200 protein-coding genes and 1 pseudogene (1 of these 201 only partly in view) are annotated in these 230,686 nt (G+C 42.4%); 110 read left to right on the top strand and 91 right to left on the bottom strand.

Annotated elements, in window-relative coordinates; all coding sequences use genetic code 11:
* From BB427_RS06525 to BB427_RS06515, 3 genes are all read left to right on the top strand, one after another.
* On the top strand, positions 1 to 308 hold the 3' portion of the coding sequence (locus BB427_RS06525; RefSeq protein WP_069019624.1) for a hypothetical protein. 13 nt of this gene lie to the left of the window's left edge; only the last 308 of its 321 coding nucleotides appear in the window; the start codon falls outside the window, past its left edge; it ends in the stop codon at positions 306 to 308.
* A complete protein-coding gene (locus tag BB427_RS06520; protein WP_069019622.1) occupies positions 305 to 1,918 on the top strand; it encodes a PepSY-associated TM helix domain-containing protein in 1,614 nt (537 codons plus the stop codon). Before BB427_RS06525 ends, BB427_RS06520 begins: the two co-directional genes overlap by 4 nt.
* 104 nt (positions 1,919 to 2,022) lie before the next feature.
* The gene (locus BB427_RS06515; RefSeq protein ID WP_069019620.1) at positions 2,023 to 2,643 is read left to right on the top strand and encodes a LysE family translocator; all 621 of its coding nucleotides are present in this window, start codon (positions 2,023 to 2,025) and stop codon (positions 2,641 to 2,643) included.
* A 102-nt stretch (positions 2,644 to 2,745) separates the two neighbouring features.
* Here the strand turns inward: BB427_RS06515 and BB427_RS06510 are convergent, their stop codons facing one another.
* Positions 2,746 to 3,354: a hypothetical protein gene (locus tag BB427_RS06510; RefSeq protein ID WP_069019618.1), complete on the bottom strand. Its 609-nt coding sequence runs from the start codon at positions 3,352 to 3,354 to the stop codon at positions 2,746 to 2,748.
* A 331-nt stretch (positions 3,355 to 3,685) separates the two neighbouring features.
* Between BB427_RS06510 and BB427_RS06505 the strand changes: the two genes are divergently transcribed.
* Entirely contained in the window at positions 3,686 to 4,384 is a 699-nt protein-coding gene (locus tag BB427_RS06505) for a hypothetical protein (protein ID WP_069019616.1), read from the top strand.
* A 203-nt stretch (positions 4,385 to 4,587) separates the two neighbouring features.
* On the opposite strand, the gene BB427_RS06500 is transcribed toward BB427_RS06505, so the two are convergent.
* A complete protein-coding gene (locus BB427_RS06500) occupies positions 4,588 to 5,559 on the bottom strand; it encodes an integron integrase (protein WP_069019615.1) in 972 nt (323 codons plus the stop codon).
* Positions 5,560 to 5,801: 242 nt separating this feature from the next.
* Here BB427_RS06500 and BB427_RS06495 point away from each other — a divergent pair, with 242 nt between their 5' ends.
* From BB427_RS06495 to BB427_RS06465, 6 genes are all read left to right on the top strand, one after another.
* Positions 5,802 to 6,164 (top strand): hypothetical protein, encoded by a 363-nt coding sequence (locus BB427_RS06495; protein WP_069019612.1) that lies wholly within the window; start codon positions 5,802 to 5,804, stop codon positions 6,162 to 6,164.
* A gap of 90 nt (positions 6,165 to 6,254) precedes the next feature.
* Positions 6,255 to 6,512, top strand: coding sequence for a hypothetical protein (locus BB427_RS06490; RefSeq protein ID WP_069019563.1), 258 nt, complete (start codon positions 6,255 to 6,257; stop codon positions 6,510 to 6,512).
* A 107-nt stretch (positions 6,513 to 6,619) separates the two neighbouring features.
* Positions 6,620 to 6,970, top strand: a complete 351-nt coding sequence (locus tag BB427_RS06485; RefSeq protein WP_069019555.1) for a hypothetical protein — start codon at positions 6,620 to 6,622, stop codon at positions 6,968 to 6,970.
* A 176-nt stretch (positions 6,971 to 7,146) separates the two neighbouring features.
* A complete protein-coding gene (locus BB427_RS06480; RefSeq protein ID WP_217492892.1) occupies positions 7,147 to 7,434 on the top strand; it encodes a hypothetical protein in 288 nt (95 codons plus the stop codon).
* A 121-nt stretch (positions 7,435 to 7,555) separates the two neighbouring features.
* Positions 7,556 to 7,870, top strand: coding sequence for a hypothetical protein (locus BB427_RS06475; protein WP_069019542.1), 315 nt, complete (start codon positions 7,556 to 7,558; stop codon positions 7,868 to 7,870).
* A gap of 449 nt (positions 7,871 to 8,319) precedes the next feature.
* On the top strand, positions 8,320 to 8,709 hold the full coding sequence (locus tag BB427_RS06465) for a hypothetical protein (protein ID WP_069019530.1): 390 nt from the start codon (positions 8,320 to 8,322) through the stop codon (positions 8,707 to 8,709).
* A 415-nt stretch (positions 8,710 to 9,124) separates the two neighbouring features.
* Here BB427_RS06465 and BB427_RS24685 read toward each other — a convergent pair.
* A pseudogene (locus tag BB427_RS24685) lies at positions 9,125 to 9,220 on the bottom strand (transposase); the annotation flags it as partial.
* A 122-nt stretch (positions 9,221 to 9,342) separates the two neighbouring features.
* Here BB427_RS24685 and BB427_RS06460 point away from each other — a divergent pair.
* Genes BB427_RS06460 through BB427_RS06435 form a run of 6 tightly spaced genes read left to right on the top strand, consistent with a single transcriptional unit; the run spans position 9,343 to position 14,610 of the window.
* Positions 9,343 to 10,377: a sensor histidine kinase gene (locus tag BB427_RS06460; RefSeq protein ID WP_069019517.1), complete on the top strand. Its 1,035-nt coding sequence runs from the start codon at positions 9,343 to 9,345 to the stop codon at positions 10,375 to 10,377.
* On the top strand, positions 10,377 to 11,078 hold the full coding sequence (locus BB427_RS06455) for a response regulator (RefSeq protein ID WP_069019509.1): 702 nt from the start codon (positions 10,377 to 10,379) through the stop codon (positions 11,076 to 11,078). Before BB427_RS06460 ends, BB427_RS06455 begins: the two co-directional genes overlap by 1 nt.
* A 20-nt stretch (positions 11,079 to 11,098) precedes the next feature.
* Positions 11,099 to 11,755 (top strand): potassium channel family protein, encoded by a 657-nt coding sequence (locus tag BB427_RS06450; protein ID WP_039494977.1) that lies wholly within the window; start codon positions 11,099 to 11,101, stop codon positions 11,753 to 11,755.
* Positions 11,755 to 13,125, top strand: coding sequence for a TrkH family potassium uptake protein (locus tag BB427_RS06445; protein WP_175401247.1), 1,371 nt, complete (start codon positions 11,755 to 11,757; stop codon positions 13,123 to 13,125). Before BB427_RS06450 ends, BB427_RS06445 begins: the two co-directional genes overlap by 1 nt.
* A 19-nt stretch (positions 13,126 to 13,144) precedes the next feature.
* On the top strand, positions 13,145 to 14,176 hold the full coding sequence (locus BB427_RS06440) for a S66 family peptidase (protein ID WP_254663591.1): 1,032 nt from the start codon (positions 13,145 to 13,147) through the stop codon (positions 14,174 to 14,176).
* Positions 14,173 to 14,610 carry a GNAT family N-acetyltransferase gene (locus tag BB427_RS06435; RefSeq protein ID WP_069019486.1) on the top strand — a complete coding sequence of 146 codons (438 nt, stop codon included), beginning with the start codon at positions 14,173 to 14,175 and terminating at the stop codon, positions 14,608 to 14,610. Before BB427_RS06440 ends, BB427_RS06435 begins: the two co-directional genes overlap by 4 nt.
* Before the next feature lie 16 nt (positions 14,611 to 14,626).
* Here BB427_RS06435 and BB427_RS06430 read toward each other — a convergent pair whose 3' ends face one another.
* Positions 14,627 to 15,571: a bile acid:sodium symporter family protein gene (locus BB427_RS06430; protein ID WP_069019469.1), complete on the bottom strand. Its 945-nt coding sequence runs from the start codon at positions 15,569 to 15,571 to the stop codon at positions 14,627 to 14,629.
* A gap of 258 nt (positions 15,572 to 15,829) precedes the next feature.
* Between BB427_RS06430 and BB427_RS06425 the strand changes: the two genes are divergently transcribed.
* Positions 15,830 to 16,192: a DUF6176 family protein gene (locus BB427_RS06425; RefSeq protein ID WP_069019462.1), complete on the top strand. Its 363-nt coding sequence runs from the start codon at positions 15,830 to 15,832 to the stop codon at positions 16,190 to 16,192.
* Positions 16,193 to 16,203: 11 nt separating this feature from the next.
* On the opposite strand, the gene BB427_RS06420 is transcribed toward BB427_RS06425, so the two are convergent.
* The gene (locus BB427_RS06420) at positions 16,204 to 17,049 is read right to left on the bottom strand and encodes an EamA family transporter (protein WP_069019461.1); all 846 of its coding nucleotides are present in this window, start codon (positions 17,047 to 17,049) and stop codon (positions 16,204 to 16,206) included.
* Between the two features lie 411 nt (positions 17,050 to 17,460).
* On the opposite strand from BB427_RS06420, the gene BB427_RS06415 reads away from it, so the two are divergent.
* Together BB427_RS06415 and BB427_RS06410 are read left to right on the top strand one after the other, a co-directional pair.
* Positions 17,461 to 17,829, top strand: a complete 369-nt coding sequence (locus BB427_RS06415) for a hypothetical protein (protein WP_069019448.1) — start codon at positions 17,461 to 17,463, stop codon at positions 17,827 to 17,829.
* Between the two features lie 37 nt (positions 17,830 to 17,866).
* Positions 17,867 to 18,238 (top strand): hypothetical protein, encoded by a 372-nt coding sequence (locus tag BB427_RS06410; RefSeq protein ID WP_069019446.1) that lies wholly within the window; start codon positions 17,867 to 17,869, stop codon positions 18,236 to 18,238.
* A gap of 51 nt (positions 18,239 to 18,289) precedes the next feature.
* Here the strand turns inward: BB427_RS06410 and BB427_RS06405 are convergent, their stop codons facing one another.
* The 3 genes from BB427_RS06405 to BB427_RS06395 all read right to left on the bottom strand — a co-directional run bounded on the left by BB427_RS06405 (position 18,290) and on the right by BB427_RS06395 (position 23,077).
* A complete protein-coding gene (locus BB427_RS06405; protein WP_069019444.1) occupies positions 18,290 to 19,261 on the bottom strand; it encodes a carbohydrate kinase family protein in 972 nt (323 codons plus the stop codon).
* 15 nt (positions 19,262 to 19,276) lie between these two features.
* Positions 19,277 to 21,667: a TonB-dependent receptor domain-containing protein gene (locus BB427_RS06400; protein ID WP_069019443.1), complete on the bottom strand. Its 2,391-nt coding sequence runs from the start codon at positions 21,665 to 21,667 to the stop codon at positions 19,277 to 19,279.
* A 183-nt stretch (positions 21,668 to 21,850) separates the two neighbouring features.
* Entirely contained in the window at positions 21,851 to 23,077 is a 1,227-nt protein-coding gene (locus tag BB427_RS06395; RefSeq protein WP_069019442.1) for an MFS transporter, read from the bottom strand.
* Between the two features lie 186 nt (positions 23,078 to 23,263).
* Here BB427_RS06395 and gtfA point away from each other — a divergent pair, with 186 nt between their 5' ends.
* The 4 genes from gtfA to arsJ all read left to right on the top strand — a co-directional run bounded on the left by gtfA (position 23,264) and on the right by arsJ (position 27,921).
* Positions 23,264 to 24,733: a sucrose phosphorylase gene (gene gtfA, locus BB427_RS06390; protein WP_069019441.1), complete on the top strand. Its 1,470-nt coding sequence runs from the start codon at positions 23,264 to 23,266 to the stop codon at positions 24,731 to 24,733.
* A 182-nt stretch (positions 24,734 to 24,915) separates the two neighbouring features.
* Positions 24,916 to 25,677: a metalloregulator ArsR/SmtB family transcription factor gene (locus BB427_RS06385; RefSeq protein WP_254663590.1), complete on the top strand. Its 762-nt coding sequence runs from the start codon at positions 24,916 to 24,918 to the stop codon at positions 25,675 to 25,677.
* Between the two features lie 21 nt (positions 25,678 to 25,698).
* Positions 25,699 to 26,709, top strand: coding sequence for an ArsJ-associated glyceraldehyde-3-phosphate dehydrogenase (locus tag BB427_RS06380; RefSeq protein ID WP_069019406.1), 1,011 nt, complete (start codon positions 25,699 to 25,701; stop codon positions 26,707 to 26,709).
* A 6-nt stretch (positions 26,710 to 26,715) separates the two neighbouring features.
* Positions 26,716 to 27,921, top strand: a complete 1,206-nt coding sequence (gene arsJ, locus BB427_RS06375; RefSeq protein WP_069019403.1) for an organoarsenical effux MFS transporter ArsJ — start codon at positions 26,716 to 26,718, stop codon at positions 27,919 to 27,921.
* 14 nt (positions 27,922 to 27,935) lie between these two features.
* Here arsJ and BB427_RS06370 read toward each other — a convergent pair whose 3' ends face one another.
* Positions 27,936 to 28,967 (bottom strand): LacI family DNA-binding transcriptional regulator, encoded by a 1,032-nt coding sequence (locus tag BB427_RS06370; RefSeq protein WP_069019372.1) that lies wholly within the window; start codon positions 28,965 to 28,967, stop codon positions 27,936 to 27,938.
* A 170-nt stretch (positions 28,968 to 29,137) separates the two neighbouring features.
* Between BB427_RS06370 and BB427_RS06365 the strand changes: the two genes are divergently transcribed.
* From BB427_RS06365 to BB427_RS06330, 8 genes are all read left to right on the top strand, one after another.
* Positions 29,138 to 29,365 (top strand): FeoA family protein, encoded by a 228-nt coding sequence (locus BB427_RS06365; RefSeq protein ID WP_010605304.1) that lies wholly within the window; start codon positions 29,138 to 29,140, stop codon positions 29,363 to 29,365.
* Between the two features lie 18 nt (positions 29,366 to 29,383).
* Complete coding sequence (gene feoB, locus BB427_RS06360) at positions 29,384 to 31,468, top strand: ferrous iron transport protein B (protein ID WP_069019369.1); 2,085 nt, start codon at positions 29,384 to 29,386, stop codon at positions 31,466 to 31,468.
* 265 nt (positions 31,469 to 31,733) lie between these two features.
* Positions 31,734 to 32,162, top strand: coding sequence for a GNAT family N-acetyltransferase (locus tag BB427_RS06355; protein WP_069019367.1), 429 nt, complete (start codon positions 31,734 to 31,736; stop codon positions 32,160 to 32,162).
* A gap of 105 nt (positions 32,163 to 32,267) precedes the next feature.
* The gene (locus BB427_RS06350) at positions 32,268 to 34,121 is read left to right on the top strand and encodes a monovalent cation:proton antiporter-2 (CPA2) family protein (protein WP_069019362.1); all 1,854 of its coding nucleotides are present in this window, start codon (positions 32,268 to 32,270) and stop codon (positions 34,119 to 34,121) included.
* A gap of 25 nt (positions 34,122 to 34,146) precedes the next feature.
* Positions 34,147 to 35,046, top strand: a complete 900-nt coding sequence (locus BB427_RS06345) for a LysR family transcriptional regulator (RefSeq protein WP_069019360.1) — start codon at positions 34,147 to 34,149, stop codon at positions 35,044 to 35,046.
* An 83-nt stretch (positions 35,047 to 35,129) separates the two neighbouring features.
* Entirely contained in the window at positions 35,130 to 35,822 is a 693-nt protein-coding gene (locus BB427_RS06340) for a pirin family protein (protein ID WP_069019357.1), read from the top strand.
* A 31-nt stretch (positions 35,823 to 35,853) separates the two neighbouring features.
* Complete coding sequence (locus BB427_RS06335; RefSeq protein WP_045990041.1) at positions 35,854 to 36,591, top strand: sulfite exporter TauE/SafE family protein; 738 nt, start codon at positions 35,854 to 35,856, stop codon at positions 36,589 to 36,591.
* 37 nt (positions 36,592 to 36,628) lie between these two features.
* Entirely contained in the window at positions 36,629 to 37,651 is a 1,023-nt protein-coding gene (locus BB427_RS06330; RefSeq protein WP_069019335.1) for a fibrinogen-like YCDxxxxGGGW domain-containing protein, read from the top strand.
* Positions 37,652 to 37,844: 193 nt separating this feature from the next.
* On the opposite strand, the gene BB427_RS06325 is transcribed toward BB427_RS06330, so the two are convergent.
* Both BB427_RS06325 and BB427_RS06320 read right to left on the bottom strand, forming a co-directional pair.
* Positions 37,845 to 38,279 (bottom strand): hemerythrin domain-containing protein, encoded by a 435-nt coding sequence (locus tag BB427_RS06325; RefSeq protein ID WP_045990043.1) that lies wholly within the window; start codon positions 38,277 to 38,279, stop codon positions 37,845 to 37,847.
* A 15-nt stretch (positions 38,280 to 38,294) separates the two neighbouring features.
* A complete protein-coding gene (locus BB427_RS06320; protein ID WP_045990044.1) occupies positions 38,295 to 38,822 on the bottom strand; it encodes a hypothetical protein in 528 nt (175 codons plus the stop codon).
* Between the two features lie 537 nt (positions 38,823 to 39,359).
* Here BB427_RS06320 and BB427_RS06315 point away from each other — a divergent pair.
* From BB427_RS06315 to BB427_RS06280, 8 genes are all read left to right on the top strand, one after another.
* Positions 39,360 to 41,543 (top strand): M4 family metallopeptidase, encoded by a 2,184-nt coding sequence (locus BB427_RS06315; protein ID WP_069019329.1) that lies wholly within the window; start codon positions 39,360 to 39,362, stop codon positions 41,541 to 41,543.
* A gap of 137 nt (positions 41,544 to 41,680) precedes the next feature.
* Complete coding sequence (locus BB427_RS06310) at positions 41,681 to 43,510, top strand: M28 family metallopeptidase (protein ID WP_069019324.1); 1,830 nt, start codon at positions 41,681 to 41,683, stop codon at positions 43,508 to 43,510.
* A 140-nt stretch (positions 43,511 to 43,650) separates the two neighbouring features.
* Positions 43,651 to 45,372 carry a sensor histidine kinase gene (locus tag BB427_RS06305; protein WP_069019322.1) on the top strand — a complete coding sequence of 574 codons (1,722 nt, stop codon included), beginning with the start codon at positions 43,651 to 43,653 and terminating at the stop codon, positions 45,370 to 45,372.
* Entirely contained in the window at positions 45,365 to 46,723 is a 1,359-nt protein-coding gene (locus BB427_RS06300; protein WP_069019320.1) for a sigma-54-dependent transcriptional regulator, read from the top strand. The genes BB427_RS06305 and BB427_RS06300 overlap by 8 nt, the downstream gene beginning before the upstream one ends.
* 161 nt (positions 46,724 to 46,884) lie before the next feature.
* Positions 46,885 to 47,835 (top strand): porin, encoded by a 951-nt coding sequence (locus tag BB427_RS06295; RefSeq protein ID WP_069019319.1) that lies wholly within the window; start codon positions 46,885 to 46,887, stop codon positions 47,833 to 47,835.
* A 12-nt stretch (positions 47,836 to 47,847) separates the two neighbouring features.
* Positions 47,848 to 49,296, top strand: a complete 1,449-nt coding sequence (locus BB427_RS06290; RefSeq protein ID WP_069019318.1) for an SLC13 family permease — start codon at positions 47,848 to 47,850, stop codon at positions 49,294 to 49,296.
* Between the two features lie 144 nt (positions 49,297 to 49,440).
* Positions 49,441 to 50,844 carry a coniferyl aldehyde dehydrogenase gene (locus tag BB427_RS06285; RefSeq protein WP_069019317.1) on the top strand — a complete coding sequence of 468 codons (1,404 nt, stop codon included), beginning with the start codon at positions 49,441 to 49,443 and terminating at the stop codon, positions 50,842 to 50,844.
* A 204-nt stretch (positions 50,845 to 51,048) separates the two neighbouring features.
* Positions 51,049 to 51,423: a glyoxalase/bleomycin resistance/dioxygenase family protein gene (locus BB427_RS06280; protein ID WP_069019316.1), complete on the top strand. Its 375-nt coding sequence runs from the start codon at positions 51,049 to 51,051 to the stop codon at positions 51,421 to 51,423.
* A gap of 178 nt (positions 51,424 to 51,601) precedes the next feature.
* On the opposite strand, the gene BB427_RS06275 is transcribed toward BB427_RS06280, so the two are convergent.
* Complete coding sequence (locus tag BB427_RS06275) at positions 51,602 to 51,769, bottom strand: DUF2986 domain-containing protein (RefSeq protein WP_069019315.1); 168 nt, start codon at positions 51,767 to 51,769, stop codon at positions 51,602 to 51,604.
* A 362-nt stretch (positions 51,770 to 52,131) separates the two neighbouring features.
* Positions 52,132 to 52,857: a tetratricopeptide repeat protein gene (locus BB427_RS06270; RefSeq protein ID WP_045989895.1), complete on the bottom strand. Its 726-nt coding sequence runs from the start codon at positions 52,855 to 52,857 to the stop codon at positions 52,132 to 52,134.
* A gap of 140 nt (positions 52,858 to 52,997) precedes the next feature.
* Here BB427_RS06270 and BB427_RS06265 point away from each other — a divergent pair, with 140 nt between their 5' ends.
* Positions 52,998 to 53,783 (top strand): DUF6279 family lipoprotein, encoded by a 786-nt coding sequence (locus BB427_RS06265; protein WP_069019314.1) that lies wholly within the window; start codon positions 52,998 to 53,000, stop codon positions 53,781 to 53,783.
* Positions 53,784 to 53,789: 6 nt separating this feature from the next.
* On the opposite strand, the gene BB427_RS06260 is transcribed toward BB427_RS06265, so the two are convergent.
* The 3 genes from BB427_RS06260 to BB427_RS06250 are packed head-to-tail and all read right to left on the bottom strand — an operon-like array spanning position 53,790 to position 55,546.
* Positions 53,790 to 54,431, bottom strand: coding sequence for a flavin reductase family protein (locus BB427_RS06260; RefSeq protein ID WP_069019313.1), 642 nt, complete (start codon positions 54,429 to 54,431; stop codon positions 53,790 to 53,792).
* A gap of 7 nt (positions 54,432 to 54,438) precedes the next feature.
* A complete protein-coding gene (locus tag BB427_RS06255; RefSeq protein ID WP_069019312.1) occupies positions 54,439 to 55,164 on the bottom strand; it encodes an SDR family NAD(P)-dependent oxidoreductase in 726 nt (241 codons plus the stop codon).
* Positions 55,157 to 55,546 (bottom strand): thiol-disulfide oxidoreductase DCC family protein, encoded by a 390-nt coding sequence (locus tag BB427_RS06250; RefSeq protein WP_083229841.1) that lies wholly within the window; start codon positions 55,544 to 55,546, stop codon positions 55,157 to 55,159. The genes BB427_RS06255 and BB427_RS06250 overlap by 8 nt, the downstream gene beginning before the upstream one ends.
* Before the next feature lie 125 nt (positions 55,547 to 55,671).
* Between BB427_RS06250 and ppc the strand changes: the two genes are divergently transcribed.
* The 3 genes from ppc (at position 55,672) to cdd (ending at position 59,799) form a co-directional block, all read left to right on the top strand.
* A complete protein-coding gene (gene ppc, locus BB427_RS06245; RefSeq protein WP_069019310.1) occupies positions 55,672 to 58,305 on the top strand; it encodes a phosphoenolpyruvate carboxylase in 2,634 nt (877 codons plus the stop codon).
* Positions 58,306 to 58,571: 266 nt separating this feature from the next.
* Positions 58,572 to 58,889, top strand: coding sequence for a hypothetical protein (locus BB427_RS06240; RefSeq protein WP_232288019.1), 318 nt, complete (start codon positions 58,572 to 58,574; stop codon positions 58,887 to 58,889).
* A gap of 43 nt (positions 58,890 to 58,932) precedes the next feature.
* Positions 58,933 to 59,799, top strand: coding sequence for a cytidine deaminase (gene cdd, locus BB427_RS06235; RefSeq protein WP_069019309.1), 867 nt, complete (start codon positions 58,933 to 58,935; stop codon positions 59,797 to 59,799).
* A gap of 26 nt (positions 59,800 to 59,825) precedes the next feature.
* On the opposite strand, the gene udp is transcribed toward cdd, so the two are convergent.
* Positions 59,826 to 60,584, bottom strand: coding sequence for a uridine phosphorylase (udp, locus tag BB427_RS06230; RefSeq protein ID WP_039495050.1), 759 nt, complete (start codon positions 60,582 to 60,584; stop codon positions 59,826 to 59,828).
* 390 nt (positions 60,585 to 60,974) lie between these two features.
* On the opposite strand from udp, the gene BB427_RS06225 reads away from it, so the two are divergent.
* The 3 genes from BB427_RS06225 (at position 60,975) to BB427_RS06215 (ending at position 64,040) form a co-directional block, all read left to right on the top strand.
* Positions 60,975 to 61,754: a DUF2189 domain-containing protein gene (locus BB427_RS06225; protein ID WP_069019308.1), complete on the top strand. Its 780-nt coding sequence runs from the start codon at positions 60,975 to 60,977 to the stop codon at positions 61,752 to 61,754.
* 296 nt (positions 61,755 to 62,050) lie between these two features.
* Entirely contained in the window at positions 62,051 to 63,163 is a 1,113-nt protein-coding gene (locus tag BB427_RS06220) for an arginase family protein (RefSeq protein ID WP_045990324.1), read from the top strand.
* 166 nt (positions 63,164 to 63,329) lie between these two features.
* Positions 63,330 to 64,040, top strand: a complete 711-nt coding sequence (locus tag BB427_RS06215; RefSeq protein ID WP_045990325.1) for a transporter substrate-binding domain-containing protein — start codon at positions 63,330 to 63,332, stop codon at positions 64,038 to 64,040.
* Between the two features lie 16 nt (positions 64,041 to 64,056).
* Here the strand turns inward: BB427_RS06215 and BB427_RS06210 are convergent, their stop codons facing one another.
* Together BB427_RS06210 and BB427_RS06205 are read right to left on the bottom strand one after the other, a co-directional pair.
* On the bottom strand, positions 64,057 to 64,299 hold the full coding sequence (locus BB427_RS06210) for a VF530 family DNA-binding protein (protein ID WP_017216709.1): 243 nt from the start codon (positions 64,297 to 64,299) through the stop codon (positions 64,057 to 64,059).
* Between the two features lie 32 nt (positions 64,300 to 64,331).
* Positions 64,332 to 64,613, bottom strand: a complete 282-nt coding sequence (locus BB427_RS06205; protein WP_010605335.1) for a DUF1496 domain-containing protein — start codon at positions 64,611 to 64,613, stop codon at positions 64,332 to 64,334.
* Between the two features lie 60 nt (positions 64,614 to 64,673).
* Between BB427_RS06205 and BB427_RS06200 the strand changes: the two genes are divergently transcribed.
* Positions 64,674 to 64,904: a TIGR02647 family protein gene (locus BB427_RS06200; protein WP_010373121.1), complete on the top strand. Its 231-nt coding sequence runs from the start codon at positions 64,674 to 64,676 to the stop codon at positions 64,902 to 64,904.
* 74 nt (positions 64,905 to 64,978) lie between these two features.
* On the opposite strand, the gene maiA is transcribed toward BB427_RS06200, so the two are convergent.
* A complete protein-coding gene (gene maiA, locus BB427_RS06195) occupies positions 64,979 to 65,605 on the bottom strand; it encodes a maleylacetoacetate isomerase (RefSeq protein WP_175401249.1) in 627 nt (208 codons plus the stop codon).
* Positions 65,606 to 65,613: 8 nt separating this feature from the next.
* Positions 65,614 to 66,909, bottom strand: coding sequence for a homogentisate 1,2-dioxygenase (gene hmgA, locus BB427_RS06190; protein WP_069019306.1), 1,296 nt, complete (start codon positions 66,907 to 66,909; stop codon positions 65,614 to 65,616).
* Between the two features lie 112 nt (positions 66,910 to 67,021).
* Here hmgA and BB427_RS06185 point away from each other — a divergent pair, with 112 nt between their 5' ends.
* Complete coding sequence (locus tag BB427_RS06185; RefSeq protein WP_069019305.1) at positions 67,022 to 67,507, top strand: MarR family winged helix-turn-helix transcriptional regulator; 486 nt, start codon at positions 67,022 to 67,024, stop codon at positions 67,505 to 67,507.
* A 601-nt stretch (positions 67,508 to 68,108) separates the two neighbouring features.
* Here BB427_RS06185 and BB427_RS06175 read toward each other — a convergent pair.
* Both BB427_RS06175 and BB427_RS06170 read right to left on the bottom strand, forming a co-directional pair.
* Positions 68,109 to 71,273 carry a TonB-dependent receptor gene (locus BB427_RS06175; protein ID WP_069019303.1) on the bottom strand — a complete coding sequence of 1,055 codons (3,165 nt, stop codon included), beginning with the start codon at positions 71,271 to 71,273 and terminating at the stop codon, positions 68,109 to 68,111.
* A gap of 34 nt (positions 71,274 to 71,307) precedes the next feature.
* Positions 71,308 to 72,168, bottom strand: a complete 861-nt coding sequence (locus BB427_RS06170; protein ID WP_039495059.1) for a S1/P1 nuclease — start codon at positions 72,166 to 72,168, stop codon at positions 71,308 to 71,310.
* A 378-nt stretch (positions 72,169 to 72,546) separates the two neighbouring features.
* On the opposite strand from BB427_RS06170, the gene BB427_RS06165 reads away from it, so the two are divergent.
* Both BB427_RS06165 and BB427_RS06160 read left to right on the top strand, forming a co-directional pair.
* A complete protein-coding gene (locus BB427_RS06165) occupies positions 72,547 to 73,284 on the top strand; it encodes a PhnD/SsuA/transferrin family substrate-binding protein (RefSeq protein ID WP_239359039.1) in 738 nt (245 codons plus the stop codon).
* Complete coding sequence (locus BB427_RS06160) at positions 73,274 to 74,200, top strand: hypothetical protein (protein ID WP_045990333.1); 927 nt, start codon at positions 73,274 to 73,276, stop codon at positions 74,198 to 74,200. Before BB427_RS06165 ends, BB427_RS06160 begins: the two co-directional genes overlap by 11 nt.
* A 51-nt stretch (positions 74,201 to 74,251) precedes the next feature.
* Here the strand turns inward: BB427_RS06160 and ushA are convergent, their stop codons facing one another.
* From ushA to BB427_RS06145, 3 genes are all read right to left on the bottom strand, one after another.
* Positions 74,252 to 75,841 (bottom strand): bifunctional UDP-sugar hydrolase/5'-nucleotidase UshA, encoded by a 1,590-nt coding sequence (gene ushA, locus BB427_RS06155; RefSeq protein ID WP_069019302.1) that lies wholly within the window; start codon positions 75,839 to 75,841, stop codon positions 74,252 to 74,254.
* A gap of 63 nt (positions 75,842 to 75,904) precedes the next feature.
* On the bottom strand, positions 75,905 to 76,096 hold the full coding sequence (locus BB427_RS06150; RefSeq protein WP_069019301.1) for a hypothetical protein: 192 nt from the start codon (positions 76,094 to 76,096) through the stop codon (positions 75,905 to 75,907).
* 102 nt (positions 76,097 to 76,198) lie between these two features.
* The gene (locus BB427_RS06145; protein ID WP_069019300.1) at positions 76,199 to 76,621 is read right to left on the bottom strand and encodes an MAPEG family protein; all 423 of its coding nucleotides are present in this window, start codon (positions 76,619 to 76,621) and stop codon (positions 76,199 to 76,201) included.
* Positions 76,622 to 76,738: 117 nt separating this feature from the next.
* Between BB427_RS06145 and BB427_RS06140 the strand changes: the two genes are divergently transcribed.
* Positions 76,739 to 79,624 (top strand): insulinase family protein, encoded by a 2,886-nt coding sequence (locus BB427_RS06140; protein WP_069019299.1) that lies wholly within the window; start codon positions 76,739 to 76,741, stop codon positions 79,622 to 79,624.
* Positions 79,625 to 79,988: 364 nt separating this feature from the next.
* Positions 79,989 to 80,498, top strand: a complete 510-nt coding sequence (locus BB427_RS06135; RefSeq protein ID WP_069019298.1) for a GNAT family N-acetyltransferase — start codon at positions 79,989 to 79,991, stop codon at positions 80,496 to 80,498.
* Here the strand turns inward: BB427_RS06135 and BB427_RS06130 are convergent.
* The 4 genes from BB427_RS06130 to BB427_RS06115 are packed head-to-tail and all read right to left on the bottom strand — an operon-like array spanning position 80,493 to position 84,772.
* On the bottom strand, positions 80,493 to 81,071 hold the full coding sequence (locus BB427_RS06130; RefSeq protein ID WP_069019297.1) for a PqiC family protein: 579 nt from the start codon (positions 81,069 to 81,071) through the stop codon (positions 80,493 to 80,495). The two genes, BB427_RS06135 and BB427_RS06130, sit on opposite strands and share 6 nt — an antisense overlap.
* Positions 81,072 to 82,727 carry an intermembrane transport protein PqiB gene (pqiB, locus tag BB427_RS06125; protein ID WP_069019296.1) on the bottom strand — a complete coding sequence of 552 codons (1,656 nt, stop codon included), beginning with the start codon at positions 82,725 to 82,727 and terminating at the stop codon, positions 81,072 to 81,074.
* Entirely contained in the window at positions 82,724 to 83,917 is a 1,194-nt protein-coding gene (locus tag BB427_RS06120) for a PqiA/YebS family transporter subunit (protein ID WP_069019295.1), read from the bottom strand. Before BB427_RS06120 ends, pqiB begins: the two co-directional genes overlap by 4 nt.
* Before the next feature lie 60 nt (positions 83,918 to 83,977).
* Positions 83,978 to 84,772 carry an acyl-CoA thioesterase gene (locus BB427_RS06115; protein WP_069019294.1) on the bottom strand — a complete coding sequence of 265 codons (795 nt, stop codon included), beginning with the start codon at positions 84,770 to 84,772 and terminating at the stop codon, positions 83,978 to 83,980.
* Between the two features lie 262 nt (positions 84,773 to 85,034).
* On the opposite strand from BB427_RS06115, the gene dnaK reads away from it, so the two are divergent.
* From dnaK to BB427_RS06085, 6 genes are all read left to right on the top strand, one after another.
* Positions 85,035 to 86,957, top strand: coding sequence for a molecular chaperone DnaK (gene dnaK / locus BB427_RS06110; protein WP_069019293.1), 1,923 nt, complete (start codon positions 85,035 to 85,037; stop codon positions 86,955 to 86,957).
* A gap of 153 nt (positions 86,958 to 87,110) precedes the next feature.
* Positions 87,111 to 88,247, top strand: coding sequence for a molecular chaperone DnaJ (dnaJ, locus tag BB427_RS06105; protein ID WP_069019292.1), 1,137 nt, complete (start codon positions 87,111 to 87,113; stop codon positions 88,245 to 88,247).
* A 138-nt stretch (positions 88,248 to 88,385) separates the two neighbouring features.
* Positions 88,386 to 88,844, top strand: coding sequence for a Cys-tRNA(Pro) deacylase (ybaK, locus tag BB427_RS06100; protein WP_069019291.1), 459 nt, complete (start codon positions 88,386 to 88,388; stop codon positions 88,842 to 88,844).
* Positions 88,845 to 89,121: 277 nt separating this feature from the next.
* The gene (locus BB427_RS06095) at positions 89,122 to 91,377 is read left to right on the top strand and encodes an acyl-CoA dehydrogenase (RefSeq protein WP_069019290.1); all 2,256 of its coding nucleotides are present in this window, start codon (positions 89,122 to 89,124) and stop codon (positions 91,375 to 91,377) included.
* Positions 91,378 to 91,827: 450 nt separating this feature from the next.
* Positions 91,828 to 92,766 carry a phosphotransferase gene (locus BB427_RS06090; protein ID WP_069019289.1) on the top strand — a complete coding sequence of 313 codons (939 nt, stop codon included), beginning with the start codon at positions 91,828 to 91,830 and terminating at the stop codon, positions 92,764 to 92,766.
* A gap of 3 nt (positions 92,767 to 92,769) precedes the next feature.
* Entirely contained in the window at positions 92,770 to 93,600 is an 831-nt protein-coding gene (locus BB427_RS06085) for an EamA family transporter (RefSeq protein ID WP_069019288.1), read from the top strand.
* A 26-nt stretch (positions 93,601 to 93,626) separates the two neighbouring features.
* Here the strand turns inward: BB427_RS06085 and BB427_RS06080 are convergent, their stop codons facing one another.
* Both BB427_RS06080 and BB427_RS06075 read right to left on the bottom strand, forming a co-directional pair.
* Positions 93,627 to 95,270, bottom strand: a complete 1,644-nt coding sequence (locus BB427_RS06080; RefSeq protein ID WP_069019287.1) for a S8 family serine peptidase — start codon at positions 95,268 to 95,270, stop codon at positions 93,627 to 93,629.
* A gap of 142 nt (positions 95,271 to 95,412) precedes the next feature.
* On the bottom strand, positions 95,413 to 96,474 hold the full coding sequence (locus tag BB427_RS06075) for an ABC transporter substrate-binding protein (protein WP_069019286.1): 1,062 nt from the start codon (positions 96,472 to 96,474) through the stop codon (positions 95,413 to 95,415).
* Positions 96,475 to 96,662: 188 nt separating this feature from the next.
* On the opposite strand from BB427_RS06075, the gene BB427_RS06070 reads away from it, so the two are divergent.
* The 4 genes from BB427_RS06070 (at position 96,663) to BB427_RS06055 (ending at position 103,903) form a co-directional block, all read left to right on the top strand.
* On the top strand, positions 96,663 to 97,055 hold the full coding sequence (locus BB427_RS06070) for a cytochrome b562 (protein ID WP_069019285.1): 393 nt from the start codon (positions 96,663 to 96,665) through the stop codon (positions 97,053 to 97,055).
* Between the two features lie 281 nt (positions 97,056 to 97,336).
* Positions 97,337 to 98,785 (top strand): basic secretory protein-like protein, encoded by a 1,449-nt coding sequence (locus BB427_RS06065; protein ID WP_069019284.1) that lies wholly within the window; start codon positions 97,337 to 97,339, stop codon positions 98,783 to 98,785.
* 196 nt (positions 98,786 to 98,981) lie between these two features.
* Positions 98,982 to 101,810, top strand: coding sequence for a TonB-dependent receptor domain-containing protein (locus BB427_RS06060; protein WP_069019283.1), 2,829 nt, complete (start codon positions 98,982 to 98,984; stop codon positions 101,808 to 101,810).
* Positions 101,811 to 101,827: 17 nt separating this feature from the next.
* Positions 101,828 to 103,903: a basic secretory protein-like protein gene (locus BB427_RS06055; protein ID WP_069019282.1), complete on the top strand. Its 2,076-nt coding sequence runs from the start codon at positions 101,828 to 101,830 to the stop codon at positions 103,901 to 103,903.
* 57 nt (positions 103,904 to 103,960) lie between these two features.
* Here BB427_RS06055 and ykgO read toward each other — a convergent pair whose 3' ends face one another.
* Both ykgO and BB427_RS06050 read right to left on the bottom strand, forming a co-directional pair.
* Entirely contained in the window at positions 103,961 to 104,101 is a 141-nt protein-coding gene (gene ykgO / locus BB427_RS23740) for a type B 50S ribosomal protein L36 (RefSeq protein ID WP_010373066.1), read from the bottom strand.
* A gap of 5 nt (positions 104,102 to 104,106) precedes the next feature.
* Entirely contained in the window at positions 104,107 to 104,364 is a 258-nt protein-coding gene (locus tag BB427_RS06050; protein ID WP_010373063.1) for a type B 50S ribosomal protein L31, read from the bottom strand.
* 457 nt (positions 104,365 to 104,821) lie between these two features.
* Between BB427_RS06050 and BB427_RS06045 the strand changes: the two genes are divergently transcribed.
* A complete protein-coding gene (locus BB427_RS06045; protein WP_010373062.1) occupies positions 104,822 to 105,076 on the top strand; it encodes a hypothetical protein in 255 nt (84 codons plus the stop codon).
* Between the two features lie 46 nt (positions 105,077 to 105,122).
* Here the strand turns inward: BB427_RS06045 and BB427_RS06040 are convergent, their stop codons facing one another.
* Complete coding sequence (locus tag BB427_RS06040; RefSeq protein ID WP_017216736.1) at positions 105,123 to 105,776, bottom strand: DUF6058 family natural product biosynthesis protein; 654 nt, start codon at positions 105,774 to 105,776, stop codon at positions 105,123 to 105,125.
* A 174-nt stretch (positions 105,777 to 105,950) separates the two neighbouring features.
* Here BB427_RS06040 and BB427_RS06035 point away from each other — a divergent pair, with 174 nt between their 5' ends.
* From BB427_RS06035 to BB427_RS06010, 6 genes are all read left to right on the top strand, one after another.
* Positions 105,951 to 106,865 carry a dihydrodipicolinate synthase family protein gene (locus BB427_RS06035; protein WP_045989326.1) on the top strand — a complete coding sequence of 305 codons (915 nt, stop codon included), beginning with the start codon at positions 105,951 to 105,953 and terminating at the stop codon, positions 106,863 to 106,865.
* Between the two features lie 55 nt (positions 106,866 to 106,920).
* A complete protein-coding gene (locus tag BB427_RS06030; protein WP_017216738.1) occupies positions 106,921 to 108,204 on the top strand; it encodes a DEAD/DEAH box helicase in 1,284 nt (427 codons plus the stop codon).
* A 246-nt stretch (positions 108,205 to 108,450) separates the two neighbouring features.
* On the top strand, positions 108,451 to 109,347 hold the full coding sequence (locus tag BB427_RS06025) for a helix-turn-helix domain-containing protein (RefSeq protein WP_069019705.1): 897 nt from the start codon (positions 108,451 to 108,453) through the stop codon (positions 109,345 to 109,347).
* A gap of 131 nt (positions 109,348 to 109,478) precedes the next feature.
* Positions 109,479 to 111,266 (top strand): TPR end-of-group domain-containing protein, encoded by a 1,788-nt coding sequence (locus BB427_RS06020; protein WP_254663589.1) that lies wholly within the window; start codon positions 109,479 to 109,481, stop codon positions 111,264 to 111,266.
* Between the two features lie 54 nt (positions 111,267 to 111,320).
* Positions 111,321 to 111,794, top strand: a complete 474-nt coding sequence (locus tag BB427_RS06015) for a hypothetical protein (protein WP_254663588.1) — start codon at positions 111,321 to 111,323, stop codon at positions 111,792 to 111,794.
* Between the two features lie 54 nt (positions 111,795 to 111,848).
* A complete protein-coding gene (locus BB427_RS06010) occupies positions 111,849 to 112,184 on the top strand; it encodes a tetratricopeptide repeat protein (protein WP_069019280.1) in 336 nt (111 codons plus the stop codon).
* A gap of 68 nt (positions 112,185 to 112,252) precedes the next feature.
* Here BB427_RS06010 and BB427_RS24680 read toward each other — a convergent pair whose 3' ends face one another.
* Positions 112,253 to 112,591 carry a hypothetical protein gene (locus BB427_RS24680; protein ID WP_254663587.1) on the bottom strand — a complete coding sequence of 113 codons (339 nt, stop codon included), beginning with the start codon at positions 112,589 to 112,591 and terminating at the stop codon, positions 112,253 to 112,255.
* A gap of 604 nt (positions 112,592 to 113,195) precedes the next feature.
* Here BB427_RS24680 and BB427_RS06000 point away from each other — a divergent pair.
* The gene (locus BB427_RS06000) at positions 113,196 to 114,065 is read left to right on the top strand and encodes a toll/interleukin-1 receptor domain-containing protein (protein ID WP_069019279.1); all 870 of its coding nucleotides are present in this window, start codon (positions 113,196 to 113,198) and stop codon (positions 114,063 to 114,065) included.
* 131 nt (positions 114,066 to 114,196) lie between these two features.
* On the opposite strand, the gene zapE is transcribed toward BB427_RS06000, so the two are convergent.
* Complete coding sequence (gene zapE, locus BB427_RS05995; RefSeq protein ID WP_069019278.1) at positions 114,197 to 115,285, bottom strand: cell division protein ZapE; 1,089 nt, start codon at positions 115,283 to 115,285, stop codon at positions 114,197 to 114,199.
* A gap of 53 nt (positions 115,286 to 115,338) precedes the next feature.
* Between zapE and BB427_RS05990 the strand changes: the two genes are divergently transcribed.
* The 3 genes from BB427_RS05990 (at position 115,339) to BB427_RS05980 (ending at position 117,087) form a co-directional block, all read left to right on the top strand.
* Positions 115,339 to 115,938, top strand: coding sequence for a Crp/Fnr family transcriptional regulator (locus BB427_RS05990; RefSeq protein WP_069019277.1), 600 nt, complete (start codon positions 115,339 to 115,341; stop codon positions 115,936 to 115,938).
* Between the two features lie 61 nt (positions 115,939 to 115,999).
* Positions 116,000 to 116,635 (top strand): nitroreductase family protein, encoded by a 636-nt coding sequence (locus BB427_RS05985; protein ID WP_069019702.1) that lies wholly within the window; start codon positions 116,000 to 116,002, stop codon positions 116,633 to 116,635.
* Positions 116,636 to 116,637: 2 nt separating this feature from the next.
* Positions 116,638 to 117,087 carry a DMT family transporter gene (locus BB427_RS05980; protein ID WP_017216748.1) on the top strand — a complete coding sequence of 150 codons (450 nt, stop codon included), beginning with the start codon at positions 116,638 to 116,640 and terminating at the stop codon, positions 117,085 to 117,087.
* On the opposite strand, the gene BB427_RS05975 is transcribed toward BB427_RS05980, so the two are convergent.
* The 6 genes from BB427_RS05975 to BB427_RS05950 form a co-directional block, all read right to left on the bottom strand.
* Positions 117,084 to 117,701 carry a glutathione S-transferase family protein gene (locus tag BB427_RS05975; RefSeq protein WP_069019276.1) on the bottom strand — a complete coding sequence of 206 codons (618 nt, stop codon included), beginning with the start codon at positions 117,699 to 117,701 and terminating at the stop codon, positions 117,084 to 117,086. The genes BB427_RS05980 and BB427_RS05975 overlap by 4 nt on opposite strands.
* A gap of 222 nt (positions 117,702 to 117,923) precedes the next feature.
* Positions 117,924 to 119,528, bottom strand: a complete 1,605-nt coding sequence (locus BB427_RS05970; protein ID WP_175401246.1) for an AbgT family transporter — start codon at positions 119,526 to 119,528, stop codon at positions 117,924 to 117,926.
* A gap of 124 nt (positions 119,529 to 119,652) precedes the next feature.
* A complete protein-coding gene (locus tag BB427_RS05965; protein WP_069019275.1) occupies positions 119,653 to 121,131 on the bottom strand; it encodes an FAD-binding domain-containing protein in 1,479 nt (492 codons plus the stop codon).
* Positions 121,124 to 121,453 (bottom strand): hypothetical protein, encoded by a 330-nt coding sequence (locus BB427_RS05960; protein WP_069019274.1) that lies wholly within the window; start codon positions 121,451 to 121,453, stop codon positions 121,124 to 121,126. Before BB427_RS05960 ends, BB427_RS05965 begins: the two co-directional genes overlap by 8 nt.
* Positions 121,446 to 121,709 carry a DUF3081 family protein gene (locus tag BB427_RS05955; protein ID WP_010373027.1) on the bottom strand — a complete coding sequence of 88 codons (264 nt, stop codon included), beginning with the start codon at positions 121,707 to 121,709 and terminating at the stop codon, positions 121,446 to 121,448. The genes BB427_RS05960 and BB427_RS05955 overlap by 8 nt, the downstream gene beginning before the upstream one ends.
* Before the next feature lie 44 nt (positions 121,710 to 121,753).
* Entirely contained in the window at positions 121,754 to 122,293 is a 540-nt protein-coding gene (locus BB427_RS05950; protein WP_223193527.1) for an isochorismatase family protein, read from the bottom strand.
* 101 nt (positions 122,294 to 122,394) lie between these two features.
* On the opposite strand from BB427_RS05950, the gene BB427_RS05945 reads away from it, so the two are divergent.
* Positions 122,395 to 123,348 (top strand): ribonuclease Z, encoded by a 954-nt coding sequence (locus BB427_RS05945; protein WP_217492891.1) that lies wholly within the window; start codon positions 122,395 to 122,397, stop codon positions 123,346 to 123,348.
* Here the strand turns inward: BB427_RS05945 and BB427_RS05940 are convergent.
* Positions 123,345 to 124,658 carry a DUF2252 family protein gene (locus BB427_RS05940; RefSeq protein ID WP_069019272.1) on the bottom strand — a complete coding sequence of 438 codons (1,314 nt, stop codon included), beginning with the start codon at positions 124,656 to 124,658 and terminating at the stop codon, positions 123,345 to 123,347. The two genes, BB427_RS05945 and BB427_RS05940, sit on opposite strands and share 4 nt — an antisense overlap.
* A gap of 3 nt (positions 124,659 to 124,661) precedes the next feature.
* The gene (locus BB427_RS05935; protein WP_069019271.1) at positions 124,662 to 125,492 is read right to left on the bottom strand and encodes a polyphosphate kinase 2 family protein; all 831 of its coding nucleotides are present in this window, start codon (positions 125,490 to 125,492) and stop codon (positions 124,662 to 124,664) included.
* 560 nt (positions 125,493 to 126,052) lie between these two features.
* On the opposite strand from BB427_RS05935, the gene BB427_RS05930 reads away from it, so the two are divergent.
* On the top strand, positions 126,053 to 128,956 hold the full coding sequence (locus BB427_RS05930; RefSeq protein WP_069019270.1) for a hypothetical protein: 2,904 nt from the start codon (positions 126,053 to 126,055) through the stop codon (positions 128,954 to 128,956).
* Positions 128,957 to 128,979: 23 nt separating this feature from the next.
* Here BB427_RS05930 and BB427_RS05925 read toward each other — a convergent pair whose 3' ends face one another.
* Entirely contained in the window at positions 128,980 to 129,918 is a 939-nt protein-coding gene (locus tag BB427_RS05925) for a formylglycine-generating enzyme family protein (protein ID WP_069019269.1), read from the bottom strand.
* Between the two features lie 145 nt (positions 129,919 to 130,063).
* Complete coding sequence (locus BB427_RS05920) at positions 130,064 to 130,951, bottom strand: formylglycine-generating enzyme family protein (protein WP_069019268.1); 888 nt, start codon at positions 130,949 to 130,951, stop codon at positions 130,064 to 130,066.
* A 228-nt stretch (positions 130,952 to 131,179) separates the two neighbouring features.
* On the opposite strand from BB427_RS05920, the gene BB427_RS05915 reads away from it, so the two are divergent.
* Positions 131,180 to 131,722, top strand: coding sequence for a cysteine hydrolase family protein (locus BB427_RS05915; RefSeq protein ID WP_045989308.1), 543 nt, complete (start codon positions 131,180 to 131,182; stop codon positions 131,720 to 131,722).
* Positions 131,723 to 131,883: 161 nt separating this feature from the next.
* Here BB427_RS05915 and BB427_RS05910 read toward each other — a convergent pair whose 3' ends face one another.
* Positions 131,884 to 132,243: a hypothetical protein gene (locus BB427_RS05910; RefSeq protein ID WP_069019267.1), complete on the bottom strand. Its 360-nt coding sequence runs from the start codon at positions 132,241 to 132,243 to the stop codon at positions 131,884 to 131,886.
* 226 nt (positions 132,244 to 132,469) lie between these two features.
* On the opposite strand from BB427_RS05910, the gene BB427_RS05905 reads away from it, so the two are divergent.
* Entirely contained in the window at positions 132,470 to 133,360 is an 891-nt protein-coding gene (locus BB427_RS05905) for a hypothetical protein (protein WP_069019266.1), read from the top strand.
* Positions 133,361 to 133,439: 79 nt separating this feature from the next.
* Here the strand turns inward: BB427_RS05905 and BB427_RS05900 are convergent, their stop codons facing one another.
* The 3 genes from BB427_RS05900 to BB427_RS05890 form a co-directional block, all read right to left on the bottom strand.
* Positions 133,440 to 134,243: a DUF1338 domain-containing protein gene (locus BB427_RS05900; protein ID WP_069019265.1), complete on the bottom strand. Its 804-nt coding sequence runs from the start codon at positions 134,241 to 134,243 to the stop codon at positions 133,440 to 133,442.
* Between the two features lie 76 nt (positions 134,244 to 134,319).
* Positions 134,320 to 135,345 (bottom strand): arginine N-succinyltransferase, encoded by a 1,026-nt coding sequence (gene astA, locus BB427_RS05895; protein ID WP_010372999.1) that lies wholly within the window; start codon positions 135,343 to 135,345, stop codon positions 134,320 to 134,322.
* Between the two features lie 30 nt (positions 135,346 to 135,375).
* Positions 135,376 to 136,581, bottom strand: a complete 1,206-nt coding sequence (locus tag BB427_RS05890; protein ID WP_069019264.1) for an aspartate aminotransferase family protein — start codon at positions 136,579 to 136,581, stop codon at positions 135,376 to 135,378.
* Positions 136,582 to 136,765: 184 nt separating this feature from the next.
* Here BB427_RS05890 and BB427_RS05885 point away from each other — a divergent pair, with 184 nt between their 5' ends.
* Positions 136,766 to 137,194 (top strand): Lrp/AsnC family transcriptional regulator, encoded by a 429-nt coding sequence (locus BB427_RS05885; protein WP_069019263.1) that lies wholly within the window; start codon positions 136,766 to 136,768, stop codon positions 137,192 to 137,194.
* Between the two features lie 33 nt (positions 137,195 to 137,227).
* Here BB427_RS05885 and BB427_RS05880 read toward each other — a convergent pair whose 3' ends face one another.
* Complete coding sequence (locus BB427_RS05880; RefSeq protein WP_069019262.1) at positions 137,228 to 138,145, bottom strand: hypothetical protein; 918 nt, start codon at positions 138,143 to 138,145, stop codon at positions 137,228 to 137,230.
* A 118-nt stretch (positions 138,146 to 138,263) separates the two neighbouring features.
* Positions 138,264 to 140,165: a putative bifunctional diguanylate cyclase/phosphodiesterase gene (locus tag BB427_RS05875; protein WP_069019261.1), complete on the bottom strand. Its 1,902-nt coding sequence runs from the start codon at positions 140,163 to 140,165 to the stop codon at positions 138,264 to 138,266.
* Positions 140,166 to 140,745: 580 nt separating this feature from the next.
* On the opposite strand from BB427_RS05875, the gene BB427_RS05870 reads away from it, so the two are divergent.
* The 11 genes from BB427_RS05870 to rluF all read left to right on the top strand — a co-directional run bounded on the left by BB427_RS05870 (position 140,746) and on the right by rluF (position 157,344).
* Positions 140,746 to 141,045, top strand: coding sequence for an isoamylase early set domain-containing protein (locus BB427_RS05870; protein ID WP_010372991.1), 300 nt, complete (start codon positions 140,746 to 140,748; stop codon positions 141,043 to 141,045).
* An 8-nt stretch (positions 141,046 to 141,053) separates the two neighbouring features.
* Positions 141,054 to 143,033: a 4-alpha-glucanotransferase gene (gene malQ / locus BB427_RS05865; RefSeq protein WP_069019260.1), complete on the top strand. Its 1,980-nt coding sequence runs from the start codon at positions 141,054 to 141,056 to the stop codon at positions 143,031 to 143,033.
* Positions 143,034 to 145,274, top strand: a complete 2,241-nt coding sequence (glgB, locus tag BB427_RS05860; protein WP_069019259.1) for a 1,4-alpha-glucan branching protein GlgB — start codon at positions 143,034 to 143,036, stop codon at positions 145,272 to 145,274.
* Positions 145,268 to 147,319, top strand: coding sequence for a glycogen debranching protein GlgX (glgX, locus tag BB427_RS05855; RefSeq protein WP_069019258.1), 2,052 nt, complete (start codon positions 145,268 to 145,270; stop codon positions 147,317 to 147,319). The genes glgB and glgX overlap by 7 nt, the downstream gene beginning before the upstream one ends.
* The gene (locus tag BB427_RS05850) at positions 147,312 to 149,795 is read left to right on the top strand and encodes a glycogen/starch/alpha-glucan phosphorylase (RefSeq protein WP_069019257.1); all 2,484 of its coding nucleotides are present in this window, start codon (positions 147,312 to 147,314) and stop codon (positions 149,793 to 149,795) included. The genes glgX and BB427_RS05850 overlap by 8 nt, the downstream gene beginning before the upstream one ends.
* A gap of 31 nt (positions 149,796 to 149,826) precedes the next feature.
* On the top strand, positions 149,827 to 151,101 hold the full coding sequence (glgC, locus tag BB427_RS05845) for a glucose-1-phosphate adenylyltransferase (RefSeq protein ID WP_010372983.1): 1,275 nt from the start codon (positions 149,827 to 149,829) through the stop codon (positions 151,099 to 151,101).
* A gap of 16 nt (positions 151,102 to 151,117) precedes the next feature.
* Positions 151,118 to 152,653 carry a glycogen synthase gene (locus BB427_RS05840; protein WP_069019256.1) on the top strand — a complete coding sequence of 512 codons (1,536 nt, stop codon included), beginning with the start codon at positions 151,118 to 151,120 and terminating at the stop codon, positions 152,651 to 152,653.
* 258 nt (positions 152,654 to 152,911) lie between these two features.
* Entirely contained in the window at positions 152,912 to 154,129 is a 1,218-nt protein-coding gene (locus BB427_RS05835) for an EAL and HDOD domain-containing protein (RefSeq protein WP_010372977.1), read from the top strand.
* Positions 154,129 to 155,226 carry a DUF418 domain-containing protein gene (locus BB427_RS05830; RefSeq protein WP_254663586.1) on the top strand — a complete coding sequence of 366 codons (1,098 nt, stop codon included), beginning with the start codon at positions 154,129 to 154,131 and terminating at the stop codon, positions 155,224 to 155,226. The genes BB427_RS05835 and BB427_RS05830 overlap by 1 nt, the downstream gene beginning before the upstream one ends.
* On the top strand, positions 155,219 to 156,292 hold the full coding sequence (locus BB427_RS05825) for an ABC transporter substrate-binding protein (protein ID WP_045990690.1): 1,074 nt from the start codon (positions 155,219 to 155,221) through the stop codon (positions 156,290 to 156,292). The genes BB427_RS05830 and BB427_RS05825 overlap by 8 nt, the downstream gene beginning before the upstream one ends.
* 65 nt (positions 156,293 to 156,357) lie before the next feature.
* Positions 156,358 to 157,344: a 23S rRNA pseudouridine(2604) synthase RluF gene (gene rluF / locus BB427_RS05820; RefSeq protein WP_069019254.1), complete on the top strand. Its 987-nt coding sequence runs from the start codon at positions 156,358 to 156,360 to the stop codon at positions 157,342 to 157,344.
* A gap of 178 nt (positions 157,345 to 157,522) precedes the next feature.
* On the opposite strand, the gene minE is transcribed toward rluF, so the two are convergent.
* The 3 genes from minE to minC are packed head-to-tail and all read right to left on the bottom strand — an operon-like array spanning position 157,523 to position 159,304.
* Positions 157,523 to 157,783 (bottom strand): cell division topological specificity factor MinE, encoded by a 261-nt coding sequence (minE, locus tag BB427_RS05815; protein ID WP_010372964.1) that lies wholly within the window; start codon positions 157,781 to 157,783, stop codon positions 157,523 to 157,525.
* A 1-nt stretch (position 157,784) separates the two neighbouring features.
* The gene (gene minD / locus BB427_RS05810) at positions 157,785 to 158,594 is read right to left on the bottom strand and encodes a septum site-determining protein MinD (RefSeq protein WP_010372960.1); all 810 of its coding nucleotides are present in this window, start codon (positions 158,592 to 158,594) and stop codon (positions 157,785 to 157,787) included.
* A gap of 5 nt (positions 158,595 to 158,599) precedes the next feature.
* The gene (gene minC, locus BB427_RS05805) at positions 158,600 to 159,304 is read right to left on the bottom strand and encodes a septum site-determining protein MinC (protein ID WP_010372958.1); all 705 of its coding nucleotides are present in this window, start codon (positions 159,302 to 159,304) and stop codon (positions 158,600 to 158,602) included.
* Positions 159,305 to 159,439: 135 nt separating this feature from the next.
* On the opposite strand from minC, the gene BB427_RS05800 reads away from it, so the two are divergent.
* Both BB427_RS05800 and BB427_RS05795 read left to right on the top strand, forming a co-directional pair.
* Entirely contained in the window at positions 159,440 to 159,721 is a 282-nt protein-coding gene (locus BB427_RS05800; protein ID WP_010372955.1) for a YcgL domain-containing protein, read from the top strand.
* Positions 159,718 to 160,734 carry a lytic murein transglycosylase gene (locus BB427_RS05795; protein ID WP_069019253.1) on the top strand — a complete coding sequence of 339 codons (1,017 nt, stop codon included), beginning with the start codon at positions 159,718 to 159,720 and terminating at the stop codon, positions 160,732 to 160,734. Before BB427_RS05800 ends, BB427_RS05795 begins: the two co-directional genes overlap by 4 nt.
* 197 nt (positions 160,735 to 160,931) lie before the next feature.
* Here BB427_RS05795 and BB427_RS05790 read toward each other — a convergent pair whose 3' ends face one another.
* From BB427_RS05790 to BB427_RS05780, 3 genes are read right to left on the bottom strand one after another with little or no spacing between them, the layout of a single operon-like run.
* On the bottom strand, positions 160,932 to 161,930 hold the full coding sequence (locus tag BB427_RS05790) for a cytochrome d ubiquinol oxidase subunit II (protein WP_010372949.1): 999 nt from the start codon (positions 161,928 to 161,930) through the stop codon (positions 160,932 to 160,934).
* Complete coding sequence (locus BB427_RS05785) at positions 161,923 to 163,269, bottom strand: cytochrome ubiquinol oxidase subunit I (RefSeq protein ID WP_039495168.1); 1,347 nt, start codon at positions 163,267 to 163,269, stop codon at positions 161,923 to 161,925. The genes BB427_RS05790 and BB427_RS05785 overlap by 8 nt, the downstream gene beginning before the upstream one ends.
* 15 nt (positions 163,270 to 163,284) lie before the next feature.
* Positions 163,285 to 163,830 carry a GbsR/MarR family transcriptional regulator gene (locus tag BB427_RS05780; RefSeq protein WP_010605404.1) on the bottom strand — a complete coding sequence of 182 codons (546 nt, stop codon included), beginning with the start codon at positions 163,828 to 163,830 and terminating at the stop codon, positions 163,285 to 163,287.
* A gap of 249 nt (positions 163,831 to 164,079) precedes the next feature.
* On the opposite strand from BB427_RS05780, the gene BB427_RS05775 reads away from it, so the two are divergent.
* The 4 genes from BB427_RS05775 (at position 164,080) to BB427_RS05755 (ending at position 171,548) form a co-directional block, all read left to right on the top strand.
* The gene (locus BB427_RS05775) at positions 164,080 to 165,264 is read left to right on the top strand and encodes an alkaline phosphatase family protein (protein WP_069019252.1); all 1,185 of its coding nucleotides are present in this window, start codon (positions 164,080 to 164,082) and stop codon (positions 165,262 to 165,264) included.
* A gap of 475 nt (positions 165,265 to 165,739) precedes the next feature.
* A complete protein-coding gene (locus BB427_RS05765) occupies positions 165,740 to 167,329 on the top strand; it encodes a sensor domain-containing diguanylate cyclase (protein WP_069019251.1) in 1,590 nt (529 codons plus the stop codon).
* A gap of 94 nt (positions 167,330 to 167,423) precedes the next feature.
* A complete protein-coding gene (locus BB427_RS05760) occupies positions 167,424 to 168,827 on the top strand; it encodes a YfcC family protein (RefSeq protein WP_017216779.1) in 1,404 nt (467 codons plus the stop codon).
* A 174-nt stretch (positions 168,828 to 169,001) separates the two neighbouring features.
* A complete protein-coding gene (locus BB427_RS05755) occupies positions 169,002 to 171,548 on the top strand; it encodes a putative bifunctional diguanylate cyclase/phosphodiesterase (protein ID WP_069019250.1) in 2,547 nt (848 codons plus the stop codon).
* Positions 171,549 to 171,604: 56 nt separating this feature from the next.
* Here the strand turns inward: BB427_RS05755 and hemH are convergent, their stop codons facing one another.
* Positions 171,605 to 172,624, bottom strand: a complete 1,020-nt coding sequence (gene hemH, locus BB427_RS05750) for a ferrochelatase (protein WP_069019249.1) — start codon at positions 172,622 to 172,624, stop codon at positions 171,605 to 171,607.
* Between the two features lie 236 nt (positions 172,625 to 172,860).
* Here hemH and BB427_RS05745 point away from each other — a divergent pair, with 236 nt between their 5' ends.
* Positions 172,861 to 174,414, top strand: coding sequence for a methyl-accepting chemotaxis protein (locus BB427_RS05745; protein ID WP_069019248.1), 1,554 nt, complete (start codon positions 172,861 to 172,863; stop codon positions 174,412 to 174,414).
* 68 nt (positions 174,415 to 174,482) lie between these two features.
* On the opposite strand, the gene BB427_RS05740 is transcribed toward BB427_RS05745, so the two are convergent.
* Entirely contained in the window at positions 174,483 to 175,691 is a 1,209-nt protein-coding gene (locus BB427_RS05740; RefSeq protein ID WP_069019247.1) for a tyrosine-type recombinase/integrase, read from the bottom strand.
* Between the two features lie 582 nt (positions 175,692 to 176,273).
* Between BB427_RS05740 and BB427_RS05730 the strand changes: the two genes are divergently transcribed.
* Entirely contained in the window at positions 176,274 to 176,801 is a 528-nt protein-coding gene (locus BB427_RS05730; protein ID WP_069019245.1) for a hypothetical protein, read from the top strand.
* Between the two features lie 51 nt (positions 176,802 to 176,852).
* Positions 176,853 to 179,549, top strand: coding sequence for a sensor histidine kinase (locus tag BB427_RS05725; protein WP_069019244.1), 2,697 nt, complete (start codon positions 176,853 to 176,855; stop codon positions 179,547 to 179,549).
* A gap of 179 nt (positions 179,550 to 179,728) precedes the next feature.
* Here BB427_RS05725 and BB427_RS05720 read toward each other — a convergent pair whose 3' ends face one another.
* The 3 genes from BB427_RS05720 to BB427_RS05710 form a co-directional block, all read right to left on the bottom strand.
* The gene (locus BB427_RS05720; RefSeq protein WP_069019243.1) at positions 179,729 to 180,961 is read right to left on the bottom strand and encodes a DUF642 domain-containing protein; all 1,233 of its coding nucleotides are present in this window, start codon (positions 180,959 to 180,961) and stop codon (positions 179,729 to 179,731) included.
* Positions 180,962 to 181,214: 253 nt separating this feature from the next.
* On the bottom strand, positions 181,215 to 182,201 hold the full coding sequence (locus BB427_RS05715) for a substrate-binding domain-containing protein (protein ID WP_083229840.1): 987 nt from the start codon (positions 182,199 to 182,201) through the stop codon (positions 181,215 to 181,217).
* A gap of 126 nt (positions 182,202 to 182,327) precedes the next feature.
* Entirely contained in the window at positions 182,328 to 183,215 is an 888-nt protein-coding gene (locus BB427_RS05710; RefSeq protein WP_069019241.1) for a LysR family transcriptional regulator, read from the bottom strand.
* A gap of 760 nt (positions 183,216 to 183,975) precedes the next feature.
* On the opposite strand from BB427_RS05710, the gene BB427_RS05705 reads away from it, so the two are divergent.
* Entirely contained in the window at positions 183,976 to 185,199 is a 1,224-nt protein-coding gene (locus BB427_RS05705; RefSeq protein ID WP_039495188.1) for an alpha-xenorhabdolysin family binary toxin subunit A, read from the top strand.
* Positions 185,200 to 185,307: 108 nt separating this feature from the next.
* Complete coding sequence (locus BB427_RS05700) at positions 185,308 to 187,656, top strand: hypothetical protein (protein WP_069019240.1); 2,349 nt, start codon at positions 185,308 to 185,310, stop codon at positions 187,654 to 187,656.
* A gap of 487 nt (positions 187,657 to 188,143) precedes the next feature.
* On the opposite strand, the gene BB427_RS05695 is transcribed toward BB427_RS05700, so the two are convergent.
* Complete coding sequence (locus tag BB427_RS05695) at positions 188,144 to 189,328, bottom strand: MFS transporter (RefSeq protein WP_069019239.1); 1,185 nt, start codon at positions 189,326 to 189,328, stop codon at positions 188,144 to 188,146.
* A gap of 114 nt (positions 189,329 to 189,442) precedes the next feature.
* Here BB427_RS05695 and BB427_RS05690 point away from each other — a divergent pair, with 114 nt between their 5' ends.
* The 4 genes from BB427_RS05690 (at position 189,443) to BB427_RS05675 (ending at position 194,704) form a co-directional block, all read left to right on the top strand.
* A complete protein-coding gene (locus tag BB427_RS05690) occupies positions 189,443 to 190,330 on the top strand; it encodes a LysR family transcriptional regulator (RefSeq protein WP_069019238.1) in 888 nt (295 codons plus the stop codon).
* 102 nt (positions 190,331 to 190,432) lie between these two features.
* Complete coding sequence (locus BB427_RS05685; RefSeq protein ID WP_069019237.1) at positions 190,433 to 191,539, top strand: alkene reductase; 1,107 nt, start codon at positions 190,433 to 190,435, stop codon at positions 191,537 to 191,539.
* A gap of 228 nt (positions 191,540 to 191,767) precedes the next feature.
* Complete coding sequence (locus BB427_RS05680) at positions 191,768 to 193,663, top strand: alpha/beta hydrolase family protein (RefSeq protein ID WP_069019236.1); 1,896 nt, start codon at positions 191,768 to 191,770, stop codon at positions 193,661 to 193,663.
* Between the two features lie 96 nt (positions 193,664 to 193,759).
* Positions 193,760 to 194,704 carry a hypothetical protein gene (locus BB427_RS05675; protein WP_069019235.1) on the top strand — a complete coding sequence of 315 codons (945 nt, stop codon included), beginning with the start codon at positions 193,760 to 193,762 and terminating at the stop codon, positions 194,702 to 194,704.
* Positions 194,705 to 194,766: 62 nt separating this feature from the next.
* Here BB427_RS05675 and BB427_RS05670 read toward each other — a convergent pair whose 3' ends face one another.
* Both BB427_RS05670 and BB427_RS05665 read right to left on the bottom strand, forming a co-directional pair.
* Positions 194,767 to 196,473 (bottom strand): alkaline phosphatase D family protein, encoded by a 1,707-nt coding sequence (locus tag BB427_RS05670; RefSeq protein WP_069019234.1) that lies wholly within the window; start codon positions 196,471 to 196,473, stop codon positions 194,767 to 194,769.
* 106 nt (positions 196,474 to 196,579) lie between these two features.
* The gene (locus tag BB427_RS05665; RefSeq protein ID WP_069019233.1) at positions 196,580 to 197,503 is read right to left on the bottom strand and encodes a sensor domain-containing diguanylate cyclase; all 924 of its coding nucleotides are present in this window, start codon (positions 197,501 to 197,503) and stop codon (positions 196,580 to 196,582) included.
* Positions 197,504 to 197,706: 203 nt separating this feature from the next.
* On the opposite strand from BB427_RS05665, the gene BB427_RS05660 reads away from it, so the two are divergent.
* The 3 genes from BB427_RS05660 to BB427_RS05650 all read left to right on the top strand — a co-directional run bounded on the left by BB427_RS05660 (position 197,707) and on the right by BB427_RS05650 (position 202,575).
* The gene (locus BB427_RS05660; protein WP_039495201.1) at positions 197,707 to 198,882 is read left to right on the top strand and encodes an efflux RND transporter periplasmic adaptor subunit; all 1,176 of its coding nucleotides are present in this window, start codon (positions 197,707 to 197,709) and stop codon (positions 198,880 to 198,882) included.
* A 2-nt stretch (positions 198,883 to 198,884) separates the two neighbouring features.
* Positions 198,885 to 202,067, top strand: coding sequence for an efflux RND transporter permease subunit (locus tag BB427_RS05655; protein WP_069019232.1), 3,183 nt, complete (start codon positions 198,885 to 198,887; stop codon positions 202,065 to 202,067).
* 139 nt (positions 202,068 to 202,206) lie between these two features.
* A complete protein-coding gene (locus BB427_RS05650) occupies positions 202,207 to 202,575 on the top strand; it encodes an MliC family protein (RefSeq protein ID WP_069019231.1) in 369 nt (122 codons plus the stop codon).
* 52 nt (positions 202,576 to 202,627) lie between these two features.
* On the opposite strand, the gene BB427_RS05645 is transcribed toward BB427_RS05650, so the two are convergent.
* The 18 genes from BB427_RS05645 to BB427_RS05560 form a co-directional block, all read right to left on the bottom strand.
* Positions 202,628 to 203,056 carry a hypothetical protein gene (locus BB427_RS05645; protein ID WP_039495205.1) on the bottom strand — a complete coding sequence of 143 codons (429 nt, stop codon included), beginning with the start codon at positions 203,054 to 203,056 and terminating at the stop codon, positions 202,628 to 202,630.
* A 101-nt stretch (positions 203,057 to 203,157) separates the two neighbouring features.
* Positions 203,158 to 204,069, bottom strand: a complete 912-nt coding sequence (gene secF, locus BB427_RS05640; protein ID WP_069019230.1) for a protein translocase subunit SecF — start codon at positions 204,067 to 204,069, stop codon at positions 203,158 to 203,160.
* A gap of 1 nt (position 204,070) precedes the next feature.
* The gene (secD, locus tag BB427_RS05635) at positions 204,071 to 205,903 is read right to left on the bottom strand and encodes a protein translocase subunit SecD (protein WP_069019229.1); all 1,833 of its coding nucleotides are present in this window, start codon (positions 205,901 to 205,903) and stop codon (positions 204,071 to 204,073) included.
* Positions 205,904 to 206,021: 118 nt separating this feature from the next.
* Positions 206,022 to 206,498: a hypothetical protein gene (locus BB427_RS05630; RefSeq protein WP_069019228.1), complete on the bottom strand. Its 477-nt coding sequence runs from the start codon at positions 206,496 to 206,498 to the stop codon at positions 206,022 to 206,024.
* Between the two features lie 144 nt (positions 206,499 to 206,642).
* Positions 206,643 to 206,918, bottom strand: a complete 276-nt coding sequence (locus tag BB427_RS05625) for an HU family DNA-binding protein (protein WP_010377204.1) — start codon at positions 206,916 to 206,918, stop codon at positions 206,643 to 206,645.
* A 154-nt stretch (positions 206,919 to 207,072) separates the two neighbouring features.
* The gene (locus BB427_RS05620; protein ID WP_069019227.1) at positions 207,073 to 207,597 is read right to left on the bottom strand and encodes a DUF2878 domain-containing protein; all 525 of its coding nucleotides are present in this window, start codon (positions 207,595 to 207,597) and stop codon (positions 207,073 to 207,075) included.
* Positions 207,569 to 208,831: an SAM-dependent methyltransferase gene (locus tag BB427_RS05615; protein WP_069019226.1), complete on the bottom strand. Its 1,263-nt coding sequence runs from the start codon at positions 208,829 to 208,831 to the stop codon at positions 207,569 to 207,571. Before BB427_RS05615 ends, BB427_RS05620 begins: the two co-directional genes overlap by 29 nt.
* 1 nt (position 208,832) lies before the next feature.
* Positions 208,833 to 209,564, bottom strand: a complete 732-nt coding sequence (locus tag BB427_RS05610; RefSeq protein ID WP_083229839.1) for a DUF1365 domain-containing protein — start codon at positions 209,562 to 209,564, stop codon at positions 208,833 to 208,835.
* Positions 209,561 to 210,814: an NAD(P)/FAD-dependent oxidoreductase gene (locus BB427_RS05605; RefSeq protein WP_069019225.1), complete on the bottom strand. Its 1,254-nt coding sequence runs from the start codon at positions 210,812 to 210,814 to the stop codon at positions 209,561 to 209,563. The genes BB427_RS05610 and BB427_RS05605 overlap by 4 nt, the downstream gene beginning before the upstream one ends.
* Positions 210,807 to 211,523, bottom strand: coding sequence for an SDR family NAD(P)-dependent oxidoreductase (locus tag BB427_RS05600; protein WP_069019224.1), 717 nt, complete (start codon positions 211,521 to 211,523; stop codon positions 210,807 to 210,809). Before BB427_RS05600 ends, BB427_RS05605 begins: the two co-directional genes overlap by 8 nt.
* On the bottom strand, positions 211,520 to 211,945 hold the full coding sequence (locus BB427_RS05595; protein WP_069019223.1) for a nuclear transport factor 2 family protein: 426 nt from the start codon (positions 211,943 to 211,945) through the stop codon (positions 211,520 to 211,522). The genes BB427_RS05600 and BB427_RS05595 overlap by 4 nt, the downstream gene beginning before the upstream one ends.
* A 6-nt stretch (positions 211,946 to 211,951) precedes the next feature.
* Entirely contained in the window at positions 211,952 to 213,331 is a 1,380-nt protein-coding gene (phrB, locus tag BB427_RS05590) for a deoxyribodipyrimidine photo-lyase (protein WP_069019222.1), read from the bottom strand.
* 2 nt (positions 213,332 to 213,333) lie between these two features.
* Complete coding sequence (locus BB427_RS05585; protein WP_069019221.1) at positions 213,334 to 214,293, bottom strand: YbgA family protein; 960 nt, start codon at positions 214,291 to 214,293, stop codon at positions 213,334 to 213,336.
* Between the two features lie 15 nt (positions 214,294 to 214,308).
* On the bottom strand, positions 214,309 to 214,959 hold the full coding sequence (locus BB427_RS05580; protein WP_069019220.1) for a ChrR family anti-sigma-E factor: 651 nt from the start codon (positions 214,957 to 214,959) through the stop codon (positions 214,309 to 214,311).
* Positions 214,956 to 215,576, bottom strand: coding sequence for a sigma-70 family RNA polymerase sigma factor (locus tag BB427_RS05575; RefSeq protein ID WP_039495233.1), 621 nt, complete (start codon positions 215,574 to 215,576; stop codon positions 214,956 to 214,958). Before BB427_RS05575 ends, BB427_RS05580 begins: the two co-directional genes overlap by 4 nt.
* A 60-nt stretch (positions 215,577 to 215,636) precedes the next feature.
* Entirely contained in the window at positions 215,637 to 216,209 is a 573-nt protein-coding gene (locus BB427_RS05570; protein ID WP_069019219.1) for an LON peptidase substrate-binding domain-containing protein, read from the bottom strand.
* A gap of 80 nt (positions 216,210 to 216,289) precedes the next feature.
* Positions 216,290 to 216,610, bottom strand: coding sequence for an MGMT family protein (locus tag BB427_RS05565; protein ID WP_039495238.1), 321 nt, complete (start codon positions 216,608 to 216,610; stop codon positions 216,290 to 216,292).
* Positions 216,576 to 217,490: a LysR family transcriptional regulator gene (locus BB427_RS05560; protein ID WP_010605459.1), complete on the bottom strand. Its 915-nt coding sequence runs from the start codon at positions 217,488 to 217,490 to the stop codon at positions 216,576 to 216,578. Before BB427_RS05560 ends, BB427_RS05565 begins: the two co-directional genes overlap by 35 nt.
* Positions 217,491 to 217,590: 100 nt before the next feature.
* On the opposite strand from BB427_RS05560, the gene BB427_RS05555 reads away from it, so the two are divergent.
* Entirely contained in the window at positions 217,591 to 218,670 is a 1,080-nt protein-coding gene (locus BB427_RS05555; protein ID WP_069019218.1) for an efflux RND transporter periplasmic adaptor subunit, read from the top strand.
* Between the two features lies 1 nt (position 218,671).
* Positions 218,672 to 221,737: an efflux RND transporter permease subunit gene (locus BB427_RS05550; RefSeq protein ID WP_039495242.1), complete on the top strand. Its 3,066-nt coding sequence runs from the start codon at positions 218,672 to 218,674 to the stop codon at positions 221,735 to 221,737.
* Positions 221,738 to 221,819: 82 nt separating this feature from the next.
* Here BB427_RS05550 and rnd read toward each other — a convergent pair whose 3' ends face one another.
* The 3 genes from rnd to BB427_RS05535 form a co-directional block, all read right to left on the bottom strand.
* Complete coding sequence (gene rnd / locus BB427_RS05545) at positions 221,820 to 222,950, bottom strand: ribonuclease D (RefSeq protein ID WP_069019691.1); 1,131 nt, start codon at positions 222,948 to 222,950, stop codon at positions 221,820 to 221,822.
* 77 nt (positions 222,951 to 223,027) lie between these two features.
* Complete coding sequence (gene fadD / locus BB427_RS05540; RefSeq protein ID WP_039495246.1) at positions 223,028 to 224,680, bottom strand: long-chain-fatty-acid--CoA ligase FadD; 1,653 nt, start codon at positions 224,678 to 224,680, stop codon at positions 223,028 to 223,030.
* A 192-nt stretch (positions 224,681 to 224,872) separates the two neighbouring features.
* Entirely contained in the window at positions 224,873 to 225,745 is an 873-nt protein-coding gene (locus BB427_RS05535; RefSeq protein ID WP_069019217.1) for an alpha/beta fold hydrolase, read from the bottom strand.
* A 188-nt stretch (positions 225,746 to 225,933) separates the two neighbouring features.
* On the opposite strand from BB427_RS05535, the gene BB427_RS05530 reads away from it, so the two are divergent.
* Positions 225,934 to 227,226 carry an alkaline phosphatase gene (locus BB427_RS05530; RefSeq protein ID WP_069019216.1) on the top strand — a complete coding sequence of 431 codons (1,293 nt, stop codon included), beginning with the start codon at positions 225,934 to 225,936 and terminating at the stop codon, positions 227,224 to 227,226.
* Between the two features lie 287 nt (positions 227,227 to 227,513).
* On the opposite strand, the gene BB427_RS05525 is transcribed toward BB427_RS05530, so the two are convergent.
* Genes BB427_RS05525 through BB427_RS05515 form a run of 3 tightly spaced genes read right to left on the bottom strand, consistent with a single transcriptional unit; the run spans position 227,514 to position 230,369 of the window.
* The gene (locus BB427_RS05525) at positions 227,514 to 227,810 is read right to left on the bottom strand and encodes a hypothetical protein (protein ID WP_039495253.1); all 297 of its coding nucleotides are present in this window, start codon (positions 227,808 to 227,810) and stop codon (positions 227,514 to 227,516) included.
* A 44-nt stretch (positions 227,811 to 227,854) separates the two neighbouring features.
* On the bottom strand, positions 227,855 to 228,541 hold the full coding sequence (gene tsaB / locus BB427_RS05520; RefSeq protein ID WP_069019215.1) for a tRNA (adenosine(37)-N6)-threonylcarbamoyltransferase complex dimerization subunit type 1 TsaB: 687 nt from the start codon (positions 228,539 to 228,541) through the stop codon (positions 227,855 to 227,857).
* A complete protein-coding gene (locus tag BB427_RS05515; protein ID WP_069019214.1) occupies positions 228,531 to 230,369 on the bottom strand; it encodes an ATP-dependent DNA helicase in 1,839 nt (612 codons plus the stop codon). The genes tsaB and BB427_RS05515 overlap by 11 nt, the downstream gene beginning before the upstream one ends.
* Positions 230,370 to 230,686: the final 317 nt, after the last annotated feature.

Genomic DNA, 230,686 nt, shown 5'->3' with positions numbered 1-230,686 from the left:
CACAAGCTGAAAAGGTTCAACCCGATTGGCTAGGTAAAACGCTGGCAGGCATTATTTTAGGCCTAGCGTTGAGTTTTGGTCTAGTTGGCCTTTTCGCTTGGCTTGGTAGCGACGGCCTAATCCAAACTATAAGTGTCGAGAAGCACAGTTGGCGCACCCAGTTCAATATGTGGATGGTTTCACCTATTTGGCTGTTAATTTTAAGCTTTGTATTTATGTTTAAAAATTATAAGCAAGCAGTACTTTGGTTGGGTGGGGCGAATATCGTTGTGTATGTTTTATTGTATTTTGTAAGAGGGATGGCATGAAGATCCGCGCTGATATTTTAAGGATTTACCAGAGCGTTCATACTTGGACGGGGATCACCACAGGATTGCTGCTGTTTATCGGATTCTTTGCCGGTGCTATTACGATGTTTGCGAGCAGTATCGATAAATGGGCGACTCCCCCATCTCATCAATTGTCGCAAGTAGAAACTACCCAGTATGATGAGTTGCTCCAACTTGCTTTCGTACAATATCCAGAGTCACAGAACGGGATTAAAGTCAGTTTTGAGGAAGGACAATCTCCCATTACGTGGTACCAACAAGGTAATGCGAGAGGGTTAAGCTTAGATAAGCAGCTTTGGCATGGCACATTGAATGAGTCCGGTGAGCTTGAAGCCCATACCAGCTATATCAATGAGTTGTCGTCATTGGTTGATTACCTTCACCGCAGCGCAGGTATTGTAGGTGAAATCGGTCACGACCAAGCTGGAGTTTATGTACTTGGAATAGCTGCAATCTTGTATTTCGTAGCATTGGTATCAGGGGTGATCTTCTTATTGCCAACCCTAGTGAAGAGCTTCTTTGCATTAAGAGACAAAAAAGGGGCTAGCCGTTTTTGGTTAGATACGCATAACTTAATTGGGATCACCAGCCTACCGTTTCATATTATTATCGCGATTACGGTGATCGTATTCGCATTTCATGATTTCTTATACGATGGTCTAGGCAAACTTTACGGTGATAAACCACTATTTGGGCGTGAAGCGCCGTCAGCGGTTGAGTTTAAAGTTGAGAGCTTACCCAGCATTGAAGAAATCATGGAAAAGGCACATGCTTATGCACCTGAACATCAAATTAAAGAAATTACCCTCAGTCGCTTAAATAGCAAAGGACCTTCAGCTTCTATACAACTCGTAAGTGATGAGCACTTAATGCGCGGACCTAACACAGACTTTTTGTTTATGAATCCTTATACGTTTGAGATTTCTACAAGCAGTGTTATGAACGGCGATCAAGGTATCTGGGGGGCGGTGGTTACCACGTTATTCGGTCTTCACTTTGGGAGTTACGGTGGTGAATTTGGACGCTGGGCTTATTTTATTATGGGGATTTTAGGTGCAGTGCTGTTTTATACCGGTAACTTATTGTGGCTTGAGAAGCGCCGTAAGCAAAAACAGCCAGAGCAATCAAAATCAAGCCGAGTGATGGGTAAATTGACTATTGGCGTGGCAATGGGCTCATTATTGGGTGTAGCCGCGGCGTTTGCCGTAACAAAATGGACTGCGTTGACCACAATGAACATCAATGTTGTGTATATGTGGGTCTATTATCTGTGTTTTGGGTTTACCTTGATTGCGGCATTCGTTATCGGCATGAGTAAAACAGCAATTTGGTCACAAAGGGCGATTGCCATTTTGTGCTTCTCGTTGCCACTGACTTCAGTCATTGCGTTTGCAATCCCAAGTCTTGGCATTTGGCCAGCGACAGCTTGGTCTTCTATTGGTTTGGAGTTAACCGCTATGATCTTAGGTGTTATTTTTTGGCGAATGGCATATAAGACAAAGCATAGAGCTTACTATGGCGAAGCCAATAGCATTTGGTTTATTGGCCAGCATCAAAGCGAATGTGAATTACAAACGCAGTCTGTATAAAAAACACGTAGAAAGGGGCAGGTAGCTCCTTTTTACTTACAAAGTGTCATCTATTTTTTCAAATCTGTTATCCTACTCGTTTTGCAATTCTCTACGGAAAAATTATGGAGCTTACAGCCTGGTTAAGTCTTGCTGCTATTTGTGCTTTTGGTGCGATGTCACCAGGTCCAAGTTTAGCGGTTGTCTTGCGTTACAGCCTATTTCATAGTGCCAAACACGGTATTGTCGCAAGCCTTGCGCATGGTTTGGGAGTTGGAATTTATGCCTGCCTAGCAATCTTAGGGTTGTCAGGGCTTATTCATCAATTTCCGATTGTATACCAATTTTTGGTTTACGGTGGTGCAGCCTACTTGGCATGGATGGGGATAAAAATCTTAATGAGTAAGAGCCAAGGGTTGGCGGTATCACAGTCTCAAGCAGCAACGTCGTATGGCAAAGCGGCACAGGATGGTTTTGCAATTGCGTTTTTGAATCCAAAGTTAGCTATTTTCTTCGTTGCGCTCTTTTCGCAGTTTATCGACCCAGAAAAGATGACTTTAACAGTAGGTTTTATCATGTGTATCACCGTGCTAACGATAGATGCGTTATGGTATTTTATTGTCTCAATTTTGAGTGCTTCAGCAAGAGATAAATTCGATTTAACGGCCAAGCGTGCTGTGATTGATAAAATACTGGGCTGTGCCTTTTTACTGCTCGCCATGCGAGTGATTTACCAATCCTTGTAGCTTGTTGCTCAACTTTTGCTTAGATTGCTAGGCGGCAAGTAGAGCGCCGCGACCAAAATCCACTCAGAGGAACAAAAGTCAAACAGCAAAGGTCAACAGGCCCTAATCTAACCCTTTGCGCTGTATGTAGTTATGAAGAATAAATGCTTTGAGTTTTTCGTTATCGGTTTTATTCATTGCAAAGGATACGGCGAGCTCCAGTGGGCTTGCCACTTTTATCGAATGAACGTTTGCGAACAGTGGAATAGGGTCGGCAAGATATAATTTAGCTATCCGACTGATCACATTAATTTGGATTGCATTTGCTTGGTAGGGAAAAGTATTAATCAGTCCACCTGATTGGGATATGGAGACCATGTTAAACGGCATCATTTGAGGGGACAATCTAAATCTGACCGGCGTTGATGGGCAGGTACGCCAGCTTCGCGGTGCACTAGAGTTAGCGGCTTCCACAATATTAGGTGCTTCTAAGTTGTTGTCTAAAATCTCCATCAATGCCGATAGGTCGCTAAGTGGAAACTCGACCTGCTCGTTGGCATTTTTGGCAACGAGACTAAACTGAGAACTATTTGAAATACCCGCAAGTAACTTTTTAATCTCACTGTGCGTTTGCTGTTTTTGATCCCTAGCTTCCGGCAATAGCGAGCCTGTAACGCGATTACCGGCTAGGGTTCGGTTAATGAATTGTAATTCTTCCTTCGTCAATTTCATGATTAAGCACATCCATTGGGTGGTTGATATTTACACAGCAAGGTTTATACCAAATTCCGCTTTTGTTGCTATTGCGGCGTTTCTTTTTTAAGTACGGGCTTTGCAATCTGGTCAGCAGTAGACTCGTTGCCATTTAGCCTTCAAATAGGGCAACCTAACGTACCTAAGCGGCAATGAATTGCCCATGAAGCTGTATGAGTTATTTAAGAAAATGAAATATTTCCGTGTTCAGTGGCTATTGATATCAATTCATCGGCTGATTGTTGAAAATATTTATTTGGAATAATGCTTGCAAAGGTCTAGCACCGAGATTGTTTTTTAGACTTGCCCAATGCCAACGTTTTTAACTGGACATCAAGTATCGCTGATTGAGCCTACTTCGCTGAACTTTTCACCTGTAGAGCGAGAGAAATTAGTGATCCCGAGCGCTCATAATCAGCTTACAGCAAATGATAATCACCTTGCTGCTGGCGGCGGTCTTGCTCACACCTTTAAACAAAACTTTATGAATGCCATGAGCAGTGGCTCGGCTAGCGAAACGTCGCAACATGACAAAAATGAAGCGTTACTGCAGTTCCAATTTGCGGATCACGAAGTTCTATTCGACCTTACAAGCATCGCCTCTCATGATGAGGCTGCTTACGAAAAGCTTCGAGCGTTGTTGGCTGATATGATGACAAGGCCTGTAAAGGTTGATATCAGTAGTAAAGACCAAGCGCAGCAATTACTGTTTAAAAATTTAGAGTTAGATTTTTTAGCGTACAAGGAGCTCTCGGAGCGGCTGGAAATGTTAGCAAAGCTTGACCATGAAACTGAAAGTCAAAAAGCATTGGCACAGCAAGATAGAGATCGCATTCGTGCGGTAATTGCAAGTTTACATGCACGCCTAGAGAAGGGCCAAGAGGCGTTACTTGGTGGAACAACATTAAAAGCGTTGGATGTAAATCGCAAAGATTTTGAGCTTGAATTAGATAGCCTATTTACCAGTGTTGGCTTTGATTCGGATATGCCAGTAACTGGCGCGACTTGATTGCCGTGATCATTATTGTTTGCTGGGATCTGCACTTTTTACCAAGTATAAAATGTAGTAGCCCATACCCGAATCTCACCGTTTAAAAAGAACGGGGCTAGACTTTTCCTGACATGCGCTTTGTGGAACAAAAGACGGTCGTCAACGTTACTTTTGTTCTACAAAACGCACGTTCCACTAACTTATTTATGCCCCAAAACAAGCTAGAAAATTTTGCTCAAAGGGCTTACAACACCGCTTGCGCTTTGCTGTAAAACATGGGTATAAATCTGAGTGGTTTTAACGTCTGAATGGCCTAACTGAGCTTGTACTGTTCTAATGTCTGCCCCACTTTGTAACAGGTGTGTAGCAAAAGAGTGGCGAAAAGTGTGGGGCGTTATAGGTTTTGTTATTTGTGCTTTTTTGGCTGCCTCTTTAACCGCTTTACGTACTCCTGTTTGATGAAAATGATGTCGGCGGATCTCCCCAGTTTCAGGATCTGCACTTAACTTATATGAGGGAAATAGATACTGCCAAGCAATTGACTTATTGGCGCTAGGATATTTTCTTGCTAGTGCGTTTGGCATCCAAACACCTGCATATCGTTCATTCTGGGAATCTAATTTTAAGTATTCATCAGCCTGAGCAATTTGATTTCTTAGCAAAGGTATAAGTTCTGTGGCGAGAGTAACCACCCGATGTTTATTCCCTTTTCCATTCCAGATCCGAATGCACTTGTAGTCAAAGTCAATGTCCTGAACTCGTAGTTGAACAGCTTCCATTACACGTAAGCCGCTACCATACATTAAGCCTGAAATTAAATAATATCGTTTACTTAAAAACGACATGAGACGTTTAACCTCCTCGGGGGTCATAACAATTGGCAACTTAGATTGGCGCTTGCTTCTGATAAACGTTAGATTGGGGCACAAATCCTGTTTAATTATTTGCTTATACAGAAAAGATAATGCATTTAACGCTGTCGCTTGTGTTTTAGGCGACACATTACGTTTAAGCACAAGGTAGTCGAGATATTCGACAACCTCGTTATCGCCCATTGAAGCTGGGTGACGCTTATCATGAAAATGAATATAGGAAGAAATCCACTTAAGATATGTATCAACTGTTCTGAGCGAATATTGCTTAGTCAGCATAAACTCTGCGATGTGGTTTAGAAATGGTGAACGAGTTCTCATTGAATTAGCTCTAAAAATAAACTGTATTTATATACAGTATTGGCGTGTTTCTCCTATAGTCAAGAAAACGACCCACTGGGTCGTTTTCATCCTTTTCATCATTATGAAAAGGATGAAAAATATATCTGTAGCAACAAGTTAGTTATTGTGATAAAACTGGTACAATGAGAATAATGACCCATGACTCGGTAGATAAACGACCCATTGGGTCGATATTAAATTGTTATGCCTAAGGAGGTCAGGTGAGTCGTCGAGAAGGGATTTTGAGAATCGTCTTAACGATGGTTTTCGTTGTAGCCGGTTTGCTTTGCCTGAACCAAAGTGTGTATTCTTTTTGGATTGCTGGCGGGCCACCGACTGATTTTCCAAATGTTTGGTATCAAAATGGCATCATTTGGGGCTGGCGTGGGTTAGCGTTACTGGTTTTCGGTATATTTTTTCGGTTTAAATGGCGCAGCTTACGTTCTAGTTGGTTAGCCAAATTAATAACAGCAATTGTAATTTTCGGTATGCTGTATCCTTACATAAGAGAGCAGCTTTTAATCGATTCGTGTCTTGATGGTGGTGGTGCATGGTCAACGCAGCACTTCGATTGCAAAAAGTAAGGCATAACAAGGCAAGTCAGCATCGCACCTGCGGTGCTGGACTCGCTAACGCTCGCCGCTGCTTGCGGCGTTATAAGCCAAGGGGGCTACATGGGAAACAATTACTGGTTCATCATTTTAGCTCTAATAGTTCTATTAAATTTAGTTGTTTCTATTTACTTGGCTAAGAGAAGCGATTTAGAAGCTTTTCAAAAAGTAGCTCAAATTATTCTCGTTTGGCTAATTCCAGTATTTGCTTCTATTGGGTTGTGGCTATTCCACCGCTCACAAGATATACCACTTGGTTCATCAAAGCCTTTCGGCGGTGGTTCAAGCGATAGTTCAAATATCTCTGGAGGCGGAGATTAAAAGGCTTATAACAAGCAATTAAACAGGGATTAAAAACAGTGGGCTCTTCGCTTCGCTCAATTTTAGCCCACTATTTTTAACCCGTTAATCGAGCGTTAGGTGAATCTTTGATTTCGTGGAAAGTCGCTACAATTGAAGAAAATCCAACTAATTGGTATTTTCCTTCGTTTGAAATTCAAGAGTATTTATTGCCAATAATTAACGTCGGTGGCCAAACTTTTGATGAGTATGGACGGACAGAATACGAAAGAGAAGATTGTCTCCGTCTGATAAATACGGTTGCTTTTGCCAAAGAAACTTTAAAATTGATGTCTAAAACAATCGTCAGATATGAAACAATTCACGATGGGTTGGCGTCATTAAACAAAAATGAGCTTGTGAACACATTAGACAACTTAGCTCACGCAGTGAAATTAGCTTTAAAACAACAAAGTACTTTGGTTTTCTACGGTGATTAATTCACCTAACAAACAACTTATGTGGGACTGCTAAGGCTTGGCTCGGTTCCGCTTCGCTACACAGTTTAGCCAAGCTTTATCAGCCCCATAGTTGGGCGTTAGCTACCAAGGAGCAAACCATTAAGCACACGGATTTCCCCCAACTAATTGGTGAACTATCTACGGAAAATAAGATTATGTTTTATGAGTTGCTCGCGCACAGGCTAACTATCGCTGTGAGAGATTTTTGGTCCGATGAAAGCACCTCAGATAAAACCAAAATATCTCAAATGAAATGGCTCAATGAAATTCTTCATCGCGTTACATCTAAAATAAGAGTAGTCCGTTTGCAATTACATGAATGGTCAGAGGAAGATTTCAATCAAATGATTATCCATTACGTTAAACAAGAACCCTCAATCAGTAGTATGGTTGCTTGGGCAATTGAAAGTGCTTACAAGGTAGTATCTAACAATGGTAGCTAACAAAAAAATTATGGCGCCCGCAAGCGGGCTGGGACACAAACACGCAGGCGGCTTCGCCATTATCGCCTGCCTGTTTGTGCCCCATATTTAAGTGTTATATGGCTTTCAGGGAATATAGTCGATGGAAGATGAATGGAAGAAATATCTCAATCAAGTTGAGCTTGAAGAGGTAGAGGCTATCAAGGTTAACTTTAGTAACTCTGAACGTTACATATCAAATAATGAAACAACCGCTACTCAGTTTAAAAGAGATAAGGTTGAATATAGCAAACGTTTGAAGCCTTATATTGAATTAGCAATGGCGCGTAAAAAGTCACCTGATATACGGAAATTCAGGCATTTTCACATTAGAGTGTTATCAAAAATATGGGACATTCTCTTAGGTGGCTTAATATTTTCATTACTAATAATTGTTGGTTTTGGTTTAGCTAAGTAGCCATATAACAAGACAATGAATCAGATTCACCAAGGCATGTCATGCCATTTGCTGAGCAAATCGCACCTATAGTAATAATAAGCCTCAGAAGTATGGTTTTAATGTGTATTTTGCTTTTGCGAATAATTCGCACCTTGGAGAAATTGGACTCACAAACTATAAGTGGGGAACGTCCTTTGCCTCTTCTGTTATCAACAATATTCAGGAAAAAATAGGTAAACAACAATATTTTGAAAACGAAACTCATGGAACAGTTGCATTCTTAGCATGGTATGAAGGTTTAAAGATCCTCTTACCAACCACCGAGTAGTGATGTGTATAACAAGGCGCGTAACACCTTCTCTTCGGTCACTGGGATAAAAACACAATGCCATGCTTCACATAGTGTGGCATCATGTTTTTTGCCCGTTAGCTTAAAGTTAGCTACCCAGTATAGAATGGAGTATTAAATGACTAGATTTGAAAAACTAACATTAACATTTTCGGCAATAACTATAGCGATTACTGTGGCTGCATCGGTTTACTTTATTGGTAGTTTAAATGAACGAGTCAATATTTTAGTAAAAGAAAAAGAAGATTTCGATCAACAAAAAATTGAGTTGATTTCTCAAATTAATAACTTGATTAATGAGAAATTAGGCGTTGTTTCAGAATATGAAACTCGTATTGCTTTGTTGGAAAATGTAGCTAATGAAGAACTTCCTGAAGTTAGAAAGGATTTGGTCTTTTTAGTTCAACAGACTCGCGGTACTAATGGCCACAAGACTATGGTGTGTATGGAAGAAAAGTATTTTGTGCCAAAAGTTAATTATAAGAAAAGTTGTCGTGTTGGTAGCTAACAAGGCAATTATAAATGGGACGTCTAAAGCTTGGCTGGCGCTCATTCTTCGCTAATTTTAGCCAAGTTTAATACGCTCCATGAAGAAACAATACAGACACCCACTGTTATCTATTCACCATAGTTACGGCAGTTTCGACTTAGAATTACAAAAAAGTGTTTATCACTCATATCAAAAGTGTTTCTAAAATAAGCTAGTTATAGGCGTTTACGTATTTCTCAACGTCAAAATCAGCTTATCGCGCACGGCATGGGGGAGGCTACGGTTAGCGCAGCTTGAGGAGTTATTGCTAAAGCCTTTATTTGGTCCAGCCAGCAAACGTTCACAATTTGCTAGGTTTGTGCGCCGTCGTTTTTTGAGTGTTTTACAATAAGTGGTCAGTACTCGCTCTCGGCCATTCTTCAATGAATTTCTAAGTTACCCAGTTGCTTTTAAACAGCTTGTGCCAGCGTATCACAATGGCTTTATCAGATATGCGCTTAGCCTTTTTATCATCAACATGCAAAAACAAACTTGATAGATAAACAGGCTCTTGTGCTAAATAGCCTAAAATTAAGTAAATTTTACGCAAATTATACGGCAACGAAATTTCGACAAGGATAGAATAAAAACATAGCGCAAGTTGGAGTCACTATGTTTTCCGAGAATGGATTTATTGCCAAGAACGAGTATCTCGTTAGTTTTCTGGTTTTGCTGTTAACCAGCGCCTTTGCCGTTGCCTTAGACTCGCTGCTACATTCGGCGATCAGTGTACTGTTGGTCTTACAGTTGGGCGTTGTTGTTGTTTCTCTCATCGCAAAACGTTGGATGGCACTGGGGGTGGCGGTTGTTAGCAGTCTAGTGTTCAACTTCTTCATCACAGAGCCCAGATACACGCTTCATATGAATAACACCGAAGACGTGGTCAATTTAGTGGTATTTATCGCGGTGGCATTAGCTACTAGCTATTTATCGAGCTATATCAAAGAGCAAAAGCAGCAGCTTTTAGTTGCGAATGTGCGCTCTAATATCTTGTTGTCGGTTTCTCATGATTTACGTACACCGCTCGCTGCGGTGATGGGCGCGCTCGAAACGCTAGAAACCTATCGTGATAAGTTAGACCAAGATGAGCAAAATGAGCTGTTGGGATCGGCACGGTCAGAAAGCCACCGTTTGTTTCGCTATATCGAAAATATCTTGCAAGCCACCAAGTTACAGCATCAAGGGGATGAGCTTTCGCTTTTGAAGCAACCTACGTCTATTGATGTCTTGATCGATAACGTGATTTTGCGGCTAGGCGCGCCATGCGTCTCGAGAATGCCACAGAATATGAGTCCAATTCTCACGATACAAGCTGCACTCATTGAACAAGCCCTGTTTAACTTAATTGAAAATGCAGTCACCTTTAGTCCCGATGGAGAGCGGGTTGAGATTTCCTTAGGAGAAACGCAGCAAGCGTTGTTGATATTTATTCAGGATAACGGCCCTGGGATCCCCGTTGCTCGGCAAAAAGAAGTCTTTACCGCCTTTAGTTCGTTTCGACAAAGCGCCAGCAAAGACGGTGGCAGTGGCTTAGGGCTGAGTGTGGCGAGAGGTATTATTCGTGCGCACGGCGGTGATATTCGCATTTTGCCGACGACGCAAGGCTGCACAATGGAAGTTAGTTTGCCAAAAGAGGAGGCGCATTGATGACTCACACCATTTTATTGATTGACGATGAAGAAGAGATCCGTCGTTTTATCCGCTTAGCATTAAAAGCTGAAGGGCTGAATTATGTGGAAGCCAGCACCGGAAAGCAAGCCATGTCGGTGTTAAAGGGTGAGCTGCCAGACTTAGTAATCTTAGATCTCGGGCTACCAGATTTTGATGGATATAGCATTTTGAAGAAGATCCGAGAAACCAGCAAGCTACCTGTATTGATCTTAACTGCACGAGATCAAGAGGCTGAGAAGATTAAACTGCTGGAGGGCGGCGCAAACGACTACCTGACGAAGCCTTTTAGCATCAAAGAGCTGGTGGTACGCGTCAAAGTGCTATTAAGAGATTTAGTACCGAACAAACGCTTGCTCGCCATTGACTATGGCAAGTTGATGATAGATCTACAAAAGCATCAAGTCATTATGGATAACGCACCATTAGCACTATCGAAAAAGGAATTTGCACTACTTAGTATGCTTGCACAAAGAGCACAAGAATTAGTCAGTCAGCAAACCTTATTAAAGCAAATTTGGGGCGAAAGCCATGTGGAAGATAGTCACTATTTACGGATTGTGGTCAGCCAGTTACGTAAGAAACTCAGTGATGATGCTGCTACACCAAAAATCATAGAAACTGAGCCCGGGGTTGGTTATCGGTTTTTACTTTTACCGCTCAATAAGCATTTCTCATAACGGAGTATATAGAGGTTGTTATGGCACAATTTGTAGTAATTGGTTTAGGTCGATTTGGTTTTGCGGCTTGTTTGGAACTAAAGCGGCTTGGAAACAAAGTGATAGGGGTAGATAGTCGCGAACGTGTGGTGAACCAAGTTGTTGAGCATATTGATTATGCCACCTCTTTGGATGCGACCGATGAAACGGCATTACGCCAACTAGATATTACGAGAAGCAAAGCGGTGCTGGTCGCCATTGGTGAAAACCTAGAAGCGAGCATTTTATGTGTACTGTCGCTAAAGAACTTGGGCGTTGAGCAAATTTGGGTTAAGGCCAGTTCAGAAGCGCATCATACAATTTTATCTCGTTTAGGCGTAACACGTGTGATCCACCCTGAAGAAGAAATGGGGATCAAGGTTGCACAAACACTGAATTACCCTATGGTGAATCAATATATGCAGTTGGGGCATGGCTTTTACATGGTGGAAGTCATCGTGAATAAATTAAGCTGCGGACAGTCTTTGGCGACGCTATTAAAGCGTGCAAAGGGCGAAATCAAGGCTGTGTTAGTGCAGCGCGGCAAAGCGTGTTATACCAATCCGGCTGAGTCATTTTTGATAAACGAAGATGATAAAGTGATCCTCAACGGTCAGTTAAAAGCGTTAAATTCTATCGCGTTAAAACTGGGGGCGTAATGAAAACATGGAGTCCCCACTATTATCCCTATCCAAATAGCAAGCCCAAAGCCCACAAAAAGCCGCTGAGGTTAAGCCCCCCTGCAGTTCTGTTTATTGGGTTTTGCGGGCTGATAGCTTTAGGTACTATTTTGTTGTTGCTACCGATAGCACACACCCAAGACATCAAAGTGATGCAAGCGTTATTTACTGCAACTTCCGCGGTAACGGTGACAGGACTTGCGGTATTGAGTACGCCAAATGATTTTACGACCTTTGGCCATCTCGTTATTGCCAGTCTTATTCAAATCGGTGGACTGGGGTTTATGACGATTACGGTTGTGGTGCTGCGGGGGATGGGGCAGCAAATGGACATTAGTAAACAACTTATCGCAAAAGAAAGCTTTGGCATAGCTCGATTTGATCAGTTGGTTGATACAGCCAAATGCGTGTTAGTTTATGCACTGATCATCGAATCGATTGGGTTTACCATTTTGCTTGCCCATTGGTATCAAACGCTACCGCTTGGTGATGCGATAATGCAAAGCTTCTTCTACACTATTTCGGCTTTTAACAATGCCGGATTTGCATTGCATGATGACAGCCTCACCAGTTTTCGTGGTGATTGGGTCGTTAATCTTGTGATATCAGGGTTATTTGTGATTGGCGGACTTGGATTTGTGGTGTTGATGGATGTAGTGAAAAGACGCCGTTGGAGCCGGTTTGGATCTGCCACTAAGCTAGTCTTGATAGCAACAGCGGTGTTGAATGTGCTGGCATTTAGCTTATTTTGGCTTTTTGAAGCAAATAACCCAGAGACCCTTGGAAATTTACCGTTGTCTGAGCAAGTGATCTCTGCCTGGATGCAAGCGGTAACGCCACGGACAGCGGGCTTTAACAGTATCGACTTTGCGCTGGTGAATGACGAAAGTACCGTGTTGACCATTTGGTTAATGATAATAGGGGGCGGTTCTATGAGTACCGCCAGTGGTCTTAAAATAACCACGGTTGTGGTGCTATTAATGGCAACTTACGCTTATTTGAGACGCAGAGATCAAGTCGCTATCGGACACAGACAGATCTCGCCTGAAACGGTATTTAAGGCGCTTAGTCTCACCGTGGTTTACTTTTTTACCGTGATGCTCGCAACCCTTATTTTAACGATCACCGAGAAGGCAAATTTAACGGATATCACGTTTGAAGCCGTGTCGGCATTAGGCACGGTTGGCCTGTCTCGAGGGATCACTAGCTCATTGTCTGAACCCGGTGAAGCGGTAATCATATTTTTAATGCTGATTGGACGCTTGGGGCCGTTAACCTTTCTATACTTGATCGCTCGCCCGAAACGGGAGAATTTAAAGTATGCAAAAGCGGAAATTCAGGTAGGATAAGCAAAAAATAACGGAAATCATGATGAAGTATCCCAAACCGTTGAAAGCGGGCAGTAAAATTGCGATCACGGCATTCTCAGCGGGCGTACCTGTTGCTATGCACGCGAGATTAGACAACGCTTTGGATTATCTCGCGCAACAAGGTTTTGAACTCGTGGTTGGTGAATGCCTGCGAGATAACCACAACTACGTTAGCGCAGATGTCAAAACCCGTGCTAATGAGCTTATGGGATACTTACTCGATGACACAATAGACGCGATTATGCCGCCATGGGGCGGTGCAATCGCAATGGATTTACTGACATTACTTAATTGGGAAAAGTTGGCCCATGCTCCGCCAAAATGGCTCATTGGTTTCTCTGATGTCAGCACTTTGCTGAGCGCAGTGACTTGCAAACTAGGCTGGGCAAGTGTGCATGCAACTAACCTTATGCAATTAAATGTGCATCAACAAGACCCTTTAACGGTTGGACTTTTTGACTATTTGAGGCGTGCGCCTAAGGACTCTTTCACGCAATTTCCCTCGACACATTTTGAAGCTGAGCCACTCAATTTTGTTGACTTTCCCGATGCTGGATTTAACTTATCCGCGAGCACTCAATGGCGTATTTTGGCCAATGGCAATCACCGGCAGCAGTTTGCTGGTCGATTATTAGGCGGCTGTTTGGATATTCACATGTTATTGGCTGGTACGGAATATTTTGATCTGGACGCCTTTTCACAGGCGCACCCTGATGAGTCGATTATCTTATATTTTGAAAATGGCGAAATGCCGCCAGCGGCATATTATCGTGCGCTGCAAAGTATTAAATTACGACGTTGGTTTTCGAAAGTCGCTGGAGTTTTGATTGGTCGAAATCCAGAACCGCTGGCAAAAGATAGCGACTGGACGCACGTAGATGCATTGCAAAACGTCTTTATTGGTTGCGATTTCCCTGTGCTATACGATGTGGATATAGGCCATCAAGCGCCGAATTTGACGCTGATTAACGGCGCATATGCCGAAGTGACTGTCGGCGATACCTTTTCAATTACACAGACATTAATATGAACCTAGAATATAAAGTCGGCTCGATAGATGACCTCCTAGCGATAGAAAACCAAATTCCTGAATTTGCCACGCCACGAAAGGGTGAGGAAGTCGTAAACAAACTGCGAGATAAACAACATTTATTGCTGGTAGCGTACGCTCAAGGCAAGCCTGTAGGATATAAACTGGGTCACGAACTACCAAACAACGAGTTTTATAGCTGGTTAGGCGCGGTTATCCCCGAATATCGCGGCAAAGGTATTGCCAAGCAGCTGTTGGTGATGCAAGAAACTTGGTGCAAAGCGCAAGGCTATAGCGCCATTAGAGTAAAGTCGAGAAACCTATTCAAAAACATGCTATTGATGCTAATAAGCCGCGATTACCAGATTGTAAAATGTGAACAAATCAATGGCTTAACGGATTGCAAAATTCACTTTTATAAGCAATTACAATAAAGCCTAACCTTTGATATTAGGCTTTATTGTTATCAGATGAGCTGGTGGCGCTTCGTCTCCATATTCCTGCTAATATTGAGCCACTGACATTATGCCAAATAGAAAATAGGGTACCTGCTACGGCCGCCGCAGGAGTAAAAAACTTCATGGCAAGCGCAACAGCAAGCCCCGAGTTTTGCATACCCACCTCAAAGGCCATGGTGCGACATACTTTTTCGTCAAAACCGAGCCGTTTCGGAATGAAATAGCCCAAAAGTAGCCCTGTAGTATTGTGCAGGATCACGGCAACCAGCATAACGAGCCCGATGCTTTGAAGTTTTGGTTGATTAAGAGCAACGATCACCGCAATGATAAAAATGATTGAAAGCATTGAAAGTAAAGGCAGTATCGGAGTTGTTTTGATAACAGAATGCGCCAGTGGCTTGGCAAGCAAGGTATTGAAAGCAACGCCCACAGCCACAGGAAATAGCACAATTTTTAGCAGGCTCGTCAACATATCAGAAAACTGAATATCAACCACCTGGCCTATCATCAATGTGGTTAGTAGTGGCGTTAAGAACACGCCGAGTAAAGTACTAATCGCGGTCATAGAAATCGATAACGCGACATCTCCTTTGGCGAGATAACACAAAACGTTACTTGCCGTGCCGCCAGCAACCGTGCCCACTAAAATCATACCAATTAATAGGTCAGTTTCTAAGCTCATTGTGGTTGCAATTAAGTAAGCAACACTCGGCATCACAGTAAATTGAAGCAGCACACTAACGCAAATGGCTTTTTTGTTGTCGAGCACGCGTAAAAAGTCTTTTGTAGTGAGGGTTAAGCCCATTGTCAGCATGATCAACATTAATAACGGAATAATACTGCCTTTAAACGCGCTAAATAGAGTCGGAAAAAGATAAGCGGTTACTGAGCAAATAATGGCCCAAAGAGGGAATAGTTGTACGATTCTTGTCATCATATTTTTACTTTATTTTTCTTTAGATATTAACGAAATTTTAGTTAAACACCTAACTCCAGAGATCTGGCTCATGGGCGTTAATGGTTATCTTAGGTAAAACAGCTTGTTACATTTTACTAATTTTATAGTTGGGCCCGTTTGAGGGAATTAGGTATAGTCGTTACTACGAAAATGATAAGTAGAAAATAGGAATAAAAAATGAAGGAAGGTATGCTCAGTACCAAAATGGTTAAAGGTTGGAGGGGTTAATCTTATTCCATGGAAACAAAACTGCTAAAGATAAAATTAAACTTGAATGCTCGTCCTCAAGTGGATGAATTACTTGCTTATATGCAGGATAATATCGCGTTTCCGAGAGAAGAGATGCGACAGAAAGGCTACTTTTGGGATTCCGTATTTTTTACTGAAGAAGGCGAAAGAGAGTATCTCTATATTGTAATAAAGTCTGAAGACTTTAGCTGTATTATGATGGATGAATCTGAGCTAATTTGTACACCTTTTCGTGAAGTGTATGAGCGTTTTAGAAAAGCATGTTGGTCAACAGAGCCATATCAAGATATCGAAGCGTTGGCGTGTTTCAATTCACAAATGGAGTTTGACTCTGTCGAACCCGGTAAATAAGTAAAAAAGGGTTATACTTTTGCACCGCTTTTACTATAGAGCAACGCCGCAAAAATAATGACACTGCCAATACCAAGGCGAACGAGGTCAGCTTCTCGGTTCCAAATCAGCAAATTGACAATGATCCCAGCTGGGATCAACACATTGTTCATTACCGCGAGCTCACCCACCGAGACGCGGGTCAGTCCCAAGTTCCATACATAATACCCTACGCCTGAAGCAATCAAGCCTAAATAAATCAGTATTCCCCATTGTAGATTTGTACTTGGGAGTTGCTGGGTATTGCCGAATAACATAAACCCAATGGCGAGCACGAGGGACGCACCAATAAAGAAAAAACCGAAACTTTGATGGTGTACCAGTTGGTAGTGGTTACTTAAGCGTTTGTAACTTACTTGGCCTATCGCAAAGCAAAGGTTTGCGCCTTGCACTAGTAGTAAGCCAAAAAGGTAGTCGCTGGTAAGCTCAGTAAATCTAATGGTGATTGCACCAACGATAGCTATAAGCGCAGACAGCAAGAAGGTGGCATTGAACGAACGGTTTAGTAAGTCATTGAGTGCAGTAATATAGATGGGTGTCATCACTGTGAATAGCAACACTTCAGGTACGCTTAGGTATAAAAAAGAATGATAGTAAAAGCCATACATCAGACCAATCTGCACTGCACCGATTGCCATCAACTTGATTATCAACTCCTTATTCACCGATCTCAATTTCAAAAATGGAATAAACACAATCGCTGCTAGCAAGGTTCTAGATAAAGCGCTAAACCAAGTATCGACTTGGCCTGCCAAATAGACACCAATCAAAGAAAATGAGAACGCCCAAAGTAAAGTAACAATCCAAAGTAATGGCATAGACAATTTGTTGTAGTTTTTAATTTCGCGATTGTATCACGAGCGTAGCAGAAATAGACCATTCGAAAAAAGCGATGATAACAATCTTTATAATGTGATTTTAATTTATGATTATTCACATAGAATGACTCGTGTATTCACACTTACATCCCTTCATTGTTTTACCCATGATGTGTTTGGCCGCCGCTGCGGCCTTTTTTATTTAGTCTATTATTTCGATACTCTCTATAGCTTGTCCCTTCACCGTTTATACCAATTTCCATGAACTTGCTCGATTTAATGCGTTCTGAACACTCTTGTGAATTTTATGTTTTTATGGGTTAAAAAATTGAATTTTTTATTTTTATTGTGTAGTTTAATTTTTAACCAAGATTTCTTGGTTGTTAACATAATAAATATAAGGAGATCAAGGTGAAACAAAAAATAACTAAGATACTTGCAGCTATTGCATTAGTTGGCACCTGCAGCGCTGGTGCAACAGAGTTGAATTGCGACCTACAAGTGAAAAGAGGTGGCAACGTCACCGGTAACGGACAAACCTGCTTTGGTATGGACTTCTCATTTGGCAACTCAACTACAGGTAAGTTCTACTTAACGAATATCAGCAAACCGATTAATAAAGTGATTTGGAATGGTGATGCCAGCTGCTCTGGTGGTGTCGAATGTGCACTTACTGTTTATGCGTATCAAACACATACAGCAACGGCGACTATCTTATACAAAGATGGCACATACGAAGAAACGAATGTATCACGTATCTCGTATGAAACTGGTCACTAAAAATTACTTAACTTATTCTTAATTAAAGGAAATAATAATGAAATCAACATTAATTGCTTCAGTATTGGTTGTACTAGGTGGTCTGTCTTTTAGTTCGCAAGCGGCAGATTTAAAATGCTCTTTGAACGTGAAATCAGGCGGTAATGTGTGGGGTAACAATACTAGCTATTGTTCTGGAATTGATTTTTCTTTCGATAATTCAACTTCTGGTAAGTTCTATATCGCAAATGCCACTAAAGCGATTAGTAAAGTAATTTGGAATGGTGATGCGAGCTGCAGCGGTGGTACGACGTGTAACATGACCATTCGTGCTTATCGTCAGTACAATGCGACTGCAACTATTCTTTATACTGATGGTACATACGAGACGACAAACTCTGCTCATATTGACTATGAAACAGGGTTTTAAGCCTCGACTTTTATAATAAAATAGCGGGAAAGCCTTTTCCCGCTTTAGGTATTAACCTAATAAAGCCTCAGGGTTGAGGGAAGAAAACCGTTCAGACACATCTATAAACGTTGGCATAAAGGGCATGACACCTTTGTGTTCACAAGTAAATGCACCGCATTTCACAGCAAAGCTAAGTGCCTTTTTTACGGTTGGGAAGTTTTGCACGAGTGTATCTTTTGAGACCCCGTTTTGACTGAGTTGAAATAGAAACCCTGCCATTAAGCTATCCCCAGCGCCGGTTGTATCAACCGCATCAATAGTAGGAGAGGCGACGGAATAAAAGTCTTTAGCTGTTAATACACTGCAAGGATTTGGCCCATCGCTTGAGATCACCGCTTGTACGCCGACACTAAGTAACCAATCTAAATAGCTAGCTTCTCTCATGTTCTTTTCTTCAGCGAGATATCTCAGCTCATCTTTACTCATTTTTAATATGTCGACATAGGGGTAGCAAGCCTCTATACGTTCGGATAAGCAAGATAAGTCCCGCCATAGATTCAAGCGCAAGTTAACATCAAATGAAATAAATTGATTATGAGCCGCAGCAGACTTTAATAACGCCATGGTGGTACTTGTCACTTCTGCATCGGTAAGCGTGTTTGAGCAAAAATGAAATATCCCGTGATCTGGCCATTGCAAATGCTCAAAGTCTTTTGGGCGGATTGCGATATCAGCGGTATTGTCGCGGTAAAACGAAAAGCTTCGTTCTCCTTGAGCGTCTAGGTGGACGATGGCCAAGGCGGTTTGCGCTCCACTTATGGATACACAATATTCTGTTCCTACAGCATATAACGCCAAGGTTGATTTTAATTGCAGCGAAAAGGGATCTTCAGCAAAACCTCCTACAAACCGAGCACTGCCACCAAGTTTAGCAAAGCCTACAGCCACATTCGCCGGAGCGCCGCCAGCAATAGGGTTAAGGCTACCGTCGCCGGTAGGTAACAAATCGATAAGCATCTCGCCAAAACATGTTAATTGCATAACTACTACCCCTAATTAGAAACGGTATTTTAAAGTGACAGACGTAGTTCTGCCGTTAATACTGCGAGCGCGAATAATATTGTTAGTTGGAATTACGCCTTCCTCGGCTTCTGTTAATCCAGTGGTATCAAAGAGATTGTTTACGTTTAACGCGATATTGAAGCGTTCAGTCAGATCATAACTTGCAAACGCGTTGACCTGAGTGTAACCGTCAAATTTTAACTCGTTGTTGTCTTGTGCGTACGCGTCAGTGGTGCCGATGAGGCTTAAACCGATAGCACCTTGATCGAAGTTATATTTACCCAATAAGGAATAAACAAAGTCAGCTTGCCGTCTTGGCGTGTTACCCTCGACTTCGGGAGTGAGTGCATCTTTTGCGATTTCAGCATCGGTCCAAGTTAAGCTACCTCGTAAGTCGAAGGAGCCAATAAAATAGACACCTTCAAGTTCAATACCTTGTGCTTCGTATTGCCTGTCAAAGAACTTTTGGCTGGTTGCCTCAAAGTTTTGCTCTTCTGTTTCGGCGTAAAATAAAGTTGCAAATAGACGGCCTTGTTCAAACTTTTGTTTGATACCAAATTCATATTGTGTCACTTCATCCACAGCATCTTCATCAGCAACACTGCCATCAATATTCACTTTACCGAACAATAGTCTGTCTGCATTTGCACGACCGCCCTCACTGAATCTGCCGAATATGGCGCTGCTTGAGGTCATTTGGTAGTTTGCGCCGACAGAGTAGCTTGTGTAGCTCCAATCGTAATTAACTACATTGGGGTTAGCGAGATCGATGGCTGCAACTTGCTCCTCCGGCTTTGATATAGTGCCATCACGGTTGATATCTACACGAGATGTTACAGCACCTGCAAATGTACCTGTCGCTTTACCTGAATCATGACGCACACTCGCATCAACTGAAATATCGCCGAGCTTTGTTGAAAAGGCGATATATGGGGCACGAGTATCGTATTGAGTATCGTAGTTGCGCTGACAGCAATTTCCCCAATAGGGCGTACCATAGGCATATAATCCGTTTTCAGAATATGCTGTGCCATCCGCAGCGGCCACGTTGACAAGCGCTGCGTTATCTCCTTTAACCTCGAGCAAGTATGAATTCCATAACCAAGACATATTGATATTTTGCGATGACATGAAATAACCGAAGGTGAGTGACGTGTCAGTACCAAATGATTTGGTGAGCTTTAGGTCATTCATGATGTTGTCGAAATCATTCATTTCCACTTCGAAGGTATGAACGCGCATTAGTAGTGCTTGATTGAACGCTTGATCCGCTTTTGGTCCGTTGGCAAAGGTGAGTGTCGCACCTGTACCGGCTATGCTCTCGGCAATTGCTTGGCTATTAGCGACCTCAGCAGGGAAAGGCGACATAAATGAGCCTGAGATACTCGACTTTCTGGACCTGTTTTCGATTTGCCAGTCATTACCTAGTTTGAAATTTGCTTCAAAGCCGATACTATCAACAACAGGGTGCATTCCGTCTCGCATATCCCCTCGACGAATTTGATTGTTACCACCTAAGCCTTGCGTGGCGGTGAAATAAACAGAGTGGGGTGTATCTGACAGTACATCAAAGCCGCTGATGGAGTCGCCATTAGAATACATAGGCATAGGAAGGTAGCCTGCTGTTTTATCATCAAGGTGTTTTACATACAAACGAACGTAGCCACTTTCAAATTCCTTGGTGATATTGGCTTTGAGTTGGCCGCCTTTATTTGCGGTATAGCCGGTGTCACGTGGGCCTTCACCTTGGCGCACAAAGCCACCAATATGAAATTTTATGTCGTCAGTTAAATAACTCCCATACTCAAAATCAGTTCTAAACTCGTCATAATCTAAACCAAACGTGGTGGCAACACTGCCTGACTCATTTTCACCCGTTTTTGAAATCAAGTTAATAATGCCTCCGGGAGCGTCGCTGGCGGCAGTCGAAGCCGAGCCACCACGAATAGACTCGATTGACTCCACGGTATTATCAAGGCGCATAAAAATATCGGCGTTACCAAAAGCAATGTCACCAAACTGCAAAATAGGCAAGCCATCTTCTTGTAGCTGCAAAAATTTAGCGCCACCGGATGCGACAGGAAGACCACGTACAGCGATATTTGCATTACCTTCACCACCGGTTGATTCTGACCTTACACCAGGAATTAGTTTGAATGCTTCAGCGGTAGTTCTGGGGGTTGCAACAGAGATTTGCTCCAGCCCTATGCTGCTAACAGAAACACTCGATTCCATAATGGTTGTTCGCTTTGGCACACCCGTCACGACTATTTTCTCGAAGCCATCGGCAGGTTTTGTGTGTGCTTTTTCTTCAGCGGCCGCCGAGTGAGAGATTGCAAGCGTGAGTGCGCTGAGTGTAAATAGGGTGGTTTTGATTGTTGTCATCATTTGCCTCTTGTTATCGTTGTCAAACTCGTGCGGTCTATTAAAAATAAACTTAATCGATTAAGTTTATTTTTAGCACAATTTAATTTGGTTGCAATTAAAAATTAATCAATAATTCAAACAAAATTTTAATGCTTTGGTTTTTATGAATTTTAACCCGCGAAAAATTTTTGGTCGGAGGAGTTACACTCGCTGCAACTTAGCGTTTTTGCTCAATGGTAAGCGGGCAGGGTCCTTTAACCAGTTGTACAACATGGCCGCAAAGAGTAAAAATGCAAACCCAGTCGCAAGTACAAAGCCATGGCTAACATGGCCAAAGTAATCGCTCACCATGCCCATCAGAAGTGGTGCTAGCGCAGCAGAAAGCGCGGTGAAGAACAACATCACACCAGCAACAGAGCCATGCTGAGCTTTGTCAAAACAAGAGATCCCTTTTGAGTTTAATGTTGGGTAAATCATAGACATAAATAAACCACTTAGCGGGAGCGTATAGATAGCGGCATTAACACCATAAAGATAAGTTAAAAAATAGCATACAAATATAGCAAAGCTCAGCGTTAGCATTACGCTTTGCCAACGATACTTAGCGAGTAACCATACAGCCATAAAGCGACCTATTGCACGTAAAATAAAAAAGATGGTGAGCGCATAAGTTGCAAGCCAAGTTAAATCACCTTGGTAATCCTGTAATAAAGTGGGCATCCAGACATAAATTGCGACTTCAGTTGCAACGTAGAGTGCTATGGCGAGGGAAAAGCCAAGTGCATATTTGTTCTTGAGCATCGCTGCCGTGTGAGATAGGCCTGCATTGTTTTGTGCATGAGCGGTATTAAACTTGGGAAACTCAGTGCTTAAAGTCACGATACTGAGTATTAAGCATAGCCCACCAGCAAGCACATAAAGATAGGTCCAACTCACCCCCTGTATCAATAGATAACTGACAATTGCAGGGCCAATTATCGCGCCGATGGCAAAGAAGCCTTCGACTTTATTCATGGTTTGAGTATGTTCTTGTGCGCCGTCAGAAATGTCACCTAGAAGGGCGAGGGCCCCTGTTTTAAATAGGCCAATGGCTAATCCAATGACACATAAAAGCATTAAAAACATGGTGAAAGTTTCACCCAGTGCGAACAGAAAACATGCGGATGAAAATAGTATGAGGCCAATTAACACCGTGAGCTTACGGCCTATTTTATCTGCCAGAAATCCTAAACATAAGCCGCTAAAGGCAATTAAAATCATTGGTGCATAGTGAAAGGCGCTGGCCTGGGTCATGCTAAGTTGATATTCGCTGATCAGTGTTGGAATGATCACGCCAACGGCGTCTGATGTCATCGCAAACATCAAAAACATCATATAAGTTAACCAGCGCAACGTGTTGAGCTGAGTGTGATTCGACTTGCTGCTCATTGTTCACCTCTTGAAGGGCTTTGTTATGTAGCTGGTCTACTTCTTTACATAAGACTGAGTGTAATACTAATCTGCATTAAGCGAATTATTTTTAGTAGAACGCTACGATAAAACTTGATTATTGTTTGTTCATGATTAAAGATATAGCTTAATCGATTAAGTCTCAACTTTTTTAATGAGTAAATTATGAAAAACCAAGTTCAGTTGATCACGTATGCTGATCGCCTGTCTGGCGGCGGCCTTGGACAATTAAATACGTTACTAACGGGCCCGTTAGCTGGACTATTTGGTGGTGTCCACATTTTGCCTTTTTACTATCCAATTGATGGTAGTGACGCAGGTTTTGACCCGATTGATCATGCCAAGGTCGACGAACGATTGGGTGATTGGCAACATATTAAGTTGATTGCCGAGCACTGTGAGGTAATGGCAGATCTTATCGTTAACCATGTATCAGGAGAGTCAGCAGAATTTGCAGATGTGTTGGCTCATGGCCAAGAGTCACAGTTTTGGTCGATGTTTTTAAAAGAAGAAGATGTCTTTCCTAATGGCATTACGCAAGCACAAGCGCAAGCAATTTATCGTCCGAGGCCGGGAAGTTGCTTTTCTAAAAAGGCGTTAGCGAGTGGCGAAGTTGTGGATTTTTGGACCACTTTTACTGATAACCAAATTGATATTAATGTTGAGTCAGAAGCGGGGCGCGCTTATTTAGAAAAAGTCTTAACATTGTTTGCAGACAGTGGAGTGAAAATTATTCGACTAGATGCCGCAGGATATGCAATCAAACGCGCAAATACCAGCTGTTTTATGACTGATGAGGCCTTTGCTTTTATCAATCAATTATCTAAGCGCGCCAATGAGCTTGGTATGGAAACCATTGCCGAAATTCACAGTTATTACAAAACTCAAGTAGAGGTTGCCAGCAAAGTCGACCGTGTTTATGACTTTGCGCTCCCTCCGCTTATTTTACACAGTTTATTCAATAAAGATTTCTCGGCTTTAGCCAAGTGGTTGGACATTGCGCCACGTAATTGTCTAACCGTGCTGGATACTCATGACGGAATCGGCATTATTGACGCGGGGCCTGAAGGGGATAAACCAGGGTTACTCGATGCCAATCAAATTGATGCTTTGGTTGAGCAGATCCATAGCAACAGTAAAGGCCAAAGTCGCAAGGCAACCGGCGCTGCAGCGAGCAATGTCGACTTGTATCAAGTCAATTGCAGTTATTATGAAGCCTTAGGGAAGTATGATTTTTATTATTTGGTAGCAAGAGCAATTCAGTTCTTTTGCCCTGGAGTACCACAAGTTTATTACGGTGGTCTATTGGCGATGGAAAATGACATGGCGCTCCTAGAAAAAAGTAATGTTGGACGCGATATCAACCGCCCTTATTTGGATGTCGCGATGGTGGAAGCCGCACTCGATAAACCTGTGGTGAAGGGTCTGCAAACTCTAATTAAACTGCGTAATACTTGCTGCGCATTTGATGGCAATTTTGCATTAACATGCCAAGGCTCAAATCTGGTTATAACTTGGGAGGGCAATAATGCCAAAGCGGAGTTGCGAGTTGATCTCGCAAAAGATGAAGCCATGATTAAAACTTCTGAAAACGCCACAGAGCAGAGCTATAACATTCAATCGCTGCTTTCCTAACCATAGCTAGGAGCCAAAGTTGCGCGTAGAAAGCTCGCTTTAAGTACCTCAACATCGATTATCCTTGGTAGCGGCTCGCAATCTTAGGTGAGCTGCTATGTATAGATAAATACCAACAAAGCGTAATTGACATAGCGGGCTAGCTATATAACAATAGAATTATATAATTAATTTGTTATGCGATGATGAAGATACTTTTTCTTTGTTCTGGAAACTCAACGCGGTCAATTTTAGCACAGGCGCTAGCTAACTTTCATGGCGGTTCGGATGTTCATGCCTATAGTGCAGGCACTAAGCCAAGCACTGTGAATGCGACTACGCTTTCAATGCTACGCCGTTTAGGGATTAATACGGACAATCTGTACAGTAAACACCTCAATGAGTATAAGGACGAACACTTTGATGTGGTGGTAACTTTATGCTCTGAAGTGCGATCTGAATGCGAAAGTAAACTGCAAGGAGAACATGTCCTTGCGTGGGATATTGCGAGTCCAGCTGAGAGAAGTTGCAATAACGCTTATGAGCAAACCTTGTTCGACATCAATGAACAAGTTATTTCCCTACTACGCGAAGGTAAGCCACAACATACGCTACTTACACCCTTGCAATTTTATAAATCCCTAGCGGATGAGATCCGCTTAAAAACGCTTGCCATGTTGATGGTGGAAGGTGAGCTATGTGTTTGCGAGCTAATGGCTGCGCTTGAACAAGATAGCCAACCCAAGGTTTCACGGCATTTAGCGCAGCTGAAGAAGGCTGGAATTCTATGTGATCGCAAGCAAAAACAATGGGTATTTTATTCTATAAACCCAACACTACCGCTATGGATGAAGGCGGTGATAAACGCCACGGTTATGCATCAACCAGATTATATAAAAGCTGAGTTAGTGAGGCTAAATGCGATGGGCGAACGGCCAACACGCATGGCAACTTGCTGTAACTAATAATTAGATTTTGGAGTTCTTATGACGATTAAAGTAGGGATCAATGGTTTTGGTCGAATGGGGCGTTTGGCGCTTCGCGCTAGCTTTGACTGGCCTGAAATCGAGTTTGTTCAAATTAACGATCCTGCGGGCAATGCAGAAACCCTAGCACACTTGCTAGAGTTTGATTCTGTTCATGGTAAATGGCATCACAGTGTGTCTTTTCAAGATGAACAGATCCAAATAGGTGAAACTGTGTTGTCGGTGACTCAAAACAAAGAGATTGCGCAAACCGACTGGTCTCAATGCGACGTCGTGATCGAAGCATCCGGCAAAATGAAAACCAAAGCTTTACTGCAACAGTATTTAGATCAAGGCGTTAAGCGTGTGGTTGTTACGGCACCGGTAAAAGAAGAAGGAGTATTAAATATTGTGATGGGAGTGAATGACCATCTATACGACGACATGCCCCATCAAATCGTTACGGCCGCTTCTTGTACCACGAATTGCTTAGCGCCCGTGGTAAAAGTTCTGCAACAAAACATCGGTATAAAGCACGGTTCGATGACGACTATTCATGATATCACCAACACGCAAACCATTTTGGATGCGCCACATAAGGATCTACGCCGTGCGCGGGCCTGTGGCATGAGTTTAATTCCGACAACAACGGGTTCAGCGACCGCTATTACCCATATCTTTCCAGAATTAAAAGGTAAGCTAAATGGTCACGCTGTTCGTGTTCCATTGGCGAATGCTTCATTAACAGACTGCGTTTTCGAGGTCGAGCGGCCAACCACAGTGGAAGAGATTAACCACTGGATGGCGCAAGCTGCTGCTACTGAGCTTAACGGAATTTTAGGTTATGAATCAAGACCACTAGTTTCTATTGACTATAAAACGGATCCTCGCTCTAGTATCGTCGATGCGTTATCTACAATGGTAGTTAATGGTACTCAGGTTAAGTTGTACGTGTGGTATGACAACGAGTGGGGCTATGCAAATCGTACCGCGGAATTAGTACGTAAAGTCGGATTGTCGTTAGGCGAATAAGATATCATGCAGCTGCGCAATATACCTCAAGATATCAAGCAGTACCTCATTGTGACAGGCAACTATTGGGCGTTTACCTTAACGGATGGTGCGCTCAGAATGTTGGTGGTGCTTTACTTTCATCAATTGGGCTATAACCCGCTTGAAATTGCCATGCTATTTCTCTTCTATGAAATTTTTGGTGTTGTCACCAATTTAATTGGGGGATGGCTTGGCGCACGCATTGGCTTAAACCGCACCATGAATATTGGGTTAGGCATACAAATAGTAGCATTATTGATGTTAGTAGTACCAACGCACTGGCTTACCGTGCCTTATGTTATGGCAGCACAGGCGCTCTCAGGTATTGCCAAAGATCTCAATAAAATGAGTGCCAAAAGTGCAATAAAGGCCATCGTAAAATCGGGTGAAGAAGGGACCTTGTTTAAGTGGGTGGCAATACTTACTGGCTCAAAGAATGCGCTAAAAGGCGTCGGATTTTTTCTTGGCGGGTTGTTGCTTACCTTACTTGGCTTTACCGGCGCGATGTGGTCGATGGCAATCATGTTGCTATTAGTGTGGTTGTTTAGCCTTATCAGCTTAAAAAGCGATTTAGGCAAGGCTAAAAGCAAACCCAAATTTAGCGATGTATTTTCAAAAAGCCGAGCAATTAATATGCTATCTGCCGCGCGATTGTTTTTATTTGCCGCACGGGATGTTTGGTTTGTGGTTGCGCTTCCTGTCTTTTTATCGCAGCAGTTCGGTTGGGATCATTGGTGGGTTGGTGGCTTTATGGCTACTTGGGTCATCGGTTATGGCATCGTGCAATCAACAACTCCTAGATTTATTAGTCGTGATACGTTTGCATCAACACCAAGTAAAGTCAGCGGATGGGCGTTGTATTTGGCAGCTATTCCGCTGTTGATTGCTATCTCACTTCAAGCGCAGCTCTGGACAAGCTTAGCCTTAGTAGGTGGACTTTTGCTCTTTGGTTTTGTGTTTGCTATCAATTCATCTCTTCACAGCTATCTTATTGTAAGTTTGGCCGATAGTGATGGAGTGTCACTTGATGTGGGCTTCTATTATATGGCGAACGCTATCGGGCGATTACTCGGTACCGTGCTATCAGGTTGGATCTTTTTGGAGTATGGCTTGGTGGCTTGTTTAGTGGTATCAAGTGTGATGTTGTTGTTGGCAGGGATCATTTCCTGCCGATTACCCAGGCGCGTCTAATTGATAGGGGGCAATTAACAGCTCTGCCCCATTTTTAAGGTATAGCCAAGCATAACTTTATCATCGCTTTTATCTAAGAAGAGTTTGGCTGCTTCTCGGCCTTTTTCTTCACTATTTTGATGAATGGTAGTTAGGCTAGGGCTAAAGCGTAGCGCTTCATCAATGCCATCAAAACCAACGACTTTAAGATCCTGCGGTATCTTTACACCAAGTTTTTTGGCTTCTCTTAACAGCGGTAGTGCAATTAAATCACTCATACACAGTACGGTATTAGGCCTTGGTGAGAGGTTAAGTAGTTCTTTTGCGGCGATATTTGCAAACCTTTCGCTGCTTTCAGGAATATTCCACACTCTGTCTTCACCAAGTGTTAACCCACGCTCTTCAATGGCTTTGAGATATCCGCTATAGCGCTGATGCGCAATAGAAGTCTCTAAGTCTATTAGGCTCTGCTCGTATACGCGGCATAGCAAATCGGTATCTAATAATCTCAAACCAAAAATAGCAACATCACTATCGTCGTTTAGTGCTTTACTCGCTACATCAAAGGCGGCTTGTTGGTTGTCGATATTAATACTGGCATGCGCGGGCAAATCAAAGTCAACCGTCACAACCTGTTTGCTAACATTCGCAAGATGCTCAATTAACTTGGGATTACGCGGGCGGCCATAACAAATTAAGCCGTCGACGAAATCGACAATGTCTCCGACATTATCTGCTGTGCCTGAGAACAAGAGTAGGTTAATATGCTGAGCTTCTAAAACGCTTGCAACTCCTCGCATAAAGCTACTTGCAACGGGATCAGATACCATATATTCAACGCTATCGGGTAGTACCAGCGCGACAATGTTAAACGAGCCCTTACGCAGCGATTGGGCTGCCTTGTTAGGCCCAAAATAACCCAATTCTTTACAGGCTTTTAAAATTTCTTCTCGTTTGGATTTAGAGAGTTGATCTGGTCTGTTAAAAGCATTCGATACAGTTGCATTTGACACACCTAATTCCGCCGCAATGCTTTTGAGCGTCCATTTTTTTTTGTCGTTACTCATTGGCAGGACCCCTTAATACAGTCAGGCATATGGCAATGGTTTAGCTCATCTTAACTAGTAAACACCTTAAATAACAAGCAATAATAGATTATTGTCGCAATCTAGTTTAAAGAAAATAGTCAATGAGGTATGATGCGCCATACTTTTATTGCAAATTGTTCTCATAATCAATGACATTAGATAAACTTTCCAAAAATAGCGCAGCGACCATCACTTCTCTTACCCATCCAGATACTGCGTTACTGAGTCGAATAATGGCACTTGGAATTATTCCTGGTGAGCAAATAGAAGTCATTAACGTCGCCCCACTTGGATGCCCGATGCAAGTGAAAATTGGTGACACCTTTGTGAGTGTGCGTAAGGCCGACGCACAGTTCGTTGAAATTGAAGTTTTATAAGTTATTAAGGGCTCACGTATGAAAATTGCGTTAGTGGGCAACCCGAACTGCGGGAAAACCACATTATTTAATCGCCTGACCGGCTCTAAACAAAAAGTAGGGAATTGGCCAGGGGTGACAGTCGAGAAAAAATTCGGCTATTTTGCTTTAGAAAACACAAACGTAGAATTGGTAGATTTGCCCGGGCTCTATAGCATGGAACAAATTGAGCCAAGCCAAGATGAGCAAATCGCGTGTGACTTCCTAAAGCAAAATGAAGCCGATGTCATCATTAACATCGTAGATGCCGCTAACTTACAGCGAAATCTAGTATTAACTTCTCAGCTGAAAGAATTAGGCAAGCCTATTCTCGTTGTTGCAAATATGGTTGATGTTGCAACACAGCGTGGGAGAACGTTAGATTTAAAAAGACTCTCTGAACAGTTAGGGTTACCTGTAGTGCCATTCCACGGTGCTAAAGGTACAGGGCAAGAAGCGTTGTTGGAACAACTCGCACAGATCACGCGTTTTCCAAAAGCACCTGTGACGGCAAACACCGAAAGCGCCAGCAGCGACCCCCTTGAAAAAGCGGTTGCCCGTCACCAAGCAGTGAAAAAATTGGCTGATGGCGTAAGTATCATTACGCCAAAACGTGCAGATACGACAGAAACGCTTGATAAAATCGTGCTCAACCGCTGGCTTGGTGTACCTATTTTCTTAGCCATGATGTATTTAATGTTTACCATTGCGGTTAATGTTGGTGCTGTATTTATCGACTTTTTTGACATCGCCGTGGGCGCCTTACTTATCGATGGTGTAAAAATCTTGCTAGCAGATATTGGCGCACCTCAATGGCTGGGTGTGTTATTGGCTGATGGTTTTGGTGCGGGTATTCAATTAGTGGCGACCTTCATCCCTGTTATTGCGGTGCTATATCTGTGCTTATCCATTTTGGAAGATAGTGGTTATCTTTCTCGGGCCGCGTTCGTTATTGACCGTTTGATGTCATCCATTGGTCTACCGGGCAATGCTTTTGTCCCTTTGATCGTTGGATTCGGCTGTAATGTGCCTGCGGTTATGGCGTCAAGAACGATGGGTCGAGAGTCAGATAGATTACTGACGATTATTATGGCGCCATTTATGTCCTGCGGTGCACGTTTGACGGTATATGCGTTATTTGCAGCGGCGTTCTTTCCAACGAACGGAGCCAATGTTGTTTTTGGTCTGTATTTGCTTGGCATATTGGTTGCGGTAGGTTCTGGCTTTTTATTTAGAAAGCAAGTATTCAAAACGCAAAAATTACCCTCATTTACCGAGATGCCAGCGTATCATATGCCAATTTGGCGCAATATATTCATTACCACTTGGCAGCGTCTGAGCGGCTTTATCAAACGTGCTGGCAAAACAATTGTTATGGTAGTTATTTTACTCAGTGCATTAAACTCGATTGGTACCGACGGTTCGTTTGGCAATGAGAATACAGATAAGTCACTTTTGGCGAAGGCTGCACAAGTGGTTACGCCAATCTTTGAGCCAATTGGGTTAAAAGAGGAAAACTGGCCTGCTACGGTTGGTGTTGTGACTGGTATGTTTGCCAAAGAAGCCATCGTCGGTACTTTAGATGCGCTTTATACCGGTGCCGAAGAAGAAGGTGGAGAGTTTTCATTGTTGGCTTCGTTAAAAGAAGCGTTGATGACCATAGTAGACAATAGTAAAAACCTTATCGCAAACCTTGGTGATCCATTAGGACTTAACGAATTAGAGTCAGGCGCTGAAAGTGGCACTGCGCTACTTACTGCAATGGCCGCGAAATTTAATGGTCAAATCGGTGCATTTAGTTATCTTGTCTTTATCTTACTTTACACACCTTGTGTAGCGGTATTAGGTGCAATTAAACGTGAATCTGGCGGTAAGTGGATGTGGCTTGTTATTGGCTGGACGACCTCAATTGCTTATATTATGGCGACTTTAGTTTACCAAGCTAGTCAGTTAAGCACCTCGCCAACGAGTGCTTCGCTTTGGATTATAGCGATGTTGTTGTTTGGATTTGCATGGTGGAAAGGGTTATCCAGACTGGGTAATAAACTTAACCAACCACCAACCTATCAGATAAATTTAGGTTAGCTATTCAAAAGTTTGGTTAATTACGGCGCTTAGAGCGCCGTTTTTATGTTTTGGTATCAAGCAAAAAAAAGCAGTGTTAACTGAGTCAACACTGCCAACAACTCTAAATCAATCAAGGGGAGTCTTCGTAAAAGGAGATTACGCCGCTTTATTGACGGAAGGGTGACGCAATAATGAAAGATTTATGACTGTGAAAATTTCACTTTGCTTCTTGCTAAAAATCGCTTAATTTTTAGCTCTATTCTTGCCGTTAACTGGGACAATAATGATAACCACTGATACTCCTCTAATTTTACGCCATCTTGATACTATCCATGCGCTGATCTCTAATTCTTATTGGGCAAAACAAATGCCTAAAGTATTGCTGGAAAAGGCCATTCAAAATAGCCTGAGCTTCATGTATTTGGACGATGAAGGTGAGTTTCAGGGTTTTTGTCGCGTGATAACTGACTATGCCACCTTTGCCTATCTTGCCGACGTGATAGTTGAGGAAAGTGCCAGAGGTAAAGGGGTAGGCAAAGCGATTGTTCAAGCCGTGGTTGAATATCCAGAGCTACAAGGCTTAAGGCGCTTTATGCTGGCAACTTTTGATGCGCATACTCTATATGAAAAATTCGGCTTTGCAGCGGTGCCAGATCCAAGTATTTTGATGCAGATCTGCCATCCTACAATATATTCGGATTTACAAGATTAATTGCTGGATTTTAGTCATTTATATTTTGTTTTTTAGAACGAAGACTGGATAAATGCACTTACCCTGAACATAATAAAGACGATAACAACAACAGGTGTCTTTTTTATGTTACTGCTCGCGACTATCTATTTGGCTGCTGCGATATTGGCGGTGCCAATCGCTAAACGGCTAGGGCTTGGCTCTGTGCTTGGATATTTATTGGCAGGGATCCTAATTGGTCCTCATCTTCTTCATCTTGTGGGAGAGCAAACTGACGTCATGCATTTTGCCGAGTTTGGCGTAGTGATGATGCTATTCTTAGTTGGGCTAGAGTTACAACCCAAAAGGCTCTGGACGATGCGCCGCTCTATAGTTGGTCTCGGTGGCTTACAAGTGGTTATCACAACGGCTGTACTCTATTTCGCGATTGATTTAGCGCTTGGCTTTTTGTGGCAGCAATCATTAGCCATCGCGTTAATGTTGGCACTGTCTTCTACCGCCATTGCACTGCAAACCTTAAATGAAAAAGGCTTGATTAAACAATCTGGCGGTCAAAATGCGTTTTCAGTGTTGTTATTTCAAGATATAGCTGTGATCCCCATTCTCGCGATTATGCCGTTGTTAGCATTTAGTGATTTGGCTGTGAGTGATGGTCACGGCAATTTGTTACACGCTTTTCCGACTTATCTCCAAGTGATTATCTCTGTTTTTGTCATTTTGGCTATTATCGCTGCTGGGCATTATGTCGCCGCGCCGTTATTTAGGTATATTGCCAGCACTCGAATGCGCGAGCTATTTACCGTGGTGGCGCTATTTATCGTTATCGCAACCGCGTTATTGATGCAAAGCATCGGTTTATCCCCAGCGCTTGGAACATTTCTCGCGGGTGTTGTTCTCGCGGAAAGTGAATTTCGCCATGAATTAGAAGCCGATATTGAACCGTTCAAAGGGTTACTACTTGGCCTCTTTTTCATGACAGTAGGCGCATCAATCGACTTTTCCTTATTGGCGCAAAAATGGTTATTTATTTTAGCGTCAGTGGTGTTATTAATGGGGTTAAAGGCAGTTATTTTATATTTGTTGGCAACGGCATTTTCACTGCATAAGCGAGCGACATGGTTATTTACTGCAGCCCTGTGTCAAGGCGGAGAGTTCGCGTTTGTACTACTTTCTGTTACTGGCAGTTTAGCAATCTTAACTCCAGATCAAGTGGCATTAGTCACACTGGTTGTTGCGGTATCTATGCTCGGTTCGCCCCTTATTTTTATTCTTTACGACAAAATAGTTGAACGTCAAGCCAATACTACTCAAGAACAAGATAGCTTAGAGACGATGGAAGCGACACAAAACGTTATTGTGGTAGGCTACGGGCGTTTTGGCCAAGTGATAGGGCGCTTGCTTCATGCGCAGGGTTATCATTTATCGATCTTGGATCACAGCCCAAGCCAAATTGAATTACTCCGTCGCTTTGGCAATCAAGTATTTTATGGCGATGGTGCACGATTAGATTTGCTCGAAGCCGCAGGGGCTCACGAAGCGCAAATGCTGGTCGTAGCGATTGATGAACCAGATAAAACCCTCGAAATCGTCAGGTTAGCGCAGCAACACTTTCCTGATCTAAAACTTGTAGTTCGTGCGACCGACCGTCGCCATGCCTACCAACTGATAAAATTGGGTGTCACTGCGTTTGAGCGAGAAACTTTTGTCTCTGCTGTGAAGCTAGGTGAGCAGGCGCTTAAGTTATTGGGCCATAGTGAAGAAGATGTTGCACGAGCGGGCTACCTATTTACTAAACACGATGTTGAATCTATGCACATGCTTGCTGATGTGTGGGGAGACGATGAAAGCTATGGTATTGCGATCCGTCAGCGTATGGCTGACCTCAAACAGGTACTTCAGGCGGACGAAAAAGCGCAAGAAGATCTTAATACCTGTCATGGTGAAAATTGTGAAGATAAACCACCAGCCATTGAACAATAACGTATAAATATTAGGTTAAATCAGTATGTTGAGAGTAACACTAGAGCAGTGGCGAATGTTTAGAGCCGTTGTTGAATATGGTGGTTTTAATCAAGCTGCCAAAGAAGTACATAAAAGCCAGTCAAGTATCCACACTGCGGTCCATAAAATTGAGGAAGGACTTGGTGTTAAGCTTTTTAGAGTCGAAGGGCGAAGAACCCTGTTAACCGAAGCGGGTGAAATGATGCTGCGCCGTGCCAATTATCTCTTGGAAGAAGCGGCGAAAGTGGAAGCGGTAGGGCAGACGCTGGGCGAGGGAGTTGAGAGTCAACTGCGCATAGCGGTCGATGAAATTTTCCCACAGCAGGTACTCTACAAGGTACTAGAAAATACATCTGCGCAATACCCTCTATTGCGTGTCGAGTTGGTTGAGTCAGTATTGACTGGTGCATCTGAACTTTTGCAAAATACCGACGTAGATATCGCCATTTCTCCGGTTACTTTACAAGACGGGTTCAGTGAAGAGTTGTGCCAAATCGAGTTTGTTGCAGTGGCAAATCCCAATCACGCATTACATCAATTTGGTCGCGCGCTTACATTCGAAGACTTAAAATCCCATCGCCAAATCGTAGTGAGAGACTCTGCAATCTCACGTAAAAAAGATGAAGGTTGGTTGGGGGCGCATCAACGTTGGACAGTGAGCCATATGACAACCTCGATAGATATGATAGCGCAAGGCTTAGGATTTGCTTGGTTACCTATTCCGGCTATCAAAACGCAACTAAACTCTGGCATCTTGAAACCATTACCACTATCACAACATAGTCAGCGTAAGGCGCAGCTTCATCTTATTTTTAAAGATGGTGACAGGCTTGGGCCCGCCGCGCGCGCTTTTATTGGTGAGTTAAGATATCAGTGCATGCAGCTAGAAGATTCTATTGAATAGAATGATTGATGTTAAATTATCAAATTTTATTCGTTTCAAACAGGCAATAGACTAGGGCCATCAACATGCGTTTGGAGCGAAACATGCGATATATTCGAAAAGCACAAGATAGAGGTAAAGCAGATTTTGGCTGGTTGCAAAGCCAACATAGTTTCTCATTTGGTCGATATTATGACCCCGCCCACATGGGATTTAGTAATCTTAGGGTGATCAATGATGACACAGTACTTGGTGGTCATGGCTTTGATACTCATGGTCACCGAGATATGGAAATTATTTCCTATGTCATTGACGGTGAATTAGCACACCAAGATAGTATGGGTAATCAGTTTACTGTGGCGGCAGGTGAAGTTCAGAGAATGAGCGCAGGCAGTGGCATTCTTCATTCAGAATATAATGCTTCAAAGACAGCGCCTGCACATTTTTTACAAATTTGGATAGAGCCAAAGCTTAAAGGCATAACGCCGAGTTATGAACAAATTCAAATTAAACAAAGTAGTGCACTTACGCCCATCGTTACGCCTACAGGCGCACAGGGTACTCTGAGTATCAATGCAGAAGCTGAAATACACCGCTTGCAGCTACATCAAGGTCAACAGATTGAGCTGAATGCGCACGCGCAAAAAGCCTATTTGCACATTGTTAGCGGCGAAGTGACGCTTGATGGTGAGGCATTTCAGCAAGGAGATGGTATCGGCCTAATTGCTGGTGACAACATGCAGGTTACGGCAGTAACAGATGTTGAAGCGCTGTGGTTTTTATTACTTAAGTATTAAATTCAGCGCCTAAAATTAAAGGAATTGACGAATGACAGAACCAATACAACTTGCAGTAATTGCCCTTGTCGTTCTGCTAAGTGGTATTTCAAAGTCTGGCTTTGCAGGCGCGTTAGGGGCGTTTTCTGTTCCAATTTTGATGATGGTGTTGAACCCAAGGGATGCCATTGCGTTGATGCTTCCGCTACTTATCGTCGCGGATGTTTTTAGCCTGAAGAGCTATTGGCGCTTATGGAATGTGTCGGAATTAAAGCGGTTATTGCCAGGCACACTCGTCGGGATAGCCTTAGCAACGCTTTTTCTTCAAGGCGTCAGTGAGTTTTGGCTGACGGTTGTGATTGCAGCGATGAGCATAATATTTGCGCTTAAAAGCTTACTGATTAAAAATACACCTGAAAGTGTTGGGCACTTAAGGTTACTGGCCGCTAGCACCTCTACCGCAGCTGGTATCTCCACGACCTTAATTCATGCAGGCGGCCCACCACTCATGGTGTATTTTAACGTTCGAAAATTGGAGCCAACGGCTTATATCGCGACGGTTGCGGTACTATTTGCGCTAATGAATGTGATTAAGTTGGCGACCTTCTCTGCAACTGGGTTGTTACAGTGGCAACATGTGCTGCTTGCTATTTGTTTTACACCTTTAGCGTTGCTAGGTAATAGACTCGGTGTGCACCTTGCGAAACGCTTACCTAAAAAGCAATTTTTGCTGGTGATGAATGGACTACTGCTAATTTTAGGAATTAGTCTTATATGTAAGCTACTTTGAGAGTACAATTTGCCTCACGAACTATAAGGATAATGTGATGAAAAAAAAGATATCTTTGTTTTTATGTGCCTCATTTTTAAGTCAATACACTGAAGCACAAATAGCAAATGGTGGAAATTACCAATTGATTATAGATTATCAATTAGATGGTCAGCTTACCACTCGTACTGTTCAAGATGTTACATTTATTGGTTCTACTAATCATTTTGTCTCGACCGGTAATAGCGAGAGTTTCATTTCAGGTGAAACTGATAGAACCGATACGATAATCGAGTTCAATAAAACAGACACTACGGATCTCTTAAAAAGCGTGTATGTAGGTCAAAAAGAAATGCAAGGTGGTTATTCTGGCACTTGGTACGATACAAATGGAAATAAGGGGGACTGGACGTTAAATCCACTCGACACTCTTCAACATAGTAATTGTAAAGACATTTTAGATTCAGGCGAGAACTCTGGAAGTGGTGTCTACACAATTACGGGCTCTGAGGGCAGCTTGCTGAATATTTATTGTGATATGGATACCGATGGAGGTGGGTGGACTTTAGTTGGCACTTACCCAAAAAATGTACAGGGAGGAGTGAAACACGTTGAAAACTATGGTAATGAGCCTGAGCATAACCCGTATGCACCATCTAAACGTTGGCTATACAAAGGAAACCTGAATATTTTTACTGATGTAAGAGAGCAAGTTTCATGTTCCACAGGGTTATGTAGCGACGGAAAATATGCTTATGCAACTAACTTAACTGCAGCAGAATTAGAACTCGTTAGGTATTCATGGGGTTATCTTGATCGAGTGACCTATATGCCTAGCAGAAATGACATTCCAACTTGTTATAAGTCTTTAAGTACATCTGATGCAGCGATTATTGGCTGTGTACACCCCTCATATTCCAAAGAGAATAATTTAGGTACGATAGGGTGGCAGCATGATATTTACGCGCCACATTGTTGGGTGGCAAGAGGTAACTACAACCCGACATCTTTAGGTTCAGCTCGATGCTTTTCAAATGGTGATCCAAATGGGTCTAAGTACGCTTTACTTTGGATGAGGTAACTATTTTATTTGAATGATAAGTATCTGATACTGGGTCGGTGTTGTTTCATGTTGTTTACCCACATGGGAAGAAGAAATGAGCCAAGATTTTTGGTGGTTTACTCAGCTGCGCACAAATCAATGGCTCTTTTCCTTTCGCATATAATCTTCCCATCTATCTGGCACTCTGCGTCTGATAAACGGGAATAGTTTTTTACAACTGTTCTTCCATCTCTTTTTGATACTCATCTGCAAGTTGCGACTTTTCACTTTTATCAAGTACCTTACCCGCTCGCTGGAAAAACGCTTGCTCTTCGTCAGCCAAGTGATGCTCAACTTTGTCTTTGAGTTTTTTCAATTTAGTTAGCCAACTAGGATCGGAAAACTCCGTATTATCCAGTGCCTCAATTAACTCATCAATCTCATGATGCTCGGCGATACCGTGGCGAGAGTCTTCGATCGTCATATCGCTTTCCATTAACGGGGCGTAAAAGTACCTTTCTTCTGCGATGGCATGCGCCTCTAGCGCGTCCTTCAACTCTTTATAGTACTTTTCGCGGACCTTTGAATCACCAGACGTTTCTGCCAACATATTCAATAGGGCGCGTTGATGATCATGATCTTGCTTTATTGCATTAAAAATTTCCATGTAGATTACCTCTTTCTAGCTTAAAACGTCTGCTCTGGTGCTGTTTTTAAAAAACGACATGAGTTTGCTTCGATGCGCCTCATTATTCGTTTTAATGATAAGCAGCCACTTGCCCTCTGCGATTTTATTCATCACCGCCTGATTAAACGCATCTTTGTCTGGACGCAAAGAAATAAGGCCTGAAGCAAATAGCCCTAAAAATAAGCCGGGGCTTAATAAAGCGATAAACGTTAAATAAGGATTAGCTTGTGTGAAAGCCGGTCCATAACTTACCAATAGCCCAGCGATGAGAAAGCCTAATATCACCCCCATGCTGCCAAGGTACAAATGCCAATTAAGCATGTTTTTGGCAAGACGACTTTCGCTTTTAGGCTCAAGTTTTTTGTCGGCATCTTTGTCATACGGATTAACCAGTTCTAGATGCTCATGTTGAACAAGGTGACTGTTTAACAAATCATTTTGCAATTTTTCTGCGGCTGCTTTCCCTGTTAGAACGGCCCCAACTCTATGATCTGCGTAGGATAATATTTCAAAAGTATCCATTACTCCTCCTAATTTCGTTGCAGCTTGTAATTATTCAAACTGCAAGTGTTATACCGAGAGAGTAAGATTTCTAATATATTGAATTTTATTAATAATTTTAGACTCTAGATGTTGTGGGGTTGAACAAATGAAGCACAAACAAGAAAGAATTACCGAGTAGTTACTACATGTTTTGATACAACATAATGATTGTAAAGTTAGTTTAGGGAAGAAATTGGCATATTTACTCATATCGTATCAAAAAATTTACAAAGATGTGTTTTGTTACTTAATTCAAGGTATTAAGCCTGGGTCTATTTTTTAAACAAATGCATGAAAGCATTGCATAAATATTTAAAGTAAATTAAATATTATTAAAATGTTAACTTTGGGGTTTATTTATTTGATTTGCTGCCTAGTCTAATAAGGCGTGGCAAGTGCTAATAGGCTTGCCATGTCTTCTGCAGTTGAAGGAGAAAACAGTCACATTTCATCCAATGCTTCTTGTGAGGCAATGATGAAAAGGACAATAAAACAACAATACTAGGAGTGTAATTCGTGAAATTATCTACAGTAACTATGGCTACGGCGTGTGCGATTGCGTTTACTTCGCTCAGTGCTCAAGCTGCAACAAAACAATACCTAAACCAGCAAGCCGACATTAATACTATGCTTAAATCAGCTTCTCAAACTGTGTTGAGTACACAGCCAGAAGTGCTGATTGGCTTAGAAAATGCGAGCCTACTAAAGGAGCTTAAAAGCTTCAATAGTAAAAAAGGTGAAGTAACTAAGCGTTTTCAACAAATGTACCAAGGATTACCAGTGATTGGGGATTCGGTCATTTTAACGTTTGACGATGCCGGTGCGCTTAAAAAAGCTCACGGTGCGGCGGTTTATAACATCGCGGCTGACATCGGTTCGGTAAAACCCAAGCTCAATGCCAAAATGGCATTGAGTCAGTTTGAAAAACAGTCGCTTAGTGTAGACAAAAAGCTTAAAAAACATAACGAGAAATCTCGCCTTGCGATCTGGCTTGATGGTAATTCAACGGCACGTTTAGTGTATGAAGTCACTTTTGTTACTTATGGTGATGAGCCTAAGCGTCCATATTTGATCATTGATGCAAACACAGGCGAAGTGTTAGAAAGCTTCAACAACTTGCAGCATGCAAATGCGACAGGTCCTGGTGGTAACCAAAAGACCGGTCGTTACCAGTATGGTACTGATTATGGTCATCTAGACGTAGCGCAGTCGGGCAATACTTGTACCATGACGAATGCGAACGTTAAGACAATTAACTTAAATCACGGTAGTAGCGGTTCGACTGCACATAGCTTTACATGCCCAGAAAATACCGTTAAAGAAATTAACGGTGCATACTCACCGCTGAACGACGCACATTATTTTGGTAATGTTGTGTTTAACATGTATAACGATTGGCTTGGTGCAGCACCTTTGTCTTTCCAATTGCAAATGCGTGTTCACTACAGCAGCAATTATGAAAATGCGTTTTGGGATGGCAGCGCGATGACATTCGGTGATGGTGCGAATACATTCTATCCGTTGGTAAGTCTTGATGTATCTGCTCACGAAGTAAGTCATGGTTTCACTGAGCAAAACTCAGGTCTGGTATACCGTTATAAGTCAGGTGGCTTGAACGAAGCGTTTTCTGATATGGCAGGTGAAGCCGCCGAATTCTTTATGAAAGGCAGCAATGACTGGTTAGTTGGCCAAGACATCTTCAAAGGCAGTGGCGCATTGCGTTATATGAATGATCCAACGCAAGACGGTCGCTCAATCGATCATCAGTCTAACTATACGTCTAGCATGGACGTTCACCACACTTCAGGGGTGTTCAACAAAGCCTTCTACAATCTGGCCACTACGGCAGGTTGGGATACGAAAAAAGCCTTTATCGTAATGGCAAAAGCTAACCAAATGTATTGGACCGCGAATACTGACTGGGACTTAGCTGGTAATGGCGTGATGGATGCGGCATGTGACCTAGGTTATGAACCAGGTGATGTACAAGCTGCGTTAGCAGCGGTTGGCGTTAACTCTAACTTAAGCACAGGTAGTAGCTGTGACACTAACCCACCACCTCCTCCTGGTGGCGATGAAGAGTTAACTAACGGTCAGCCTCGTACTGGGATCAGTGGCGCGGCAAAAGAGCAAATGTTTTTTACCCTTGATGTGCCAGCTGATGCGACTAGCCTAAACTTCACCACTTCTGGTGGTAGCGGTGATGCGGACCTTTATGTCAAGTATGGCTCTCGTCCGACACTAAACACTTATGACTGCAATAGCACAACGTCTACAAGCAACGAAAGCTGCGATATTAGTAACATTCAAGCTGGTAAGTACTACGTGATGGTCGAAGCGTGGAATCAGATTTCGGGCGTAACTTTGACTGGTACATACAGCTCAACAGGTGGAACTCAACCAATTGACCGCACTGAGTCAAATGTCAGTGTTGCATCTGGCAGCTGGACACGTTTCACGCAAGATCTAAATGCTAGCTACAGCAGCCTTGAAGTGAGCATTTCAGGTGGTTCAGGTGATGCGGATCTATATGTAAACTTTGGTTCTCAATCAACAACGTCGAGCTATCAGTGTCGCCCTTATAAAAACGGTAACAACGAGACTTGTACGATTGCAAATCCACAACAAGGTACTTGGTATATTGATTTACGTGGCTATAGCGCAGCAAGCGGTGTAACACTGAATATCAAAGCGAACTAAGTAACAGTTTATAGGGAGCGCAAGCTCCCTTCTTATTAGGCCCCAAAAAAATCATAAATTTACCTCATTTGAATAATCCTTTTATTTTGCTCAGCGCTTAAATCATGTTGTTATTCAAATGGGTTGAGGATACAACAATGAAATTAACTACACCTATGCTACTGAGCATTGCCTGTTTGAGTAGCTTTTCTGAAGCGTCTGAAGAGGTTTGGGTGACGATGGATGCGAAGTCTAGTCAGCATTTCCAAGTCCATAATTCTATTCGCGGTACTCATTTCGAGCAGCTTTCTTTACCAAACAGCGAAGTCAAAGCGTTAAAAGTACCTGCAAACTTACACTCACACCTGAGTGCATTTATGCACGACGAATATCACCGCTGTGGTGGTTTTGTCGCCCATGACTCCTTAGAGCAGGCGCAAAATTATCTTGCACAGTTAGAAAGCATAAACCCAAGTGCAACGCTAGTTAACTACAGCATTGATAACCCCACACGGGTTAACAGCTTAATCTCAAAAGTCAGTACGGTGAACTTAGACAGCAGTGTCAACTCGCTAACCAGTTTTTATAACCGCTATTACACCTCACAAACAGGTATTGATGCCGCTGCATGGGTCAAGCAAACATGGAGCGACATTGCAGCAAGTCGCTCAGATATTAGTGTTGAATATTTTAGCCATTCTTGGGCTCAGCCTTCAGTGATTGTCACCATCCCAGGTAGTGAACTGAGCGATGAAATCGTTATTATCGGCGGACACCTTGATTCAATTAACCAATCTAACTCGAGTGGACTTGCGCCGGGTGCGGATGATAATGCCTCTGGCATAGCTGTGCTTACCGAAGCGCTAAGCGCTATTGTTGAAGATGGTTATCAGCCTCAGCGGACAATCCAAATCATGGGCTTTGCGGCAGAAGAAGTTGGGCTTCGAGGTTCTAAAGCTATCGCGCAGTCGTACAGCTCTCAGGGAAAAAACGTAGTCGGTATGACACAATTTGATATGACTGGCCGCAATGGCAGTAGTGCGGATATTGTGATGATGACAGACTATACAAACAGCGCACAGAATCAGTTCTTAGGCCAATTAATTGAAACTTATTTACCAAACCTAAGCTATGCCTATGACCAATGCGGTTATGGTTGTTCTGACCATGCATCTTGGTATCAGCAAGGGTTCCCGGCTTCTATGCCATTTGAATCAAGAATGTCTGAGATCAACAGAAAAATTCATACCACCAACGATACTGAATTTGATTCAACACATGCACAAAAATTTGCAAAACTCGCGCTGGCGTTTGTTGCTGAGCTTGGTAAAAATGCGGGTGATACACCTCCGCCACAGCCAAACAATGAGCTTGAAAATGGCGTGGCTAAAACGGGTATTTCTGGTGCATCTAAAAGCCAACAGTTTTTCACCATGGAAGTCCCACAAGGTGCAACTAATTTAAGTTTTACCACCTCAGGTGGCACTGGTGACGCCGATCTCTACGTTCGCTATGGCTCCAAACCTACTTTGGATACTCATGACTGCAAGAGCACTAACTCGTCTAGTAACGAGCAATGCAATATTTCCGCTGTGCAAACTGGCACGTATTACGTGATGGTAGAGGCATGGAACGCGATTTCGGGGGTTAGTTTGGTAGGACAATACGATACCTCAAGTGGCAATACGCCTATTGACGAAACTATCAATAATATTTCTGTCGCCAGCGGACAGTGGCAGTATTTTAGTCAAGCACTAACCACGGGATACCAAACCCTGACAATTACGACGTCGGGAGGCACGGGAGATGCGGATCTTTATGTTAATTTTGGCACGCAACCAAATACCAGCACCTACCAATGTCGGCCATACAAAAATGGCAATAATGAGGTATGTACAATCTCCAATCCTCAGGCTGGCACTTGGCATATCGGCCTGCAAGGTTACCAAGCAGCAAGCAATGTAACGCTAAATATTAGCGCGAATTAATACGCGTTTAAAATCAAGACCGGAGATAAAACCTTGTTTATCTCCGGTCTTAGCGCTTAGTGATACATTGATTTAAAGAGATTTGATTTAATTGATATTCTGCTTCTGATAGACTCAATGAGTTCAATTAGGAGTTGCGTGTGTCACATAAGTTCTCAGTTAAGATATTAATTTATCTTTTATTATTATTTTGTGGGCTGTGGGCAAGCTACTTGTTCAATGTGGCACAGGATGAGGAAAATGTCCTTGGTCAGACTAAAACCAATCTAGAAAAGCTCAATAGTTATATCCAGGCTGAATTTACTCGTTATCAAGCTATCCAAACGCAATTGAGCTTAAGCAATTTGGTGCAATCAGGCTTACAGCAAGCAACCGCTATAAACTCCAATGAACTGGACAGATATCTACAGGACATTCAAATATCCAGTGGTGCGTCAGACGTTTACCTGCTAGACCTCAGTGGAACTGTGATTGCAAGTAGCAACTGGTATTTGCCGCATAGCTATAAAGGCAGTAACTTTGCCTTTCGCCCCTATTTTTACGAAACAATCAAGGGCAATGAGCATGTCTCTTTTGCGCTCGGTTTACGTTCCAAAACCCGTGGCTTCTATTTTGCTAAATCTGTCTACAAAGATGGATCGCTCGTGGGCGTGGTGGTGATGAAGGTTAACGCCAGTAAATTTGAATCAGATAAAGCCCAGCTTGATACGGGAACTGATAGCCATTTCTTAATTGTGGATGACAATCATATTGTACTGGCATCTGATGTTGAGCAGTGGCGGTTAGCCTCGTTAGGGGAATTGTCCCCAACAAAGCGCAAAGAAATTGAATCCTCAAGGCAGTTTGAAAACGAATCTCTATTCCCTATTGATTGGCGCCTGCTTTCACCAACCAGAGTGAAAACTTCATCTCATGGTAGCGACGCGCTGATGCAAAAGAGGCCGCTTAACAAGCAATACACACTTTATTTGCTACATGAAGTTGCGCCTATCAAAGCGGCACAGTGGCCGCGGCTTGGGGTAACCGCACTGGTATTGATTTTACTCTTTGTTGTTGTCGAGTACACGTTGAGTAAACTGACAGGATACAGACAACTGCTTTTCAGTCAGCGGAGTTTAGAGGCTGAGGTTGCCAGCCGCAAGCAAGCGCTCGAGCAGGCGCAAGATGCACTTATTCGCGCTGCCAAGTTGGCAACCATAGGGCAGCTCAGTGCCAGTATTAACCATGAAATCAATCAACCACTTAGTGCCATGAGTGCGTATGTTGCCAGCGCCAAACGGTTGGCTCAAAAGGGAGAAGTGAGCAAAGTAGTCGAAAACATGGTCCTGATCCAATCTTTGATCACTCGAGTGCATAAAATCGTGGCTCAGCTAAAGTCATTTAGTCAGCATCATGATAACAAGATGCTGGTGGCCAACCTTAAACACTCAGTAGATAACGCCTTAGTTATAGTTGGGCCTGAACTCAAACGCTACGGTGTAGCAATCCAAAGTGAGGGACTTGCGTGCAATATCTGGGTCGATCCATTTAAGTTTGAGCAAGTACTGGTGAATATTATTAGCAATGCGTGCCAAGCCATTGTTGAGCAAGATAATAAATGTATTTATATTCGCGCCGTGGAGCATGAAGGCAAGATCCAGCTGTCGATTATTGACTCGGGCGAAGGGATAAAACAGCACGCTTTATCTAACATATTTGAACCGTTTTACACCACTAAGTCAGGTAATGGCTTGGGCTTAGGGTTATCCATTTCAAAGCAGATCATTGAATCGTTTCATGGCAAACTCAGTGCCCATAATCATCCGCAAGGTGGTGCCGAGTTTTTAATTAGTTTACACACAAAGAATCCTCAACATGACTGAAGAGAAAACACTATTAATCATTGATGATGAACAAAGTATACGAGATGCACTAAAGCAACTATTTGAAATAGAAGGGTACTCTGTGCAGTGTTTCTCCAGTGCAACGCCTGCATTAAAAAAGCTTTCTCGTCAGTTTAGCGGTGTTGTGCTTTGCGATATCAATATGCCCGAGGTCAATGGCATTCAATTTTTAGAGCAGGTAATGCAGTTTGATTCTGAGTTACCTGTGGTATTTCTAACCGGCTTTGCGGATGTTGAAGTGGCGGTAAAAGCTATCCAAAAAGGGGCTTACGACTTTTTTGAAAAGCCAGTGTCAGAGCCGCTACTTGACTGCATAGAAAGGGCGCTTGATAAACGCCGGTTGGTGATGGAAAACCGAGAGCTAAAAGCGCAAGTTAAGAAAAAGTCTGCGCCGGGCGTGCGGATCTTAGGTGAGACAAAACAAATGCAGCAAATGCTGCATTTGCTTGATGCTGTGATTGATACCCCAGCTGACGTATTGATTGAAGGTGAAACCGGTACAGGAAAGGAATTGGTGGCACGATACTTACACGACCATAGCGAGCGATCTAACCATAACTTCGTCGCTATCAATTGCGGTGCAATTCCTGAAGAGCTGATTGAAAGTGAATTATTTGGTGCCAAAAGTGGTGCATTTACGGGTGCTAAAGAGTCTCGCGAGGGAAAATTTTCTTTTGCCCAAGGTGGTACGGTTTTTTTGGATGAAATCGAAGCCATGTCTGCGGCTTTACAAGTGAAGCTGCTGCGCGTTTTAGAAGAAAGAAGTGTGACGCCTGTTGGCAGCAACACTGCGATAGCGCTGGACATTAGAGTGGTTGCGGCGACCAAAGTGGATTTACAAACCTTAGTCGCACAAGGTAAATTCCGTTCGGATTTATTTTATCGACTTAACCTCGTCAAAGTGATGATCCCATCACTTCGTTCCAGAAAAGCTGATATTCCGCTGCTATATAAACACTTTAGCTCCATTGCTGCAACTCGCTTCCATAAACCTATGCAGCCAATTAGCCCTGAATTAGAGGCACAGCTACTGGCGCAAGATTGGCCTGGGAACGTGCGAGAGCTGAGAAACCACGCCGAGCGCCATATTTTACTCGGTGGTGCGATGACTGCGAGTAACAACATGCAAAGCAATTTGTCTGATGAAACGTTGAGTTTGGCTGAGAAAGTGAGCTACTACGAGCAATCGTTAATTGAAGAAGCGTTGGCACAAAGCCAAGGTAGTATAAAAGATGCGATGAATTTATTAAAAGTGCCGAGAAAAACCTTGTACGACAAGATGAGCAAGTATGGTTTAAATCGCACTATGTTCACCAATGATGATGGGTGAATTTAGTGACACATTATAGATTTAAGTGTGTGGAAATCCGCACATTTTAGCTGGTGTTAATCTTAGATTTTTATTTATCCATCTGATTTATATTAAAAAATAAACTCTGGTCTCAGAATTGCGTTGTCTTAAGCGACAATAATCAAAAAATGAGACAAGTTATGACAGCAAGTAAATCTTTAGCGGCGTTGGCAGTTGCCAGTGCAACGTTATCGGCCTCTGCGTTAGCCGCAGACTACAGCATTTATGGTAAAGCAGAAGTTCAAATTGCCAACACAGACAAAGGTGTGATGCGTTATACCAAAGAGGGCACACAAATTGACGCACCATTTTCAAGAATTGGTGTAAAAGGCACTCACGGCTTATCAAGCGATCTAAAACTCGTCTACAAATATGAAGTACAAGTTAAAGGTTTTGAACACGACGATACCACCGAGCCATTTTCAGCAAGAAACACCTATGTTGGCCTTGAAGGTAAATTTGGTACGGTTTTAGTGGGCAGAAACGACACGCGTTTTAAATTCAGTGAAGGTAAAATCGATCAATTTAACGAAACCCAAAGTGATATTGCCCAAGTGCTAGCAGGCCAAGACAGAGTTGGTGATTCAATTACCTATTCTTCACCTAAATGGAACGACTTTTCTTTTTCTCTGACCTACACACCTAAAGACGACGCGAGCAACGACGAAACTGGGTTTGCAGCTACCGCAATTTATGGTGACCGAGCATTAAAAAATAAAGATTACTATGTTGCTCTGAGTCATACCGACAGTATTGGTAATTTGGTTGCTACGCGTATCGCGTTGGCTTACAAGTGGCAAAAGCTACAACTTGGTGCCATCATCCAAGACAGTGAAAATCTAGCGAAAGACAAATCAGGTAATGGCTATGTGCTAAGCGCAAGTTACCAACTCGATGATAATTGGCGTCCGAAGCTACAGTTTGCCAAAGACTCAAGCGGATTACGCCACAGTGAAGATGCGACTCAGTGGACGCTAGGTACAGACTATATTTTTGATAAACAAACTAACTTGTATGTGATGGCAACGCAGCTTGACCTTGAAACACAAGACGATACTAGCATCGCTGTTGGCTTAAAATATAAGTTTTAAAGGTTCAAGATAATGACAGAAGAGAATAAAAAAACGATAAAAACGCAGTTGTTTCTGTGGCTTGGTCCCTTGGTAATGTTACTGATCTGTTTGGTTGAACCTCCATCGGGCATGTCGGTTGAGGCTTGGAGAACCGCAGGCTTAGCGTTTTGGCTAGCTTCTTGGTGGATAACCGAAGCTGTGCCTATTCCGGCGGCTTCGTTATTACCCTTGGTTATTTCGCCTCTAGTCGGGATTGCATCTATTAAAGCAGTCGCTGCACCGTTTGCGCATCCTTTGATTTATCTATTTCTGGGTGGATTTTTGCTCTCAATCGCCATGGAAAGGTGGGGGCTGCATAAACGCATCGCGCTGAATACCATGTTGTTCGCAGGCACTAAACCGAGTATACAGATCTTAGCGATGATGGGCGTGACAGCATTTTTATCTATGTGGATGTCAAACACGGCAACGGCGGTCATGATGTTACCGATTGCACTTTCGGTTATTCACTTGGTAAAAGAGCAGGGTGGAGATAGCCAAAGCTTTGCTAAAGCGCTATTACTTTCTATCGCTTATGGAGCCAGTATTGGCGGTATTGCAACTTTAATTGGTACGCCACCAAATGCGTTAATGGCTGCTTACTTATCCGACAGTTATCAAATTGAGATTGGTTTTGCCACTTGGATGATGATTGGTGTGCCTTTGTCTTTGGTGATGCTGGCATTTGCTTGGTTCTGGTTGACCAAAGTGACTTACAAGGTCGATAAAGAAGAAATTAATGTTGATACTAAGTCGTTATTTACTTCCCAATTAAAAGCACTCGGTGAAATGTCTCGTGCGGAGAAAGGGGTTTTTGCGGTATTTATTTTAGCGGCAGTATGCTGGATCTTTAGACCGCTAATTGGCGATGTTACGGGTCTTAAATTGTCAGATACTGGCATTGCAATTGCCGCTGCACTGTTACTATTTGTTCTTCCAGCGAAGTCGGGAAGTGACGAACGTATTTTAGATTGGGAAAGCGCAGCTAAGGTGCCTTGGGGTATTTTGCTATTATTTGGCGGTGGTTTATCACTAGCGGCGCAGATCAAATCTTCAGGACTTGCCGATTACATCGCTAACTTACTTGCGGGCGCGGATGCCATGGGCTTAGTGCTTGGAGTACTAGTTGTTGCTGCGCTTATTACGTTCTTAACGGAAATTACCAGCAATACCGCAACGGCCGCAGGCTTTTTACCTTTACTTGGTCCTGTCGCTGAATCAATCACGGGTTCTCCTTTAGCTTGGGTTATTCCTGCTGCAATCGCGGCCAGTTGCGCCTTTATGATGCCTGTTGCAACACCACCAAATGCCATCGTATTTGGCTCGGGTGAGATCAAAATTAAAGACATGATCCGAGCAGGGTTTGTTTTGAATATAGTCGCGATAGGGTTAATTACAATTGTAACCTTGACTTTGGCAAGGAGCATACTAGGGTTTTAAAGTTGCCATTCTCCACAGGCTGTGTCCATCGAAAGGCAACTCGGTCATACGCAGCCTGCCTCTATAGTAATACCTAGTTTTTTGAAGATAGACCCGTTGTTTTTTCCTTGCTATATTCAAATTAGACATTAGCAGGACCTGATAATGATTGAAGATAATACCAGCACCCTAATAGCCACATTTACTCAGTTAAAAAGTCGCTTTAACCAAGATCCTTACCCCGCGCTTGAAAAGCGTTTACGTCTATTAACTGAAATAAAATCACGTATGTTGCAGCGGCAAGATCAATTAGTCGAGGCGGCAGATCAGGATTTTGGTACTCGGAGTCGATTCGATACCGTGATTGCAGACATCATGCCTTGCATCAATTCGATTGATTATATCGCGAAGCACCTGCGCAAATGGAGCAAAGTGCAGCATCGTTCACCCGGTGCACAGTGGCTACCATCTAAGGCAAAAATTGAGATTGTGCCAAAAGGAGTCGTGGGCGTGATAGCCCCATGGAATTATCCTATTCAGCTAGCGATTGTTCCCGTGATTACAGCCCTCGCTGCTGGAAACAAAGTCATGCTCAAGTTGAGCGAGTTCACTCCCAAGGTGAATGCGGTGATAAGAGCCATTTTTAAAGGATTGGACAATGAAGTGTGCGTAGTTGAAGGCGGACCTGATATTGCCGCGACTTTTACTGAGCAGCCATTTGATCACTTGCTATTTACAGGTTCAACAGCAGTTGGCAAAAAGGTGATGGCGGCTGCGGCTAAAAATCTCACGCCGGTCACCTTAGAGTTAGGGGGGAAATCACCTGTTATAGTACTGGATGACGCTGATATCAGCGGCGCAGCGATGAGTGTGTTAATGGGTAAGCTCTCTAATTCAGGTCAAATCTGTGTTGCACCAGATTATGTGTTAGTGCACGAAGAAAAATACGACGCATTTATTGCTGAGCTGAAACAGCACTACGAAAAAACATATAAAATAAAAGTAGGTGTAAAAAACCAAACTTCAATTATTAACGACAGACAATTTCAGCGCTTAAACGACATTATTATTGATGCCAAAAATAAAGGCGCGAATGTGTGGCAAGCTGAGCCAGCACGCGACAATCGTCAGCTCCCTCTGCATATCATTACCCATGTCAACAAAAGCATGAGGGTGATGCAAGAGGAGTTATTCGGAACGATTTTGCCCATCCTAAAAATAGCCAACTTAAATGATGCGATTAGCTATATTAGGGAGGACACCACACCGCTTGCGAGTTATTTGTTTACACAGTCTCAAGTTTCCATGAATAAAGTGTCAAAGGAGCTCGCAACGGGGACTTTAGCGATCAATGAAACCATAGTGCACGTGGTTGTTGAGTCTTTACCCTTTGGTGGCCTAGGTCACTCTGGTATGGGTCAATATCATGGCGAAGAGGGCTTTTATACCTTTAGCCATAAAAAGCCCATTCTCCAATCCAATAATACTAAATGGCGTAATAAGATGCTGCTTAGCCATTCGAAGCTGCTTACAAAGCCTTTAGAGTGGCTCTTTTTGAGGAAAAAGTAGCGTTAATGTGTTGAGCAAAGCGCCATTACATATAGAGATCCAATATACTTAAAGATAAGACTTAGCTTGAAATATCAGTGGTTATTTTTATGGGACTTCACTATATCAACAGATAAAAAGCTGATGCTAGAGAGAGTGCTGGCTCAGCCCAATATTCAGGCTAACACGATACAGGATTACAGTTTCAGTCAGGAAGGAGTTCACATGAATACTAAGGTTAAGTTCACAGCTGGTCGTAATATCGCCATGAAGCTGCCGCCTCATCAGTACGACGCAACACTTCAGTTTTACAGAGATGTCATCGGCCTAAAAGAAATAACAGAGCATGCTCCATCAGTTGGTTTTGAGTTTGGCTCCAATAATCTCTGGCTCGACAGCGTACCTGGTATCAGCCAAGCCGAAACATGGCTCGAGATTGTTACCAATGATATTGCGGCAGCGTCAGAGCACCTCAAAGCTGCTGGCGTCGTACGCTGCGATGAAATCGAACCGTTACCTGAAGGATTTCAGGCATTCTGGGTGTCAAGCCCTGCATCGATTATCCACCTTGTTTGCAAAGACTCAGAGTCATGGGAGTAGTAACACCTAACACGTGTGAATTTTCACTGTTCAAACCAGCAAATCAATTTTAATTTGAGAGCAGAGATCCTCATCTAACGTTGGAAGATTAATTGAGGTAGGCAACAATGCAGAATCATAGTTAAAAAGTGATTGAAATTAAAGCAGTTAATGACGAGGCGACACAAAACTCGGGCAATTAATGTTCATTGTTTTCGCTATTTAACTCCTCACTGTTTTGCTGTGCTGCGATTTTTTCACGCTCTGCTTTTGAGATGTAGCGCGGTTTGTTGCTTTTGTGGAGTTTAGCATTAGCACGCTTGTCTTTTTTCTTTAAGGTTTCGTAAATTTTCTTTTTGCGATTCATTTTCACAGCTCATTATGGATGAAGTGCTAGTTTACCTTAGTGTTAGCGGGTTCAACAATGTAAAAAGATTGCCGCAGTTAATACCAATTAGTCTTAATACTTGCTCAATTTGAAGGAGCAAATCTGACGCTAACGGCGTTAAAAATTTCTCATTTAGAACAACTAAATAGCAAAATTTTAGCCTGGTTATCGACAAAATTTTCTCGCTTCAAAATAGATCACTTAATTAAGCGAATTGGTATAACAATGAGCATGACTGTTACCTAGGTGTGATGATACTGACCCAATCTTAATAAGGAAAAATAATAAAGGCCTCGCTGGAGACCTCTATTGTTTAACACTTTTCTTAATCTAAGCTTAGATTATTTAGTACGTGTTTCTGCTACGTATTTACCGGCTTGAATTCGCTCGTAAATACTATTAGCGAGTTCTTTTGCTTGTTCGATTTGTGAAGGAGAAAGCTGTTTCTCGTCGAGCACTCGGCTCTTTGTCGCTTCAGCATAACCATTAAACTCCGCTAACGTATTCCATACGTACGAGCGTTCAATACTTTTCTCGACTCCTAAGCCCTGAAAATACATGAGTGCTAAATTAAACATGGCTAAGGTGTAGTTGTTTGCGGCGGCTTTTTCATACCAGTTAAGTGCGTGGCGGTAACTTTGTGGTACACCGTCACCGTTTGCATACATCAGCGCTACGTTAAATTGCGCAGCTGGCATGTTTTTGTTTGCCGCTCTGGTCATTAGCTCAACATATTTAGAGCGGTCCTTTTTAACGCCGCGACCTTCGTCATACATGACTGCTAGCGCAAACATTGCGTCGGCTTCACCAAGTTTAACGGCTTGTTGAAATAACTCTGCCGCTTTACGTGGATTTTTGACGACACCGTAGCCGCCTTCATACATTACACCGAGTTGATAAATGCCCGGGGCGTAGTTCATTTCAGCTAAATAATTGAATTCTTGTAGTGCTTCTTCGAACCTGCCAGCATTGAGTGCATCTATGCCTTCTTCCAATCCAGCTGTTGCCAAAGGTGCTTGGCTTAATAGTGCAATGGCGATACATGCTTTTGAAATCCTGCCTAACATCATAGACCTCCTTAAGGTAGCTATGCTAACTATGTTGTTAGTTATTCTAATGCCAGAAACACAGATTTACAAAATACAAATCTAAAATGGCAGATACTGCGTTAATATAAGGTAATAAAAACAAAAATTGAGGCAATGGGATGAAGAGATTAATAGCACTGGCGCTATGTTTACTATGTTTGGCTGGATGTAGTCAAAGATTGGCCTATAACAACTTAGGATGGTTAGCGAGTTATTATATTTCCGATTATGTTGAGCTGACGGATGAGCAAGAGGAAAAGCTGGAGGCTGATGTAGAATCTTTGGTTGCGTGGCATCGACAGTCAGAGCTACCAAAATACAAATCTCATATCCAATCATTGTTGAAGCACTGGCAAACCATGACCGAGAGTGACATGGTGCATATGGTGTATACCACAAGAAACTATTGGTATTCCGTCGTAGAAGCCGTATATCCTAAGTTAGAAACACACCTAAATTCGCTTAACCGTGAACAGCGAGAAATGCTGATAGCCAACATAGAAAAAGAAATGTTGGATGATGACTGGGAGGAAGGAGACCAATTTAACCGATATGAGCGTTGGCTTGGTGATTTGAGTGATAAACAAAAGGAGCTTATTAACGAATATTATGAGCAAGGCGAGTTTGCGCGTCAGGTTTGGCGTGCACATGAACAAAGGCGATTTAGCCAGTTTAAACAAGCCATGTTACTGAGCGGCACTGAGCAAGTTTCACCTGAGCTGTTGCAACAAGCAATAGTTACTACACCCACAGCGCTGCCTGAGCGCATCCTAGATATTCAAGCAAGACGAATAAAAGAGTATGCAAGTCTCGCTGTTAAACTTAAAGACACCATGAGCGAAAAACAAAAGAAAAACTTTAAAGAAGAGCTCGAAGAGTTACTTGAGCTCTTGGAATCCTTGTAAAGGGGCTCAGCCAAGTAGCTTAATTCTGGTTGGCTTGTTTGGTTTTGCATACTCCAAACGATTAATACGTTTGGTACTGTGGTAACCATCTAAACTGGAAATAGCAATACTATCGAGTGCCTCGATATCAATATAGCCGTCTTCGAGCAAAGCGCTTTCTTCAACGTGAAGCGACTCAATTTCGCCAATTACCAGCTCGGTGTCGTTGAGCTTGATGGTTTGGTGATCTTTGAGTGTAAGCCCGTATTTTAGTCTGCTTTCCTTGACGAAAGGAGCTGGAAAAGCATGTAAATACTCGGCGGTTAATCCTGTTTGTTCAAATTCTGATTGGTGCTTTTCATATCTGGCTGAGGTTTGATGGGCTGCCATATAAATTTGAACATTGACTTGATTAATGGTGTATTTTTCAGTCGCTAAGATGTTTTCCAGTGTGTGCCTAGGTACGCTATGAGGCCTAAAAATCACACCTACGAGTGCCGGGTTGGCACCGAGGTGGAAAACGGAGCTAACGATAGACAAGTTTTCTTGACCTGTTTCATCAACTGTTCCAATTAAGTTAGCGCTTTTGAAACCCGACAGTGAATTTATCATCAATGCGCGATAACGCTCGTCTAAGGTTTTAATATCGTCACTTGAGAAGTGTTTCATGATGTGTTCACCATTCTATTAATTTATTTTGCCAGTCAACATAGCTCACCGTGCCATCAGGGGGGCTATTTGCGATGATGCCGCTAAGTTGATGTGCCACAAATTCCGGCGTGAAGAGTTTTTCATCCGGGACATTGGCTTGAAAGGGTTTTGAAAGTGGCGTGTCAGTAGTACCTGGATGGAACAAAATGAGCTTAATATTTTTTGCCCGACGCGCAAGCTCGACAGCCGCGGATTTAAACATCATATTAAGTGCAGCCTTTGAACTGCGATAGCTGTACCAGCCGCCCATCCGGTTGTCACTGATACTTCCAATCCGGGCAGAGAGTGCCGTAACTACGCATGGCTGCTTACCTTTTAAGGCTGGCAGTAAAGCTTGCAACCAAAGCATGGGGATCATGGTATTGATATTAAACAGCGCCATGCTGTATTCGAGATCAATGTCCTCAAGCTTTTTCTCTGGGAATTTATCAAACTCGTCATGGAGTAAGCCATTAAAAATGGTGACGCTTTTAATCGTTAACTCTTGCCCGAGAATACAGCTCGCAACTTGTTGAATTTGTTTTTTAGAATAATCACACTGAAAATGCAGGTTATTGGCATGTAGAGCCGTTTTAGCTTGCCTAGACACCGTGATGATTTTTACGTCGGGGTTTTGTTCGGTTTGCGCTTTTATAAAGGCATCAGCGATCGCTGAACTTGCACCAATCACTATGATGGCGACGTTAGTCACGATTGCAATCTCCACTATTTTGTATACTGCACTGATTTGGGGCCAGAAGTTTAGAAATTTTCATTCTGTGCCTTGCAAAAAACAAGTAAACGCCGTCTGCAATTGTTCGGATGATGGGTAATCTCAGTAATTTTATCCAGCGATGTTTGCCAACTTGACCCCAAGCCGCTGCGGTAACATCTAGTCCTACAATGAGCTTGCCTTGGCTATCATAACCGTGGAGTTTAGCCATAGCCGCTTTATGCTCTATCTCAGGAAACTCGGTAGAGAAGCGATTATCGTGAATGTTCACTAAATCAATTTTATTGTGTTGATCGAAACGTTTAAGTTCATTCATTTCCCCTACACACAGCGGACAGTTACCATCGTAAAATACAATCATTCGCTCACTCGAATAATACTTATCTTTGTCATGTTATTACGTTAACGTCTTGAAAATAGATCGTTCGCAAATCAATTTATTCTCGGTATAGTGGAGTTCAAGTATCTTTTCATCAAGGAGATTGTATGACTGAGCAATACGCAAGCCTACGTAGTAATGTGAGCCTTTTGGGGCAGATGTTAGGACAAATTATTCAACAAGCGCAGGGTCAAGAGACGCTAGACAAAGTTGAAGAAATTAGGCACCTAGCAAAATCCTCGCGAAGCGGTAATGATTCAGATAGGCAAGCGCTGATTGACACCTTACGTAGCCTAAGCGATGAAGCGCTACTTCCCGTTGCTCGCTCATTTAATCATTTCTTAAACCTTGCGAATGTCGCAGAACAATTCCACACCATTTCAAAGTCAGGCTCTCCAGACGGCGTGATGATCGAAGTCGATAAGGCGCTAGATGAATTGCAAAGTAAAGTCGATGCTGGCGCGCTGACACTCAATGAAGTAGCAGATGTAATAAGCAAACTAAAAATCGATTTGGTGCTAACCGCTCACCCAACGGAAGTAACACGCAGAACCATCATCAATAAACACGTTGAGCTGAGCGAATGTTTAAAAGTGCTTGAGGTGACCTCAGGTGAGGATCCTGTTTACGATGAGGTCATTGACCGCATTGAGCAGTTGATCTCACAAGCGTGGCACACAAGCGATATTAGAGAAAAGCGACCTACGCCACTGGATGAAGCAAAGTGGGGGTTCGCGGTTATCGAAAATAGTCTTTGGGAAGCCGTGCCTAAATTTGTTCGGTATTTCAACGCCCAAGTGAAAACGCGATTAAACTTACAACTACCCGCCAATTTTAGTCCTATCCAGCTCACTTCTTGGATGGGTGGCGATAGAGACGGCAACCCGTTTGTTACTTCTCATGTGACGCAATCTGTGCTTGATCACGGCCGCTGGATGGCGCTTGACTTATATCGTCGTGATCTAGAAATCTTGGGGGCAGAACTTTCTATGAGTAATGCATCCGCAAGCTTTATAGCGCGAGCGGACGGCAGCAATGAACCTTATCGGCATGTGCTAAAGCAAGTACGCGCTGAGGTAGAAGAAACCATTGCAGCATTGGAATATAAAATCAAAGGCACGCCTTCTCATTATCAGGACAAGATTAAACAGGTCTCACAGATAAGAGAGCCACTAGAGGCGTGTTATCGCTCGTTGGTTGATTGTCGCATAGCTAATATTGCCGATGGTTTGTTGTTGGATGTATTAAGACGAATTGACTGTTTTGGCGTGTCTTTATGTAAGTTAGATATTCGCCAAGATTCCGCCAGACATACCGAAGTGTTTTCTGAATTAACGCGCTATTTGGGTCTTGGCGATTATGCCCAGTGGCAAGAAGCAGACAAGCAAGCTTTCTTATTAACCGAGCTAAGCTCGAGACGACCGCTACTGCCGCGTCATTGGCAACCTTCTTCCAATGTTCAAGAGGTACTAGAGACATTTACAACGATTGCGGATCAAGACCAAAATGCACTTGGCATTTACATTATCTCAATGGCGCAAAGTGCCTCAGATATTCTCGCCGTACATTTATTACTCCAAGAAAGCGGATGTAAATTCAACTTACCGGTAGCCCCGCTATTTGAAACGCTGGATGATTTAAATAACGCACAATCAGTGATCAGCGGGTTATTTGAGAACACTTGGTATAAAGGCACGATTGGTGCCAAGCAATATGTCATGATCGGCTATTCCGACTCTGCAAAAGACGCAGGAATGATGGCGGCAGGATGGGCGCAGTATGATGCAATGGAAAAGCTGGTTAACCTTGCTGATGCGAAGGGCATCGAGCTGGTGCTTTTCCATGGCCGCGGAGGCACGATTGGTCGTGGAGGTGCGCCTGCAGCACAAGCGCTGAGATCTCAGCCTCCTGGGTCGCTAAAAAGTGGCTTGCGAGTAACCGAGCAAGGCGAAATGATCCGCTTTAAATTTGGTTTACCTAAAGTCGCGATGCAAAGTCTATCTATTTATACCAGTGCGATTTTACAAAGTAATTTGTTGCCGCCCCCTAGACCCGAACCGAAATGGGTAGAGGTAATGGAGACGATTAGTGAAGCTTCCTGTAAAAAGTATCGCAGTATTGTTCGAGAGAATCCTGAGTTTGTTCCTTACTTTAGAATGGCAACGCCAGAACAAGAGCTGTCTAAATTACCGCTAGGCTCGAGGCCTTCTAAACGTAATCCAAACGGCGGAGTAGAGAGTTTGAGGGCTATTCCATGGATTTTCGCATGGAGTCAAAATCGCTTGATGTTGCCTGCTTGGCTGGGGGCAAAAGAAGGTCTTGAAGCTGCCGTAGAAACGTTTGGTAAAGACATGCTGCAAGAAATGAGCGCAAAGTGGCCATTTTTTAGAACCCGTTTAGAAATGCTCGAAATGGTATTCTGTAAAGCCGACCTTTGGCTCAGCGAGATGTATGATGCAAGTTTAGTTAGTGACGAGTATATAGGCCTAGGGGATGAGTTAAGAGACAACTTGCAACAGGCCATCGAGCTTATTCGCGGCCTTGCGCCAGAGTCGTCGTTGTTGTCACAGCAACCTTGGATCAAAGAATCAATCGGGCTGAGAAACCCGTATACCGATCCTCTAAACTTGTTACAAATAGAACTGTTAAAGCGTGTGCGTGAAGAAACCAATCACGATTTGGAACTGGCACTTATGATCACGATGACAGGGATTGCGGCGGGAATGCGCAATACGGGTTAGTGCAACAATTTGAATAATCTATTTTTGTAAAATTTTACATTTATAAGCATAACAGCTACAAAACCAATCCCAATGGATTGGTTTTTTTATTTTGGTTGGTTTTTTATTAGTATATTTATTGACAGTAATTCTCATTGATTTAAAATGCGCGGCTGGTTTAACCAGTCGTTTTATTTGTTTTATTCAAGAATTGTCGGTTGATGGGTCTACGATACATGCACAAAATTTCTACTAGCGTCACATTTGATGAGTGTAATGATCTGATTATGATGAAGGTCAGAGGCATTGCGAATGCAAACGATGTGGTCTCGGCATACGAGAAAGCCAATCTATATGCTAAAAAGCATAATAGTAGCAAGGTATTAGTGGATGTGAGTGAACTTGAACACCGCTTTGCTGCGATTGATATTGTGAACATAATGCCAAAAGTTGCGCACAATATCGGTAATTTACACATCGCGCGTGTCGTTGGTTTTGAAGGTTATATGCATGACCTTTTTCTACAAAAAATTAAGCGTTTTAATATCAGCGCTGAAAACTTTGAGTGTTTTAAATCTGCAAGAGAATGGTTGAGTCGACTGTAACTCTTGCGTAAACTATCCTGCCATAGATAAACATGACAACAATATGGCAAAGATAGAACCATCAATAAAAAGTGCGTTAACGCAATACGCCATTGCCCATCGTGGAATATTTAGTTATTCCCAGCTAGCACAATATCAAAACCGTTTTCACTTATCTGGATCTGAGCTTGAGGCTGCTTTACTTGAAGTTGCAGCCGAGTTTGCTACGCCTCCTATTTCACAATTTTATGTTGGTGCCATTGCTTGGGATGATAAATCTCAACAAGCGTTTTTAGGCGCTAATATAGAATTTTCGCATCAAGCGCTTTCTTTGGTTGTTCATGCCGAGCAAGCGGCAATTAACAATGCGTGGTTAAATGGTGCAACTGAAATCTCTAAAATGACGATCAATGCCGCGCCTTGCGGATTTTGTCGCCAATTTATGAATGAACTAAGCACCGCAAAGGAGCTTGAAATTTTATTGCCGACAGGCAAAACCTCGTTGTGTGATTTGCTGCCGACTTCGTTTGGTCCGGACGATCTGGGCAACAGTGAAAAACTCTTTTCTCAAGTGCAACATCTTGCTGCGAATGAAACATCGCCTGCTTCAATCAGTGCGGCGCTTTATCAGCATTATCTGCACGCTTATTGCCCCTACACACACAATCAAAGTGCGGTGGAAATTAAACTAGACACTGGCGAGTGCTTTTATGGGCGTTATGCTGAAAATGCGGCTTATAACCCAAGCTTATCGCCATTACAAAGTGCACTGAGTCAATTAGCGATGTCGGGTAAAGTATTATCTGAGGTAAATGTAGTAGGGATCACTTTGCTGGAAAAGCAGGGCAGTGCTAACCAGTTGCAAGTAAGCTTAGCAGTTTTAAAGGCATACAATGCCGAGCATTTGCTTACACATATAGAGATTGAGTAGTCACTCAATCTCTACGCTTAGTGCTATTATTTCGAAAGTAACAGTTCAGCTGCTTTTAATACTGCAGTGACGGCTTTCTTTTCAACAGCTTGATGGTCGACATTGGGGATTTCTTGGCGTGTTCTATTCACCAAAACGCCGGCAAGACAAGCTGCTTTCAATCCAAGTGCTGCACACATGGTAAACAACGTCGCAGACTCCATCTCATAGTTCATCACGTTAAGCTTTTGCCATTCTGCACACGAACCTTGATACGCTTTTCTTACGTAGCCTGAATATGTGTCGTAGCGTTCTTGCCCTGGGTAGAAAGTATCGCTAGACGCAGTGATCCCAACGTGATGAGTAATGCCCAACGATTCACAAGCTTGTACCATTGCCGAAGTGGTGTGGAAATCAGAAACCGCAGGAAACTCGATAGGCGCAAAGTGCTGGCTAGCGCCATCTAAACGCACTGATGCCGTGCTCACCAAAATATCACCTTCATTGATATGTGGTTGGATAGCGCCAGTTGTACCTATGCGTAAAAAGGTAGTGATACCAAGCTGTGCTAGTTCTTCAACTGCGATTGACGTTGATGGGCCGCCTATACCTGTTGAACAAATTACCACAGGACTTTCATTTAAAAAGCCAAGGTAAATATGAAATTCGCGAGTTTGTGCTAAGCAGACAGGAGAATCGAGATATTCGGAAATGCGTTTTGAGCGCTCGGGATCACCCGGAACAATTGCCAGTGAAGCGCCTTGTAGGTCGGCTTTCGTAAGACCTAAGTGAAATACCTTTTCCATAGTAAACCTTAGTTATAATTAAAGCGTAATGTTTATAGTTAATGCCTATCAAGTACAGGACAGATGTCCTATTTAAGCGTGACGTGTTTAAATTATAGCAACCGAATTAAGTAAATTATTTTTAAGTGGGGAAGTTGCATTAGTAGTACCGCTCTTGCGTGCTACTACCGCTAATCAATCACCACATAAGGTACCTAAATCCATATAGGCAAGGCAAAAATTTTGCTATTTAGTTGTTCTTAATGAGAAATTTTTAACGAAGCTTATATGATATTTTGCCCTTCAAATTGGTTATAGAATTAATGTAGTTGCTATTATAGCTCGGGATAGCTTGCAGGATTGTCGATGTTCCACTAAACCTTAACATGAGAGCAACAATGAGGAATGGTTATGCCTGCTACACATTCTATAAATAAAGATAACGAATTTGCGCGTTGCTTTGAGTGCAACAAAGTCCCAACCATGGCGCCGTTTCACTGGCTCGCATTAGCGTTTAAAGATATTGCGAATGCGCCATTACTTAGCCTAGTGTATGGACTTATTTTTACCCTTATACCTGCTTTTATCATGTGGTTGGTGTACCAATCAGGTACTCACCTGGTAATTCTGCCTGCCGCTGTCGCCTTTGCGCTTATCGGGCCTGCTTTCGCTGCTGGCTTGTATGATGTCGCGTGGGAGTTGGAAAAGGGCCATAAACCAACATTATCACACAGCCTTAAGTCAATGTTCCGTAATCCGGCTGGCGAGTGGGGGTTTGCAGTGTTACTGATGGTCATTATGATTGTTTGGATGCGCCTAGCAGCACTTATCCATGCATTATATCCAAATGTTCCGAATCCAACGTTTGAACAACTTTCGGCATTTTTAGCACTCGGCTCTATAGTAGGGGGCATTTTATTGGTGTGTGTATTTGCGATCTCAGCGTTTACCCCGCAAATAATGATGGAGCGCCGAGTGGATATTATGACTGCTGTAATAAGCTCAATGCATGCGGTGAAGGAAAATGTCGGCGCTATGGTGGTGTGGTGTGGGATCTTAGTGTTCATGGTGATACTTGGGTTTGCAACTGGAACGGCTGGCTTTATCGTTATCATGCCGCTACTTGCGTACGCAAGTTGGCATGGCTATATCGCTGTAATTAAAACAAAAGTGCCACGTCACTACGAATAACTAAACACCCTCTATGAATAAACAACCGCAGCCTCAACGCGCATAGTTGGTACTGCGGTTGACTTCCTATTTGAACCTGTTATATGTGCTGCAACAACGACCTAACGAACAGTCAATGTCTTCCGAAAACGAAGTTAGAAATCAAGAAAACCTTTTGATTTATAAGTTTTTTTATTTTTAATTTATCGTTTTTACTCATTTCAAGCCAATCGTATTTTGAGTGTGACGCAAAATATAGAGCGCAATAGGGAAGATTTTTCTGGGTCGCATGATTATGCATATAAGAGGGGATAGCGATGTCTGAGAGCAAAAAACAATTCCATAAAAAACTTGAGCACTGTTTATGCCCACCGGGTGATGGTGTGTTTACTGTAAACACAGCGAAAGAAAGAAAAGACGCGCTAAGACAAAAGCTATATGGACAAACAGAAGGTGTTGATACTTTATGGAAAGCGTCACTGGAAAAATTGGGCGAAAGTGAACATAAAGCGGCAATTCTTGGGATCAGTTCGGATTGTGGCGGTGGTATTTTACGCGGCGCTAACTGGGGCCCGTTATTTTTGCGTTCGACATTAATTGAGCAACAGCCGCAAACGAGCGCGTTTGACCTTGGCGATGTGCGTGTTATTCCACATTTACTACACGACAAATATTTAAACGAGAGCACGATCAGTAATTGTCAAAAGGCACTTTATGCTGACCCAGAGAGTGAGTATTACGTCTCACCATTATCTATTACAGAAGATGTGTGTGATGGCTTTTACGAAAATTACCCAGATAAAGGCGTGTTTGGCATTGGTGGTGATCACTCAATCAGCTACCCGTTAACAAAAGCGTATCTTAAAGCAAAGCGTGCTCGTGGTGTAAAAACAGCGATTATCCATTTTGATGCTCACACGGATTTACTTGTTGAGCGCTTAGGTATCGATTTATGCTTCGGCTCTTGGTGTACGCATATTCTAGAGTTTTTACCTGCACCCCATCACTTAGTGCAATTTGGGATCCGCTCGAGTGGCAAACCTAAGTCTCATTGGGAGTCTACATTCGGTGTTAAGCAGCATTGGGCTCATGAGATCAGAGAGCGTGGTGCACAAGCGATTGTAGATGAAGTTATTGCACAGCTAAAGGCTGACGGTGTTGAAGAGCTTTATGTTAGCTTTGACATTGACGCACTTGATGAAGAGTTTGCTTCTGCAACGGGTACTCCAGAGGCTGGCGGTATGACTCCAGACGAAGCGATGTTAATTCTACAAGCGCTGCGTGGTGAGTTTAAAATAACAGGTGCAGACATGATGGAAATTGCCCCATTTACCGATAGCTCTCTTGTTGGACAAACGAGCTCAGAAACCACGCTTAAAGAAGGTGCTAAGCTGAGTGCATTTCTGATTGATGCTATCAACAATAGCTAAAGTAATTATGTAGCTCTGTGATAGGCAGGGGCATCCTTGCCTATCACTCATTCACTTCGATAAGTTACCCATAACTCCCATCTACAAGAAGCCATTCTATCTCTTTAAAAATTGCTCAACCTTTAAGTTAAGACTATATTATTCAAGTAGCTATGGGGAGAGTTTCATGAAGGGTGCACGCTCTTTTGGTCTTTGTATTTTGCTGATGAGTTTCAGTGCGCTTGCCTATACGCTAAATATAGTCACTGAGAACTTTCCTGACTTCCAATACCTTAATGAAAAAGGAGAACTAATTGGGCGTTCAGCGGATAAAGTCAGGGCGGTGCTTGATGACTCTGGCATTGATTACACCATCAACGTACTTTCATGGCCTGCGGCCTATAATGCTGCATTAAGAAAAGAAGATACCTGTGTGTTTTCAACAGCCAGAAATACCATCCGCGAAAATGAGTTTACTTGGGTATTTCCCATTGACACTTTTACCACCTCTTTTTATGCGCTACGTGAAAGCAAAATCAAGCTGAATAAACTAGAAGATGCGCAAGCTTATCGAACAGCAGTGATCCGAGACAATTTTAGCCACCAATTTTTAATGGAACATGGTTTTCAAGAAGGGAAGCAGCTGATCCTGATTAATTCTTTTGATAAGGTTTTTGAGCTACTCAATACGCGCAAAGACTTTGTTGATTTGGTGATATTAAGCGATGCCCAGTTTAGGTTTCGAAGTGCAAAAGAGCAAACGGCTCAATTACTTGAGCCGGTATATACATTAGATCAGTTTAATACGTCTCTTTATCTAGCCTGTAATAAAAATGTTCCCAAGCACATTCTTGATAAGCTTCAGGAAACTTACAACGTGCTTTATGTAGCCAAATAAACTTAGAGAAAACGGGTTATTTTTTAATATCTGGCCACTGAAAGCCGTGGAAGGTATCTAGATACAGTTGCTCCACTTTGGTTCTTGCCCAAGGTGTGCGACGCAAAAACTTGAGACTGGATTTAACGCTTGGATTATCTTTGAAGCAGTTGATATCTACGGCGGCTGCCATTTCTTTCCAGCCTAGCTGCTGTTCAAGTTTTACAATAATTTCTTCTAACTTGATACCGTGAAGGGGGTTATTTGCTTGGGTTGTCATCTTCTACTTCTATATAACTTTAGATATTACGCCTAGTTTACCCTAATTTTATCCGAAATTTCAGGTCTAATTGGTGCACCAGACGCATCAGCCTTTACCCACACAAGTTTGCCATTGTCTTCGTTGTATTTTTTCGTTGCACAGACAAACAGCATGTCAAACTGTAGCAATAGTGCGCCTTCGCTATATGACTTTCCTTCATACCAACAGACTTGCTTTGGTATTTCTCCATATAACCTCAAATCAGCGGGCGTTGTCGCCAAAACAGGCAGTGAGATCAAATTAACAGTGATTAAACAAATTAAAAACTTCATCAAATTTGGTTTTTTGAACTAGAGTGTTAGATGACTATAGAAGAATAAGGAAAAATGACAATGGCATTAGACCAAAAATTGTTGGATGAGTTGACCTTACTAGCTAGATTTCCAAGACATAGTTTGCATCAGGGGATAAAAATTCATAGCAGCGCGCCTGAAGGTATACAAGGTGCCGCGATGCGGCTATTTGAAAAAGGGGTTATTGACAGCCCCGATGGGGGTTATTTGACTGATCTTGGTCACGACCTTATTGGCCATTTTGATCATGTCTATAGCGCGTTGAAATAACAAACGTTCGTTTGATTGAAAGAGTGATATGCTTAGCATGTCACTCTTTTTAATTGGCTTATCGTTTACTAGCCTTATTGTGCGTCTAATTGATTTTCAGGCGCCGCATCAGAAAACGCACTAAGCGTATTACAATATTCGTACACTCGACTGATCTTAGGAAATGCAGCCATATCTACTTTAAAGCGTAGGGCATTAAACACTTGTGGTACTAAACAAACATCTGCGAGTGTGGGCTCCGTGCCAAAACAAAATTGACCGTCACCTATCATAGGCTCGAGCTTTTTAAAGCCTTCGATAACCCAATGGCGATACCACTCATTTTTTTGCTCATCAGATGCACCTAGCTCACTTGAGAGGTATTTAAGCACACGCAGGTTATCGATAGGGTGGATATCACAGGCTATGGCGTAGCAAAAGTTTCTTACCTGCGCTTTTTGCCAAGGATCTTGTGGTAGCAATGCTTGGCCTGTTTGGGTTTCTTCTAGCCACTCCAATATTGCTAAAGATTGTGCAAGAACGCCATGCTCAGTTTCAAGAGCCGGTAGTAACCCTTGACCGTTTTTACTTAAATATGCCTCGCCGCTTTGCTCCGATTTAAGCAGGTTTACTGGGACTAACTCGTGGTCTAATCCTTTAAGATTTAAAGCAATACGCACACGATAGGCTGCAGATGAGCGAAAATAAGTATAGAGTTTCAACATGATCTTTATGCTCCTTTAAAGTACTTTTTAATGCCTTTCCAGCAATCAGCATAGTTAGGCTGACGCGCTTTGCCTTCTAAAGCATACTTAGTTGGAGAGATAATGTAACGTGACTCAAACATAAATGCGAGTGTGTTTTCATAGCGCTGTGGTGCAAGCTCTGCATTACTCGCCTTTTCAAATACATCCGCTTCTGGTCCATGTGGGGACATACAGTTGTGTAGACTCATGCCACCGGGCACAAAACCATGTTCTTTGGCGTCGTATACCCCTTCAATTAAGCCCATAAACTCACTCATGATATTACGGTGATAATAAGGTGGACGGAATGTATTTTCTGCCACCATCCAACGCGGTGGGAAAATCACAAAGTCTACGTTTGCAACACCAGGTGTACCTGATGGAGAAGTCAGTACAGTAAAGATTGACGGATCTGGATGATCAAAGCTTACGGTGTTCATTACGTTAAATCGTGCTAAATCATATTTGTATGGGGCGCTATTACCTGTCCATGCAACCACATCAAGCGGTGAGTGGCCAATCTCAGAGCGGAACAGATTACCATTAAACTTTGCAACGAGTTCAAAATCGCCTTCTTTGTCTTCAAAGGCGGCAACGGGGTATTGAAAGTCACGTTCGTTGGTATAGCCATTCGCACCAACGGGGCCTCGTTCAGGCAATATGTAAGGGTGTCCGTAGTTTTCACAAATATAACCACGCACCGTATCGCTTAAAAGCTCTACACTGAATTTGATACCACGAGGGATAACGGCAATCTCACCTGGTTTAATTGCGAGTTTTCCACACTCAGTGTGTAAAATGAGTTCGCCTTGCTGCGGGACGAACAACAACTCGCCATCCGCATTATAGAAGTAACGACCTTCCATTGATGCGTTAGCAACATATACATGAATACCAATCCCGTTTTGGCTATTGGCACTGCCGTTAGCAGCCATCGTTACTAAGCCATCGATAAAATCTGTTTTTTCTTGTGGTATATCGATAGGGTTCCAGCGCAACATGGAAGGGGGAGTAACGGCTTCAGTTATTGGTGCCGTGCGCAATAGGCCATTATCCATCGCTTCATATTCACCTTGTAAAACAGAAGGGCGAATACGGTAGAACCAATTTCGACGATTATCAGCACGAGGCGCTGTAAAAGCGGTGGTGTTATATTGCTCTGCATAAAGATCGTATTTTACTTTTTGCGGTGAAAATTGACCAATAGGTAAAGCGCCCGGCAGTGCTTCACTTTCAAATTGATTACCAAATCCAGTTAAATATTGAAGTTCTTGGCTCATGTGTCTCGACTCCTTTGTGTTTTATAGTAAGATACTCTCATGTGAGAGTATTTTCAATATTTGTCATCTAGTCGCTCTGTAAAGTTATAGTGACAGTTGGGAGTGTGAAATAATGTCTAAAAATAATGGAAAGCTGCTGAATATAAACGAATTTTTGCCGTATCAACTGGTTTCACTGTCAACAAAAGTGAGCAACGACTTTGCGCACGTCTATGAACAAAAGGGAGAATTAACGCAGCCACAATGGCGGGTGTTATCTCATGCAATACAGAAGGAGGGGAGTACCGCAAAGCACATTTGCGAACTGGCAAGCATGGATAAATCAACCGTTTCAAGAGCAATTAAGCAGTTACAAGACCGAGAGTTGATTGAGATGTTAGTGAGTCCAAGTGATAAACGTGCAAAAACTATTGCGGTGACAGAGCAAGGAAGAGTACTTTATCAAACGTTAACGCCGCTTGCATTGGCATGGGAAACTGAGCTACTTAGTTGTTTTAGCGATGAGCAGAAAGAAAAGTTCGTACAACTACTGAAATTACTACAGTCCGCAGTAGATGAAAAAGAGCTTGATCACTCGCTTAGAATAAGCTCTATATAGTAAAGTACCGCCGAATGTTATCTCGTACGGTTTTCTGTACATGATATTATAGTCATATAGATCATGTAGAGCATGGATATTTCAAATGCGCTGCTTTTTAGTGAATGACTGGATAGAGAGATGATTAAAAAATCAATAGCTATGCCTAACATCGTGACTACAAAGCCGATAAAAGCTTTACGTTTTAACATAATTTATCCCTTATCATATTGATAATCTCCTCATTTTAACATTTAGTATGGTTGCTTCTTCGGAAGCAATGACTTGTCCTGCATCAATTATATTTACTATCAGGAAGTTATAAAGGTTAATTAATTGGAAAATAATCTTAAGCTGGATTAAATAACCTGAGCTGCGGATAATTAATGCCTTTCTAGCAGCTAGTTTTAGCGCTAACTGCGTTGAATTCACTTCCAATAGCCAGCTATTGGTGCGTAAATTCGCCTTGTTTTCCCTAAAACTCTCTGGCTAGACAAGGAAAAAACTAAGTTGTACTTTAGCAACAATGAGTTGGAACATTTCTTATCCAAACCTCAGGTTAAATATAAAAAAGGCCAACTTTCGCTGGCCTTTGGGAGATTATCTAATTACGTGTTAGATATTAGAAGTTGTAGCGTACACCGATCTTGATGCGGTAAGTTGAGTCTTCTGCTTCAAACTTATAGTCGCTAGTAATCGGTGCGCCGATGATGTACTTACCAGTCGCAGGGTCGATATCCATATTTAGCGTATTACGAGTGCCAAAGTCTTGCGTATAAACTTTACCAGCTGAAGAATCAATCAGGTTTAGTAAGTTGTTCACTACGAAGTAAACTTCACCTTTATGATCTTTGGTGAAACCTGGAAGTTCCTGAGAAACATACAGATCCATAGTCGTTGTCCAAGGTGATGTAGCCGCGCTACGGTCAACGAAGCCACCTGCATAGCCAGACAGACCTAAGCTCTCATAGTGAGCAAGCACTTCTGCCTCAGTTGTACCTTCGTAACGAAGTACGTTTGCATCGTTTGCCGTTGGAACATAAGCTAGGTAGTTACCGCCGAACGTTGAACCAAAGCCTGAAGGCTGAATTAGGTCTTGATCGAAGAAGCGACCACCAGTTAGGTTTTGCCATCTTGTTAGGTGGCTGTACGCTGAACCTGAACGGCGTTCAAAGAATAGATTGAAATTCGTTTTATAGTTTTCAATGAACTCTGTTGAATAGCCAAGGTTTAGAACAAAACGGTGCTCAGTTTCATAAGAAGAAGTACCGATTTGTGTCTCTTGGTGATCCAAGAAGTGACCGTAGCGGTAGTTACTACGACCAGTCGATGAACTACCTGGGTTACCTTCAGTGATATCTTGGTGAGTATAAGACATATCAAACTTGAAGCCATTATCCCACGTTTTAGAAAGACCAGTACTTAGGATAATTGAACGACCGTTTTTATCTGCGTTCGTTAGCATAATCTCAAGTTCACTGGTATCGTAGAATGGTAATGCACCATCAGCAGTAGAACCTACTACATCGCCTTCTTGAAGAAGTGCAGCATTTACCCATTCAGCGGTATTTTCTTTATCTGTGAAGATTGCAGTCGTAGTCCACGCGAATCCGTCACCAAGGCCTGGGATGTCAAGTGTTACATCCGCATTTAGCATATAAGTCCACTGTGATGGAATGTCGAAGTTAGGATCGATAAAGTTCGAAACTGAACCACGATTCGCATTGTTAATACCTTCGATAGCTTCTGGCGGAATAGTATTTAGGATATTTGCTGGAGCAGTAACATCACTAGCAGAGAAGTTTTGACGACTGAAGCCATCGTTTGAGTAAGAGTTTGAGATCCAAACGTTAGGGTTACCACCTGCATAACGACCTACGCTACCACGGATAGTTACGTCTTCGTTCATGTAGTAAGTGAAACCTGCACGAGGCAACCAAATGTCAGCGCCATCTAGGTTATAAGTGTTATCAAAACCCGTTCTGTCCAATACGTCTTGGTTGAACGCTGGTTTGTCGTCAGAGCCTAAACGCTCGTAACGAAGACCAAAGCTAAACGCTAGTTCATCGCTGAAGTCCCAACGGTCGTTCACGTATAGTGCAAGGTCTTTACGTTTGAATGCCGCTGCAACTGCATCAGGGTTATTGCCGATACCGTTGCTATATGTGTATCTTGAAATTTGGCGTGCAGCAAAGTCTTCTAGGCTGTTAAATGTGATAACACCCTTAGAACCATCTAGATAAAGGTTTTCAACGTCTAGAATGTCATACTTGATACCGAACTCTAGTGTATGTTCGTCAAGTAGGTAAGTACCGTCAAACTTGAATGTTGTTAGGTCGTTTTCTAGTGAGTTTGAGTGGCGGCTAGCATCTGAACCAAAGCTGATGTCACCTGTAACACCATCACCATCTACGTCGATGTTGCTGATGCTGATATCACCTAAACCAAGTGCGCTATCAAGTGAAATCTGACCAGTTTCAACAGATTTGCTTGTGATACTGATTTGCGTTGAGAAATCATCTGTCCAGTCAGAGTATAGTGTTGAGCTGAAGTTATTTAGTTTCTCAGATTTATTGTACCAATAAGTGCTTAGGTGTAGATCATCAGCATCATCAGTCATGTTGTTTGTGCGGTTACCTTCATTGAACATGTAGATAAAGTTTGCACGATGATAGTCGTTGATGTTCCAATCTAGTTTGATGATGTATTTTTCATCTTCTAGTTGTGGTTGAGTGTCTGCACCACCGATGTTATCAACACCATATACTTCAGAAGCAATTTTGCGTACTTCTGCTAAGTCGTTTTGTGTGATTTTTGTCTCGTTAGCGCCAATACCAGAACCTGCAGGGCCCCACTCAATTGACTGAGGAGATTCATACTTTTCGTAAGCACCGAAGAAGAATAGTTTGTTTTCGATAAGAGGCGCACCGATTGAGAAGCCATAGTTCTCTTCTTCAAACTCTAGTGGAACTTCTTTACCATTGTTTTTTGGAGTACCTGCCCAGCTGTCAGTCATTTTCTCATAGAAAACGCTACCAGTGATTTCGTTAGTACCAGACTTAAATACCGCGTCAACGTTACCACCAGTAAAGCCGCTTGATTTAGCATTTGTTGGTGCTACTTGAACGGTTACTTGGTCAAGTGCGTCTAGAGGGAATGGGTTACGCTGTGTTGGGTAACCACCAGAGTTAAGACCGAAGTCATCGTTTAGCGGAATACCATCAACAGTAATAGAGTTTGTACGCGGGTTTGAGCCTGCGATTGTCATTGAGCTGTCGCTACCAGGTTGGATAACAACTAGCGGGTTATTTCTTACTACGTCTTTAATATCACGGTTGATACTAGGCGTGCTCTTGATTGCATCTGCACCGTAATAAGTGTCGTTTGCAGAGGAGTTAAATAGTACTGGGGTACCAGTAACTACGATAGACTCCATTTGCAATTCGCTTAGCTGCTGGTCGATCTTTTGTGCTTCACCTAGTGATAGGTAAACGTTACGCAGCTCAGCGTCACGGAATTTGTTTGAGTCGATAGTGATGGTATATGGACCACCAACGCGAAGACCTGATGCGTTGTACGTACCAGTGTCATTCGTTGTAACAACGCGGCGTGTACCTGTCGGTTCGTGAACGATGATAATCTTAGTGTCTGCAGCTGGATTACCTTGAGGTCCTACAATCTGTCCTTTGATAGACGAAGATGTATCTGCCGCAACCGCCATGCCACTCATGCCTAAACTTGCAGCGATAGCAAGCGTAAGTGCATTTTTGCGAAGTTGGATTTTCATTATGTTGTTTCCCGTGTTAGTAGGTTATTTTAAACTAATGGTTAACTGTTATTTTATTTGCTGACTTCAATGATGAAACCAGCGGTTTAGAATTAGGATCATAAATTTGGTTTAATAGGCCAGCTAATCTAATGCCACCTTGTTGCAGCCTAAATTTAATTGTTGGCATATATTTATAAATGTAACCGTAACTTATTTCAGTTTCATTGCTGTTATAAACTTTTTCAGCAATATTATTTGACTCAAGCAACCAATCCGCTGGCGAGCTGTCTAAGTATTCAGCAATTATTTCATTATTTGTGGTTTGAATAAAACGTGTAAACTCGGTAAATGAAAGGTTCTCATTTTCGATTAATTTGGTGTCCCAAGTGCTGTGTAAGTTTGAATCACTGCCAAAAAACTTTACTTTAATCATGTTACCGCCACGGTCTTTGCCGCGACCTGCGTGAAACGGTTGATGACTGTCACCTACAAGATGAACTAGGAAACGGAATGCAAAACGCTTTTCATCAATTGATTTAGATTCTGATTTTAGCGTATTGATGGAATAGTAGATGCCATCTAGGATGTGTTTTACTTTTTCTTTGTCATTCAAATCAGCATGAACGTGCTCATGCATTGCTTTTGGGTTGTCGATGTTGATGTAATGCCACTTCGAAGATTGTTTACGCCAAAACGTGCCTGGATCCGAACGCATCTCATCAGCCCAAGTTGAAATTTCAGCCAGAGAGTCACCTTCTAATAAAGGTTGAATCGCAACGCGAGTCTGCTCGGTTAAATGTGCCTCAGCCAATTCGCCAATGATCCTATGACCATTTTGACCCCAGGCGTGTGCACTTGACGTCGTTATAGTCATCCCTACAGCGAAAAGTAATGACAAGCTTTTTCGTAACATTTGTATCTCTTGTAGAAAAGGGAACAATCTTCCCAACCGAAAAGTGAGGCCAATTGTCCGTATTTTTCAACAAAATAAAAGGACTCAATAAGATTCATAATTTCTTGTCAATAAAGTAATAAATTCATCTGGTTACGAGTTATTGGTAAAATTACCTATTGCAATGAGTAAAGAAAATTGATCTAATAGCGGTCAAGAAAGGATAGGTTATTCCAATTAGTGATATATAGTAACATTTTGACTAGTAAATCAACAATTGTATCTTTGTTGTTTATAAGCGCATTATTGTGCTGGATTTTAGGGGCTCGGTTAATATCGGCAAAGCCTCTAACTCTTGATCCCGTCGTCCAGTATTCAAATACCTGCAAAACACGTTCAGTGTCTAATATCAACACGTTAAAAATACATGTTCCGATTAAAAGTCTCGCGTTAGACGTATTAGTTAGAGCGTGTGAAGATGAAGTGGTCACTAGGCAATATGGGCAAGTGAAAGTGTATTGGGGAGGAAGTCTCGCTGAGCAAATAGAGTTTCTTGCGAAGGGGATCGCCGATCTTATTTTAACGAAAGACAACATCATGTCGGCTTTGATGGCCGAATCAACGCATAGTTATAAGCCTGTTATCGGTTATCCGGCTTATTCCGCCTTTTTTATCTCAAACACAGAAAAACCTAAATTATCTAAATCGTATTTCTTAGATAAAAAAATAGGTTTGCTTGACTATCCAACAAGTCGCTCTGGCCACATATTACCAAAAAGTGCATTTAAAGAGTTAGATATCGATATCAATGCGCTCGATATTACCTATTTAAGCTCGCATCAAGCGCTCCGCGATCGGTTGGCTGCTGGCGAAGTTGATATTATAGCTTCTTATTGGTCCGAAGAAGATGAGCAGCGGTTTTCGAAGAATTACATTACGCCAATTGCAAATAATGTTAGTGGCAGTAAATGGTATTTAAAAATGAACAACAATAACACTGACTTAGCTTGTGCAATGCAGGGAATTATTAACCAAGTGGCTCAATTAAGAACATCTAGTTACTTTGATAAGGTAGATAGATACTGGCAATGTGAAGCCTTACCTTATGGCTTTATCGGAGAAGAAGATGGAAGTTAGCCAGCGTAATATATCCGTTTTTATTGCTTTGGCACTGTTATTTAGCGGCATTTTCTACATTTCTCAAAGTATTGAAACTAAGCGGGTTTTGAAGCAACAAAAAGAAGCGGTTGCGCTTCGTGTTGCTATTGATATGAATCGTTTACCTGTCGCAGATCCTTTTTTACATTATGCAGGTAATGAAACTGAGTTAAGAGAATATATAAACTCACTCAATACAGTGTTAGACGCCCAAGATGCCCGTTTAACTGTTCTTGACATTAATACATCTGGAGCAGGACAGGGTGAAAAAAGTGAAGTACTAACATTATCAGCGCCACACAGAAACTTCTATGTCGCGGTCTCATTAGATGATACTAAACCTAAATCAGCCTATATTTTTCCACTGATTATGGCGTTTATCGGCGTTGCAGTGTTCAACTGGGTGAGAAGAAAAGGTATTGAGGCGAAGGTAAGTTCAAACCAAGCGCTAGAAAAGTTACCGGAATTTAAGCTTGTTATTGATTTGTATTCAAAAACAGTAACGACGAATAGAGACAAACTAGTAAGTGTCCAGCTTGCCAACAAACCATTATGCTTCTATTTAGCGCTTGTTGAGTTTTGCGATGTAAATCCCGATACTGTTCTCAATCAAAACAAAGAGATGCCGAAGGAGTTGTTGGATCTCGCTGATAAATACTTTTACCGTTTAGTTGAGCTTGGGCATACCATTAGAAAACGGCCCAACTTTACTAATAGTTTAGAAAAAACATTAAGTGAAATTAGAGCTGCGCTAGATGAGGTATTAGACGCTTGTCCAGAAAAAAAGGTGTTGTTTTATCCGCCGAAAGCACATGGCGAAGGGTCTCGTTCTAAATTACATAGTTACGGACTGAGTGGAGTGAAAAAGTCAGATATTGATATTATTGGTAAATAGAATGAATGCATATAAAGCGGTGCATCACACCGCTTTATATGAGGTACCTTTTTATAAATCCACGGCCTTTATAGGGCTCTTCTTTTGGAAGTAATCTTTGAGGACCTGTGCATCAGTTAGGTCGGTAGCGGTATATTCTGGAAGATGATTAATCTTTGGATAACCGTCACCACCAGAAGCATTATAACTATTCACACTCATGCGATAGGTCTTGCCGTCAGTCAATGGCTCGCCCGCTATGTGAACATTGGTTACCTTATCGTTCTTGATATCAAACGTAATATGGTGGAACTGTAAGTAAGCACCAGAGTCAGGTGGGAATTTGGCGACAATGTTTAAGTAGTTAATTAGGTCGTTGGCCTTCCAGTCTATATAAGTAATACGATTTTTAAATGGATGAACTTTCAGCACATCTTTGTAGCTGACATCACCTTGCTCTATGCTATCTCGGATCCCGCCGCCGCTGATAATGCCAAAGTCTGCTTCGACAGCTGCCATTTGCGCGTTAATGATAAGATCTGCGAGGTTGCTTTGCTTGAATCTCACTGTACTGCGACGGCCATCTAAGAAACTATCAACGTATCCCACAGCACCAGCTATTTGCGCTTGCCCTTTTTCTTGAAAAGGTGTTAAAAAAGCGAGCATTTGAGGATCTTCTTGAATAGTTTCACCAATCACAGAGCCAGCTTTATTTTTTAAGTTTACTGGGATTAAGTTATAGCTAATCAAGGTTTTTGTATCACCATCAATCCTAAATACGGCTTTACCCACATACTTACCCCACTCATGTGCTTGCATAATCCAAACACCATTTTGATTATCAGGCTTACATGTTTTGCCAGGAGCAAAAGCTATGTCCTCGTTACCATTGTCGTCAACACAGACAGGTTCTTGAGAATGTCCACCGACTATCAAATCAAGCATACCTTTAGGAAGTCGGCGCGCAAGCGTTACATCACCGGGTGCATTGATACCATGATTGGCACCGTGATAGTGGCCCATATGTGTAACAGCAATCATTACATCTGGGTGGTATTTGGCTTTGATCTTAGGAACCCAGTTTTCTGTGGCTGCTAAAGGCTCAATAAAAGTAAGGCCATGAACATGTTTTGGATTGGCAATTTTAACAGTATCAATTGTCGTAAGTCCAAGGACAGCAATGGTCAATCCTGCACGCTCAATAATTGTGTAAGGCTCGTATGCTGGCATTTGATTTGTATTATCAAGAATATTTGCTGACAGTACTGGGAAGCTTGCCCACTCAATTTGTTTGGCTAGCACATCTCGAGTGTTATCAAATTCATGGTTACCAATTGCCATGGCATCGTAACCGAGTTTACGCATTCCCTTAAAATCAGGTTCGGCAAACTGTAAATCAGATTCTGGTACACCCGTGTTTATATCGCCTCCAGAAAGCAATATAACGGCATGTCCCGCTTTTTCGGCATCACTCTTTAGTTGATCAATTAAGGTTTTTCTGGCAGCCATACCATATTCACCTTTTTCATTTTGCCAAAAACGACCATGATTATCGTTGGTGTGTAATACGGTTAGGTATTCTGCTTGTTGCGACTGCTTAGGAGAGGAAAAATGGCATGCTGATAATAGCAAGGCCGTTGAAAAAATAAGTAAGTTGCGCATAATTTAGAAGCTATTTGATAAATTATGCGCGTATTCTAGATCATTATAATTATTTTAATAGTGCTAACACTCAAAATTGCTATATTTTCTGGTGTTTTGTGCCACCGCAGATATTCTTCTGTCCAGTTCAAACTTTGCTAACTCACATTTTGCATGGTCTGTTTCTATCATCCAGTTTAAAAAGCTCGCTGGCAGCGTGGAGTATGGTTCTCCAGCATGAAGTCCAAAATCGCAGATATCATTATCCTGTTTCATCTATGTGCCCCTGTTGTTCTTTTTGCCATCGCCATGCTAACAAATTGGCTCAGAGATTAAAGAACAATTAGCTAAAACGGATGGCATTTTTATTATTTTTAGTTATATAAGTGTTAAAAGTAATGTGATCCACTGCAACACAATGAAGGCACATCCTGCAAGGTAGAGGCGAAAACGCGTTCGAATATGATTACTACCGATATGAACATAGGCATGTGCAATACGACTAATTACAAACAGTAGGGCGAATATGCTGAACCACAACGTAACAAGTTTCATTGCGAGTGCGGCAAGAGAAACCACAAAAAACAACACGGGAATTTCGAACTGATTAGTAAAGTTTCTAGATGCCAGAATGACTTCTTCAGGTGCGTTGTCGAGCGCCATGGTTTTGAACTGATCAAACTGGATCTGTTTTTCTCGTGCAGCTTTAAATCGACGTTTCCCCATAATGACCATGATGACTAAGGTCAGTAGAGTTTGTAAAAATAGCGCGGCGAGCAGTAAATAAATGGATGTCGGCATAGATTCCTCAGTTTACGAAGTGTTACAAAACAAAAAATTTCTATATTGCAAAAGCTTAGTCGAATGACGATGATAGTCTGGTTCCAAAAAGTAATTATCACAATAATGGATTGTTTTATGAAAAAGCTATTCGCAATTAGCACACTTACCTTAGCAGTTTTGACTGGATGTGGTACAACTTCTTCACTCAATTATTCAGACACGGCTGAGAATCTTCTTTCAGAGCAACTGGTTGTAAGTCCTAATGATGATAGACAATATCAAACGTTAACCTTGGAAAATGGCATTGAAGTCATTTTGGTATCAGATCCTTCTGTATCGAAGTCAGCGGCAGCGCTGAGTGTTGGCGTTGGTCTACTACACGATCCTATGTCTCAGCAAGGGATGGCGCACTATCTTGAGCATATGCTATTCCTTGGTACAGAAAAGTATCCAGATAGCAAAGGTTATTCTGAGTTCATGACCAAAAACGGTGGGGCACACAATGCTTACACTTGGTTGGATATTACTAATTATATGTTCAAAGTGAACAACGATGCCTATGATGAGGCGTTAGACAGATTTTCCGACTTCTTTAAATCTCCAAAGCTTTACCCTGAGTACACAGAAAAAGAAAAAAATGCAGTAAACGCAGAATGGTCTATGCGTCGTGAAATGGACTTTTTTGGTCAATTTAAACTTGCACGAAACATGATGGGAGAGCATCCAGCTAATCGCTTTCTTATTGGTAACCTAGAAACGTTAGGTGATAAAGAAAGTAGCAAACTACATCAAGAGACCGTTGCTTTTTATGATAAGTACTACTCTGCGAATATCATGAAATTAGCCATGATTTCTAACGAGCCGATTGAGCAGATGGTGGCCAAAGCGAAAAAGCATTTCACGACAATCAAGAATAAAAACATCGAGAAGCCAGAGGTTAAGCAATCGCTTAACTTCGATAACGTTGGGCAGAAGTTGGTCCACTACAAACCAAATGAAGACGTAAAGACGCTACAGCTTGATTTCACTATCAAAAACAACGCAAGCGCGTTTGCGGTTAAACCGAACTATTTCATTACATACCTTCTAAGTAATGAAATGGCGGGTAGCCCAGCTCAAGTACTAAAAGATAAAGGCTTAATCTCATCGTTAAGTGCATTCGCGACACCAAATAGTTATGGCAACTATGGAACATTGCAGATTGATATTCAGTTAACCGATGAGGGCTTAAAGCAACGCGAGTTAATTACAGGTACGGTACTTGATTATATCGATATGATCCGTGAAAAAGGAGTCGATAGCCGTTACTTCAAGGAAATCCAAACGTCGCTAAATAATCAATTTAGGTTTTTAGAAAAAGGCGATGAGTTTGGTTACGTCAGTAACCTTGCGGATAGCATGCAGCATTACCCAATGAACCACGCTATCAATGCGAGCTACTACTATGCGCAGTTTGATGCTGATGCTGTTAATGCCGTCTTGAAGCAATTAACACCTGAGCAAATGCGGGTATGGTATATCAGTAAAGATGAACCTACTGATGCAAAACTACACTTCTATGATGGTGAATATCAGATTGTAGACTTAAAGCGTAGCGATTTTGATAAATGGAAAGAAGAGGCAAATTTCGATTTAGCACTTCCTAGTGTAAATACCTTGCTACCTGAAAACTTCGCACTGAAAACATCTGCGGATGATGCGAAAAAGGGCGTTCAGAAGGTTATTGATGCTGATGGCGTAACGGTTTGGCATGCTGCGAGTGAGCGTTTCTACCAACAGCCTAAAGGTAGTCTGAAAATCTACGTTAATAACCCAAGTGCATTAAAAGACATCAAAACTGAGGTTGCACTGTCGATTTGGGCTGATTTATACCGCTTGGATAAAGCAAAGTTAATGACTGAAGCGAGCATAGCGGGTATGCATCTTGGTCTGACTCCTGCAAATGGGATAATGCTGGATATTTCAGGTTTTACAGATAAGCAAGCTTTGTTAATAAAGGATGCGCTCTCTGGTGTTCGTGTAGAAACGAATAAACGCGCATTTGACCAAGCCATTGATCGTTACGTACGTGGCATTAAAAATCAAGAGAAAGAATTCCCATTCAGACAAGCTTTCGGTGTTTATCAAAAACTTATCCGTTCAGGAAGTTATGATGACTCCGCATTGATATCAGCAGCTAAATCTTTGACTCTGGCCGACTTAGATAAAGTGCAGAATCAAATTCTGACGAATAACCAAGTTCGTGTTTTTGCCTATGGCAACTACGACAAAGCCGATTTGCAAACAGTAAAAGAGACACTCGATAATGCGCTGCCTAAACGCCAAAAAGTGACCGAGTACGCACGTGCTAAATATTGGCAACCAGAGCAAAAGCAGACACTGGTATGGCAACAAGACATTGATGTTGCCGATGTTGCTGTGATCGATTTTGCAGTGCACCCAATCAAAGGCTATGCGCAAAAAGCGGCGGCGATGGTGCTTCAAGGGCACTTAAGAACGGCGGCATTTGAACGTTTGAGAACCGAAGAGCAGCTAGCCTATGCGGTTGGTGCAACGAGTGTTGCTATTGACGAATATTCAGCGCTAGGCTTTTATATTCAAACACCAGTAAAAGATGCGAAAAGCATGCAAGCTCGTTTTGACGCGTATAAAGATGAATACGCTAAAGACTTAGCCGCGTTAGATGGGGCAACGTTTGAACAGTTAAAAAATGCAGTGTTAGTCTCATTAACCGAAGAGCCAAAAAACCTTTCTGAAGAACTACAACCATTAATAGGCGATTGGTTCAAAGAAAATATGGCGTTTGACTCCGAAGCTAAGTTAATCGCTGCAGTTAAAGCGGTCACATTAGAAGATATTAAAGCGTACTATCAGCAAACTGTAATGAACACCGATGCTGCTAGACTAAATATTCAATTACGCGGTGCTAAGTTCCAAGCTGAGCCGTTTGCAGATTTACCGAAGCAAACTAAGCTAGACTCAGTTGAGCAAATGTATAAAAACGTGAAATTCCAACAGTAACCAGTCGGTATTTCAGTAGTAATGAAAAGCTGGGCAAATTCGTTTCCCAGCTTTTTTATTCGCTTATGTAAATGCTAAAGTTCCCATGGAAGTTAATTAACCTGAGCTGCGGATAATTAATGCCTTTCTAGCAGCCAGTTTTAGCGCTAACAGCGTTGAATTCACTTCCAATAGCCAGCTATTGGAAGTGAATTCGCCTTGCCTACAGGATGTAGGTACCTTAGCGAGAGCAGGACGCGGAAGCGGTGTTTTCCCTAAAACTCTCTGGCTAGACAAGGAAAAAACTAAGTTGTGTTTTAGAAACAATGAGTTGGAACATTCCTTATCCAAACCTCAGGTTAATTATGATATTTTTGGAGGCAGAATGACGATAGCGATGGGAGAACGGATCTTTTTAAGGAAAGCAACTTTAAATGATGCCGGCTTCTTACTCAGGCTTTTGAATCAAAAAAGCTTTATCGATAACATCCGTGATAAAGGCATAAAAACGCAACAACAAGCTGAGGAGCATATCGAGCAAGCTTACCTTATTCCCTATCAAATTGGTAAGCCTGCAGCTTACATCGTTGTAGAAGCAAGCAGCAATACTAGTATTGGGTTGTGTGGCTTATATCAAAGACCTTTTTTTAATATTCCAGACTTAGGTTATGCGCTTTTAGATGAGTTTACCGGAAAAGGCTATGCGTCTGAGGCCGTTAGGTTACTTATGGAACATGCTAAATTAGAACAAAGCTACATCAAGTTAGGTGCTATTACATTAGAAAGTAACCGCAACAGCATTAACCTACTTAGCAAAGTGGGATTTAGTCGTATTGGTAAAATAATAATTGATAATGACTTAACACCTGTAGTGGTGTTTGAGTGTCAACTATAAATGCAGACTTATTTGTGCAGTTAGTTGGTTAAAGTTTTTTTGATGTGCAGATACAAGAGCACTAAAGCCATCCTGCTCAAGCGTTGCTTCAAATTGGAATGGCTGCACTTGGGATAGCTGATAGCTCCCTTCTTTGTACTGATAAAGATACCAAGTTCCACTCATCACAGCACCTTTTTCAAAGTGCCCTGCAAACTCGTTAATTTCTACTACGAGGCGTTGATGCTCCTGCGTGTTGCGATAAAACTTATCACTTTTTATTGCTGTGGTTTTATTGGTTGCATTTAACGCGTTGACTAAATTCCAAGTCAGCATATCGGAAGGTGGCTGAGCCCAAAAATGAAAATTAGCGATATTTACTTTGTTCTCTGGTTGATATTGCACTAAAGCTTGCTGATCAAACAATTCAATCAACTGCACTTTATCAACCAAGAGAACGTGATTGAGCTCAACTTGCTTTTCGTCAGCGACACTCTTTGCTTCTAACTGATAATAACTAACCGGCTGCGATGGATTTGTTATACAGCCCGTTAAACAAAATAAAAGCAAAAATGTCGCTAAGCCAGTCTTCATTTATTTTTTCCTTGGGAGTGGATCTGTACCGCTCTCTTTATTGAAAATAAGCATATTCGGTTGCTCATTCAACCCTTTAGAAATAGGCTTTAAGCGGTTTGATAAACTTTCAAGTTCTTCAAGGGTATTACTAAGTTGATCCATAACACCTGAACCTTTTTGGTACTGAGTCATGGTTTGCTCAAATTGCTTCAAGCTTGATGTGAGCTGGCTTAACGTATCTTTTAAGCTCGTTAAATTACCGCCAACCTTGTCTGTTATCTTGTTATTATTGATAGACTCTACGAGTTGATTCATTTCCATTGCTAGTAACCTGTGTTGCTGAAGAGCACCTTCTAGTTCCTTAACAGTTGTTTCAAGAGGTAACCCATTTAACTTGTTCAGTAAGCTTGTGACCTGTTCAGAAAGTGCTGTAATACCGCTCGGAACGCTAGGTAATACTGGATAAATAGTCGTTTTGTTTGAACTAACGACTTCTGCACTTGGATAAAAGTCTAACTCTATATATACCGCACCTGTTAACAAATTGCCACTTTTTAGTGATGCTCTAAGACCGTTACTAATCCATTTGTCTATATTTTCTGACCAATATGTTTGTGCAAGCTGTGCATCTTCATAAAGACGACCATACTCAATTTTAACCAATACAGGCACTGAGGTGTTATTTTGTTGAAAGTATAAAGGTCTATCGTCGCTAACACCAGTAGCAGGAACTTGTTCTATCGTGCCAATTCGCATACCTCTATATTCAATTGGTGCGCCAGCTCGAAGTCCTCGAATTGATTGCTCAAACTCAATGAGATAGTAATCAAAGTGATCAAAACGTTGTTCTAAAGCCATCGCAAAGTTTTTGTGTAAGGCGTAGGTTTTGTTTTCGAGCGCCGCAGTGCCGCTTGGCATAGTTGGTGGATAGTCAACAGAAATCCCGCCCTTAATCATCTTTGCTAGCGATCCTGTCGACACTTCAACGCCTTCTGTTGATAGTTTAAAATCAATGCCGGAACTAATCCAGAAAATAGCGTTGTCTGTGATAAGGGTATCGTATGGCGAATAGATGAAAATACCATATTCCATTTTTAAGCTTTCGACACTAAAGTGTGCAGACTCAACCTGACCTACTTTATAATTGCGGAAAAAAATACTGGAGCCAACGTCTAATACTTCAGCATCTGAAGCCACGAGTTGATAGCGTTTTCCTTGCACCTCTGAGCCAATTAATGCAGGTTCATCCATTAAGGTGAATATGCTCGAACGTGTTTTTGCATCACCAGGGGAGAGCTCTATATATACTCCAGAGAGTAGCGTATTCATGCCTGAGATGCCGGATTCATCAATTCTAGGTTTAACTACCCAAAAAGAAGAATCTTCAGCCAATAAATCACGGTAGGGCTGTAAAATCCTAACTTTTGCAATCACTGCATTTTGCGCTAACTCAAGCTTTAATGACTCGACTAACCCGACCTTAACACTTTTTACTCTCACTTCAGTTTTGCCGGCAATAATGCCATCTGCGTCAGTCATTTTTATAAAAATAGTGTGGCCTTTATTTGCCTGATGTTGATATAACATCCAGCCTGTGATGAGCAACGCGATAATTGGAATAATCCATATCACTGAAAACTTTGGTTTGTCTTCTATATCAGCTTGAGTAGTCATTGATTATTTTTATCCCACAATAATCTTGGATCAAAACTATTAACGGCTGCGATTTGGCAAAGCACCATCAAAGTAAAAAACACGATACCAATTTCCGGTTCGACATTTAGCACCGTACCGAGCTGCACCAGAGACACTAAGATAATCACGACAAACACATCAATCATGGACCAGCGGCCAATGAATTCGAGCAAGCGGTACACTTTCGTTGCTGTGATTGGGTCTTTTGGTTTTTTAACTCGTACAAGTAAGTAACTCAATAGTAACGCTTTTGCGATAGGAATACATATACTTGCGAGAAAAATAAGTGTTGCTACGGGATAAGAACCGGCTTCCCAAAGTACTTGAACGCCTGAAAAAATCGTCGCAGGCGTATGGAGCCCGAGACTAATGGTATCCATTATGGGTAGAAAATTAGCAGGTACAAGTAGCACGACGCTGGTGAGCATCCAAGCTAAGCTTTTTTGCGTTGATTGAGACTTTCGGTATTTTAGTTTGGCGTAGCAACGCTGACACTTTTCACCTTCACCCAAAAAGCCACAAACCTTGCAACGTTTTAGCGTGGAAGATAAATTGTTCGGCTCCACTAGGTGACGATTACATTGAGCCTGATTACGCCACATGTACTCGTGATCGAAAAGTGAGAGCGCTTCAATAAAACATAAAACGAACAGAATATAGGCCCAAAACCCAAGGCCCATCTCCAATTCAGCGAAAGACATTAATTTAAAAGCGCTCACGAGCACGGCGACTAAAAATATATCTGTGAGATTAAGCGGTTTCAGTGCTGAAAGTAATTTGGCTAAATGGCGGGCATTGTGCGCATTGATGATTTGCCAATACTCGGTGTGTGCAAGTAATAGCAACGAGCATACGGCAACAGGCATAACTAAAATAGTGAAGGCAAATAATCCAGCTAGAAAATAGCTGTAATGTTCAGCTAACAATATGAGCGCTTGCCAGAGGCTCACAACTTGAGTGATACCGTGTTGCGTATAGGAAATAAAGTTTGGAAATAAGCTTGCCAATAAAAATAGTAACGCAGAAAAGCTGAAGGCTTGTACTAATTGGTTTTGGTGTCCTTGTACATGACACAACACGCATCGACAGTTTGGGCACACCGCACGCTTTTGGGACTCGATAGCGTCTATTTCAACAAGCGTATCGCATTCAGGGCAAGCTGTAATCACACAAAAATCCGTTGATTTCCTTTTATGCTAGTTTGCTTGATGCGCCCAAATTTATCAATGTTAATCAAATACTGCGACGGTTTGGCGGCTTAGGGCTAGCAGCTTGCCATCTTGTGACCAAATTTTAGCATCTTCAATACCATAACCATTTTGGCTATGGTGGGTAACGGCTTCAAAGCCCAGCCAAGACTCTGAGTCGAGTGAAATATCACACAAAAACTCTATGTACCAAGACATACTGCTGGCGGGGCTTGGCGCTTTACACATCTGGAGTAAGGTTGGCGGCCATGAATCAGCAAGAGCCAGTGTATGTAGTTCATTTACCGATGTAGTTTGTGCTTTAAGTCGCATCCAACCACCTAGATTTGAAGATGGTGCACCTGAAAATGGTAAAGCCCCTTGCTGGGCATTGAGCGCGACATGTTGGAAAAATGCAGGCATCACACCTTCTTGATATGGAAGAACAGCCTTTGGATTAACATCTGAAAGAGTAGGGCTATCCGCATTTGCAACTTGGATAGCAGATGCTCTATCCTTGCCAAAGCACCCGATAGCAATAAGACAAACTTCGCCTGATTGGATCAGTTGAGTTTGCATTTGGGTTGCATTTTTGCCGCTACGCAAAATCGTTGTTGCAACGGTAAATGGTGCGCCTTCTAGCAGTGGTCCGACAAAATTTACGCTCACAGAGAGAAGTCGACGAGGCTCTGTCAGTTGGTGCTTCATGCTTTGCACCGCGATTGCTGCAGACAATCCGCCAAACGCAGTGCGGCCTTGACACCAACTTGCAGGAAACGTCATTTGTGTTTGCGCTTGCTGTAAATGCTCCGACTGAATAATTTCATCAAATGTCATGTTGTCATTTCTCATTATTTATTATGTTGCATTTAGCATAACTGGTCTAACCAGGTAATCAAGCTTCAAATACAACGTATTTTCTTCTTCACTTGTTTCAAAATAAGCAATTAAGGCTGCTTTTTTGACCGAAACGTTCGAAAAGCAAAAAAATTTCAATTTTTTTCATTTTTTTTTAGTTGTGACGCTTGAATTACAAATCGGTGACCTTATTTATCAAATCAACTAACTGAACAACGAATTTTGAAGTCGGAGATGATTCATGGGTAAAATTATTGGAATCGATTTAGGTACTACTAACTCTTGCGTAGCGGTACTTGATGGTGACAAGCCGCGCGTTATTGAAAATGCTGAGGGCGACCGCACAACTCCTTCTGTTATTGCATTTACAGATGATGGTGAAACACTAGTAGGTCAGCCAGCAAAACGCCAGGCAGTGACTAACCCTAAAAACACACTATACGCGATCAAGCGTCTAATTGGTCGTCGTTTTGAAGATGAAGAAGTACAGCGTGACCTTAGCATCATGCCTTTCAACATCGTAAAAGCGGACAACGGCGACGCTTGGGTTGAAGTACGTGGTGAGAAAAGAGCTGCACCTCAGATCTCAGCTGAAGTTCTTAAGAAAATGAAGAAAACAGCGGAAGACTTTCTTGGTGAGCCAGTAACAGAAGCTGTTATCACAGTTCCTGCATATTTCAACGATTCACAGCGTCAAGCAACTAAAGATGCTGGTCGTATCGCAGGTCTTGAAGTTAAGCGTATTATCAATGAGCCAACAGCAGCAGCACTTGCTTACGGCATGGATAAGAAGCAAGGCGACAACGTTGTTGCAGTATACGACTTAGGTGGTGGTACATTCGATATCTCAATCATCGAGATTGATGAAGTTGAAGGCGAGCACACCTTTGAAGTACTAGCAACTAACGGTGACACTCACCTTGGTGGTGAAGACTTTGATAACCGCGTTATCAACTACCTAGTTGCAGAATTTAAGAAAGACCAAGGCATCGACCTAAAAACTGACCCGCTAGCGATGCAGCGTGTTAAGGAAGCGGCTGAGAAAGCGAAGATTGAGCTGTCTTCAGCACAGCAAACTGAGGTAAATCTACCTTACGTTACTGCTGATGCAACAGGTCCTAAGCACATGAACGTTAAGCTAACTCGTGCAAAACTTGAGTCACTAGTTGAAGACTTAGTTGCGCAATCAATCGAGCCGCTAAAACGTGCACTTGCTGATGCAGACCTTTCTGTAAGCGACGTAAATGACATTATCCTAGTTGGTGGTCAAACACGTATGCCACTGGTACAGAAAACAGTAGCTGAATTCTTTGGCAAAGAGCCTCGTAAAGACGTAAACCCTGATGAAGCGGTAGCAGTTGGTGCTGCGGTTCAAGGTGGTGTACTTGCGGGTGACGTGAAAGACGTTCTACTACTTGACGTTTGTCCTCTGTCTCTAGGTATTGAGACTATGGGTCAAGTAATGACTGCGTTAATCGAGAAAAACACGACTATCCCTACTAAGAAGTCGCAAACGTTCTCAACAGCAGAAGACAATCAGTCTGCAGTAACAATTCACGTACTACAGGGTGAGCGTAAGCGTTCAAGTGATAACAAGTCTCTAGGTCAATTCAACCTAGAAGGTATTCGTCCAGCGCAGCGCGGTGTGCCACAAATCGAAGTTACTTTTGATGTGGATGCTGATGGTATCTTACATGTGTCTGCGAAAGACAAAGACACAGGTAAAGAGCAGAAGATCACAATCCAGGCTTCTTCAGGTCTAAGCGATGAAGAAGTAGAAAAAATGGTACGTGATGCGGAAGCAAACGCAGAAGAAGATAAAAAGTTTGAAGAGCTAGTTGGCGCTCGTAACCAAGCTGATGCACTTGTTCATGCTACACGCAAGCAAGTTGAAGAAGCGGGTGACGACCTTCCAGCTGATGACAAGACTGCAATCGAAGCCGCGCTTGGCGAGCTAGAAACAGCAATCAAGGGCGATAGCAAAGATGAAATCGATGCTAAGACACAAGCACTAGCAGAGAAATCGCAAAAGCTAATGGAAATCGCTCAAGCTAAAGCGCAAGCTCAACAAGCAGGCGGTGAAGCGGGTGCCCAACAAGGTTCAGCGAAAAAAGACGACGATGTAGTTGACGCTGAATTTGAAGAAGTTAAAGACGACAAGTAATTGTAGGTCTTGAAGGAGGGCGCGCTGGCTGTATGGCTTGTCGCGCCCTACGTGTTTATAAATTAGACTGTTGTCTAGCATTAATTTGCAAGCGACAGAACTCAGCTGAGTTTGCAACGACATAAGTTGCCAAGAAAGAGTAGTGTGATAAAAATGTCTAAACCTGACTATTATGAAGTATTAGGTGTTGCAAGAGACGCCAGTGAACGTGACATTAAGAAGGCGTATAAACGTCTTGCAATGAAATATCACCCAGATCGTACTGCAGGTAACACCGAACTCGAAGCGAAATTCAAAGAAGTAAAAGAAGCTTACGAGATATTGACTGATAGTCAAAAACGCCAGATGTATGATCAATACGGCCATGCAGCTTTCGAACAAGGTGGTGGTGCTGGTCATGGTGGATTTGGCGGCGCTGGCGACTTCGGCGATATTTTTGGGGACGTATTCGGTGATATCTTTGGTGGCGGTGGTGGCCGTCGTCAATCAAGACAACAGCGTGGCGCGGATTTAAGATATAACTTAGAGTTAAGTCTTGAAGAAGCGGTACGTGGTAAGCAGGTTGATATCCAAGTACCAACTTGGGTGAGCTGTAAACCATGTGATGGTAGTGGTGCGAAAGCAGGTTCTAAGCCTAAAACTTGTACAACCTGTCATGGTGCAGGTCAAGTACAAATGCGCCAAGGCTTCTTTGCGGTACAGCAAACTTGTCCAACTTGTCAGGGCACAGGTCAGATCATTTCAGACCCGTGTAACAGCTGTCACGGACAAGGCCGTGTAGAGAAAACGAAGACACTTAACGTTAAGATTCCAGCTGGGGTTGATACGGGTGATAGAGTACGTTTGTCTGGCGAAGGTGAAGCGGGGGCACATGGTGCTCCAGCCGGCGACTTGTACGTACAAGTGAGTGTAAAAGAGCACCCAATCTTCGTACGTGACGGCAACAATTTGTACTGTGAAGTGCCAATTAGCTTCACAACGGCAGCACTCGGTGGTGAGATTGAAGTGCCGACGCTAGATGGCCGCGCAAAACTGAAGATTCCATCGGAAAGTCAAACAGGCAAAATGTTCCGTATGCGTGGTAAAGGCGTGAAATCTGTGCGTAGCGGTGCGGTAGGCGACTTAATTTGTAAAGTTGTCCTTGAGACGCCAGTAAACTTAAACGAGCGCCAAAAAGCGCTTCTGCAAGAGTTTGAAGAGTCTATGGGTGAAAACAACGGTAAGAACCGTCCTAAGGCACAAGGCTTTTTTGACGGCGTTAAGAAGTTCTTTGATGACTTAACTAAGTAACTTAAGCTTATTGAAAATGCCCGCTGCGATAGCGGGCATTTTTGTTTTGACGGATGATGGAGCTCATCGTAAGGCGATAGCATAAGCGTTTGTTTCTTGGTATAACAGAAATCAACATCTGCTTAAAAGGAGTTTGTAATGACACCGGCAATTAACCTACTTAAAAAGGCGAAAGTGGCGTTCCAAGTGCTGCAATTTGAGCATGACCCTAATGATCATGACTTTGCTAATGAAGCAGCGAAAAAGCTCAACCTAGACCGAGAAAAAGTATTTAAAACCCTGCTGATTGACGTTGATGGTAAATTGTATGTAGCCGTTTCTCCCGCCACGCAACAAGTGGATTTAAAAGCCTTTGCTAAAGCGTGTAAGGGGAAAAAAGCACAGCTTGCAGATCAACAAAACGCGCAAAAGGTAACTGGTTATTTAATTGGTGGTATAAGCCCGTTTGCGCAGAAAAAGCAGCTGCCCACGTTACTTCACGAGAGTGCTTTAGCATTTGAGCAAATTTATGTTAGTGCGGGTAAGCGGGGAGTTGAAGTCGTTGTTTCACCTGCTACGATTGAGCAACTATGCAAAGCAAAAATTGCACTGTTTTAATGGCAGTGCTCAGCGTAAAAACCATCTTGATTACAGATAAAATGCCAGTCTAGAACTGCTCAGGCTGTCAAAGCTTCTCGTTCACTCCTATTTTTCCCCTAAGAACAGTAATTTACTTTTCTCAACTTACAGCTGTAAGCCATTAATTTAGCAGTCATTTATATTAATCACTCGATAACTCAGTAAAAAAGCCGTTAAAAAATTAAGTAGAGTAATTGATCTAAACGAATTTTTATGCCGTAATGTAGGTATATCTATCTGGTCGGATGAGTTAATTATGAGCCTAAGAACGAATTTAAGAAAGATCCTCCCAAGCATTTCAATCACAGAACAAGAAGCATTAGATGCCGGTGATGTTTGGTTAGAAGGGTCAATTTATCAAGGTAAGCCTGACTTTTCGGCGCTTCGTGCTGTACCTGAAGCTAAGCTAAGTGCAGAAGAGCAAGCTTTTTTAGAAGGTCCAGTTAAAGAATTAATGGGTATGATCGATGACTCGGAAATTCAAAATGGCAAACACTTGCCAGAGCATGTGCTTGAATTTTTGAAAAAAGAGAGATTTTTCTCTTTGATCATTCCAAAAGAATACGGTGGTCTAGAGTTTAGCCCTTACGCAAACTCAACGATTGTAGGTACGATTGCGACTAAATCCTCTGCGGTAGCGGTAACGGTGATGGTTCCTAATTCACTAGGTCCGGGTGAGTTATTGCTTCATTATGGTACTAAAGAGCAGCAAGCGCACTACCTTCCTCGCTTAGCAAACGGTCGTGATATTCCGTGTTTCGCGCTAACAAGCCCTGAAGCTGGTTCCGATGCCGGTGGCATTCCGGACCAAGGTATTGTTAAAAAAGGTATGCATAACGGTGAAGAAGTACTTGGTCTTGAAGTAACATGGGACAAACGCTATATCACACTTGCGCCAATTGCGACGGTACTCGGTTTAGCCTTTAAAGTATTGGATCCTGAGGGATTACTGGGCGGTAAAAAAGAACTAGGGATCACCTGTGCGTTAATTCCACATGACCACCCAGGTGTGCAACTTGGTAATCGTCATGACCCGATGGGGATACGCTTCTATAACGGTACGACACGTGGTGAAAGAGTATTTATTCCAATGGACTTTATTATCGGTGGCCAGAAGAATATCGGTCGCGGTTGGCAGATGTTGGTAAGTTGCTTAGGTGCTGGACGTGGTATTTCATTACCGGCGCTAGGTGTTTCAACTAGTCAAGTCGCACTGAAATCGGCATCTGAATATGCTGCGGTACGTGAGCAATTTGGCCTCTCGATCGGCCAGTTTGAAGGTATTCAAGAAAAGCTTGCTGATATTGCAGGCAAAGCATACATGCAAGAGGCAATGCGGGTATTAACAACAGAAGGTTTAGGTATGGGTCTTAAGCCATCTGTAGTAACAGCAATTGCAAAATACCACATGACTGAAACTGGTCGTGACGTATTGGACTCTGCAATGGATATTCTCGCAGGTAAGGCTATTCAAAACGGTCCTCAGAATACCCTTGCAAGCGGTTATGTTGCCCAGCCAATAGCGATTACCGTAGAAGGTGCAAACATTCTAACGCGTAACTTGATGATCTTTGGTCAAGGTGTAATGCGCTGTCACCCCTATTTGCAGTCGATGGTTGAATCTATTCACAGCGAAGAGAAAGATGCTGACAGTAAATTCCGTGGTATTTTGACAAAAACAGTTAGCTATAGTGTTGCCAACAGCTTACGTGCTTTCAAATATGGTCTTATGCCGTTCACTGCTGATGCAAAGTCACCATTACCTGAAGTGCGTGCGTATGAAAAAGCCGCGCATAGATTAGCAGCTAAGCTTGCGGTATACGCAGACTTTTCATTGCTCGTATTAGGTGGAAAACTGAAACAAGCAGAAATGCTGTCAGCACGCCTTGGTGATGTAATGAGTCACTTGTATGCAGCGATGGCTTCAATCAAATACTATGAGCAAAAAGTAGCGGTAGCAGAGCGTGAGCAAGCAGCACCTTATTTCCATTATGCGACAAGGCATGCACTTATCAGTGCAGAAGAAGCGCTACATAAATTCTTAGATAACTTCCCGGCAAGTGGTACTCGTAAATTTATGCGTGTGATCACGATGCAGTTTAGTGGTAAACAAATGCCTAAAATTAATGATGATATGATCAGAGAGTTGGCCGCCGCGGCGCAAATGGATACGCCAATCAAAGCGCAGCTTACTCATCTTGTGAAGCCTACCGCAGGTGATGGTCATGATATCAATGAGCAAGCATATAAAGCTAAGATGGGTTGCCTTGAGCTGCTTGCCAAAGTTAAAAAAGCAGTTCGCAAGCGTGAGATCCAACCTGGTGTTCGTTTCGAGCAAACATTAGATAATGCACTTGTTGGTAACCTTATCAACGAAGAAGAATACGCAAAACTGGTTGATTACAATCGCAAGCGTGAAAAAGCAATCCGAGTGGATGAGTTTGACTTCGATTTAAACTTGTTAGATGAACAAAGTGCGAAAGAAACAGTCAAGCAAGCCGTGAATGAGTAAGTTAAACAAATAACTTTTTTTGTAAAAGTAAAAGCCCTTAATCAATTGGTTAAGGGCTTTTTCATGTTGGGTAAAGATAATAACACCAGCTATAATTATCAAGCACTGTAAAACGGTTTGCTTATTATACCAATTTGTCTTAATACTAGCTCAGTTTGAACGAGTATATCTGACGTTAACAGCGTTAAAAATTTTTTATTTAGAACAACTAAATAGCAAAATTTTTGCCTTGTCTATATGGATGTAGGTACCTTGGCGGGAGCAGGATGCGGAAGCGGTGTTATCAACAAGATTTCTTCGTCTCAAAATAGATCACTTAATTAAGCAAATTGGTATTCGTAACAGTAAGTAAAGGGTTGTACTGTGTTTAAGTAACCTGAGTTATACAATAAAAAAGTTTGGCTATTTATTGCACGACTCTCAGGTTAAATAACAAAAAGGTGTAACACAGTGAAAATAAGTATTCCGAACGATGTAATTTCTGCGCCTATGTCAACACAGCAAGAGCAACAATTATGGAGCGGTTGTGGTGATATGTTATTTATCAATCATGATGCTGGGAAGCTTGCAATTAAGCGCACTAAAGTGCCTAGTGACATTACACATCGGCGAATTGCACAATCTTCAGTAGCGCTTGCGCGTAAAGCTAAGTCTTATAAAGTAGAACGTCACTTTTACAAGCATCATGCATGCGAGTTACTCTCACCCTGCAATACGCCTAGTTATTTAGGTGAAGGGGTAAGTGAAGGGATGGACTACATCGTCTTTAGAGACTTCTCAACTCAAGGTTTTTCGCAAACTGTTAAGCCGTCCGAGTCACAAATATTAGCAGTGATAGGGTGGTTAGCTAAATTCCATGCTCACTTTTTACAAAGCCCTGCAGAGTATGTGTGGGAACAAGGAAACTATTGGCACCTAGATACACGACCGGATGAGCTTGAGCGAATGCAACACAGTAGCATTAAACAAGCGGCACCACGATTACGAGATCGTATCAAAAATAGCCATTGGCATACTTGGATCCATGGCGACGCCAAGCTTGCTAACTTTGCTTTTAGTGGCGACCAAGCGCTAGGATTCGATTTTCAGTATGTCGGAAAGGGTATTGGTGTGTCAGACTTAATGCTGTTTATTACGTCGGTATTAGACGAAAAGGAACAGCTCCTGCATGCCGATGAGTATCTCAAGTTGTATTTAGATATGTTGAGAATAGAATTATTAGGTAAAGCAGCCTCTATTGATATCGCTCAGATCCTTTCTGAGTGGGAGTCGTTGTGGCCTGTGGTGTGGGCTGACTTTTATCGCTTTCTGTTGGGTTGGAAACCGGACCATGTAAAAATCAATGACTACATGAAATTTCAAACGGAAATTGCATTACAACAGGGATAATAAATGGTCATAGCCTTATTCAGTGCGTTAAATTGGGCTGTATTTGATTTTTTACGAAAAAGGCTAGCGAGCCATTATTCAGCCGCGCAAATGTCGGTGATATTTAGTCTGCTAGTCTTACCTGCATACATTGGCTATTGGTTGGTTGTTGACAAGCAGCTCCCAAGCTCTGCTTATATAGCGCCTGCGATAGCTAGCGGAATTTTGGCGGCAATTGGTAGCGTAAACTTTATTCAGGCGCTTTCGCTTGGGCGAATGGCGGTTATCCTGCCTCTGTTATCCATCACTCCAGCACTTGCAGGTGTATTTGCTTGGTTGCTACTAGGAGAACCTTTAACCACACTGCAGTCAATACTAATCGCTGCGATTGTTCTTGCTTCGTTTTTATTGCAAGGAGGCCGGTTATCTTTTCAAGAGCCTGGTGCAAAACAAGTTGCGATCACCTCTTTTTGCTGGGGGCTTTGCATCGTGTTCGATAAACAGGCTTTGCAATACAGCTCGCTCTCTTTTCATGCTGGGTTTCTAACCTTTATGGTATTTTTTGTTAATCTAATCTTGTTACGACCACAGTTTAAAAATCAAAATTTCCGCGCACATTGGTTGCTCTGGAGTATTTCTTCAGTGGTATTCGCTGTCGCTGTTATCTTTCAAATGCAGGCGTTAACCGAAATTCAGCCGGGGCTTGTTGAAGGATTGAAAAGAGCCATTGGCATAGTCAGCGCGAGTATGCTTGGGATGTGGTTTTTTAAAGAGGCAATTTCAACAAAAGAATGGCTTATGATCTCTGTTATTCTGTGTTGTAGTGCAATGTTAGCATTAAACAGTGGCGCTTAAGCGCCACTTAAAATTACTAATTGGTATTACTTACACTGCGCGACTTTAGTCCAAACGTTTGAGTAGATCTCTGGGCTTGCGCCTTGTGACCAGTACGTAGCACGGTATTCAAAGCCTTTGAATGAAACCCGGTCGCCCGTATTGTAGAACTTAGTTGCATTCCATTCTTGGATACCATTACACCCAGCTGGTGCATCACTAACGGTAACCGCTAGTGTCTTAGAAGCAGTTCTGTTATTTGAAGCTGTTACAGTGAGTGTCACTTGATATGTACCAGCACTCGCGTAGGTGTGTGATGGGTTAGTTTGTGAGCTTGTTGCACCGTCACCAAATTCCCACTGATAACTACCTGCTGTTGATTGGTTGTTAAATGTCGCAGTGAGGCCGGACACGCTGAAGTTAAAGTTTGCATTGACTGCACCTGAAGTATCACAACCATTATTTGTTAGATAATCAACCGCCGCTTTTGCTTGCACAATACCATAGCCGTAAGAAGTATCACGACCTGCTTGGCCTTTGTCTTTTGCAGTTGTATTAAGCACTTGGCGAATTTGCTGAGCAGTACATTGCGGGAAGTGGCTCCACACTAATGCTGCGACACCAGAAACATGCGGTGTTGCCATTGAAGTCCCACTAATACTGCGATACGCGCCATTATTCCATGTTGAGTTTACACCAACCCCCGGGCCTGCAATTTCTACTTGGCTGTTGTATTGAGAGAAAGAGGCTTTTGACTCAGAGCTATCGACCGCAGCCACAGATACAACTGCATTATACGATGCTGGGTAGCTCAACGAGCTATTACCCGCGTTGCCAGCGGCTGCGATATGTAGCATGCCACGCTGATAACTCTGCTCAAATGCGCTTCGTTCTGCCGTAGAGCTGCCGCTGCCACCTAAACTCATGCTAGTTACATTGGCACCTGCCTGCTCACACTGCTCAATTGCTTTAATGAGGTCGGAACCGTATGCCCAGTTACCTTGGTCGTTAAACACTTTAACAATATGAAGACCTAGTTGCCCTGATGGATTTACCCCGACCACACCTGTGCCATTACCACCTAAAGCGGCGATTGTGCCGGCTACGTGTGTTCCGTGGCCGTTACCATCGTTACTCCACACACCAGTGTCGTAGTTACCGTAGCCGTCATTACCTGTAATGCCTGTGCTAGGTAAATCTTGGTGACCTAGCGTATAACCTGTATCCATAATACAGACTTTACGGTTGCCGCTGTAGCCGTCAGATACTTGGTTAGCCTGCACCATATTAATGCCGTAAGGTGTTGTTTCAGCGAGTAAATCAATTGCTGAAGTTTTTACACTTGGCAAATAGCGTTTAGGGTCAACTTCTACGTGTGCAATATTACCGCTTGCTTGTAGTTGTTGCATTTGCGCTGAAGAAACTTCGGCGACATATGCATTAATGCTTGGCAATGTGTTGACTGCAGCAGTACCCAAGGTGGAGTAGGCAGCTTCAGACAACGCCTGCGCTTTAAACTGCGCCGTTTCTGCTTGATTTAAGCGCACTGGCAGAACATTTGGTGTTGCGCTGTCTTTTAACGTGACAATAACGCGCTGTGTATCTGCGTGAGCAACTGAAAGGCTTGCACAAACGCAGGCGCTAAGGGTCGAAAGCTTAAGAAGTTTTACTACTGTATTACTGTTTTTCATATTTCACCTGTTTTACATGTTGTTTACGTTTGTTACTAAAACAGGTGTTGACATCGCTGTCAATGCGTAAATATTAGACAGGTTTAAATTGCATTATCTTTCTGGGTTTTGTTTAATGCATTAATTAAACGTTCTTAAATTCTCAATTCTTCACATTATTATTGTGGTTATTTTTATTAAGTGAGTGAGTTAGTTCTGTAATGGTAAATTGCGCAGGATCGTTAATGTAACGTAAAAAGTCCAGGTGTTCAGGAAAGTTTCCATGTATGGCATGATACAAAGGTAAGTGAGCGTCATCCAGCGATTCGAAAATAGATAAGGTTACGCTGTCTATCGGTGTGAAGTCTCTATGATATTGTGCTAGTCGAGCTAAGGTATAGGCCCCAAGCAACACATGCCCTCCAATCGAAACATCTAACTTAGGCGCAATATCTTCATCCCAATTAATCCCACCTATGACGATCTTACGGTTTAACTCTTTAGCAGCGAGTAATGCGCCATAAGCAATAGGATCATTGGCAGCCCAAACGGTTGTAATTGCGGAGTCTCGCTGTAACCACGCTTTAGTGAGGCGATAAGCTTCATTCTGAGACCATTGACAATTTGCCTCTGCGATTAATTCTAGCTCCGTATGGTGCTCAAGATAAGCGCGCATGCCTTTTTGTCGGTCTAATGCCGCAGTCGTCGCCACGTCACCTAGTAAAGCTAATACATGTTGCGATGGATTTGAGGACCTAAGCGCTTTTCGCGCAAGTTGATGCATTAATTTAAAACCGGCTTGGAAATTGTCTGGCTCAATGGTGCCAATAATTTGGTGTCCTGCCTTTAACAAAGCCACTTCCTCTGTTTTGGTCGGTCCGTTGAGCAAGAAAATAATCTTAATGTTGTTGGCTTTGGTGTTTAACAAGTAGGGAACGACACTCGACTTTTCGTTAACCAGCACAAGGTAATCAGCGTCACTTTTCAAGGCTTGCTCTACGAGCGATTTCATCAAAATATGGTTGCGCTGCGCATAACTAATTTTGAGGGAAATATTCATGTTAGTAGCGGCCGCAGTCATCACGTTGCTGACGTTATACCAAAAATCCCCTGTAGGATTTTTTGTTGCAAAGCCAGGGTTTACAAATTGAACGTTGAATCGTTGTGCAGATAGCACGGCCATCGGCGATAAGAGTAAAAAGATGAACAACAATTTTCGGATCATAAGTCTCTACATTTTTGATATTCAAAAAGTGTGCTGCTAAATACGCTACAAGTATAGCTTACGCTAGAATCGTTGCGCTATCTGCCTGTTTTTTGCATGCTATTCGGAACCAGCTTTTTTTCATAGCATTGAATTTAGCTCATACGTTAATTGCTTTATACTAGCGCGCAAAGAATAAGGGGACTTTGATGAGAAAAATCGTATTTATATTCGTGTTGTTGTTTTCGATGTCTGGAGTTGCGCATGAGTCAAGCGAACTGAATAAAACCATGAAGGAAATGGGTCATATTTATAAGCAGGCTATGAAAGCGCAATCTGCTCAAGAAATGCAAGCACACTTAACCGAGCTGACTACACTCGTTAATGAAAGTAAGCAATTTCAGTTTAAGCAAGAGGTGTCTGCCGAGTCAGTTGCGGGCTTGAATAAAGTACTCGAAACCATTACTAAAGCGAGCCAAGAAGTAGACTCGGGAAGAGTTGAGAAAGCCCGTGAAATGCTTTTAAAAATTGATGAGCTGAGAAAGCAATACCACAAACTACACGAGCCACCGAGCTTTTGGGAATTACTGTTTGGTAGTTAAGCTGAGATTCGAATAGCTAACTTATCTAATCGCTGTGGTTATTTCTTGTTTTATCGCAGCGGCTTTGCTCATCTGTCTTGGCTTTAGTTGAGCATGACAAAATACTAGCGAGTGGTAGTTTGATTTTTTAGGGTCGCTCGTTAGTTCTCCATAAGATCCAAAAGCGGTGAAATAGCGAAATCCTTATCTGCATTTAGAAATTACGTAAAAATCTACTTAAAATAAGTTGCATTATTAATTGGAACGATCCAGTATGTTTGTTTTTAATCTGGGAAATTTCAATGAAAACCTCCTCATTAGCCAGTCTAATTTTACTTTCATTTTGTGGCTCCTCATTAGCGAATGCCAATGCGCTCTACGACATCACCGAACGCGATGCATTCTCTGTAACGAGTGACGTAAAGGAGCAAATCCAAGGTGAGGGGATAGAGCAATTAGTTGATAGGTCGCTAAAAAGCAAATTCTTATCTAAGCAATCTAGCGCTGAGATTGTATTTGATCTGAAAGACGTAAAAGCGCTCAGACAATATAGTCTCACCTCAGCCCAAGATGCACCCGCCCGAGACCCAAAGCATTGGACTGTGGCCGTATCTATAGATGGTAAGGCTTGGCAAGAGGCTGATAAACGCAACAATATGGTGTTTTCAAGGCGAGGTGAAACGCTCGCTTTTGACCTACCCAAAACAACGGATGCGAGGTACGTGCGCTTTACGATAGCACAAGAAGGTAAAACGCAGTGGGGCGATCGCTTTTTGCAAATCGCAGATCTGGCGCTCTATGCACAAACCAACTTACCGCTGGCAAATTTTACTGCAGATAAAACCGTCGCCAAGCTTAATGAGCCAATTTCTCTGCAGTCGATATCTGCAAACTCACCTACAGAGCTGAGTTGGAAGGTTGAGGGCAAAACGATGCTGCCAACCACAAAAAGTGTTGAAGTAGTTTATGATAAGCCTGGTAACTACGATGTTACTCTAATGACTAAAAATGCGCATGGCTCCGATCTTAAAACCCGTGCGAACTATTTAAAAATATACGATCCAAATCAACCATGGAAAGGCTTTGAGCCGCCAAAGGTCAAAGTGGTTATCGAAGATACTGAGTCGGCAGGGTCGAAACGCCTGCAAGCACTATTTCCTGATATAGCCAGTACGGTGGATGACGTAACTCGCCAACTGACCCCAAGGTTGTACAAACACTTTGCAGAGCTGCCAGAGTTTGAGCAAGTTACATTTAGGCTAAAATGGATGGACACAATAGCGTATCGCTCTGGAGACGAAACAAATATGGAAATCGTGTTTAGTTCAAAGTACATCACCGAAAAACTCGCTGGGCAGCCAGATGAGCAAGTGGAATACGAACTCCTTGGTGTGCTCTGGCACGAACTTACCCATGGATATCAGCTATTTCCAAAAGAGAGAAGTTATTCTGAGCCCGATGTACATGCATTTATTGAAGGAATGGCGGATCTCATTCGCATTCAAGCGGGATACCATAAAACCCGTTCGCCTAAGCCGTCAGATTCTTGGGTTGGTGGATACACAAACACTGGGTTCTTTCTCGCATGGCTCGCTGAGTCTCATCCTGATTTTGCCTATCGTTTTAATCAAACTGCGGTAGAAATAGAAAATTGGTCATTTGAAGATGCAATAAAATCAGTTACTGGAGAGTCCCTTGATAAGCTTTGGTCTCGTTATCAAAGTGGGCTAAATACCAAGAAATTGCAATGAACTAGCAAGAACTAGATGATTACAATTTGTCATCACTGTGCTGTAAATGTACATAATTTGTTGACAGGTTTGTTTTATTGCTCATAATTGGAACGTTCCCTTTTTGATTTCTGCCTGATGCTTTGTTGGTTTTGCTAATGGTGAAATAAAATTTTTATAATAAATTGGAACGTTCCTTTTGAATTATGGGGGTCTTATGACAACAATAATGTATAAACATAGCCTGATCGCCGCTGCTGTTCTTGCAGCGGTAGCAACTAACTCAGTAACAGCCGCAACAGATGAACAAGCAGAAGAAATAGAACGTGTTGAGGTGACAGGATCTCGTATTAAACGTATCGCCATTGAGGGTGTGACCAATGTCCAAAGTCTCTCTTCCGCTGATATGGTCAGAAGTGGTTTTAACACAGTTTATGACGCACTGAGTAGTATTTCCGCTGCTAGTGGTGCCGTTCTCGGTGAAGTAGAAACTGGCTCCTATACGCCTGGCGCCAAGGAGTTAAACCTGTTAGGCGTTGGACCTGAGTACACACTTATTCTAGTTAATGGCAAGCGCTTGGCTTATTACCCAATGCCTTACGGTGGCCAAACCAATTTTGTTAATCTCGATATGTTGCCAACGGCGATGGTTGAGCGCATCGATATTCAATCCGGCGGTGGCTCTGCAATCTACGGTTCAGACGCAATGGCTGGGGTTGTCAATATTATCACCAAAAAAGGTATGGACGAGCACGTCGTCGAAGCATTCTACGGCCAGGATACCTATGGTACGGGTGATAAAAAAGGCTTGTCGTTTGTTGGTGGTTTTGAGCAAGACGATTTTACGTTTGACTACTCGCTAGAATATAAAACGGAAGAGGCGCTGACTGGTGCTGACAGACCTTTTCATGACAGTGTTTGGGATAACCCAGACCCAACAAACAAGCGAGAGCTTAATCGTTCAATTACTGTATGGGCTGAGAATACCGAGTTCAAAAATCAATATTCAGCGCAGTACTGCAACACAGATGACAATCCACACCCGACTGCGGTTCAGCACTTTATAAGCCGCAATGATTACGGCCTAAGCTGTGGGTGGGATGAAACCGGTAACAATTTGCTCCGTAACCAAGTTGAAACCATGAGTTTGTATATCAACTCGGTGTACAGCATCAACGACGAACACAGTTTTTTTGTTAACGGATTTTATATCGATCAAGAAAAGAAAGGGGCACGAAATCCATTCTTCTTTGCTCATGCAGAGTCAATTCACGGATCCATGTTTTGGGATCCAGATATCAAAAATAAAGCTGGTGGCTATGGCGCTCCAGTTAAGTATATGTGGCGGATAGTGAATGATTCAGAATATACAAATGATGGCTTAGGTCGAGTATACGATGATAAATCTTATTCATTTAGTTTTGGTCTTGAAGGGGAGGTAGCAGATTACTATTACTCCGTTGGCTTCAGCCGTTCACAATACGATTTCTCTGATAGGTATTTGCACCACACGGTTGAAGGAAATAACTGGCTAAAAGGACCAAAGTTGGGTGAGGTTGATGGCATGCCAATCTACCGTCCAAATTACCGAGCTTTTTTTGCGCCTCTGACCCAAGACAATATGTATAACATGGCTGATTGGGCAACCTACGATGGCTTATCGTTCAATGAAACCCTAACTGCGGATCTGTCTGGGAATTTATTTGAATTGCCAGCTGGATTTGTGTCTTTTGCCGCATATATTGAGCTGATGAAAGAAGGGACGAGAGCGACTCCAGATAGCAGAATACTAAATAAAGAATTTGTCGGTCTAACTGGTGTTATCACCGATGGTGAACGTAACCGTTATGCTGCGGCGACAGAATTTATGATCCCAATTACTGAACAGATCTCTAGTGAAATAGCGCTGCGTTATGACCACTATGATGATATTTCTGATGTTGGTGGGGCATTTACTTATCAAGTTGGTTTTAAATATTCTCCCACTGACGCGCTGATGCTAAGAAGTGCGTATGGCACAACGTTCCGTGGTCCTAGCATGAGCTCAGTATATCAAGGGTTTGCTGGTAACTTTGGACGAGGCTCGGACAGAGTGATTGCAGATGCATGTCTACGTTTTCAAACCACGGGGGATCCCGCTCAATATAATGCTGATGCATTAACTATCAGCTGTGCAGACTTAGACACAACAAATAGCAATGAGCCAAAGCTAGATGCTGACTTTGAGACAATCTCGGCAGGCGATCCAACTTTAAAAGAAGAGTCTGGTCATTCATTAACCTTTGGTCTGGTGTATGAGTACTCCCCTGAGCTGTCATTCAATGTTGATGTTTATGACATTGTCTTAAAAGACAAAATTACTCGACTTGGGTCTGGCGAAATTCTTGATAATGTCTGGAAGTGTGAAAACGGCCTAATTGATTCGTCTTCTGCTAAATGCGCGAACATGCAAGACAGAGTACAGCGTTTTGACCAAGATGGTCTGGCAACCGACTGGTTAGGGAACACGAAAAAAGGGTTACCGTACACCGCAGCCATTATCAGAGAAGGTTATATAAACGCCGCGGAAAGGCAGCATGGCGGCGTAAACTTTGGTGTGAAGGGCACGTTTGAGTCAGAACTTGGTGAGTTTATTTATAAGCTTGATTACAGTCATGTTTTAAAGAAAAAAGAAAAGCTCCGTCCCGAAGATCCGCTTGAAGATGTGTTAGACAGTCAAGATAACTATAACTTCAAAGATATGGCATCGTTTAACCTGACTTGGCAGTTGGAAAAGACCGCAATTTCATGGCAGGTAAATTATAAAGGAAAAAATTGGAACGGTGCTGATTTTGGTCAAAGAGAAAAGTTACCTGCATGGATAAAGCATAACCTAACCATTGGTCATTACATCAATGACAACACGCGAGTGATGTTTACGGTTCAAAACTTATTAAATGCGATGCCGCCTCAGGACGACTCGTTTAGAAGTTACCCATTCTATAAAGCGGGTAATTACGACACGAACGGGCGCGAGTTCTTACTAAAAGTTAACTACCAATTTTAATAATAAAGGGTAACGAAATGAGAAAATTAATGCTATCAGCGGTGGCAATGGCCGTCGCTGCGACACTAATAGGCTGTAATGATGGTTCTGAATTTGTTGAACGTGATAAACCTGAACAGACTCAATCATCCGGGCAGCCAGACTCTGGCGCATTGCGTAATATCACCTCAGATACTGGAGTTGAGATAGAGGCTATTTTAGCGGATGGTGTACAGGCCTCGCCCGCAGGTGAAAGTGTCGACAAACTTATCGACGCTAACACGAGTACAAAATTCCTCGCTTTTGCGCCAAACGTCACTGTAGTGTTTAAAGCCGCGACAGAGATTGAACTTAGGGAATATAGCTTTACGTCAGCAAACGATGAAGCGAATCGAGATCCAAAACAGTGGGTCGTATATGGCTCAAATGATAAATCAGATTGGATTGAACTGGACTCAAGAGCGGGAGAAGTATTCTCTGCTCGAGGACTGACTCGCAATTTTGAATTGGCCGAAAGCGGCGAAAAGTATCGCTACTTCAAATTTGATTTAGTACATGGTGGCACGGATAGCTATGGTGCTGATATTACGCAACTAGCGGAACTTGAAATCAAAACGGTATCGGATATTCCTATCGTCGCATTTAATGCGACAAACACGACTCCAGAAGTCTCTGAGTATATTGTTTTTAGAGATGAGTCGTTAGTTAATCCGACTCACTGGCAGTGGACGTTTGAAGGTGGTATTCCTGCGACAAGTACAGAGCAAAGCCCATTGGTTAAGTTTGAAGCTTTAGGGCCAAAAACCATTACACTAGTTGCGAGTAACGACAAAGGGGAAGCGACATTAGTTCAGCAAGACTTTATCCGTGTGTGGGATCCAGTCTCGCCATGGGCAGGGTTTCCAGAGCCTGTGATTGAAGTGAAAAAGGAACTACCAGAGCACCCTGGACAGCTGGCGCTTGAACGTGCGGTACCAGATCTAAATACCCTTATTCATGAGATCTCTTTGAAGATTGCCAAGCGCTTATTTAATAATGTAACCGAAATCAACGTTTTTGAGCACGTTACTTTTATTACCGGAGACTTTGATGCGCCTGCATCAAAGGCCGGTGAAGGCAAATTTATGGAGCTTAGGTTTGATGTTAAGCATATCGCCAACCTCGAGGGTCTTGGAGATGAGGCTATCCGTAACGAAGTTATTGGCGTGCTGTGGCATGAGCTGACCCATGGTTACAACAACGTTCCGGCTGAAGGAGAATATCGTCCGGGCACGGATTATCACACCTATCTTGAAGCGCTGGCTAACTTTATTCGAATTGATGCTGGTTACTTAGAGCATAGACGCGGTGGAGTTCGCTGGATGGAACACTACAATGTTGACGCCTACGATCAAACAGCATTCTTCTTTGAGTGGGTTGAAAACAGTCACCGTAACACCGATTTTATCCGCAAGTTTAATGCGGCTACAAAAACGCTTGATGCGTGGAGTTTAGACACCGCTTTTAAATCTATATTTGGTGAACAACGTGGGATTGATGCGGTATTTGAAGAGTATCAAGTCTATCTTGCAAGCGTCGGTAAGTTACCACCAGTACCACTTGGCTATCAGAACTTTGCGCCCACTAGCACTCAGGTAACAACAAACGGAACTGCACTTGTGCCTTTTAATGAGGGGGCAGATAAGCTTAATGATAGAAATATTACCTCTAAATTTAATGTGGTGTTGGAAGCCCCTGCTTGGCTTGCACAATATGCGCCTGACTTGTTGCCGATAAAACAGGTTGATAAGGCCCAGGTTAACTATGTGTTTGACAGCGCCAAAACAGCAAAATACTACTCATTAGCGACAGCGGGAGACAACCCTCATCGCTTTCCTAATGCGTGGCAGCTACAGGGCTCAAATGACGGTACGAATTGGATTACGCTAGATACTCAACAGTTCAACGAACTACCTAATACGATGGAATACTATAGCTTTGCTATCGAGAGTCCAAATGCGTATACTCAGTATCGTTTGGAACTTGAGCATACCCGCGAGGGCAGTGGAATTGGCGGCGCTAGCGGACGCCTAATTCAACTAGGCGAATTCTCATTGTGGGAAGCAAAAGAATAGCTTTTTAGTTAAAAGGTGGGCAATGCCCACCTTTTTAAAACGTACTTATTTTGACTTTTAACGTTTCTTCTTCTTTTTACCTTGAACCGCTTTAAATCGCGGATTAGATTTACAAATTACGTAAACCCGACCGCGTCTTTTTACGACTTGGCACCCCGGTCTATTTTTAGCGCTTTTGAGTGAGCTCAGTACTTTCATTTGGTTTATCCTTTTTTAGTCGCAAGGTTTTTAAAGCGACGGTTAAATTGTGCAACTCGACCATCACTTGCCACCAACTTCTGTTTACCTGTGTAGAAAGGGTGAGACGCACTAGAGACGTCAATTGGGAAGTAAGGGTAAGTCTTACCATCTAGTTCAACGGTTCTGTCGGATTTTATGGTTGAACCGACAATAAAGTACTTATCAACCGATGTATCATGGAAAGCAACAAGTTGATAATCAGGGTGGATATTGGGTTTCACGACAACGACTCCTAAATAATGTATTGTTATATTGTATCAATATAAATCAAATAAAAACTATTCTCAACAACTAATTTGTCGTTGCCGCTATTTAGTGCGATACGCTTAATTTGTCGACGCATGCGGAACTAAACTGAATGCATCTTGAGCAGTTGATTCAAAGGGGCTTACTTTCCTTAAAATTGCCTGATATAACTAGTTCTAGATAGTTTCTCAAGTAGTCATATTGGTGTTGACACCTAACCGGAATAGTAGCGAATAGACTTTTTTGGAATATAGCTATCGATGTAAGCCTGTTGGTTTGATAGATATGAGATAAAAGAGTGAGATCCAATTGAGGCTGGCTTAACGGTTAATAACCTTCACTAAATGAGAGAGGCCTAGCAAATAATTAAAACCTAGTACGTTCGCGAAGGTACTTTGTTCGCCAACGCAATACAGATATAGAGCATTTATTATGGATAAACATGCTGAGTTAGATAACTCAATTTTAGCTAAGCTTCACAGCAGCGATGACAGCGCGTTACAGCAAGAATTAGATACACTTTCTTGTACACATAGTGACATAGTGACACTACTGGCACAGTATCAAACGCTCAGTGAGCAAGATGATGAACTGTTCGATGCTTGGTACGACAGCTTATGTAAAGATCAGTTAAAGGTCTTAAAAGCATTTGAGATAATTCGTGCGCACATAGAACAGCAAATATAAATACGCATAGATTGTCTGGCGAAACGGTTGTGCGCCAGACGGCAAATTATTTGATTGATAAGTCGTACTTACTAATCAATTGGTCAATGTATCGAGTGCGTAGCGATTCTGTTTGCTCAGCTTGAGTATTGGCCGCTAGTGCTTTGTTCAGTAGCTTCATGGCGCTGTGTACTTGACTACGTTGCTCTGGGGCAATGCTGCTGGCGGTTCTTGCTTCTGTGATGTCGTCGATAATCGCGCGGCCTAGGTCAATATAAAGCGCTTCCTCTACGAGACCATTTTGGCTGATCACTCCATACTTGCCACATAAAAACTGTTGCCAAACTTGTTGTACATGCTCTGTAAGATCATCACTAAAGCTTGGATCTTCGGTGTAAAAGCCTTTTTCAATACATTTCGCAAGTGCTTCACAGTAACGCTGTTGAAATAACTCAAATGCACTACTTGATTGATCTACTTTATGTTTAAGTAAAAGTTGCCCCCAATTGAGTAGGCCTCGGGCATAAAAATCAGTATATTCTTCACATTCGTACAGGCCAAAGTACGAACTGCACTTAATTTGATTTTGAATACTATAACTCGGATTTGGGAATAGGCTCATTTGTTGCCATTCTAAGAGCTGTTCTTCAGGTATCTTTAAGCTGCTGCTCAGCTCCAAAGTGGTATAAAAGTGCGTATTTAGAAAATGTGTCAGTCCCATAAAATTAAACTGGATAAATATACAGTGCTTTTGATTTTGCTGGATCTTTACGCAAATAACAAGCACTAAAGTTAAATTTCATTAGATTTAACCGATTTACTCAGGTTTATGGGTCGGATCTCAGTCAGATTTATGGTAAAAATGGCTGTCAACTGGAAGAGTAATAGAAAGACCATGCATCAGATCCAATCAATAAAAAAAGCAAGCTTAATTACCGCTATTAAAACCCCTTACACAATGGCGGGTGAAATTGACTTAGATACTTACGACAAGCTAGTCGAAGCGCAAATTGCAGGCGGTGTCGATGGTATTGTTGTCGGTGGCACTACAGGTGAAGGCCAACTGATGAATTGGGAAGAGCACTTAATGCTCATTGCCCATTCTGCGAATAAGTTTGGCGATAAATTGCTCATTGTTGGTAATACCGGCAGCAATAACACCAGAGAAGCAAAAAAAGCGACTGAATATGGGTTTGCATCAGGTATGCACTGTGCACTACAAATAAACCCGTATTATGGTAAAACCTCAATTGCGGGTGTGAAGGCTCACCTGAAAGAAGTATTAGAAATCGGCCCTGGTTTTATTTACAACGTGCCTGGCAGAACGGGACAAGACATTACGCCTGATATCATTGAGCCGTTGGCCAGCCACAAGCATTTTGTTGGTATGAAAGAATGTGCGGGTGATGAACGTATCGCGCACTATGAAGCGAAAGGCATTGCGTGTTGGTCAGGTAACGATGATCAAGCCCACGATAGCCGCCATAACAGCCAATCTCACGGCGTTATTTCTGTTGCTTCAAACATCATTCCGGGCTTATTCAGACAGTTGATGGATACGCCTAACCAAGCGCTTAATCAGTCATTGCAACCGTTAATGAACTGGCTCTTCTGCGAACCAAATCCAATTGCTATCAATTCGGCTTTGATTATGACTGGCGCAGTCAAACCGGTATTTAGATTACCTTATGTGCCACTGTCGCAAGCACAGCAAAAAGAGGGGATTGAACTCCTTTCGCAGTTAAAAGAAAGTGACTTTGTTGGCTCGACACCAAAATTAATTGACGAAACCTTGCTTAAGTTTTGTTAAAAGTCGGTTTGTCATTTATAATCTGCGACCGTTTTTGACTCGGTCGTAGGTTATTATGGCAACGTTTTCTTCATTTAGTTTCGCACAGCCTCTTTTAGATGCGCTGCAAGACATCAATTTTCATACATTAACGCCAATTCAACAGGCGGCTATCCCAGCTGTCCGTCAAGGTAGTGATGTGCTCGCAACAGCGCAAACTGGAACAGGGAAAACCGCAGCTTTTGCATTGCCTATCATCCAAAAATTGCTTGAGGCTGAAGCGCAGTCGACGCCAAGAGCGTTGATTTTGGCGCCAACGCGTGAGCTTGCTGAGCAGATCGCTAATAACTGTGCGACATTTGCAAAGTACACAGACTTAAAAGTGCAGGCACTGTTTGGCGGGGTTAACGCCAATGGCCAAGCTGAGCGCTTAAAGCAGGGCGTGGATATTTTAGTGGCAACCCCTGGACGCTTGTTAGATCACATCCGCTTAGGTAATGTCACGTTAAGTAACGTTAAACACTTAGTGTTAGATGAAGCTGACCGCATGTTAGATATGGGCTTTATCACCGACATGCAAAAAATCATTGAGCTGGTGGATAAGCAAAAGCAGCTATTGTTGTTTTCTGCAACTTTCCCGTCGGCAATGAAGCAGTTCGCGAAACAAGTGTTGGATCACCCTAAGTTAATCCAAGCGACGCCAGAAAATAGTACAGCCGACACGGTTCGCCACGTTGTTTATCCAGTTAAAGAAGAACGTAAGCGCGAGTTACTATCAGAACTGATCGGGACCAAAAATTGGCAACAAGTGCTAGTGTTCGTCAATATGAAAGAAACCGCAGACAAGCTAGTTGAAGAGCTAAAGCTTGATGGTATAGATGCAAACGTATGTCATGGCGACAAAACTCAAGGTGCTCGTCGTCGCGCTTTAAGAGAGTTCACTGAAGGCAAAGTACGCGTTATGGTTGCAACCGAAGTCGCAGCTCGCGGATTGGATATCGTTGGCCTGCCACGCGTGGTTAACTACGATGTGCCTTATCTTGCCGAAGATTATGTTCACCGCATCGGAAGAACTGGTCGTGCAGGTCAGTTTGGTTATGCGATCACCTTTGTAAGCCGTGAAGAAGAGTCAGATCTTATTCATATTGAACAGTTAATCGAGCAGCAAATTTCGCGCTATTATCTGCCGGGCTACGAAGTGGCAAATCGTGAAAGACTGGTTGAAACTATCCAGAAGAAACCAGCGCATCAACGTCGTAAGGCGCGGGTGAATAAGCCTTCGAATCAAGCAAGTGCAGAAGCAAGATTAAAAAACCGCTCTCGTATTGCAAATGTACGTAAGCAGCAAAAGAAGAAGTAAAATTGTTTTTTTTGTTTTATTTACAACGCCAGCTAGCACGCTGGCGTTGTTGTTTTTAGCCAATGTGGCGTACAATAGCGAAAAATAATTATAAAAATACGGCTTGTGCTTCAGTCATTTCACATTGTTCCAGTTAATCTAATCCAACTCGTCTCTCTTGGGGCTTATCTCCTCGCAATGTTAATTTTTGCCAATCAACCACGCGCACGAATGCTCGTCATTTATTTGTTATTTCAATGTGTGCTGATGGCAACCAACCTTGCTGAAGAAGCGTTAGGGATTAGAAGTTATTTACTTATCACGCCTGTATTTACCCTAGCTACTGGGCCTTTAGTCTATTTTCTGTTTAAAAATTTACTGCATGCCAATCAACATAAGCAAGAGCGAAGGTTAGTCCATTTCTTACCTGTTTTGCTGGCGCTTCCATTTACTGAATACACCCAGCTTATGATTGCGTTTGGTACTGTCAGCCAGTTGATTTATTCTGCTTTTACGGCGCAACTTGTTGGCCTTTACCAGCAAGCATCCGCGGAGATCAGAGCGGACGTCAATACGCGCGATTTACAATGGATAAGAACAACGGTTGTCTTGTTTGTGATCTTTGCTCTGGTGGATTTGGTTAGACTCAATATGCAAACATACAACGACATCAGCACTAAAGCACTCTGGTATTTTATTGACTTAGTTTGGTTACTTGCAATTAATCTTTACCTAGTTGTCAAAGTACACAATCAACCACACCTTGAAGACTCCATAACGCAGGCCCAAGAAATAACGTTCAATGAGGTGGATAAACAGTCAGAAGATCCAACCGAGATATTCAATGCAATTCATAACACGATTATGCAGCACTATTTATATCGCCAGCCACGCCTGACTATTCACGACGTTGCTGAGGTTATTGGACTTGGGGTAAAGGATATCTCTTGGGCCATCAATACTTGTGGTGGTTACAACTTTAATGAGTATATCAATAGCCTGCGGGTCGATGAGGTAAAACAGCAACTACAGTGCGAAAAGCAAGCAACGCCCAACTTGTTAGCGCTTGCAATGAATGCTGGGTTTAACTCAAAATCCTCGTTTAACAGTGTTTTTAAAAAGCAAACGGGTTACACTCCAAGTCAATTTTCAAAATTAATATAAGTATATTAAACAACTGCTTAGGTTTTGTTTCGAGTGTTTTTTAAAAGTCCTAGAAGTACAAAATCCTGATATTGCACGCCATATAAAGTCGTTATAGGTAATCTGGAGTTAAATCGATAACAAGGATAAAGATGATGTATTCAAGTTTTCTCACTCATGTGGCCACTTGCCTGATTTTTAGTAGTTTGTTTATCGCGCAGCCTGCAAAGGCTGAACCTATTAGGGCGCTGACATCAACGAGCGAACAAGCGCATGTTGCACAGCAACTAAATGTCAAATCCCCAGTGGATTACCTAAATACACGGATCAACGCACTAGCGTTAGTACGTAGCAAAAATTGGCAACAGGCGTTACCACAACTACAAAAGCTCACTAAGTCGTATCAAGATGACGGAGACACTTGGTATCTATTGGGATTAACGCAAATACAATTAGCGCAGTATGAGCAAGCTATCATTTCACTGAAAAAGGCGTTGTCACTGGGTGTAAACCTAACCAATGTACCTACCGGTTCGCGCCCCTCAAATGACATTATGATAAAAATTGCAGGCGCGTATGCCGCACAGGAAAAAGTAGATGAAGCTAATGAGTGGCTGAGCAAGTCTTTGTCAGCGCGGTACGACGAACGCAGTAGCTTAGCAAATGAAAGTGTTTTCGACCCTATCAAAGATAATCAGCAATTTCAACTTCTTACAGGTAACTATAAAGACACTTCGCTCACTCGGGATCAGCAATGGAATGCGGATTTAGATTTCTTACTCTCAGAAATTAAGCGATTGCATGTTAACGAACAGGCAAGTAACAACCCGGATTTAATTACGTTGGCAAATAATTTGCGCTCAGATATACCCAAGTTAACTGATCAGCAACTTGTCTTCGGTATGATGCAAATGATAGGCAGGCTTGGTAACGGGCATAACTTTATCGTACCGACCTTCGGAGAAAAAGGGAATTTCACTCGTTTGCCAGTGCAGTTTTATGCCTTTATCGATGGCCTTTACATTGTTGATGCTGAAGCTGAGTTTAGTGATTTAATCGGCTATAAAGTCACGGCCTTTGGACAAACACCAACCGCAGAAGCAATGGCGAAAGTTGCCGAGATTAATCCGCGAGATAATGAAATGCAGCAGCTTTGGCTTGCGCCCTATTATCTCGCCATGCCCGAAGTACTCGCAGGACTAGAGTTGAGCGATGCGTCAAATGAGGTGTTTATCACGTTAGAAAATGCACAGAGCGCGCAAAAGACCATTCGCCTTAGTGGCCAATCATTCGAATTTCACGGCTTTCCGACTTTGCCAGAAAATCATCAAAAAAGCCCACAATATCTGCAAAACGTCACTAAACCTTATTGGTACGAAGTGGATAAAAGCAATGGGATTTTGTACATACAGTTTAATGCCGTTGCACAGATGAAAACGCAGTCGCTAGCGCAATTTAGTGCTGAGTTGATAGAGGCAATAAAACACGGTGAAGTAAGCCACTTGGTGCTGGATTTACGACACAATAGTGGTGGCAATGGCTCCATCTTACCACCATTACTAAAGGCACTTATTTATTTTGAAGCGGCAAAGCCAGCAGGCAAGTTATTTGTAGTGATGGGACGTAATACCTTTTCTGCAGCGCAAAACCTCTTAACCAATATCGATAGCTTTACCAATGCAATCTTGGTTGGAGAACCAAGTGGTTCTCGACCAAATCATATTGGTGAAGCTGGAAGGTTCCGTTTACCGTTCAGTGGGGTGTTTGGACTCGTTTCGTCGCAGTTTCATCAAACTTCTCGCGCAGAAGACCACCGTATTTGGATCGCACCACATATGCCGGTATTGCCAGACTCTACGAGCTACTTCAATGGTGTCGATCCCGCCATGAAAGCCATTTATAGTGTAGTGGATAAAAACGTCGATGGTTTAGTTAAGTAAGCAGCGCGTTAGTTGAGCGTTTTTTAAATCAAATCATAAAAGGAAGTGGCATAAATGATAATTGCAGCAGCGTTATTGTTGTTTTTGATTGGGCTAGTTCATTCTGTACTGGGTGAAAAATACATATTGATTCGCCTTTTCAAAAGAGACAATCTGCCTCATCTGTTTGGTAGTGACTGGTTTACCAAGCGCACGTTGCGATTTGCATGGCACCTTACCACCATCGCGTGGTGGGGAATAGCTGCGATGTTATTAATGTTCTATCGGCAAATGGACGGAGAACGGATGTTATATATCATGTCTGGCACGTTTCTTATCAGCAGTTTGATTGCACTTATTGCAACACCTTTCTTGGGTGGTTTTCTTTTCGATTGCCGCTTTGCTGTATTTCTCCGTTTAAGTGTATGCGCTGACTATCTCAAAAGTAAGCTAGAAAAGAGAGGGACACAGGGTTCTATCAACTCCAGAACCAGCATGCTAGCTTTGCTAGTGAAATCAACGAAATGGAATAATAATGAGAATTGGTAGCCAGTTCAATGCTTGTTCACTGTGACTTTGGCGGCTTTCTTTTCGGGAGCTGCGATGGCAGAGTCCGAAGAAAAGAAAAAACAAGAATATGAGCAACAAACTGGCGAGGCTTTTGAGCCACAGGAAGCCGTGATCAGAGAGCTTGGCTATTACCACGTAAGTATGGGTAACGTGAAAGAAGCAATTAAGTTGTTTAAGTTTGGCGTTTCACGCTATCCAAATAATGCAGATGCCTACAACGGCTTAGCATATGGCTATGAAACCGACAAACAATACCAAGCATCTTTAGAGCAAGTAAACAAAGCGCTGGCATTGTCATCAAAGGGTGATGGTGGCTACGATGTCTTTGTTGCTCGTAAAGAGCGGTTAACTAAATTACTTGGTGAGTGATAATCAAAATTCGTAAATAGGCCACTTAGGTAATCGATGTGGTCTATTTTTTGAGTATTTATTGCCACTTAAAAATAGTGGCAAATACGCTTTATTTTTTCGCCGCTAAACTCAAACAGTGTCATAAGCTTTTGCTTATTTTCTTTTTCATCCGTGTTACCTTGCTGATCAACGCAAGGATGTAGATACTCAACGGTCACCGCATTAAGTCCTTCAATGATGTTTGTGACTTCGATATCGCATTTTCCGTATTGGCCTAGATAGCTGAGTAAACAAGTAGAACAAGAGACAGCAAGTAGAGAAACAGGACTGCCACCTTTAATGCTTGGTGTGTTGGGCCTGTTGTCCTCGTGACGGGTTTCTGCGCCCGTCCATGGGCGCCGACATACTTTTCTTTGCTTGCCCAAAGAAAAGTATGCAAAAGAAAAGGCACTCCCAGCATCACACTAGGAGCCTCAAGTCATCAGCCAATTTTAACATTACCAGCATAAAAGGACCGTCCTTGGCCCTGTTATGCTTTTTCACGCTTCCTTGCGCGAAATAAGTTAATTGGTTGATGTCTTGAGGGTGTGACGAGGGAGCAAGTGTCGCTGTTAGATCATAGCTTTTAGTCTACATTTATATTGCTGCTATGATGTTCTACGGACAGTGAGCAAAGCTGCGCGAACGGTTAGCTGCTAGGTTTACCTTTTAAATCAACTAGTTAATTTTCTTAATTGTTCTGAGCGGGGTATGAGGTGTGTAAAAAATGTCGCAGCTTATCTGGCTAAATTAGGTGTAATGGAGGCATAATAAACACTGAGCAATGCATTGATTAATAATAGATTAGCCGATCAAACTAGCTATGACCGCTAAAGCCTCTGAAAAGTCTATTTTTTCTAAATTAAGTCATAGCATAAGCAACATCAACTCTGACACACCGAGCAGGTAGAGGCTCAGTTCAACAAGCGAATATGCACCATAAACTGCGTGTCGCATAAATACTAAATGTTATACCAATTAGGAGGGGATATGGGTACGAGCGTATTTCTCAGTCACAACCATAAGGATAAGGATTTTGTTAGGCGTCTCGCCATTGATATAGAAAGCCATGGCATAAGAGTTTGGTTAGATGAAGCAGAAATGAAAATCGGTGATTCCCTTGTACAAAAAATTAGAGAGGGAATTGATAACGTAGACTATTTTGCTGTAATCCTATCATGTAACTCAGTTAAAGCCCCTTGGGTCGTAAGTGAGCTTGATGTGGCTATGAATTATCAGATCGCAGGAAAGATAAAAATTCTACCAATAATTCTTGAAGATGTTGACTTGCCAAGTTTTCTTGTAGGAAAGCTGTACAGTAATTTTTCGAACATTGATTCATACGATGATGAGTTGAAAAGACTAGTTACCAGTATGGGAGTAGTCTTTAATAATAATGTTGTTGCTCCACGGACGGCATCAAACTTAGGCCAATCTTTAGATTCTGCAAACATGATAGGCCTACCGATTATGTCCGCTCCATTTCATCGGCCCTATCAGTATCTTGGCATGGTGTTGAGCGACGTGGAAAAGATAGTTGGTGTGCAAGTAAATGAAGCTCGAAATATAATTGTTGAGAATGAACTCTGTAAAATGGTGTTATGGGGAGAAGGAAATTTTGTGAGTTTTGTGGAAGTAGATTTGCTCCAAACAGAACCACATTCACAAAGTGAAGACTTCAACAGTGAAGCTTTATTAGGAGCTTTAAGTATCGGCATTCACGAACTAGAGCTCGTCAGGAAAAGAACTGATTTCCATACATATTATGATCACAAAAAGCGAATGAAAGTTACCGCAAGTTGTTTATATGATGGAGCTCCGCTATCTGTGAGCTTTGGAACAAAGTACTACAATATGTAAATTGGTATAACAAGTGTAGTCAGCGGATTCTTTACACTCGCCGCTGCTGTAAGCGTTACCACCGTCGGCTCATAGCACATATGCGACTATAAGATTATATGCAGTAGGGTAGTGCTAGGTATAGCATGTACCTAAAGGTCTTCAGATTTAAGAGACCAACTTTGCATTTCTGTCACTCGACTAATGCAGCGAGCGAATGCAAATGCCAGCTGCTCTCCTTGGTAAATTTGCTCAATCGGCGCATCTGCCAAAAAAACAACCAGTACTTTGGCTTCGTAACACTCATCGATAAGCGCAATCAGTCGTCTGGCCTCATCGTCGCCAATCCTAGGTTGCATTGAGTTATTTGGGCGGATATAGCCTTCCTCAGTTCCTTGTGCTACATCTTTATTCTCTGAAGTAACACCGAGTAGCGGTAACTCAGAGATAAAAATACAGCTAAATTGCTGTGCAAGCTCAATATAGTCATTGGTAGCGCGAGGGCTTGAGCAGATCTCCATAAAATCAAAACATACGACGCTTTCATTTGCGCCAAGCACGTTAATTAGACGATGATTAATCTCCAGGACGCCCGATTTGAATATGCCACCGGCATTAGTAAAGGCGTCCCAAAACGCTTGTTTATCGTTGACGAAGTAGTGGTTTGCCGTTGTACCTTTGCTAAATCGATGGTCCGTTTCACCACATACAGATATGACATCGCAGTGACTTATAAGCAGTGCTATCGTTGGCTCAAAGCGGTCTCTATGTAATCCATCTTTGTATAACTCGGTTGGGTGACAATTAGAGGTTGCAACTAAGGTCACGCCAGCTTCAAAAAGGGCTTCAAACAATCTCGCCATAATGATGGCATCGCCAATATCAGTGACAAAAAATTCATCAAAGCACAGTACAGCAGTGTGCTCAGCCCAGTTTTGGGCGATCCGCTTTAAAGGATCTCTCACACCTTGAATTTGATTGAGCTCTTTATGTACCTGTTGCATAAAGTGATGAAAATGAAGGCGAGTTTTATTTGTGACGTCAGTGAATTCAAAAAACCAATCCATCAGCATGGTCTTGCCTCGCCCGACAGGGCCATAAAAATAGATGCCTTTATTCGAGTGACCACAAGCGAGTGAATGAGAAAGCGCATCTAAGGCTGAAATTGCAGCTTGCTGCGCTGCATCAGGAGTAAGATTTCCACATTCGATTTGTGCTTGGTAATGGCTAGAGATTGACATAGACACTGCAAATAGGAATAGTTAATCCGAATAATATCATAAAGCTATAAATCATGGATGCACTAACAAGATTAAAACAAGCGGTAGACGCCTATTATCCACTTTCTCAAGAAACCTGGTCCGCTATTGCTGCGATCACCAACATCAAATTACTCGCGAAAGATGAGTGGCTTTACAAAGAAGGAGAGTATTTGACTACTTTTGCATTTTTACATCAAGGGTTAGTTAGATTAGTAAATACCAATGCTGCTGGACAGGAATACAATAAGCGTTTTTTTGTGGCGGGGGAATTTCCTGGTGTAATGCGTGCGCTACATCGCCAAGAGCCTGCCAATCAAGGGATCCAAGCGCTTGAAACATCACAGGTAGTCCTAATCAATTTTAAACAGTTTAGAGCACTGCTGATGGATAATCCGGAATTAATGCGATTTCAAATACTGTATCTTGAAAAGAACTGGTTGTTAGAAAAGGATAAGCGAGAGCTTTATATGGTGCAGTTAGATGCCACGGAGCGCTATCTCGCATTTTTAAAAGAGCAGCCAGAACTTGCTGAGCGTGTACCGCAATACCATTTAGCGTCACACCTTGGGATCACTCCTACACAGTTAAGCCGAATAAGAAAATCGTTAAAAAATTCAGGTTCGTTTACATAGGTAAATGAGCCAAGCTCTTCACCTTGTTAAGGTTGCCTCAACACATAATGGAGAGCAACTTATGAATACATCACAACTAGAATCGTTATTGAATTGGCGTTATGCCGTGCGCAAATTTTCTGAGCAAACCATTGCGCAAGACAAAGTCGATAAGTTAATCGAACTAACGGGGTTGAGTGCTTCAGCATTTGGCTTACAGCCTTATAAGATTATTCAAATATCCAAGCAATCGATAAAAAAAGCATTACTACCGCATTCGTATGGACAACAAAAAGTGCTTGATAATAGTCATCTATTAGTTTTTGCTGCTGATATGTCACCTATTGATAGTCAAGTAGAGCGCTACATTCAAGACTTTAAGGCGAATCGAAATCTTGATGAGCTTATCTATGCACAGATGGAATTGGGTATGAAAGACGCGCTACACACTATGGACTGTGCGTCTCAATATAGCTGGTGTTCTGAGCAGGCTCACTTGGCCCTCGGTACATTACTGTTGGTAGCCGCCAGTATGGAAATTGATGTTTGCCCGATGACCGGTATCGATAAGGTTGCCTACGATGACGTGTTGGGTCTTTCATCCTTAAACTTACGCACGGTATTAATTGCGCCAATTGGCATTCGTGACAGTACGGATGTGAACGCGAATACAAGCAAAGTAAGGAAATCTAGAGACTTGCTGCATATTGAGGTGTGACGATGATTTTTGCCATATTAGCTGTTTTCGCAGGCGGTGCAATCGCGGTGCAGGCAAGCATGAATGCACAGCTTGGCGGTTTATTAAAAAGTCCGATATTGGCAGCAGGAGTGGCGTTTACTGTCAGCGCATTTTATGCCTTTATTGCCTTTCGGGTATCTGATAACGTGCTGCCAGCAACCTCAGAACTAAAAGCGGTGCCTTGGTATTTGTGGTGTTTAGGTGGGGTGCTAAGTGCGACAGGGGTGGGACTCTGTTATTTTTTAATTCCTAAAATGGGTATAGGTAACCTAATGGCTTATTACTTGTGTGGTCAAATGGTGGTAGCTATGGTGATCGGTCAGCTTGGTCTCTTTGGTGTACCTTATACGCCTATTAATCTGCAAAAAGTCGTGGGCGTGATTGCTGTGCTGACCGGTATTGTACTTATTAACGTTAATCGTTCAGGCTAGAACTCAGCCATTTCTAAGGCTTTGCTAATCGCTGGTGTTGCCGAAATTTGGCGATAATAGCGGCGTAAATTCTTAAGCGAAGGCGTTTTTTCTAAAAATGTCTTCGCACGCTCACAAAGCATAAATAAATAGCTGTCGCACAGCGTAAATTGATTTGCAAACAGGTAATGATTGTCTGCAAGTAAGGTATCAATAATACCAAACCCTTCTTCTAGTCGACCTTGCTGCGAGCGAATAAGGTCGTCATACATCAAAGCACTTTGTGTGTGTCGTTCTGGGTAGGTATACATCAATAAGTCGCTGTGAATAGAAGCGCTCATAAAATGCATCCATTGCAGGCACTGTGATTTTAGTTTTAGCTCAGTTGGGATAAGTTGCTTGTCGATGTGCTTTTCAGCAAGGTACTGAGAAATTGCAGCGCTTTCAAATAAGGTAAAGTCGTCATCAACGAGGGCTGGTACTTGTCCGGCTGGGCTTAGTGTTAAGTATTGTGCACTACGGTTGGCGTTTTTTTTGATATCCACCAGTTCAAGTTGATAAGGCTCACCAATGAGTTCTAATAAAATATGAGGCGCAAGGCTCGCACTTTGTGGATAGTAAAAGAGTGTATACATAATTCACCTAATGTTAGGTCACGTGTATCACTCAGGAACAGGGCATAAAATAACAGTGATCACGTGAAGTTAGTTTAATACCAATGTAATAATTGCAATGTTATTGGTATCCAAAATCGGCTCCTTCTTCGCTGTCTCCTATTCAACCTTAGGTGAGGGTTGAGGTTTTCACAAATAAAAATGCCAGCAAATGCTGGCATTTAGATAATTTTAAAGTATTAGCTACGGATTGTAGTAGATAGGAGAGTTAGGCCCAACTGGTAGACCAAAGCCAAATACCCACACGTAGAAGAGTGCTACCCAGCCGATAAAGAAGAACATGCTGTACGGCAACATCGTTGCTACTAATGTACCTATACCCATGTCTTTTTTGTATTTAGTCGCAACCGCTAATATCAAACCAAAGTAACTCATCATCGGGGTGATAAGGTTAGTAACTGAATCACCAATACGGTACGCTGCTTGAATGGTTTCTGGCGCATAGCCGATAAGCATTAGCATTGGAACAAATATCGGTGCAGTGACAGCCCATTGAGCTGATGATGAACCAAGGCTTAGGTTAACGAGTGCACACATGAATATAAACAGTACGAATACTTCAGGGCCAGTTAGGTTTAGCGCCTGTAACAATGCTGCACCATTTATCGCAAGGATAGTACCTAGGTTTGTCCACTTAAAGAATGCAACAAACTGAGCGGCAAAGAATACCAACACGATATACATGCCCATCGAGCTCATGCTTTTACTCATTGCATCAATAATATCGCGATCATTTTTCATGGTACCAACCACACGGCCGTACACAAAACCCGGAATAGCAAATGTTACAAAGATAAATACCACGATCCCTTTTAAAAATGGTGAGCCTGCCACTTCGCCTGTTACCGGATGACGTAAAATGCCATCTTCAGGCACTATGGTTAAGGCAAGTAGAATGCTTACTACGAGTAGTGATACGCCCGCCCATTTGAGGCCTGATTTTTCTTTTGCAGAAAGTTTCTCGATATTGTTTTCACTTAAATCAACGCTGGCTTCTTTAGGGTCGTATTTCCCTAAACGTGGCTCTACGATTTTCTCAGTGACTAAGGTTCCTACGATGGCTATTAGGAATACTGAAATCATCATGAAGTACCAGTTCGCTTCAGGTCCTACTTGGTAAGTTGGGTCAATCATCTGCGCTGCAGGAGTCGTAATCCCCGCCAATAGCGGATCGATGGTGCCAAGTAACAGGTTTGCGCTGTACCCACCAGATACACCAGCAAATGCAGCGGCTAAGCCGGCAAGTGGGTGTCTACCAAGGCTATGGAAAATCATTGCGGCAAGCGGAATAAGTACAACGTAGCCAAGTTCTGATGCGGTATTAGACAAGATAGCTGCAAATACAATCATAAAGGTAACAAGGCGTTTTGAAGCCCCCATTACCATGCCTCGCATTGCAGCTGATAGCATGCCAGAGTGTTCTGCAACACTAACCCCTAGTAATGCAACAAGTACAGTGCCAAGTGGTGCAAAGCCAGTAAAGTTAGTCACAAGACCTGTCACAATGCGTTGCAAACCCTCAGCACTCATTAAGCTTACTACTTCAATGACACCGTCGGGGTCGCGACCCGCGGAGCCTTCTGGGCGAGGATCGATGGCAGATAGCCCCATCCAATCGGCAATACCACTAAATAACACGATGGCGATACAAAACATTGCAAACAAAGTAATAGGGTGGGGAAGCATATTCCCTAAGAACTCAACAGTTGCCAAGAAGCGATTAAATAATCCCCCTTTTTGCCCCTGTTGGTCCTGACTATCAGCTTGCGTCTCTACAGCATTTGACATAGCTAAATTCTCAGTTCCAAAAAATGGCGCAACCTTAGCATTTTTTTTACATGAGGTCATGCTTAAGCGGCTATTTGTCCTCTTTCTGGGTTGAAAGGCGGAACATTGTGCAAAAACAAATCAGTTAGAATAGTCTTAACTGATTTTTATCAGAACTTGCTTGTTTTTTGCGCCCACGACTTGAGCGACGCCTTGAAGCGTGAGTGTGAAGCACTCTGCCTGTTTCATCTTTATCTAGATGTTGCTTATAAAATGCAGAGATTTTTTCACGGGCAATTTTTGCTGCGTCATCGGGTAATATGGCAGGGCGTTGATATTGGTCTTCTTTTAAGCCAGTATAAAGCCAAGGCGTATGTAAGTAATGCGTTGGAACGTGATTGAGCTCAGGAATGTAGCGGCGAATGAATTGACCTTCTGGATCATATTTTTGCCCCTGGGTTATGGGGTTATAGATGCGAAACGGATTTATCCCAGTCGTGCCTGACTGCATTTGTACCTGAGGATAGTGGATCCCAGGTTCATAATCGACAAAAAGAGTGGCAAGTCTTGCAGCTGGTTGTTGCCAATCAAGCCACAGATGATAGCTTGAAAACGCCATCAGCATGGCGCGCATGCGAAAGTTTATCCAACCTGTGGTGATCAGCATTCGCATACAGGCATCAATAAAGGGGACGCCCGTGTTACCGTGAGCCCAAAGTTCAAAGCGTTGCGGATTAAATTCACTCGCACGCATAGCAATTAGGGATGCATGCACTGCACGCTCAGCATAAAGCGGTTCTGATTCGAGCTTTTGCACAAAGTGGCTATGCCAGTAAAGCCGTGATAAAAAACCGCTCTTATTGCGTTTTGAGTCAACATTTAATGCAAGAGTTTTTTGTAAAACATCCCTGAGGCTTAACACGCCATAGGCCAAATACGGACTGAGTCTGGAGCTACTGTTTACAGCTTTTACCGGGCTTGAGATACCAAATAAATAGTTGTCTATCCTATGATTAAAAAAGCTATTCAAGGTTTGCTGCGCGGCTTTGAGTCCACCTAATTGTGGCTTTGGCGCTGAGTTGCTGTCATTCCCAGGGTAGTCATTTAAAAGTGCAATGCCACTATGCTGTTGCAGCAGTGGATTGATTTTTGAAGGGGTTGGTAGACAGTCGCTTTGCAGCCAGTCTTCGGCTTGCTGTTGCCACTTATCACGATTCACTTTTCCCCTGAATACGGCTTGTTGGCGATATTCTTCATACGATACGTGTCTTTCTTTGCACCAGGCAATGACACGCAAATCGCGCTCAAATGTCCATGTATTCCCGGTTTCTTGATGGCAATAAAGGGTAACTATTGCGATGTGTTGATGGATCTTTTCTAATATTTCAATGATATCGCCCTGACGAACCGTCAGCGTGCCACCTAAAAGCTGCAGCTGCTCAGCAAGGCTTAACAGCGACTCTTTTACAAATTGAAATTGTCTTTCGCTGGTATCGGGGAGTTGCCAATATTCGGGCTCAACAACATACAAGATCAGGGTTGGTCTGCCATTATTACACGCTTCGTAAAGTGGTCTATGGTCGAACACTCTTAAGTCACGTTTGAGCCAAACGAGATTAATCATCTAACACCCCCTTAAACAATAAAGGGTAACGGCGTAGGCGTTTGCCGATGTAGTCGTCGGCGAGGATCTGCTGGCATATTCGTTCTACGTCATCGTCCACTGCAAACACCCAATCAAAGCGTTCGATGGCGAGCAAAAAGCCACGTTTTAAATAGCGTTGCTGGCGAAATTCATCGCAGTTCTGTTTGATTATATTGAGTTTATTTGGATTTTCCCTGAGCGCTTCGACGACCTTACTTATATATGCGCGGGTTTGTTTGCTTTCAGGGTGGGGACGTCTAACGCGACGTCCTCGGTTGGTATTTGGATATAAGCTACTCATTCGCCTCTTTAAAAATGTAATCTAGCTTCTTAATAAAATCGTCTTTGTGCTTATCTTGTTCATAATCCAAGTGATAAGTATTATGAAACCCAGAGCGCAGTAACACGCCACTACCTTGCAGGTATATGGTGTAACCATCTGGATCTGAATAGGCCACTATGCCCTCATAGCGTTTACCTTCTTCGGTTACTTCACCGTGCTTTTGAATATGCTCGAACACCGTTAACAAGAACTTGCTATCTAATTCATTTTTCATTGTTCACCTCGATACTTGGAATACGCTTTCACTGTGATAGCCGATCACTTAACTAACGCTGAAATTGCCTTAAATTGCTCATTTTTGGCCGATTTTAGCCACTGAAATAAAATAGACTCTAAAGCCAAAAAGCGTGCGCCATCTGCCTGCATCTGCATTAGCGCCCAATCTGTGTGTTTTGGATTACGTGAGCAAATACCATCGGCAACTATCACCACGTTGAAATTGTCCGCAAGCAGGTCATTGACGGTTTGTTGTACACAGATATGGCTTTCGAGGCCAACCACGACGATGGTGTCGCGTTTATATTCTTGAATAGCTTGCTTGCAAGATTCAACATGGTAGGCACTAAACGCAGTTTTTTCGATAACCGGGAGATTAAATTCAAGTAAACTCGGTGCTGTATGGCCAAGCCCTTTGGGATATTGCTCAAAAATCAGTGCAGGAACAGACAAATGTTCTGCAGCTTGTAGCAAGGTGGTTACTTGGCGCTCGATATCGCCAAATACCTCAATATGAGGACGAAATTTTTCTTGAATATCGATCACTAAGATCATGCTGTCCGAAGGTATCAAATTCATCATCTTCTCCTTAGAGATTACGTTGCAAGGCGAGCACGCGCTTCGCTATTACGTTATTTATTCGTTACAATGGTATACCCACTTAAAAAGTAAACGGTTTTGGTGTGAAAGTACATTTTCTTGGCACTTCTTCAGGTAGCCCATCTAAGCAACGTAATATGTCGGCAGCGGCAGTAAGCTTTGAAAATACCAAAGCCTGGGTACTAATTGACTGCGCCGAAGCGACCCAGCATGCGCTGCTGCACAGTGAGTTAACCCTATATCATCTCGAAGCGATTTGTATTACCCACCTTCATGGGGATCATTGCTATGGATTACCCGGACTCATTTCATCCATGGCATTAAACTCTCGCAAAGCGCCGCTAAAATTAATTGCGCCGAGGGCCGTTATTCAGTTTGTGCAAAGCTGTTTTACACTGACAGAGGTGAGGCTTAGTTTTGACTTAATAACCATCGCTCTTGAAGAAATAAACGATAAGCTACCGCTTGAATGTTGCGATATCGAAACCATAGCGCTACAACACAGAGTGCCCAGTGTTGGCTATAAGCTCACGGAAAAGTGCATTCCTCGCAAGTTAAAAATAGACAAACTTCAGCAAGATGGCATTGCGTCTGGCGGCCACTACAACCTGTTGCAAAAGGGACAAGACGTGGAATACCAAGGCCGACTTTTAACCTCGGATGACTATAGTTTTTATAGTTGGCAACCTCGAGTTGCAATAATTTGTGGTGATAACGAAAAGCCCGGCTTGCTATCGCAGATGATAAAAGGGCTCGATTTGCTTGTTCATGAAGCTACCTTTACCGCTGCAGATCTTCATAAAGTGGGCTTTCATACAGGGCATAGCGATGCTAAGCGCATCGCTCAATTTGCACAATTACATCAAGTGCCCATGCTCGCGCTCACTCACTTTAGCGTGCGCTATCATGGTGAGGGCATGCTGCAGCCTCTTATTGAAGAGGCCAAGTTGCACTTTAGCAATGCACTCATCATCGCAGAGGATGGCCTAATTGTAGACATTCCAAAGCAAAAGCAAGTTGAGTGCGCAACTGCTTAGCTCTGGGATTGCTCGCAAAACCAACGCCAATCGGCTACGACTTGCTCGCTGTAATGACTGGCCGATTTGACCAATTCATCGATGAGACTAGGCAAAATGGCTACGGCATCTTCTTGAAATTGTAAGGATCGTCTATCTGCTCGCATATGTGAAAGGGCAAGGGCTTCACCGCAAGCTTCTGCATATTGGCTAAAGCCCGATTTAGTCGCTGCACGTTTACCAATGGTGATGTCTTCTGGGTCTATACCAACGCGAGCATGATGGCGCGAGCGTACCAGCCAATGGCTGCCTTGCCACAATGCATTATCTAAAATGAGATCGGTACGGCGCTGCATTTTTCTTTGACTGTTGACGGTTAAGTGTGCGGGATCTAAGCGATTCACTGGACTTAAATTTGCAAAGTAAGCAAGAGGCGAAGCGAGTTGCTGTTGTTTTACCTCCACAATGTGGCATAGCGGCAAAATATCTTTAGTGGGCTTTTGTACGTTTGGGCCAACCAACAAATAATATCTGCTAAGATGCAATGAGCCTGTGCCTTGGTCGATACGCTCAACACAATCTAAAATTTCGTCATCAACATAGGGCGCAAAGTGATGAATAAGATTTTCTTTTAAATCGGGATCAAGTTGCTTAAACTTCAGTTTGTCTTCGCGAAAACGTAGCGGCTTAATGCTGAGGTCGATTTCCTTTGCGAGCGTGCTTTTTATCGTAAACGCGGCACCACCCGCCATTCTTTGTAACCCTTTTTGCCATCGTTTATGCAGTATATGATTATTATCAAATTCGGTTAAGCCTGTGTTGCTATCGACCTTATGTTCCAGCGACAACTGACAGGCTTTTAGGTAGCTGTGTAAAAAGTCCAATTGTGCTTGGGCAACCAGCTCTTTACTTACCAAAGGTTTACTTCGGTCTTTAATATCCTGAGCTTGCTCTTGAATACGCCCACCTTCTAGTTGGGTAAGCGGTAAACTCACTAAAAAGCGAAACAGGTCCCACACTGCGTGTCCGACACAGGCATCATCGAAGTCATTAGGTTCAAAAATTAAGGTGTCGCCGTGGCTACCTTCTTCACTATGAAAGCCAAAATTGCCCGTATGACAATCGCCCATTACGTAGGTGAGTGGCAGGCTGGTGGCCGCTTCAGGTAACTGCAGTTGTTGCTCCAGTAAGTCCTTATACATAAGCGCGGCACTACCACGGAAGAACCGAAATGGACTGAGTCTCATTTTGTCAAATTTACTGCACTCATTGCTTATGTGAATGCCTTCACGCTCATTAAAGTAAGATGCAAGATAGTCGTGACGATTCATGGATTAGTCCTCCCTTTGAACAATACCCAATTGAGATTTTGCCAGTTTTACAACGGCTTTATCGATAGGTGGGGGACTAATATCAACCCCCTTGCTTAACGCTTCGACAATGGTTTTCATCACTTGTACGCGGGCATACCATTTATGCTCCGCGAGGATCAAATGCCAATCCGCTAAATTGGTATCGGTTTTAGCAAACATATCATCAATTGCTTGCTCATAATCGTGTCGCTTTTGGCGGTTACGAATATCTTCTTCCGTTAGTTTCCAGCGCTTATACGGATTATTTAAACGCTCTGTAAAGCGTTTGAGTTGTTCGTTTTCGCTAATGTGTAAAAATATCTTAACAATGCGGACATTATCATCTGTCAGCAAACGCTCAAATTCATTGATTTCTTGATAGGCACGACGCCACTCTTGCTCACTAGCAAATGCTTCAACCCGTTCTACCAACACTCGGCCGTAGTATGAACGGTCAAAAATAGTCATAGTGCCCCGAGGTGGTAGCTTAGTTTGAAAGCGGTATAGGTAATGCCGGCCTTGTTCCTCCGGTGTTGGTTGTGCGATTGGGTAGACCTTAACGCCCCGCGGATCGAGTTTTTCCGTCATGCGGCGAATCGCGCCTCCTTTACCAGCCGCATCCCAGCCTTCAAACACTAAAATAGCGCGCTTTCCTTGATGAAAATAGGCTTGTTGCACATGTAATAATTGGGTTTGCCAGTACTTTAACTCGCTTTTGTAGTGTTTTTTTGAATCAATAGCAGGATGTGTCATGGGAGGCTTAACACTTAGCCCGCGATTTAGCGCCTTTATTTCTGATACATAACTGGTCATGCTAACTCCTTTAATCGCCTTTGGTTAAATTGGCCCTGTTGCTTTTCAACGCGAAAATATTATCGCACCAACTAACTTTTGAGCGTGTTAGAGTAACCTAGAGTAAACTCTACAGGGACTTTTTGACAATGATATGTCATACCATTTTGTCTTACACTTCCTTAATTTGAGGGAGCTAATCAGGCGCTAACGGCGTTAAAAATTTCTCATCATTTAGAACAGGTAAATAACCTGAGCTTCGGATAATTAATGCCTTTCTAGCAGCCAGTTTTAGCGCTAACTGCGTTGAATTCACTTCCAATAGCAAGCTATTGGTGCGTAAATTCGCCTAATTACCCCTAAAACTCTCTGGCTAGACAAGGAAATAATTTAATATTATTTTAAAAACAATGAGTTAGTTCATTTCTTATCCAAACCTCAGGTTAAATAGCAAAATTTTCCTTGATTGAATAACTGACTCCATCAGTATAAAATCTACCCCCGAATACTATCTCGCGCTCATTGATGAGTAGCAAATTGCATTGATGAGGAACAACCGGAATAAACAAGGAAGGATTGGCATGAAGCCTTTTGACAAGTGGCCTGCGCTTGTGCAAAACGCACAGCAAGGTACATTCGATGATTCACTTTTTCAGTCAGATTCAGACGTAAAAAATTCGGCACAGCCAACTAGGTTGCCGATGGCTAAAGTGCCCAACATCATTCTTAAAGCACTTAACCCCCATCACACTGACTATATTCGTATTGACCCAAAAGAAGCTCGTTACTGGCATGGTGGACTTCATCACCATGACGATAGACAACTACTTGTTATTTCAAATAACCAAGCACAACGTCTCAAAACGGTTTCTCAAGGCAATATAAAGGAGATCTTTGCGTTTATTAAAAAGTCAGCGCTTGAGGCTAAAGTGGAAGGTCAGTTCGGTTCTGGTGGCAGTAAAGGCTTCTCGGGTGGGGCGGGAGAGTTAAGCCAAAACGGTGCACATTTAGGTGCCGCAGCTAAATATGCTGCTACAAGCGATTACTCAAAAAATGATGGTGTGGGCTTCAATAGTAGCCAAGGAGCAGGTACAACGCGCCCGTCAATGGGTAAGAGTAACGCTGGCATTCAAAAAACACCCACTAAGCTAGAAAGTACAGCACAACCCATAGATACTATTGCGCCATCTGTCATTATTGGTCAACCTAATCCAAAGCAAATCGTAAAACTAGAGCAAAACCAAGCCACTAAAAGACGTTTTGCAAATCATGTATTAGGACCGGGAGAAACTGCCGCGAGTGTTGTCGAGCAGTATACTGGCACACCAAATGAAAGCCGTATATATGGCTTCAACCATCCTCAGTTTACTATAAAAAATCCTCCCAAAGCGGGTGATAAAGTCAGGGTGAATACCGGCTTTGACGTACTAGTTAAAGGACAATTCTATAATGGCAACAGCGTTAACCTAATCTGGAAAGGGCCAACGTCGGGTTCAAAATCAGCCATATTGGAGCAAGTGAATGGCAACTACATACCAGACAGAGGTTATGATTGGGAGTTGGCGCTACCGCTTGTGGCGGGGGAATACACATTAACCGCTGAAGCCGGAGGTGCGACGCACTCCGTGAGTTTTTCGGTTGAAGAGTCCGAAGACCAACTGAAAATTATTGATTTTATATATATTCCAGAAGATAACAGCTTTATAGCAGTCACCCAGTCACTTGCCGATATTTTAGAGCAAGAAATGGAAGTACTTAACCCTCCCATGGAGCAGCTAAAGCAAGCGCTGGCTGGACAACAAGGCCTCTCGAAACAAGATGATAAAGTAATTGACGCAAAAAAGGCGTTAAACGAGACCCTAAAACCACTTGTTTCAGGCCCTACTGCTAATAAAATTACCGAAGTCATTGGCTTTAAAGGCCGAAAATATACCTATGTGCGTAGTGATAAAATGGCCAACCACTTTAGACGCTATAAAATTGATACGGACATTCGAAACGGTCGTCGTTTTAGCGATGCGAATGGCAACTTAGACCGTAACAAACTGAACAAAGCGCTTAAAAATGATTTGAGCAAGCTAAAGGTCAATTTTAAGTATGATAAGAAGCTTGTCGACACGTATACAACCATATGGGGCGAATGGGCTAGGGAGCTAAATGAAGATCTAAAGATAAAAAGGTTTGAAAAAAGCGACTATTTTGATGCCAGTGCAGAGGCACGATTAATGCGCTACACCCATGGTGCAGGCATTGCTGCAAACTTTAGCCCAAAGGATGGTGTCTTTTCATTTCAAGCTGATGCCAAAGTCGATTTTGCAGTTGGTGAAGCAAAAGCTGCAATGAGTGGTTACTACCCTAATAAAAATGGGTATGAATTTAAGTTTATGATGCCACTTAAAAATACGACCAAAGAGCGTGAGATAAACTTAGGCGCGATCCGATTAAATGCGACCATTGCCCTTTTTGGCTATGCAGGCGCTAAATTACAAGCGGCGGCAAATGTAGGCTGTACAGTAAAGCAAGGTAAAATGATGCTTGAGGGATTAACCCCTGAACAAGTAAAAGCACTTAGCCGTGCCGATCGCAAGTTTGAACCTGTAAAAGGCGAGCTCAGTGCATTCGCTGGGGTATCCGCAGGCTGTGAGTTAACAGGTGCTTTGCAATGGGATAACCCAGAAAAATCTGGTAAATCTAGTTTTTGTGATTTAGCTAAACTAGGTGGAAAGGCAGAAGGCGCATTTGGCGCCGGTGCACATGCCGGATGTTATATTGGTTATGAAGACGGAAGGTTTATGCTTCGTGCGAAATTGGGACTTATCTGGGGCGTAGGCGCTGGCGGAGAGTTGGTCTGTGAGATAGGTGTAGATGAAATTGTCACGCTTGCCCAATTTGTTTATCACCAGCTTAAAAATAATGATTATGATTACCTAGCATTTATCCAAGAAGATGCTTTTAAAGTGCTCTACAAAGCTGTGGCGATGCATATTGCGACAGGTAAAGATATTATGGAGTTTATTGGCGGTTCTGCTGAGGATATAGATGAGTGGTGGCAGACAAAAGTGTTTATTCATGAACAAGCAAAGGAAATTATGGGTAGGGTACGGCTGAAACCAGAAATGCTCAAATTCACCGTACCTGAGGGTAAAGGAGCAATGTTAAATTTACTCGCTAATCCAAATTTAGCGAGTTTAATTGACTCGGGTACCTATAGTTGGTCTGGCTTAAATGAGCAGCGCGAAAATGCGATTATTATCATACTCAAGCATATTCTTTGCACAGAGGAATTAGACGAAGTGTTGCAGCATATGGGAGAGGGCGGCGCAAAATGTAGCCGAGAAGAGGGCTTATCTCAGCTTAATAGTATTTTAGAAGGTGCTCAGCAGCGTGAGTTTGATGCATGGAGACGTAAACTACCAAGTCGAGCACGTTCCGGTTCTGTTGCAGTAGCTATGCTCAATACAAATCCATTTGTTGCAATGGTGTAATAGATGCTGTGCAGCCAAAGCTGTTACTTTGACTGCACAACTAGGGGATTAGATTGATTTAGAGCACAACGAAAACCAGTAACTCTGTACGCTTTTTCCAATTTTTCAGATTCTTGGCGGGTATATACATTACTACCGCGAGGAGATTCCAAGAACATCCCGCCACGCCTTACTTTTTTAGTTCCTGATTTAGGTCCTTTGGGATCTAATTCTGGGGAGTGTTGATAATAATCTTCAGCCCACCAGTCATTGACCCACTCAATCATATTGCCGCTTAAATCATAAAATCCTAATGGGTTAGCGGGGTATGTGCCAGAAGGCTCCGCATAATCAGTATTTAGTTCATAATTCCGGCCTTCTTCTATCCGCCCGTTATTTGTGGCAAAAAGAATATTCTCGCCACGGTTTCGTGCTGCAAATTCCCATTGTGCTTCGGTTGGTAAATCAATTGGGAGTTGTGTGAGTTTTGCCAGCCATAAACAATAGTTCTTAGCACCATACCAACTCACTCCCGCAGGGAATTCAGGTGCGCGCCAAACTTCCCCTTTACCCCAATCCTCCCACATGGTTTTTGGTAGGTCGTTTACTGCGGTATATAAATCAAAATCGCCATAGCTTACCTCATAAGCGCCCATCGAATAGCTGGTAAGGGTCACCTTATGAGCGGGTTTATTATCGCGGGCTATGGTCCAAGGCAAGTTATTAGGACCTCCACCATCGCCCATCATAAAGCTGCCGCCTTCAACAAACACCATTTGGGCTTTAGTGCGCTCAATTAGTGTTTGCACTTGTTTGTCTTGCTCGCCAGTAAGCGCGTCTATTTGTTGGCCAAGGTCGTCGCACCCTGTTATTACCACACACAGTACTGCGAGACTTGGAGCGGTAGAATATTTATTGGCGAGAATATTGGGCCGGTTAATGTTGGCAAAGTAGAGGAGTGAATGTATCCGTTTATTTTCCATATGGTGACTTTCCGTATGTTACTTATTTATCCTTAGTGCAGCTCAAGCACACCAAGCGTACAGGCGAAATCAAAATTGCTACAGCATAAAGTTAGTAGTTTGAATAAACGCTGACTTTTACGGTGATAAATGCGATGGCAATGAGCTAGTTAATTGATTGAACAGGAATTGGCTTCGCTTGATTTAGAGCACAACGAAAACCTTTAGCACGATACGCTTCATCAAGCTCATCTGACTCTTGCCGTGTATATACATTACTACCGCGAGGAGACTCTAAAAATCTTCCTCCTCGCATAACCTTTTTTGTGCCTTCTTTTGGCCCTTTAGGATCCAGTTCTGGTGAGTGTTGATAGTAATCCTCAGCCCACCAGTCATTGACCCATTCGATCATATTGCCACTTAAATCATAAAACCCCAAGGGATTAGGGGGATATGTGCCAGAAGGCTCTGCATCATCAGAACTCAAAACATAATTCCGACCTTCTTCTATCCGCCCGTTATCTGTGGCAAAGAGAGTATTCTCGCCACGGTTTCGCGCTGCAAACTCCCATTGTGCCTCAGTGGGTAGATCAAAGGGGAGCTGGGTTAACTCAGCGAGCCATAAACAATAGTTTTTTGCGTCATACCAACTCACCCCCGCAGGGAATTCAGGGGCACGCCAAATTTCATCTTTATCCCATTTTGTCCACATGGTTTTGGGGAGAACGTTTACTGCGGTATATAAATCAAAATCGGCATAGCTTACCTCATAAGCGCCCATCGAATAGCTGGTAAGGGTCACCTTATGAGCGGGTTTATTGTCACGGGCTATGGTCCAAGGCAAGTTATTTGGACCACCGCCATCGCCCATCATAAAGCTGCCGCCTTCGACAAACACCATTTGGGCTTTAGTGCGCTCAATCAGTGCTTGCACTTGTTTGTCTTGCTCGCCAGTAAGCGCGTCTATTTGTTGGCCAAGGTCGTCACACCCGCTTATGACCAAGCATAGTAATGTCGCTAAAGGGGTTAATATCTGATGATCAATCTTGTCCATAAGTGTGCTATCCACAAGGTCTTTGCATACATATTTATCATAACTTGTTTAGCTGTATTGAGACATAGCTAATGTGGCAGTAAGACCAATGTATAAATATTAAAATGACAATATAACGCTTGTGACTTATATTGCTTGGGCACTAAAACCCTTGAAAGAATGAATGCTGTTCAAGATGTTGGCGGCTTTTGAATTTATAAGCAAGATTATGCCCAAAAAGAGTATGCTATGAAATCTGCAGTATTGGTAATTGATGTACAGAGTCTTTTATTCGACCCAGAGCCCAAACCGTATGCAAGTGAAGAGGTGTTAAGCCAAATTAACTTAGTGACAGATTGGGCTCGAAAGCAAGGCATGCCAGTGATCTATATTCAACATGAGCAAAACGGTACTGCGATTGAGTATGGTAGTGAAGGTTGGCAATTACAATCAGTACTTCAAGTTGACGCCAATGATCAGTTCGTGCGTAAAACTACCCCAGACTCATTTTTAAACACAAATCTGTCTAACATACTTGAAGAACATGGAGCTCAACATATTTATGTTTGCGGTTATGCTACAGAATTTTGTGTTGATACAACGAGTCGGCGAGCCGCGGGTTTGGGTTATGCAGTTACATTAGTGGCGGATGCCCATACCACGCATTGCAAAAAGCACATGTCAGGTGAACAAATAAGAATACATCATAATGCCACACTGCCAAATATCTCCAGTTTTGGAGTGAAAATATCCGCGGTGTCTACTGCCAAAATTATTGCTTTAGGTGACTGATACAGTCTAGTTTTGTTGAGGGATTACCATTTCCTGTCACTGTTTTCACTTACTCGTCCTAATAACCGGCTGTTAAGGGTTATACATGTTATTACACAAGTGTGAAGCAAACCGGAAACGGTCCTCCTATAAGTTTTAATCTAAGCCTTTGAACCAAAGGACTATTCAATCCAGATCCATGCAATTAAAGGCGGGGTAGTCGCGTTTTTAAATGTGATATTGATTATGATATCGTCTTGCGTGTTCTCGTATTTCGCTGCAAATATCAGCATTGGATCCTGACCTCTTCGAAGAGACGCTAACAAGGTTTTGGATTTTAAGCGGCCAAGCTGCGGCGCGATTTCATGGTATGCCCGTAAAAATCCCTCCTCAGAAACCTTTTTGGCTAAGTCGGCGGTTATTACAGATAAATATGCTTGATAGTTTCCTCTCTCATGCGCTTTCAAAGCATTGTCGACAACAGGCATGAGAAGGTTAAGCGCCTCTTCTTCCGTTGAACCAAACGTTCCAAAATAATTCATAACTATTATCCTTGTCTAATCCTACTGATTTTTCACCTACAGGTAATGAATATAAACGATAGTTTTAAGTGTCTCAAACACTGTAAAAGTCTAAGTACCTATTTCAATTGTGGGTTTAATACTTTTATACTAGGGTCTGTTGTTCTTTGCTGCTGCAAAAACAAACTTGCAAGATAAACAGGCCCTAACTTACGAGAAAGCAACGTTATTTAATAAGGAGATAGTAATGAATGCTTATAATATCGAGATATTGAAACAATCCATTGATGATAAAGCGCGCTTTGATGGTTGGGTATTTGGTTTGCCCCCCGGAATTAAAGCCAATCAATGGCCGCTTGACCCACATACCGGCTACCCGCTAAAACACAGCTTTACACTAAGATTGCCAGAGGGCTATCGCACTGATGAGAATGCGTATGCGGTTAGCTTTTTTGCAATCGCGGTTGATCACAATGATGGGGGGCCCGAATATATTGAAGGATTAGAAGAGGCGTTATTTGCTGAGCAGTCGCCAGATGAACCGCTATTCAAACCCTTTTGGCAGGCGATGCAAACGGTTCATCCTAGCTGTAAGTTTGCAGTGGATACGCTAGATTGTTATTACGCAACGTTCCTGCTTAGTGAAGCTGAGTTTTATGGCGAGCTCTGTTCACCGCCAACTATTATTGAACGACATTTTGAAGATGATGTTTGCGTCCCTGAATGGCTAGTCGAGGGTGGGGCGAGTTGCTTTTGGAAAATGAACTATTCCCAGTACCTCAGTTTGCCAGCTGAAGAGTACCAAATATATCGCGAGCTTGGTGGAATTCCCCCAGAAACAGTGAGTTTTAACCGTGCAATTGCGCTTGTTGCCAACCCTAGTGATCCTAATGCGGGTAAGACGCCCAGCGAATATGAAGATACAGGTTATATTGACCCGTATGAAGGCGACCCTGAGTGGTTAGAGAGTGTTTTGCCAAACCATTTAGGCGGGACGAGTTTAAACGGTCAAGGGATCCCTGATTTTCTTACACCTTACTACATCGAATTCGAAGAGATCTTAGGTGGGCATAACTTTGGCGGAGGGATAGGTATGCTTGATTTGGTAAACCGCGAGTTTGATTGGAGTTGTGGCTAATATGAACTAAAAAAGCAGCCATAAAGGCTGCTTTACAATTTGGGCAGAGTGCTTAGGCAAGCACTGATTTTAAACGCGATTATCTTGCGTTAGTACTTTCAAATATTTTGTCAGCAGAAGCTGCAACAAAACCGGTATAGATCTCGCCGCCAGGCTTGGCATAACGCAGAGCAAACTCATAGAAGCAGCTTGGAATGCTAAATTCACCGTCATTAAATTGTACGTTTTGGTGATCAGCAAGCGTTGAAGATTGTTCTAGTAACACTTCTGGAGAGCCTTTGATCTCGCCACCAGAGGTGTTTAGTTCAAAACCGTTGTCTTTGAGCGCTTGGTTTACAGCTTCAATTGTGGTGAAGTTCTTCAGGTAGTTGATGCTTACCGTGAAATGGTTTGCACGGTAGCCCCATGCAGACATCCATGCGGCATACTCGCTCTCAGCCAGTAGTTTTTTGTATGTCTCGTGAGAAACGCGCCAGTGGGTGCCAGAATACAGAAAGTTTTCAGCTGTTACTGCAGACTCGTCGATTTGTTCAACCATGTCTTTAACGATAGCTTGTAGTTCTTCTGAACATTTTTCAACGAGCAGCTCAGAGATAAACACCTTTGGTTTCGTTGGATCTTGGTGTTCATAGTGCTTGGCATATAGCTTTTTCGCTTCAAAGTGGTATTCGCCACATTCAGTGTAACCTACTGCTTTAAAATGTGCAGCGAGCTTTTCTAGACCTACTTTTTCAATATTAAAAGTACGCAATGCGATGTGGTCATTGATCACGTCGTCTTTTTGCGTTGAGCCGAGAAGTTCATGAACTTTAACTGCTGAAGGTGTTACTTCTAGGTAGTTGTCCCACAGGTGTTCAAATAGTGTATCTACGTTGTTGTGCATAATGGTTTCCTAATTTTTTGTCTTGGTGACAGCTTGTTAAACTTTATACCAATTGGTATCAGCACGACATTGAAATCTATAGTTTAAATGCGTTTATCAGTTCACCTTGAGTGACATCAAGCGCATTGGCTACCTCTGCGGTCAGCTGAATTTTTTCTTCTGCTTCGCACAGATAAGCCTGATCGGTAAACGTGGCTTTAAACGCGTCTAATCGACCATTTGAAATAGCAAGACTAGGGAGCTTGTCAGGTAGTGAAGCGACTATTTCAACCTCACCTTTAAACGACTCTCTAACCGTTCTAATGTTGTCTAGTTTGGCTTCTACCGTTGGACCTGCGTCGAACAAGTCAACATAGCCACGGTGTTCAAACCCTTCTTTTTGCAGTAAACGCAAAGCAGGCTTGGTTTTCTCGTGCACTTTACCTATCACAGCTTGTGCTTCTGGACTTAGTAGGTTTGCATAGATGGGATACTTGGGCATAAGTTCACAAATAAAAACTTTGTCCCCGAGACCGACCAAGTGATCTGCTTGCGGAAATTCAATGCTAAAAAAGTGCTCTTGCAGCCACTGCCAAAATGGCGAATGGCCATGTTCGTCACTTACACCACGCATTTCTGCAATAACGGTATCGCTAAAGCGCTCAGCATGTTCTGCCATAAATAAGAAACGGCTTCTTGAAAGAAAGCGACCAGCTAACCCTTGGCGATGACCTTCACGTAAAAATAGCGTGCAGATCTCAGAGCTTCCGGTGTAGTCGTTACACATCGACAGAATATCAACGGTATTATAGACACCCAAAGTTCTTGAGTGATGTACTGTTTTGCCAAGATGATAGTGATATAAAGGCACAGACATACCTACCGCAGCTTCAATCGCAGTGGTGCCTATAATTTCGCCCGTTTGTGTGTCTTCAAGGACGAATAAATAGCCTTCGTCGTATGGTTTTGACACTGACTTTGCAAAGCTTTCAACTGAGCGGTTAATTTTATTAGACAACAATTCGTCATCTACTGGCAGTGAGGTAAATCCATGGCCAGATTCAACCGCAATGGTTTTTAGCGCGTCGAAGTCAGTTTTTTGTATTGGTCTTAATACTAACATGAGAAAGAGGAGACCGAGGTCCCCAGCTCCTTAGCCGTTTACTACTGCAGCAACCGCTTGTTCAAAGCGTGCTAGACCTTCTTGGATCTCTTCATCAGTGATCACAAGGGAAGGCGTAAAACGAACTACGTTAGTACCAGCAACTAATGACATTAAACCGTGCTCTGCACTTGCTACTAGGAAGTCGCGTGCACGGCCTTCAAATTTATCATTGAGCACTGCACCAAGAAGAAGACCTTTACCGCGCACTTCTGAAAATACATTGTATTTGTCGTTAATGGCATTTAGGCCATCTCTGAATACTTGCTCTTTGGCTTTTACGCCAGCTAATACTGATTCTGTATTTACCGTGTCAAATGCAGCTTCCGCTACCGCGCAGGCTAGTGGATTACCGCCATAAGTTGAGCCATGGGTGCCGACTTTAAGGTGAGCTGCAATTTCAGTGGTGGTAAGCATCGCGCCAATCGGGAAACCGCCGCCTAGTGCTTTTGCGCTAGTTAGGATATCAGGTGTTACACCCAATCCTTGATAAGCATATAGATCACCAGTTCGGCCAACACCCGTTTGTACTTCATCAAAAATAAGTAGCGCGTTGTGTTTATCACATAGTTCGCGCACAGCTTGGACAAACTCAGCATTTGGAGAAATGATCCCGCCTTCACCTTGAAGTGGTTCCATCATGACTGCGCAAGTGTTGTCTGAGATTGTTTTTTCAAATGCAGCTAAATCGTTATAGTCGATATGAGAGATATCAGCAGGTTTTGGACCAAAACCATCAGAATAGGCTGCTTGACCACCAACCGTTACCGTGAAGAAAGTACGACCATGGAAGCCTTTGTTGAATGCGATAATTTGCGTTTTCTCTGCACCAAATTTATCCAGAGCCCAACGACGCGCAAGTTTAAGTGCCGCCTCGTTTGCTTCAGCGCCTGAGTTTGCGAAATAGACTTTTTCTGCGAATGTTGCATCAGTTAACTTTTTGGCAAGGCGAAGCGCCGGCTCGTTGGTCATCACATTTGATAAGTGCCAAATTTTTTCGCCTTGCTCTTTAAGTGCAGAGACGAGCGCAGGGTGACAATGGCCTAGACAGTTTACGGCGATACCGCCTGCAAAATCGATGAACTCTTTACCTGTCTGATCCCATACGCGAGAGCCTTGGCCTTTAACAGGAATAACGGCTGACGGGTTGTAGTTTGGAACCATGACTTCATCGAATAATTCGCGATTTGCTTGCATGACGCTTTCTCCTAAATTGTTATCATTGTGCGGTATTACTGTCGAGCAGAAGCTGATTAGTTGTTGTTCTGCTCACAGCCAACTTGCTATTTCTTCATTATTACGCGCTTTTGTAATAATTTGCAGTGCAATAATTCACATATTTGCTATCATTTATGTCAAATTAACAGGATTAAATTGCAAAATGATTAGTTCACAAGACGAAAAGCTCATTGCACTGTTGCGTAATAACGCACGAGAGAGCATCTCTGAGTTGGCACGTAAGTTAGACCTTTCCAGAACCACAGTACAAAATCGTATCGCAAAATTAGAGCAAAATGGCGTAATTAAAGGCTATCGCGTAGAGTTCGCGGAGCAGTATATGGACGATTTAGTATCGGCACACGTTTCTATTAAGGTAAAACAAAAACTCACGACAAAGGCGAATTTAGCATTGCAGCAGTTGCCAAATATTTCTGCGCTTTATGCCATTAGTGGGGAATATGACTTGATTGCTATTGTTGAAGCACAGAGTTTGGAGCAGTTGAGTCATCTGCTAGATGAAATCGGTAATTTAGAAGGGATTGAGCGTACCAACTCGTCGGTTATCCTTGAAACCAAATTTAAGCGATAACGCGTTCTCCTGATCTTAATGAATATTGGATAATCAAGCTCTGGGAAGGTGAGGCCAGTCCTTTTCATAAAGCTCGACTTTGAAGTTTGTTAATTTTACTTTCTCAAATTGATCTGGAGAAATAAGGGCCCTTTCTTTGTTAAGAAAATATATGAGCTCACATAGAGCGTTCGATATAACTCGCAACCTAGTTAAAGTGAAATTATTGCTTTGTTTCAACTGGCTTAATATCAAAAGTTCTTTTAAAGCATCAAAGCTTTCTGAGGATTTTATAAGTTCATCGTATACCGATAAAAACTGCTTATAGGACATACACCCAGCGCTATCTTGGGCTAAATGCTCACCAATTTCAGTTTGCATGAATTGAAATATAGGTCTGTCAACTTTAACTCTGCTGTAAAAGTACTTTTGAATGTCTGTATCAGCCAAAGCCCGTTCTATTTTTTTCAAGTAATAATTAAATTCATTGGTTTTACTATCATCCCCAAAATCTAAATAGCTAAATTCAGTTTTGAGAGACTCAACCCAATAAAAATATCGTGCAAACATATAAAGAGTAGATGATAGATAATGTTTTTTTGTCATAGGCCAAGCACCATACATAGGTTGACTATCATCATCTACCAAAAGAACGGGGTTTTTTGAATTGGATTGTCTTTGACAAACGTGCCACAGCCGATCTTGTAGGTCACTAGCGGATAGTAAAATTTTACCAGAATACTTTCTAACGATAGCTTCTAGTTGTTTTTTGATTTCTACTTTATTGTTGTAATCAAGTTCCCTGAGTTTTAAACCCGATTTATACTTTTCAATATCCCTTTTAAAGATATTGCTAGCAACATTTTTGGCTAAAAATACAACGATAGCTGTTCCTACCGCAATACCTCCACCGAATCCTAATCCTGAAGCTATTTCTCGAATGAACCGCTGTGAAAAGTCAATTTCTGCCATGCTTTAAGATCTCCGTTTCAACGTTAGAATTGTATCTGCTTTGTTTAAAGTGATTTGCAGCAGCATTCAAACTGAAAGGTTTCGTTAATACGAACAAGTGTAGAGTGTATAAAGTCAGCTACCCAACTTGCTCTGGTAACCAAATGCTGGTGCCGGTGGCTGCGATGTGATTCACATTGCCATTTAACACTTTGCTACCCACATTATTTGAGCTTTCAGGCCGGCTAACTAAATACCCCTGTACACAGCTAATTCCTAAGTTTTTAACTAGTTCAAATTGTTCGGTTTGTTCAACGCCCTCGGCAACAATCTTTAATTCTAACTGTTGTCCAAGTTCGCTGATGGAATTGAGGATCTTACGATACTTAGGGTTGCTATTGGCTTGAGTGATAAACAGTTTATCGATTTTTATCACATCTATCGGTAAATCGGCGAGGGTGCTTAGTGAGCTAAAACCTGTGCCAAAGTCGTCTATTGCGACACTTATTCCTGCATCTCGGCATTGTTGCAATTGTGAAATCGTTTCATTGCTGGCCTTGATAAGAGTGGACTCCGTGATCTCCAACATCAAAGCGGTGGCTGGTAAGCCGGTTTTTTCTAGGGCAGCATTTACCCATTCAAAGACTTTTCTGTGCTTTAATTGTATTCCAGAAACATTAACCGAGATTTTTACCTTTTTCATCCCTGCATTATGCCATGCACACATTTGCCTACACGACTCAAGTAGGATCCAATCACCAAGCTCTAGAATCAAATTAGACTCCTCTGCAATTGGAATAAATTCGGCTGGTGGAATTTGCCCTTCTATCGGGTGGTTCCAACGAATAAGCGCCTCAAAATAGTCGATAGCACAATCTTCAACATGCACTATTGGTTGGAATGACAGATAAAAGCTTTGCGCAGAGATAGCGAGTCGTAACTCTTCTAAGAGGTAGTGATAACGTCGCATTTTCGACCCCATTTCGGGGGAATAAACTTTAAAAATCCCACGACCATCCGTTTTTGCTCTATACATGGCAACATCAGCCATCTGCAGTAATGAGTTTGGTGTTGCTGCACTATCTGGGTATACCGCGATACCGATACTTGCTCCAATTTTGACAAGCTTATTGCCAAGCAAGAAATCACGCTCTATATCACTAAGAATGGACTGGGCGATTTCTGTGCACAAACTTGGATTGTTTAATTTGGGAATAAATAGCGAAAATTCATCGCCGCCGAGTCTTGAAAGGTTTTGTTCAAGGCCATGAATAGGGTGGCGATCTTCTAAACCATATTGGCGAACTACTTTTGAGAGCCGAGCGGCAACTTGGATCAGAATTTCGTCGCCAAAACTGTGGCCAAATGAATCATTAACTTGTTTAAAGCCGTCCAAATCAATAAATAGCAGGCCACATTTTTGTTGCGCCAACTCAGCTTGCTTTAACTTTGCCTCAATATGGTCAATATATGCATGTCTATCTATAAGCTTTGTGAGCTTGTCTTGAAAAATTTGAGACTCTGAATGGCGCTTTACCCGTGTAAGATGGCTAGACAAGTCGTGGATCGCATGGCTGAGCTTGGCTAGAGAAGACTTATGATGTAGTGGCGCACTGTCGACCTCTAAACGCGTCAATATTCCTCCAACGTCCTTATTCACCTCGCTGATATCTTCATCTTGATTACGGTAGCGGCGCTCTGATTTAAAAAGATACGCAACAATCGCGAGTAAAGTTGCAATTGAAATGAGAGTGATTGGAGAAGTAAATACGGCATACCAAACTGTACTTACATCCAGATATCTGGGGATTCCGAGTGTTGACTCTACCGCAACATAAGTGTGGTTTCCGCTTGCTGCAAAGTTCAAACCGTGCAGTAGTGGGGAATACCAAGGTGATATCATTGATACAGTAAGGTGTTCATTTGACGGGGTTGTAGCGATCAGCTCAAGCACATGGGCCTTAAAAGACAGGTGCAGCAATATGACAACAAATAATGTGCCCAGAAGTAGGGTACTTGTTAGTCTTATCGCGTTTGGCATGAATAGGCTTTCCTTAGTAATTCAGACTCTTGCATATTACGGAGTAATTGTATGCAGATGCGATCTTCATCGCAAAAAATGTAATCTGAAATTATAGTTGCTAACCTAGTTTTTTACACACTTTAGCATTCAGTTGCAAACTTCATCGTGCAAAAGTACTAAAAATTTCACTTTGCAGACTGCTTTATATGAGCGGGATCAATTATTAGTTAAATTCACTTTACATGATAACCATTCTTAACTAGCTTTCTTGTTGACTCTTAATGTGATTGGCTCAGTGATTGCAAGGAACTCATAGCAAACTGAAATCACTGCTTATCTGATTTAGATTGCGCCAAAGCGGTGCAAAATTGCACCAAATTTGTACTGTCATACAAACTCAATATTTGTTTGCTGTACTTAGGGCTGTTGATTTTTAAAGCGAACGGTGAGTTGCCAGCTAATTAAAATTTAATTTTGCAATTTAATTTCACTTAAATCTCAATATGCTCGACATAAATCGTACACAGTTACCAGTCGTTTGCAGTATTAGCGTACGTCACTGTGAAATAAGGACTCACAAAAGGTAAACGGGGGTTATATGCTCACTAAACGGTTTTTCAAAACAAAAGACGAAGCAGAAATTACATTTTCATTTTCACACCCAGAAGCGAAAACGGTGGAACTTGCTGGTGATTTTAATGATTGGCAACCTGAGCCGATGAAATTCATCAAAAAAGACAGTGCGTTTAAGCTCAAACACCGTTTACCAACCGACAAAGATTACCACTTCAGATATTTGATTGATGGTGAAGTCTGGGACAATGATCATCAAGCAGATGATTATGTGCCCAACGGCTTTGGAGAAGACAACAGTGTTGTGTCCACAGCGAGAGCGTAACATTATAAATGGACAACATTGCCCAGCTTCTTTATCTCTATGGTATTGGTTATGAATACCACAAATACACCGGTGATCATGTGGTATTTGATCACCAAACTCGCCTACTGGCATTGCAGGAGTGTGGTGTTGATGTCAGCAATCTAGATGAAATAAATACACTCAATTTTGAGCTGGATATTGCTAAGTGGTTAACGCCAGTTGAAGCCATTACTTTGGTTTGCAAAGAGACGCCAACTATTACGATAAGAGTGGATGCCGGCCTGCAAATTAACGAACTAATTGTGTCGATCCCCGCATTGGGTTATTGCTGTGTTTGCGATCCAAACAAGCAAGTAGCGATTGGGGATTACCGCTATCAAGATACACGTTATGTTCAACTTGAAGTGCCAATAAACGCGATTGAAGTCGGTTATCATAGCGCTGAGGTAATGTTAAATGGTGCGCGGTTTGAGACTGAACTTTGGGTGACGCCTAGACAGTGTTATGACCCGATTGAACAACATAAAAAGCTCCTTGGATTGTCTATTCAGCTATATTCGTTAAAGCCTGCTGGCAGCAAGCTAAGTGCGGATTTTTATGAGCTAAAGCAATTAGTTGAGGCTAGCGCAGCTGAAGGGGTTGACTACATTTTGCTAAACCCACTGCATTTGTTGTTTGTTGATGAACCAGAAAAAGCCAGCCCGTACAGCCCAAATGACCGCCGCCTACTGCACCCTTTTTACATTTCTATCGAGCTTTTGTGTGAACAATTTGGCTTAGATGTGAGTGTGTTCGCCGGCTATTTAAACGTCTCAAAGAGTAACTTGAACGCGACATACCTTGATATGACCCACTGTATGGAAAGTAAGCTTAACGCGTTACGTTTTGCGTGGCAGTTATTGTGTGAACAAACTGGAGCGTGGCGTGCAGACTTTACTCGATTTTGCCAGGCTAAGCAGCAAGAGCTTAAGGCATTTGAGGACGATGACTTCGCTAAATTTTTACAATGGCTTGCGTTTGAACAATTAACGCAATGCCAGTCTTCGGCACTGAATGCTGGTATGGCTGTAGGTTTAATCAATGATTTAGCCGTTGGTTGTGCTGACGGCTCAAGTGAATACAACAGCAATAAAAATTTGTATGCCGCACATGCTCGCGTGGGCGCGCCTCCAGACCCTTGGGCAGAGCTCGGTCAAAACTGGGGGTTACCAGCGTTAAACCCCGTTAAGTTAAAAGCGCAGCGCTTTGCATTTTTTAAACAGCTGATCCAAGCGAACATCACCGGTGTTGGGGCATTAAGAATTGATCATGTGATGGGCCTAAGAAGGTTGTGGTGGTGCTTTTATCAAGATCAGCAGCAAACAGGTTGCTATGTATATTATCCATTTGAGTACCTTTTAGCGATCCTCAAAATTGAGTCTGTCAAACATCAAGTAATGATCATTGGTGAAGACTTAGGGGTTGTTCCAATCGAAATCAAAGAAGCAATGTCTGAGTCACATATATACAGCAATATTCTTTTTTACTTCGAGAAGGATTATCACGGTCAGTTTTTAGCACCTACGCACTATAAGCACAATGCGTTACTCATGGTTGCTAACCATGACGTCCCGCCATTTTTTGGCTGGTGGAGCCATGATGACCTTAGGTTGAAACGCGAATATCAGTTATTGAGCGAACCCCAACTAACAAAAGCGGATGAAGAGCGAACATCCGAGCGAGAGAAGCTTTGTCATTGGCTTAGTCGCTATGGTGAGGTAAGTGTCAGCCTTGCGAGCGAAGCCCGTGATGTGTATCAGTCGCTTATCAATGTGCTCGCCAAGTCGCCTGCAAAAATGCTGACAATTCAGTTTGATGACCTCGACGAACAGAAGTTACCAGTGAACATTCCTGGTACTGACCAAGAGTATCCAAACTGGAGAAGGCGACTTAATCAGACATCAGCGGAAATTATTGCAAGTTCTCGGCCGCTGATCCGAGATGCGGTAACCAGCAGGAAAGAATAGATGAATACAAGAGCAAAAATAGAAGATGCCCAAGTAGATGACTACATCAGTCAATTAGCCGCTTTGGAAGCCGGTAAGTGTCGCGATCCATTTGCCTTCTTAGGGCTACACCAGCTAGATGCGAAGCGCTCAGTCGTGCGCTGTTTTATTCCAGGTGCGACAGAAGTTAAGGTGCTTACCAGCGATAGCAGCTATGCGCTTGAACGGTTTCGCAAAAGTGCGCTATTCACACTAGATTTTAAAGCGGATGACATCAGCAAAGATTACCTGCTTGAAGTGCACTACCCAGAGCATACCGTCACTGGGAGGGATGTATATAGTTTTGATAGTTGCTTGGCTGATGATGCCTTGTACTTATTTAATGAAGGAACACAAGCTCAAGCTTATTTGCATTTAGGTGCACATCAAGTAGAGATAGAGGGAGTAATTGGGTTTCGATTTGGTGTTTGGGCGCCAAATGCGTTGTCTGTTTCTGTGATAGGTGAGTTTAACCATTGGCAGGCCGTGCAGCATCCAATGCGATTACACCCAGCCAGTGGTGTATGGGAGCTTTTTATTCCGGCACTGGAGGTAGACTGCTGCTATAAATTTGCAATTACTACATTTGAGGGGGAGCGCATAGAAAAGGCCGACCCCTTTGCATTTAAAATGGAACAAGCTCCGGGCACGGCGAGTATAACTCAGGCTCGACCAGCCGCTTTCACGTTGAGCCAAGCTGATCATGATAAAAAGGCGCTGCGTAATAAAATCAATGCACCCATTAGTATTTATGAGGTGCATTTGGGCTCTTGGAAACGCCGAGAGGAAGAAGGTAATCGCTATCTTACGTATCGAGAGTTAGCGGACGACCTTATCCCCTATGTAAAGGCACTGGGATTTACCCATTTGCAACTGATGCCTATCAGTGAATATCCTTTTGATGGCTCGTGGGGTTACCAACCGGTGGGGTTATTCTCGCCAACCAGTCGCTTTGGTGGCGTGGAGGATTTTGCTTACTTTGTTGAGTGCTGTCATCGGGAAGAGCTTGGATTACTTATCGACTGGGTGCCGGGACATTTCCCATCAGATCCCCATGGTTTACATAAATTTGATGGCACACACCTATTCGAACATGCTGATAAGCGGCAAGGGTTTCACCCAGACTGGAACACCTATATTTTTAACTACGACCGCGCTGAAGTAAAAAGCTTTTTGCTGTCGAATGCGATGTATTGGATAAAAGAATACGCCATCGATGGCTTAAGAGTGGATGCTGTGGCATCGATGCTTTACTTGGATTACAGCCGTAAACATGGGGAATGGGTGCCAAATCAATATGGCGGCCGTGAAAACCTAGGTGCAATAGAATGCCTCAAATCAGTCAATACCAAATGTTATGGCGTTGACGAAGGTATTATGATGGTCGCTGAAGAATCCACAGCTTGGCCCGGTGTTACCCGCAGTGTTGAACACGATGGTTTGGGTTTTGGTTATAAGTGGAATATGGGGTGGATGAATGACACGCTAAACTATATGTCCAAAGACCCAATTCATCGCAAGTACCATCACCATGAAATGACTTTTTCGATGGTGTATGCCTATTCTGAAAATTACATCTTGCCATTAAGTCACGATGAAGTGGTACATGGCAAAGGTGCGCTACTGAGCAAAATGCCAGGAGACGATTGGCAGCAATTCGCTAATTTACGTGCCTACTATGGCTTTATGTTTGCCCACCCAGGTAAAAAGTTGCTGTTCATGGGCGCTGAACTTGCCCCCCGAGAGGAGTGGGATCATAACCAACAACTCAACTGGAAGTTGCTTGAAAGTGAAGCGCACCAAGGTGTGTATAAGTGTGTCAAAGCGCTCAATACGACCTATAAATCAACGCAGCAACTATTCGAGTGTGATAACAAATCAACAGGATTTAATTGGATTGATGGGGGGAACGCTGAGCAAAGCATATTTAGTTTTGTACGCTACGGACGAGATGGTGTTACACCGCTGGTGGTGATTGCAAATTTTACGCCACAAACCCATTTTCAATTCCGCTTAGGCGTGCCGTCAGCGGGGGTGTATCAAGTTATTTTAAACACGGATGACAAAGCGTTTTGGGGGAGCGGCGTTGGAGTCGTTGCACATAAACAACAACTCATTGAATCGAAAAACATAGCAAGCCATGGCCTTGAGCAAAGTATCGATATAACCGTTCCGCCTTTGGCAACCGTGTATTTGCAGCTGATCTCTGGTGGCACATGCTAACCAGTTATCGCGGCGATCATCAATTATTGGGTGCAACGGCCAGTGATAAAGGCGTTAACTTTTGTGTTTATGCACCGAAAGCAAAACGCGTAACCCTGTGTCTGTTCGACAAAAGCGGCCATAGCGAAGTGAATCGGATAGGGATGTTTCGGCATGAGGGCGGAAATTGGTCACTGTTTATCGAGGGAGCACAAGTCGGAGACTTATATGGCTATCGGGTAGACGGAGAGTATAGCGCGGAAAAAGGGCTGCTTTTCAATGCCAATAAGTTACTCTTAGACCCATATTGCCGCGACTTTTTTGGTGAGTTTACTTGGAGTGAACGGCATTTTTGCCATTTGCCAGTAGGCCATTTAAACCCATCTGATAACGCCTGTGATATGCCAAAGAGTAAAGTGACGGCGATTGAGAAGTATCAAGGGAAGCGACCTAAGACTCCGTGGAGTAAAACGGTGATCTATGAATGTCATGTTAAAGGGGCAACTGTTAGGCACCCAGATATTCCAACTAAACACCAAGGAAAATACTTAGGGATTGCTGAACAAACCTTTATCGATCACCTAAAGCATATTGGTGTTACTGCGATTGAGCTGCTACCTGTGCATGCGTTTATCAATGAGCAATTTCTTACGACCAAAGGACTAAAAAATTACTGGGGATATAACAGCCTCAACTTTTTTACGCCACACAAAAGTTATCTCGTTAACGACGACATCAACGAATTTAAGATAATGGTAGAGCGGCTCCATCAAGCCGGTATTGAGGTTATTTTGGACGTGGTGTTTAACCATACTGCGGAAGGTGGTTTGGATGGCCCGACAATTAGCTTTAAAGGGTTTGATAACCTGACTTATTACAGCACCTTGCCGAGTAAGCCCAATGTCTACATTAATGACACGGGTTGTGGAAACACAATGAATATCTCGAACCCTGTGGTATTAAGACTTGTCTTGGACAGCTTGCGCTATTGGGTGGAATACATGGGGGTGGACGGTTTTCGCTTTGATTTGGCGACGATCCTTGCTCGTCAAGCTTCGGGATTTTCAAATCAACATGCATTTTTGCAAGCTATCCATCAAGACCCAGTGCTTAGCAAAGTAAAACTGATTGCCGAGCCTTGGGATATTGGTCCTGGTGGGTATCAACTTGGACAATTTCCTTCTCCTTGGCGTGAGTGGAATGATAAATATCGAGATACTGTTAGGCGCTTCTGGCGTGGCGATGAGGGAGTATTGCCAGAGCTTGCGATGCGTATTCATGGCTCCAGTGACCTGTTTGAACATAACTTAAGGGGCCCTTTGAACTCCATAAATTTTCTTACCAGTCATGACGGCTTCTCATTGTTTGATTGGACGGCTTACGAGCATAAACACAATGAAGCAAACGGTGAGGCAAATAGAGACGGCCACAGTGAAAACTTTTCATTTAATTGTGGGGTAGAAGGGTTCAGTGCAGACCCTCAAATCAATGAATTGCGTCTCAGTATGCAGAAAAATGCATTACTCACTTTGTTTTTGTCCAAAGGGATCCCGATGATTTGCGCGGGAACCGAAATGGCACATACGCAAAGTGGCAACAATAATGCCTACTGCCAAGACAACTGCACTAGCTGGCTGGCATGGAAAAACCACCAGCAACACCACACGTTAACTTTTTTTATCCAAGATTTACTTGCGCTTCGTAAGCAATTTGCCGCGTTTTCTCACTCATTTTATGTCCATGACAGTGACAGTCGTTTTGCAGTGAATTGGTTTAATGAACAAGCAAAGCCGTTATCGCCTGAACAATGGCGAGAGCCGAGCCGCAAATGGTTGAGTTACACCATTACCGATCAGCAGTTAGGGCAAAGCTTATTGATAATTCTGAACGCCAGTGAAAGTGCATTGCAAATAAAGCTGCCATTTAGTGCATTTTCATCTCATTGGCAGCAAGCAATCACCACTGCGGTTGAGCCGCATCGACCAGAGTTAGATTCTTATTTACAGGTTCCAGCTAAGTCAGCATGGATATTTACATCAATCAAAGGGGATGAAAAGCATGGCTAATAAAAGTGCGCCAGTATGCGTGGTAAAACATTGGCAAGATGCACCAAAGATAGATGAAAACACCTTGAGTGATGATTTGACTCGTCACTTTTACTACACCTTAGGTCGAGACAAAGTAGGAGAGTCGCGACTGTATTTGTACCATGCATTAGCCTTGACTATTCGTGACCGATTAGTCGCCCGTTGCCGGGCAACCAAAGAGCACATTAAGAGTAAAAAGACACGTAAAGCAGCCTATCTCTCGTTGGAGTTTTTAATGGGTAGAGCACTGTCTAATGCGGTGTTAAATCTAGACTTAGAAGAACAAGTTCAAGCGGCATTACAAGAATACTGTACTGAGCTTGAAGAGGTCGCGCAGGCTGAACATGATGCAGGTCTCGGTAATGGTGGTTTAGGCCGTCTTGCAGCTTGTTTTTTGGATAGCTGTGCTTCATTAGCCCTTCCTGTTGTTGGTTACGGTTTGCGTTACGAATTTGGGATGTTTAACCAAACCTGTGAACAGGGTCATCAAGTAGAACAGCCAGATAACTGGCTCCGTGAAGGTCATCCATGGGAGCTTGCCGCACCAGAACAAGCCCGCAGAGTTAAGTTTTTTGGTCATGTTGAAGTACATACCGACAAAAATGGTAGGCAGCATCGTGAGTGGCTTGATACGCAAGATATTCTCGCCGTGCCTTACGATGTTCCTGTACCCGGGTATCGTAATGAGGTGGTAAACACATTAAGACTATGGAAATCAGAGGCAACCGATGAGTTTGACCTCAACGAATTTAATGCCGGTAGTTATTCAGAAGCGGTGGCTAAAAAAAATCTCGCTGAGCAGATAACGATGGTGCTGTACCCCAATGATGCCAGTGAAAATGGTAAAGAGTTGAGATTAAGGCAGCAGTACTTTTTATCCAGCGCGAGCTTGCAAGACGTGATCGCAACGTGGGTTGAACAATACGGCGATGATTTTAGTGATTTTGCGGATTATCACGTATTCCAACTCAATGATACCCATCCAAGTATTGCCGTAGCTGAACTAATGCGTATTTTATTAGACGATTACGAGCTGGAGTGGGATGCCGCGTGGAAGATAACGACATCAACCATGGCATATACCAATCATACTTTATTGCCCGAAGCATTAGAGCGCTGGTCTGTGAGTTTATTTGAGCGCTTGTTACCAAGGTTGCTAGAAATTATCTATGAGATCAATGCCCGCTTTTTGTCGGAAGTTGCACTGAAATGGCCCGGCGATATCGAAAAACAGCGTGCGCTGTCACTCATTGAGGAGTCCAGTCACCCTCAAATTCGCATGGCGTATCTTGCGATCGTAGGCAGTTATTCTGTCAATGGTGTTGCTGCACTTCATACCGAGCTATTAAAAGCAGGCTTGTTTAACGATTTCTATCAACTGTGCCCAGAGAAGTTTAATAATAAAACGAATGGGGTGACGCCAAGACGCTGGTTATCGCACTGTAATCCAGAACTGGCGCAATTGATTAGCGATAAAATTGGTGATGGATGGCAAGCTGATTTTTCTAAAATTAGTGAACTACGTCGTTTTTACGATAACCACGCCTTCCAAAAGCAGTGGTTCACAGTCAAACAAAACAATAAACAACGTCTTGCAGCGCTAATTGCCCATGAATGTCAGGTAGAGTTTGACCCAACTATGATGTTTGATGTTCAGGTCAAGCGTATTCATGAATACAAGCGTCAGCTACTTAACGTATTGCATGTTATCCATCTTTACGATCGGATCTGTCGTGGTGATGTAGCAGAGCTTGTTCCTCGTTGCGTACTGTTTGGAGGTAAGGCTGCACCCGGTTATTACATGGCGAAGAAGATAATTAAATTAATCAATAATGTTGCCAATGTTATCAACAATGACCCCGCGGCGAGGCCCTATCTTCGAGTGGCTTTCATGCCCAATTACAATGTCTCAAAAATGGAAGTGATTTGTCCTGCAACAGACTTATCAGAGCAAATTTCAACCGCAGGAAAAGAAGCGTCTGGCACAGGCAACATGAAGTTTATGATGAATGGTGCAATCACCATAGGCACCTTAGATGGTGCCAATATTGAAATACGAGAATGCGTTGGTGCAGACAACTTTTACTTATTTGGTGTAACTGCTGAACAAGCACAGCAAGTGCGCCAAAATTATCAGCCCCTTAAGATAATAGAAAGCGACAATGACCTTAAACGTGTTATGGCTTTGCTCGAAAGTGGGCACTTTAACCTATTTGAGCCTAATATCTTTGATGACGTAATTAACTCAATTAAGAGTAGTACCGATCCTTGGTTAGTGGCACAAGATTTTCCTTCCTATGTTGAGAGCCAGGAGCATGCGGCTCAAGCATACAAAGACAAGGAACATTGGCTGCGCATGAGTATTCTCAATACCGCAGCAAGTGGAAAATTTTCTAGCGATAGAACAATTCAAGATTACAGCGATGATATTTGGCGCTTGAGCCCAATGCAGTAGTCACCGCAAAAAGTTATGGAGAGAAGAAATAATGCCTAATTATGCGAATCGTTATATTAGTACCCTCACTCGAGAAACATATGCTTTAATACTTGCGGGTGGAAGAGGTTCGCGCCTTCACGAGCTCACCAATTGGCGAGCGAAACCCGCTGTTTATTTTGGCGGCAAACATCGAATTATCGATTTTCCATTGTCTAACTGCATTAACTCAGGGATCCGTCGGGTTGGCATTGCCACGCAGTATAAGTCGCACTCCCTTATTCGTCATGTTAATCGCGCATGGGGACACTTTAAAAAGGAGCTGGGAGAATCTGTAGAGATATTGCCAGCATCACAGCGATATGGTGATGAATGGTACTGCGGCACAGCAGATGCAGTTTTCCAGAATATGGATATTATTCGTCATGAGCTTCCCAAGTACGTTATGATCTTATCGGGTGATCATGTCTACAGAATGGATTACGGTGGCTTGCTTGCAAAGCACGTTGAGACAGGTGCAGATATGACCGTATGTTGTATTGAAGTGCCTTGTGAAGAAGCAGCAAAAACGTTTGGTGTCATGACGGTAGATGAAAGCAACCGTGTGCGTCGCTTTGATGAAAAACCGGTAGATCCGACGTCAATCCCTGGAAAGCCAGGTGTATGTTTGGCGTCTATGGGGAACTATGTGTTTAACACTGAGTTTTTATTCGAGCAATTGAAAAAGGATGCCGAACGAGAAGGGTCGGGTCGTGACTTTGGTCATGATATTATCCCATCAATCATAGAAGAGCATAATGTGTATGCGTATCCATTTTGCGACCCATCACATGAAGGGCAGCCATATTGGCGAGATGTAGGGACGCTTGATTCATTCTGGGAAGCAAATATGGAATTGGTTTCTCCTGAACCACAACTTGATCTCTATGATCCTCATTGGCCAATTTGGACTTATCAGGAACAGTTACCACCAGCTAAATTTATATTTGATGATGATGATAGACGCGGTATGGCCGTAGACTCAACGGTTTCTGGTGGCTGTATTATTTCTGGCTCTAAGGTTAAGCGTTCATTGCTGTTTTCCAATGTGCATGTTCACTCGTATTGTGAAATTGAAGGAGCCGTTGTGTTGCCTGGTGCCAAAATCGGGCGTAACTGCAAAATCAAAAACGCAATCATTGACCGCAGTTGTCAAATACCAGAGGGGATGACAATTGGTTACGATACTGACTTAGACAAAGAGAATGGCTTTAGAGTGTCGAATAAGGGGATCGTATTGGTGACCCGAGATATGCTTGCAGAGCTTGCGGAAAAAAATAATAAATGATCCATGTAGAGGTACTATGCATGTAATTTTAGTGGCAGCCGAAAACGATCGGTTGCCAAATTGTAAGGTAGGGGGCGTCGCAGATGTAATACGTGACGTGCCTTATGCATTGGCGCAGCTTGGCATTAAAGTATCGGTGGTGACACCTGATTATGGCCAAGCTGCTTTAAATCGAAACCTAGTCGCTGATATTGCTGTCCCTTTTCGTCAACACCTAGAAACGGCGACTCTTTGGTCTGTTGAAGAAAGCGACAATGTCACTCAGTATGTCATTTCACACTCATTGTTTAGTGAGCATCATGGCGCTATTTACTGTAATGATCCTCACCAGCCCTTTGCGACAGATGCAAATCGATTTGCGTTTTTTAGTGCGGCAGTTGCTGAACTTATTGAACATGAGTTGATAGCAGAGATAGATGTTGTACACCTACATGACTGGCATGCTGCTGTCGTTGCGGTACTTCGTCAGTTTAGTCCAAGATTCAAACGTTTAAAGACGCTGAGGACAGTCTATACTGTGCATAACCTTGCGCTTCAAGGGATCCGGCCTTTTAATCATGATTTTTCCAGCCTTGAGTCTTGGTTTCCGACACTCACCTATGATGGGCTCAGTATTTGCGATCCTAAATACCCTCACTGCTTTAACCCAATGCGAGCGGCTATTAATCTTTCAGACAAAGTGCATGTTGTTTCTCCTAATTACGCCAAAGAGGTGATGATCCCAAGTCATCCTGAGCTTGGTTTTTTTGGTGGCGAAGGGTTAGAAAGCGACATGCAGCATGCGTCTCATGAAGGACGGTTAGCAGGTATTTTAAACGGTTGTGTGTATGATGAGTCAGCTGACGAAGAGAATCTAACTTTTGCTGACTATTTGGCGCTTGCTGAGCAGCATGTGTTTCAATGGATGGCAAAATCAAGCCAAGTATTATCTCGGTTTTACATTGCTCATCAACGCATACTCGCTTGGCGTGACGAAGCCTTTAGCGGCAAGCTAATTACAAGTGTCGGTCGTCTCACCGATCAAAAAGCACTTATTTTAAGACAGCCGACCCAATCAGGCATTGTGCTCGATGACATCGCAAAAATAGCCAAGCACCAAGGAGCACGTATTGTGATTGTTGGCTCTGGTGACCCAAGTCTTGAGCAGCTATTTACCGAAGTAATGGCACGCCATAACAATGTTTTGTTTTTAAATGGTTATGGTAAAGCTCTCGGCGAACAACTGTACCCGTTGGGTGATTTGTTTTTAATGCCAAGCTCCTTTGAGCCTTGTGGTATCAGCCAAATGCTTGCGATGCGTGCTGGGCAACCTTGCATCGTACATAAAGTGGGTGGGCTATATGATACGGTAAAACACAATGAAACAGGCTATTGTTTTGAAGGAGAAACACTCGCTGAGCAAGGTAGTCAGTTTATTGCGATTTTTGAACTAGCGCTTGCTGATCTGATGAACGATGGCGAAAAATATCAACAACTCAGGCTGCAAGCTCGTATGCTGCGCTTTGACTGGCCCGATGTTGCACAAAAATACTGCGAACAATTATATAGATAGCGAAAATGTAGATAAAAAAATTTTCGCACCTGTGTTAAGTATTTATCAATTGGCTCAGTTGTTAAACAAAAAACTAGGTCAAAGGTATCAAAAGATAGCTTTGGCCTTTCTTTTTTATCATTTTGCATTATCTTTTAAGCTATTATTTTGATTCTTAATAGCTTAGGTTGATTTTCTTTATCATCATAAAGGGTTAAAATCTAAAAATTGCTAAACCAAAAGTGCGATTGTTCACTTTAGGTACGAAGGAGTTTTTGTTTGAAGGTTTTTGTGGCCCGCCAAGCCATATTTAATCGTAAAAAACAAGTTGTTGCATACGAATTGTTGTTTCGCGATGGTGTAAAAAATAGCTTTCCAAATATTGCAGATGATGCAGCGACAGCCAAGCTGATAATGAATAATCAACTTAACCTCGGCATGCGATATCTCACTTCGGGAAAGAAAGCGCTAATTAATATTGGTCCAGACTCGTTACGTCAGGAGCTGTGTGAGTTTCTCCCAGCAAATGATGTGATTTTGGAACTATTGGAGACTATTCCGCCAACAAAACAAAATTATGAGCGGATAAGAGGCTTATTTCACAGCAACTTTAGACTCGCGTTGGACGATTTTGAGTACTCAAAAGAATGGGAACCTTTCTTAAAGCTCGTAAGGTTGATTAAGTTCGACGTCATGGAACATCCGCTGGACACCATAGTGCCAGTGATTGACATGATCAAAGAGCGAAAGAACATCAAACTACTTGCGGAAAAAGTCGAAACCGAAGAAGAATTCGAGCAAGCTAAAAAGATGGGATTTCAGTTCTTTCAAGGCTACTTCTTTGCAAAACCAAAGATGATTGAGCAAAAAGACATTACTATCAATTATGTGATTGTCATGCTTATTTATGAAGAAGCACTTAAACCGAATATGAGTATTACGCGATTAGCCGAGTTGTTTGCTCAAGACACTGCGCTTGCGTACAAACTGCTACGGCTAATTAATTCCGGCGTGTTTCCAATCAAAAGTCGTATCGAATCTTTAAAACAAGCCTTGGTATATTTAGGAAACGAGCGTGTAAAAAAGTTTGTAAACTTAATTATGACAGCCCACGTAGCAGAGGGAAAACCGACAGAATTAACACGCCTTTCTATCGTTCGTTCGCGATTTTGTGAGCTTATCGCACAGCAAATTTCGCCAGGACTTGCCAATATGAGCTTTATGACAGGGTTATTTTCTCTGCTTGATGCCATTCTTGACAGGCCAATGGAGCAGGTTGTAAACAAGCTACCTTTTCCTGAGCAGCTTCATGATGCTTTGATAGGTAAACCCAACACGCTATATTATATTTTAAATATCGTTAGAGCCTATGAGTCTGGAAGCTGGTGGACTCTGCAGGATGCGTGCAGTTATCTAAACTACAAAGACGAAAACCTTCCTGATTTTCATGCTGCTGCGATAAACTGGGCTGATATGTATAAAAACCGTGTGTATTGATGAATAGAATTATTGCGATGGATGCGATCCGCGGGTTCGCGCTGCTTGGCTTGCTTTCCATGAATATGGTACATATGGCCAATTTTGAGTTGGGCTATGTACCAGCCAAAACAGCCCACTATCTTGATCCGTTCTTCGCAATGGTTAATAGTATTTTCTTTGATGGTCGATTCAGAACCTTATTTGCAATGTTATTTGGAGCGGCATTATGTATTCAGGTAGCAAAGACGGATGATCAGAGCCTTGCAAGGCATCGACTAACATGGCTAATGGTCTTTGGCGTGTTACACGGCGTGTTGATTTGGCCAGGAGATATTTTATTTAATTATGCGTTGAGTGGATTTGTCGCGCTGCGATTTATTAATGCGAGTGACAAAAAGTTAAGTCGCTATGCAATAGGGTTCATTTTAATCCCTTCTATTGCTATCAGCTTATTGCTGTTAATTGATCCAGAACCACAAATAACTAGAACTTCAGAAGTCTACCTCGAGTTTTTGCAGCAAATTCCAGCAAACTACCTAGAACTGCTCACCCTTAATGGCCTTTACTTTATCATTATCAGTTTACTTATCCCGGTTATTACTTTGTGGTATACCGCGGGGTTAATGCTACTCGGTATGCGTTTATATCGAAGTGGAATGTTTGACTTAGAGCGTACTGAACCTGTTCATAAAATTAACTTGTTTGCCGTGATAGCCATTATTTTATCATTTGTTGGCTTTGTTCTTGAACGTAAGCTAGGCGTCGAGTTTTTTGAAGGAATAGATTGGATCCTTGCAGTACCCGTTGCGTTGTTGTATGTCGTTGTTACTAAGGCGGCAATGCGAGGTGCAAAACATCAACTTTGGAGTTTACAATGTGTTGGGCGCCTAGCGCTTTCGTTTTATCTTCTCCAGTCAATGGTGTTTGTAAGCTATTTTTACTTTATAAACCCGAACGCTATCAGCACTTGGGAGCGGGTGGATTATTTCGCAGCATTTGTAATTGCGTCTATAATTCAATTAGCCCTTGCGGTGGTATATTGTAAGCTGTTTAAGCAAGGTCCATTTGAGAAATTATTGAAGATACTAGTGCTACGAAGAGCCCGCTATGATTAAAAAAGTACTAATTGGGTTAGTGCTATGGATGGTGTGTTTTAGTGTCGATGCTAAACAGTCTTTAAATGTCTTGTTTGTTAACCCTTCTGTGCCTGGTGAACCATTTTGGCAGCGCGTCCAAGGCATTACAGAGGCGGCTGCGGATCAATTCGATATTAGACTAGATGTGATCTATGGAGAAGGAAACCGAATTATACAGCTCGCTGAGCTTAAAAAATATTTGAGTTATCGTGCTACTCCCGATTATGTCATCCTCATTAATTATCCTGGTGGTGCCGAAGAAAGCCTAAAGCTTTTAGAAAAATATGGGATCAATCATATTACCTTAGAAGAAACGATTTCTGGCCCTGAAAGGCTCGCAATAGGTAATCCAAAAGAACACTATAAGTATTGGCTTGGGGAAGTGCATCATGATAATGACCAAGCAGGTTACGATCTGGCAAAGAAACTATACCAACAGGCTAAAACTAACGGTCATGAGACAATTTACCCTATTGCTATCAATGGTCACTATGGCACAGAGTCAGATATTAGAAGCAACGGTGCAAAGCGCTTTTTTGATGAAGTTGGCGTGGTGGTTCAGCAAACTGTCTACGCCGGGTGGTCAAAAGAACAAGCGCTTGATAAGACTAAGAAATTGTTGCACCGCTATCCAAAAACAAACCTTATTTGGTGTGCGTCAGATTTGATGGCGATGGGAGCTATCACCGCAGCTGCATCAAGCACCTCACAAATAGTGTTTGGCGGATTTGATTGGTTGTCGGATACTTTTGAGCTTATTGAACATAATGAGATGCAAGCATCCGTTGGCGGGCACTTTATGATGGGGGCTTGGGCGTTGATTTCGGTGTACGATCATTATTATGGGCACCCCTTTTGGAAGGATAACGCTGAACTTGCGTTTGACTTAAGCGTAATCACCAAGGAAAATCTAGCGGACTATTACTGGATAAAGTCAGCGAAAAACTGGCAATCTATTGATTACAAGGCAATGAGCCTTAGAGGAAAACCTAAAGAGCAGTATCATTTTTCTCCTGAGCTATTAAGAAAAAGTTTGCAAAAGTAGAAATGCAGTAGTGTAAAGCGGCTGAAGCGATTACAATACGGGTTTTTACTCAAAGTGGTTGTATCGTGACAGAGCAAAAGCGCCTCAATAAATACATCAGTGAAACTGGATTCTGTAGTCGTCGAGAAGCTGATGACTTAATCGCCTCAGGCCGTGTCAAAGTAAATGGAATTCTACCAGAAATGGGCACTAAAGTGTCTGATGCTGACACTATCATCATTGATGGTAAGCCTCTGAAAGCAAAGCCAAAGGCTGTATTTATTGCTTATAATAAACCTGTTGGTGTAACTTGTACCACCGAGCGTAAAATCAGAAGTAATATTGTCAGTGCAATTAACTATCCTGAGCGTATTTTCCCTATTGGTCGCTTAGACCGTCCATCCGAAGGATTAATTTTCTTGACCAACCAAGGCGATATGGTCAATAAAATCCTTCGCGCCGGCAATAACCATGAAAAAGAGTATGAGGTTGTGGTCGATAGGCCTATTGATGAGCGCTTTGTAAAACGTATGTCCTCTGGTGTTCCAATCCTTGGCACTGTCACAAAGCCTTGTAAAGTTCGTAAAACCGGGGCTAAGTCATTTACCATTGTATTGACGCAAGGCTTAAATCGTCAAATTCGCAGAATGTGTGAATATCTAGGATTTGAAGTAACACACCTTAAACGTATTCGGATAATGAATATTGATCTAACTGGCCTTAGCTCTGGTAAGTGGCGTCACCTTAACGAAAACGAAATGCGAGCGATTAATCACGCCACAGAGTCATCGAGTAAAACACAAGAGGCATCAGCGGGAGCTGGTGCGGGAAAACAGCATGATAAGCCTAGAAGTGAAGTTAGTGAGGTTGGTCGTCCAAAGCAAGATAGGCGAGCGCATAACAGCAAAGATCGAACAGATGAACTCGACAAGCAAAATAGCGTTAAGCCTAAGCCAAAAACGCGAAATGGTGAACAAAATCACAGTCACAACAAACGTAAGTCAAGCCCAAAGCCCAATGCTAAGCCTGCAAAAAGGGTCAAAGGTACTTTGTCCTTAAATAAGAATAAGTGACCTGAAGTTCGGATAATTAAGCAAAGAGTAGGGCAATGTAAAGCCCCTTGACAGCTTAATTAACCTGAGCAGCGGATAATTAATGCCTTTCTAGATCCAAACCTCAGGTTAATTAGAATGGGCAAAACGAAATAAATAAGGGCTATAGAAATAGCCCTTATTACATTTATTCAAACTGTTACTTTTCATCATCAGGTAGAGTAACGTTCAATTCTAATACTGCTAAATCATCCTCGTTTTGTTCAAACTGGACGTTGACGGCATCTGAATCTACTTTTACGTATTTGCGAATAACATCGAGGATGTCTTGCTTAAGTTGTGGTAAGTAGTCAGGTGTACCACGCTTTGAGCGTTCGTGCGCAACGATGATTTGCAGTCGCTCTTTCGCTAATGATGCGCTATTTTTTTTCTCAGAACGAAAATAATCTAGTAATGACACCTTACCCTCCAAAGATCCGTTTGAAGATACCTTTCTTCTCAACTTGTAAGAAACGGAAATCAACGACTTCACCTAATAAGCGGTTAATTGCATCGCTATATGCTTGGCCTGCATCAGATTCTTGGTCTAAGATAACCGGTTGACCTGAGTTAGACGCATTAAGTACGGCTTTTGATTCAGGTATTACACCTAGTAAGTCAATAGCTAGAATTTCTTTAACATCGTCTACCGACAACATTTCACCGCTATCTACACGCTCTGGGTTATAACGTGTAAGCAATAGGTGTTCCTTAACTGGCTCTAGGCCCATTTCAGCGCGCTTCGACTTGCTTTGTAGAATACCTAAAATACGATCTGAGTCACGAACGGATGAAACTTCAGGGTTAGTTGCTACCACGGCTTCATCAGCGAAGTACAATGCCATCATTGCGCCTGCTTCAATACCCGCTGGTGAGTCGCAAATGATGAAATCAAATTCTTCTTTCATTTCATTTAGCACACGCTCAACCCCTTCTCGAGTGAGGGCGTCTTTATCACGAGTCTGAGAAGCTGGAAGAATATAAAGTTTTTCAACGCGCTTATCTTTAATCAATGCTTGATTTAGATTTGCTTCACCGTTGATAACGTTGACAAAATCATAAACAACGCGACGCTCGCATCCCATGATTAAGTCGAGGTTTCTAAGACCAATATCAAAATCGACAATGGCTGTTTTATAACCCTTTAGCGCTAAGCCAGTACCAATTGCTGCACTTGACGTTGTCTTACCAACACCGCCTTTACCTGAAGTTACGACAATAATTTTTGCCATCTGATTTATCCTTTGACCAAAGCTGTAATTTTTAATGATTCGTCTTGTTGTGTTATTTGAGCAGCTTGACCCCAGTGTTCACCTTGCAGTGAATCACTGATCCAATAACTCCCGTTAATAGACACCAGCTCAGCTTCTAAGCGCTGACAAAATATACTCGTGTCTTCTTGGCCTTGCGCACCTGCGATTGCACGGCCACGTAAAGTACCGTAAATGTGCACGTTACCATCGGCGATAACTTCTGCACCATGACTTACAGCACCTAGCACGATCAGATCACGGTCTTTAGCATAAATTTGCTGACCACTACGTACCGTTCCGTTCACAATTTGAGCAGGAAGATAAACTTGTTTTTCTACTACTTCTGCTGCTTGAGATTGTGATGGGGTACTCGGTTGCACATCCCTTGAATAGTTTAGTACAGAAAACCCGGCTTCTTTGGCTAAGTCGTGCTGACTTTGAGTACCGCTACACACACCCACTGGATTGAGCTGTAAATCGACCAGTGTTTGCTTTAACTCTTTGAATTCTACAGTTTGCTCCTGAACATCAGCTAAATTAACCACAATTGGTGCACCTTGAAAAAATTTAGGCGCTTGCGAAATTTTGCTATCAAGATCTTGCCTTAACTTGGTCAGATCTAAAGAAAACAACTGCAGCACAGAGAGTGTAAATAGATTTCCTTTTAGTTCGAATGTTTGATTTGCCATATGTACTCAAATTTCTGTTACAACCGCCGCTAAAGCCTTATCTAGCTGACTTTAGCGCGTAGTAAAACTTTCCACAACTTACTAATAGCATGGTATAGTGACCGCCCATGATTAGCAAGAATTTATAGGCTTATAATGCTCACTGCCATATACAAAAGTCCAAAAAAAGCGGATACCTATCTTTTTGTAACTAAAAGAGATGATTTTTCCAATGTCCCTGCACCGTTAATGGAAACTTTCGGCACTCCTATCTATGTCATGATCATTGACCTTGCGAGAAGAACAAAATTGGGAATTGCTGATCTTGAAACGGTTAAGCAAAAATTAACTGACGATGGGTTTTACTTGCAACTTCCACCGCATACAGAAAGCTTGCTTGATGAATTTAGAAAGCAAAACGGAGTAACAGATTCGTGATAAAAAAAATTTCCCTACTAGTAGCCTCAGTTTGCTTGTCCACATCAGTCTTTGCTAATACTCAAGCGAAGTTTGATGAATACCTCAAAAACTTAAAACAAGAAGCGATTGACAAGGGCTATACACAACAATTAGTTGATGAGGCTTTTGCAACAGCAGTATTTAAGGAAAAGGTGATTAAGGCTGATAAATCCCAGCCAGAAATTGTCGAAACACTAGAAACTTATTTACCCAAGCGCGTCCCTGAATGGAAAATCCAACAGGCCCGCAAACTCTACAAAGAACACCAAGAATCTTTAGAAAAAATAGCAAAAGAATATGGCGTACAGGCACGGTTTATTGTCGCCCTGTGGGGCCTTGAAAGTAACTTTGGTCGTATTCAAGGCGGCTATCCAGTCATTAGTGCGTTAGTGACGCTTGCTTTTGATGGTCGTCGAGAAGCTTTATATAAAAGACAGTTGTGGGCTGCGCTGGATATTTTAAGAGATGGTCACATCGGTCTGGATGATTTCAAAGGATCGTGGGCAGGAGCAATGGGTCAAACTCAGTTTATGCCAACTTCATTTACGTCTTATGCCGTTGATTATAATAAAGATGGTCGCAAGGACATTTGGACGACGCAAGAGGATGCTTTTGCGTCAATAGCCAATTACCTGAAAAGTGTGGGCTGGAACGACGATCTCACTTGGGGTCGCCAAGTTAAGCTACCTGAAGGTTTTGACAATAGCTACATTTTAAAGCGTGGTACGAAAACGCACAGCGAATGGTTAAAAGAGTGGAGTAAATCAGAGCGTTCATTGCAGGAGTGGCAGGCGCTTGGTCTTCGCAGAATGGACGGCACTGACTTGCCACAAGTGAATATCACAGCAGCATTAGTGATGCCAGATGACGCTAATGGCCGCATGTATCTAGCTTATGATAATTACAAGGCCTTGATGAACTGGAATAGATCTTATTATTTTGCCTCAAGCGTTGGGTATTTATCTGACCGCATTGGCTATCCAAAAATTTAGCCTAGAAATTCTGATTTAGCCCGTTCTAACAACGGGCTTTTTTTATGCCTTTTTTATTGGAGGATATAGCTTGCTACACCGCCATTAAATTTGCTGTAAACAGAAAAACATATAGCAGAGGCGAGTATTATTCTTAATGCAATAAAAAAGGCAGCGTCCAACTCGCTGCCTTTTGGTTGGGCTAATGTATGCAAGTGTCAATAGTAGGACAAAGGTTGAACCTTGCCCCAAAAGACTCGGTACGAAAATAACGTATATGCAATTAAGGTCGGCACCACAATGACTACGCCATATAATAAGAAAGTAAGAGCTGACGCGTCAGCGACCGCTTCGAAGATGGTTAGCTTGCCAGGCACTACAAATGGGTAAAAGCTATAAACTAAGCCGAAGAAGCAAAGCACAAAGATAAATGCTGAAATCAGGAACGGTAACCAAGCTCCATTATCTGGTGACTTTGGTAGTTTCTGTAACACAAGTTCTAAAATTACAAAGAGCGACAAGCAAATAATTGGGGCTGGTAATACGACTAAGGCCATCGGGAGGTCAAACCAACGCTCATAGATCCACTCATTAATCGCTGGGTTGATGATAGAAACGAGCAACACCCCAACAAAGGCTACTCTCGCAAATTTTTTGCACCAGCTAATCGCATCTTGCTGCAATTGCCCTTCACACTTCATAATTAGCCATGCTGAACCAATCAAGCCATACGCGCAGACAACGCCAATTCCACTAAAGACCGCAAATGCATGGGCAAGAGGGGTATTTTCAAAGCCTATGACATAAAGCCCCAGCATATACCCTTGCGCAAACGAGGTGAGTAGCGACCCAAATTTAAATACTTTGTCCCACCGCCTTTGGCGTTTAACTCTCGCTTTTGCTCTGAAATCAAAAGCGACACCACGCATAATTAAGCCAAAGAGTAAAAACACAACAGGAATGTAGAGCGCCTGCAAGATCATACTATGGGCTTGAGGAAATGCGATAAATGCAAGGCCAACAGCTAAAACTAACCACGTTTCATTAGCATCCCAAAATGGACCGATAGAGGCTATCATTGTGTCTGCGGTTTCTTTATCGTCCAGCGGGATCATCATGCCAACGCCAAGGTCGTAACCATCTAATATTGCATAAACAAGCACTGCGAGTGCCATCAAACCGGCATAGATGAGAGATAGATATTCCGGATTAAACACGAGTCACCTCCTCAGCAAATTCCTTCATGTCGTATTCTTCCACTTCTACAGACTTGCTAGCAGTGTGGAACAAAGTGCGAATATAAGCGTACAGTAAGATTGCATATATCGTCAGATAGCCAATGAGTGTAAATAAGACGTTTTCTGAGGCAATGGTTGTGACTGCATCTTCAACTCTTAAGATACCACTGACGATATAAGGTTGGCGGCCAATTTCTGTGACATACCAGCCTGCGAGGGTAGCCACCCAGCCTGAGAAAGTCATCGCAACAAGCGTTTTCAGTTGCCACTTAGGTAACTCGCCCTTTTTCCATAATGTAAAACGAGTGACAAACGCAACTAAGATCATCAGCATGCCCATCCCAACCATGATTCTAAAACCGAAAAAGACGGGCTTAACAGGTGGGTGTTCACCTTTAAATTCATTAAGCCCTTTAATTTCACCGTTAACGTCGTGGGTAAGAATAAAACTTGCCATGTTAGGAATACCGAGCGCAAAGTCGTTGCGTCTTTCTTCCTCATTCGGAATTGCGAATAATAATAGTGGTGCACCTTTCTCTGTTTCCCAAACCCCTTCCATTGCTGCAATTTTTTGTGGTTGATGTTTTAGCGTATTTAGGCCATGCAAATCGCCGACGAAAGCCTGCAATGGAGTAAGCAGCGCCGCAACTGTTAACGCAACGGTTAACGCTTTTTTGGGAGCATGTTTTTCATCGTTTTTCAGCATCCGATACGCACTGACACCAGCTATCAAAAATGAAGCCGTCAGCGCACTAGCTAATAACATATGGAAGAAGCGATAACCGAATGAAGGATTGAAAATAACTTCAAACCAGTCCGTGGGATATACGATACCGTCTCTAAGTTCAAAGCCTGTCGGGGTTTGCATCCAACTATTCAAAGACAGGATCCAAAATGCGGAAAGCGTTGTACCTATGGCGACGATAAAAGTGGCTAAAGTATGTATTTTAGGTGGTACGCGCTTCATGCCAAACAACATGATCCCTAAAAATGTTGCTTCCATAAAAAATGCGGTCAATACTTCATAACCGAGCAAGGGACCTGCAATATTGCCGACTTTCTCCATAAAGCCGGGCCAGTTTGTACCAAACTGGAACGACATGGTAATGCCGCTTACGACACCGAGTGCAAAGGTCAATGCAAAAATTTTGACCCAAAAGCGATAAGCTCTTAACCAAACCGGGTGTTCGGTTAGGTCATACTTGAGTTTAAAAAACGCCAGAAACCAAGCTAACGCGATGGTTATCGTGGGAAAGAGAATATGAAAACTAATATTTGCTGCGAATTGTATTCGCGACAACAACAACGTATCAAGCATGACGCACCTCGCACTTTAAGACTTACGTAATAATTTATCCTTTAAATCTATTACTTTACTCACAGAAGAACCGAGCTTCATCAACGATTGCAATTGCTCTGGTGATAGGCGTTGAAGTTCCGCTGACCACTTAGTGACGGTTTCAAGTAGGTCATGAATGGATTGCATTTGCTGCTGTGCATACACTTCTTCAGGTGAGTTGGCGCTATCTAGGATTTGGTCACGAAGTAGAGTGAGTGTTGGGTCGATTTCCCTTTTTCTTCTCTCTTCAAATACGCGGTTAGCGAGATCCCAAATAGAGCCGTTTGGAGAGTAGTATTCTTTACGGTCGCCGGGAATATGATGCACCTTAACTAGTTGCCAAGATTGCAATTCTTTTATTCCCATACTCACGTTACCGCGTGAAATTTTTAACGCATCGGCGATTTCGTTCGCTGTTAATGGTTTTTCATTAATAACCAACAAACCAACCATTTGTCCTATAGTTCTGTTGAAACCCCAACGGCTTCCCATTTCGCCGCAATGAAGTACAAAATTTTCTATTTTTGGTGATAAGTTCATTGTTCTAAACTTTCAGTAATTATTGAAACTTTAATATAAAGGTCACTTTGACTTAGATCAAGCATTAATTAAGCTCAACTACAACATAGTGAAAGTTAACCTTCCCCGAATATCTATAATTGCCATCCACTGACCGCAAATCAATATAAATTTCAAATCATTGTGATTTAATGCGGCTGCAATCACACGGATTATGCTGCACAGCCTCTTACTTTTGCAGCGGTACTCACATGACACGGGAATTTATACATGCTAAGAATCCTCCTTTTCACCTTATCTATCTTTAGTTGCACTGCTTTTGCTGAGCGCGCGACAACCATATTGATCTCCATCGATGGATTTAGATGGGACTACATTGAAAAACACGATGCAAAGAATATTGCAAATCTTGCGAAGCAGGGCGTCCGCGCGACTAAGCTATGGCCTCAATATCCGACTAAGACATTTCCAAATCACCTGTCTATTGTTACGGGTTTAAAACCAATCAATCATGGCATCGTCGATAATTACTTTTGCGATAAGAAGCGTGAAGAGTGTTATAAGATGGGGATGGGTAAAGTGGATAGCTCTTGGATAAGTGGTATTCCCTTATGGAATCTTGTAAAAATGCATGGATATAAATCTGCCGCTTATTTTTGGCCAGAATCAGACGCTAGAATCAATGGTATGACGCCTGACTATTACTATCATTATTCAAAGAAAGCCGATTACAAGAATCGTCTTAATGAAATACACAATTGGCTAAAATTACCAAAAAGCGAAAAACCATTGTTTGTCGCTAGCTACTTTTCTCTAGTGGATTCTATGGGTCATGGATACGGACCAGACCATGAAAAAACGAGAGAAGCAGTACAATTTGTTGATGGCTTAATCGGAGATTTTGTCGCTGCTTTGAAAAAGGACAAAATTAAAGTGAACCTAGTACTCGTTTCTGATCATGGTATGGCAAGTATAGAGCCAGACAAAGCTGTGATCCTCGAAGAGCTAGATATACCTAAAGAATGGACTATCAAAAACAGTGGAACGAGAGTGTCGCTTTATGCGCTAGGCGAAGAAAAACTTGAAGCAAAAGCACTTATACAGCAGTTACGTGAAAAAGCGGAGGGTCGTTATGAGGTGTTGAGTAGTGAGCGAAAACAGCAACTTAATGGCGGTGAGTCTTCTCGTATCGGTGACATTATCATGCAAGCAAAAGCACCTATTGTCTTCATGCAAAAAGGTAAGCAAGGTTATTATGGTACGCATGGGTATGAGGTAACAGCTGATATGGCCGCATTTTTTGTCGCAAGTGGCCCCGCCTTTAAATCGGGTGTAACGATAGAACAAGCTAGCAATTTAGAAGTTTACCCAACACTTACACACATTATGGGGCTTAAGCCACTTAATGAGCTTGATAGTAGGGGAGAAAATCTATTAAAGCTGGTTAGGCAGTAAAACAAACTATTTATGATGTTCAGGGCTAATGCGTAACTTAGCTCTGAACTAGGTGAGTAGAGTAAGTTACTTTTTATTGGAAGATTTCATCAACCGTTTTGCTAAAGCAAATACAATATAGACAAGAACCAAGGAATTAAGGACAAGCAATGCATCTTTATCAGATACGAACATCCATATCGCCGCAAGCGCAAGGCAAGCAAGTGTAAAGTGGCCAACTAGTGGATTGGTAGTCTTTTTCTTCATTAAGAACTTCGCTGTATTTATGTTCAGATTATTTTACACCTGATAGCTGAGACAATACCAATAATCCGTTCAAAAAACTAAATATTTTTAACCATGTGGTTATAATACGGGCACACAGAATGTGGACGTTCTAATTCGTTATTGGTCTGACCAGAGTTTGATATAGATTAACTGTTTCACTCAAACGAATAGCTAAAATGTCATGGAAGTACATTAAAGAGAATTTTTAGTGGTACAAATAAATAAAGCAAAACATTGGTTAGACCTTAAAAAGCTGATACTCATTCTTGCCACATTATGCGTATTTACATCGTTACTAAACGCATTGTTTTCGAGCTACCAAGTGCAAAAACAGGTGATGGTAAAAGATACGCTAGAGGCAAATCGTGCCTATGCAACTAAGTTAGCAGATGTTACCGATCTCTTCTTGCAATCAGTATTGATGCAACTAAAAGCGTCGAGCGAAACCATTGCGACGCAGCTAGATAACCCTGAGGTGGTTAATAAAGAGTTGAGTCAAATGCTTACAAGGACACATAGTTTTGACTCTATCGTGTTAGTAAACGCAAAAGGTGAAATTATCGGTGCCCAACCAAGTTCACTTGGTGTGATAGGAGCTACACTCAAAAATGAAGTCGAAACTTTGCCACTTCGTGAAAAAGCCCCTTTTATTGTAGGTCCATTTGTTTCGCCGGCTGGGAATTTGATGGTGAGCCCAACTCATCCAATGTTTGACCAAGAAGGAATATTCGTAGGTTTTATCGCAGCTGGGATTTATCTTAAAGGTGACAATATCTTAGGCCGATTATTAGCAAACCATCATCACCAAGACAAAACCTATATTTATGTTACCGGCCCCAACGGTAAACTCATTTATCATCATGATGATCATCGTATTGGGCAAGACGTCACCAAAAATGAGGTCGTTGAATCATTACTCAGCAAAACTTCAGGTTCCGCCCAAATCGTCAATACCCAAGGGGTAGCAATGCTAGCTGGGTATGCTTCCGTAGCGACGAGTGGTTGGGGGGTCGTGGCACAACGCCCATTAGAGGTCACGATGTCACAATTATCGAACACCATGCGGCACGTACTCAAAACTACCATTCCATTTACTGTATTTTTGTTAATTTGTGTGCTTGGACTCGGAACCTTAATTGCTAAGCCATTATGGCGATTAGCTAAGTTATCAGAGCAAGTGGAAGATGGCAGAAACATCGATTTTCCACATGTATCCACATGGTATTATGAAGCCGCGTGGCTTTATCAGGCAATGCACAGTAGTGTTAAGAACTTAGGAGCACAGATCCAGCGCTTTGACGATGAAAGAAAGCAAGATCAGCTGACTCATTTATTCAATAGACGAGGAATGGAAAAGTGGCTAGAGACTGCCTATGAGCAGCAAACTCCGTTTAGCATTATTGCGCTTGATATCGATCACTTCAAACACGTGAATGATACTTACGGCCACGATGTTGGTGATGTGGTAATCAGAAAACTCGCAGAGCTGATGCGCACTAATGCACGTGAACAAGATCACCTATGTCGTAGTGGTGGAGAAGAGTTTTTGATGTTTCTACCGCATGTAGATATAGACAAAGCAGATAGGATCGCTGAGCGTCTGCGCGCATGTACCGCTGAAACTGAGTTTGGCGAGGCGGGACATATCACGATTTCTCTTGGGATCTCTCATTGGCCGCTGTGCTCTGAGGATTTGCATCACGCACTTAAACTAGCGGACCGTAGTTTATATCAAGCTAAGGCTAACGGTAGAAACCGCGTAGAGCATGCCGTTATAGCTAATCATAATGTAGCATAATTGGAAATTCGATATTAAAAAGTGAAATCTGCTCCGAATATCGGTAAGATGCGTTGCAATTTTTACCGTTACCTAATTTGGAGCTGTACTTTCCATGGCAAAAACATTGAAAGTTCCTCATACACTAGTCTTATTGCTAGGTATGATGTTAATTGCATTGCTGTCGACCTGGATTATTCCACAAGGCTTTTTTGATACTGCAACCACTGACACTGGCAGACAAGTTGTACTTGCTGGCACCTACCACATTGCAGAAGAATCAGTTCAACTAACTCCTTGGGATCTGTTAAAAGCTATTCCTCGCGCTTTTGCTGCTGCGCAAGACGTTATCTTCTTTGTGATGATAGTGGGTGGTGTACTCGCAATTGCACGTGCAACAGGCACTGTTGATGCATTGATCGGTCGCTTACTTGAGAAAAATGGCGATAAACCACAAAAGCTGATTTTTATGGTGGTGTTTTGTTTTGCAATCGCTTCAAGTGCGATAGGTACTGCAGGTGAATACATTCCGTTTGTGCTGATTTTAGTTGCGCTCTGTAAGGCAATGAAGCTGGATGCCATGACTGCCGTTGGCATGATCATCGCAGGCTACGGTATTGGATACGGTGTGTCAGCATTTAACCCATTTACGGTATTAATTGCCCAGCAAATTGCTGAAGTACCAGTCTATTCGGGTATATGGTTAAGATTTGCTATTTTTGTTCCATTTGTACTGATTGGCTTTCATCATGTATGGAGTTACACAAAAAAGGTACAACAAAATCCTGAGCACTCGATGATGAAAGATGTGCCTTGCCCACTGGCAGGTCAGGCTGCGCCAAGCTATCCGCAGCTTAACGGTCGTCATAGAACTATTTTGCTTACTTTTATTGTGACGCTTGTTTGTGCAGTTTGGGGAATTGCCACTCAGGGGTGGTATTTATACGAGCTAGGTGGTTTATTTATCGCATGGGGTGTCGTGATTTCAATTCTTGGTAAACTTTCAGCAGACGAAGCTGCAAACCGTTTTATTGAGGGGGTTTCAGACTTGGTCACTACTGCTGTGCTTATTGGCGTAGCTCGTGGTATTGCCCTTATTCTTGAAGATGGTCAAATCCTTCACACGATTGTGCATGGACTTTCAACTCCTCTTTCTTATGTCGCTGCAGAAGTTTCGGCCGTTGGTATGTTACTTATCCAAACGCTTTTAAACATGTTCATTCCGTCGGGCTCAGGTCAGGCATATGTGACTATGCCACTGATGGTGCCGGTAGGCGACTTAGTTGGTGTACCAAGACAGGTTGCGGTACTTGCGTATCAGTTTGGTGACGGCTTCTCAAATATGATAGTGCCAACAAATGCGGTATTAATGGGGATACTCGGCATGGCTGGCGTCCCTTACACACATTGGTTTAGATTCTGTATGCCGTTGATGGCTAAACTCATGGTCGCTGCGGCAACTGTACTGGTACTCGCTGTGATGTTTGGTTATGGTTTGGACGTACAACCGCAACTGTAGATAAACAAATTTTCTTCTTAGATAGCGCCAATCGGCGCTATCTTGCCTTCACTAGACTCAATTTCTCATCACAAAGCAAATTTATTGATCTGTATTTATATTCTATGTAGTTTATTAAGCTATTATTATTTATTAAACAAAAATCTTGGTCGGGAATGAGCCATACAGACTTCTATGAATTTAACGTTTAGCCATTTTTACAATTTAACATCCACTAATCAGCGATATCAATTTGCATTGAAACAGTTGTATGAACGATTTGATGCGGATCATTGTTTTGTGGGTAAATTTATCGATAACGATAAGCGTGTAAAGACCGTGATGTACCTCGCGGATGGTGAAGAAGTCGATAATATTATTTATGACCTTGAAGGGACACCTTGTTTTGATGCTAAAGCAAGCAATGATGTATGTTGCGTCACAAGTGGTTTACAGCAACTTTATGAAGAGGATGAGATCCTTCGCGTTTTAAGCATAGAGGGTTATCTTGGTTTAACTTTGCGAGCATTAGATCATACACCCATAGGAATAATGGTCTGTTTGTTTAATAAAGAAAAACAAGTCAGCCTAGAAGAAAAACTATGGTTTCAAGAATTAGGACACCTGATCTCAACGGAGCTTAGCCATAATTTAGAATTGACCAAACAAGGAATTTTGCTCAAACAACTTGCAAAAGGCGAGCAAATAGCAGACTTATGCACTTGGACGTGGCAACTTAAACAGAACAAACACTACTTTTCCTCTCATCTTAATCATCTACTTAAGACAAAAACTGATTCTCTATCTCTATCATTATTACTCGATAAACTCACAATAGAAGATAGTGAACGACTGCGGATAGCTTTAGAGAAAGTCAAACTAGGTGGAACTCGGCATGTTGATTTACAAGTTTCGTTGACCTCTCGCACCGAACACTACGGGTTATTAAGAATTATTGGTCAAGTAGAGTCTGATGAGCAGCATAGCGATGAACTTGTATTCACTGCGACTATTCAAGATATTAGCTATATTTCATCGCTAAATAAACAGCTCGAACTCACTAATGTTGTGTTCGAGCATGCTACAGAAGCCATTATGATCACCAACAATGAAAATAAAATCATTATGGTAAATCGTGCATTTGAGCGACTAACGGGTTATACCGGCTACGAATTATTAGGCCAAGACCCCGCGGTGCTGTCATCTGGTAAGCAAGATAAATCATTCTATGAAGCAATGTGGGCGTCGTTGAGTACGGTTGGTCACTGGAAAGGAGAGATCCACAACCGTCGCAAAAACGGTCAGATTTATCCAGAGGAATTAACACTGAGCGTGGTGAAGGATGAGCAAGGTAAAGTCGCTAACTACGTCGGCATCTTTAGAGATATTACTGAATGGAAGCGTAATGAATCTCAACTTACCTTCTACGCTAATCATGAACCATTAACCGCGCTATTAAATCGCCGTAGTTTTATGCAGCGCTTAGAAGAACAAATATCGGGCTCAAGAAGTAACAATACAAGTTGCTCACTACTTTTTATTGGCTTGGATAGGTTTAAAGAAGTCAACGATGTTTTTGGTCCGGAGATTGGCGATAAGGTACTTATTTCTGTAGCTAAACGATTGAAAAATGCGGTTCGCCAAAATGATATTATCGCAAGGTACGGTGGTGACGAGTTTGCGTTACTACTTACGCGCAGCGATGTAGAAAGCGCGCTAAAGATTGCTCAAAAGCTCTCACAGAAACTCTCTCAGCCCTATGTATTTAATGAAATTACCATAGAAGTCACTTGCTCTACAGGCATTGCACAGCTTGAAGCTGGCTCTCGGATCACCGCAGCAAATTTACTCAGAAACGCAGCGCATGCACTTAATAGCGTGAAAAAGACCGAGCGCGGACAGGTAGCCTTACACAATGCGGCAATTCAAAATGCCTATTTAAATAAAATAAAGCTTAAAGACAAGTTAAAGCAGGCTCTGAAAGAAGGAGCGCTTACTGTTTATTATCAGCCGATCGTTAATGCTGATACCAACCACATCACAAAGTTTGAAGCCCTAGTACGTTGGTTTGATGATGAATACGGAATGGTATCACCAAGTACTTTCATTCCTATCGCCGAAGAATTTGGTCTTATTCATTTAGTTGGACAGTTTGTACTTGAGCGTAGTTGTCAAGACTTAGCAAAAATCCACCAAGCTGGTTTTACAGAGGTTGGGATCTCTATTAATCGCTCTGTTAGTGAGTTTAAAGCCAGTATTAATCAGGTGAAGCTAATCACCTCTGCCATTGAAAAAGCCAAGATCCCGTATGAAGCAATTACCATTGAAGTTACCGAATCGCTTGCTACAAATCGCTATACTTGGAAAACGCTTAATCAACTAAGAGAGCATGGGATAAAGGTTTCGCTTGACGATTTTTGTACTGGCTATTCATCATTAAGTAACTTGATAGAAAATCAAGTGGATTACCTAAAAATAGACAAGAGCTTTGTCGACAGCTTAATGTCTGATTACAACAAACAAGTAATGATAGACTGCCTCATTAAGCTCAGTGATAAGTTGGGAATTGGTGTGATAGCCGAAGGGGTAGAGCAGTTTACTCAACTCGAAAAGTTACGAGAGCTTGGTTGTCATCACATTCAAGGATTCTTTTACAGCCCCGCAAAACCAATAGATGCCTGCCTTGAGTTACTCACAACAGACGCTTTTGCTGAACAAACACAAAGTGCATTAGAAAAATAAAGGTGTGATATTTTGATATCACACCTCAGAAATAGCAGATTGCTTCTGCGTCTTTATTACAACAGTGGTTTTATCAGCGCTGTGATCGCTTTAATGTGATCATCACGGTCGTTTAGCGCAGGAATATAACGATACTTTTCGCCGCCAGCAGACTCAAATACCTCACGGTTTTCAACTTCTAACTCTTCGAGTGTTTCTAAGCAGTCGGCACTAAAAGCTGGGCTTAAAATTGCGACGTTTTTAATACCTTGACTCGGAAAACTCTCAAGTGTTTTGTCCGTATAAGGTTGCAACCATTCTGCTTTACCAAAACGACTTTGGAAGGTGGTCATCACTTTTTCTTTATCAAGATTAAGTTTTTCAACGACTAAGCGAGTCGTTTGTTGGCAAAAACAATGATACGGATCGCCTCTATCTAAAAATAACTTTGGTGTTCCATGATATGAAAAAACCAATTTATCTGGCTCTCCATTCGCCTCAAGATCTTCTCTAATTGAATTAGCTAAAGATTCAATATAAAGCGGATGTTTGTGATAGCCATTAATAAAATGCAGCTCTGGTACCCAGCGCCAACCTCTTAGCACCTTTGAGATCTGATCAAAGGTTGAACCTGTTGTCGCGCTGGAGTATTGAGGATATAGCGGCACAATGATAATTCGTGTGATGCCTTTTTCTCTTAACTTCTCAAGCCCTGATTCAATTGACGGGTTGCCATAACGCATGGCAAGCTCAACTTCGATGCCTTCAAAACCTTCACTGCGTAATTGCTTTTCTATTTTATCAGTTTGCGCTCGACTAATGGTTATCAAAGGTGAGCCTTCATCAGTCCAAATTGACTGATAGGCGTGTGCAGATTTTTTAGGGCGAACACGTAAAATTATGCCATGCAAAATCATTAACCAAATTAGTCTTGGAATTTCGACAATACGGGGATCGGAAAGAAACTCAGCGAGATAAACTCTAAGTGCTTTAGCCGTTGGTGCATCTGGGCTACCTAAATTTGTAATAAGAATACCCGTTTTGGAATTAAATCGGCCTTCATGGGGGTTATCTGTTATGGCTGAAAAGCGAGACACCTAACGCTCCTTAGATTATCATTTTAATAGGATTATTTTACAAGAAAGGCTATACGGGAGTAAGCCTAATTTCGATCTAAACTGGCATAAATCAATTTGCGCCTAAAATTAACTCACACTATAGTTGTAATTATCGTTAATTAATCCCTTCTCTATTGCTATTCATGGATTGAGGGCGTATTTTCCTGCAAATCTTTAAGGGAAAATCAATTTTTTGTTAGTTTTGGACATGTCTAATGAGAACCAACCACCCAGTAACCCAAAGAGAAAAAACCTTTTCTCGCGATGTAAAACTCATCTCTGTCACTGATCTGAAAGGTAATATTGTTGACTGCAATCAAGCGTTTATTGATGTTAGTGGATTTTCCCGTGATGAGTTAGTTGGTCAACCTCATAATATAGTACGACATCCAGATATGCCACCTGTGGCGTTTCAAACCATGTGGACGCAGCTTAAAACAGGTAAGCCATGGATGGGGATCGTAAAAAACCGCTGTAAAAATGGTGATCACTACTGGGTCGATGCCTATGTAACCCCAATAACAGAAAATGGCAAAATCATAGGCTATGAGTCGGTTAGAAGCTGCCCAGATAGGGCGACGGTTGAACGGGCAAGTCAACTTTATACAAACGTAAATACTAATAAAGGAAGCAGTTTCAGTCTTCCCAAATTACGTGTTGTTTGGCCAGTATTTAACATCGTCTCATCACTGGCACTTTGGTATTTTGCTTCAGAATCTGCAGGCTTTTTTTGGTTAATGGCCAATATGCTAGCATATTCAGCTTATGCAACTTGGCGCGATAAAGAACAGCTGAGACGACTAGAATCTGAGTTGGCGCACAGTTTTTGCGATGAGATATCTGAGCAAGTTTATTCGACTTGGGATGGCACCATGGCATCAATCCAAGTTCGTTTAAAGAGTGAAAGGGCACACCTAGATACAATTCTTACGCGTGTTGAACATGCGGCGCAAAACGTATCAAAAGGAGCGCATACGGCGAGTAAAGAAGCGCGAGCAACTTATGCCGATTTACAAAAGCAGCAAACTGAGACTGAGCTTGTTGCTACTGCCATGAATGAAATGACAACAACCATCAACGATGTCTCTAACAGCGTGCAATTGAGTGCTAAAGATGCTCAGAACTCCCTTGATTTGACTTCTCAAACAGAACAGATCGCTAATAAAACCAAAATTGCTTTTGGTGATTTAAGTAATACCATTGCCGATATCCGCAATTCTGTTGAAGGCGTCTCTAAGCAAACTGATAAAATTGCTGCAGCCGCACAGATTATCGAACAAATCGCTGAGCAAACTAATTTGCTAGCACTAAATGCAGCAATTGAAGCTGCGCGAGCTGGTGAACAAGGTAGGGGCTTCGCAGTAGTTGCTGATGAAGTTAGACATCTAGCACAGCGTACTCAAGAGTCGACTAAAGAGATCCATGCAATTATTGAAGAGCTAACCAGCAGCACACAAGCGTCAGTAAATATTGCTCAGCAAGGCCAAGAAGAATCGCTCCATGGTATTGAACAGCTGAATCAAAGCACCGATATGCTACAACAAATCACCCAAGCTGTTATCCAGATTAGTGATATGTCGATGCAAATTGCAACTTCTGTTGAGCAACAAGCGACCGTGTCTGATGACATTAATCAGCAAGTTGTGAATATTGCTCAGCTTGCGAACAATAGCCTGGATAGTGCAGACAAAGTACATCAAGAGAGTAAAGATTTAGAATCGACCGCAAAAGAAATGCACGAGCTGATTGTACGCTTTAAGCGTAAGTGAGTTTTAGCATAGTGCACTTATTCATTGAAGATTCAAAAGGACATTCTCGAATGTCCTTTTTCTTATATTTAAATCTTTCGTTTTAAGCCCGATTTGGCGCGTTCTTTAATATTGGTTTGAATATAAATTTGATCGGTTGTCGCGATTTTGGCATGACCTAAATCTTCAGATAGATGTTTTAGCGGGCGGTGTTGCGCATCATGTGTTGCACCTGTATGTCTTAGCCAGTGTGAAGTTGCGGCTTCGAGTTGCTCTGACTCTTCCGTAAAGCCATCTTCTTTTAGTTTAGCCACTGCTAAGTCAAAACTTTGCTGAACAATACGGCGTAATTGACGAACGTTCATACCGCCTTGGCCCCTTAGTTTATGAACAATGGGGTAGGGCTCATCAACGCGAGGCAGGGCGCTTAATCCTCGGTACTGCCGATAACGCTTTAAATAGCTGATAAAGTCTTCGCTAAGCGTTACATCCCTTAGCTTATTGCCTTTACCCATAATTCTTAGGTACCAAAAATCATCTTGATCCTGCCAAAAATGGCTCATTACCGGTGACCAATGAGGGCGGTCTGACAGCTCTGAAATACGTAAATACAAACCCTTTAAACAAGCTAATACAAAGAGATTCCGTTCAAGGTCTGGTTGCTGTTCACTTAAATCACGAGTTACACCAAAAACATATTCCCATTGCAAATCACTCAGCGTATCAGGAAGATTGATTTGCGATTGAACAACTAAATACGGGCTATTTTTTTTAACCACCGGAACAAAGTTAGCAAACGACTTTTCTTCTAAAATTGCAAACTTGTAAAACACATTCAGCGCGGTAAACATCGCGGCCAACGTTTGCTGGCTAGCGCCGTTTTCTTTGAGAACAAATGGCCGCCAATTTTCGTTAACCTGACGGATTCCTTGGTTTTGCTTATAACGCCACTGTACAGAAGTTTGCGTCCATGCTTTATCTGGCTCTACCACAAAATCTACATACGCCTCGACGTCTTCGCGTTTTAGCTCAAACACTGACTTCTCAGCAACCAGCCACGACCATAAATAAAAACGTTCAAGCTCATTACGAAAGCGGTTAAAAGTTGCTTCAGACTTACGACCGTAAACATACAAAAACTGAAATAAGAACTGCAGCTCGTTATGTACCGGTAGTGATTTACCATGACTAGCCAAGAACTTTGTCAGTTCAGGATACTCATGCGCAAGCGTATCATCTTCAAGGTGGGCGATTTGATACCTTAGCTGCTTTAAGGTATCAACTAGTGGTAAAATCATGGTAAGTCCGATATTGGTTAGTATTGGACATATTATAGTGATGCAGGTAGGTGTTATGCAATACTGTATAGGTAAGCCTATAATTTATATTATGTTAAATAGCTTAAACTCCCGCAAAATGACGGGTGTTTGTTCAATCTTAGTATTCATATCATCAGTCATGCTGTTGTCCAGAGCACAATTAAAGTTGCATCTCCACAAGCTAGTAACGTTTTTAGCCGTTGTAATTATCATCAGCAAAAAGCATCGTCTACTTCGGGTTGGTACTATAAAATAAAAAATTAGCTCTTAACTAGGTGTTTACAGTTGGTGCTCTACAGATCAACAATAGTAGAGAGAAGAGCTTTAAAGATTAAGCTCACAGTACTTTTGTAGTTGAAGATATTTTATCTGCAAATAAGATGGTAGATGTGGTCTTGCAAATTATGTTTTCAGGCGAGATCTGTATACCGTAGCGTGGCCTTCTAACACTTAAACAATCCATATTATTGTTGTAGGAGAAATTCTCTAGATACGACTCAATAACGTATTGGTTGAAACTGTTGATGAAGGGACGCATTTTATGACTAAAAGGAAATCTCTATGTTTAAAAAGATACTACTTCCAATCGCTGCAACTATGTTTTGTATTAGTGCGGCTAATGCTCTAACTCCACTAGAAGACCGGGCTCGTGTTTCTAGGATGAATGCAGACCTGCTGTTGCCTGATGGTTCTACATTAAATGTAGACGTGTCGTTCGATTGTGGTAGCGATTATAAAAATACAGCGCTTATGGTGATGAGTGATTCTGGAGCTCAGCTATTGGCAGCAGCTTACACACATTTATATGGTGTTGAAGCAGGCGAGGCTGTGATGCATTCTTGGAATAATAAAAAGAATGAAACCGACCCTCGTAAACCCACCTATTTGTTTGTGCTTGCAGAGCGTGAAAAGCAATTTAATTGGAAAAAATCACAAAGTGACAATCAAAAACTTAACAAAAGCTTAAAGAGTGTTACAATGGGGCGTAATATAGTTGATAAAACGGCATCTGAAGAAACTAAGAACGATTTGCCTATCGTCGTAGCGGGTTGTGGTGTAAGAGATCACAATGCATACGAGGTCAACTAGGAAGTAAGGCCAGCTCTTGTGGTTGGCCGCATTTAATGAATGGATTGTCTCATGCGCATCTTCGTATTTTTATTTCTTACTGCCCTTTCATTGCAGTTACAAGCGTTCCAATTTGAACATCTAAATGGCGTCGTTCATGACTCAAACGATAACTTTTATTTGTCCTCGCACAATGGCGTATATAGATACGATGGCCGACATTTTCTTCCTTTAAGTAAAGCTGCTGGATTACCCAGAGGCTTGGTTCGTGATATCAAACTGCAACATAAAACATTGTTTTCTTTGTATTCTAATGGTGACGTTTGGATCACGAATCTAACGAGTCTAGAATCGAAAAGAATAGCGTCTGTGGAGGCGACAAAACTAGCGTTAACAAACTCTTCGCTTTTCACTCTAGGAAGATATGATGTTAAAAGGATTGATATTGAGTCAGGAGTAGTCAGCACAATATACAGTAGCTCAAGCAGAGTTTTAGACATTGACGCGTTTGCAAATTTAGCCTATTTGATGACAACAGAAGGTGTTTTTTTAATACAAGATGGCGTAATAAAAACCGTTGAAGCACTAAGCATTGATAATGGCAATTTAGCGGCAACACCGCATGGCGTTGTTTATTTTGTTAATAATAGGATGAGTTACTACTCTACCCTACAGCAGCAGCTTATCTCTAATATGGAAATAGACAATGCTGATAATATCGTATTTGCTGCCCCCTATTTTATCTATTTTACAGATAACGAAAGCGTTAATGAAGTTACGCTGACAGACCTAAATATTACAAGAACAGGCATTAACACCAAGAAAAAGAACTACAGCAAACTACATGTGGATGGCAAAAATAGGGTGTGGGGTTTAGGCCTAAACACATTCGAGCCTATCGAAGTTGGTCTAAAGTCTTCGGAATTGTCTTTAGGGTCTAAATATAATGTACTTGAAGGTGTTGCAGGAGAATTGTGGATTGGTACTACCAAGGGTATATTCCAAAAAACTGGCAGAAATAGTGTTGAACCATTAACTTGGTTAAATAGCCAGATATCAGCTCAAGCATTTGAGGTTACGGCTTTTCAACTCTTCAATCGCGGTCTTGCGATAGGAACCGATATGGGCACCTATTTCGTCGATTTAGCGAGTAAGAAAATAACAAAAGTTCATGATGATTATGTGCTTAATTTCTCAGTGATTGATAATACGTTGCATATCGCTACAAATGGCTATGGAGTTGTCGAAGTTAGCTCAAACTTGGAATTAATAGTAGACAAAAAACTCAGGCAATTGCTTCCAAGCCTGGAAGTCTTAGACATAAATCATAGTGGTAATTATATCTATGCAAGCACCAAACAAGGTTTGTTGGTTGTTGATAAACAAGACTGGACGCGCAGTCTATTTGAAGATGGTGTAGTTGTCACTGATAGCTATGTCACAGAGGAAGGCCTATTTGCAGCGACTTATGGAAAAGGCGTCTGGTTTAAACCCAATAGTGGAGTTTGGCAAAAGTTAAGCTCACCAAGTTTTGTAAAGGAATTCGTGGAGTTTAATGACAATTTGTATTTAGCGACAAACAATGGTGTCCACATTTTAGAAAGAGGTGCAGATCACACAAAATTGGTACCAGGTACAAAGGCACACTCTTTTACTATCGGAAGCCTTAAGGTTTTGGGCGACAAGCTTTATGCTGCCAGTTCAGACTTTATATTTGAGCTCACAACGGCTCCTTCTGTCGATCTTTATGCGCCAAAGGTAACAAGTGTCACTCTGGATGGTAAAACCTATTTGGAGTTTACTGAACTGGTTAGTCAGCATCCAGCTATTGAAATAACGATTAGTGACTACAATTTTGTAGATCAGCATGTCAACTCGTTTGAAGCAAACATAAACGATACTGGATGGCAAAAATTGTTAGCTGCGGGAATGCAACTTAGCAACCTAAAACCAGGAGGATACGATATTTTATTTAGGGTTGAGAATAAGGGACGCTACAGTAACGTTACGTCATTGACTTTTAACGTGGCTGCGCCGTGGTATTCAACACCTTTAGCTATTTCAGTGTATGCTGCCTTGGTCTTCATCCTAGTGATAGCGATTTCTGTGTATATATATATTTGGGTGCAGAGTTTTCATAAGGTTTTCAGGAATAATCAACGCCAATACCAAAAAGAAGACTTGAGTGATTCTGTCCTTAAAGTTGCCGAGGCTAAAAAGTTGTGTAGCGGTGATGATATTAGGATTTCAGAAGGTTTAGACAAACTCGACCAAGCACTTTTGAAGCTCGAACCATTGGCAAGAGGTCATGCGGCACTTGGTAAAGAAAAACTGAGCGTTGCTATCAGTATGTTGCAGGCTCATTGTTCATATATGAGTGATATGGATCTCGATTTCAATATTTCCATTGGTGAGACACAACTTAAAAAACAGTTGGAAAAGGACATTTACAGCGTAACCTACCATTGTGTTGATAATTCGCTTAAACATTCAAAAGCAACACAACTCAGCCTGTCTATTAGTAAACAACAAGATCAAATTCATGTCATGATTTCTGATAATGGTAATGGAATGGCGCTTTATTCACGACTTCATTTCGGATTAGGGATCTATACCATAAAACAAATTGCGAAAAGCTATAAAGCCAAGTTGAGTATTAAAAGCTCAAAAAAAGGAACTGCTATTCACTTTGTGTTTCCTCTTTTAGAAATTGGCAGGCCGAGTAAAGAAGAAATTCAAAAAGAGGTTTTAGAGAGAATGCAGGATTAGATGCCCTAACAATATCTTTTTATCTTACAAATTTTATATCTCTTGGAAATATCAAAGCATCTTCGCTAAGGCCTTTACAAACTTCATGGTGTTAGGCTTCTAATATAAAACAATCAGTTACTTTAGCTATATACAAAAAAACGCGAGGGTTTCCCCTCGCCTTGCTTAATTAGACTGACCTATTCGCAGTAATTCGCTACATACGTTAAATCGTTGATGTGCTCTGGGCCATCCATAACAAAGGTCGCTTGTGCCGTATTTGGATCTAGTGTGTAGATCTTAGCATCTTCACCTGAATTACGACCAGACACGTATAAAGTGCCGTCAGAGCTTACTGCTAAACCTGATGCCCAATTTACGCCATGCTCGCCAACAAGATCTAAAGTCATGTCACCCTTATCTAGCGTGTAAAGTGCTTTACCTGTTAGTACGTAAATCACGTTAGTATCTGCTGAATATGCAATATCACCATGTGAGAAGTCATCACCTGCATAGCTTAGTTTACCAAGCACTGTTTTTGCGCCTGTTTGCATGTCAAACTCATAAAGATAAGTTTTGCTGCTTGCAAGTAATTTAGTACCGTCTGGCGTTACTGCTGAACGGTATAATGGCCATGAAACCGCATTAGCAGCTAGAGTCTGTTCTGCACTATCTAGTGAAACTTTCCAAAGTGATGAAGCTTTAGATGCACTGTCGTTTTGTTCCATAAAGTAAAGTGCGCCATTGTGCGCAGCAATATTTGAGGCTGTGTTAGCGACGCCGTCAACGTATGCATAGGTACCATTTACCATGTCAAATTTATAAACATAGCTATTGCTGTTTTCACCAAAGTTATTGATGCCATACACGCCTAATTTACAAGTTACTGGCGGCTCTGGAGGTGAAACTTCCTCCTCTTCTGTCACGACGATGTTGTCTAATAACGCACCATATGAGTCAGAAGTACCTAAACCCTGAAAACGTAACTGTGTCGAACTACCTGTTGCTTCAACAGTATACTCGTACTTTGTCCAGCCACGAGTCGTTGCATTCATCGTCACTAGTGTATTATCGCCAAACCATGCACGTGCGCGATTAGTTGAATCATTGTTTATCACTCGAGGTGAGTAATAAAAACTCACTTTATACTTCTTACCAGCCGTTGTTGGGATATTCTGGTAGATTGTATAATTTGCAGTCGAGTCAAGCTCTAGATATTGATTGCCATCTTGAGGCACGGCAATACCAAGGCTTTGCTTTTGAATTTCGAATTTGGCACCTTCTCTGCTCCAACCTTGGAGATTGTCAAATAACGCCCAATCACCAGAAATATTGCCTGATGTTTCAAATGAGCCGTTAACGACTAAATTGTCGGCAGCACTTGCTGTACCAATAACTGACATTAACGCCAAGGTTGCAAAGTTAAGTTTCATAGCCACTCCAATAAAATAGAGTTAATGTAAATTTTTTGTTTACATTAACGTCACTCAATATACTACCATTGTCGTATTTTTTAAGTTGGCGGTCAATGAATAACCGAAAAACCAGATTTTATGATGTTTTACGTCTCTAAACAGGTTTTTAAATTGATACTTTAGTATTGTTTTTGTAGCGTGAAAAATAGGTGTTGAAACCTATCCATTATTTTGACTGAAGCTTAGGTTACGTATAACAAGGTCATTAAAGCTAGTGGTTAATGGTACATCTAAGAATGTTTGTTTGATTGCAGTAATGAAAGTCTAAGTAGTAGCTATCCTCGGAGGGCGCCTGGCCAAGCGCTATCGTATTATAAAGCAATTCCGCTCCTTTTCGGCCCATTTCATAGGGGTTTTGGCCAATATTGATTGTTGAAAGTCCCTTTTCCAAAGCTTTAAGTTGCATCTCTTCTGTATCTGCGGAAATGATCACTGCATTGTTATTTTTGATCTTCTCTTTGTATGGCAATACGCGTTCAATATAATTAGAGTGAAATTGGGCGAAGCCTGCTACAGCAATAAAAATCGGGGGGGCTTCATAACTTAGCAAGGTCAATAGTTGGCTTATCGCATCTTCTCGTTTACCCATAGTATAAAGTGGGCATCGTTCGTACTCTTGCCACCCCTGTTTGAGATCATTTTCTGTTTTTGTAAGATTGTCTATTGTATGTGTAGAAAGAGCATATCTAACGCCTTTAATTCTTTTATCTAAATTAGGTGTTGAGTGATGACCTGTTTGAATACAAAACGATTGAAGCGCCGCCTTTTTATAAGGCTTGGCGGCTTCTCCTAGTGCAACACCAAATGCAAAGTTATCGGTTCCTACATAGGCGAGACGGTAATCTTTATGCTCTGTTAAAAGGTCAGAGTCAAAAGTGATCACTGGGATCTTCAATTGCTTCGCCTTTTTGAGTGAACGTGACACGAGATAGTTTGAATCGGTAGTTGATATTAATAAACCGTCTACCTTTTCATTCAATAGTTCGTTAATAATAAGGCTTTGCGTTCTAAAATCTTGATAGTCGTCTGCACCATCGTAGATACATTCTACATTTGGATGTTGTTTGGCAAAGTCTACACACCCTTTATACGATTGTTCATAAAAGGTGTCATTTTTAGTTTTGCCTACAACCGCAATGGTTATTTTCGCTTGTGTACTTTGACTCACTATCGCAAACAATATTAGTCCAAATACCAAGGCACAACGGGAGAATAGATTTTCCTTTAACTTCATGTTTAGAGTGAAATAATTTTCTTAAACTACTGCAAGCATAACGTAGATTCTTAGTAACGCAAATGAGGACAACATTCCATCTGACGCTCACTAGTGCATCGCAGCATTTTTCAATACAAATTGATGAGCATCCATATAGCTTTTAATAGCACTTTGCGCAATTCGTATCGTCGCGGGTACATCAGTACTACCTTTATGAATACAAAATACTTCCACTTTTTCCAGCTCGAATTCGGGATCTACTCGCTCCAGGTTATGATTATTAAATGCGATGATTTCTGGCACTAACCCGATACCCAAACCGCTTTCAATGAGCCCTATTGTATCGCTAACGGAATTGGTTTTGTGATGTGCTTTGAATGAAAGCGGTTTAACGATATTTTGTGTGGTATGGATAAATTCATAATTTGTGACTTTACCTTCCCAAGAGTTTGCAATGTAAGGAGCGGTTGTGTCGTTAAATTCACTGTCCTTTGCTTTATACAGCACGTCTCTAAATGAACCAATATATTGCTGTGATTGCTCCACATCTGCGCTTTTTCCCACTCTAACAGCAAGATCTATCCCCCGCTCTACTAGATTGAGAGGGCGATCTTCATTAATTAAATTCAGGCGGATCTTAGGATGCGCTTTAATCAGCTTACATAGTGCAGGTGCAACGATGGTTTGCATCAAAGCATAGGATGTTGTCACTGTTAACTGCCCTGCAAGTACTGATTGCTTAGATCTTGCTTTTTCCCAAGCTAACTCTGATAAATGGCTGATTTCAAGGCAATACGCATAGAAGTCTTTACCAACGTTGGTCAATGATTGGCTTCGTGTGTTTCTGTATAATAGTGGTGTTCCTATCTCTTCTTCTAGTTTCTTGAGATGTTGGCTGATCACTGATTTAGACAAAGATAACTTCTCCGCGGCTTTGGTCAGTGATCCTGACTCTACCACCCCCTTAAATATCATCATTCTTCTTAGTTTGTTCATTTTGACTTCTCTTTTCACGTTACTTTATAAGATAAAGACCGCCACACCCAAATAAAATTACATAAATATTACATAAATTAAACATGTATTTTTAATAGTTATAAATGAAATGTACTTTATGGTCTATACCAAATTCAGCGTCACTTTCCCAACCTAGCTAAAAGTGGTTATTGATAATTTACTTAATCGTTTTAGGTGTAATCTTGTTTGAATTTTTAAGTCATTTAGATAACTTTAAGTGGTTGTGCTAACGGGCAGTTAATTTGATTTTTCTAACTAAGATCAGATGGTTGATAATAGATTGAATTTATTTTTTCAACAAAGAATGTGCGTCTCATTTACAGCGGTAGAAACATTGAGTTCGATTTTATGAAACAATTTAATTGAGATTGAATTTTGAGCGAAAGTAGCTGTAAAAATAAACTGTTGACTATCTGTCTGTAACAAAACCCTCTACATCTATAGCTATGGATGGCTAGGTTGTAGCTCGTTTTTGTTAACTTTCATTTACTTAATTTGTTATTTTGTAGATTGTATGCCATGTTATTTAGTGTTATTGAAAATGCAACTAAATCCCTCAATTTGTTAGAAAGTGTAGAAGTTCTTCCATTCTTATTGTCCCTATATCAATAATATTAAAAGTACATTTGGTTAACATTTTAACTACATGCACTTTTATCTTCAGTTGCATCTTTAGAGACCAAAAGAGGTCTAGTGCAACTTAACAGTTAGAACACCGATTGATTAAGGAATATGAAAGATGAAATCAATTAAGTTAAAGAAAAGCGCAATCGCTATCGTAACATCACTACAGCTATTTGGGCTTAGTCAGCTTGCTACGGCGAATACCAACGTCCCAGAAATTTCACCAATTATGTACGATACACTTCAAGGCGATATCGAAGGTTCACCGCTGTTTATAGATGTTGGGTCGAATGACTTCCTACTTACTCAGGAGCAATGGCATACAATTCAAGTTTTTGCTGAGTCAGCTGTTAGTTTACCTAATAACGAAGCTGCCTTTAGAAGTGCGACGCGATATCCAGTAGATACGCCTCTAAATAACGACTACATTGCACTGATGACAACCTTTGAATCAATCAATGCGTCGGGTCAGAATTGGAATCATAAGCTTTATCCAAGCATCATTGATCTTGCGACAAAATTAGCGAATTACTCCGATACCCATGTATTGCTAATTCAACCATTTATTGATGAACTAACAAAGCTACATAACGCGTCGCTAAGCGGAGATTTGCAAGCTGCTGAGCAAAGCAGACAAGTAGCGATTTCATTTCTAAACACCTTCATGAATTTTGTTGATGGTAATCTAACAAAAACCCAAACAGTGGTAGATCAACTTGTTTCCTTTCAAGGAGATTTAACTACACACTCTGGACAATTAAATACACTAGAAGGCACTTTTGAGGACATTTTAAACAAAGACCAGCCAGCTAATATACGTGACCGAATTAGCACATTACAACGACGACTTAACGATCTGAATGATGAAAAGAGTGATTTAAAAACCGGTATTGGCTTAAGTAGTCTTGGCGGCATACTTGGGCTAATCATTGGCGGTAGTATCCAAGGTGCTCAGTTAGAGGAAGTAAAGAGCGAGATTAATAAAGTAGAATCTCAAATTGAGACGGCGAATAAGGAACTCGCTCACGCGATGAGTCTAGCGGCCTCTTATCAAATTGCCAAAGGTCAAGTGGAAGGCATGAACGAAAAAATTGAAACTGCGCTAATTAATGTACGCAAAGTTCAAGTGCACTGGCAGTCTTTGTATGGAGATATGAAGTCTCTTCGAGATGTATTGACTCAATTAGACAGTGAAAATGCTTTACGTAATGCCAACGTGATTGTTGCAGGGATCGTTTCTTCACCTCTTGCTAGCAATGCCAGCAACTCATGGAAAGACATTGCAGATAAAGCAAGGACGTTTCTACAAAATGCCTACCTGCCTACATCACAGCAGTAAACATCAATAAGTTTGAATTTTTAGCATCATAAATCAACAGCTATTGAGCGATCTACTTTCATAGAGCGCTCAATAGGTTGGTGTTTTATGTTGCAACAAGGAGTTACTATGAAACCAACTTTACTCAGCCTGTTGATTGGCTGCGCTTTTTCGAGCCAAGCTGCGACTTGGAACGAGCTATATAATCTTGAGCTAAGTCAAAACCTACCGAGCGTTACGACTTCAAATCAACAACAGATAGACACACAAAATTATTTGGTCTCGGCCTTACATGTAAATTTGAATGACGTGCTTTCCAGTGCAAGAGATCATAATACTATCGTCATTGCGGCTGACACGGTAGAAATCGACCGAAACATGATTTTCGATGCACCAAACAAACGAATTTTTATCGTTGCACGTAAAATAATGGGTAATGGTACGGTGAGTATCAATTTAGACACCCAAAGTGCTCAAGCATCAACATTGGTATTTATGGCTGATAAAGTTGAGGCCAATATCAATATAATCACAGCTCATTCGCCAAGTGATGGTGAAATTGAACGCTTTAGTATTGCACCGGATTCGTTTGGTACGCTATATCAGGTAATACAAGGCAATAAGTTTGCAACGCCTGTTTCGCCAGCGTTAACGTCACTTATCTCTGTGCATAAAGAGTACTTTTTAGATGCATTTGAAAAGTCATTCGATATGGCGGCTTCTATCTATGATCAAAATCCAGCGTTGAGTATTGAGATGTTGAGTTGGCCTGAATCTATTTTAAACGCAGCTCATGATGTTAGAGAATCTTCCGTTCAAGCAAAGAATTTTTACTTGCAGCTGGCTAACTTTAAACAGTTTTTGTCGTACGCAACACTTAACAAAAACTATGTGCCTAGCCTATCCCGCGACTTTTATGAGTTAACGATTAAAGCATATATTGACGCGATGGAAGCATATCAGGATAGCTACAATAATTTTCAGCAACAAGGCAGAAGTTTAGAAAACAAGCGCCAAGATCTCACTTTGATGCAGGATAACCTATTCGACGTTGCATCTGCTGAGCAACGAATTATCTCTCGCTCTGTTGAGCAACTGACGAGCTTGGTAAAAACACTTGATGAACAAAAAGCATCATTCAGCGGACAAGAAAATAATGTCTTCTATTCTGGGGTCGAGTTTCAACAAGGAATTTTGGACTACAAACTAGATAAAATCACTGAAATTGGGCTTAAAGTACTTGAAACCGTAATTAGTGCGGGCACTGCATTTGCGGGTGCTGCTGGGGGTGACACCAGCGGTCTGAAAGACTTGGTCGCGAGCTTGCCCGCCACAATCCAAGAGATCAATGAATTAAAAACCAAAATTGATGATATCGCGTCATTAATGGATAAAGTACAAACGGTTAGCGGCCAGTTAAACGTGTTATCGCAAAAAACCGCTGATCCGTTTTCTAGTAGTGAGCTTGCACAAGAGTTCAATCGTCTTAATTCACTCATTCCGACCAAAGAAGAGGCAAATCGAATTTGGGACGAATTTTTGATAACTGCTAAGGCACAAATGAAAAAGGCCATAGATGAAGACATTGATGGTGCAAGTGACTACCTTGTTGCTATCGAAAAGTTGATTAATCATGGTAAGGCAATAGTTGCTGTAGAGATTGATATTGCCCAGGAGCAATCTAGACAGATAGATTTGCGCATCACCGCTGATGCAAAGCTTAAACAGATCAATCGTATAGATGCATTTTTACAAAACACTCAAAACAGTCTAGATGAAATTCAGGACATGGAGGAACAGCTATTCCGGACTTTGAATAATCTAAAACGTCCGATATTTGTTGCATTAACAAACTATCAGGCGGCATTTAGCTACTGGTCTCTTGATGACACCATAGTGACACCAAGCCTTAATCAAAGTTATCAAGAATACCGCCGAGACTTAGCTTTACTACGTGAACAAGAGGCCGCGTCATTATTGCGTTTTAACCCTCGACCTCAAGATTTTATGCTCACCATAGAAGAGTTAGATGCGCCGCAGCAATTGCTGGATTTTGCGCAAGACGGTGAAATGAGCTTTACGCTGTCGTTGGAAGATATTGATTTTTCCCAGTTTGATCGAGTTAGATTAGACGAGGTCAATGTTGTACTAGAAGGTTCTGGGTTAAATGAGAACCAGCGCTATGATATCGAAGTAAGATCTAGTGGTTCATATCAAGATAGGTTTAAAGGGCAACCCTATCAATTTAGTGCAGAGTCGTTATACCGATTGGTAAGTTACGAGCTGTTAGATAGTGAAACGACGCGCATAGATCCAATCACCAGTGGTGCAATCGCAAATGATTATGCGATTAATTACTTTAAACCAACTCCGTTTACCACTTGGTCAATCAAGCTGAAAAATCCACAGCTTTATGACTTAAGTAAAGTGACGAATATCAAAGTGTCGTTTAAAGGAAATGCGATCCCCAAACAATAGTGCGCTGTTTAGTCTAGTAGGAGCCACTTCACGTGGCGATCTGTTAGCAAAAGCTCGTAGGATTAACCTGCACCTACTTTGTTGGGGCTTAAATATTCGCTAAATCAGATTGCTTTTTTCGTAGGAGCCACTTCACGTGGCGATCTTTTAGCAAAAGTCCGCAGGATTAACCTGCTCCTACTTTGGTGAGATTTGAAAATTTGCTAAACCAGATCGCCTTTTCGTAGGAGTCACTTCACGTGGCGATCTTTTAACAAAAGCTCGCAGGATTAACCTGCTCCTAATTTGGTGAGATTTGAATATTTGCTAAATCAGATTGCTTTTTTCGTAGGAGCCACTTCACGTGGCGATCTTTTAACAAAAGCTCGCAGGATTAACCTGCTCCTACTTTGGTGAGATTTGAATATTTGCTAAACCAGATCGCCTTTTCGTAGGAGTCACTTCACGTGGCGGTCTCTTAATAAAAGTCCCCGTGATAAGCTACCACCTACTCTACAACTTGAGCCTTCAATAAAGATCTGTTATCCAGATGGCCACTAAAACGGGTTGCTAATAAGGCTGCAGCGCTAATAAGTGCCCCTACCCAAGCAGTGTCCTGCAGCGACATATTTTCAACAATTTGACCACCTAAGACAGAGCCGAGCGCAATTCCAACGTTGAACGCAGCGATATTCAACCCTGATGCGACATCCACCGCTTTTGGACTAAACTTTTCGGCTAGCTGTACAACATAGACCTGAAGACCAGGTACATTTCCAAAAGCAAATGCTCCCCACACTAGTACTGTGATCACCACGCCTACTTTCGACTGCATGGTAAATGTCAACACAGCCAAAATGATCGAGAGTAACGCGAAGATGATGGTCAGAGCGCTTATCGGCCCCTTTTTATCTGCTAATTTTCCGCCATAAATATTGCCAACAGCAACAGATACGCCATAAACCAGCATAATAATACTGACTGTAGCGGCGTTAAAACCAGCTTCCTGTTGTAAAATTGGCGCAAGATAGGTGAATGCCGTAAAGGTTCCACCGTAGCCGAGTATGGTCATAAGATAGACTAGCAGTAATCTGGGTTGCAATAATACCTTTGCCTGCTCAGATAGACTGGCAGATGCGCTTTGCTTTAGGTTCTTTGGAATTAATAAAGCACTTCCCAATAGAGCGATAACACCTAAAGCAGAAACTACTAGAAAAGTGGCTCGCCAGCCAAACTGTTGGCCAATCCAAGTACCCAAGGGGACACCTGTTACGAGCGCAACGGTTAGTCCCGTGAACATAATGGCGATGGCACTTGCCTCTTTGTCTTTTGAGACCAAGCTAGTTGCAATCGTAGAGCCAATCGAGAAGAACACACCATGAGCGAGTCCTGTCATGATCCTCGCTAAAATGAGACTTTCATAACTTGGCGCTTGCCACGCAAGCAGATTGCCAAAGACAAATAGTGCCATCAAACTAAGTAATACAGATTTCCTATTCCATCGCCCTGTCAGTGCAGTTAAAACGGGCGCACCAACAGCAACGCCAATGGCATATAAACTCACCAGTAAACCTGCACTTGGCAGAGAAACTGATAAATCGGAAGCAATAGTCGGTACTAAACCAACAATGACAAATTCGGTGGTACCAATGGCAAATGCGCTTAATGTCAGCGCCAGTAATGCAAGCGGCATAAATAACCCTTTTAACGTGATAAGTAATAAGTTGGTGTAGTGTGAAAGCTTTTTTATTTGCAAAAAATAGCAAAAATGACAAAATACTTTTGTAGAAAATGAAAAGGAACACACGTGGCCGTTAGCTCAAAAACCGAAGATCTAGAAGCTTTTATCTGTGTTGTCGATACTGGGAGTTTTTCCGCTGCAGCAAATCTGATGGACGAACAAGTTGCAAAGGTTTCAAGAGCAGTAACTCGACTGGAAAAGTCGCTGTGTGTAACCCTATTCAATCGAACGACTCGACGGATAGAGTTAACCGAAGAAGGAGAGCTATTTTTAAGCTATGCGCGGCAGGCACTCAATACCATTGAGCAAGGTGAAGAGGCGTTAAAGTTGTTACGATTTTCACCAGCTGGTAAATTAAGAGTGGATGCTGCAAGTCCTTTCGTTTTTCACCAGCTTACGCCTATATTAAAAGGTTTTAATGAGGCCTTTCCCGATATTACTTTGGAAATAACGAGTCATGACAGCATCATCGATTTGCTAGAGCATAAAACTGATATCGCAATACGAATTGGTGACTTGGCAGACTCTAATCTTCATGCTCGTTTGCTAGGTCGCAGTAAACTTCACCTTGTAGCCAGCCCTGACTATTTAAGTAAATTTGTAGGTAATGAACCACTGATTGATCTTCCATATCATAACTTGATAGGTTTTACCGATGCCCCACATCTCAACGTCTGGCCTTTACAAAGTCCGCAGCAGCTCAAGTTTTCCATTAGCGCATCCAGTGGTGAGACCGTGAGGCAATTGTGTATCGCAGGCCATGGCATTGCACTGCTATCTAACTTTATGGTGAGGCAAGATATAAAAGCCGGAAGACTTGTTGAAGTTTTTACCGAGCAAATTATTTCGCCAAATCGCAGAGAAGCAGTACAAGCCGTGTATTATCAAAATAGTGGTGTATCATCTCGGATTTCGGCATTTCTAGACTACATTGCGCCTAGGCTCACGCTATAGCTTTTTCATTTTTTACAAATATATTTTGTATTTATTGCGGTTAATGAAAATATTTTAAACCGTTAAGCTTCTCATCGTGAAAATAAACGTTGAGGAGGCCAAATGGCTGATTTATTTGAGTCGATTAACTTAGCTGGTAAAACATTGAGCAATCGCATAGTGATGCCGCCTATGACCCGCTCGCGGGCGAGTCAACCCGGGGATATCCCTAACAATTTGATGGCAACCTATTACGCACAGCGTGCTACGGCTGGTTTAATTATTAGTGAAGGGACACAAATATCGCAACTAGGTAAGGGATATGCTTGGACACCGGGGATCTATTCAGACGCCCAAGTTGCTGGCTGGAAACAAGTCACAAAACAAGTGCATGATGCAGGCGGTGTTATGTTTGCGCAGCTTTGGCATGTCGGGCGAGTATCGCATCAAAGTAATACCGGCGGGCCTCAGCCGATTTCAGCTTCGGCAATTCAAGCTCAGGGTGTGAAAGTTTTCATCGATGAAAATGACTCCCCTGATTTTATTCAAGCACAAACACCTAGAGCAATGACCCAAGCAGATATCAATAATGTTATTAACGAATATCGACACGCTGCACGCAACGCGATGCAAGCAGGATTTGATGGAATTGAACTGCATGCAGCGAATGGTTATTTGATTAATCAATTTTTAGACTCTCACTCAAATCAAAGGACTGATGGCTATGGTGGCTCTGTTGATAACCGCATTCGCTTTTTGCGTGAAGTCGTAACGGCGGTGAGTGAAGAAATAGGCAGTGGCAAAGTGGGCGTTAGACTTGCGCCGCTTACTACCTTAAATGGTACAGTAGATGAAAACCCTGAGCAGACATACCTCGCGGCAATTAAACAGCTAACTGCGCTCAACATATGCTACGTACACATCGCAGAAGCGGATTGGGAAGACGCGCCAGATATGCCTTTGAAATTTAAATACGCAATTAGAGAGGCATTTAATGGCGTGTTAATTTATGCCGGAAAGTATACTAAAGCGCGCGCCCAACAAGCTCTTAATGAAGGTTGGGCTGATATGATTGGGTTTGGTCGTCCTTTTATCTCAAACCCTGATTTGCCCTACAGGCTGGCAAATGACTTGTACTTAAACGAACATCAGCCTGAGACATTATTTGGTGGTAGCGAACAAGGTTATACCGATTACCAAACCCACGCCTCAAATCCAATAAACGTATAGTAGACTAAAAGTTAGTTTCAATCTGCGTACGCATAAACTGGTGTGTACGCAGCTTTCATTTCAAATTCGTTAAGGTGAGAGCAATGTAGCGAACTTTTGCTCTCACTTTTTTGAAATTATCGCTAATGATAGTGTATGACAAAGCATATAGGTTGGAGTTTAGCCTCAAAATAGGGAATAATGTCGCCAAATTAAATACACATAAAACATTCTACATCTTATCTAAAAATGAAAAATATAATTCTATTTGCTATTGCACTGTTATGCACTAGCTCTGCTAACGCTCAGTTACCTATTGAAAGTTACGCGCAACTCCCTAATATGAGTAAAGTTTCACTCTCACCTAGTGGTAAGGCAGTTGCGTATTTACAAAATTATGAAGGAAATCTCGTTCTTACTGTTCACGACCTAAAAACGCATAAAAAAAACTATATATTGCAAACTGATAATAAAACGATAGCACTTGGTTGGTACGATTGGGCCAGCGATGACATGCTCTTATTTGGTGCTAATTACACCAAAGTGCAGCGAGGCGTAAAGTACACAACATCTCGTTTATTTAAATTTGATTTAAAAAACCCTACGGATGAATTGATTCAAATCAATCGTGCTTATCGCAATGAAATTCCTGCCCAATTTCAAGACGATGTAATTAGCATACTGCCAGAACAACCAAACAAGATATTGGTACAAACTGACTTCGATATGGCAAACAAGCCGAGCGTTTATATCTTAGACATAGCTAAAGATAGACGCGAGAAAGTTGTTCGAGCAAGAAGAAAAATATCTAGCTGGATAGCCGATCAACAAGGCAATGTAAGAATGGGTTATGGGTTTGAAGGGATCACTGCCTATTATATGCTCTATGATAATGAGACGAAGGATTTAACCGATTTCTATACCTTTCAGGCTCGTGGTCCGGAAGCTATCCATATTCTTGGATTTGATAAAGACCCAAATATTATTTACCTCACCGCACTTCATAATGGTAAAAATGCGCTGTTTAAAGCAGACATTACTAAGCGCCCGCTTTTACCTCAGCTTATTTTCTCCGATCCAGACTATGATTTTGATGGCAGTATCATTTATTCACACGACGGTCGAGCCATAGGCTTCAGCCATTCCAACCTTGATAACTCGAGAGTCTATTGGGACGAAGACCGCAAACTCCTACAACGCTCACTCAAGGCGGCATTACCAAGCTACGACACCGTTGTAATAAGTATGAGCGCGGATAATAAAAAATACATTGCGTACGGCGATTCTGACCAAGACTCTGGTACGTACCTGATTGGTGACAGAGAAACCAGCTCTTTAGCGGGGTTAGGACGTTTATATCCAGATATTATTGGTGACAATTATTTGGGCAAACAAAGGGTATCGTTTAAAGCCCGTGACGGCCTTGAAATTGAGGGTTACTTAACCCTACCTAAAGCATTCGATGCGGCTGCTCCCACAATCATCTTTCCACACGGTGGACCATACTCTCGCGACTACGCTGGCTTTGATTATTGGTCTGAACTATTGGCAAGCCGAGGCTTTGTGGTTTTCCAACCTAACTTTAGAGGCTCTTTTGGTTATGGCTTTGACTTCTTTAATGAAGCAAATCAAGGTTGGGGAGGAAAGATGCAAGATGACTTACAAGATGCGGCAAACTGGTTGATTGCAGAAAAGTATGCACTCAAAAATAAAATTTGTATAGGTGGTGCAAGTTACGGCGGCTATGCTGCACTAATGGCTGTGGTAAAACATCCTGAAACGTTTCAATGTGCAGCAAGTTTTGCCGGTGTTACAGACTTAGAATCGATAGTCAGTCGTGCGCGCTTTTTCACAAACAAAGAGCTTGTTCGTGACCAATTTGGACAAGATACTGATAAACTTGAGGCACAATCTCCTGTTAACTACGCTAAGCAGATTAACCGCCCCGTGTTACTTATTCATGGTGATGACGATAAAGTCGTGCCTGTGAATCATAGTCGTGACATGGCAGATGAACTTGAAGATCATGACAAGAAGTTCAAATACATAGAGCTCGAGGATGGCAACCACCATCTGAGTTATCAAGCACATAGAGTGAAGACGCTTACTGAGTTTTTAGCTTTTTTCGAAAAACATCTTAAGTAGCAAAGCGCCGCAATTAGCGGCGTTTTTTATTGAGAGCGCGACTTCTTCTGTCACAGAGTTGGTGTATGATAGGGGCTAACATAAAGGAGAATTATTGTGCAGCTCGTTAAATTATTCGCCATGGCAGTGATGCCTATGCTCAGTGTATTTCAGGCCTCGGCTACGTCATTTTTAGTCTTTGGTGATATGCCTTATACGGAGATAGACAGAAGCATGCTGATGCCAAATGGTGCACTGCGTGAAAAGGTAAACGATATACAGCATGATTTTATGGTGCACGTAGGTGATATGAAATCCGGTGCTGAGCCCTGTACTGACCAACTGCTTAAAGATAATTATGCTCTGATCTCAAGTGTGAGTAGTCAACCATTTATATTCACGCCTGGAGACAATGATTGGACAGACTGCGACCGCGAAACTCTAAACCCTAGGTTTGATGAGTTAGAAAGATTGGATTTCATCCGTAAACACTTTGCGGTGCAAATACCTGACCTTCCAAAGTTTAAACGTCAGCAAACAGTACCTGAAAATCAATCTTGGATAGTGGATGATGTGCAGTTTTTAACTTTGCATGTACCTGGCACCAACAATGGTCGCAAACAAATCTTATTATCCGATAAAAAAGTAGTGCACGAAGAGTCCCATCGTCGTGATGTAGAGAATATTAAGTGGTTGGATAGCTTGCTGACGCCAAGCCACAAAGCTGCGGTGATATTTCTACAAGCTGACCTTTATCAAAAAGAGAAGCACTCAGGACGCTGTGATAAAAACTCAAAGGCTAAGTGCGATGGTTATCAGTTATATCGAGAGACACTTGCAGAATATGCCGCTCAACTCAGTTATCCGTTGCTGTTGATACATGGAGATACGGGAGAGTTTTGCTTTTCTGAACAGTCAAAGAATTTATGGCGTCTTAACGCCCCTGGAGACTTTCAATATTTAGATATTGCAAAGGTTAAAGTTAAAGGGAATAAAAAGAAGCCGTTCAGAGTAACACCGCTTCTTTCGCAAGATAAAATAGCTAAATGCAAAGGGCTGTAAAGCCCCTTTACACACTTTCTACTCAGCTGTACAAGAAGCGTAGCGCGAGTAGCTAGCCGTACTTACAGTAAAAGCTCGCGCTGTTTATTATGACTTTCAAACTGCTCTTGCTTAACTGTATTGACAAAATGCCACTCACTTTCCACCTTCTCTTTTGTGAAATTAAGCGTTAAATAACCACGCTGATGAATATTGGCATATTCAAGATCATCGACTAGTAATTGCAATACCTCTGCAAATTGTAGCGCCTGTTCATCGCCCAATTGCAAGTAATGCTCAAGCCCCGGAGAGCTGACAGAAGCTGTCGCATATTCTTGACCACAAACAGCTCCGCTTGCGTCGCAGAGCTTACCAGACCACGCGTTGTGTGTATCTCCAGCAACGACTACTAAATTTTTATTGGCCGCTTTTGCTGTTTGTAAAATCACTTCACGTTCAACCGGATAGCCATCCCATGCATCCAAATTATAAGGTGCGGTAAACGTGACTCGTGCTTTTTCTTGTTCTGACAACGTTGAATCACCAGCAAGCATTCTCCCCTTTATTTGAGCAAGCTCTGTTAATTGCGTCGACATTTGTGCAGAAGGGTTGGCAAGAGACATGAGCAGCTCGGCTGGGATCATCATTTTGGTCATCAATACTTGTTGCCCTAAGACTTGCCATTTCGCTGCAGATGTCTTTAAGTTATCTGTGAGCCAAGTCAATTGGTTTACGCCCAATAGCTGTTGCGAAGGCGCAGTGAGATCCGCCTGAAATCCGGCAAAATCTACTTGCCCTGTACTAGGGTCAATGTAATCTTGATAGTCGAGTGCTTTAGCGCGGCTCTCGTGACGAGTATCTAGCATATAAAGTGATAACAAGTCGCCAAATTCAAATTTACGATAGAGGCTCTCAAGTTGGTCCTTAACCATCGGACGCAGCGGCATCCATTCATAGTAGGCTTGCAGCGCAGCAAGTTTGCGGGCAGCGTACTCCCCTTCTCCTTCGTTATGGTTCTCAGCGCCATCCATGTATGAGTCATTACATACTTCATGGTCATCCCATACCGCAATAAATGGCGTACTGGCGTGGAGATCTTGCAGACCAAGGTCCGTACGATATTTTGCATAACGACGACGATAATCATTTAATGAAATAATCTCGTTCGCATTATCTGCATCCAGCCCTCGCCCCATGGCGTCGGCATTTTCAGTGGCATACCCACCCATACCATATTCGTATATGTAATCACCTAAATGCAACACCGCGTCTAAATCGCTGCGTTTTGCAGCCTCTGCGTAAACATGAAAGTAACCTGCCGGATAATTTGCACAAGACATGACGGCAAGTTTTACTTGAGTTACATCGTTAACGGGCAAGGTTTTGCATTTACCTATGGGTGAATGCGTTTCTTTAGTGACGAAGCGATAAAAGTAGCGGCTATTTGCAGTCAGGCCATTAAGATCTACTTTAACGGTGTAATCGTTTTTTGCTAATGCGGCGAGCTGGTGGCTTTGTAGTAAGACACCAAAATCTTCAGATTCTGATACTTGTAGAGTGACAGCCACACTGTTAGGTGTACCCTCAGGGGTGACTCGCGTCCATAATATCATGCTATCAGCTAAAGGATCGCCACTTGCGACACCATGGTTAAATGCGACAGCAAAATCGTTGCTTGCAACCGCTTTACTGTTACTACTGCCGCAACCTACTAACGAGACGCTAATTGTCGCTGCGCCAACGCCCATTAATGCACTTTTAATAAAATCTCGACGGGTAAAACTTGCCATTATTATTGTTCCTTAACTGCAAAATGCGCCATATTGGGCGCACTTATCTACTACTTGAAGGAACTAGCTTAGTTAAGCATTATTACAATTTAACGATTGGTCTTAATTAGTGCGGATTTGGAACAACTCGATTTCTGCCACTGCTTTTGGCCTCTAGTAACATCGTATCTGCACGACGAATAATGCTTTCAACGCCAGACTCACCTGCGCCAAATTCTGCAACCCCAAATGAACTGGTAATATCGACCTCTTCACCGACCGCAATTTGAAATGATGCCTGCTCTATCATAATGCGTGCCCGCTCGGCGACTAAGATTGCCCCCTCTAAGCCGGTATTAGGGAGTACCAGGGCAAATTCCTCTCCACCTAGCCGACCTATTAAATCCGTGTCTCGTAACATGTCAGAGAGTAGCGAGCTCACGTGAACCAGCACTATGTCTCCCGCTTCATGGCCAAATCGCTCGTTGATTGCACGGAAATTATCGAGGTCGGTCAGTATCACACTAAATGGTGTTCTGTAACGTTCATACAACCTAATTTGACTGTCAATTTTATCGCTTAGCTGCCTACGACTGGCGACGCCCGTTAATGGATCAGTTTTGGTAATAAAATCAAGCTCTTTACGTAAGTGATCGAGTTCGCTATGTATTGCTTTTGTTGTGGTAATGTTGTCTCCGTAGATAACAAAGGCATCATCTTGCAGCGAAAAACATCGTAATCTGAAGAACTCACCGCTTAAGGTATCAATTTCAATTTCTGGATAGTCTAATTCACAGCCGTTGCTTAAGCCTAAAAACCATTCCGTGAGTTCATCCCCGTCGATTCTGTCATCAAACGTATCGTCTGTTTGGGGGTCGAAAATATTACTCAGTGTGCGTCCTGTTATGTGAGACGAGGGTTGTCCAATTAGCTTCGCCATTGCTTTATTGCAAAATTCAAGAACCGACTTGTTGCTAACAATAGCAACTGCATCGTCACTTTTATTGAGCACGCCACTCAGTAGGGATTGTAAACGGTTAGCGTTAGACATAATTCAATTCCGTTAGGCTTTTTGTTATTTTAAATCAATCGGGAAGAATTATCTTAGATCTCGCGCAAATCACACGAAAAAGACATTTTGATTTCGTTATCTACATCAATTGATTCTAATTTGGCACCAATCATATTCCATTTAGCTTATGTTTAATGCAACAAATGAAACGTATAGTTACCTCCATACACAAAGGAGGAACTATGTTAAAACCAACGCAACTCGCAACGATTATTTCAGCTTTGCTACTGCTAAGTGCATGTGGCGAAGCTGAGCAGGCAAGCAGTCAAACTCCGCCTCTTCAACCAATTGATGTAGCAGCAACACCGCAAATTAGCATTGCTGATTGGCACACCTATACAACACGCCTTTCTTCTCCAAACGAAGTCGCACTTCGCGCTCGTGTCACGGGAGTGATCGGCTCGGTAAACTTCAAAGAGGGAGATACGGTGAACCAAGGCGATGTTCTATTTGAGCTGGACGATAGAACTTTCTTGGCTGAGGTTGCCAGCCTTGCCGCACAAGTGAAACGTGCCGAAGCGGCCCTTTCGCAAGCAAAAAGTGAGTCAGCGCGTGCGCTTCGTTTAAGCAAGCAAAAAGCGATTTCAACTGAAGAAGTCGATGCCCGTGTTTCGCTTACCGCACAGCGTGAAGCCGAACTAGATGCGCTTAGAGCTTCATTTAAAGCAGCTCAGTTAAACTTAGAGTTTAGCAAGATCACAGCACCAATCAGCGGCAAAATTTCATTTGCTGAGGTCACTCAAGGTAACACCATTAGAGCAAACGACACTTTGCTTACAACGATAGTCGCAACCGATAAGATGTATGCGTACTTTGATATCGACGAGCGCACTTGGAATAGCCAGTTTGCATCAGTGACGGAAGGTGAGCCGCTACCTGTGAAATTACAGCTATTGGGCCGTGAGTCACAGCCAGTCATGGGTGAGCTAGACTTTATTGACAACGCCATTGATGACCACTCCGGAACCCTAAAAGTACGCGCTTCTTTTGATAATCTCAGTGGACAATTACGACCTGGCTCGTTTGCGCGAGTGAGTCTTTCATCCGGCGAGCAAAACGATCGAGTATTAATTCCAGACCGCGCAGTGGGTACAGATCTTAAAAATCGTTTTGTTCTTGTCGTCAACGACGCTAATACACTTGAATATCGTCTAATCACACTCGGTAATCGCTATGGCGAATTTCGTGCTGTTGAGTCGGGTTTAGCAGCTGGAGAGCGTATCGCGGTGAATGGTCCAGCGCGTGTAGGCCCAGGTATGCCGATAAGCCCAAACTCCGTGACGCTTACCTTGCCAGATAACATTGCCACAGAAGTGGTTGCGATGACGCCAAGCGATTCTTCACAAGGATTAAACTAATAATGAAATTTTCCCATTTTTTCATTAAGCGCCCTATTTTTGCGGCGATGATGTCGCTTGTGATATTAATCGCAGGGGCCATTTCCCTTTTTCAGCTCCCCGTGAGTGAGTATCCAGAGGTGGTACCACCGACGGTTGTGGTATCTGCAACATACCCCGGTGCAAACCCAAAAGTCATTGCTGAAACCGTTGCAACGCCACTTGAGCAAGAGATCAATGGTGTTGAGAACATGCTGTATATGTTTTCTCAAGCAACCAGTGATGGTCGTTTAACGCTTACCGTGACTTTCGCACTTGGTACTGACTTGGACCGTGCCCAAGTTCAAGTACAAAACCGTGTAAATAGCGCTATTCCAAGGTTACCGCAAGAAGTACAACGTTTAGGGGTTGTGGCTGAGAAGGCGTCACCAGATCTCACTATGGTGGTGCATTTGGTATCGCCAAGTGGCTCGCATGATACAAGCTACCTCTCTAACTATGCCGATATTTATGTCAAAGATCAGATAGCGCGTTTGCCGGGAGTTGGTGATGTAAAACTATTCGGCGGCGGTAAATACGCGTTGCGGATATGGCTAAACCCCGAGCAATTGGCTGAAAGAAACTTAACCGCAAGTGATGTGGTCCGAGCAATCCAACAACAAAATCGCCAAGTGGCAGCTGGCTCTTTGGGTGCTCAACCCACAACCAATGAAAATCAATTCCAAATTCTGTTAAACGTTAAAGGCCGTTTGGCAGATACCAGTGAATTTGACAATATTATTGTTAGCGTATCAGGCGATGGTGCGATCACTAGACTCAAAGACATTGGCCGAGTTGAGCTTGGACAAGATAACTACGCGTTAAGAGCTTTGCTAGATGGTAACGAAGCGGTGGCAATGCCGATTTTCCAGCGTCCTGGTTCTAACGCGATAGAGCTGTCGGATCAGGTGCGTGAAACCATGAAAGAGTTATCGACACGTTTTCCTGAAGGGGTTGAATACGATATCGTTTACGATCCGACAATTTTTGTTCGCGGCTCAATCGATGCGGTAATTTCGACATTATTAGAAGCCATTGTACTTGTGGTATTAGTTGTTATCTTATTCTTGCAAACATGGCGCGCTTCGATTATTCCGCTGGTGGCCGTGCCTGTATCGTTAGTTGGTACTTTTGCTGCAATGCAGTGGCTTGGTGTTTCTATCAATACGTTGTCGTTGTTTGGTTTGGTACTGGCAATCGGTATCGTGGTTGATGATGCCATCGTCGTGGTTGAAAACGTTGAGCGTAATATTGAAAACGGCCTTGCGCCCTTCGAGGCGACTAAACAAGCGATGTCGGAGGTGACAGGCCCTATTATAGCGATTGCATTGGTGCTTTGTGCGGTGTTTATTCCAACTGCATTTATTACCGGCTTGTCAGGTCAGTTTTACAAACAGTTTGCCCTCACGATCACGATTTCGACGCTGATCTCGGCATTTAACTCATTAACATTATCACCAGCGCTCGCTGCACTACTGTTAAAGCCGCACGGTGCTAAACCAGACAAACTCACAGTGGTGTTAGATAAATTGTTTGGTCAGTGGCTATTCAAACCGTTTAATCGCTTTTTTGATAAGGCAGCTCACGGCTATGTTGGACTGGTAAAAAAGCTTATTAGACTGAGCACCATTGTGTTGGTGGTTTATTTAGGGTTAGTTTTTGCTACTACTAAGTTGTTTAGCACCATCCCTGGTGGCTTTATTCCACAACAGGACAAACAGTATCTTGTTGCGATTGCCCAACTGCCAGACGCTGCGAGTTTGGATAGAACTGAAGCCGTTGTACGTGAGATGGAACAAATTGCACTACAGACTCCAGGCGTTTTACATTCCGTGTCTTTCCCAGGGCTTTCAGTAAATGGTTTTACAAACAGTCCAAATAGCGGGATTGTATTTGTTGCCCTAGATAAATTTGAAAATCGTACGTCACCAGAGTTGTATGCGTCGTCAATCGCTGCGCTGCTTAATCAGAAGTTTGCCATCATAGATGAAGCGTTTGTCGCGGTTTTCCCACCGCCACCAATACAAGGGTTAGGCACCACAGGTGGTTTTAAACTGCAAATTGAAGATAGAGCAAACCTTGGCTTTGAGAAGCTATTCTCTGACTTACAAGCAGTGATAGCAAAAGCGCAGCAGCAACCGGAGCTAATGGGATTGTACTCAAGCTTTAGGATCCAGGTACCACAAATGGACATTGATATCGACCGTGAGCAAGCAATGGTACAAGGCGTACCGCTCGAGGAAGTGTTTAATGCATTACAGATCTATTTAGGTTCAATGTACGTCAATGACTTTAACTTATTTGGCCGCACTTATCAGGTCACCGCTCAGGCTGACGCTAATTTTCGGGCAGATCCTGCACAGATTCTGTCTTACAAAGTAAGAAACAACTACGGTCAAATGGTGCCACTTGGTGCGGTACTCAAAGTCACGCCGACAACGGGACCTGATCGTGTTATGCACTATAACGGGTATCCTACTGCCGAGTTAAATGGCAGCCCTGCGCCCGGATACTCTTCGGATCAAGCGCAAGTGGCAATTGAAGCAGTGCTAAACGAAACGCTTAGCGAAGGCATGGCATTTGAGTGGACTGAAGTCACCTATCAGCAGATCCTCGCGGGTAATGTGATGGTGTATATCTTCCCACTGGTTGTACTCTTGGTGTTTATGGTTTTGGCATCGCAATACGAAAGCCTAAAGCTACCATTTGCAATCATCCTCATTGTGCCAATGACCATACTGTCAGCATTGGTTGGGGTGTGGCTAACAGGCGGCGATAATAATATCTTTACCCAGATTGCTCTTATCGTTTTGGTTGCTTTAGCGTGCAAAAACGCAATCCTAATGGTGGAATTTGCAAAAGAAGAGTACGAGCAAGGCAAGACTAATTTAGAGTCAATTATTGAGGCATGTAAACTACGTTTACGTCCTATTTTGATGACATCAATTGCCTTTACCGCAGGGGTTGTACCTCTGGTACTTGCAACTGGTGCGGGTGCTGAAATGCGCGAAACCATGGGGATTGCAGTATTTTCAGGAATGATAGGGGTTACTTTATTTGGTCTATTGTTTACGCCTATTTTCTTTATGGCGATGACGAAGCGATTATACACGCCAAAAATACGTGAAGCGCAGAGTATCTCTAATGCTATTCCAGTAAAGGATTAATAACTTGTAATCATGTTTAAAGGCCCGTTGGGCCTTTTTTATGCTGCTTTTTATTGCCTTGTAACTACACTATTCACCTTAACTTCATCCGTTTACGCTAAATTATCAGATACCGTCTTTTTCTCGCCGGAGTCTGTTTATGAAATCTCAAATTGCCTTTGCTGTTTTAATTAGCGTTGTTCTCAGTGCATGTGGCGAGGACATCTCGAATCGTAAAATTGAGCTTAGTGAAACACTTAGCCGCTATCAATGTGATAATGATTCGGTGATAAAGGTTGACTACAACGACAGTGATAAGGCAACTGTCCATTTTAACGAACAAGTGGTTAGGATGAAGATTGCTCGTTCAGCCAGCGGTGCAAAATATCAAGGTGATGGGTTTGTGTGGTGGACAAAAAATGACGAAGGTATGTTGCTTAGACAGGAAGAAGATAAAAACAACCGCATCATCGCACGTTGCGAGATGCGGCCCAATGAAGCCTTAACAGTGAAGGCGCAATCAAACTGATTATAAATGCTCGTCCCAACAGGCAACGTCACTTATATAGAATTAGGATGTCTTATACCGACAACTTTTCAGGTGTAGCTAAAGTACTTTTTACAAACTCAATGGCAGCGCTTACATCAGCAAATAAAACTTGATCTAATGGCTCTGGCATGCCAATTTCTTTGCGCATTTTTTCAATCTGGCTTTTCGCAATTGCCGACTTCAACACATACGCAGCACTAACACAGCCTAACTGCAAACAGCGCTTTGCTGTATTTACCAGTAACTTATAGGCTTCTGGTGTCGCAGCTATGGCCTTTTCGGAATAACTCACGTAACCCCATGTCGAAGAATGGATCTCAGCTCGACATTGCTCTAATGCCCTAGAAAAATAATGGATCATAGACTCATTAATATTTCCTTCGAAACAGGCAAAGAGGATATTTTGCTCGGCCCAGAGGGTTACTTTCCCGCACCGAGTTTGATAACTATATTTTGACATTAATCCTTATCCGGCTCCTTTCGAAGTGCGGATTATACATCAGCACGACAAGGTTAAAAAAGAGCAATTGCTACTTTTTTAACCTAAATCGCATATTACGCTTATGGCTCAGCGAGTTGCTGTTTAGCTGCGTCAGATTCTTCTTTTAGGTAGTTGTTAAACGACAAGCCTAAAAACTGCGGTAAAGTTGCGCTAATTGCCAAGGAAGACAAAGTACCAATGAGAATGCCACAACACAACGCCATGGCGAAACTATTAAGTCCTGCGCCGCCTAACCACCATATCGCTAACACCGTTGTGAGCGTCGTTAATGAGGTGATAAGCGTGCGGCTCATTGAATCCTTTATCGCTTGGTCTATGGTATTGCCCACGGGACTGTTTTTCCACTGCTCTTCGAACAAAAGCTCTCTAACTCTGTCACCAATCACAATCGAATCGTTGAGTGAGTAACCAATAATCGCCAGCAGCGCTGCAAGCACGGTTAAGTCAAACTCTACTTGCGTTATTGCAAACAAACCTAGCGTCACAATCACATCATGAAAAAGCGCGATACTTGCGGAGACCGCTAAGCGCCACTCAAATCTAAACGCCAAGTAAATCAATACACTAAGTAATGCGAATATACCTGCAAGGCCACCTTGTTCGATTAACTCATTCCCCACCTGCGCACCAAGATAACTGGCGTCTAATACGCTTGCTTGCCATTGTGTTTCAAGTCCCTCTATCCACTGTTTGACGTGTGTTTCATCGGTTGACTGAGGGGGTTGGAAAACTCGCCAGCTACCATCGTTTAGTAGAGAGATTCGCGCATCTTGCACACCAAGCTCAGCAAGCTTGTTTTGCATTTCTGTTTGGCTCTTTTGCTTGGGTAAGTCGATAACCGTAACGTAACCGCCGGTAAAGTCTTGGCCTAATACAATGCCTTTTTGAGCGATGGCGATGAGACTTGCAAGGACAAGCAACAATCCAGAAATTAGCCCGACGAATCTCGCCTTTTGCGTTTTACTTGTCATTTTACTTTGCGCCTTTACGTGATTTTGAATAAAGAGATTCTGATAACATACCGGAGACGACCACACCGGCGAAAATACTGGTTACTATGCCCAGCGCCAAGGTGATCGCGAACCCTTTTACTGGTCCATAACCGATACCAAGTAGGATAAGAGCAGTTATCATCGTGGTTAAGTTAGCGTCGATAATACTCGACATGGCTTGTTGATAACCCTGCTTTAATGCAGTAACCATCCCAATGCCTTTACGCCTTAATTCGCGAACTCGCTCAAAAATAATAACATTGGTGTCGACCGCCATACCAATAGTCAAAACTAGGCCTGCAATCCCGGGTAAGGTAAGCACAACACCAGGAAGCAGCGACATTAATCCAATCAGGCAAACTAAGTTTACCAGTAATGAGGTAATGGCCACTGCGCCTAGCTTGCGATACCATACTGCCATAAACAGCAAAGTTAGGCTTAGCCCTAACGCCAAAGCTTTAAAGCCGCTTTCAATATTCTTTTCGCCTAATGAAGGACCAATGGTTTGCTCTTTCACAATGGTGATTGGTGCGTCAAGAGAACCCGCCCGCAACAATAATGCTAACTCCTGCGCGCGTTCCATTGACTGCATATTGGTAATACTGAATCGGGTATTTAATACTTGTTGAATAGTGGCTACTGAAATTACTTCCGTTTTGCGCTTAATCTCTCCTTTTGGATCCGCGTAATATTCGCTGAATACAGTAGCCATTGGCTTACCAACATTGTTTCTAGAAAAGCGGTTTATCTTTTCACCGCCTTGAGAAGATAAGAATAGTTGCACTAAAGGCTTTCCGTATTCATCTCTTCCTGCTGTTGCGGACTCTATTTCATCCCCGCCAAAAATGGCAACTGGGTCGACTGAAACCAAAGCGCCAGATTTATTCTTTAATTTTTGACCTCCCATTTCTTGTAATGCATGAAATGAAAGCTTTGCTGTGGCGCCGATAATACGCTTGGCTTGTTCTGGGTCTTGCACGCCAGGTAATTCGATTCGTATATAATTAGTGCCTTGACGTTGCGTAACGGCTTCTGTGATCCCAAGTTCCTCAATACGCGAACGTAAAGTAGACAGCGCTTGGGTCATTAACTGCTTATCGAACTCTGCTTTTTTCGCTTCGGCAAAACGGAAGTTCACTTTCGTTAAACTGCCTTGTCTATGAGTTGTACTGGTAAATTGTGGATAGAGTTCGCGCAGTGTCGCAGTAAGCGCAACGAGTTCATTTTGCCCTTGCGCTTTCGCTATGACCTCAACCTGCTCACCACTGATAACTTGAGGAATAGATAGGTTACGATAACGATTTTTGATCCGTAGGCTATTGGCTTCGTCTGCGAGTGACTGCAGTTTATTTTGCGCCGCTTGTTCTGTGTCAACCTTGAGTATGAGCAACACACCGCCGTCCAAGTCGAGTCCTAGCTTGATAGGTTTGAGTCCAGTGCTTTCTAACCACTGTGGCATCGTTGAAGCGCTAACAACCTTAACACTTAGCTTTGAGTGAGACTCAGCCATATAAGCACGCGCTTCGGCGGTTAGCGTGCGGTTTTCAAGTTCAACTAAATAGCCACCTTGATGAGACTCGATTTGCTTGACTTTGAATCCCTCTCCTTCTAGCTGAGATTTAAGCTCAGGCAGCGACAGAGACACAACCTCGTTACTACTTGTTTGAATTTGAATCAAATTCTTATTGGGATACACGTTTGGTAGTGCACAAAGGATCAACAAGAACACAATAAGCGCAGTAAAAAAGCGTTTTGCACGCGCGGTGGCTCCACGAGGGGTTGATGGCCTCGTTGGCGAATTTATATCTTTCATATTTTTCTCATTATCTATCTGAGCGATACCGATTTGCTAACGAATACTGGTCATACAGACGTTAGGGGACTGGTATCAAAAACTACTATTTGGGTGCTTTATTGGTAGTAGATAATGATTAAGAGGCGAAGTTGAGACTGCCTTTGAAGGTTAAGTTTGCCGGCTTACAGTTGTCGATAAAGCCATTGTTTGGCCGAGTATCACACATGTACCAAGGCACGGGCTTAGGTCTATTGATGTCATAGACTGAGGCCGGTATATATTTTTCTGCTGCAAGCTCAAATACAAGCGCATATTCGGCTTGTTGTTTAGGGTGTAGAAAATAACTAGGGTGGCTAGTACGCTCGCGTTCCGGTAATAAGCCCTTTTCGTGATGCGTGGTTTCACCACTGAGCTTTATTGGACTCGCAGGGCTTGGCTTACTGGGTAACTGATTGGCGTCAGCGAGGCCCTTTTGGGTGATGCTTTCGAAGCTCGTGCTGCGCGTATCAGAAGTATGGGATAAGTGAGTATCAGGCGTTCCTGTCGCGCACGCAGCAGCAACCCATAACAACATGAGTAATGACATAACGGCGAAAAGGTTAAAACGCTTCATGAAAACTGATTAAACAACTTATTAGATAAAAATACGAGATTGGGGCGATAGTAGCAAATTCAAGATAGCGCTATCAATTATAATGAATATGATAAGCATAAAAAAACCTCCAACTTGGGAGGTTTTTCTTGTCCAGCGAGTGGATTAAGGATTTACTTGGTCTTTTAGGCCTTTACCTGCTTTGAACGAAGGAATGTTCGCAGCTGGGATTTGGATTTCAGCGCCAGTTTGTGGGTTACGACCAGTACGCGCAGCGCGCTCTTTTACTGAGAATGTGCCAAAACCAACTAAAGCAACAGAACCGCCATCTTTTAGTGTGTTAGTTACTGCGCCAGTAAACGCTTCCAAAGCACGAGTTGCCGCTGCTTTTGAAATCTCTGCGTCTGCCGCCATCTTTTCAACTAGTTGAGCTTTATTCATTATTAGATTCCTATAACTTTATAATTTGCCTAAGCAAAACCTATGTTTATGCATTTTGCGTTTATGTGCAACCCCAAAATTGCGAAATTCGACGAAATATTTATTATTTTATTGCGTTTCGCCCCGGATCCTGTGGGTTTGTAATCAAACGCTATCAATTTGCTGGCAACTGCGCAAGCTTTGTACCCCATAAAATGCGATTAAAACTCACTATCAGGTAGAACCCCACACTCCACAGTGCGCCAAATGCTGGCCAAAAAATGTACCAAGGTGTTGAGATAGAAACTACATCAAAGTTAGCTGCACCAAGATAGCTAGGTGGCGCGCAGACCAAAAATACCACTAATAATATCGGCGCTTTGAGCGTTAATAGTTTGGAAAGTGCATTATTTATAGTCAGCACCAATGCTATCCACAAAACCCAAAGCCAAAGCGGAACTAATTCACTACCTTGGTAATTGATGAGCTGAGTTTTGACCGCAATCAATTCAATGCTCATTCCTATGGCGGAACCTACGAGTGCAAGCACCAAATTGAGGCGCTTATTTAGGTGTCCTGCGAGCATAACGAGACAGCCTAGCAACATCAACCAAAGCGCGTCTGCTTGGAAAAATAATGCAGCAAACCAAATACTTTGGAAGAGTAGCGCGTTAGTAATCCAATGTTTGAGTACAGACATTTGACTGGTATCTTGGTTTTCTGGCGACTAAATGCACGGCACTGGTTGCTCTTTGTTTAAACGCCCCTTCGCAGTAGCATAAATAAAATTGCCAAAGGCGATAAAAGCGCTCATCGAAACGTTTACTATCAAGTGAAGGCCATGCTTTTTCAAACCGAACACGCCAATCGTATAGCGTTCTGGCATAGTGCAGACCGATATCATGGAGCTCGTGGACAACCATATCGGTGGAATTTACGATTTGCTTGCTCATTTCACTCACGGAAGGAAGACAACCGCCAGGAAAAATGTACTGCTGAATGAAATCCGATTGTTTGAGGTAATGTTGATAACGCTGGCAGGCGATGGTAATGGCCTGAATCAGCATTGCGCCTGTCGGTTTTAGCAAGTCGTTGCATTTGGTAAAAAAGCCCGATAAATACGCGTGTCCAACCGCTTCAATCATTTCGATAGACACCAGCTTGTCGTACTGGCCGTCCAATTCGCGGTAATCTTGTTTTAGTAGTGTGATGTGCTGCTGCAGCCCTTCTTTTTCAATCAGTGCTTTTACGTACGCATGCTGCTCTTCTGAAATAGTTGTCGTGGTTATATGGCAGCCATAGTTTTTTGCAGCATAAACTGCAAATGCGCCCCACCCGGTACCAATCTCAACAACTTTGTCTGTTGCCTGAAGATCCAAGCGCTTACAGATTGCGGCTAACTTATGTTGCTGCGCCTCTTCAAGCGATGCCTCCTTTGAGGGATACACTGCGCTAGAGTACAGCATTTCTTCACTTAAAAATGATTCATAAAGGTCGTTCCCAAGGTCGTAGTGGGCGACAATGTTACGCTTTGAGCCTTGTTTTGAGTTTTTGTTTTTTAAATGTTTTACCTTATTCACAATGCCGGAGAAAAATGCAAACTTATTTTCAAAGGCATCCAGCTGAGCTTGGTTTAGGACGAAGATCTCAATCAGTTTGGTTAAATCCGAACAACTCCAGTGACCAAGAATGTAAGATTCGCCTGCTCCGACACTGCCACCAAGTGCAAATAGCTTATACATTTGCACTGAATGAACTTGAATATCAACGCTTAGGCTTGTTTCTGACTCACCAAAACAGTATTTTTGGTCGCCCTCGACAAGTACCACTTTTCCGGTTTCTAAGGTGTTCAACGCGCCAAAGACGAGCTTTTTATACACTCTATCGAATGTAGAAAGCGAAATTGATGAGGATATTGTCGTGGTATTTTCCATCTTATACTCTTCCGGGGTGCCCAACAAAAGGCACTTTTTTTAAAAATAGCTTCAACGCTTGCCAGTAGATACCTTTAGCTATGCTCCATGTCATTGCAGGAAACCGTTTAAGCAATTGATTAATATTTGCTTCATTGAGCTCCTGCTTTTTGAGCGTCATCGTGGCATCAAATAGCAATTCGTCACCTTTTCTGTTTTCAATATGGATTAGTGTATTGCTACCGGGTGGCTTCACTTTCCAGTGGTAGTGCATATCCAAATTCATAAAAGGTGATACGTGAAATTGCTTTTTAAAGTTCACTTCTTTATTTAATTCAACTAAATAAAAATGACGCTCATTCCAAGGCGTGTTACTGACTTCAGCGAGCATATGGCTAAAACCTGCCTCTTTCTCGCCTTCAAAAAAGTAGAAATTAACCGGGCTGAAGTAAAAGCCTAAACAGCGTATTTGCGCCATTAAATATACTTTTGTTTGTGAAGAAACGGCTTTGCCAAGCGCATTTGACTTAGCGCGTGCGCGCTCCACTAAGCTTTCGCCTTCAGTGAGGATATAGTCAGCTTGATTGAATTTAAGCAGTTTTAAGCCAGATGTACCAAACTTTGACGAAATACTATTGAGTGCGTCGAGCTCACTTAAATCTAGCCACATCATATACATGGGGTAAGAAAAAGCATGCTCGGCATGGGCGAATCGCCGATGCCGAACTTTACCCACCAGTATTGCACTGTTCAAAATGAGATACCCAATTGCTCGGCCACATCTACCGCACTTCTCACCCCATCTTCATGAAAACCGTTGAACCAGTACGCACCACAAAAATAACTATGGTGTTTACCATCAATATCGGCTTTACGTTTTTGAGCCGCAATGCTGGTGGTATTGAAAACGGGATGATGATAGACAAAGCGGCGGATCACTTTATCTTCAGCTATCCCTTCATCATGATTTAACGTGACACAGTATTGATGTTTGGCATCAAGCCCCTGCAGTATGTTCATTTGGTAGGTGACAACAGCGGCTTTGTCCGTCGCTTCGTTTAATAAATAGTTCCAACTGGCCCACGCCAGCGGACGTTTTGGCAATAAACGGGTGTCAGTGTGCAGCACCACTGAGTTTGCAGTATAAGGAATTGCGCCAAGTATCGCTTGTTCATCACTCGATGGGGTATTTAGTAATGCTAAAGCCTGATCGCTATGACATGCAAAGACGACTTTATCGAAGTACTCATTACTGCCATCTTTGAAGATGATGGTCACACCAGACTCATCACGAACCACTGTTTCGATGTCGGCATTAAGCACAATATGGTCTCTAAATTCTGCCACCAATGGTTGAATGTATTCCCTGGAACCACCAGGGATAACATACCATTGAGGGCGGTTTGTGATGTCCAAGAGCCCATGGTTGAAGAAGAACTGGACAAAGAATTTAGCTTCAAAATCGAGCATTTCTTTGATACTGATTGACCAGATAGCGGCGCCCATCGGTAAGATGTAGTGCAGCTTAAAAAACTCATTAAATTGGTGTTGCTGTAGCAGTTTGCCAAGCGTTTCAACACCTCGATAGTCGCCTTTTTCATACAATGACTTACAAAGACTGTTAAAGCGCACAATATCCTTTAGCAATCGCCAAAAGGTTGGTCTCAATAGGTTACGCTTTTGTGCAAATAACGTGCGGAGTGAATGGCCATTGTATTCAAGCTTAGATTGACTGTTGTGAACACTAAAGCTCATTTCAGTTTCTTGGCGACTAACACCAATTTCAGCCAGCAATTTTTCAAACTTTGGATAGGTTCTGTCGTTAAATACGATAAAGCCGGTATCAACCGCGAGCTTTTCACCTTGGTATTCAACATCAATAGTTGCCGTATGTCCGCCAATATAATCTTTTTTTTCAAAGACTTTCACGTCATGTTGACGACTTAACAGGTATGCTGCGGTCATACCTGAAATACCGCTTCCAATTATTGCAATCTTAGCCACGGGCTATCCTTTTTGCGAGAGGTAACCACAACGAAAACGGCAGTAACCTGAGAAGTTTTAAAAATAGAGTAAATCTTTTTGGGAAATGTATTTCCTTGCTGCGCTTTTCTATTCCTTTGCTAATGTAACCCACGGCCTCATCGACACTGACAATAAATGGCATCGGAAAGTCGTTTTTATCTGTCAACGGCGTTTCAACAAAGCCTGGGTGAACTAAGGTTACATCAATGTCTTTTAATGTTGCTGTCAGGGTGCGCGCTAAATAGCTGACAGCAGCTTTCGATGCGCCATACGCTTCGGCACGAGGTAAAGGTAAAAATGCACTGCTGGAACTTACGATACAAAGTTGCCCGCCTGTTTTCATTTTTGGCAGTAAAACGTCTAGGCAGTGGCCGATTGAGATGACGTTGATATGCATTACTCGCTCAAACAAATGGCCGTCAAATTGGTTGGGGTTATCGATATACTCACAACCACCTGCGTTGAGGATCACAAGATCCAAGCCGTCAATATCTTTGAAGTTATCTTCTATCTCTTCGCGGTTTGTTAAATCAAATGCTTTGCTCTTTGCACCTACGCTGCTTTCTAATTCGTCTAACACTTCTTGGTTGCGGCCACAAGCAGTTACTTTATGTGACTGCTTTGCATAAAATTCAGCAAGACCTTTACCTATCCCTGATGTTGCGCCAGTAATTAAGATGTTGCTCATGCCGTGATCCTTTTATCCAATAGCCGAATAACACCACCGAGTAGTGGGACTTGGCGATACAGCATTTGCGCACTGTCAAAGTAATCCCGATGTTGCGCCACTTTTTCGCCAATAAAACTCAAGCGACTATGGCCATCGACTTCTATGAGCTTACCGCCGTTTAGCTTGGGGTGTTGGTAGGACATAGTCCAGTAGATAAAGCTGACGTCATCAACTTGATAGGCGTTCGTAACAAGAAATTCGATTTCAGGGACATTTTCATATAACCCTTGAAAATAACTCGTTAGCGCATCAAGTCCTTGAATTTTATGTAAAGGATCTACGAAACTGATGTCCTCAGTGTAAATTGAAGCCAATTTACCGAGACAGTATTTGTCTATTTCATTATAAATTGCCACGAATCGCTGCGTTCTGTGATCCATACCTATTTAAACCTTAAATGCGTCAAGTGCTCTTGCCCTTGCTTCTTTATGATCAACCAGCGGCTCTACATAGTCATCCTTTCCGCCAAATGCCGCTAAATAGTCATGGGGAAAATGAATATGCTTTGCTGGAACATTTTTTAATTCAGGCACATATGTACGAATAAAGGAACCATCGGGATCAAACTTTTCGCTCTGCGTGATGGGATTAAAAATACGAAAATAAGGCTGGGCGTCACACCCCGTACTTGCAGCCCACTGCCAGCCACCATTATTACTGGCAAGGTCGCCATCTATTAACTTTGACATAAAATAGGCTTCGCCTTCACGCCAGTCGATGAGCAAGTGTTTGGTTAAAAAGCTAGCAACAATCATGCGTAGTCGATTGTGCATCCAGCCGGTTTTATTGAGCTGACGCATTGCCGCATCGACAATCGGGTAGCCAGTTTGGCCATTACACCAGAGCTCAAACGCTTGGCTGTCGTCACGCCATCTAACCGCGTTATATTTATCATTAAAATTAAAACCTTTACATAAACGCGGAAAAGCGACGATAAGATGGCGATAAAACTCACGCCAAATGAGTTCGTTCACCCAACAAAACTCTGGCTTACTTGGGTTTTCAAGCACTTCAGGGTAATGAAGTTGGATCTGTGCGATGAGCTGCTTGGGTGACACAATGCCTAATGCCAAGTATGGACTGAGCCCCGAAGTTCCTTTGATTGCAGGGAAATCACGGTCATCTTGGTAGTCTGCTAGTTTGTCCTTAATAAAACGATTTACAATCGTGACAATGGCATTATCATCCACTGGCCACTTTTCAGATTCATTGGTCATCTCGAAGAAAGTTGGCTTTTTGAAGTTTGCCTCATGTTGTTTGTCCAGTGGCCAGCTAGAGAAGTGAAATTGCTGCCCCACAAAACATTTTAACCATGCTTTTTTAAAGGGGGTAAACACCTTGAACATCTCACCGGAGCCCGTAAGCACTGAGCCCGGTTTGGCAACGAGATCGCCATCGAATAATTTTAACGAGATCACAGTTTCACACGCTTCATCGCGCGCCACTTCATTTACTTCATATTCTTTATTTGCATATAAGCAATCAATGCCTTTATCGTCACAAACAACTTGAAGCTGCGCCGGCAGCTCAGCGAATGTGCTCGCTTCAATGATATGTAGCCTAATGCCAAATTCACTAAGCTGACTGCCAAGCTCAAGTAATCTGCGCTCAAGTAGGTCGAGCTGAATACTGGCCACGTTGTGTGACTGCCACTGTGGCTTGCAATAAAAAAAGAGCGCATCGCGTGCGCCCTCATTCACGGCTTCAATCAAAGCCTCGTTGCCGTAAATCCTGAGATCACGGCGAAACCAAAAAGCTGTTTTCATTATTAAATTCCGAATCTTAAACGCAGTTCGTTGGGGTATGGGTCAAAGTACACTTGGCTTTGCAAATACGCTTTAGGATGCACGGTGAGATGATGCTTGAGCAAAGTCAACGGTACATATAAAGGTACAATACCTTTGCGATATTGATCTATTGCGCCGCCCATCTCTTGCTTCTCGATACTGGAAAGCTCGTTCTTAAAATATCCCTGTAGATGCGTTAACGTGTTTGCTTGATTTTTGCGATTGGCAGGCTTGCTCAGTGCTGACATCAAACCACTGATATATTTATGTTTCAGCGTCTCTCTATCAAATTGTTTGCCATCACCGAGTAGACGCCCTAGATCTTTATAGGCTTGGTAATTATGGCTCATCAACAGATACTTGTGCTTAGCGTGAAAATTCGTCAGCTCGTGTAGACCGATGTTTTCCGATTGAGTTAGTTCCTGCCAGCTTTTATAAACAAATACCCGCATTACGAAGTTTTCTCTGAGATGCATGTCATTCAATCTGCCATTTTCCTCGCAAGGTAAAAGCGGATTGTGTTTTATGATTTGCTCAGCAAAAATACCAATACCTTCAGATGTATTACCTGTTCCTGCTTCGTTATAAACCTTAACACGCTCCATTCCGCAGCTTGGGCTTTTGGCGCAAAACACAAAGCCGGAAAGGCTTTGTGTCTGTGAGGTTGCAACCTTTTCGCCAAACTCCTTAAGCTTTGGTGCGACATCTTCTTTACCGTCGGGGCGACTAACTTTGATAATGTCGCCTACACGGATCTGTCTGATGGTTGGTCTTGGAATTGGCATGCCTATCGCAACTTCCGGGCAAAAGCGCACATACTCAACATGTTCGGCGAATTCATCCATACAAAAGTTTGAACGCTTGTGGCCTGAATCAAATCGTACTTTGTCTCCAGCCAAACACGCGCTAATGCCAATTTTTATTGGTGATGAAAATTTCATTTCGCAACTATTCCTTTAATAAATCAACTTACCAATTGGGTTTAACAGCTTACTTAACCCTTTATTAAAGTGTAGTGCACTGCTTACCACGGTAAAGCACAGGCAGCCTTCTTTTGTGCGCGGAGAATGATTATGTTTGCCGTCTTGCCAAATAAAGTCGCCCGGTACGTATTCCCCAGCTTCATCTGCAAAATCGCCGTCAAGTAACAAGGTGATTTCAAAGCCCGTGTGGGTGTGCTCTGGAATTTCCCCTTCCGCACCAATTTGTAGAAGACTTGAGCGTAAGTCGCCATCTTCTATCAATAACCGAGATCGAGCGATTTTGCCTACACCTGAAAATTTGGTGCGATCGATATTCGCAATAGCCCTAGGTAATTGAACATCCCTACCCTGATAGTTAAATGTGGGTTGGATATACTCCTTAACTTCGTCTATTTCGTCATCCAGTGTTATCGCTTGCATCATCGCCTCAAAATCACAGCTTAGTGAAGATTCGCTGCCTCCTCCAAGCTGAACATTCGCTTCTTGCGCTTCAAGCTGTTGGGTCTTTTTCTGGCAACAAGGACATAGTTCGACATGTGCTGCAATTGCGACACTGATACTTGCAGGCAAATTACCTTCAACAAATTGGCTTAATAATGAATCATTAGGGTGATGCTTAATCATGCTTGATCTCCCATTTCTGCGCGAAGTTTTTGTAAAGCAAGTCGTAAACGTGACTTAACTGTCCCGACAGGTATATTAAGATGCTCTGCCAATTGTTCTTGAGACATTTCTTGAAAGTACACGCCTTTGACTATGTCTCGTTGTGCTGGCGGCAACTTATTGATGTATTTTTGAATTTGCGCCGTTTGCAAGTGATCTTGAAAACCGTCGTCGTCAGCCTGCGAGTCTTGAATTATCGGCCAGATGTCTTCACTGATGTGTTCTTCTTTATTACTCTTCATCTTACGCAGTGCATCGAACGACGCGTTACGCATTACGGTATAGATCCACGTTGTGGCTGCGCCTTTGTCATGATGATAAAGATGTGCTTTACGCCACACTGACGTCATCGTGTCTTGTACGAGCTCCATCGCTTGGGCGTCATTACCAAATTGTTTCACACCAAAGCGCCTGATTTTTGGCGCAAAGTACTCAAACAAGAACGCAAAAGCTTTGCGATCTCGTTTTTCTGCAACCTTAACTAAAGCGTCTGATAACGCTTGAGAGGGAGTTTCTTGCACTGCTTTGCGAGTTCCTGACTGAACGTTGCAATCGATAGATTGCTGTTGGCCTAACATAGCTCACCTTCCAATTTATAATTATAAGCTGTAATACGCTGTAAAACTTGGCATGGATCACTATTTTTCATCTAATACAGTATGTAAGAACTCTGCCACCTGTTCAAATGTTTGTGCTTGTTTTATTTTCAGTTTTTGGGTCATCGAGATAGGTAAGATTTCTAGCCAACGATAAGCAACCCAAAGAGGTTGAGTAAAATGCTTGTCGCGGTACAAATCATCAAGGATTGGATTGGCGATAAAAACACTCTGAAGCTTATCAACAAGGGTTTCGTCAACTAGACTCAATGCTTCCTCGCTACATTGCCATGGCGGTCCATCAATAATGTCACAATCGCCATAACGTAAAGATTGTGAGTCTACTTCCACATTACTGATCGCGACGCGCGATAGTGCCTCAACATCAATGAGCAGCTGACCATCATCATCTTGTGAAAAGTCGACGATTTTAACGTGCACGCCTTCTTTTGACACATTGTTCGGCGTATCCGCGAGGTATGGGCACAACACAAAACCTTGCTCTGTTTTCGCGGCCTCTTTTACCATATATAAATAGCGCTGCTCAAAGATCCGCAAGCGGGTGAACCCGCCTGGAAGCAAGAATATCGGCAATGGAAATAAAGCGAGTTTCATAATTCCCGTTCAAATATACAAAAACTAACGATAATTACGACTGCCCTATTTATCTGGATCAGTTGACGCTAAATTTATGACTATTCCCAAACACAGTGTTTAGCTATCACGTTACTATTTGAGAATGTGACGCCCTCAGCTTGCAAGCGCGATTTTTGCTCTTGAAATTTACTACTGTCTTGAGGAAATGAAATACGCCGTTGGCTATTTACTACTCTGTACCATGGTAACGTTGAACCTTGCGGTAGGTTTTTTAATAACTGGCCTACTTTTCTGGCATGTTTTGGGGAACCAGCTAATCTCGCTATTTGCCCATAAGACGCAACTTTTCCAAATGGGATACCACCAATTACGGTGAAGACTTTTTCAGCGAGTTCTTGCTGAGGATTGCTGCTTTTCATATTGAATATTTAACTCTTTTAATTTATCCCAAAAATATCTTGCTACTGGCCCATGGTGGGAAATATGCAAACGATACGCGTGGATCTCGGCTTCAAACTCATCCTTTCTATCAAACACCCTCACTTGTTGCAAAACACCAGACTCTAATTCTTCTCTACAAAGGTCAAGGCCGATTAGGGCATAGCCCATACCTTGCAATAAGTATCTTTTTATTGCCAGTGCGTCATCGAGTTTCATGACATTGTTACTGTTTCTGTATGCCAAGCGCTCACTGTCAAACTTGAATTTACTTTCTTTCATTGCAAGAGATGGGTATTGCGCAAGCTCCGAAAAACTAAGCTCTGGTGGCATATAGCCCGTTAATGAGACTAAGCCTAATTTTACGTGTCCAATCGGCATTGATTCTAAATCGCCAGTTGAATGAAAAAGATCAAACCAAGGGCCAATGCCAAGGTTTGCAATCCCCTGTGTGACTTGCTCAAGCGCAAAAAAACGTTTACCACTTGAGATGTTCATTTCAGTTGCGGGAAACTTAATGAAGGCATTACCTAATACTTGATCAATCTGGTTTTGATATACGATCGGTTCGTAACAGATGTTAAAGCTTGGTTCATTACCCGCCGCGAATTCAGTCGCGAGTAATGACAAATCTCTATGATGATTAAGCAATTTTTCGGCTTCAAAATAAAATCGACGACCTTGCTCTGTTAACACATTGCGATATTTCTCACGCTCAAAAAGGGCAAATCCCAAAGATTGTTCTAATCTTTTAATTGATTGAGAGACCGCAGGCTGCGTCTTATGAAGCTTATTTGCTGCTTCGGTAAGGCTAGGCGCTTCAACAACGGTGCAAAACGCTGCTAAGTCCGAAATCTTCATAAATAAATCTTATGCAGTACAGAATGTTTTATAATTTTTATTTTATATGTAATTCCATTATTCTGCACGTATTAAAATTGACGTTGTCATGGAGAACAATATGTTAAGAGTGTTTTCTGGAATTGTGCTGGCTACCCTATTAGTGGGTTGCCAAGAGCAAGCAGAACAAGCCCCAACAGAAGCCCCTAACCGACCAGTTAAAATTCACACGGTTTCGGATCCCAATAGCAGCACGCTTCGCAGTTTCCCTGCTGAAGTGGTGGCAAATCAAGGCTCCTATCTTGCTTTTCGTGTGAATGGCGAACTTATCGAGTTTCCAGTTCTCGCAGGCCAAGACGTACAAAAGGGGCAATTGCTAGCCAAGCTTGATCCTGAAGATTTCAATCTGCAATATGAACAACGTAAAGCCCAATTTGAACTGGCTAAATCGCAGTTATCGAGAATTGAGCCGTTATTTGAAAAAGGCATAGCGACTAAAGCTGAGTTTGATAAAGCAAATGCAGACAAGCAAGTTGCGGAGTCTGCATTTAAAATTGCTAAAACAAACCTCGAATATAGCGAACTTAGAGCACCGTTTAGTGGTACTGTTGCCAAGGTATTTGTCAAAAATTACGAAAACGTCGTAGCAAAGCAAAATATTCTTCGCCTTGAAACACGCGATATGATGGATGTGGTTATTCAAGTTCCTGAGCGCATCGTTGCACGTGTTGATAAAGATTCTGATTACAAACCTACCGTTGTTTTTGATGGCTACCCAAGTAAGTCTTACCCGCTTACGATTAAGGAATGGGATACGCAGGCAGACCCTGCAACCTTAACCTACAAAGTCGTATTTAGTCTTCCAATCCCCGAGGACTTTAATTTGTTCGCAGGTATGACTGGCCATGTTTACGTTGACCCAAGCAAAATTACGAACCGTGAAAATACGGCAATCATCGTACCTAACCAAGCAGTATTCTCCGATAAAAAGCAAGGCACAGAGGGAAATAGTTACGTTTGGGTATATCAAAGCGATAAACAGACCGTCACAAAACGCGAAGTCACCGTTGGCCAACTTAATCATACCGGAATTGAGGTAATGTCGGGTCTTGAACCTGGTGAAGAAATTGTTGCTGCGGGCGTGCATTACTTGCAAGAAGGCGCAAAAGTGAGACCTTGGACTAAAGAAAGAGGTCTGTAATATGAGTTTAGCCAAGTGGTCAATTGAGAATAAGGTTATCAGTTGGATGTTTGCCTTGCTCCTACTTATTGCTGGGGCGGTATCCTATTTGGGCTTAGGCCAACTAGAAGATCCTGAATTCACACTAAAAAAAGCCATGGTCGTGACCATGTATCCTGGCGCATCGCCACAACAAGTGGAAGAGGAAGTCACCTTCCCGATTGAAAATGCAATTCAATCTCTGCCGTATGTTGATTATGTTACTTCCATTTCTTCTCCCGGTAAGTCGCAGATCACTGTTGAGATGAAGAGTAAGTACCGTAAGAAAGACTTACAACAGATCTGGGATGAGCTGCGCCGTAAAGTAAATGATCTCTCGCCGAAGCTACCGCCAGGTGTTAGGCCGCCAAGCGTTATCGACGATTTTGCTGATGTTTACGGTGAACTCTACGCGATCACCGGCGAAGGCTATTCGTATGATGAACTAAAAGACTACGTTGACTTTTTGAAGCGCGAATTAGTGCTAGTTGAAGGTGTGAGTAAGGTCACTGTTGCGGGTGAGCAGCAAGCACAAGTGATCGTCGAAATATCAACACAAAAACTGTCACAACTTGGCATTGCGCCTAGTTACATTTTCTCGTTGTTACAAGCTCAAAATACGGTATCTAATGCGGGTAAAATACGAGTGGGAGATGAGTCTATTCGCCTGCACCCTACTGGTGAGTTTACAGACGTTGCTGAGCTAGAGGGGTTACTTATCTCAAAGCCCGGCGCCAAAGAGCTTATTTATTTGGGTGACGTGGCAAAAGTAACACGCGAATATGCGGAGGTGCCGAATCATATTACACGTTTTGATCAAAAGCGTGCACTGCTGGTTGGGGTTTCTTTTACTTCTGGTGTAAATGTTGTTGAGGTGGGTAAAGAAATCGAACATCACTTACAGCAATTAGAATATCAGCGCCCTTACGGTATTACGATCAACACGGTTTACAATCAACCAACAGAAGTAGAAACCTCGGTTGATGGTTTCATCGTTAGCCTTTTAGAGGCCGTTGCCATTGTAATTATCGTTTTGCTTATTTTTATGGGTGTAAAGAGTGGTATTTTAATCGGCGGTATTTTGCTTATTACCGTGCTGGGTACCTTTATCTTTATGAAGATATTCGCCATTGATTTACAGCGTATTTCATTAGGTGCTTTGATCATTGCACTGGGGATGCTAGTCGATAATGCCATTGTAGTGACTGAAGGCATTTTGATTAATATTAAACGGGGTCAATCTAAAGTAAAAGCTGCTGTGAACATTGTTGAACAGACAAAATGGCCACTTCTTGGCGCAACCGTTATCGGGATCACCGCTTTCGCGCCGATTGGCTTAAGCTCAGATGCCAGTGGTGAATTTGCTGGTTCTTTATTTTGGGTGTTGTTAATTTCATTACTATTAAGCTGGGTAACGGCAATCACACTGACGCCATTTTTTGCCAATATGATGTTTAAAGGACCGAAGGAAAAGTCATCAGATACCAGCGAAGAAGACGATCCCTATAAAGGTGTGATCTTCACCGTGTATAAATCCATGCTTACCTTCTGCCTTAAAAATCGCGCTATTACCATTATTTCTATGGTACTGCTATTAGTCGCTGCAGTTGTTGGCTTTAAATCGGTTAAGCAGTCCTTCTTCCCGGCTTCAAATACACCGATGTTCTATGTGGATTATTGGCATTATCAAGGTGCAGATATACGCAGCACGGCGAAAAATGTTGAGAAAATTGAATCCTTTTTACTGGCCGACCCTATGGTTAACGAAGTAACGGCAACGATTGGTCAAGGTGCGCCTCGTTTTATGTTGACCTATTCGCCTGAAAAACAATATGACGCTTATGGTCAGTTAATTGTACGTGTAAAAGACCGAGAAGCTGTAGTGGCTATGATTGCTAAGCTTCGCGATTATGAGCTTGAAAATGAGCTAGACGGACGTCTCAAAATAAAGCGCATGGAAATTGGTCCTTCAACCGACGCAAAAATCGAGGCTAGGTTCTCGGGACCAGATCCTGTTGTGTTACGCCAACTAGCTGAAGAAGCCAAAGGTATTATCAGCCAAGACGATAAAGCGTTTAATATTCGCGATAACTGGCGACAAAGAACCAAGTTGATCCGCCCACAGTTTAATGAATTGAAGGCGCGTCGTTTGGGGATCAGTAAATCTGATTTAGATCAGTTGCTACTGACTTCGGTGTCAGGTAACAAGGTAGGGTTATATCGAGATGGTACGCAACTGTTACCTATCATTGCACGTTCTCCTGAGGAAGAGAGGCTCAATGTTGAAAATCTTGGTGACTTACAAATATTCAGCCCTGTCCTTAGCGTTTACGTGCCAGTTTCACAAATCGTGGATGATTTTAGTGTCACTTGGGAAGATAGCCTGATCATGCGCCGCGACCGAAAACGTACCATCACGGTAATGGCTGATCATGACGTGATAGGTGATGAAACTCCAGCGAAGTTATTTGCAAGAGTGAAGGCGGATATCGAAGCCATTGAACTACCCCAAGGGTACGAGATGCAATGGGGCGGCGAGTATGAGTCGTCAAGCAAAGCGAAGAAAGCTATTTTTGGCTCATTACCAATCGGTTATTTAGCGATGTTTATGATCACTGTATTGCTCTTTAACTCTGTGAAAAAGCCATTAGTGATCTGGTCTACAGTGCCGCTTGCTATTATTGGGGTAACGGCAGGCCTTGTATTACTACAAGCACCATTTAGCTTTATGGCGCTGCTAGGCTTGCTAAGTTTATCCGGCATGTTGATTAAAAATGGTATTGTACTGATGGATCAAATAAATATCGAAATTGACTCTGGTAAGTCCCCTTACCAAGCGGTATTTGATTCTGGTGTGAGTCGTGTAAGGCCGGTGTCTATGGCTGCTATCACAACCATATTGGGTATGATCCCGCTATTATTTGACGTGTTCTTCCAATCCATGGCGGTCACCATTATGTTCGGTCTTGGTTTTGCGACCATACTGACGTTGATTGTATTACCTGTGTTACATTGCGTGTACTTTGGTATCGAACAACCAAAAGACTAGTTGAGTATCATCCACCTTCTTCGGAAGGTGGATGTTATTATCGCTTTAGCTTTTTTCTTTCACCTTTTAATCGACAGGAGTGCTACTGCCACCAACTGTCTAACTTATCTGCAACAAGCTCAGCCCTCCAGCCTAACGCAAGATCGGGTTTCATCAGCAATTGCTTTTCTTCCGGTGACTTTTTCCACGACCAGCTGATCACCTGATTGATTTGTTTTTTCGAAGCAAACACATCAACCGGAATATCGTTAGCTTTGGCGACTTCGGCGATAACCTGTTTAATATCCTTGCACGCTGCTTTGTAACCTTTAAAGTCGATAAGCCTTCTCACGCGTTGTGGACAATCTTGTTCACTTACTTCTTTTGCTTTTTCTATACAGGCGAGAATTTCTTTACCAGAGCGATTAACTTCCATTGGCTCAACACCTGGAACATTGCGTAAACTGCCCAGTGAGCTTGGACGACGTTTGGCAATTTCGACCATGTTATGTTCTTTAAGCACGAAATTTAGCGCTAAGTTCTTTTTCTCTGCCTTGGCTCTGCGCCACGCTGCAAGCTCTTTTAGAGTAGCAAGGTCTCTAGGCTTAAGCTGCCACACGTTTTTGACATCAAGATAAAGTACTTCATCTGGTTGACGGAAGCTCCTCTTTTGGGCGAGCAACTCACTCTCTTGAAGCACTATGTTAAATAGCTGCTTTTCATTTACTCGCGCTTGAATAGTCTCAAAACATGGCAGTAAATGATATACATCGGAGGCGGCGTAATCTAATTGGTTTTGAGTTAAGGGGCGGCGTAACCAATCTGTTCTGGATTCACTTTTGTCAATGTCTACGTCTCTAAGTTGCTTCACCATATTAGCAAAACCAATACAACTACCCTCACCTAACAACTGTAAAGCAAACTGGGTATCGAACATTGGTGATGGGATAAAACCTGCAAACTTTAGAAATACTTCGATATCTTCTGATGGAGAATGAAGTACTTTTAAAACACTAGTATCTGAAAACAATGTCCACAGCCTACTAAAATCCATATCGGCTAGTGGATCGATAAGGGCAAGGTGGTTACCATCAAAGATCTGTAACAGAGCAATTTCTGGATATAGGGTGCGGCGACGCATGAATTCGGTGTCGACGGCGAGCACTTTGGCTTTCGAAATAGACAAGACAAATTCATCTAGTGCTGTTTGGCTTTCAATAACTTGATACTGCACTGTTACTCCCATGCAATTTACATAACTAGCGATATCACGCTAGTTATAAAAAAGCCGGCTAGTGCCGGCTCTATTTGTTATTCTTTTAACGCTCTACGCAGTATTTTACCAACGTTAGTCTTTGGCAGTTCATCTCTAAACTCAACTAGCTTTGGTACTTTATAGTTCGTTAGATTATCTCGGCAATGTGCAATTATATCTTTTTCTGTTAAAGATGGGTCTTTTTTAACAATAAAAACTTTAACTTGCTCACCACTAACCTCATGTGGCACGCCAACCGCTGCAACTTCTAACACGCCTTCGTGCATAGCAACGACTTCTTCGATTTCATTAGGGAAAACGTTAAAGCCAGACACTAAGATCATGTCTTTTTTACGATCAACGATGTAGAAGAAACCGTCATCATCATAAGTAGCGATATCACCCGTTGCAAACCAGCCGTCTTTTAAACATTCGGCGGTTGCGTCTGGACGGTTGTAGTAACCAGCCATCACCTGTGGCCCTTTAACACACAGCTCACCGGGCTCACCTTTAGGTGTTTCATTGCCGTTGTCATCAACTATCTTAATGTCAGTGCTTGGTGCAGGTAAACCAATAGAACCGTTGTAGGCTTCAAGATCATGTGGGCAAATAGTAACTAGCGGCGCACATTCTGTAAGGCCATAACCTTCCATCAGCTTTGACTTTGTCACCTTCTGCCAGCGCTCAGCGACAGGGCGTTGTACGGCCATACCACCACCTAGAGACATTTTCAGGGTTGAAAAGTCTAGGTCGGCAAAACCTGGTGTGTTCAACAAGCCATTAAATAACGTGTTAACACCAGTGATAGCGGTAAATGGCACCTTTGCCAGCTCTTTTACAAACGCAGGCATGTCACGCGGGTTGGTGATCAAGATATTGTGACCACCGTACTTCATAAAGGTCAAACAGTTCGCTGTTAATGCAAAGATATGGTATAGCGGTAGCGCCGTGATAACGACTTCTTTTCCTTTAACTAATACTGTATCTAAACAGCCAGAAACTTGCTCAAGGTTTGCTACCATGTTGCCATGAGTAAGCATCGCGCCTTTAGATACGCCAGTTGTACCGCCAGTGTATTGCAAGAAGGCAAGGTCACTTAGCGTCACATCAGGTTTCTGATATTTTGTAGGATCTGCTGCAATTACTTCTTTGAAAGGAATGGTATTTGGCAGGCTAAAGTCAGGCACCATTTTTTTGAAGTGCTTAACAACAAAGTTCACCAAGTGCTTTTTGAAGCCACCTAACATGTCACCAATTTCTGTCAGCACTACGTGCTTCACACTGGTTTTTGGTAAGGCCTGCTCCAGTGTATGGGCAAAGTTTGCAAGAATAAAGATAGCTTTTGACTCGGAGTCATTTAGCTGATGCTCTAATTCGCGCACGGTGTAAAGCGGATTGACGTTTACAACGGTACAACCAGCACGTAGTACACCTAAAATGGTAACTGGGGTTTGCAACAAGTTTGGCATCATGACCGCAACTTTATCGCCACGGCCAAGTTTCAATTCATTTTGTATATAACTAGCAACTGCTTTGGTTTTTTCATCAACTTGCTGATAAGTCAGTGTCTTACCCATATTGGTGTAGGCTGGATACTGAGCATAATCTGCAAAACTTTTTTCAAATAATTCAAGCAATGAGTTGTAATGCTCTGGGTCGATAGTTTCAGGCATACCTTCTGGGTAGCGCTTAAGCCAGATTTTTTCCACTCTTAGCTCCTGTGTTCTCGTTATTTTTATATTCACCCTAAACCATAAACGATGTAAGGCACTTTAACAATTGAGCAAATACTCTAAAAACGCCATATTCCCACAATATCTGAGGATTTACAATCTAGATGCTGTTGAAACGTGGGCTTTAGCGCTCTTTGTGAACTTTTCTTTCCATGATTAGTTTATTCTTTACGCTCCTTCAGTTGTAAACGCTGTTTTGTCGCGGTTCTGGTGTGCTTCAATTAGCTTATAGCAAATTTCCGGGTTTTCCATATGGCAATGGTGGCCGCCAGGTATTTTCTCAAGCCTGAGTGAGTCGAAACAGCCTTTAAATTGACTATATTGTCTGACAATCATGTCATAGCCTTGTTCCGCTAACACCAATAAGGTTGGAATGGATATCCCATTGAGCGCCGACTTTGCTTGAGAGATGGAATACCTAAATCCAGAGTGATGCTTTAGTCGGGGATCCAATCTAAGTTGCACGCCATCAGGATGCGGCTGGGTATTTCTTGTCACAAGCAGCGCTGCTATTTCTACCGAAACATCACTGATTTTACTGCGCAGTTGCGTAAGTGTATTTATATCAGGATAAACCCGTGGTTCAGATTGTTTTAATTTATCTCGGGAATTAAACGCATTAATGAGCTGGGTTTTGGTATCACTCTCTGAGGAACTCACAATCCCTATTCCCTCGATTAGTACCAACGATAAACAACGTGTTGGATAGCAGCTTGCAAACAAGTTAGCTATCATTGCCCCCATAGAATGGCCAACAATATGGCACGTTTTGATCTGTGCTAAATCTAAAAAGCACTTTAAGTCATAGACATAATCGATAAAGTAATAAAAGGCGTCGGCACTTTTCCAATCTGAGTGTCCATGACCTGCTAAGTCAAGTGCGATATGTGTGTACTGTGTATTGCAAAATGGCGCAAACGGTACAAAACTATTGCTGTTGTCTTGCCAACCATGAAGGTAGATAACGGTTTGCTTTCCCTCTCCCCAGCTTTGGTAGGAGAATGGCCCGATTTTTTGTTCTTTTATCGCATATAGAGACATCGACGAATTCTTTTAGTGTTCATTGTACCATCATTGATTTATCATCTTACCGTGACATATTTGAACTTACTACTTTGATTTGTTGAAAATATTTTTATCGAACATCCATTCTATTATGAATGTGTTTTAAATCGATCAAATAGTAGAGAATCACATGCCTCTATCACAATAAGTACACGGGAATAACAATGAATTTCAAAACTAGCCTTTTGGCCTCATTTGTTGGATTAGTATTTGCGGCTCCGACATTGGCTGCTCCAAAAAACATTATTTATATGATTGGCGACGGTATGGGGCCGGCTTACACTACGGGCTACCGTTATTTTAAAGATGACCCTTCAACGAAAGTGGTTGACCCAACGGTTTTTGACTCTATTTTGGTAGGTATGGCGCATACCTACCCAGACGACGACACGGTTGTAACAGACAGTGCTGCGGGCGCAACCGCCTTAAGTACAGGAACTAAAAGCTATAATGGCGCAATTGCGGTAGATACCCATAAAGAACATTTGGAAACAATGCTTGAAGTGGCGAAAAGAAAAGGTAAAACAACCGCGCTTGTTGCCACATCGCAAATCAACCACGCAACACCTGCAAGTTTCGCGTCTCATAATGAATCGCGTCGTAACTATGACGACATTGCCAATGATTACATCGACAATAAAATTGCAGGAAAATTACCTGTAGATCTTATGCTTGGTGGTGGCACTAAATACTTCATTCGTGAAGATAGAAACCTAGTTAATGAATTTAAAGATGCAGGTTATCAATACGTTGATGCTTTATCTAAGCTTGATACGCTAAATAAAATTCCTGCGATGGGTCTGTTCGCAGAAGTAGGTCTGCCATTCGCAATTGATGAAGAGCCGCAGCGCCTAACTAAAATGACTAAAACGGCATTATCATTATTGGAAAACCAGAATGATAAAGGCTTCTTCTTAATGATTGAAGGTAGTCAGATTGACTGGTGTGGACATGCTAATGATATCGCTTGTGCTATGCATGAAATGGACGACTTTGCAGAGTCAATTAAGCAGGCAAAGGCTTTTGTTGATAACAACCCAGACACTATCTTGGTGATCACAGCAGATCACTCTACCGGTGGATTAACGCTTGGTGCGAATGGTCAGTATCGCTGGGAGCGTGATGTGATCGCTAAAGTGAAAGGTTCAGCGGGCGAGATAGCAAAAGCACTCGCAAAGACAAAAGACGTTAAAGCAACATGGCAAGATCTCACAGGTCTTGAGTATGATAGTGCGACTGAGCTAAAAGTAAAAGAAGCACTTTCACAAGGTCCGAAGGCGCTTAGTGTTGTCGTTAAAGAGGCAATTAGTGATGCATCTTTCACTGGTTGGACAACGGGTGGTCACACCGCTATCGATGTACAAGTGTTTGCCCATGGTAAAGGTAAAGAAGCGTTCATCGGCTCGCAAAACAATACCGCAATTGCTGATAAACTGATTGGATTTATTAAAAAGTAAAAATCTTCATCTACTATTCCAAACAAAAAAGGTCAGCATTTGCTGACCTTTATGTTATCGAGTCTTGGAAGAGGTAATATACCAATTAGCCTTAATACTTGCTCAATTTGAAGGAGCAAATCTGACACTAACGGCGTTAAAAATTTCTCATTTAGAACAACTAAATAGCAAAATTTTTGTCTTGCCTTCATGGATGCAGGTACCTTAGCGATAGCAGGACGCGGTAGCGGTGTTATCGACAAGATTTTCTCGCCTCAAAATAGACCACTTAATTAAGCGAATTGGTATTACGCGTAAACAGAAACGCCAATCATACTTTTGATCTCATCTCGTCTTGCTTCCGTTGCAATTGCTTTGTATTCACTAATTGCTTGTCCAGTACGAAAGTTAGGTCGGTCGTAGATAGTTGAACGTTGCTGCGATTGGAACTGCTCAACCAACGCAATGCCCTTTTCACTGGTTTTAATCTGAGCGGTATTGAGCTTAGCCGTATTTCCTTCATCAATAGCAGTGCTCACCGCCTTTTTAGGCTGTGGCTTTACTTGATATGTACCTGCTTGTTGAATGATTGAATTTAGTTTCACGGTTTAGCTCAATAAATACGATATGCTTGTATAAAAATACGCCTTTATTCTCGACCTGGCAACTTTTTCCACGTCACAGTATCCCTCACATATTGCGGCTGGGCGTCAGCCGCATCCACAGATAAGCCTTGTGTGAAACTATCGTCGGCTATAAACAGCATGTAATAAGCATCAGGTAACGTGATATTGTCAATGATTTCGCATTCAAGCTGTGTGGCAAGCTCTGAGAATGTTTGCCACCCTGTACCAACACCGGCCGCGCCAGTTGATGTAAAATCGATATTTTCAGGTTTAATAACTGTTTCTTCGGTGCTCGGTTGAATAACACCACGAGTTTCGCCGTTGTATTGGCATAAGTAGATCTCACCCATACGTGCATCTATTGCTGACACTACACTGGATTTACCTGTTTCCATGTATGCTTGTTGCGCCATCGCCTGCAAAGTTGAAACACCAACCAACTTAAGACCTGAAGAATATGCTAAGCCTTGCGCAACCGCTGTACTTATTCTCACCCCAGTGAAGCTGCCAGGCCCACGGCCAAATACGATGCCATCAAGCTCACTAAGGGTGATATCGGCTTCGCGTAAAATACGTTCAACTAAAGGCAGTATCTTTTGGCTATGCTGCTGTGGGCAAACCTCGAAGTGGCGAATAAACTTGCCTTCATAGTGCAATGCAATACTGAGTGCTTCGGTGGAGGCGTCTATGGCCAACAGGTTATTTTTCATTTTTATCAATATTCTCTAAAAATCGAATTGCCTTGTTTAAGTCTCTCGTGCGAGACATATCAGGCAAACTACTTAAAAACGTCTGGCCGTATTTTCTCGTAACTAAGCGATTATCGCAAATAATCAGTACACCTTTATCGTTAGCATCACGAATTAATCGCCCAACCCCCTGTTTCAACGCGATAACAGCTTGAGGGAGTTGTATTGCATCAAAGGGTTCTAATCCACGCATTTCAGCGTCTCGCATGCGCGCTTGCAACAAAGGGTCATCTGGTGAAGCAAATGGTAGCTTATCAATGACAACACAACTCAAAGTGTTACCTCTCACATCCACGCCTTCCCAAAAAGAAGCTGTACCAAGTAGTACGGCGTTACCGTGCCGAATAAATTGCTCTAAAATTATCCGTTTCGATGCTTGACCCTGCATAAAAATGGGATATTGCAGTGCTGTATTCAGCCCTTCATACACTAAATGCATCGCGCGATAACTGGTAAAGAGTAAAAATGTACGCCCTTTTGCAGCTTCAATCACCTGTTTTGCAAGCTTTACCAGCGCATGTGGCATTAAGTCGTCACGGGTTTCTGGCAAATAGCGTGGCAGGCATAGTAAAGCTTGCTGCTTATAGTCAAATGGACTATCAACAATAAATTGTGAGGTCGGTTTGAGTCCTAAGCTACGACTAAAGTGCTCTAGGGAGTTATCAACGGATAAGGTGGCTGAGGTAAATACAAAGCTTGCCTCAGTGGTTTTGACAATTTGTGCAAACTTACTTGATACATCAAGCGGCGTGATATGAATAGATAAAAAGCGTCTTGTGGTTTCGAACCAGTAACTAAATCCAGTTTGACTGGTATCAAAGGCACGTTCAAACTGATTTTTAAAGGTCATGACCTTTTCAAATGGGTGTTCTATTTTTTCGCTTCTATCCAGACAAAGTTTGAGCACTTTATAGAGAAAGTCTAAGTTAGCTATCACTCGATGCATGGCATCGCAAATCGGTTTATTCGCCAGCGCTTCACGCCAATCACCACGGGCACCATCGCCACCAAATACCAAACGCAAATCGGCGACGCTGGTTTCCAATTTATTGAGTGTTTTGCCAAGTTGCAACATATCTGGAATATCAGAACGGTAGATCACCCTTAAATCGTTAATAAGTGCCTGCAAAGCTTTAGTGCTGATAGTCTCACCAAAGTAGTCACTGGCTATTTCTGGTAATTGATGTGCTTCATCGAAGATGTAGCTATCCGCGGTTGGCATGAGCTCCGCAAAGCCTAAATCTTTTACGGCCATATCGGCAAAAAATAAATGATGATTGATCACCACAACATCGGCATCGACTGCCTTTAATCTTGCCTTTCGGATATAACAGTCTTCGTAGTCTGGGCACTCTTTCCCTAAACAGTTATCTGCAGTTGAGGTAACGTAGGGTAATACCTTTGCGTCTTCTTCGATACCCACACAGTCGGCTAAGTCTCCACTGTGTGTTTCAGAAGCGAACTTTGCAACCATGGCAAGTTGGTGCATAACATCTGGGTCGTCGGTTGGCACATGGCTCAAATGCTGTGATAAACGATAAGGGCAAAGGTAATTGGCCCTACCCTTTAGCAACGTGACTTTTTTCCCACTGCCAAGCACCTTTTTTAAGGTCGGCACGTCACGATGGAATAATTGCTCTTGCAAGGCCTTAGAGCCGGTTGAGACGATGACTTTACCTTTAGACTGAAAGGCAGGAATGAGATAGGCAAACGTTTTCCCCGTCCCTGTTCCTGCTTCGGCGATGCATTGTCCACCATTTTGTATGGTTTCTTCTACCGCAATAGCCATATCAATTTGGGGCTGTCTTGGTTGATAGCCCGGGAAATGCTGGGCTAAAGGCCCCGTAGAAGAGAAAGTCGTAGATACAGCCAAAGTAATGTAGTTTACAAACGGACAGGTCGCGAAATTGTATGTGGCTAAGCATCAGATCGCAACCGCTGTTTGGCAATAACTGAATGTGGATACCAATTGAATTAATTCTCTAATCAATTTGAAGGGGGAAGTAGCATATTAGCGTCGTTAAAAACTTCTCATTTAGAACAACTAAATAGCAAAATTTTTGCCTAGCTACTAAAGCTATTTCCCCGCTTCGAAATAGATCATTT

The sequence above is a fragment of the Pseudoalteromonas sp. BMB genome (genome assembly GCF_001709235.1).
Classification (GTDB): domain Bacteria; phylum Pseudomonadota; class Gammaproteobacteria; order Enterobacterales; family Alteromonadaceae; genus Pseudoalteromonas; species Pseudoalteromonas maricaloris.
The sequence above is the reverse complement of the archived record's forward strand: the minus strand, read 5'-3'. Positions and strand labels throughout refer to the sequence as shown.

What these genes read in the sequence shown, in the direction of transcription:
- zapE (WP_069019278.1), bottom strand. Translation starts at nt 115,285, where the DNA reads ATGTCAATCTCTAGCCATTACCAAGCACAAATCGAATGTGGAAATCTT.
- BB427_RS06430 (WP_069019469.1), bottom strand. Translation starts at nt 15,571, where the DNA reads ATGATGACAAGAATCGTACAACTATTCCCTCTTTGGGCCATTATTTGC.
- BB427_RS06500 (WP_069019615.1), bottom strand. Translation starts at nt 5,559, where the DNA reads ATGAGAACTCGTTCACCATTTCTAAACCACATCGCAGAGTTTATGCTG.
- BB427_RS05900 (WP_069019265.1), bottom strand. Translation starts at nt 134,243, where the DNA reads ATGCACAACAACGTAGATACACTATTTGAACACCTGTGGGACAACTAC.
- BB427_RS06280 (WP_069019316.1), top strand. Translation starts at nt 51,049, where the DNA reads ATGAATACTAAGGTTAAGTTCACAGCTGGTCGTAATATCGCCATGAAG.
- BB427_RS05965 (WP_069019275.1), bottom strand. Translation starts at nt 121,131, where the DNA reads ATGATTAATCTCGTTTGGCTCAAACGTGACTTAAGAGTGTTCGACCAT.
- BB427_RS06225 (WP_069019308.1), top strand. Translation starts at nt 60,975, where the DNA reads ATGCCTGCTACACATTCTATAAATAAAGATAACGAATTTGCGCGTTGC.
- BB427_RS06250 (WP_083229841.1), bottom strand. Translation starts at nt 55,546, where the DNA reads ATGATTGTATTTTACGATGGTAACTGTCCGCTGTGTGTAGGGGAAATG.
- dnaJ (WP_069019292.1), top strand. Translation starts at nt 87,111, where the DNA reads ATGTCTAAACCTGACTATTATGAAGTATTAGGTGTTGCAAGAGACGCC.
- BB427_RS05550 (WP_039495242.1), top strand. Translation starts at nt 218,672, where the DNA reads ATGAGTTTAGCCAAGTGGTCAATTGAGAATAAGGTTATCAGTTGGATG.
- ppc (WP_069019310.1), top strand. Translation starts at nt 55,672, where the DNA reads ATGACTGAGCAATACGCAAGCCTACGTAGTAATGTGAGCCTTTTGGGG.
- BB427_RS05940 (WP_069019272.1), bottom strand. Translation starts at nt 124,658, where the DNA reads ATGAATCGTCACGACTATCTTGCATCTTACTTTAATGAGCGTGAAGGC.
- malQ (WP_069019260.1), top strand. Translation starts at nt 141,054, where the DNA reads ATGGACAACATTGCCCAGCTTCTTTATCTCTATGGTATTGGTTATGAA.
- BB427_RS06020 (WP_254663589.1), top strand. Translation starts at nt 109,479, where the DNA reads ATGATGTATTCAAGTTTTCTCACTCATGTGGCCACTTGCCTGATTTTT.
- BB427_RS06365 (WP_010605304.1), top strand. Translation starts at nt 29,138, where the DNA reads ATGACATTAGATAAACTTTCCAAAAATAGCGCAGCGACCATCACTTCT.
- BB427_RS06085 (WP_069019288.1), top strand. Translation starts at nt 92,770, where the DNA reads ATGGTCATAGCCTTATTCAGTGCGTTAAATTGGGCTGTATTTGATTTT.
- BB427_RS06145 (WP_069019300.1), bottom strand. Translation starts at nt 76,621, where the DNA reads ATGCCGACATCCATTTATTTACTGCTCGCCGCGCTATTTTTACAAACT.
- BB427_RS05700 (WP_069019240.1), top strand. Translation starts at nt 185,308, where the DNA reads ATGAAACCAACTTTACTCAGCCTGTTGATTGGCTGCGCTTTTTCGAGC.
- BB427_RS05970 (WP_175401246.1), bottom strand. Translation starts at nt 119,528, where the DNA reads ATGTCAAATGCTGTAGAGACGCAAGCTGATAGTCAGGACCAACAGGGG.
- BB427_RS05615 (WP_069019226.1), bottom strand. Translation starts at nt 208,831, where the DNA reads ATGGAAAATACCACGACAATATCCTCATCAATTTCGCTTTCTACATTC.
- BB427_RS05630 (WP_069019228.1), bottom strand. Translation starts at nt 206,498, where the DNA reads ATGAAGCGTTTTAACCTTTTCGCCGTTATGTCATTACTCATGTTGTTA.
- BB427_RS06080 (WP_069019287.1), bottom strand. Translation starts at nt 95,270, where the DNA reads ATGAAAAACAGTAATACAGTAGTAAAACTTCTTAAGCTTTCGACCCTT.
- secF (WP_069019230.1), bottom strand. Translation starts at nt 204,069, where the DNA reads ATGACAAGTAAAACGCAAAAGGCGAGATTCGTCGGGCTAATTTCTGGA.
- BB427_RS06275 (WP_069019315.1), bottom strand. Translation starts at nt 51,769, where the DNA reads ATGAATCGCAAAAAGAAAATTTACGAAACCTTAAAGAAAAAAGACAAG.
- BB427_RS05875 (WP_069019261.1), bottom strand. Translation starts at nt 140,165, where the DNA reads ATGCCAAACGCGATAAGACTAACAAGTACCCTACTTCTGGGCACATTA.
- udp (WP_039495050.1), bottom strand. Translation starts at nt 60,584, where the DNA reads ATGGAAAAGGTATTTCACTTAGGTCTTACGAAAGCCGACCTACAAGGC.
- BB427_RS06135 (WP_069019298.1), top strand. Translation starts at nt 79,989, where the DNA reads ATGACGATAGCGATGGGAGAACGGATCTTTTTAAGGAAAGCAACTTTA.
- BB427_RS05800 (WP_010372955.1), top strand. Translation starts at nt 159,440, where the DNA reads ATGCTCACTGCCATATACAAAAGTCCAAAAAAAGCGGATACCTATCTT.
- BB427_RS05620 (WP_069019227.1), bottom strand. Translation starts at nt 207,597, where the DNA reads ATGTCTGTACTCAAACATTGGATTACTAACGCGCTACTCTTCCAAAGT.
- BB427_RS06130 (WP_069019297.1), bottom strand. Translation starts at nt 81,071, where the DNA reads ATGAAGACTGGCTTAGCGACATTTTTGCTTTTATTTTGTTTAACGGGC.
- BB427_RS05595 (WP_069019223.1), bottom strand. Translation starts at nt 211,945, where the DNA reads ATGGATCACAGAACGCAGCGATTCGTGGCAATTTATAATGAAATAGAC.
- BB427_RS06270 (WP_045989895.1), bottom strand. Translation starts at nt 52,857, where the DNA reads ATGTTAGGCAGGATTTCAAAAGCATGTATCGCCATTGCACTATTAAGC.
- BB427_RS05685 (WP_069019237.1), top strand. Translation starts at nt 190,433, where the DNA reads ATGGCTGATTTATTTGAGTCGATTAACTTAGCTGGTAAAACATTGAGC.
- BB427_RS05670 (WP_069019234.1), bottom strand. Translation starts at nt 196,473, where the DNA reads ATGGCAAGTTTTACCCGTCGAGATTTTATTAAAAGTGCATTAATGGGC.
- BB427_RS06175 (WP_069019303.1), bottom strand. Translation starts at nt 71,273, where the DNA reads ATGAAAATCCAACTTCGCAAAAATGCACTTACGCTTGCTATCGCTGCA.
- BB427_RS06095 (WP_069019290.1), top strand. Translation starts at nt 89,122, where the DNA reads ATGAGCCTAAGAACGAATTTAAGAAAGATCCTCCCAAGCATTTCAATC.
- BB427_RS05565 (WP_039495238.1), bottom strand. Translation starts at nt 216,610, where the DNA reads ATGAAAAGCAGCAATCCTCAGCAAGAACTCGCTGAAAAAGTCTTCACC.
- pqiB (WP_069019296.1), bottom strand. Translation starts at nt 82,727, where the DNA reads ATGACTACTCAAGCTGATATAGAAGACAAACCAAAGTTTTCAGTGATA.
- BB427_RS06480 (WP_217492892.1), top strand. Translation starts at nt 7,147, where the DNA reads ATGTTTTATGAGTTGCTCGCGCACAGGCTAACTATCGCTGTGAGAGAT.
- BB427_RS06240 (WP_232288019.1), top strand. Translation starts at nt 58,572, where the DNA reads ATGATGAAGGTCAGAGGCATTGCGAATGCAAACGATGTGGTCTCGGCA.
- BB427_RS06510 (WP_069019618.1), bottom strand. Translation starts at nt 3,354, where the DNA reads ATGAAATTGACGAAGGAAGAATTACAATTCATTAACCGAACCCTAGCC.
- BB427_RS06505 (WP_069019616.1), top strand. Translation starts at nt 3,686, where the DNA reads ATGCCAACGTTTTTAACTGGACATCAAGTATCGCTGATTGAGCCTACT.
- dnaK (WP_069019293.1), top strand. Translation starts at nt 85,035, where the DNA reads ATGGGTAAAATTATTGGAATCGATTTAGGTACTACTAACTCTTGCGTA.
- BB427_RS06040 (WP_017216736.1), bottom strand. Translation starts at nt 105,776, where the DNA reads ATGGGACTGACACATTTTCTAAATACGCACTTTTATACCACTTTGGAG.
- BB427_RS06065 (WP_069019284.1), top strand. Translation starts at nt 97,337, where the DNA reads ATGAAAACCTCCTCATTAGCCAGTCTAATTTTACTTTCATTTTGTGGC.
- BB427_RS05745 (WP_069019248.1), top strand. Translation starts at nt 172,861, where the DNA reads ATGAGAACCAACCACCCAGTAACCCAAAGAGAAAAAACCTTTTCTCGC.
- BB427_RS05990 (WP_069019277.1), top strand. Translation starts at nt 115,339, where the DNA reads ATGGATGCACTAACAAGATTAAAACAAGCGGTAGACGCCTATTATCCA.
- BB427_RS06345 (WP_069019360.1), top strand. Translation starts at nt 34,147, where the DNA reads ATGTTGAGAGTAACACTAGAGCAGTGGCGAATGTTTAGAGCCGTTGTT.
- BB427_RS06410 (WP_069019446.1), top strand. Translation starts at nt 17,867, where the DNA reads ATGAAATCAACATTAATTGCTTCAGTATTGGTTGTACTAGGTGGTCTG.
- BB427_RS06010 (WP_069019280.1), top strand. Translation starts at nt 111,849, where the DNA reads ATGGCAGAGTCCGAAGAAAAGAAAAAACAAGAATATGAGCAACAAACT.
- BB427_RS05915 (WP_045989308.1), top strand. Translation starts at nt 131,180, where the DNA reads ATGAAATCTGCAGTATTGGTAATTGATGTACAGAGTCTTTTATTCGAC.
- BB427_RS05935 (WP_069019271.1), bottom strand. Translation starts at nt 125,492, where the DNA reads ATGACCAGTTATGTATCAGAAATAAAGGCGCTAAATCGCGGGCTAAGT.
- BB427_RS05710 (WP_069019241.1), bottom strand. Translation starts at nt 183,215, where the DNA reads ATGAACAAACTAAGAAGAATGATGATATTTAAGGGGGTGGTAGAGTCA.
- BB427_RS06335 (WP_045990041.1), top strand. Translation starts at nt 35,854, where the DNA reads ATGACAGAACCAATACAACTTGCAGTAATTGCCCTTGTCGTTCTGCTA.
- BB427_RS06420 (WP_069019461.1), bottom strand. Translation starts at nt 17,049, where the DNA reads ATGCCATTACTTTGGATTGTTACTTTACTTTGGGCGTTCTCATTTTCT.
- BB427_RS05645 (WP_039495205.1), bottom strand. Translation starts at nt 203,056, where the DNA reads ATGTCAAAATATAGTTATCAAACTCGGTGCGGGAAAGTAACCCTCTGG.
- BB427_RS06460 (WP_069019517.1), top strand. Translation starts at nt 9,343, where the DNA reads ATGTTTTCCGAGAATGGATTTATTGCCAAGAACGAGTATCTCGTTAGT.
- BB427_RS06060 (WP_069019283.1), top strand. Translation starts at nt 98,982, where the DNA reads ATGACAACAATAATGTATAAACATAGCCTGATCGCCGCTGCTGTTCTT.
- BB427_RS06185 (WP_069019305.1), top strand. Translation starts at nt 67,022, where the DNA reads ATGTCTAAAAATAATGGAAAGCTGCTGAATATAAACGAATTTTTGCCG.
- BB427_RS05870 (WP_010372991.1), top strand. Translation starts at nt 140,746, where the DNA reads ATGCTCACTAAACGGTTTTTCAAAACAAAAGACGAAGCAGAAATTACA.
- BB427_RS06370 (WP_069019372.1), bottom strand. Translation starts at nt 28,967, where the DNA reads ATGAGTAACGACAAAAAAAAATGGACGCTCAAAAGCATTGCGGCGGAA.
- BB427_RS06055 (WP_069019282.1), top strand. Translation starts at nt 101,828, where the DNA reads ATGAGAAAATTAATGCTATCAGCGGTGGCAATGGCCGTCGCTGCGACA.
- BB427_RS06260 (WP_069019313.1), bottom strand. Translation starts at nt 54,431, where the DNA reads ATGAAACACTTCTCAAGTGACGATATTAAAACCTTAGACGAGCGTTAT.
- BB427_RS06150 (WP_069019301.1), bottom strand. Translation starts at nt 76,096, where the DNA reads ATGAAACAGGATAATGATATCTGCGATTTTGGACTTCATGCTGGAGAA.
- BB427_RS06015 (WP_254663588.1), top strand. Translation starts at nt 111,321, where the DNA reads ATGATAATTGCAGCAGCGTTATTGTTGTTTTTGATTGGGCTAGTTCAT.
- BB427_RS05890 (WP_069019264.1), bottom strand. Translation starts at nt 136,581, where the DNA reads ATGCAAGCAAATCGCGAATTATTCGATGAAGTCATGGTTCCAAACTAC.
- BB427_RS05720 (WP_069019243.1), bottom strand. Translation starts at nt 180,961, where the DNA reads ATGAAACTTAACTTTGCAACCTTGGCGTTAATGTCAGTTATTGGTACA.
- BB427_RS06140 (WP_069019299.1), top strand. Translation starts at nt 76,739, where the DNA reads ATGAAAAAGCTATTCGCAATTAGCACACTTACCTTAGCAGTTTTGACT.
- astA (WP_010372999.1), bottom strand. Translation starts at nt 135,345, where the DNA reads ATGTTAGTATTAAGACCAATACAAAAAACTGACTTCGACGCGCTAAAA.
- BB427_RS06405 (WP_069019444.1), bottom strand. Translation starts at nt 19,261, where the DNA reads ATGCAATTAACATGTTTTGGCGAGATGCTTATCGATTTGTTACCTACC.
- BB427_RS05760 (WP_017216779.1), top strand. Translation starts at nt 167,424, where the DNA reads ATGGCAAAAACATTGAAAGTTCCTCATACACTAGTCTTATTGCTAGGT.
- BB427_RS06465 (WP_069019530.1), top strand. Translation starts at nt 8,320, where the DNA reads ATGACTAGATTTGAAAAACTAACATTAACATTTTCGGCAATAACTATA.
- BB427_RS05755 (WP_069019250.1), top strand. Translation starts at nt 169,002, where the DNA reads ATGAATTTAACGTTTAGCCATTTTTACAATTTAACATCCACTAATCAG.
- BB427_RS06325 (WP_045990043.1), bottom strand. Translation starts at nt 38,279, where the DNA reads ATGGAAATTTTTAATGCAATAAAGCAAGATCATGATCATCAACGCGCC.
- BB427_RS06075 (WP_069019286.1), bottom strand. Translation starts at nt 96,474, where the DNA reads ATGATCCGAAAATTGTTGTTCATCTTTTTACTCTTATCGCCGATGGCC.
- BB427_RS06300 (WP_069019320.1), top strand. Translation starts at nt 45,365, where the DNA reads ATGACTGAAGAGAAAACACTATTAATCATTGATGATGAACAAAGTATA.
- BB427_RS05555 (WP_069019218.1), top strand. Translation starts at nt 217,591, where the DNA reads ATGTTAAGAGTGTTTTCTGGAATTGTGCTGGCTACCCTATTAGTGGGT.
- BB427_RS06160 (WP_045990333.1), top strand. Translation starts at nt 73,274, where the DNA reads ATGGAAGTTAGCCAGCGTAATATATCCGTTTTTATTGCTTTGGCACTG.
- BB427_RS06025 (WP_069019705.1), top strand. Translation starts at nt 108,451, where the DNA reads ATGGCAACCAACCTTGCTGAAGAAGCGTTAGGGATTAGAAGTTATTTA.
- BB427_RS05725 (WP_069019244.1), top strand. Translation starts at nt 176,853, where the DNA reads ATGCGCATCTTCGTATTTTTATTTCTTACTGCCCTTTCATTGCAGTTA.
- BB427_RS06395 (WP_069019442.1), bottom strand. Translation starts at nt 23,077, where the DNA reads ATGAGCAGCAAGTCGAATCACACTCAGCTCAACACGTTGCGCTGGTTA.
- BB427_RS06350 (WP_069019362.1), top strand. Translation starts at nt 32,268, where the DNA reads ATGTTACTGCTCGCGACTATCTATTTGGCTGCTGCGATATTGGCGGTG.
- feoB (WP_069019369.1), top strand. Translation starts at nt 29,384, where the DNA reads ATGAAAATTGCGTTAGTGGGCAACCCGAACTGCGGGAAAACCACATTA.
- glgX (WP_069019258.1), top strand. Translation starts at nt 145,268, where the DNA reads ATGCTAACCAGTTATCGCGGCGATCATCAATTATTGGGTGCAACGGCC.
- BB427_RS06030 (WP_017216738.1), top strand. Translation starts at nt 106,921, where the DNA reads ATGGCAACGTTTTCTTCATTTAGTTTCGCACAGCCTCTTTTAGATGCG.
- ushA (WP_069019302.1), bottom strand. Translation starts at nt 75,841, where the DNA reads ATGCGCAACTTACTTATTTTTTCAACGGCCTTGCTATTATCAGCATGC.
- BB427_RS05910 (WP_069019267.1), bottom strand. Translation starts at nt 132,243, where the DNA reads ATGAATTATTTTGGAACGTTTGGTTCAACGGAAGAAGAGGCGCTTAAC.
- ybaK (WP_069019291.1), top strand. Translation starts at nt 88,386, where the DNA reads ATGACACCGGCAATTAACCTACTTAAAAAGGCGAAAGTGGCGTTCCAA.
- BB427_RS05975 (WP_069019276.1), bottom strand. Translation starts at nt 117,701, where the DNA reads ATGTATACACTCTTTTACTATCCACAAAGTGCGAGCCTTGCGCCTCAT.
- BB427_RS06380 (WP_069019406.1), top strand. Translation starts at nt 25,699, where the DNA reads ATGACGATTAAAGTAGGGATCAATGGTTTTGGTCGAATGGGGCGTTTG.
- BB427_RS06520 (WP_069019622.1), top strand. Translation starts at nt 305, where the DNA reads ATGAAGATCCGCGCTGATATTTTAAGGATTTACCAGAGCGTTCATACT.
- BB427_RS06330 (WP_069019335.1), top strand. Translation starts at nt 36,629, where the DNA reads ATGAAAAAAAAGATATCTTTGTTTTTATGTGCCTCATTTTTAAGTCAA.
- BB427_RS05955 (WP_010373027.1), bottom strand. Translation starts at nt 121,709, where the DNA reads ATGAAAAATGAATTAGATAGCAAGTTCTTGTTAACGGTGTTCGAGCAT.
- BB427_RS05840 (WP_069019256.1), top strand. Translation starts at nt 151,118, where the DNA reads ATGCATGTAATTTTAGTGGCAGCCGAAAACGATCGGTTGCCAAATTGT.
- BB427_RS05655 (WP_069019232.1), top strand. Translation starts at nt 198,885, where the DNA reads ATGAAATTTTCCCATTTTTTCATTAAGCGCCCTATTTTTGCGGCGATG.
- BB427_RS06340 (WP_069019357.1), top strand. Translation starts at nt 35,130, where the DNA reads ATGCGATATATTCGAAAAGCACAAGATAGAGGTAAAGCAGATTTTGGC.
- BB427_RS06290 (WP_069019318.1), top strand. Translation starts at nt 47,848, where the DNA reads ATGACAGAAGAGAATAAAAAAACGATAAAAACGCAGTTGTTTCTGTGG.
- BB427_RS06445 (WP_175401247.1), top strand. Translation starts at nt 11,755, where the DNA reads ATGAAAACATGGAGTCCCCACTATTATCCCTATCCAAATAGCAAGCCC.
- BB427_RS06385 (WP_254663590.1), top strand. Translation starts at nt 24,916, where the DNA reads ATGATGAAGATACTTTTTCTTTGTTCTGGAAACTCAACGCGGTCAATT.
- BB427_RS06320 (WP_045990044.1), bottom strand. Translation starts at nt 38,822, where the DNA reads ATGGATACTTTTGAAATATTATCCTACGCAGATCATAGAGTTGGGGCC.
- BB427_RS06515 (WP_069019620.1), top strand. Translation starts at nt 2,023, where the DNA reads ATGGAGCTTACAGCCTGGTTAAGTCTTGCTGCTATTTGTGCTTTTGGT.
- BB427_RS06455 (WP_069019509.1), top strand. Translation starts at nt 10,377, where the DNA reads ATGACTCACACCATTTTATTGATTGACGATGAAGAAGAGATCCGTCGT.
- BB427_RS05730 (WP_069019245.1), top strand. Translation starts at nt 176,274, where the DNA reads ATGTTTAAAAAGATACTACTTCCAATCGCTGCAACTATGTTTTGTATT.
- BB427_RS06310 (WP_069019324.1), top strand. Translation starts at nt 41,681, where the DNA reads ATGAAATTAACTACACCTATGCTACTGAGCATTGCCTGTTTGAGTAGC.
- BB427_RS05785 (WP_039495168.1), bottom strand. Translation starts at nt 163,269, where the DNA reads ATGCTTGATACGTTGTTGTTGTCGCGAATACAATTCGCAGCAAATATT.
- BB427_RS06355 (WP_069019367.1), top strand. Translation starts at nt 31,734, where the DNA reads ATGATAACCACTGATACTCCTCTAATTTTACGCCATCTTGATACTATC.
- tsaB (WP_069019215.1), bottom strand. Translation starts at nt 228,541, where the DNA reads ATGAAAAATAACCTGTTGGCCATAGACGCCTCCACCGAAGCACTCAGT.
- glgB (WP_069019259.1), top strand. Translation starts at nt 143,034, where the DNA reads ATGAATACAAGAGCAAAAATAGAAGATGCCCAAGTAGATGACTACATC.
- BB427_RS06170 (WP_039495059.1), bottom strand. Translation starts at nt 72,168, where the DNA reads ATGTTACGAAAAAGCTTGTCATTACTTTTCGCTGTAGGGATGACTATA.
- glgC (WP_010372983.1), top strand. Translation starts at nt 149,827, where the DNA reads ATGCCTAATTATGCGAATCGTTATATTAGTACCCTCACTCGAGAAACA.
- BB427_RS06295 (WP_069019319.1), top strand. Translation starts at nt 46,885, where the DNA reads ATGACAGCAAGTAAATCTTTAGCGGCGTTGGCAGTTGCCAGTGCAACG.
- BB427_RS05585 (WP_069019221.1), bottom strand. Translation starts at nt 214,293, where the DNA reads ATGAAATTTTCATCACCAATAAAAATTGGCATTAGCGCGTGTTTGGCT.
- arsJ (WP_069019403.1), top strand. Translation starts at nt 26,716, where the DNA reads ATGCAGCTGCGCAATATACCTCAAGATATCAAGCAGTACCTCATTGTG.
- BB427_RS05575 (WP_039495233.1), bottom strand. Translation starts at nt 215,576, where the DNA reads ATGTTAGGCCAACAGCAATCTATCGATTGCAACGTTCAGTCAGGAACT.
- BB427_RS05740 (WP_069019247.1), bottom strand. Translation starts at nt 175,691, where the DNA reads ATGATTTTACCACTAGTTGATACCTTAAAGCAGCTAAGGTATCAAATC.
- BB427_RS06440 (WP_254663591.1), top strand. Translation starts at nt 13,145, where the DNA reads ATGATGAAGTATCCCAAACCGTTGAAAGCGGGCAGTAAAATTGCGATC.
- BB427_RS06285 (WP_069019317.1), top strand. Translation starts at nt 49,441, where the DNA reads ATGATTGAAGATAATACCAGCACCCTAATAGCCACATTTACTCAGTTA.
- BB427_RS06490 (WP_069019563.1), top strand. Translation starts at nt 6,255, where the DNA reads ATGGGAAACAATTACTGGTTCATCATTTTAGCTCTAATAGTTCTATTA.
- phrB (WP_069019222.1), bottom strand. Translation starts at nt 213,331, where the DNA reads ATGAAAACAGCTTTTTGGTTTCGCCGTGATCTCAGGATTTACGGCAAC.
- BB427_RS06450 (WP_039494977.1), top strand. Translation starts at nt 11,099, where the DNA reads ATGGCACAATTTGTAGTAATTGGTTTAGGTCGATTTGGTTTTGCGGCT.
- minD (WP_010372960.1), bottom strand. Translation starts at nt 158,594, where the DNA reads ATGGCAAAAATTATTGTCGTAACTTCAGGTAAAGGCGGTGTTGGTAAG.
- BB427_RS05885 (WP_069019263.1), top strand. Translation starts at nt 136,766, where the DNA reads ATGATTAGTTCACAAGACGAAAAGCTCATTGCACTGTTGCGTAATAAC.
- BB427_RS06215 (WP_045990325.1), top strand. Translation starts at nt 63,330, where the DNA reads ATGAAGGGTGCACGCTCTTTTGGTCTTTGTATTTTGCTGATGAGTTTC.
- BB427_RS05560 (WP_010605459.1), bottom strand. Translation starts at nt 217,490, where the DNA reads ATGAAGATTTCGGACTTAGCAGCGTTTTGCACCGTTGTTGAAGCGCCT.
- BB427_RS05650 (WP_069019231.1), top strand. Translation starts at nt 202,207, where the DNA reads ATGAAATCTCAAATTGCCTTTGCTGTTTTAATTAGCGTTGTTCTCAGT.
- BB427_RS05850 (WP_069019257.1), top strand. Translation starts at nt 147,312, where the DNA reads ATGGCTAATAAAAGTGCGCCAGTATGCGTGGTAAAACATTGGCAAGAT.
- BB427_RS06425 (WP_069019462.1), top strand. Translation starts at nt 15,830, where the DNA reads ATGGAAACAAAACTGCTAAAGATAAAATTAAACTTGAATGCTCGTCCT.
- BB427_RS05980 (WP_017216748.1), top strand. Translation starts at nt 116,638, where the DNA reads ATGATTTTTGCCATATTAGCTGTTTTCGCAGGCGGTGCAATCGCGGTG.
- secD (WP_069019229.1), bottom strand. Translation starts at nt 205,903, where the DNA reads ATGAAAGATATAAATTCGCCAACGAGGCCATCAACCCCTCGTGGAGCC.
- BB427_RS05625 (WP_010377204.1), bottom strand. Translation starts at nt 206,918, where the DNA reads ATGAATAAAGCTCAACTAGTTGAAAAGATGGCGGCAGACGCAGAGATT.
- BB427_RS06475 (WP_069019542.1), top strand. Translation starts at nt 7,556, where the DNA reads ATGGAAGATGAATGGAAGAAATATCTCAATCAAGTTGAGCTTGAAGAG.
- BB427_RS05660 (WP_039495201.1), top strand. Translation starts at nt 197,707, where the DNA reads ATGTTAAAACCAACGCAACTCGCAACGATTATTTCAGCTTTGCTACTG.
- BB427_RS06115 (WP_069019294.1), bottom strand. Translation starts at nt 84,772, where the DNA reads ATGACATTTGATGAAATTATTCAGTCGGAGCATTTACAGCAAGCGCAA.
- ykgO (WP_010373066.1), bottom strand. Translation starts at nt 104,101, where the DNA reads ATGAAAGTACTGAGCTCACTCAAAAGCGCTAAAAATAGACCGGGGTGC.
- BB427_RS05775 (WP_069019252.1), top strand. Translation starts at nt 164,080, where the DNA reads ATGCTAAGAATCCTCCTTTTCACCTTATCTATCTTTAGTTGCACTGCT.
- BB427_RS06045 (WP_010373062.1), top strand. Translation starts at nt 104,822, where the DNA reads ATGGATAAACATGCTGAGTTAGATAACTCAATTTTAGCTAAGCTTCAC.
- BB427_RS06035 (WP_045989326.1), top strand. Translation starts at nt 105,951, where the DNA reads ATGCATCAGATCCAATCAATAAAAAAAGCAAGCTTAATTACCGCTATT.
- BB427_RS05825 (WP_045990690.1), top strand. Translation starts at nt 155,219, where the DNA reads ATGATTAAAAAAGTACTAATTGGGTTAGTGCTATGGATGGTGTGTTTT.
- BB427_RS05905 (WP_069019266.1), top strand. Translation starts at nt 132,470, where the DNA reads ATGAATGCTTATAATATCGAGATATTGAAACAATCCATTGATGATAAA.
- BB427_RS05780 (WP_010605404.1), bottom strand. Translation starts at nt 163,830, where the DNA reads ATGAACTTATCACCAAAAATAGAAAATTTTGTACTTCATTGCGGCGAA.
- BB427_RS05705 (WP_039495188.1), top strand. Translation starts at nt 183,976, where the DNA reads ATGAAATCAATTAAGTTAAAGAAAAGCGCAATCGCTATCGTAACATCA.
- BB427_RS06070 (WP_069019285.1), top strand. Translation starts at nt 96,663, where the DNA reads ATGAGAAAAATCGTATTTATATTCGTGTTGTTGTTTTCGATGTCTGGA.
- BB427_RS05985 (WP_069019702.1), top strand. Translation starts at nt 116,000, where the DNA reads ATGAATACATCACAACTAGAATCGTTATTGAATTGGCGTTATGCCGTG.
- BB427_RS05830 (WP_254663586.1), top strand. Translation starts at nt 154,129, where the DNA reads ATGAATAGAATTATTGCGATGGATGCGATCCGCGGGTTCGCGCTGCTT.
- BB427_RS06200 (WP_010373121.1), top strand. Translation starts at nt 64,674, where the DNA reads ATGGCATTAGACCAAAAATTGTTGGATGAGTTGACCTTACTAGCTAGA.
- cdd (WP_069019309.1), top strand. Translation starts at nt 58,933, where the DNA reads ATGGCAAAGATAGAACCATCAATAAAAAGTGCGTTAACGCAATACGCC.
- BB427_RS05960 (WP_069019274.1), bottom strand. Translation starts at nt 121,453, where the DNA reads ATGAGTAGCTTATATCCAAATACCAACCGAGGACGTCGCGTTAGACGT.
- BB427_RS06435 (WP_069019486.1), top strand. Translation starts at nt 14,173, where the DNA reads ATGAACCTAGAATATAAAGTCGGCTCGATAGATGACCTCCTAGCGATA.
- BB427_RS06400 (WP_069019443.1), bottom strand. Translation starts at nt 21,667, where the DNA reads ATGACAACAATCAAAACCACCCTATTTACACTCAGCGCACTCACGCTT.
- BB427_RS05925 (WP_069019269.1), bottom strand. Translation starts at nt 129,918, where the DNA reads ATGGAAAATAAACGGATACATTCACTCCTCTACTTTGCCAACATTAAC.
- BB427_RS05680 (WP_069019236.1), top strand. Translation starts at nt 191,768, where the DNA reads ATGAAAAATATAATTCTATTTGCTATTGCACTGTTATGCACTAGCTCT.
- BB427_RS05880 (WP_069019262.1), bottom strand. Translation starts at nt 138,145, where the DNA reads ATGGCAGAAATTGACTTTTCACAGCGGTTCATTCGAGAAATAGCTTCA.
- BB427_RS06265 (WP_069019314.1), top strand. Translation starts at nt 52,998, where the DNA reads ATGAAGAGATTAATAGCACTGGCGCTATGTTTACTATGTTTGGCTGGA.
- BB427_RS05950 (WP_223193527.1), bottom strand. Translation starts at nt 122,293, where the DNA reads ATGATGAATTTGATACCTTCGGACAGCATGATCTTAGTGATCGATATT.
- minC (WP_010372958.1), bottom strand. Translation starts at nt 159,304, where the DNA reads ATGGCAAATCAAACATTCGAACTAAAAGGAAATCTATTTACACTCTCT.
- BB427_RS05930 (WP_069019270.1), top strand. Translation starts at nt 126,053, where the DNA reads ATGAAGCCTTTTGACAAGTGGCCTGCGCTTGTGCAAAACGCACAGCAA.
- BB427_RS05920 (WP_069019268.1), bottom strand. Translation starts at nt 130,951, where the DNA reads ATGGACAAGATTGATCATCAGATATTAACCCCTTTAGCGACATTACTA.
- BB427_RS05515 (WP_069019214.1), bottom strand. Translation starts at nt 230,369, where the DNA reads ATGGCTATTGCGGTAGAAGAAACCATACAAAATGGTGGACAATGCATC.
- BB427_RS05580 (WP_069019220.1), bottom strand. Translation starts at nt 214,959, where the DNA reads ATGATTAAGCATCACCCTAATGATTCATTATTAAGCCAATTTGTTGAA.
- BB427_RS05695 (WP_069019239.1), bottom strand. Translation starts at nt 189,328, where the DNA reads ATGCCGCTTGCATTACTGGCGCTGACATTAAGCGCATTTGCCATTGGT.
- hmgA (WP_069019306.1), bottom strand. Translation starts at nt 66,909, where the DNA reads ATGAGCCAAGAACTTCAATATTTAACTGGATTTGGTAATCAATTTGAA.
- BB427_RS06000 (WP_069019279.1), top strand. Translation starts at nt 113,196, where the DNA reads ATGGGTACGAGCGTATTTCTCAGTCACAACCATAAGGATAAGGATTTT.
- BB427_RS06205 (WP_010605335.1), bottom strand. Translation starts at nt 64,613, where the DNA reads ATGAAGTTTTTAATTTGTTTAATCACTGTTAATTTGATCTCACTGCCT.
- BB427_RS05535 (WP_069019217.1), bottom strand. Translation starts at nt 225,745, where the DNA reads ATGTCTCTATATGCGATAAAAGAACAAAAAATCGGGCCATTCTCCTAC.
- BB427_RS06210 (WP_017216709.1), bottom strand. Translation starts at nt 64,299, where the DNA reads ATGACAACCCAAGCAAATAACCCCCTTCACGGTATCAAGTTAGAAGAA.
- BB427_RS05570 (WP_069019219.1), bottom strand. Translation starts at nt 216,209, where the DNA reads ATGAAACTCGCTTTATTTCCATTGCCGATATTCTTGCTTCCAGGCGGG.
- BB427_RS05530 (WP_069019216.1), top strand. Translation starts at nt 225,934, where the DNA reads ATGAATTTCAAAACTAGCCTTTTGGCCTCATTTGTTGGATTAGTATTT.
- BB427_RS06220 (WP_045990324.1), top strand. Translation starts at nt 62,051, where the DNA reads ATGTCTGAGAGCAAAAAACAATTCCATAAAAAACTTGAGCACTGTTTA.
- BB427_RS05665 (WP_069019233.1), bottom strand. Translation starts at nt 197,503, where the DNA reads ATGTCTAACGCTAACCGTTTACAATCCCTACTGAGTGGCGTGCTCAAT.
- BB427_RS05600 (WP_069019224.1), bottom strand. Translation starts at nt 211,523, where the DNA reads ATGAGCAACATCTTAATTACTGGCGCAACATCAGGGATAGGTAAAGGT.
- gtfA (WP_069019441.1), top strand. Translation starts at nt 23,264, where the DNA reads ATGAAAAACCAAGTTCAGTTGATCACGTATGCTGATCGCCTGTCTGGC.